Annotated in this window: 127 protein-coding genes and 3 pseudogenes (2 of these 130 running past the window's edge); 53 read left to right on the forward strand and 77 right to left on the reverse strand. The window is 72.9% G+C overall.

Going from position 1 to position 230,686, the window contains the following annotated elements; translation table 11 throughout:
* Positions 1-651, forward strand: the 3' portion of a protein-coding gene (locus ACIQ9E_RS07020; RefSeq protein WP_403703167.1) for an acyl-CoA dehydrogenase family protein. It extends 531 nt beyond the left edge of the window; the window shows 651 of its 1,182 coding nt (coding positions 532-1,182); the start codon falls outside the window, past its left edge; its stop codon occupies positions 649-651.
* 53 nt (positions 652-704) lie between these two features.
* Here ACIQ9E_RS07020 and ACIQ9E_RS07025 read toward each other — a convergent pair whose 3' ends face one another.
* Together ACIQ9E_RS07025 and ACIQ9E_RS07030 are read right to left on the reverse strand one after the other, a co-directional pair.
* Complete coding sequence (locus ACIQ9E_RS07025) at positions 705-2,066, reverse strand: PucR family transcriptional regulator (RefSeq protein ID WP_403703170.1); 1,362 nt, start codon at positions 2,064-2,066, stop codon at positions 705-707.
* Positions 2,063-4,348, reverse strand: coding sequence for an aspartate aminotransferase family protein (locus tag ACIQ9E_RS07030; RefSeq protein ID WP_403703173.1), 2,286 nt, complete (start codon positions 4,346-4,348; stop codon positions 2,063-2,065). Before ACIQ9E_RS07030 ends, ACIQ9E_RS07025 begins: the two co-directional genes overlap by 4 nt.
* 640 nt (positions 4,349-4,988) lie before the next feature.
* Here ACIQ9E_RS07030 and ACIQ9E_RS07035 point away from each other — a divergent pair.
* Positions 4,989-16,691 (forward strand): type I polyketide synthase, encoded by an 11,703-nt coding sequence (locus ACIQ9E_RS07035; protein ID WP_403703176.1) that lies wholly within the window; start codon positions 4,989-4,991, stop codon positions 16,689-16,691.
* Positions 16,692-16,774: 83 nt separating this feature from the next.
* Positions 16,775-23,311, forward strand: coding sequence for a type I polyketide synthase (locus ACIQ9E_RS07040; protein ID WP_403703179.1), 6,537 nt, complete (start codon positions 16,775-16,777; stop codon positions 23,309-23,311).
* Positions 23,312-23,394: 83 nt separating this feature from the next.
* Here the strand turns inward: ACIQ9E_RS07040 and ACIQ9E_RS07045 are convergent, their stop codons facing one another.
* From ACIQ9E_RS07045 to ACIQ9E_RS07055, 3 genes are read right to left on the reverse strand one after another with little or no spacing between them, the layout of a single operon-like run.
* Positions 23,395-26,277 (reverse strand): BTAD domain-containing putative transcriptional regulator, encoded by a 2,883-nt coding sequence (locus tag ACIQ9E_RS07045; RefSeq protein ID WP_403703182.1) that lies wholly within the window; start codon positions 26,275-26,277, stop codon positions 23,395-23,397.
* 14 nt (positions 26,278-26,291) lie between these two features.
* Positions 26,292-27,242, reverse strand: coding sequence for a BTAD domain-containing putative transcriptional regulator (locus tag ACIQ9E_RS07050; protein ID WP_403703184.1), 951 nt, complete (start codon positions 27,240-27,242; stop codon positions 26,292-26,294).
* The gene (locus ACIQ9E_RS07055; RefSeq protein WP_403704034.1) at positions 27,239-27,802 is read right to left on the reverse strand and encodes an NADPH-dependent FMN reductase; all 564 of its coding nucleotides are present in this window, start codon (positions 27,800-27,802) and stop codon (positions 27,239-27,241) included. The genes ACIQ9E_RS07050 and ACIQ9E_RS07055 overlap by 4 nt, the downstream gene beginning before the upstream one ends.
* 506 nt (positions 27,803-28,308) lie before the next feature.
* On the opposite strand from ACIQ9E_RS07055, the gene ACIQ9E_RS07060 reads away from it, so the two are divergent.
* Together ACIQ9E_RS07060 and ACIQ9E_RS07065 are read left to right on the forward strand one after the other, a co-directional pair.
* Complete coding sequence (locus tag ACIQ9E_RS07060) at positions 28,309-30,015, forward strand: GAF domain-containing protein (protein ID WP_403703187.1); 1,707 nt, start codon at positions 28,309-28,311, stop codon at positions 30,013-30,015.
* Positions 30,016-30,208: 193 nt separating this feature from the next.
* The gene (locus ACIQ9E_RS07065; RefSeq protein WP_403703190.1) at positions 30,209-30,580 is read left to right on the forward strand and encodes a response regulator transcription factor; all 372 of its coding nucleotides are present in this window, start codon (positions 30,209-30,211) and stop codon (positions 30,578-30,580) included.
* Here the strand turns inward: ACIQ9E_RS07065 and ACIQ9E_RS07070 are convergent.
* Both ACIQ9E_RS07070 and ACIQ9E_RS07075 read right to left on the reverse strand, forming a co-directional pair.
* Positions 30,558-31,211, reverse strand: coding sequence for a response regulator (locus tag ACIQ9E_RS07070; RefSeq protein WP_403703193.1), 654 nt, complete (start codon positions 31,209-31,211; stop codon positions 30,558-30,560). The two genes, ACIQ9E_RS07065 and ACIQ9E_RS07070, sit on opposite strands and share 23 nt — an antisense overlap.
* Positions 31,212-31,728: 517 nt before the next feature.
* On the reverse strand, positions 31,729-32,685 hold the full coding sequence (locus ACIQ9E_RS07075; protein WP_403703196.1) for an AraC family transcriptional regulator: 957 nt from the start codon (positions 32,683-32,685) through the stop codon (positions 31,729-31,731).
* A gap of 159 nt (positions 32,686-32,844) precedes the next feature.
* On the opposite strand from ACIQ9E_RS07075, the gene ACIQ9E_RS07080 reads away from it, so the two are divergent.
* The 3 genes from ACIQ9E_RS07080 to ACIQ9E_RS07090 all read left to right on the forward strand — a co-directional run bounded on the left by ACIQ9E_RS07080 (position 32,845) and on the right by ACIQ9E_RS07090 (position 35,336).
* Positions 32,845-32,970: a hypothetical protein gene (locus ACIQ9E_RS07080; RefSeq protein ID WP_403703199.1), complete on the forward strand. Its 126-nt coding sequence runs from the start codon at positions 32,845-32,847 to the stop codon at positions 32,968-32,970.
* Between the two features lie 91 nt (positions 32,971-33,061).
* Positions 33,062-34,327 (forward strand): YcaO-like family protein, encoded by a 1,266-nt coding sequence (locus tag ACIQ9E_RS07085; protein WP_403703202.1) that lies wholly within the window; start codon positions 33,062-33,064, stop codon positions 34,325-34,327.
* Positions 34,320-35,336 carry a hypothetical protein gene (locus tag ACIQ9E_RS07090; RefSeq protein ID WP_403703205.1) on the forward strand — a complete coding sequence of 339 codons (1,017 nt, stop codon included), beginning with the start codon at positions 34,320-34,322 and terminating at the stop codon, positions 35,334-35,336. The genes ACIQ9E_RS07085 and ACIQ9E_RS07090 overlap by 8 nt, the downstream gene beginning before the upstream one ends.
* 98 nt (positions 35,337-35,434) lie before the next feature.
* On the opposite strand, the gene ACIQ9E_RS07095 is transcribed toward ACIQ9E_RS07090, so the two are convergent.
* Positions 35,435-36,073, reverse strand: a complete 639-nt coding sequence (locus tag ACIQ9E_RS07095; protein ID WP_403703208.1) for an HD domain-containing protein — start codon at positions 36,071-36,073, stop codon at positions 35,435-35,437.
* Positions 36,074-36,246: 173 nt separating this feature from the next.
* Here ACIQ9E_RS07095 and ACIQ9E_RS07100 point away from each other — a divergent pair, with 173 nt between their 5' ends.
* Both ACIQ9E_RS07100 and ACIQ9E_RS07105 read left to right on the forward strand, forming a co-directional pair.
* Positions 36,247-37,254, forward strand: coding sequence for a GlxA family transcriptional regulator (locus tag ACIQ9E_RS07100; protein ID WP_403703211.1), 1,008 nt, complete (start codon positions 36,247-36,249; stop codon positions 37,252-37,254).
* 164 nt (positions 37,255-37,418) lie between these two features.
* Entirely contained in the window at positions 37,419-38,000 is a 582-nt protein-coding gene (locus ACIQ9E_RS07105; protein WP_403703214.1) for a snapalysin family zinc-dependent metalloprotease, read from the forward strand.
* A 76-nt stretch (positions 38,001-38,076) separates the two neighbouring features.
* On the opposite strand, the gene rutA is transcribed toward ACIQ9E_RS07105, so the two are convergent.
* On the reverse strand, positions 38,077-39,159 hold the full coding sequence (gene rutA, locus ACIQ9E_RS07110) for a pyrimidine utilization protein A (RefSeq protein ID WP_403703217.1): 1,083 nt from the start codon (positions 39,157-39,159) through the stop codon (positions 38,077-38,079).
* Positions 39,160-39,617: 458 nt separating this feature from the next.
* Here rutA and ACIQ9E_RS07115 point away from each other — a divergent pair, with 458 nt between their 5' ends.
* Positions 39,618-41,036, forward strand: coding sequence for a beta-propeller fold lactonase family protein (locus tag ACIQ9E_RS07115; RefSeq protein ID WP_403703220.1), 1,419 nt, complete (start codon positions 39,618-39,620; stop codon positions 41,034-41,036).
* A gap of 403 nt (positions 41,037-41,439) precedes the next feature.
* Here ACIQ9E_RS07115 and ACIQ9E_RS07120 read toward each other — a convergent pair whose 3' ends face one another.
* Positions 41,440-43,332: an alkyl/aryl-sulfatase gene (locus tag ACIQ9E_RS07120; protein WP_403703223.1), complete on the reverse strand. Its 1,893-nt coding sequence runs from the start codon at positions 43,330-43,332 to the stop codon at positions 41,440-41,442.
* A 544-nt stretch (positions 43,333-43,876) separates the two neighbouring features.
* On the opposite strand from ACIQ9E_RS07120, the gene ACIQ9E_RS07125 reads away from it, so the two are divergent.
* Both ACIQ9E_RS07125 and ACIQ9E_RS07130 read left to right on the forward strand, forming a co-directional pair.
* Positions 43,877-44,347 (forward strand): thioredoxin family protein, encoded by a 471-nt coding sequence (locus ACIQ9E_RS07125; protein WP_403703226.1) that lies wholly within the window; start codon positions 43,877-43,879, stop codon positions 44,345-44,347.
* Between the two features lie 726 nt (positions 44,348-45,073).
* A complete protein-coding gene (locus ACIQ9E_RS07130) occupies positions 45,074-47,008 on the forward strand; it encodes an alkyl/aryl-sulfatase (RefSeq protein ID WP_403703229.1) in 1,935 nt (644 codons plus the stop codon).
* A gap of 52 nt (positions 47,009-47,060) precedes the next feature.
* On the opposite strand, the gene ACIQ9E_RS07135 is transcribed toward ACIQ9E_RS07130, so the two are convergent.
* A complete protein-coding gene (locus ACIQ9E_RS07135; protein ID WP_403703232.1) occupies positions 47,061-48,500 on the reverse strand; it encodes a beta-propeller fold lactonase family protein in 1,440 nt (479 codons plus the stop codon).
* A gap of 410 nt (positions 48,501-48,910) precedes the next feature.
* Here ACIQ9E_RS07135 and ACIQ9E_RS07140 point away from each other — a divergent pair, with 410 nt between their 5' ends.
* Positions 48,911-49,684, forward strand: coding sequence for a class I SAM-dependent methyltransferase (locus ACIQ9E_RS07140; protein ID WP_403703235.1), 774 nt, complete (start codon positions 48,911-48,913; stop codon positions 49,682-49,684).
* A gap of 24 nt (positions 49,685-49,708) precedes the next feature.
* On the opposite strand, the gene ACIQ9E_RS07145 is transcribed toward ACIQ9E_RS07140, so the two are convergent.
* The 4 genes from ACIQ9E_RS07145 to ACIQ9E_RS07160 all read right to left on the reverse strand — a co-directional run bounded on the left by ACIQ9E_RS07145 (position 49,709) and on the right by ACIQ9E_RS07160 (position 53,788).
* Positions 49,709-50,437: an LOG family protein gene (locus ACIQ9E_RS07145; protein ID WP_403703237.1), complete on the reverse strand. Its 729-nt coding sequence runs from the start codon at positions 50,435-50,437 to the stop codon at positions 49,709-49,711.
* A gap of 19 nt (positions 50,438-50,456) precedes the next feature.
* Positions 50,457-51,626, reverse strand: a complete 1,170-nt coding sequence (locus ACIQ9E_RS07150) for a hypothetical protein (RefSeq protein ID WP_403703240.1) — start codon at positions 51,624-51,626, stop codon at positions 50,457-50,459.
* On the reverse strand, positions 51,623-52,786 hold the full coding sequence (locus ACIQ9E_RS07155; protein ID WP_403703243.1) for a DegT/DnrJ/EryC1/StrS family aminotransferase: 1,164 nt from the start codon (positions 52,784-52,786) through the stop codon (positions 51,623-51,625). The genes ACIQ9E_RS07150 and ACIQ9E_RS07155 overlap by 4 nt, the downstream gene beginning before the upstream one ends.
* A gap of 192 nt (positions 52,787-52,978) precedes the next feature.
* Positions 52,979-53,788, reverse strand: a complete 810-nt coding sequence (locus ACIQ9E_RS07160; RefSeq protein WP_403703246.1) for an NAD(P)-dependent oxidoreductase — start codon at positions 53,786-53,788, stop codon at positions 52,979-52,981.
* Between the two features lie 1,141 nt (positions 53,789-54,929).
* Here ACIQ9E_RS07160 and ACIQ9E_RS07165 point away from each other — a divergent pair.
* Positions 54,930-55,370 carry a hypothetical protein gene (locus ACIQ9E_RS07165; RefSeq protein WP_403703249.1) on the forward strand — a complete coding sequence of 147 codons (441 nt, stop codon included), beginning with the start codon at positions 54,930-54,932 and terminating at the stop codon, positions 55,368-55,370.
* Positions 55,371-55,603: 233 nt separating this feature from the next.
* Positions 55,604-55,978 (forward strand): peptidase inhibitor family I36 protein, encoded by a 375-nt coding sequence (locus ACIQ9E_RS07170; RefSeq protein WP_403703252.1) that lies wholly within the window; start codon positions 55,604-55,606, stop codon positions 55,976-55,978.
* Between the two features lie 79 nt (positions 55,979-56,057).
* Here the strand turns inward: ACIQ9E_RS07170 and ACIQ9E_RS07175 are convergent, their stop codons facing one another.
* Together ACIQ9E_RS07175 and ACIQ9E_RS07180 are read right to left on the reverse strand one after the other, a co-directional pair.
* Complete coding sequence (locus ACIQ9E_RS07175; protein WP_403703255.1) at positions 56,058-56,444, reverse strand: peptidase inhibitor family I36 protein; 387 nt, start codon at positions 56,442-56,444, stop codon at positions 56,058-56,060.
* A gap of 110 nt (positions 56,445-56,554) precedes the next feature.
* On the reverse strand, positions 56,555-58,162 hold the full coding sequence (locus ACIQ9E_RS07180) for a peptidoglycan-binding protein (protein ID WP_403703258.1): 1,608 nt from the start codon (positions 58,160-58,162) through the stop codon (positions 56,555-56,557).
* Positions 58,163-58,631: 469 nt separating this feature from the next.
* On the opposite strand from ACIQ9E_RS07180, the gene ACIQ9E_RS07185 reads away from it, so the two are divergent.
* The 8 genes from ACIQ9E_RS07185 (at position 58,632) to ACIQ9E_RS07220 (ending at position 68,379) form a co-directional block, all read left to right on the forward strand.
* Complete coding sequence (locus ACIQ9E_RS07185) at positions 58,632-59,966, forward strand: cytochrome P450 (RefSeq protein WP_403703261.1); 1,335 nt, start codon at positions 58,632-58,634, stop codon at positions 59,964-59,966.
* A complete protein-coding gene (locus ACIQ9E_RS07190; RefSeq protein WP_403703264.1) occupies positions 59,963-61,438 on the forward strand; it encodes a hypothetical protein in 1,476 nt (491 codons plus the stop codon). Before ACIQ9E_RS07185 ends, ACIQ9E_RS07190 begins: the two co-directional genes overlap by 4 nt.
* A gap of 280 nt (positions 61,439-61,718) precedes the next feature.
* Positions 61,719-63,050 carry a glutaminase gene (locus ACIQ9E_RS07195; RefSeq protein ID WP_403703267.1) on the forward strand — a complete coding sequence of 444 codons (1,332 nt, stop codon included), beginning with the start codon at positions 61,719-61,721 and terminating at the stop codon, positions 63,048-63,050.
* Positions 63,051-63,547: 497 nt separating this feature from the next.
* Positions 63,548-64,867, forward strand: coding sequence for a glycoside hydrolase family 18 protein (locus ACIQ9E_RS07200; RefSeq protein WP_403703270.1), 1,320 nt, complete (start codon positions 63,548-63,550; stop codon positions 64,865-64,867).
* A gap of 467 nt (positions 64,868-65,334) precedes the next feature.
* Positions 65,335-65,472 (forward strand): hypothetical protein, encoded by a 138-nt coding sequence (locus tag ACIQ9E_RS07205; RefSeq protein WP_403703273.1) that lies wholly within the window; start codon positions 65,335-65,337, stop codon positions 65,470-65,472.
* Entirely contained in the window at positions 65,469-66,188 is a 720-nt protein-coding gene (locus ACIQ9E_RS07210) for a 4'-phosphopantetheinyl transferase (RefSeq protein WP_403703276.1), read from the forward strand. The genes ACIQ9E_RS07205 and ACIQ9E_RS07210 overlap by 4 nt, the downstream gene beginning before the upstream one ends.
* Before the next feature lie 12 nt (positions 66,189-66,200).
* Entirely contained in the window at positions 66,201-66,899 is a 699-nt protein-coding gene (locus ACIQ9E_RS07215; RefSeq protein WP_403703279.1) for a formylglycine-generating enzyme family protein, read from the forward strand.
* Positions 66,900-67,146: 247 nt separating this feature from the next.
* Positions 67,147-68,379, forward strand: coding sequence for a cytochrome P450 (locus ACIQ9E_RS07220; protein WP_403703282.1), 1,233 nt, complete (start codon positions 67,147-67,149; stop codon positions 68,377-68,379).
* 170 nt (positions 68,380-68,549) lie between these two features.
* On the opposite strand, the gene ACIQ9E_RS07225 is transcribed toward ACIQ9E_RS07220, so the two are convergent.
* The 17 genes and pseudogenes from ACIQ9E_RS07225 to ACIQ9E_RS07305 all read right to left on the reverse strand — a co-directional run bounded on the left by ACIQ9E_RS07225 (position 68,550) and on the right by ACIQ9E_RS07305 (position 146,554).
* Positions 68,550-69,455, reverse strand: coding sequence for an SDR family NAD(P)-dependent oxidoreductase (locus tag ACIQ9E_RS07225; RefSeq protein ID WP_403703285.1), 906 nt, complete (start codon positions 69,453-69,455; stop codon positions 68,550-68,552).
* A gap of 30 nt (positions 69,456-69,485) precedes the next feature.
* Complete coding sequence (locus ACIQ9E_RS07230; RefSeq protein WP_403703288.1) at positions 69,486-70,451, reverse strand: acyltransferase domain-containing protein; 966 nt, start codon at positions 70,449-70,451, stop codon at positions 69,486-69,488.
* A gap of 57 nt (positions 70,452-70,508) precedes the next feature.
* Positions 70,509-71,759 (reverse strand): beta-ketoacyl synthase N-terminal-like domain-containing protein, encoded by a 1,251-nt coding sequence (locus ACIQ9E_RS07235; protein WP_403703291.1) that lies wholly within the window; start codon positions 71,757-71,759, stop codon positions 70,509-70,511.
* Positions 71,740-71,985, reverse strand: coding sequence for an acyl carrier protein (locus tag ACIQ9E_RS07240; protein ID WP_403703294.1), 246 nt, complete (start codon positions 71,983-71,985; stop codon positions 71,740-71,742). Before ACIQ9E_RS07240 ends, ACIQ9E_RS07235 begins: the two co-directional genes overlap by 20 nt.
* 4 nt (positions 71,986-71,989) lie before the next feature.
* The gene (locus ACIQ9E_RS07245; protein WP_403703297.1) at positions 71,990-72,742 is read right to left on the reverse strand and encodes a polyketide synthase; all 753 of its coding nucleotides are present in this window, start codon (positions 72,740-72,742) and stop codon (positions 71,990-71,992) included.
* Complete coding sequence (locus tag ACIQ9E_RS07250) at positions 72,742-73,539, reverse strand: enoyl-CoA hydratase/isomerase (RefSeq protein WP_403703300.1); 798 nt, start codon at positions 73,537-73,539, stop codon at positions 72,742-72,744. The genes ACIQ9E_RS07245 and ACIQ9E_RS07250 overlap by 1 nt, the downstream gene beginning before the upstream one ends.
* Entirely contained in the window at positions 73,527-74,786 is a 1,260-nt protein-coding gene (locus ACIQ9E_RS07255) for a hydroxymethylglutaryl-CoA synthase family protein (protein ID WP_403703303.1), read from the reverse strand. The genes ACIQ9E_RS07250 and ACIQ9E_RS07255 overlap by 13 nt, the downstream gene beginning before the upstream one ends.
* A gap of 46 nt (positions 74,787-74,832) precedes the next feature.
* Positions 74,833-75,945 (reverse strand): ACP S-malonyltransferase, encoded by a 1,113-nt coding sequence (gene fabD / locus ACIQ9E_RS07260; protein WP_403703306.1) that lies wholly within the window; start codon positions 75,943-75,945, stop codon positions 74,833-74,835.
* 239 nt (positions 75,946-76,184) lie between these two features.
* Entirely contained in the window at positions 76,185-77,540 is a 1,356-nt protein-coding gene (locus ACIQ9E_RS07265) for a PfaD family polyunsaturated fatty acid/polyketide biosynthesis protein (protein WP_403703309.1), read from the reverse strand.
* A 113-nt stretch (positions 77,541-77,653) separates the two neighbouring features.
* Positions 77,654-86,974 (reverse strand): SDR family NAD(P)-dependent oxidoreductase, encoded by a 9,321-nt coding sequence (locus ACIQ9E_RS07270; protein ID WP_403703312.1) that lies wholly within the window; start codon positions 86,972-86,974, stop codon positions 77,654-77,656.
* Complete coding sequence (locus ACIQ9E_RS07275; RefSeq protein WP_403703314.1) at positions 86,975-96,487, reverse strand: SDR family NAD(P)-dependent oxidoreductase; 9,513 nt, start codon at positions 96,485-96,487, stop codon at positions 86,975-86,977.
* The gene (locus ACIQ9E_RS07280; protein WP_403703317.1) at positions 96,480-105,044 is read right to left on the reverse strand and encodes an SDR family NAD(P)-dependent oxidoreductase; all 8,565 of its coding nucleotides are present in this window, start codon (positions 105,042-105,044) and stop codon (positions 96,480-96,482) included. The genes ACIQ9E_RS07275 and ACIQ9E_RS07280 overlap by 8 nt, the downstream gene beginning before the upstream one ends.
* Positions 105,041-119,197 carry an SDR family NAD(P)-dependent oxidoreductase gene (locus ACIQ9E_RS07285; RefSeq protein ID WP_403703320.1) on the reverse strand — a complete coding sequence of 4,719 codons (14,157 nt, stop codon included), beginning with the start codon at positions 119,195-119,197 and terminating at the stop codon, positions 105,041-105,043. The genes ACIQ9E_RS07280 and ACIQ9E_RS07285 overlap by 4 nt, the downstream gene beginning before the upstream one ends.
* A gap of 2 nt (positions 119,198-119,199) precedes the next feature.
* A complete protein-coding gene (locus ACIQ9E_RS07290; protein ID WP_403703323.1) occupies positions 119,200-143,130 on the reverse strand; it encodes an SDR family NAD(P)-dependent oxidoreductase in 23,931 nt (7,976 codons plus the stop codon).
* A gap of 1,218 nt (positions 143,131-144,348) precedes the next feature.
* Positions 144,349-144,691 (reverse strand): annotated as a pseudogene (locus ACIQ9E_RS07295) (IS5/IS1182 family transposase); the annotation flags it as partial.
* Positions 144,692-144,826: 135 nt separating this feature from the next.
* Entirely contained in the window at positions 144,827-145,078 is a 252-nt protein-coding gene (locus ACIQ9E_RS07300) for a hypothetical protein (protein WP_403703326.1), read from the reverse strand.
* Positions 145,079-145,111: 33 nt separating this feature from the next.
* Positions 145,112-146,554: a dihydrolipoyl dehydrogenase family protein gene (locus tag ACIQ9E_RS07305; RefSeq protein WP_403703329.1), complete on the reverse strand. Its 1,443-nt coding sequence runs from the start codon at positions 146,552-146,554 to the stop codon at positions 145,112-145,114.
* Positions 146,555-146,808: 254 nt separating this feature from the next.
* On the opposite strand from ACIQ9E_RS07305, the gene trxA reads away from it, so the two are divergent.
* Positions 146,809-147,177, forward strand: a complete 369-nt coding sequence (gene trxA, locus ACIQ9E_RS07310) for a thioredoxin (RefSeq protein ID WP_403703332.1) — start codon at positions 146,809-146,811, stop codon at positions 147,175-147,177.
* A gap of 20 nt (positions 147,178-147,197) precedes the next feature.
* Here the strand turns inward: trxA and ACIQ9E_RS07315 are convergent, their stop codons facing one another.
* From ACIQ9E_RS07315 to ACIQ9E_RS07325, 3 genes are all read right to left on the reverse strand, one after another.
* Positions 147,198-147,467 (reverse strand): hypothetical protein, encoded by a 270-nt coding sequence (locus ACIQ9E_RS07315; protein ID WP_403703335.1) that lies wholly within the window; start codon positions 147,465-147,467, stop codon positions 147,198-147,200.
* Between the two features lie 56 nt (positions 147,468-147,523).
* The gene (locus ACIQ9E_RS07320) at positions 147,524-148,546 is read right to left on the reverse strand and encodes a LacI family DNA-binding transcriptional regulator (RefSeq protein WP_006345045.1); all 1,023 of its coding nucleotides are present in this window, start codon (positions 148,544-148,546) and stop codon (positions 147,524-147,526) included.
* Between the two features lie 108 nt (positions 148,547-148,654).
* Positions 148,655-149,488: a TIGR02452 family protein gene (locus ACIQ9E_RS07325; protein WP_403703339.1), complete on the reverse strand. Its 834-nt coding sequence runs from the start codon at positions 149,486-149,488 to the stop codon at positions 148,655-148,657.
* Positions 149,489-149,659: 171 nt separating this feature from the next.
* Between ACIQ9E_RS07325 and egtA the strand changes: the two genes are divergently transcribed.
* From egtA to egtD, 4 genes are read left to right on the forward strand one after another with little or no spacing between them, the layout of a single operon-like run.
* On the forward strand, positions 149,660-150,946 hold the full coding sequence (gene egtA, locus ACIQ9E_RS07330; protein ID WP_403703342.1) for an ergothioneine biosynthesis glutamate--cysteine ligase EgtA: 1,287 nt from the start codon (positions 149,660-149,662) through the stop codon (positions 150,944-150,946).
* The gene (gene egtB / locus ACIQ9E_RS07335; protein ID WP_403703345.1) at positions 150,943-152,271 is read left to right on the forward strand and encodes an ergothioneine biosynthesis protein EgtB; all 1,329 of its coding nucleotides are present in this window, start codon (positions 150,943-150,945) and stop codon (positions 152,269-152,271) included. The genes egtA and egtB overlap by 4 nt, the downstream gene beginning before the upstream one ends.
* Positions 152,271-153,035, forward strand: coding sequence for an ergothioneine biosynthesis protein EgtC (gene egtC, locus ACIQ9E_RS07340; protein WP_403703348.1), 765 nt, complete (start codon positions 152,271-152,273; stop codon positions 153,033-153,035). The genes egtB and egtC overlap by 1 nt, the downstream gene beginning before the upstream one ends.
* Positions 153,032-154,012, forward strand: coding sequence for an L-histidine N(alpha)-methyltransferase (gene egtD, locus ACIQ9E_RS07345; RefSeq protein ID WP_403703351.1), 981 nt, complete (start codon positions 153,032-153,034; stop codon positions 154,010-154,012). The genes egtC and egtD overlap by 4 nt, the downstream gene beginning before the upstream one ends.
* Before the next feature lie 248 nt (positions 154,013-154,260).
* Here egtD and ACIQ9E_RS07350 read toward each other — a convergent pair whose 3' ends face one another.
* Positions 154,261-155,523 (reverse strand): extracellular solute-binding protein, encoded by a 1,263-nt coding sequence (locus ACIQ9E_RS07350; protein WP_403703354.1) that lies wholly within the window; start codon positions 155,521-155,523, stop codon positions 154,261-154,263.
* Positions 155,524-155,716: 193 nt separating this feature from the next.
* Here ACIQ9E_RS07350 and ACIQ9E_RS07355 point away from each other — a divergent pair, with 193 nt between their 5' ends.
* Both ACIQ9E_RS07355 and ACIQ9E_RS07360 read left to right on the forward strand, forming a co-directional pair.
* The gene (locus ACIQ9E_RS07355; RefSeq protein WP_366261327.1) at positions 155,717-155,932 is read left to right on the forward strand and encodes a dodecin; all 216 of its coding nucleotides are present in this window, start codon (positions 155,717-155,719) and stop codon (positions 155,930-155,932) included.
* A 287-nt stretch (positions 155,933-156,219) separates the two neighbouring features.
* Positions 156,220-158,565 carry an ATP-binding cassette domain-containing protein gene (locus ACIQ9E_RS07360; protein ID WP_403703357.1) on the forward strand — a complete coding sequence of 782 codons (2,346 nt, stop codon included), beginning with the start codon at positions 156,220-156,222 and terminating at the stop codon, positions 158,563-158,565.
* Between the two features lie 117 nt (positions 158,566-158,682).
* Here the strand turns inward: ACIQ9E_RS07360 and ACIQ9E_RS07365 are convergent, their stop codons facing one another.
* From ACIQ9E_RS07365 to ACIQ9E_RS07375, 3 genes are read right to left on the reverse strand one after another with little or no spacing between them, the layout of a single operon-like run.
* On the reverse strand, positions 158,683-159,429 hold the full coding sequence (locus ACIQ9E_RS07365; protein WP_403703360.1) for a succinate dehydrogenase/fumarate reductase iron-sulfur subunit: 747 nt from the start codon (positions 159,427-159,429) through the stop codon (positions 158,683-158,685).
* The gene (locus ACIQ9E_RS07370; protein WP_403703363.1) at positions 159,426-161,372 is read right to left on the reverse strand and encodes a fumarate reductase/succinate dehydrogenase flavoprotein subunit; all 1,947 of its coding nucleotides are present in this window, start codon (positions 161,370-161,372) and stop codon (positions 159,426-159,428) included. The genes ACIQ9E_RS07365 and ACIQ9E_RS07370 overlap by 4 nt, the downstream gene beginning before the upstream one ends.
* Entirely contained in the window at positions 161,373-162,104 is a 732-nt protein-coding gene (locus tag ACIQ9E_RS07375; protein ID WP_403703366.1) for a succinate dehydrogenase, read from the reverse strand.
* 95 nt (positions 162,105-162,199) lie between these two features.
* Here ACIQ9E_RS07375 and ACIQ9E_RS07380 point away from each other — a divergent pair, with 95 nt between their 5' ends.
* Positions 162,200-163,132 (forward strand): LysR family transcriptional regulator, encoded by a 933-nt coding sequence (locus ACIQ9E_RS07380; protein WP_403703369.1) that lies wholly within the window; start codon positions 162,200-162,202, stop codon positions 163,130-163,132.
* Between the two features lie 189 nt (positions 163,133-163,321).
* Here ACIQ9E_RS07380 and ACIQ9E_RS07385 read toward each other — a convergent pair whose 3' ends face one another.
* The 3 genes from ACIQ9E_RS07385 to ACIQ9E_RS07395 form a co-directional block, all read right to left on the reverse strand.
* Entirely contained in the window at positions 163,322-165,529 is a 2,208-nt protein-coding gene (locus ACIQ9E_RS07385; protein ID WP_403703372.1) for a putative bifunctional diguanylate cyclase/phosphodiesterase, read from the reverse strand.
* Complete coding sequence (locus ACIQ9E_RS07390; protein WP_403703375.1) at positions 165,529-166,341, reverse strand: SAM-dependent methyltransferase; 813 nt, start codon at positions 166,339-166,341, stop codon at positions 165,529-165,531. Before ACIQ9E_RS07390 ends, ACIQ9E_RS07385 begins: the two co-directional genes overlap by 1 nt.
* A gap of 261 nt (positions 166,342-166,602) precedes the next feature.
* On the reverse strand, positions 166,603-167,682 hold the full coding sequence (locus ACIQ9E_RS07395; protein ID WP_403703378.1) for an SCO0930 family lipoprotein: 1,080 nt from the start codon (positions 167,680-167,682) through the stop codon (positions 166,603-166,605).
* Between the two features lie 437 nt (positions 167,683-168,119).
* On the opposite strand from ACIQ9E_RS07395, the gene ACIQ9E_RS07400 reads away from it, so the two are divergent.
* Entirely contained in the window at positions 168,120-168,725 is a 606-nt protein-coding gene (locus tag ACIQ9E_RS07400; protein ID WP_403703381.1) for a hypothetical protein, read from the forward strand.
* A gap of 86 nt (positions 168,726-168,811) precedes the next feature.
* Here the strand turns inward: ACIQ9E_RS07400 and ACIQ9E_RS07405 are convergent, their stop codons facing one another.
* Positions 168,812-169,459: a hypothetical protein gene (locus ACIQ9E_RS07405; protein ID WP_403703384.1), complete on the reverse strand. Its 648-nt coding sequence runs from the start codon at positions 169,457-169,459 to the stop codon at positions 168,812-168,814.
* 370 nt (positions 169,460-169,829) lie between these two features.
* Here ACIQ9E_RS07405 and ACIQ9E_RS07410 point away from each other — a divergent pair, with 370 nt between their 5' ends.
* Positions 169,830-170,483 (forward strand): class F sortase, encoded by a 654-nt coding sequence (locus ACIQ9E_RS07410; RefSeq protein WP_403703386.1) that lies wholly within the window; start codon positions 169,830-169,832, stop codon positions 170,481-170,483.
* A gap of 169 nt (positions 170,484-170,652) precedes the next feature.
* Here the strand turns inward: ACIQ9E_RS07410 and ACIQ9E_RS07415 are convergent, their stop codons facing one another.
* Complete coding sequence (locus tag ACIQ9E_RS07415; RefSeq protein WP_403703389.1) at positions 170,653-171,519, reverse strand: polysaccharide deacetylase family protein; 867 nt, start codon at positions 171,517-171,519, stop codon at positions 170,653-170,655.
* 223 nt (positions 171,520-171,742) lie between these two features.
* Here ACIQ9E_RS07415 and ACIQ9E_RS07420 point away from each other — a divergent pair, with 223 nt between their 5' ends.
* On the forward strand, positions 171,743-172,213 hold the full coding sequence (locus ACIQ9E_RS07420; RefSeq protein ID WP_403703392.1) for a universal stress protein: 471 nt from the start codon (positions 171,743-171,745) through the stop codon (positions 172,211-172,213).
* 66 nt (positions 172,214-172,279) lie between these two features.
* Here ACIQ9E_RS07420 and ACIQ9E_RS07425 read toward each other — a convergent pair whose 3' ends face one another.
* Positions 172,280-173,521 (reverse strand): CapA family protein, encoded by a 1,242-nt coding sequence (locus ACIQ9E_RS07425; protein ID WP_403703395.1) that lies wholly within the window; start codon positions 173,519-173,521, stop codon positions 172,280-172,282.
* A 469-nt stretch (positions 173,522-173,990) separates the two neighbouring features.
* Between ACIQ9E_RS07425 and ACIQ9E_RS07430 the strand changes: the two genes are divergently transcribed.
* Together ACIQ9E_RS07430 and ACIQ9E_RS07435 are read left to right on the forward strand one after the other, a co-directional pair.
* Positions 173,991-174,542, forward strand: a complete 552-nt coding sequence (locus ACIQ9E_RS07430) for a sigma-70 family RNA polymerase sigma factor (RefSeq protein ID WP_403703398.1) — start codon at positions 173,991-173,993, stop codon at positions 174,540-174,542.
* Positions 174,543-174,771: 229 nt separating this feature from the next.
* Positions 174,772-175,293: a hypothetical protein gene (locus ACIQ9E_RS07435; protein ID WP_403703401.1), complete on the forward strand. Its 522-nt coding sequence runs from the start codon at positions 174,772-174,774 to the stop codon at positions 175,291-175,293.
* An 82-nt stretch (positions 175,294-175,375) separates the two neighbouring features.
* Here the strand turns inward: ACIQ9E_RS07435 and ACIQ9E_RS07440 are convergent, their stop codons facing one another.
* The 9 genes from ACIQ9E_RS07440 to ACIQ9E_RS07480 form a co-directional block, all read right to left on the reverse strand.
* Positions 175,376-176,593 (reverse strand): histidine kinase, encoded by a 1,218-nt coding sequence (locus ACIQ9E_RS07440; RefSeq protein WP_403703404.1) that lies wholly within the window; start codon positions 176,591-176,593, stop codon positions 175,376-175,378.
* Positions 176,590-178,341: a cation acetate symporter gene (locus ACIQ9E_RS07445; RefSeq protein WP_403704037.1), complete on the reverse strand. Its 1,752-nt coding sequence runs from the start codon at positions 178,339-178,341 to the stop codon at positions 176,590-176,592. The genes ACIQ9E_RS07440 and ACIQ9E_RS07445 overlap by 4 nt, the downstream gene beginning before the upstream one ends.
* Before the next feature lie 134 nt (positions 178,342-178,475).
* The gene (locus ACIQ9E_RS07450) at positions 178,476-178,856 is read right to left on the reverse strand and encodes a hypothetical protein (RefSeq protein WP_403703407.1); all 381 of its coding nucleotides are present in this window, start codon (positions 178,854-178,856) and stop codon (positions 178,476-178,478) included.
* 156 nt (positions 178,857-179,012) lie between these two features.
* Entirely contained in the window at positions 179,013-179,300 is a 288-nt protein-coding gene (locus tag ACIQ9E_RS07455; protein ID WP_403703410.1) for a hypothetical protein, read from the reverse strand.
* 231 nt (positions 179,301-179,531) lie between these two features.
* Positions 179,532-180,347: a LytR/AlgR family response regulator transcription factor gene (locus ACIQ9E_RS07460; RefSeq protein ID WP_403703413.1), complete on the reverse strand. Its 816-nt coding sequence runs from the start codon at positions 180,345-180,347 to the stop codon at positions 179,532-179,534.
* Positions 180,348-180,477: 130 nt separating this feature from the next.
* Positions 180,478-181,338, reverse strand: coding sequence for an Fpg/Nei family DNA glycosylase (locus ACIQ9E_RS07465; protein ID WP_403703416.1), 861 nt, complete (start codon positions 181,336-181,338; stop codon positions 180,478-180,480).
* Between the two features lie 124 nt (positions 181,339-181,462).
* The gene (locus tag ACIQ9E_RS07470) at positions 181,463-182,842 is read right to left on the reverse strand and encodes a wax ester/triacylglycerol synthase family O-acyltransferase (RefSeq protein ID WP_403703419.1); all 1,380 of its coding nucleotides are present in this window, start codon (positions 182,840-182,842) and stop codon (positions 181,463-181,465) included.
* Positions 182,843-183,345: 503 nt separating this feature from the next.
* Positions 183,346-185,427: a SpoIIE family protein phosphatase gene (locus tag ACIQ9E_RS07475; protein ID WP_403703422.1), complete on the reverse strand. Its 2,082-nt coding sequence runs from the start codon at positions 185,425-185,427 to the stop codon at positions 183,346-183,348.
* A gap of 81 nt (positions 185,428-185,508) precedes the next feature.
* Positions 185,509-186,633: a DUF6777 domain-containing protein gene (locus ACIQ9E_RS07480; RefSeq protein WP_403703425.1), complete on the reverse strand. Its 1,125-nt coding sequence runs from the start codon at positions 186,631-186,633 to the stop codon at positions 185,509-185,511.
* Positions 186,634-186,838: 205 nt separating this feature from the next.
* Between ACIQ9E_RS07480 and ACIQ9E_RS07485 the strand changes: the two genes are divergently transcribed.
* Together ACIQ9E_RS07485 and ACIQ9E_RS07490 are read left to right on the forward strand one after the other, a co-directional pair.
* On the forward strand, positions 186,839-187,495 hold the full coding sequence (locus ACIQ9E_RS07485; RefSeq protein ID WP_403703428.1) for a DUF1990 family protein: 657 nt from the start codon (positions 186,839-186,841) through the stop codon (positions 187,493-187,495).
* Entirely contained in the window at positions 187,479-188,900 is a 1,422-nt protein-coding gene (locus ACIQ9E_RS07490) for a lipase maturation factor family protein (protein WP_403703431.1), read from the forward strand. The genes ACIQ9E_RS07485 and ACIQ9E_RS07490 overlap by 17 nt, the downstream gene beginning before the upstream one ends.
* A 74-nt stretch (positions 188,901-188,974) precedes the next feature.
* On the opposite strand, the gene ACIQ9E_RS07495 is transcribed toward ACIQ9E_RS07490, so the two are convergent.
* The 3 genes from ACIQ9E_RS07495 to ACIQ9E_RS07505 all read right to left on the reverse strand — a co-directional run bounded on the left by ACIQ9E_RS07495 (position 188,975) and on the right by ACIQ9E_RS07505 (position 192,069).
* Positions 188,975-189,148 carry a hypothetical protein gene (locus ACIQ9E_RS07495; RefSeq protein ID WP_403703434.1) on the reverse strand — a complete coding sequence of 58 codons (174 nt, stop codon included), beginning with the start codon at positions 189,146-189,148 and terminating at the stop codon, positions 188,975-188,977.
* Positions 189,149-189,607: 459 nt separating this feature from the next.
* On the reverse strand, positions 189,608-191,074 hold the full coding sequence (locus tag ACIQ9E_RS07500; protein ID WP_403703437.1) for an SDR family NAD(P)-dependent oxidoreductase: 1,467 nt from the start codon (positions 191,072-191,074) through the stop codon (positions 189,608-189,610).
* A 266-nt stretch (positions 191,075-191,340) separates the two neighbouring features.
* Positions 191,341-192,069, reverse strand: coding sequence for a (2Fe-2S)-binding protein (locus ACIQ9E_RS07505; RefSeq protein WP_403703439.1), 729 nt, complete (start codon positions 192,067-192,069; stop codon positions 191,341-191,343).
* Between the two features lie 232 nt (positions 192,070-192,301).
* Here ACIQ9E_RS07505 and ACIQ9E_RS07510 point away from each other — a divergent pair, with 232 nt between their 5' ends.
* Entirely contained in the window at positions 192,302-193,582 is a 1,281-nt protein-coding gene (locus ACIQ9E_RS07510; protein ID WP_403703442.1) for a DMT family transporter, read from the forward strand.
* On the opposite strand, the gene ACIQ9E_RS07515 is transcribed toward ACIQ9E_RS07510, so the two are convergent.
* Positions 193,484-194,812, reverse strand: coding sequence for a transglycosylase family protein (locus ACIQ9E_RS07515; protein WP_403703445.1), 1,329 nt, complete (start codon positions 194,810-194,812; stop codon positions 193,484-193,486). The two genes, ACIQ9E_RS07510 and ACIQ9E_RS07515, sit on opposite strands and share 99 nt — an antisense overlap.
* A gap of 382 nt (positions 194,813-195,194) precedes the next feature.
* Between ACIQ9E_RS07515 and gndA the strand changes: the two genes are divergently transcribed.
* Positions 195,195-196,637 (forward strand): NADP-dependent phosphogluconate dehydrogenase, encoded by a 1,443-nt coding sequence (gene gndA, locus ACIQ9E_RS07520; RefSeq protein ID WP_403703448.1) that lies wholly within the window; start codon positions 195,195-195,197, stop codon positions 196,635-196,637.
* 222 nt (positions 196,638-196,859) lie between these two features.
* Here gndA and ACIQ9E_RS07525 read toward each other — a convergent pair whose 3' ends face one another.
* The 5 genes from ACIQ9E_RS07525 to ACIQ9E_RS07545 form a co-directional block, all read right to left on the reverse strand.
* Positions 196,860-197,555 carry an arylsulfatase gene (locus ACIQ9E_RS07525; RefSeq protein WP_403703451.1) on the reverse strand — a complete coding sequence of 232 codons (696 nt, stop codon included), beginning with the start codon at positions 197,553-197,555 and terminating at the stop codon, positions 196,860-196,862.
* Between the two features lie 51 nt (positions 197,556-197,606).
* Entirely contained in the window at positions 197,607-197,948 is a 342-nt protein-coding gene (locus ACIQ9E_RS07530; protein WP_403704040.1) for a GNAT family N-acetyltransferase, read from the reverse strand.
* Positions 197,949-198,022: 74 nt separating this feature from the next.
* Entirely contained in the window at positions 198,023-198,439 is a 417-nt protein-coding gene (gene panD / locus ACIQ9E_RS07535) for an aspartate 1-decarboxylase (protein WP_403703454.1), read from the reverse strand.
* 238 nt (positions 198,440-198,677) lie between these two features.
* The gene (locus tag ACIQ9E_RS07540; protein WP_403703457.1) at positions 198,678-199,160 is read right to left on the reverse strand and encodes a hypothetical protein; all 483 of its coding nucleotides are present in this window, start codon (positions 199,158-199,160) and stop codon (positions 198,678-198,680) included.
* Between the two features lie 398 nt (positions 199,161-199,558).
* Positions 199,559-200,809 carry a DUF2716 domain-containing protein gene (locus ACIQ9E_RS07545; RefSeq protein ID WP_403703460.1) on the reverse strand — a complete coding sequence of 417 codons (1,251 nt, stop codon included), beginning with the start codon at positions 200,807-200,809 and terminating at the stop codon, positions 199,559-199,561.
* An 89-nt stretch (positions 200,810-200,898) separates the two neighbouring features.
* On the opposite strand from ACIQ9E_RS07545, the pseudogene ACIQ9E_RS07550 reads away from it, so the two are divergent.
* A pseudogene (locus ACIQ9E_RS07550) lies at positions 200,899-201,785 on the forward strand (DUF6891 domain-containing protein).
* 838 nt (positions 201,786-202,623) lie between these two features.
* Here the strand turns inward: ACIQ9E_RS07550 and ACIQ9E_RS07555 are convergent.
* From ACIQ9E_RS07555 to ACIQ9E_RS07565, 3 genes are all read right to left on the reverse strand, one after another.
* Positions 202,624-203,151: a hypothetical protein gene (locus ACIQ9E_RS07555; RefSeq protein ID WP_403703463.1), complete on the reverse strand. Its 528-nt coding sequence runs from the start codon at positions 203,149-203,151 to the stop codon at positions 202,624-202,626.
* Between the two features lie 212 nt (positions 203,152-203,363).
* Entirely contained in the window at positions 203,364-205,196 is a 1,833-nt protein-coding gene (locus tag ACIQ9E_RS07560) for a tetratricopeptide repeat protein (protein ID WP_403703466.1), read from the reverse strand.
* 654 nt (positions 205,197-205,850) lie between these two features.
* Positions 205,851-207,299: a WGR domain-containing protein gene (locus tag ACIQ9E_RS07565; protein WP_403703469.1), complete on the reverse strand. Its 1,449-nt coding sequence runs from the start codon at positions 207,297-207,299 to the stop codon at positions 205,851-205,853.
* Positions 207,300-207,723: 424 nt separating this feature from the next.
* Here ACIQ9E_RS07565 and ACIQ9E_RS07570 point away from each other — a divergent pair, with 424 nt between their 5' ends.
* Positions 207,724-208,107, forward strand: a complete 384-nt coding sequence (locus tag ACIQ9E_RS07570; RefSeq protein ID WP_403703472.1) for a hypothetical protein — start codon at positions 207,724-207,726, stop codon at positions 208,105-208,107.
* A 189-nt stretch (positions 208,108-208,296) separates the two neighbouring features.
* Here the strand turns inward: ACIQ9E_RS07570 and ACIQ9E_RS07575 are convergent, their stop codons facing one another.
* The 4 genes and pseudogenes from ACIQ9E_RS07575 to ACIQ9E_RS07590 form a co-directional block, all read right to left on the reverse strand.
* Positions 208,297-209,145, reverse strand: coding sequence for an intradiol ring-cleavage dioxygenase (locus ACIQ9E_RS07575; protein WP_403704043.1), 849 nt, complete (start codon positions 209,143-209,145; stop codon positions 208,297-208,299).
* 135 nt (positions 209,146-209,280) lie between these two features.
* Positions 209,281-210,000, reverse strand: a pseudogene (locus tag ACIQ9E_RS07580) (FAD:protein FMN transferase); the annotation flags it as partial.
* A gap of 1 nt (position 210,001) precedes the next feature.
* On the reverse strand, positions 210,002-210,409 hold the full coding sequence (locus ACIQ9E_RS07585; protein ID WP_403704046.1) for an FMN-binding protein: 408 nt from the start codon (positions 210,407-210,409) through the stop codon (positions 210,002-210,004).
* An 87-nt stretch (positions 210,410-210,496) separates the two neighbouring features.
* Positions 210,497-211,834, reverse strand: a complete 1,338-nt coding sequence (locus ACIQ9E_RS07590; protein ID WP_403703475.1) for a ferric reductase-like transmembrane domain-containing protein — start codon at positions 211,832-211,834, stop codon at positions 210,497-210,499.
* Between the two features lie 152 nt (positions 211,835-211,986).
* On the opposite strand from ACIQ9E_RS07590, the gene ACIQ9E_RS07595 reads away from it, so the two are divergent.
* Together ACIQ9E_RS07595 and ACIQ9E_RS07600 are read left to right on the forward strand one after the other, a co-directional pair.
* The gene (locus ACIQ9E_RS07595) at positions 211,987-212,676 is read left to right on the forward strand and encodes a response regulator transcription factor (RefSeq protein ID WP_403703478.1); all 690 of its coding nucleotides are present in this window, start codon (positions 211,987-211,989) and stop codon (positions 212,674-212,676) included.
* Complete coding sequence (locus ACIQ9E_RS07600) at positions 212,673-214,184, forward strand: sensor histidine kinase (protein ID WP_403703481.1); 1,512 nt, start codon at positions 212,673-212,675, stop codon at positions 214,182-214,184. Before ACIQ9E_RS07595 ends, ACIQ9E_RS07600 begins: the two co-directional genes overlap by 4 nt.
* Positions 214,185-214,416: 232 nt before the next feature.
* Here ACIQ9E_RS07600 and ACIQ9E_RS07605 read toward each other — a convergent pair whose 3' ends face one another.
* On the reverse strand, positions 214,417-215,349 hold the full coding sequence (locus ACIQ9E_RS07605; RefSeq protein WP_403703484.1) for a 3-hydroxyacyl-CoA dehydrogenase family protein: 933 nt from the start codon (positions 215,347-215,349) through the stop codon (positions 214,417-214,419).
* 145 nt (positions 215,350-215,494) lie between these two features.
* The gene (locus tag ACIQ9E_RS07610) at positions 215,495-216,718 is read right to left on the reverse strand and encodes a thiolase family protein (protein ID WP_403703487.1); all 1,224 of its coding nucleotides are present in this window, start codon (positions 216,716-216,718) and stop codon (positions 215,495-215,497) included.
* A 390-nt stretch (positions 216,719-217,108) separates the two neighbouring features.
* Between ACIQ9E_RS07610 and paaK the strand changes: the two genes are divergently transcribed.
* Entirely contained in the window at positions 217,109-218,473 is a 1,365-nt protein-coding gene (gene paaK / locus ACIQ9E_RS07615) for a phenylacetate--CoA ligase PaaK (RefSeq protein ID WP_403703490.1), read from the forward strand.
* 95 nt (positions 218,474-218,568) lie between these two features.
* Positions 218,569-219,189 (forward strand): L-threonylcarbamoyladenylate synthase, encoded by a 621-nt coding sequence (locus ACIQ9E_RS07620; RefSeq protein WP_006345133.1) that lies wholly within the window; start codon positions 218,569-218,571, stop codon positions 219,187-219,189.
* A 63-nt stretch (positions 219,190-219,252) separates the two neighbouring features.
* Here the strand turns inward: ACIQ9E_RS07620 and ACIQ9E_RS07625 are convergent, their stop codons facing one another.
* Complete coding sequence (locus ACIQ9E_RS07625) at positions 219,253-220,284, reverse strand: winged helix-turn-helix transcriptional regulator (protein WP_403703492.1); 1,032 nt, start codon at positions 220,282-220,284, stop codon at positions 219,253-219,255.
* A gap of 114 nt (positions 220,285-220,398) precedes the next feature.
* On the opposite strand from ACIQ9E_RS07625, the gene ACIQ9E_RS07630 reads away from it, so the two are divergent.
* The 6 genes from ACIQ9E_RS07630 (at position 220,399) to ACIQ9E_RS07655 (ending at position 228,377) form a co-directional block, all read left to right on the forward strand.
* Complete coding sequence (locus ACIQ9E_RS07630) at positions 220,399-221,952, forward strand: AbgT family transporter (protein ID WP_403703495.1); 1,554 nt, start codon at positions 220,399-220,401, stop codon at positions 221,950-221,952.
* Positions 221,953-222,017: 65 nt separating this feature from the next.
* Positions 222,018-223,211 carry a M20 family metallopeptidase gene (locus tag ACIQ9E_RS07635; protein ID WP_403703498.1) on the forward strand — a complete coding sequence of 398 codons (1,194 nt, stop codon included), beginning with the start codon at positions 222,018-222,020 and terminating at the stop codon, positions 223,209-223,211.
* Between the two features lie 469 nt (positions 223,212-223,680).
* Positions 223,681-224,823 (forward strand): polyprenyl synthetase family protein, encoded by a 1,143-nt coding sequence (locus ACIQ9E_RS07640; protein WP_403704049.1) that lies wholly within the window; start codon positions 223,681-223,683, stop codon positions 224,821-224,823.
* Entirely contained in the window at positions 224,820-226,391 is a 1,572-nt protein-coding gene (gene crtI / locus ACIQ9E_RS07645; RefSeq protein ID WP_403703501.1) for a phytoene desaturase family protein, read from the forward strand. The genes ACIQ9E_RS07640 and crtI overlap by 4 nt, the downstream gene beginning before the upstream one ends.
* Entirely contained in the window at positions 226,378-227,373 is a 996-nt protein-coding gene (locus ACIQ9E_RS07650) for a phytoene/squalene synthase family protein (protein ID WP_403703504.1), read from the forward strand. Before crtI ends, ACIQ9E_RS07650 begins: the two co-directional genes overlap by 14 nt.
* Entirely contained in the window at positions 227,370-228,377 is a 1,008-nt protein-coding gene (locus ACIQ9E_RS07655) for a DUF5914 domain-containing protein (RefSeq protein ID WP_403703507.1), read from the forward strand. Before ACIQ9E_RS07650 ends, ACIQ9E_RS07655 begins: the two co-directional genes overlap by 4 nt.
* Positions 228,378-228,569: 192 nt before the next feature.
* Here the strand turns inward: ACIQ9E_RS07655 and ACIQ9E_RS07660 are convergent, their stop codons facing one another.
* Both ACIQ9E_RS07660 and ACIQ9E_RS07665 read right to left on the reverse strand, forming a co-directional pair.
* Positions 228,570-230,156 (reverse strand): FAD-dependent oxidoreductase, encoded by a 1,587-nt coding sequence (locus ACIQ9E_RS07660; protein WP_403703510.1) that lies wholly within the window; start codon positions 230,154-230,156, stop codon positions 228,570-228,572.
* Positions 230,153-230,686, reverse strand: the 3' portion of a protein-coding gene (locus tag ACIQ9E_RS07665; RefSeq protein WP_403703513.1) for a methyltransferase. Its footprint extends 201 nt past the window's final position; only the last 534 of its 735 coding nucleotides appear in the window; the start codon falls outside the window, past its right edge — the gene reads right to left on this strand; the stop codon is at positions 230,153-230,155. Before ACIQ9E_RS07665 ends, ACIQ9E_RS07660 begins: the two co-directional genes overlap by 4 nt.

A 230,686-nucleotide genomic window follows, 5' to 3' on the forward strand; every position in this document is an offset into this window, starting at 1 on the left:
CGCCCCGAGGAGCTGCTGATCGAAGACACCTGGTTCATGGCCGGCCTGGCGGGCACGGGGACCCATGCCATGACCGCCACCGACGTCTTCGTCCCCGACCGCCGGACCCTGGTGCCACCGCGCCGTCCCGACGGCCGCTACGAGGAACTCCTCTCGCCGACCACCCTGGTCAAGGGCAATCTGCACTCGCTGTCCGCGCTGGTCGGCGCCGCCCACGGGGCCTGGGACGAGGTCCGCCGGACGCTGGACAAGGGGCGGCCGATCGCCTACTCCTCCTACGAGAACGCGGCCGACTCACCGGCGGTGCGTCTGTGGTTCGCCGAAGCCACCCATCTGCTGGACACCAGCACCCTCCATCTGTACGCCGCCGCGGACGGGCTGGACCGGGCCCCCGAGGGCAAGGAACTGGACCGCGCCGAGCGGGCGCGGCTGCGGATGCACAGCGTCTCCGCCCTGGAGTGCGGGCGGCGCGGTGTCCAGCGGCTCCTCGACATCGCGGGGACGAGCGGGTTCGCCCGGCGCAATCCCGTGCAGCGCTACTGGCGGGATCTGGAGACCGGGAGCCGGCACGCGATGCTCCATCACCCGGTGATCCTGGAGGACTACAGCCGCGCCCTGTTCGGCCTCGACGGCATCTCGCCCTGGCACTGAGAGCAGCCACCTCCGGGTGCCGCCGTACCGGCACCCGGGGGGAGTCGCTGTGGTCACCCCGGCCGCGGAGCCGGGCGTTCACCGCCGCCGGGGGCGGCGAGCACCGCCGTGCCCAGGGTCTCCGCCAGTTGCAGGGCGACGTGCAGCCGGAGGTGTTCGGTGCGCAGGGAGCGGCCGAGCAGGACTTCGGCCTTCTTCACCCGGTACGCGACCGTGTTCCGGGCGACGTGCAGTTCCCGGGACGCGGTCGACAGGCTGCGCTCGTGGTCGAGGTAGCTCTTGACCGTGGTGCGCAGCGCGGACGCCGCCGGGCCCCCGGCCGTCAGCGGGCCGAGTTCCCTTGCGACGAATTCGGCCGCCCGGCCCAGATCCTCTCCGAGCAGCAGGGCCAGCTCCACCGAGGTGTAGTCGTGCACCGCGGGGGCGGAACCGGCCGCCCGTGCCAACCGCTCCACCGCACGCGCCTGCTCATGGGCCTCCCGGAAGCCGGGAAGCCCGCGGCCGGGCAGGCTCACCGCGGTATGCACGCCCGTGGCGGCGGGCGGCGGGGCCTCCCGGATCGCCCGGTCGTCGACGGCGCCCCCGCCCCATGCCCACAGTCCGCACGGACCGGCGGGTACGGCGAGGAACGAGGTGGACCGGGCCCGTTCGAGGAGGGTACGGGCCCGGTTCTCCAGCGCGGTCGCGCATCCGGTGCCGGAGTGGTCCCGGCACCACAGCACCAGGGCGATATGGCGCCCGCCCAGGTCGTATCCGAGCCGCGCCGTCAGGGACGCGGCGGGCGGCATCGGCCCGCCCGCGAGGACGGAGCGCACGAGCGCGGCGGAGCGGGCCCGCGGATCGTTCAGCCGCTCCTCCGACACGGCCGTCCACCGTTCGGCGACGAGGGACGCGACGGTTTCCACCGCGTCGAAGAGCCGTACGGACAGCTCCCTCATGACGGCCGGCTGGTCGACGCCCCCCACCGTCTCCGTACAGCGGCCGAAGAAGGCCGAGCTGAGCCCCGCGTGCGCCGCGCGCAGACACTTCAGCACCGCTTCGGGGCCGGTGCCCGCCTGGGCGCACTCCCCCGCGATCCGGTCGATCTCGCCGGTCAGCGCCGCGGGCGGTTCGCAGACGCCGTGGAGGGCCGTCACCGACCAGAGTGCCAGTGCCTCCACGAACCGGGCCCTGCCGGGCAGTTCGGTCCGGCCCGACGTGCGGTCCCGTCGTGTCAGGTCCCGGTGGAGGCCGGCCGCGAACTCGACGGCCCAGCCGGTGGGCCCGCCGCCGGTCCGGGAGAGGCTCTCCGCCAGGAGCGACGGGTGGACGGTCACCCGGGTCAGTGCCCCCGGGCCGGCCGGTTCCAGGGTGCCCAGCAGGGCCCGTGTCTGCGCCCCGGCGGCGGTTTCACCGTCCAGGAGGCGGCCGGTCAACGGGGGTTCACCGCCCCGAGCAGGAGGCCGTGTTCGGCGGCGGTGCGTTCGGCTTCGGCATCGGACCGCAGGGCGCCGGGGCCGGCGAAGGCCGTCAGCAGCGCCTCCGCCACCGCACCGGGCAGGGTCCCGTCCCCGGTGAAGCCGGGCGGCAGCGAGGCGCCGCCGGGACCCGTCGACACGGCCGGCCCGCCGAGGTGTTCCCCCGTGGTGAGGTGAACGCCCGGCCGGGAGCGGTCGCCCAAGGCTGCGGCGGCCCCGGGTGACAGGGCGACGACCGAGCTGCCCGCGGCGACCGCCGCACGGAGTGCCCCGGCGACCAGCTCGGCGGGCGGACGGACCGCGGTGCGGGGAACCGGCAGCGGATGGACGACGAGGTCGGCCGCCCGGCCCGTCGGCGAGCGGAAGCGGACCGGCGGCAGCGGCGCCGGCGCACCGGCCACGGCGGACCGTTGGACGAAGGCGTCGAGCGCGGTGTCGTCGAGATCGGCGAGGGACGGATCGTAGGAGCGCAGCGCGTCCGGTTCACCCAGCTCCGCCAGGTACGCGATCCGCGGGACGGGCCCGGTCTCCGGGTCGGCGAAGGACTGCTCCGCGGGCGGCCCGGCCCGGCGGAAGTCCTTCACCGTACGGCGGGATCCGGCCGCCGCCCGGCCCACGAGGGCGCGGACGAGGAGATGTGCGTCCTGGTTCCTGATGATCCCGCACAGATCGCGCAGTGCGGTGGCGAGGTGCGCGATCCGGGCGTCGGAGATGGCGGCGGACGGTTCGATGCGCAGGGTGTGGGGGGCGCTGCCGGTCGGCATCATCCGGAGGTCGTGCGCGCGCAGCAGATAGCCGGAGACGGCGAAGCCGAAGTGTCCGCGCCGGGCGAGGTCGCGGAGGTACGGTGACGCGGCGTCGGACTGGTCGTGGAACTCGATGCCGATGAGCAGTCCCCGGCCGCGGACGTCGGCGACCACGTCGGGGTACTCCGCCCCGACCTCCTCCAGGGCGCCGCGGATGGCCCGCCCGCGTTCGGCGGCGCGTTCGTACAGTTGTCCGCCGTCCGCCTCCAGGAGGTCCAGCACGGTCAGCGCCACCGAGCAGGAGAGGCTGTCCTTGGCATAGGTGGAGCTGTGAGCCAGTTCGAATTCGGGCCGGTAGCGGTCCGAACGGACCAGCAGCACGGAGGACTTGGCGATGCCGCCGCCGATGCCTTTGGCGAGGGTGAGGTAGTCGGGGCGCAGACCGATCAGGGAGGAGGCGAAGAACGCTCCGCAGCGTCCGAACCCGGTCTGGATCTCGTCGACCACCAGGGGGATGCCGTGGGAGGCGCAGATACGGCGGAGGGCGAGGGCGTCCTCGGCCCGCAACGGCACCACACCGCCCTCGCCGAGGACGGGCTCCAGGAACATGGCGGCGAAGACCGGAACCGGACGCTCCACGAGTTCGACGACGCCGTCGGCAGTGGTGGTGGTGTCGAGGGCGTTCACCGTCTCCCCGGCGATCGCGTGTTCCAGTTCGGCCGGCCGGTCGGCGGAGACGAAGACGGCCCGGGGCCCGAGTCCGGCGAACGGTGCCCGGAAGGCCGGGTTGTGGGTGATCTGTACGCTGCCCGAGAGCTTGCCGTGGAATCCGCCGGTGAGGGCGAGGAACAGCGGCGGGCGGTGGAGCGCGCGGGCGTTGCGCACGCCGAGTGCCGCCCTCAGGGCGTCGGCGGCCACCCCGGGGGGCGCGTCCGCGTCGAGGCCGCCGATGACGGTGCGCAGGCGGGCACCGAGGACGGCCGATCCGTCGCGTACGGCGGCCACGGTGGTCCGCAGCCGTGCCGTGAGGTCCTCTTCCAGGGCCGCGAGCCGGTTCATCCGTTCCAGTTCGGCGTGTTTCAGGGCTGCTTCGACGGCTTCGGCTCCGCTGTTGGCGAAGACGGCGGAGTATCCGCCGGCGGGCTCGTCGGGCACCCCGGCGAACTCGCGGCGCAGGATCTCGTTGAGTCGCGCGGCCACCTGATGGGCCTGGGTGCGCAGGGAGAACTGGGCGTGTACGGGGGTTTCACCGTCGAGAAGTTGCCGCATCCGGGCGGTGACGGCGGGATGGTGGTGGCCCAGGAGCAGCGAGCCGAATCCGCCGACGAAGTCGGTCACGGCCCGTTCGGTGCCTTCGTCGTCCGTGTAGTACAGGGTGTCGCCGCCGGCCCGGGTGTACTCCACGTCGAGGCACCAGGCGGAGAGCATGTCCTCCAGGAACCGCTCGGCGTACTTCGCGGGCACGGGCGGCGGGGAGGTGGTGGTCGTGTCCATGACGTCCTCGCATAACGGGTGACGGGGGCGGAGGCCCGGGGCCGGGGGTACGGGAAGGGGGGCGGGATCGGTGCCGGCCGCCCGCACCGGCGGCCGCCCCACACACGGCTGGTCGCACCGGCGGCTGGGCGCTCGGGCCGCCGGGCGCCCCGGAGCACAGGCGGGTTCCGGGATGGTTCGGGCGGGGTTCGAGGAATTCGGGCGAAGCTCAGGGAATTCGGGCGAGATTCGGGGAGTTCGGGCGGGCACCACGCTAGGTCGGGCGGCGGGGAGGAGCGTCACTCCACGGTCTCCGTCCGGTCTTCATCTGCCGGATGACGGTTGGAGACCGAGCCGTTCCCCGGGGGTCTCGTGGGTCTGCCTATGCTCGGTGCTCCGGCGGTCCGGCCCGCCCCTCCCGGCCGGTGAACCCCTGTACGGGAGAGTCCCCGCCCCCGTCCCCGGCGTCGCGGCCCGGGGCGGGCCGGACCGTCGCCGGACGGGCTCGTGAGGACCCGCCCCGGACCCGTGCCCCGCCTCGTTCACCGGGCCGGAACAGGGCTCCCGCCGGATGCCCGGACATCTGCCCGGCGCTGAGCGACGCGACGCATCCGCCGTCCGCGAGGCGGCCCCGGCCACCGAAGACCCTGGAGTGGAAGCGATGAAGCGCACCCCGATCCGTACGGCCGAGAGCGGCCGGCGGGAGAATCCCCCGGACGAACGCGGCGCGGTGGAGCCGATCGCCGTCGTCGGGCTGTCGTGCCGGCTGGCCGGAGCACCGGACCCGGCGGCGCTGTGGCGGCTGCTGCGGGAGGGGCGCAGTGCGGTGTCCGCGCCACCCGACGGCCACCCCGGTGCCCCCGGTGACGGGCATCCCGGCGGCTATCTGGACCGGGTCGACACATTCGACGCCGAGTTCTTCGGCATCTCCCCGCGGGAAGCGGCGCAGCTCGACCCGCAGCAGCGGCTGATGCTGGAACTGGCCTGGGAGGCTCTGGAGAACGCGGGAATCGGCCCCGGTTCCCTGCGCGAGAGCAGGACGGGGGTCTTCACCGGTGCCATGGGCGACGACTGGACGGCCAGGCTCGCCCGGCGGGGCGACGGAAGCGCCGACCGGTACGCGCTGACCGGCCGCAGCCGCGGGCTGATCGCCAACCGGGTCTCGTGGACCCTGGGCCTGCGGGGTCCCAGCATGACCGTCGACACCGGACAGTCCTCGTCGCTGACGGCCCTGCATCTCGCCTGTGTCAGCCTGCTCTCCGGGGAATCGGACCTGGCCCTGGCAGGCGGGGTGAACCTGCTGCTCGAACCGGGCGGAACCGCCGATGTCGCCGCGTTCGGCGCCCTGTCGCCCGACGGGCGCTGCCATACCTTCGACGCCCGTGCCAACGGCTACGCACGGGGTGAGGGCGGCGCCGTCGTGGTGCTGAAGACCCTGCGCCGCGCGGTGGCCGACGGGGACTCCGTACGCTGCCTCGTTCTCGGGAGCGCCGTCAACAACGACGGGGGCGGCCCGTCGCTGACCACCCCTCGTGCCGAGGCACAGCGCGAGGTGATCGAGCGGGCGCTGAGCCGGGCGGGCGTCCGGCCCGGCGAAGTGGGGTATGTGGAGCTGCACGGCACGGGCACCCCCGTCGGCGATCCGGTGGAAGCCGAGGCCCTCGACGCGGCCCTGGGCGGCGCCCGGCCCCGGGGCGAGCCGCTCCCCGTGGGCTCGGTGAAGACCAACGTCGGCCATCTGGAGGGCGCGGCGGGCATCACCGGCGTCCTCAAGGCGGTGCTCTGCCTCCAGCACGGCGAACTGCCGCCCACCCTCAACCACATCAGGGCGCATCCCGCGCTGCGGCTGGACGACGCCAATCTGCGGGTGCAGACCACGCTCACGCCCTGGCCGCGGACCGGGGTGCGGCGTATCGCGGGCGTCAGCTCGTTCGGGATGGGCGGCACCAACGGGCACATCGTGCTCGCCGAGGCCCCGCCGTCGGAGCGGACGGCGGACGGCGGCCCACCGGCGGGGCACGGGGAGGGCGACCGGCCCTTCGGTTTCGTCCTGTCGGCACGCGACCCCGAGGCACTCCGCTCCCAGGCCCACCGGCTCGGCGCCCATCTGCGGTCCCGCCCGCGGCTCTCGCCGTCGTCGGTGGCGACGTCGCTGGCGCTGACACGCACACCGCTGCCGTGGCGCGCCGTACTGACCGCGTCCGACCGGCCGGAGCTGCTGGCCCGGCTGGAGGCGTTCGCCACGGGTACCGGTGACGAGACGGTGGTGGGGGAGGCGGTGGGGGCCGGTGGAGGAGTCGCGGTCCTCTTCACCGGGCAGGGTGCCCAGCGCCCCGGCGCGGGACGCGGGCTGGCCCGTATCGCGCCGGTCTTCGCCTCGGCCCTGGAGGAGGTGTGTGCTCAGTTCGACCCGCTCCTCGACCGTCCGCTGCAGAACGTCCTCTGGCCCGATCCGCACGACGGGGGCGCACCGGCCCTGATCCACCGCACCGAGTACACGCAGCCCGCGCTGTTCGCCCTGGAGGTCGCCCAGTACCGGCAGTTGTGGGAGTGGGGGCTGCGCCCGGCGGCGCTGCTGGGGCACTCCATCGGTGAACTCGCGGCGGCGTACGTGGCCGGGGTGCTGTCCCTGCCGGACGCGGCCGCCCTGGTCGCGGCCCGCGGCAGGCTGATGCAGGCCCTGCCCTCCGGCGGCGCGATGGCCGCGGTCGCGCGCTCCGAGGAGGAGATGCTCACCGAACTGGCCGGGCAGGAGGGCGTGATCGGTCTGGCCGCGGTCAACGGACCGGCTTCCGTGGTCGTGTCGGGTGACGCCGGTGCCGTCGACGCGCTGGTGGCCCGGTTGCGGCGGGACGGCACCCGGGTTTCCCGGCTGAAGGTCGGCCACGCGTTCCACTCGCACCATATGGACCCGGTGCTGGGCGAGTTCGCGCGTATCGCCCGGACGCTGACGTACCACCGGCCCACCCTGCCGGTGATCTCCAATACGACGGGTGACTTCGCCGGCCCCGCGGAGATCGCCACGGCTGAGTACTGGGTACGGCAGGTGCGGGGCACGGTCCGGTTCCACGACGGGGTGCGGCGGCTCGACGCGGAGGGGCTGACCTCGTATGTGGAGGTGGGCCCCGGGGCGGTGCTGAGTGCCGCCGCGCGCGAGTCCGTGGCCTCGCCGTCGGGCCGGAGCTTTGTCTCACTGCTGCGCTCGGGAAGGCCGGAGGAGCGTACGGCACTGGACGCCGCGGCGGTACTGTACGCGCGGGGCGTGGAGCTGGACCCCGTGGCGTTCACCGGCCCGTTCGGAGACCGTGTCGAGCTGCCCACCTACCCCTTCCGGCGGGTACGGCACTGGCCGGCCGAAGGCCCCGAAGTGACCGTCCCTTCGCAGCCGGACCCGGCGGAGACCGGAGAGGCGGCGGAAGCGGCGGAAACGCGGCCATCCGGTGCCGAGGAGGGTCCGGACCCCGTGGAGGAGCCCGGGGCCCGGAGCCTTGCGGACCGGGCCGAAACCGTGCTGCGGAAGGTGCGCGAGCAGGCCGCGGCCGTCCTCGGCCACAGCTCCGCCGAGTCCGTGAAACCGGCCGTCCCCCTCCGCGAGCAGGGGCTCGACTCACTCGGCGCGGTGGAACTGCGCGACCGGCTCGGTGAGGCGCTGGACCTGCGGCTGCCGGAGTCCCTGGTCTTCGACCATCCGACGCCGCAGGCGATGGCACACCATCTCGCCGCAGCGACGGCGGGCCCCCGAGAAGGTGCCGGGGCACCGGCTCGGGCGGCGGTTCAGGCGGACCGTGTGAACCGGGCCGACCGGCCCGCGGACGACGATCCGATCGTAGTCGTCGGCATGGCCTGCCGCTTCCCCGGCGGGGTGCGCTCGCCCGAGGACCTGTGGCAGCTGCTGGCCGAAGGACGCGACGCCATCGGCGACTTCCCCGAGGACCGCGGCTGGGACCTGGGGCCGGCAGGCACCGGCCCCGTCCCGGTGCGCCAAGGCGGTTTCCTGGACGGCGCGATGGACTTCGACGCGGCCTTCTTCGGCATCAGTCCGCGTGAGGCCCAGGCCATGGAACCGCAGCAGCGCCTGCTGCTGGAGCTGGCGTGGGAGTGCCTGGAACGGGCCGGAGTACCGGCGTCCGCACTCCGTACCAGCGCCACCGGAGTCTTCATCGGTGCCACCCACCAGGAGTACGGGCCCCGCTTCACCTCGGACGACGAAGCCGCCGGGTATCTCTTCACCGGAACCACGCCGAGTGTGGCCTCGGGCCGGATCGCCTACACCCTCGGTCTGCACGGCCCCGCCCTGTCCATCGACACGGCCTGCTCATCGTCCCTGGTCGCCCTGCACCTCGCCTGCCGCGCCTTGCGCGCCGGGGACTGCGACGCGGCCCTCGCGGGCGGTGCGACCGTGATGGCGGAGCCGGGTCTCTTCGCCGAGTTCGGACGGCTGGGCGGGCTGTCGGCGGACGGGCGGTGCAAGGCGTTCGGCGCCGGAGCCGACGGCACCGGCTGGGCCGAAGGAGCCGGAATCGTCCTCCTCGAACGCCTCTCCACCGCACAAACCAAAAACCACCGCATCCACGCCGTCATCCGCGGCTCCGCCGTCAACTCCGACGGCACCTCCAACGGACTCACCGCACCCAACGGAACCGCACAACAACACGTCATCCACGCCGCCCTCCACGACGCCCACCTCACCACCAACGACATCGACGCCGTCGAAGCACACGGCACCGGAACCCGACTCGGCGACCCCGTCGAAGCCCACGCCCTCCTCACCACCTACGGACAACACCGCACCCCCCACAACCCCCTCCACCTCGGCTCCCTCAAATCCAACATCGGCCACACCCAAGCAGCAGCCGGCATCGCCGGACTCATCAAAATGATCACCGCACTCCACCACCACACCCTCCCCAAAACCCTCCACACCCAACAACCCACCCCCCACATCGACTGGACCACCGGCCACATCAACCTCCTCACCCAACCCCACCCCTGGCCCCCCACCACCCAACCCCGCCGCGCCGCCATCTCCTCCTTCGGCATCAGCGGCACCAACGCCCACCTCATCATCGAAGAACCCCCCACCCCACAACCGCAACCCGACACACCCGGCACACCCGGCGCACCCGGCACATACAGCGCGGAGCGGCCCGACGGCCCGCTGCCGTATCTCCTGTCCGCCCGCACCCCGGAGGCGCTGCGCGGCCAGGCGTCCGCTCTCCTGGCCCATCTCGACCACCCGGACCGGCACCGGACCCGCGGCCGTGATCTGGCCCATGCGCTCGCGACCACCCGGACCGGTTTCGAGCACCGGGCCGTCGTCGTCGCCGCGGACTCCGCCGAGCTGCGTGCCGGTCTGACCGCGATCGCCGAGGGGGCGGAGAACGCACCGGGCGTGGTCCGCGCCGCCACCGAGCCCGACGGGCGTACGGTCCTCGTCTTCCCGGGACACGGATCCCAGTGGCCGGGCATGGCCCGGCAGCTCCTGCACGAATCACCCGAGTTCGCCGCCCGGCTGCGGGAGTGCGCGGCCGCCGTCGACGCGCTCACCGACTGGTCGCTGATGGACGCCCTGCTGGGTACGCCCGGCGCCCCTTCCACCGAGCGGCTGGACGTCGCCCAGCCCCTGCTGTTCGCCGTCATGGTGTCCCTGGCCCGGCTCTGGACGACCACGGGCGGAGTGCGGCCGGACGCCGTGGTCGGCCACTCGCAGGGTGAGATGGCCGCGGCGTGTGTGGCGGGGGTGCTCTCGCTGGAGGAAGCCGCGCGGGTCGTCGTGGTCCGCAGCCGGCTCTTCACCCGGATGCCCTCCCCCGGCTCCATGGCCTCGGTCGCCCTCCCGGTGGAGACGGTACGGGAGCGGATCGCGGCGTTCGCCGGAACGGTGGAGATCTCCGGTATCAACGGTCCCACCGCCACCACCGTCGCCGGAAGCACCGGGGACGTGGACGCTTTCGTCGCCGCCTGCGAGGCGGACGGCATCCGGGCCCGGGTCGTGGTCACGGGTGTCGCCTCGCACTGTGCGCTGATGGATCCGCTGCGCGACCCGCTCCTGGCCGAACTGGGCACTCTGCATCCCGGGAAGGGGGAGATCCCGGTCTGCTCGTCCGTCACCGGGGAGGTCGTCGACGGCCGGACGATGGACGCCGACTACTGGTTCCGCAATGTGCGCCGGCCCGTCGACTTCCTCGGCGCGACCCGGACTCTGCTGCACACCGGTCACCGGGCGTTCCTGGAGATGAGTCCGCATCCCCTGCTCACCTCCGGGGTGCTCACGACGGCCGAGGACGAGGAGATCCCGGCCGCCGCCGTCGGCACCCTGCGGCGGAACGAGGACGGCCTGCGCCGCTTCCTGCTCTCCCTCGCCGAAGCCCACTGCCGCGGCGTACGCATTGATCCCGCCGCGGTCTTCGGGGGCCGCCCCGGCCTCCGAACCGACCTGCCGACCTACGCCTTCCAGCGGCAGCGCCACTGGCTGGGCACCGGTACCGCCGATATCACCGGCGCCGGGGCCGATGCCGCCCGGCACCCCCTGCTGAGCGCGGTCGTCCCGCTGCCCGCCGGCGGGGCGCTCCTGACCGGCAGGCTCTCCCCGGCGGCTCAGCCCTGGCTGCGCGACCACGCGGGTCCCCAGGCTCCGCTGCTCCCGGGCACGGCCTTCGCGGAACTGGCGCTGCGGGCCGGTGAGGCCGTGGGCCGTACCCGGCTCCGGGAACTGGTCCTGGAACAGCCTCTCGTCCTCGCCGCGGACGGTTCGGGCGCCGTCGCGCTTCAGGTGTCCGCGGGGCCGCCGGACGACGACGGCTGCTGCGAGGTGACCGTGCACAGCAGGCCCGACACCACCGGCACCACCGACGGGGCCGACGGGGCCGGGGAGCACCGGTGGATCCGGCACGCCTCGGGTGTCCTCGCGCCGGAGACGGCGGAGCCCGCGTCAGGACCGGCCGCCGACTGGCCGCCGCCCGGCGCCGTCCCCGTACCGCTCCAGGATTTCTACCCGCGGTGGGCCGTCCGCGGACACCGCTACGGTCCCGCCTTCCAGGGTCTGCGCGCGGCCTGGCGCCGCGGTGACGAGTACTGGGCGGAAGTCGCGCTCGACGACGGACAGGCCGCGGATGCGCACCGGTTCGCCGTGCACCCCGCTCTGCTCGACGCCGCCCTGCACGCCGTTCTGCTGGCCCGGGACGGCAGCGGCGACGACGGTACGGAGATGCTCCTGCCCTTCGTCTGGAGCGGTGTGTCGGTCCTGGCGGGCGGCGCGTCGAGGGCCCGGGTCCATGTCGTGCCGCGCGGGGACGACACCGTGACGCTGCATCTCACCGACGCCTCGGGCGCCCCGCTGGCCGTAGTGGAGTCGCTGACCTGGCGTCCGCTGCCCGGCGCCGCACTCGCGGCCGCGGCGCCCGCGGTCCGCGACGCGCTCTTCCGCGTCCAGTGGCGAACCCTGCCCGCGGCCCCGCCCGGGGAGACCGCCGGCAGCCGGACGGACGGCCGGGCCGGAACCGGTACCGCCGTGCTGGACGCGGCGGCACTCGGATCCGGGGCGGCGGTCCTGGAACGCATCCGTGCCCGGCTCGCCGACGAGCGGTCCGCGGCGGAGCGGCTCGTGGTCGTGACCCGTGGCGCGGTGGGGGTGCACGCCGCGGACCCGGTCCCGGGACTCGGCCACGCCGAGGTCTGGGGCCTGGTCCGGGCCGCCCAGAGCGAGTACCCGGACCGCTTCCTCCTCCTCGATACGGAACCCGGCGCAAGCGAACAGGCCGTGGACGCCGCCGTACACACCGCGCTGTCCACCGGTGAGAGCCAACTCGCCCTCCGGGACGGCCTGCTGTACGCGCCACGGCTCACCCGTGCCCCCGCCGGGCCGCCGCGGAGGCTGTCCTCCGAAGGAACCGTCCTGGTCACCGGCGGCACGGGCACCGTCGGCGGTCTGCTCGCCCGCCGGCTCGTCACCGACCACGGCGTGCGCCATCTGCTGCTGGTGAGCCGCCGCGGAAGCCGGGCTCCCGGCGTCGGCGAACTGCGCAGGGAACTCCGCTCCCTCGGCGCCCGGGTGACCGTCCGGGCCTGCGACATCACGGACCGGACCGCACTGCGCGAGCTGCTGGCCGGGGTCCCCCGCCGGCATCCGCTGACCGGGATCGTGCACGCCGCCGGCGTACTCGACGACGGCGTGCTGACCTCGCTCACACCCGAACGGCTGACCCGTGTGATGCGCCCCAAGGCGGAAGCCGCGCTCGCGCTGCACGAGGAGACCACCGGATCGGATCTGGAGATCTTCGTCCTGCTGTCGTCCGTCATCGGGGTCCTCGGCGGCGCCGGGCAGGCCAACTACGCGGCGGCCAACAGTCTGCTGGACGCCCTGGCGCACCACCGCACGGCCCGCGGTCTTCCCGCGCTGTCCCTCGCCTGGGGGCTGTGGGAGCAGCGGAGCGGACTGACCGGACTGTCCTCCGCCGACGGGGAGCGGCTGCGCCGCGCCGGAATCCTGCCCCTGCCCACCGAGGACGCCCTGGACCTGTTCGGCGCCGCCCTCGGCAGCCGGGAAGCCCTGCTGGTACCCGCCCGGCTGGACCTCGCGCGGGCCCGCCGCTCCCCCGGTGCCTCCGCGCTGCTGCGCGCCGCCGACCGGCGGGCCGCCCGGCGGACGGCCGTTCCGGACCCGGCCGGGGGCCGGGACTTCGCCGCCCGTACCGGCGCCCTGTCCGCGACCGAGCGGAGCCGGGTCCTGCTGGAGCTGGTACGCGCCCACACGGCCGCGGTCCTCGGGCACACCGACGGCGGATCGGTCCCCAACGACCGGGCCTTCCGCGAGATCGGCTTCGACTCCCTGATGGCGGTGGAGCTGCGCAACCGGGTGGCCACGGCGACCGGGCTGCCCCTGCCCACCACGCTGATGTTCGACCATCCCACGCCGCTGGCGATGGCGCGCCGCCTCGACGCCCTGGTCACGGATGCGGGGACGGGTGCCGGGGCACCGGAGCGGGCGGCGGTTCCGGCGGACCGTGTGAACCGGGCCGACCGGCCGGCGGACGACGATCCGATTGTGGTCGTCGGCATGGCCTGCCGCTTCCCCGGCGGGGTGCGCTCGCCCGAGGACCTGTGGCAGCTGCTGGCCGAAGGACGCGACGCCATCGGCGACTTCCCCGATGACCGCGGCTGGGACCTCGACACGCTGTTCGGTACGGACGGCACACCGGGAAGCAGCGGTACGCGCCAGGGCGGATTCCTCTACGACGCGGGCGACTTCGACGCCGACCTGTTCGGCATCGGCCCGAACGAGGCGCTGGCCATGGACCCGCAGCAGCGTCTGCTGCTGGAGCTGGCGTGGGAGTGCCTGGAACGTGCCGGAGTACCGGCGTCCGCACTCCGCGGCAGCCCCACGGGAGTGTTCACCGGGATCGTCAACCACGACTACGCCCAAGGTGTCACGGCGCTGCCCGACGCGGTCGCGGACCACCGGCTCACGGGCGGTTCGCACAGCGTCGCCTCGGGCCGGATCGCGTACACCCTCGGTCTGCACGGCCCCGCCCTGTCCATCGACACGGCCTGCTCATCGTCCCTGGTCGCCCTGCACCTCGCCTGCCGCGCACTGCGCGCCGGGGACTGCGACGCGGCCCTCGCGGGCGGCGTCACGGTGATGGCGACGCCGTCGGTGTTCGAGGACTTCACCCGTCAGCAGGGGCTGTCGGCGGACGGGCGGTGCAAGGCGTTCGGCGCCGGAGCCGACGGCACCGGCTGGGCCGAAGGAGCCGGAATCGTCCTCCTCGAACGCCTCTCCACCGCACAAACCCAAGGCCACCGCATCCACGCCGTCATCCGCGGCTCCGCCGTCAACTCCGACGGCACCTCCAACGGACTCACCGCACCCAACGGAACCGCACAACAACACGTCATCCACGCCGCCCTCCACGACGCCCACCTCACCACCAACGACATCGACGCCGTCGAAGCCCACGGCACCGGAACCCGACTCGGCGACCCCGTCGAAGCCCACGCCCTCCTCACCACCTACGGACAACACCGCACCCCCCACAACCCCCTCCACCTCGGCTCCCTCAAATCCAACATCGGCCACACCCAAGCAGCAGCCGGCATCGCCGGACTCATCAAAATGATCACCGCACTCCACCACCACACCCTCCCCAAAACCCTCCACACCCAACAACCCACCCCCCACATCGACTGGACCACCGGCCACATCAACCTCCTCACCCAACCCCACCCCTGGCCCCCCACCACCCAACCCCGCCGCGCCGCCATCTCCTCCTTCGGCATCAGCGGCACCAACGCCCACCTCATCATCGAAGAACCCCCCGCACAGCCCGACGCGCACCGTCCGGAGGACCGGGGGGTCCGGAAGCCGCTGCCCGTCCTGCCGCTGGTGCTGTCGGCCCGCAGCCCGCGCGCCCTGGCCGCCCAAGCGGCGCAGGTAAGGGAGTTCTGCGCGGACGCCGACGGGACCCGGCTGCACGACATCGCGTACTCCCTGGCCACCACGCGTACGGCGCTGGACCACCGGCGCACGGTGACCGGCGCGGACGCGGAGGAACTACGGGCCGCCCTCGCCTCGGTGGCCGAGGGGCGGACCGGCTCCCGCCCGGCCCGGCCGGGCCGCGGCTGCGCCGTCGTCTTCTCCGGGCAGGGTGCCCAGCGGCCGGGGGCGGGCGCCGCACTGCACACCGCCCATCCGGTCTTCGCCGCCTCCTTCGACGAGATCAGTGCCCTGTTCGAACCGCATCTGGGACGGCCGCTGCACGAGGTGGCATTCGCCGGACCCGGTGATCCCGGGGCGGAGCTGCTCGACCGGACCGACTACACCCAGCCCGTCCTCTTCGCCCTGGAGACGGCGATGTGGCGGCTCCTCGAATCGTGGGGCTTCGCCGCCGACTTCGTCGCGGGGCACTCCCTCGGGGAGCTGACCGCGGCGCATGTCGCGGGGGTGCTGGACCTGCGTTCGGCCGTGACGCTGGTCGCCGCGCGGGGCAGGCTGATGAACGCGCTGCCCGCCGGTGGCGCCATGGTGGCGCTGTACGCCACCGAGGACGAGGTGCTGCCGCTGCTGGCCGCGCATCCGGACCGGCTGGCGGTGGCCGCGGTGAACGCGCCCAACCGGGTGGTGCTCTCCGGTGCCGAGGACGCCGTCCGCAAGGCTGCGGCGGTCTTCCCCCGGCACCGGATGCTGCGCTCCGGTCACGCCTTCCACTCCCCGTTGATCGAAGGCTCGTTGGAGGAGTTCGGCCGGGTGGCCGGGGGCCTGTCCTACGCGCCGCCGCGGCTGCCCGTCGTCTCCACCCTGACCGGCCGGGTCGCGGAGCGCGAAGAGCTGTGCGACCCCTCGTACTGGGTGCGCCACGCCCGCGGGACCGTCCGCTTCGCCGACACCGTGCGCACCCTGGCCGACCGGGGGGTGGACACCTTCGCCGAGCTGGGGCCGGACACCGTGCTCAGCGGCGCGGTGGCCGAGGTGTTCGCGGACCGGCACCCCGGGGGACGGCCCCGGGCGCGCTCCGCGCTGCGGCGGGGCGAGCCCGAGGCCGCACGGTTCGTCGCCCTGGCGGGCTGGCTGCACGACAGGGGCGCCCGGGTGGACTGGGACGCGTTCTTCGCGGGCAGCGGCGCGGTACGGACCGGCCTTCCCCACTACCCGTTCCAGCGCAGCCGCTACTGGCTGAGCGCGACCGCCACGGCTTCGGCGGTACGGCCGCCGGCCCCGGGCCCCGCCCGGGAGGAGAATCCCGGCGACAGCACCGGGACCACCGAGATCACGGACCGGGGCGGAGACGGTACGCGATACGAGGAAACACCTCCGGACGTGCTGGAGTTCAGGGCGCGGATGGCCTCGGCGTCCGGCAGCGAGCGCCGGACCGGACTGCTGGAGACCGTACGGACGCTGCTCGCCGGCCGGCTCGGTCTCGGCGCCCCCTCCGAAGTCGACCCCGACCGGCAGTTCCTCGACATGGGCCTGGATTCGCTCGGCGCGGTCGCGCTGCGCGAGCGGCTCGCTGTCCTGACCGGGCTCTCCCTGCCGGTGACCCTGGCCTACGACAGTCCGACCCCGGGCGAGGTGACCGACTTCGTCCTCGGCCGGCTCGGCGGCCTCACGGCGGCGGACACATCACCGGCGGACCGGACCCCGCTGCCCGCCGCACGGTCCGGCGGCGGGGTGGCGGCGGAGTTGCACCGGCTCGAGGCCACCTCACCCACCACGGTGGCGGACGCCGTTCTCCGCCGCGACATCGCGAAGCGGCTGCGCCGACTGGCCGACGACTGGTCGGAGCCCGCGGTGCCGGTGGATCCGGCGACCGCAGGGCGGCAGGAACTCCTCGCGTTCATCGACCGAGAGCTCGGCCGCGCCGACGACTGACCCTTCCGGCGGCCCGCGCCGCCGTACCACCCGGTGCCCGGTGGTACGGCGGCGCGGGCCGGGCGAACAGGAGAACGATCCCCATGCAGAGCGACAGCCCCATGCCCCCTCCCGCCCGGAACGACGGACCGGACACCGGCCCGGACAACGCACCGGACAGCCGACAGCACAGCGGACGGGACAACGGCCCGGACAACGGAACCGACAACGGAGCCGACAGCGGACCGGACGGCGGTGACGAGCGGCTTCTGGCCTATCTCAGGCGGGTCACCGCCGATCTGGCCCGGACCAACCGGCGTATCGCCGAACTGGAGGCCGCCCCCCGCGAACCCATCGCCGTGGTGTCGGCCGCCTGCCGCTACCCCGGCGGCGCCGACACCCCGGAGGACCTGTGGCGTCTCGTCGCGGACGGCACCGACGCCACCTCCGGGTTCCCCACCGACCGCGGCTGGGATCCGGACGCCCTCTACGATCCGGAGCCGGGCCTGCCGAACCGCACCTACACCCGCCGGGGCGGCTTCCTGCACCGGGCACCGCTCTTCGACGCGGACTTCTTCGGCATCTCCCCCCGCGAGGCCGCGGCCACGGACCCCCAGCAGCGGCTGCTGCTGGAGGTCGCCTGGGAGGCCGTGGAACGGGCCGGGATCAGGCCCGCACAGCTGCGGGGCAGCGATACCGCCGTCTACACCGGTCTGGCCGGACAGTCGTACCTCGGTCTCGAAGGGCACGGCGAGGAGGCGGCCGGCTATGTGATGACCGGCGGCGAACCCGGGCTCGCCGCCGGGCGTATCGCCTATGTCCTCGGGCTGCACGGACCGGCGCTGACCATCGACACCGCCTGCTCCGCCTCCCTCACCGCAATCCATCTGGCCTGCCGTGCGCTGCGCCGCGGCGAGACCTCCCTGGCCCTGGCCGGAGGAGCGACCGTACTCGCCACACCGGGTGCCTTCCTGGACTTCGCGGTCCAGCGCGGACTGGCACCGGACGGGCGCTGCAAGTCGTACGCGGACTCCGCGGACGGCACGGCGTGGGCCGAAGGCGTCGGCCTGGTGCTGCTGGAGCGGCTGTCCGACGCACGGGACCGGGGCCACCCCGTCCTCGCCGTCATCCGCGGCACATCCGTCAACTCCGACGGCGCGTCCAACGGGCTCACCGCGCCGAGCGGCCCCGCGCAGCAGCGGGTGATCCGGCAGGCCCTGGCCGACGCCGGGCTGGCCGCGGCGGACATCGACGCCGTGGAGGGCCACGGCACCGGCACCCGGCTCGGCGACCCCATCGAGGTCAACGCGCTCATCGCGGCCTACGGAGCGGACCGGCCGGCCGGGCGGCCCCTGCTGCTCGGCTCACTGAAATCGGCGATCGGGCACGCTTCGGCCGCCGCCGGGGTCGGCGGACTGATCAAAATGGTGATGGCCCTCCGGCACGGTGTGCTCCCCGCGACCCTGCACGTGGACCGGCCGACATCGGCCGTCGACTGGACGGCGGGCGGCGTCGAGCTGCTCACCGCATCCCGTCCCTGGCCCCCGGGCGACCGCCCGCGCCGGGCCGGAATCTCCTCCTTCGGCATCAGCGGCACCAACGCCCATCTGATCCTGGAGGAGGCCCCCGCGGCACCCGGGCCGGACGGCCCGGACGACCCTCCCGACCGTGCGGGACACCCGCTGCCCTTCCTGGTCTCCGGCCGGGACGGGGACGCGCTGCGCGGTCAGGCCCGGGTGCTGCACAACGCGGTACGGGCCCCGGCCGCCGGAGCGCCCGAGGAACAGGACGCGGCCCGCGCCCCGCTCGGCGCGCTCGCCGCCGCGCTCGCCCGGACCCGGACACCGATGGAGAGTCGTGCCGTCGTCGTCGCCCACGACCGGAACGGCCTGCTGACCGGGCTGGACGCGCTGGCCGCGGACCGGCCGCACCCGGCGGTGGCCCGGGGCACCGTCCGCCGCGATCGCACCACGGCCTTCCTGTTCACCGGCCAGGGCGCGCAGCGGGCCGGTATGGGCGAGGGGCTGCGTACCCGGTTCCCTGTCTTCGCCGACGCCTACGACGAGGTGTGCGACCGGCTGTCGCGGGAGTTGGGGCGGTCCCTCGGCACCGTCGTCCGCGAGGGCGGGGCGCTGCTGGACCGCACCGAGTTCGCCCAGCCCGCGCTGTTCGCCTTCGGGACCGCGCTGGCGCGGCTGCTGATGTCCTGGGGGGTGCGTCCCGCGTATGTCGCGGGGCATTCCCTGGGGGAGATCACGGCCGCGCACGTCTGCGGTGCCATCGGCCTCGACGATGCCGCGGCCCTGGTCGTCGCACGCGGACGGCTGATGGGCCGGCTGCCCGCGGAAGGGGCGATGGTGGCGGTCACCGCGTCCGAGGAGGCGGTCGCCCCCCTGCTGGCCGGGTACGGGGACGGCGTGTCCGTCGCCGCCGTCAACGGGCCGGAACACATCGTGCTGTCGGGCCCGGTCCGGGCGGTGACCGCACTCGCGGAGGAGCTGCGGGGGCGCGGGGCGCGGGTCCGGCGGCTGCGGACCAGCGGGGCCTTCCACTCCGCCCAGCTGGACCCCCTGCTGGCCGAGTCGGCCGCGTTCGCGGAGGGGATCACCCCCGGGGAGCAGCAGGTGCCGCTGGTGTCCGCGCTCACCGGCGGACTCGTCGGCGCGGAGCGGCTGGGCGACCCGCTCCACTGGGTGCACCACGCACGCCGGCCGGTGCGTTTCGCCGCTGCCCTGCGCGCCCTCGCGGGCCACGGAGCCGACACCTTCGTCGAGATCGGCCCGCGCGCGGTGCTGACCGCGCTGGCGGAGGAGAACACGACCGCTGACGGCGCCCTCGCGGTAGCGGCGCTGCACGGCACAGGGCCCGAGCCCGAAGCGCTGCTGGAGGCCCTCGGTACCCTGCACTCCCACGGTGCGGACGTCGACTGGGACGCCTTCTTCGCGGCGGAGTCCGCCGCTGCCCCGGCCGGTTCCGGGACACCGGGCCGGGTCGCCCTCCCGACCTATGCCTTCCAGCGGCTGCGGCACTGGCTGAGGCCCGCACCGGACACTCGGGACCGCGGTCTCCCGGTCGACGGCACCGGGTCCGAGACGACTCCGGCGGGCGAGGCGGTGCTCGGTGCGCTGCTCGGCTCCACCGAACCGGCGGCCGCGGGCGCGGCGCTGGCCGCCCTCCTGCTGCGGGCGGGGGACGAGACGGACCATCCCGTGGTCGAGACGCTCGCCCTCGGCGAGCCGCCGTCCGGTGCCGGGAGCGGACCGGCCGAGGTACGTGTGACGGTCGCCGCGCCCGACGGGTCCGGCCGCCGGCCCTTCACCGTGCACGCCCGGCGGCCGGACCCGGACGCGCCGTGGACCGCGTACGCCTCCGGCGTCCTCGCCCGGTCGGCCCCGGCCGTACCCGGAGACCCGGCCGGACCTCCGGACGGTACGTCGGCGGAACTGGCGCTCACCGAGGACGAGACGACCACCGTGGTGGCCGCGCAGCGGGCCCTGCTGCGCCGTGCCGTCGAAGCCCTGCTTCCCGCCGCCCCGCTCCGCTGGTACGGCCTGCGGGCGCACCGGGCCGGGCCCGCCGCGGTGACCGCCCATATCGCCCCCGACGGAGGGCGCGCGTACTCCCTGGCCCTGCGCGACGGTTCGGGGCGGACCGTGCTGAGCGCGGACCGGCTGGACTGCTCCGCGCCTCCCCCGCCCGCCCCGAGCGGCTGCCCGGACGAGCTGTTCGAACAGGTCTGGGAGCCGATGGCCGGGGATGCCCGGCCCCCGCGCCCGCTGTCGTGGGCGTCCCTCGGGCAGGAGACCGCCGGGCTGCCGGGGCCGTGTCACCGCGATCCCGCGGCCGTCCGGGACGCCGTACGCCGCGGGCACCGCCCCGATGCCGTGGTCCTCGAAACCGCGGCCCGCCCCGTCCCGGAGGGCGGACCGGTGGCGGACCCGGCCCGCGCGGAGCTGCTGCGGGTGCTGGCGCTGACCCGCGCCTGGCTCCAGGACGATTCCCTGGCCGGAATCCCGCTGATCGTGCTGACCCGGGGCGCGGTCGCCGTCCCCGGGGAACCGGCCCCCGATCCCGTCGCCGCCTCCGTCCGGGGTCTGCTGGCCTCCGCGCAGGCGGAGCATCCGGGCCGGCTGGTGCTGGCCGATCTCGCTGCCCGGCCCGCCGGGGACGGGCCCGGGGAGCCCGGGGAGCCCGCGGCCGGACTGCGGTCGGCGCTCCGCTCGGGCGAGCCCCGGGTGGCCGTGCGGAACGGCCGGGTGCTGGTGCCCCGGCTGGTACGGGCGGACGCCGCCACGGCGCCCCGGATCCGGATCGGCCCGCCCCCCGGCGGATCGGGCACGGTCCTGCTCACCGGCGGTACCGGAGCCGTCGGCCGGATCATTGCCCGGCACCTCGTACGGGCCCATGGCGTACGCGATCTGCTGCTGGTCAGCCGGGGCGGGCCGGACGCGCCCGGCTGCGCCGCGCTGCTCGCCGAACTCCACCGGGCCGGGGCCCGCACCGAGGCGGTCGCCTGCGACGCCGGTGACCGGGCTGCGCTCGCCGCCGTACTGGAGCGGATTCCGCGCTCCCGCCCGCTGACCGCGGTTCTGCACGCCGCCGGAGCCCTGGACGACGGCCTGTTCACCGATCTCGACGCCGGCCGGCTGGACCGGGTGTGGCGGGCCAAGGCCGAAGCGGCCCGCCACCTCCATGAGCTGACGCTCCGTCCCGGACCGGGGCGGCCGCCCGTCCCCCTGGTGCTGTTCTCGTCGGTCGCCGGGATCTTCGGCGGGGCGGGGCAGGCGAACTACGCCGCCGCCAACGCGTATCTGGACGCGCTCGCCGCCACCCGTACCGCACTCGGCCTCCCCGCGGTCTCCCTGGCCTGGGGCCTCTGGGAGCTGGCGGACGGCCTCGGCGGGCACCTCGGGGACACCGACCGGTCCCGGCTCGCACGGCAGGGGTTCGGCACCGTGACACCGGAGCGGGGTCCCGCCCTGTTCGACGCCGCCCTGCACACCCGTACGCCCGTGGTCGCCGTCGGCCCGCTGGACCTGGCGGCCGTTCGCCGCTCGGGCGAAGTCCACCCCCTGCTGCGCGGGCTGGCCCGTACCACCGGCGGCTCCGCCGGTCCGTCCCCCCTCCGTACGGCATCCGCCCACGGTCTCGCAGCCCTGCCGCCCGCCCGCCGGGGCGAGGAACTCCTCTCCCTGGTGACCCGGCGCATCGGGGAGGTGCTCGGGCACAGCGGGCCGGTGGACCCCGGCCTTCCGCTGGACTCCGCCGGGCTCGACTCCCTCACGGCCGCCCGGCTGCGCGGGAGCCTGGTCGCCGACACCGGGCTGGACCTGCCGCTCGCCCGGGTCTTCGCCCACCCCACTCCGCGCGCCCTCGCCCAAGCCCTGCTGGAAGGAGTCGGCGGGCAGCCCGCCCGGGACGAGGCGCTCCCCGGCTTCTCCGCCGACGCCCGGCTGCCGCGGGACATCGTCCCGGCCACGGCCGTACCCCGGGGGACCGCTCCCCGCCGGGTGCTGCTGACCGGCGCCACCGGCTTCGTCGGCGCGTTCGTGCTGCGGGATCTGCTGCGGACGACCGATGCGACCGTGCACTGTCTGGTCCGGGCCGCGGACACCGCCCGCGGGGAGGCCGCGCTGCGCCGGACCCTGGAGTGGTACCGACTGGCGGACGACGTCGACCCGGGCCGGATCGTGGTGGAGCCCGGCGATCTCGCCCGGCCCCGGCTCGGCCTCCCCGACGGCCGGTACGCCTACCTCGCCCGCCACGCGGACGCGGTGTTCCACGCCGGGGCGCACGTCAACTGGGTGCAGCCGTACGCCGCGATGCGGGACACCAATGTCCTCGGGACCGTGGAGGTCCTCCGGCTCGCCGCCCGCCACCGCACCGTTCCGGTCCACCACCTCTCCACCACGGGCGTCTTCACCGGCCCGCCGCCGCACGGCCGGCCGCTGCGCCCGGACGACGCCACCGGGCCCGCCGAGAAGCTGCCCACCGGCTACCGGCAGAGCAAATGGGTGGCGGAGCAGCTCGTCCTCGCCGCCCGTGACCGGGGGCTGCCCGTCACCGTCCACCGGATCGACGTGGTCTGCGGCGACCGGCTGAACGGCGCCTGCCAGGGTCAGGACTTCATCTGGCTGGCCCTGCGGGCCATGCTGCGCGCCGAGGGAGTGCCCGCAGGTGCGCACACCGTGTTCCCCATGGTGCCGGTCGACTCCGTCAGCGCCGCCGTCGTCGCGCTCGCCGGCCGTCCCGATACGGTGGGCCGGGTCTTCCACCACTCCAACGACAATCCCGTACCGCTCGCCGCGATGGTCGACCGGCTCCGGGCGCTCGGCCACCGGCTGCCCGAAATCGACCGGGACCGCTGGGTCCGGCGCGTCACTGCGGACACCGGCAATCCGTTCGTCCCGCTGCTCGACGACTTCGAGGCCGTCATCGCATCGGCGGCTCCGGCCTATCCGCGGATCGACAGCTCCCCGACGGAACAGGCTCTGCGCGGCACGGGCACCGCCCGTCTCCCCGATGTCGCGGAACTGGTCGAACGGTACGCCGCCTTCTTCACCCGGACCGGATTCTTCCCCGCACCGCCCCCGGGGGAACCGGCCGGCACCGAGGGGGCCGGGAAGCTCCGGCAGGGCTGACAGCGGCGCGGCCCCGCCGTCCGGCGGGGCCGCTGTCGTGCCGCCCTCGTCGCACGGCGCCGGACGGCACCGTCGACGGGGTGTCAGATACCCGGTCGCCCGGCCCCGGCGTCGCGGCGGTCCTCCGCGCTCCGCCGCCAGGCCCGCACCACCCGGTCCAGCTCGACCAGCCGGTCGGACGGTGTCTCGGCCAGGGCCAGATACTCCGCCGTACGACCGCCCGTGGCGAGGGGGAACGGCGGCTCCTGCGCCCCGCGGCCGTTCAGCGCGGAGCGGGCCAGCTCCTCGGCCCGGCGTCCGGTGGCGGTCTCCAACCGCAGCGCCTCGCGGCGCAGATGCCGGGAGACCGTCCCGTCGCCGTCGAGCCGCCCCAGCCACTCCGCCACCGTCCGGTGCGCCCCGAGCCGGTCCGCGGCGGACCATCCCGAGCGGGCCACATGGCGTTCCAGGACGGTACGGAAGCCGTAGCGCCGCCCCGGACCCTCCCCGCCGATCCGCTCCAGCACCCGGCGCCGGACCAGTTCCTCCATCAGGGTCACCGCCTCCGTCTCGGCCAGCCCGCACACGGCCGCCACGGCACCGGGCCAGGCCGCCTCACCGACCACGCCGACCGTCTCCGCCACATGGCGCAGCAGCCCGGAGAGCGCGGCCAGTTCCGCCCGGGACCGGCGGTGGACCTCCACCGGCACGGCGACACCGCCGTCGCGGCGGGCCGAGCGCAGACCGTCCTCCCCGAGGAGCGCGGTGTACGCGGCCACCATCCGCGGGTTGCCGCCGGTGACCTCGGTGAGCAGCCGGGCGAACCGTCCGCCGAGCGGATGCGCACCCGCCCGTACGTCCACTTGGCGGGCCACCGCCGCGGTGTCCCACGGACGGAGCGGCAGCACCGGCCACCCGCTCTCGGCGGTCCACTGCGGCCGCCGGTGCTGCAGCGCGGGGCGGGCGGCGGCGACCACCAGGGAGGAGCCCGGTCCCCGGGAGCACCCTTCGATCAGATCCAGTACGTCGTCGTCGGCCAGGTCCAGATCGTCGACGAGCACCAGCACCCTCCGGCCCGGTACGGGGCCCGACATCAGCAGTCGCCACCAGGCCGTCAGGGTCTCCCGCGGTTCGCCGAGACCCCCTCGGCCCGCGTCCGCCGACGCGCCGTCCAGCAGCGGCATCAGCCGTGCCAGGCTCCGGTCGGGGTCGGCAGATCCGGCCCGGTGGACCGCGTCCACGAGCCCGGGCAGGGCGGTTTCGCGGGAGTCGGCGTCCGTGATCCCGAGGCAGTCGCGCAGCCCGGTGGCGAGGAGCCGCAGGGTGCTGTCGTCGACCGCCGCCGTCGGAGCGCGTACCGCCACGAAGGTGTCGTCGTACGCGGTCACGGCGTGTTCGAGGTCGTCGAGGAGCCGGGTTTTGCCCAGGCCGGCGTCACCGGTCACCAGGAGGACCCGGCGGGAGGATCCGTCCGCCGCCGCGACCAGCTCCGCGAGGGGTTCCGGCGGGTGCGCGGTGCCGCCGTGCGGCCGTACGGGTGCCGGTGGCGGCGGCGTCCGCCGCGGATGGGCGCCGTGCGCGGCGCGGATACCGGGCCGGCCGGGCACCGGCCGGTACTCCAGGTGTTCCGCCGTCCGGCGCCAGGTCTCCTCCGTCACCCGGACCTCGCCGTCACCGACGTCGAACAGCAGGTTCTGGGCGTCGTCGACCGCGGCACCGGCGATGGACAGCGGCGCGCCCGCCTGCCCCGGATAGTGGATCAGGACCTCTCCGGTCGCCACCGCGGCCCGGACGCCCACCGGATGCGCCCCCCAGCGGTCGCCCGCGAAATGGTGGCGGACGGCCAGAGCCGCGGCGACCGCGCGCCGCGGATGGTCCCGGTCGTGGCTGCCGGTGTCGGCGAACACCAGCAGCCACAGGGCCCCGAGCCGGGCGGCGACGCTGCCGCCGAAGCGCTCCGCCTCGCTGCTCGCGCGCCGGCACACCTCGGCGAGTCCGCCGTCCAGGTCCTGGGCCGGCTCTTCGTCGGCGGTCCCCGGCCGGGGCACGGCCCGCAGCAGGACCGCCGTCACCTCGCTGCGGACGTGCGCCGGGTGGACCGGACCGTCCTGGCCCGCGGCCGGGACGGGGTGGCCGAAGGGGCGGCGCGCCGCGCCGATCAGCGCGGACGTCTCGTGGGACGGCCGCAGCAGTGCCGGGTCGTGGGCGAGGATCGCCCGGTGCAGCTCCCGGAGTTCGCGGCCCGGCTCCAGACCCAGCTCGTCGGCGAGGCCCGCGGCGAAGTCCCGGTACACGGCGAGGGCTTCGCTCCGGCGTCCGCAGCGGTACAGGGCCGTCATCAGATGGGCGGGCAGCCGCTCCCGGTGCCGTGCGTCGCGGGCGGCCCGCCACAGCTTCGGCAGGACGTGATGGTGGTGGCCCAGGCGCAGTTCCGCGTCGACGTAGTCCTCGAAGACATCGAGCCTGGCCTCTTCCAGGGCCCGCAGCTCCGGCCAGGACACCCCCGTCTCCACCAGGTCGGAGAGTGCGGGGCCGCGCCAGAGTCCGAGGGCTTCGCGCCAGGTGCGGGATGCCGCGGGCAGCAGTCCGTCCGCGCAGAGCGCCCTTCCCCGCGCGGCGAGTTCCTGGAACCGCAGCAGATCGACCTGGTCCGTCCCGGCCCGCAGCAGATAGCCGGGCGGCCGGGTCAGCAGGCGGGGGCCCGTGCTCCCGTCCGCCGCCGACAGCGCGGTCCGCAGATGCCATACGACGTTCTGCACGCCCTTGCGTGCGGACGGGGGCGCACCGGCTCCCCAGAGCGCGGTGATCAGCCTGCTGGCCGGGACGACCTCGTTGCACCGGAGCAGCAGACAGCCCAGGGCCGCCCGGCGCCGCGGGCCGCCCAGGGGGAGGACGTCGGGGCCGCGGGTGGCTTCCAGCGGCCCCAGCAGGTTCAGCCGGACCTCCGCCGGGGCGGGCGTCCGCGATGTCGTACGGGTGCCGTTCATGACGCTCCGGGTTCTCAGGTGCCGGGGCCGCATCCCGGGCCGGGGAAGGCGGCGGAGACAGGGAGGCCCGGCCCGAGCAGCGCCGGGTCGTGGGTGAGGACCGCCTGCTGGAGCAGCCGCAGCTCCCGGCCGGGCCGGTGTCCGGTGCGGTGGGCTCCGGCCTCGCGGGCACGGTGGTAGACGTCGAGCGCGTCGACCTGACGCCCCACCCGGTAGAGCGCGACCATCAGCAGTGCCGTCAGCCGCGGCCGGAGCGGCTGCTCCTCGGCGTGGACCATCAGCTCGCGCACCACGTCGTGGTCGCGGCCCAGGGCGAGATCCGCGGTGACCGCCGCGAGACGGGCCGCCCAGCGCTCCTCGCGTACCGCGTCCGATTCCGGCCAGTGCGCGCATTCGGGCGCCAGATCGGCCAGGACGTCACCGCGCCACAGGTCCAGCGCCCGCCGCAGGGTGCGGGCCGCCCCGGGCCAGTCGCGGTCGGCGAGCTGCCGCTCCCCGCGGGCGGCCCGCCGCCGGAACCGGAGCAGGTCGACCTCGTGGGGGGCCGCTTCGATCAGCCAGCCGCCGCGGTCACCTCGCCGGGCGGGCGGCAGGGGGACGCCCGCCCGGACCGCGGGCAGTGCGCTGTGGAGTGCCGACACCGCGCCGGACACCATACGGGGCGCGGTCAGCGGCGCGTCCTCCGGCCAGAGGGCGGCGGTCAGTTCGTCCGCGGACACGGCCTCGTTGCTGCGGAGCAGGAGGTACCCGAGGACGGTGCGGACCCGCCGGCTGCCGAGGGGCGGCCGGCGGCCCCGGTGCAGCACCTCCAGCGGGCCCAGCAGATTCAGCTCGGTCCGCCCGCTCCGGGGCTCCCTCGGGGCCGGGCGCCCGGCTCCCCGTCCGGCGGGCGGGTACGGCTCGGGGGGCAGGGGCGCGGTACGGACGGTGAACCGGGGGCGGTCCGCGGTCCTCGCCGGGCTCATACCGGCCCCGCCTCGGCCCGGGTTCCGACGGTCAGGCTCAGCATGGCGGCGCAGCGGTGCAGTTCGGCGGCGAACCGGACGAGCCGGTCGGCGAGCGCCGTGTCCGGCACCGTTGCCGTCCCGGCCGACGGGGATCCGCGCCCTTCCCGCACTCCGACGAAGTCCTCCGGGCAGGCGGCGATCTGGGTGGGCACCACCCAGCCTCCCAGGGATCTGGCGACGGTGCGCAGCTGGTCGCAGACCACGTTCCCGGAGCGCGGTCCGGCGCCGTGCGCCACCAGTCCGACGGCCTTGCCGGCGAATCCGGTCGCCGGCAGTTCGTCCAGCGCCGTTTTGAGCAGGCCCGAGTAGCCGCTGTGGTGTACGGGGCTCGCCAGCACGATCGCGTCGACGGCGTCGACCTTCTCGGGCAGGGCGAGCCGGGACAGTTCGCACCGGGGGACCCGGGCGAGTTCGACGCTCCGGACCTCGCCGCCCGTCGAGCCGACCGCGTCCGCACAGGCCGCCGCGAGCAGCCCGGTCGAGGAGTGCGGCCGAGGACTTCCGATGATCACGAGCATGCGCACGGGTGGGGTCTCCGTTCTGGTCCGGGGCGCCGCGGGCCCATGGCCGTGCGGGCGCTCAGTGGTGGTTCACAGCGGTGGTGGACGGGGTCGGTACGGTTCTCGGCGACGGTGCCGGGACGGCCTCTCCACCGGTGACCCGGCCCCCTTTTCCCCTGCCGTCCCGTGCGCTGCGGCGACCTCGTTCGCGGAGACGGATCCGCCGCTCCCGCGCCCCCCTTCCAGAAGTACCCGGATCCGTGCCACCGCGGCATCGCGGCCAGCAGCCAGCGGCTCTTCCCATCAACCCCACCTGCTGGTTCCAGCTAGCTGCAATCCCCGGCCCCTGCACGGCGTCCGAGCCGGTGGCCGGAGAGCGGGCGGAGGGAAAGGGACCGGCCACTGCGTTGTCCGGCCCCGCCGTCCCCCGTTGACAGGACCTCCGGTCCCGGAGGAACCTGGCTGGTCGGCGAGAGCCCGGCGGCGCAGACCGTCACGGGCGAGCGGGAAGGCTTCACTGCTGCGTGTCGAACGACCGGATCGTCCAGGAGCGGGCGGCACTGCGCCGGGTGGCGGCCCTGGTGGCCGGTGCGGCACCACCGGAACAGATGTTCGCCGCCGTCGCCGCCGAGGTGGGGCGGGCCGTCGGCAGCGACCTCACCGGTATCTGCCGGTTCGACCCGGACGACACCGCGTCCGCCGTGGGCTCCTGGTCGACGGCGGGCCCTGCTCCGCCGTTCCCCGTCGGGACCTGGATCCGGCTCGGTGGCCGGAATGTGGTGACCCGGGTGTACGAGACGGGCCGGCCGGCCCGGATCGACGCCCCGGCCGAAGCCTCCGGTGAACCCGCCGACTATGCGCGGCAGCGCCGGTTCGGCCCCGTGGTGGGCGTGCCCGTCCATGTCGAAGGCCGCCTCTGGGGCGTGGTGATGGCGATTTCGATGTCCTCGCTGCCGCTGCCGCCGGACACCGAGGACCGGCTCGCCGGTTTCACCGATCTGCTGGCGAACGCCATCGCCAATACACAGGCGAGAACGGAGCTACGGGCCTTCGCCGATGAGCAGGCGGCGCTGCGGCGCGTGGCGACCCTCGTCGCGCGGGCGGCCCGGCCCGACGAGGTGTTCGCGGCGGTCGCGGCCGAAGCCGGGCAGTTGCTGGGGGCCGATTTCACCGTACTCGGCCGGTACGAACCGGCGGGCGCCGCCACCTATGTGGCGGCGTGGACCCGGACGGGCCGCGCGTTCCCGGTCGGCATCCGGGTGGAGGCCGGCGGTACGAACATCCATACGCTGGTCTTCGAGTCGGGTTCCCCGACGCGCATCGACGACTACACCAAGGTGGCATCGGGGGCGGCCGCCCGGGTCGGCCGTGACTGGGGGTTCCGCGCCGCGGTCGGCATGCCGATCAGTGTCGAGGGGCATCTGTGGGGCTGCGTCAGCGTGGCCTCGATGGCGGAGAACCCGCTGCCGCCGGATACCGAGGGCAGGCTGGCCGGATTCACCGAACTGGTCGCGACCGCCATCGCCCAGGCCGAGGCACAGGCGACGCTCACGGCGTCACGGGCGCGCATCGTGACCGCCGCCGACGGCGCACGGCGCCGCATCGAGCGCGATCTGCACGACGGCACCCAGCAGCGCCTGGTCTCCCTCGCCCTGCAACTGCGCACGGCCCAACTGGCCGTGCCCGCCGGTGCCGATGACCTGTCCCAGCAGTTGGACGAGGTGGCGGACGGTCTGGTCGAAGCGGTGGACGAACTCCGCGAGATCGCCCGCGGGATCCACCCCGCGGTGCTCGCCGAGGGGGGACTGTACGCGGCGCTCAAGGCGCTGGCCCGCCGCTCCGCCGTCCCCGTCCGGCTCTCCATCGCGACCCGGGACCGCTATCCGGAGCCCATCGAGACCGCCGCCTACTACGCCGTGTCCGAGGCGCTGACCAATACCGCGAAGCACGCCGGCGCGACCCTGGTCGACGTCCGTGTCGATGTCCGGGACGGCCGGCTCCACATCGTCATCGGCGACGACGGCGAGGGGGGCGCCGACCCCCGTCCCGGCGGCGGGCTGATCGGGCTCACCGACCGTATCGAGGCCCTCGGCGGCAAGCTCGGACTGCACAGCCCGCACGGCTCCGGAACGACCCTCCGGCTGTCCCTGCCGGTAGACGGCGGCGGCGAGCCTCCGCGTACCGCGGCTCCCGGACCGCCGGACCACGATGCCGTACCGATCGGCGGCTGACCGGTCCGGCGACCGCGGCCGGCCCCGCGCGAACGGGACCACCGCGGCCCCGGACGGGGGTTCGGGCCCGGGGGCGGCTGCCCACGGCCGGGCGGACCCGCCGCAGCACCCCGGCTCCGGCGGGCCCGCCGGAGCCGGAGGACTACCGGCTAGCGGCAATGCGCGAGGAGATCCACACTGCGATGCTGCCCTCATGGTGCGCTGCCTGATCGTCGACGACAGCCCTGCCTTCCTGGCCGCGGCCGCCCGGCTGCTGCGGCATCAGGGGATCACCGTCGTCTGCCTGGCGACCACCTGCGCCGAGGCCCTGCGGGAAGCGCAGGTGGTGCAGGCCGATGTGGCGCTGGTCGATATCGACCTCGGGGGCGAGAGCGGTCTGGAGCTGGCCGAGCGCCTGTACCGCCGGTCGGTCCCCGCGATCCTGATCTCCACCCACTCCGAGCAGGACTACCGGGATCTCATCAGCACCAGCCCGGCCATCGGCTTCCTGCCGAAGGCCTGCCTGTCCGGCCCCGCCGTCAGAAGGCTCCTCGACGCCGCCGCTACTGAGCCTCCAGAAAAGTGATCACGGCGAGCACCCGGCGATGGTCCTCCACCGCCTCCGGCAGGCCCAGTTTGGCCAGCAGACTCCGTACGTGCTTCTCCACGGTGCCCTCGGTGATCCAGAGATGACGGGCGATCCCGACGTTGGAGCGGCCTTCGGCCATCAGCGCGAGCACTTCGCGCTCCCGTGCGCTCAGCCGCTCCAGCGGGTCCTCCCGGCGGCGTACCGACACCAGTTCGCGTACCAGCGCCGGATCGACCACCGAACCACCACGGGCGACCCGCTTCAGCGTGTCCAGGAACTCCGCCACATCGGCCACCCGGCTCTTGAGCAGATATCCGATGCCCTGCCCACTGGCCAGCAGCTCCATCGCATGCTCCACCTCGGCGTGCGCCGACAGCACCAGGATCCCCACCTCGGGCAGTTCCTGACGGATCACCCGGGCCGCGGCCAGACCCTCGGTGGTGTGGGTCGGCGGCATCCGGATGTCCACGATGGCCAGATCGGGCCGGTGTAATCGGACCAGGTCCAGCAGGCCCGTGGCATCGCCGGACTGCCCGACGACCTGGTGCCCCGAGCGTTCGAGCAGACTGGCCACCCCTTCGCGCAGCAGAACGTCGTCCTCGGCCAGTACCACCGTCACCTCTGCCATAGCCGGCATTATCGACCACTCCTCGCCACTGGCCGACAGGGCGCGTCGCGGACCACGGGATTCCGCGGGCGGGCCCGCCGGTCCCCCGGGTCCGGCCGGTACCGTCCACGGCCGCGGTACGGCGCCTCTCAAGGTCCGGCCGTCTCGGGCCGGGTCCGCCTGCCGAGGGTCCCGGTCGCGGCGGAGCGCCGGACACCCGGACACCCGGACGGCCGACGCCGCTCGCGGTGCCCGTGATGACGATGGTTCCCGTTGACATCGAACAGCCCTGCTTCCCCTGGGGAGAGCTTTCTCGGCGGCGAGCGGACGCGGCACGGGCGGAGCCGTACGGGCACCGCGCCGCATGCTTAGTGAAACATCGTTGTGCTATATCTGCAACGCGATTGCCCCCATCCGGAGGGGCGTTCGAAACCCCCTTCGAACGCGCCCGCCGCACCGGGGCCGTACGTGTCCGCGTGACCGCGCCCCCGGTGGCTGCGGGCCGGGCCGGGCGCGGAGCCGGGCACGGCGGCCCCGCTCAGTCCGCCCGCACCGCCTCCCGGTAGCGGCGAGGGGCCAGCCCGGTGGTCCGTTTGAAGGCGTTGCTGAAGGCGCTCTCCGACCGGTAGCCGAGGGACGCGGCGATCGCGGAGACGGGAGTGTCCTCCCGCCACAGGGCGTGCTGCGCCAGGCGTATCCGCCAGGCCCGCAGATAGGCCAGGGGCGGGACGCCCGCGGTCTCCTTGAAGCGCTGGGCGAAGGTGGTACGGGACATCGCTGCGGCGCGGGCGAGTTCGGTGAGCGTCCAGGCGTGCCCCGGGTCGCCGTGCATGAGGCGCAGGGCGGGGGCGATGTGCCCGTCGGCGAGGGCACGCAGCCAGCCCGCCGGATAGACACGGGCGTTCGCGTCGGCGAGGAAGACGCGCAGAACCTGCACGAGGAGCAACTGCGCCAGGCGCTCGGCCGCGAACGCGGCCCCCGGGGCCCCCGACCGTATTTCGCGCAGGGTCTGGTCCATGAGCCAGCAGGCCGCGGGCGCCTCGGCCGTGGCGGCGCCGACGTGCATCAGCGGCGGGAAGGCGCTCAGCAGCAGGTCCCGGCCGGCGGCGTTGAGGTCGATATGGCCGCCGATGGTGACCGTGTCCCGCCCTTCGTCCCCGGCGTGGACGAAGGTCCCGGCCGGCGCCCGGAGCAGCGGCAGCACATCGACCGGCGGGACCGCCGGATCGCTGGCCAGGGTGTAGCGGCGGTCTCCGGCGAAGACGGCGATATCGCCCACCTCCAGGCGGACGGGGCGTTCGACGCCCTCTATCACCAGCCAGACGACGCCTTGGAGTACGGCCTGGACCTTCAGCCTTCCCGGCGCCGGGAAGGCCAGGGCCCAGTCGCCCGCGGCGGTCAGTCCGCAGGACAAGGCACAGCGCGCACCGGTGAGTTCGAGGGTCTCGGTGAAGGGGTCCCGCGGGGACGCGGCCGCGGGAAGGGGTGCCGACATGTGCGGACTCTCGCGCAAGTCACCCGGACGGACAAGCATTCACAACCTGTGCCCCACTGGTGACGATGGGTTTCAGGGCACCTTCCCGGACCGGGACCGTGTCCCGGATCGCGGCCGCTGGCCATGCGGCCGGTTCCTCACCCTCAGGAGGTTGTACCGATGGGCGGATTCCAGGATCGCGACAAGTTCCACCCGGACGAGGTAGTGCTGACCCCGACCGAGCAGCAGGCCCTCGCCGAACTCACCGACCAGGACGGCGCGAACGAGTCGGCCGACGAGAGCTGACACGTCCCGCAGCCAGTGGATCCGCGGACCGCGGACCGCGGCGGGCAGCCGTCCGCCGCGGCCCGCGGCCGCCCAGCAGACGGGACCGGCCGTGACCACCCCTGTGCACACCGCAGCCCCCCGGTCGGGAGAGCGCAGCCTCTCCCTCGCCGACGCCTTCGACCGCGCGTGCTCCGCTGCCGCCGCCCTGTCGGTGGACGTGGATCTGGAGCCCGTCCTCGACGGCAGCCCCGGTACCTGGCGGTGCATTCTGCGCCGCGGCGGCGAGGATCTCCGTACCGGCCTCGGCCTGGGCAAGGGCAGCCGGGACGAAGCCCGCACGGGGGCCCTGTTCGAGTCGCTGGAACACTATCTCTGCGGCGTGGAGGGGTTGGATCCGGCGGAGATCCGGCCGGTACGCGCCCATGGGCTGGCCGAGGGTCCGACGGCCCGTGATATCGCGGTACGGCTCCTGGGCCAGGGCCCCGACCAGCCGCTGGGGTGCCTGCCGTACCGGTCGCTCACCGGCGGCCCCGACGTGTACGTCCCCCTGTTCCTGTCCATGCCCGAGTATCTGCGGGCGGCCGGAGCGCGGGCGCGCCGGGAAGCCGGTGACACCTACGACTACGGCGCGGTCGGCCGCTACTCGGCGAACAACGGCTGGGCGGCCGGTGCGGACTCGGTGGAAGCCGCCGTGCACGCGATCAACGAGCTGATCGAACGGGACGCGCTCTCCCTGCTGCTGATCCGCCGGTTCCTCCGCGACCGGCCCGGCCGGCTGACCGTCGTGGACCCGGGGACGCTACCGGACGACGTGGCCGGACTCGTCGCCTTCGCGGAGGCGCGCACGGGCCGGCGGGTCCATCTGATCGACATGACCAGCGACCTCGGCGTCCCCGCGTACACGGCCTATGTGCCCGCTCCCCCGGGGCAGCCCGCCCGGGTCTGCGGCTGGGGGGCCTCGCTGTCCCGCCGGTACGCCGTCACCCGCGCCGTCACCGAACTCGTACAGCTCCACAGCACGATGGACCTGCGCGGGCAGTACCGGCATCTGCTGCCCGAGCAGCGCGACGACACCGGCCCGTACCCCCGGCTGCACGCCTGCTATCTGTCGGACTTCGGTACGGCCCTGGCCTCGGCCGAGGTCAGGGCCTACCAGGACACGGCGGCTCCGGACACGCCCCGGGGGCATCTGGACCGGCTCCTGGCCGTTCTGCGCGGCCACGGTCTGGACGTCTACCAGCGCGACCACTACGTCACCGCCGACCTCGCCGTCGTCAATGTGTTCGTGCCGGGGCTGGAGCGGTTCATGCTCGTCACCGACGGGCAGGTCGTCGTACCCGGCGAACGCGGGACGGCGGTCCTCCGCCGTGACTGAACCGCCCACCGCGGCCGGACCGCTGTGGCGTCCGCTCGCCCTCGCCGACGCGCCCCGGCTGGCGGCGCTCCTCGCCGTCTGCGAAGCCGCCGACGGCGGGGTCGGGGCGGTCCGGGACGCGGCCGGCGTCCAGGAGGACCTGAGCGCCCCGGGTATCGACCTCGACGGCGGCACCACATCCGTCTGGTGCGGTGACGAGCCGACCGCCTACGCGACCACCCGGGTACGGGAACGCACCGGCTCCGTGCACCAGTTGGCCCTCGACCTCGCGGTGCACCCCGCGCACCGCACCGGGCCGGTGATCCGGCGGCTCCTCGACTGGTGCCGGAGCACCGGCGCCCGACGCCACCACGAGCGGTACGGCGGCGTCCCGTTGGAGCTGCACATCCGCACCCACCACGGCCGCGGCTGGCTGGCCGGGGCGCTGGACGGCGCGGGGTACCGGCGCGAACGCAGCTACCAGGGGCTCCGCGTGGACCTCTGCCGGGAGAACCAGCGGCTCGCCGATGCGCCGGCGGTACCGGCCGGAACCGCGATCGTGCCGTACGACGACGCACTCGACGGAAAGCTGCTGGCCGCCCGAAACGCGATCTTCGCCGACAACTGGGGCAGCGCCCCGATGACGGCGCGGACCTGGCGCCACACGATCACCGCGGACCCCTGCTTCCGGCCCGGGACCTCGTTCCTCCTGCTCTCCCTGCGTCATCGGGACATCCTCTGCTATCTGCTGAGCACCGAGCCGGGGGGCGTGTCCGCGGACCGCGAGCTGTACCTGGCCAACGCCGGGACACAACCCGCCCTGCACGGCCGGGGCCTGTACCGCGCCGTCTTCACCCACACCCTGATCCGGGCGAAGGAGCAGGGCTACCGGTGGGCCGTCGCGGACGTCGACACCACGAACCCGATGGCGTCCGGGGGCTTCTACGAGCGCATGGGGCTACAGCCGTTCCGGAGCTGGACCACCCACGTACTGCCGTTCACTCCGCAACCGCGCCGGGCGACACCGTAAACGTCCCGGGAGTGCGTGCCCCGGACCGGGACGGCGGTATGGGGGCATCCGCGGGCGCGCCCTGACGGGGCCCGGCCGCGGATGCCCTCGGCACCGCCTCATTCGGGCCAGTCGGAGCGCTGGATGATCTCCACGAAGTCGCCGCGCCGGAAGCCCGGGACGAAGTGCGCGAGGACGTCCGCCTTCACATTGCCGAAGGCGGTCTCCGGACGGTCCTTGATGCCGTCGGTGAACGCGGCGAGGATCCCGTCCTTGAAGTCCGGGCGGGGATGGGCCGCGACGACGGCCGCGCGCTGCTCGTCGGAGACCGCGTGATAGCCGATGCCCAGGACGTCCAGCTCCACCCCGCGGGTGACGAGGGCGACCTCGGGCGCCATGTGCAGGGGGATTTCGGGGGTGGTGTGCAGGGCGATCGCCGTCCAGACGCGCTCGGCCCCGTCACCCGTGATGCCGTGCCGGCCGAGGAAGCGGCGGGCCTCGTCGGCGCCGTCGATCTCGAACCGCTGGTCGGTACGGCGGAAACGCTCGGTCAGCCCCAGATCGTGGAACATCGCCCCCACGTACAACAGTTCGGGGTCGAACTCCAGCCCCTGCTCCCGGCCGCGCAACGCCCCGAAGAGGAACACGCGCCGGGAGTGGTCGAACAGCAGGGGCGGAGCGGCGTCCCGCACCAGCTCGGTCGCCTCCCGTGCCAGCGCGCTGTCCGGGATCCGTACCCCCGCGATGGTCTCCGTCATGATGTGTGCGCCTTTCCGTGCTGTCGGTGGTCCGGGCCCTGTCCGGCTGCCCCGCGTCCGCTGCGTCATCCGCCCGCTCCGCGTGGCCGCCGCTGCTCTCCACCTTCGGGCCTGCCCTAATCTGCTGCCATGTCTATGAGGCCAGGGAAACCACGGATTCGGACAGGACCGGTATGAGCGGGCGGGTAACCGTTCTGGTGTTCGACGGGGTGACCATGCTCGATGTCACCGGCCCCGGGGAGGTTCTCCACCAGGCGGGCCGGCTCGGGGCTCCGTACGCGTACGACGTGGCCCTCGTGTCGCCGCGCGGCGGCGAGGTGACGACCTCCTCGGGGCTCACCCTGACGGGGGCGGTGGCCGCGCCCGGGGCCGGCCCGGTCGGCACGCTCGTCGTCGCCGGCGGCGACCGGCTCGCCGAGCGGCCCGTCGAGGACGAGCTGCTGTCCGCGGCCGGAGCACTCGCGGAACGGGCCACCCGGGTCGCCTCGGTCTGCACCGGCGCCTTCGTCCTCGCCGCCCTCGGCCTGCTGGACGGGCGCCGTGCGACCACCCACTGGCGGCATGTGCGGACCCTCGCCCGGCTCCACCCCCGGGTCCGGGTGGAGCCGGACGCCCTCCATATCCGCGACGGGCGGTATCTGACCTCGGCCGGGATCAGCGCGGGCATCGACCTGACCCTGGCGCTGGTGGAGGAGGACCACGGGCCGGACATCGCCCGTGAGATCGCCCGTGAGCTGGTCGTCTTCATGCAGCGCCCCGGCGGGCAGTCCCAGTTCTCCACGGCCGTCACGACCCCGCCGCCGCGCAGCGCGGTACTCCGCCCGCTGATCGCCGCCGTCCTCGCCGACCCGGCGGGCGAACACACCCTGCCCACCCTGGCGCGGGCAGCGGCCGTCAGCCCCCGGCATCTGACCCGCCTGTTCCGGAACGAACTGGACACCACCCCCGCCCGATGGGTCGAAAGCGCCCGTCTCGACCATGCCCGGCAGCTCATCCTGGACGGCCACAGCGTCACATCGGCGGCCCTGCACAGCGGCCTGGGCAGCGACGAGACCCTCCGGCGTGTCTTCGCCCGCCACCTGGGCATCACCCCCAGCGAGTACCGCAGGCGCTTCGCCACCACACGGGCGCAGGGAGTCGGGGGCCGCGGCGGGGAAGGGCCGGATCACCGGCCGAATTGACGGGGGCATGGCAAGTACGGGCCGGCGGGCCTATATTCGGATGCGCCGAGGACGCGACAACCGGCTTGCTGTACGGGGCAGTTGGCAGCGGGTCGCTCCTCTCCGTGCTCGTGCTCGTGCTCGTGCTTCCGAGTGGACCGGGTCTCCTCTGTGAAGGGACGGCAATGCCGTACTCCATATGGCTCAAGGCAGTCAGCATCGCCGCGGCGGCCACCCTCGCCGCAGCGCCGGCGGCGAACGCCGCGTCCGAACCGGAGCAGGCCGCGGGGGCGACCGCGGCGGCACCGGTGACGCTCTACTACGACGACAGCAGAGCCGGCGGATGGGAGGCGGCGATCGCGGCGGGAGTCGCCGTATGGAACGCGAACGTCGACAACGTCAGACTGGTCGAGGCCGCGCCCGGCGCCCCGGCCGAGATCCAGATCGTCGCCACCGCCGGCTGGCCCCAGGCCACCCTGGGCCCGGTCCGCCCGGGCGGCAGGAGCCGGGTCGAACTCGGCAGCCAGGCGGTCGCCCAGGGCTATGACAAGATCCGCATCGCCGCTCACGAGATCGGCCACAATCTGGGCCTGCCGGACACCAAGCCGGGCCCGTGCTCCCAGTTGATGTCGGGTTCGAGTCCTGGCACCGCCTGCCGGAACGCGATCCCGAACGCCACCGAACAGGCTCGCGTCGAATCCGCCTACACCCCCCGCGCCGGCTCGGCCGCCCCGGCCGACGGGCGTCTCGTGGTCGACGCGCCTTGACCCGTACGGGAAGCGGCGGGCCCGGCGGTCAGCGGATCGCCGGGCCCGCCGCACCCGCGCGGCACGGGCCCGCCCGTCACGATCCCCCCTGGACGGAGGCCCGGGACTTCATCAGCGGCTGGATGCGGGTCCCGAAGTCCTCCACCCCTTCGAGGAATTCGTCGAAGACCAGAATCACCCCTTGGACACCGTCGATATCGCTGATCGAATCGAGCATGCGCGCGATGTTCTCGTAGGACCCGACGAGCGTCCCCATATTGAGGTTCACGGCGCCCTCGGGGAGCGCAACGGTTTTCGCGGTCGAGGAAGCGTCGGCGTCCTTGTCCTGGGCCGTCTGCCCCGCCACATAACCGAGCGCCGCGAGATCGGCGTTGTCGTGGTAGTCCTTCCACTTCGCCTGCGCGGCTTCGTCGCTCTCAGCCGCGATGATCATAAAGAGGGCGAGTGTTCCGACGCTCCGGCCGACTCTGCGGGCCTCGCCCACCAGGGCCGCGGCGGCCTCGGAGAGCGCGAGCGGAGTGTTGACGCCGCTGCCCAGAATGAAGTGCCCGTCGGCGTGTTCGGCCGCGAACCTCATCCCCGTACCGCTCTGCCCGGCGGCGAGGACGTCGATGCGCCCGCCCGCCGGGCGCGGCGACAGGACGCAACCGTCCATCCGGTAGAACTCGCCCTGGAAGTCGCTGACTCCCTCGTCCCACAACTGCTGCATCACGGTGACGTACTCGGCTGCCCGCTGGTAGCGGTTGGCGAAGTGTTCGTCTCCGGGCCAGAGGCCCATCTGCGCGTATTCGGCGGGCGCCCAGCCGGTGACGATATTGACCCCGGCCCGGCCGGGGGCGATGGCGTCGATGGTCACGGCCATCCGGGCGGCGATCGCCGGCTCCAGGGCGAGTACGGGTGCGGAGGCGTACAGCTTGATGCGCTCCGTCACGGCGGCCAAGGCCGCGGTCAGCGTGAACGACTCCAGGCAGTGATCCCAGAACTCGGTCTCGCCACCGAACCCCTTGAGCTTGATCATGGATAACGCGAAATCGAATCCGTATGCCTCGGCCCGCTGCACAACGGTCTTGTTCAATTCGAAAGTCGGCATGTACTGCGGAGAGCTTTTCGAGATCAGCCAGCCGTTGTTGCCGATCGGAAGGAATACACCGATGTCCATGCCGCTCCTCTTTCCGGGGGCGGCCGGTCCCACGCTGCTGCCTGCCCGGCCGCCCTCCCTGTGCGGCACATCCTGCCCCCGGCACCCGGTGGTCCACAACGGTGCTCGGTCCGGCCGGGCCGGGGCGGCCGGGGTGTCGTCCGTCGTCGGCGCGCGCCACGGGGCCCGCGGCCGGAATCCGGCTGCTGATGTTGCCGATTCCGCCCCGGCGGGCGGCTCGGCGGTGACATGCTGAACGCGCTGACGCGGGGTCATGTGCCGCGTCGGCTGTCGGGCATGTACAGACCGTTGCGGACCCGTCCCGGGACGCCGACCGGGTCGGGGCCGTACGGCCCGCGTCCTGGTCGTCGGCGCCCGCGGTCCGGTCCGTGGCTGTCGGCCGCCCCGCCACGGTTTCCCGAGGGGCCGGCCGGTCCCCGCCGTCGCGGCGCGGACCAGGAAAGGGGAACACGATCGTCATGTCTTCACGCTCCGCCTTACACCCGGTGCCGCAGGCCGGGTCGCGCCGGCCGTTGACCGCGCTGCTGGCCACGGGTGCGCTGCTCTGCTCGGGGTTCGCCGCGGTGGCCGTTCCGTCCGCGACCGCCGCCCCGGCGGGCGCGGCGGCCCCGGTGGCGTACATCGCCAACAGCGCATCCGACGATGTGTCGGTGGTGGATACGGGCGGCGATACGGTGACCGCGACCGTGCCCGTCGGCGACGGGCCCTCCGGAGTTGCGGTGACCCCCGACGGCGCCAGGGTCTACGTCACCAACCGCGGCTCCGGTTCGGTGTCGGTCATCGACACCGCCACCCGCACCGTCACCGCCACCGTCCCCGTCGGCAGTGGTCCGTTCGGGGTGGCCGTGACCCCCGACGGCGGCAGGGTCTACGTCACCAACGTCCTGTCCGACTCGGTTTCCGTGATCGACACCGGGACGAACACCGTAACGGCCACCGTCCCGGTCGCCGCGCTGCCGAACAGCGCCACGGCCGCCCCGGCCGGGAACCGTGTCTACATCAGCAGCGGCGCCGCGGTCTCGGTGATCGACACCACCACGGACACCGTCACCGCCACGGTCCCCGTCGCCAGACCCAACGGCCTCGCCGTGACCCCCGACGGCACCCGGCTCTACGTCAGTTCGCAGAGCGCGGGCGCGGCAACCGTGATCGACACCGCGACGAACGCGGTCACCGCGACCGTCCCGGTCGGAAACACGCCCTTCGGTGCCGCGATATCCCCTGACGGATCCCGCGTCTACGTGACCAACATCGGCGGCCACAGCACCTCCGTGATCGACACCGCCACCGACACGGTCGTGGCCACCGTCGGCGTCGGCGCCACCCCGATCGGCGCCGCGGTGACCCCCGACGGCAGCGAGGTCTACGTCACCAACAGCCAGAGCGGCACCGCATCGGTAATCTCCACCGCGACCGGCACGGTCACCGCTACCGTCCCCGTCGGCAGCGGACCGTACGCGGTCGCGTTCGCCCCGGCCGCCGCGGCCACCGCGGACATCGACGTCGATATCGCCGCGCGGCCGAGCCTGGGCCTCCTGGTCCCGTACCTCACCTACACCGTCACCGCCCGCGGCCTGGGGCCGGACGCGGTCACCTCGGCCACCGTCACGGCAACCCTGCCGCCCGGCACCACCGCCACCGGCCTGTCGCCCGGATGCACCACCACGCCCGGAAAGGTCACCTGTGTCTACGGCACGATCGCGGCCGGGTCCGGTGTGAGCAAGACGTTCCGGGTACCTCTGCATCTGCTGTCTCTCGGCGCCGTGAAGGTCACGGGCACCCGTACCGCCTCCTCACCCGCCGACCCCGACCCGGCCAACGACAGCGCGTCCGCGACCTGCACGGTCGTCTCCATCCTGCTGGCCACCTGCGCCTGACCACCCCGCCCCGGCGGGCGGCCGAACCCGCCGGGGCGCCACCAGCCGCATGCCTCGGCGGCGTGTCCGTGGCGGATGGCTGGATGCGGGCATGTCCGACGGTCCGGGTACCGGCGAGGCCGGGGCCGAGTCCATCGGAGCGGATGCCAGGCTGACGGATCCGGGATTCCTGGTCCAGGCCGGCCCCGCCGAGGTGCTGGGGCTTGCGGATGCGGCTTCGGGGCCTGCGGGCCGATGGGCGGCCGCGGTGTACCGGCCTCGGCCCCCGGCGAGGCGGAGGCCGGGGCCGGGGCGGATTCCGGCTGCCCGGCGAACGCGCCGTCCTGGACGGGCAGCCGTGGTCCGGCCGTGCTGTCGCCCCCCGGCCGGTCGCGTGCCCGCGATCCGCGCGGCGGGCCGGCCCTCAGGGGGTGACGATGGCGAAGTCCGGGTCGCCGGGGTCCAGTACCGCGACGAGTCGGTCGAGGACGGAGGTGTCGCCTTCGAGGACGATTCCCGCGGCCTGGAGTTCCGACGCGGTGAGCGCGCCCCCCGCCAGGACCGGCAGGGCCGCCCGTACGGTGGTGATCGTCACGTCGGCGGTCCCGGGCCGGGCGGCGGAGGTGTGGGTGAGGACGCCGTTGGCCAGGGTGAGCCGGTGGCGTTCGCCGGTATCGGTGAGCGCGACGTCGACGGTGAGGTGTTCGTCCCAGGCCCGGGGCCCGTCCACCTGGATGGCGAGGGCGTCGAACAGCATCTCCGCGGAGAGGTGGGCGATGACGTCCGGGGCGTTGGTACGGGTGGGGGTGCCGAAGGGGCCGTGGCGCAGTTCGGTGGCTCCGGAGAGGTAGACATTGCGCCAGGTGCCGTTCTCGGCGCCGTAGCCGAGCTGTTCGAAGGTGTCCGCCTGGAGTTCGCGTGCGCCCTGGTGGGCGGGGTCGGTGAACAGGGCGTGGTTGAGGAGTTCGGCGGCCCAGCGGAAGTCTCCGGCGTCGAAGGCGCGGCGGGCCGCTTCGACGAGGGGGCCGATGCCTCCGGCCAGCTCCGTGTACCGGTGGGCCCTCCCGGTGGGTGTGTGCTGCCAGAGGTTCGCGGGGTTGCCGTCGAACCAGCCGAGGTAGCGCTGGTAGACCGCCTTCACGTTGTGGCTGACGGATCCGTAGTAGCCGCGGGCGTGCCAGGCGCGGTCGAGGGCCGGAGGGAGGACGAGTTCCTCGGCGATCTCGGGGCCGGTGAGGCCCTTGTTCATCAGGCGCAGGGTCTGGTCGTGGACGTAGGCGTACAGGTCGCGCTGGGCGGTGAGGAAGCCGGTGACGCGGTCGGCACCCCAGACGGGCCAGTGGTGCGAGGCGAAGACGACTTCGGTGTTCCCGCCGAACAGGTCGAGGGTCTGGTTGAGGTACTTCGCCCAGGCGTGGGGGTCGCGGACGACCGCGCCGCGCAGGGTCAGCAGATTGTGGAAGGTGTGGGTGGCGTCCTCGGCCGCGCACAGCGCGTGGAAGTCCGGCAGGTGGATCAGCATCTCCGCCGGCGCCTCGGTCCCGGGGGCCATCTGGAAGACCATCCGTACCCCGTCCACGGTCTCCTGGTGTCCGGTGGTGGTGACGAGGTGGGTCGGCGGGACGAAGGTGACCTCGCCGGTGGCGAGCGTCTGGCCCAGACCGGCCCCCACCTGGCCCCGGACCCCCCGGTCGAGGGCCGCGCCGTACATATAGCCGGCCCGGCGGTTCATCGCGGTTCCCGCGTACACGTTCTCCGCGACGGCGTGCTCCACGAACCCTTCGGGAGCGAAGATCGCGACCGCCCCGGAGTCGGCCTGCTCCTGAGTGACGAACCCCTTCGCCCCGCCGTAGTGGTCGGCGTGCGAGTGGGTGTACACGATGGCTTTGACCGGCCGGTCACCTCGGTGCTCGCGGTACAGGGCGAGGGCGGCGGCACCGGTCTCCTTCGACAGGAGCGTGTCGATCACGACGACGCCCTCGTCCCCCTCGACGAAGGTGGTGTTGGACAGGTCCATGCCCCGTACCTGGTAGATCCCGGGCACGACCTCGAAGAGCCCCGCCGTCGCCACGAGCTGCGACTGCCGCCACAGGCTGGGGTTGACGGTGTCGGGCGCGTCGCCGTGCAGGAATCCGTAGGTGTCGTTGTCCCAGACCACCCGGCCGTCCGCGTCGGTCACCGCGTTCGGCTCGCGGCGTGCGATCAGCCCGCGGGAGGCGTCGTCGAAGTCCTGTGTGTCCGAGAAGGGAAGCTGCCGCAGCAGCTCCCGGTGCCGGTGCGCAATCGCGGGAGAGGCGGGCTCGGGCGTCGTTGCCATGGGCCCAGGCTCGCACCGGACCGCGGCGGGTGCGCGGCGAGCCGGACAGTGACTCCTGTACGACGTGTGACGATTCCAGACCGGCGAGGGCCGCGTGGGCCACGGTCGGCGGTCCGGGCCTGAGGTACGGCGGGCGCATGGCCCCAGCGCGATGGAGGCTTTCCCGAAGCAACCCGACATTCACCCTTTCGTGTGAACTGCCAGGGGCTCGCTCCTCGCTGCCTCCGTCCGGGACCGGCAGGACTGGTCCCGCGGGCCGGCCGGGCGGAACCGGAGGGCGCCACCACCTGGACCGGCCGGGGTGAACAGCTGGCCGACCGATACTGCTTTCGCATGATTCCGGCGCTGATCCCGTCCCGTCCGAGCTGCCCTGCCTCCAGACTCTCCACGCGTTGCGCCTTCCTGCTCCCCTGACGCCTTCGGCATCGAGAAAGTCATGGGTCCGGCGGGGCGCACACACCTTGTCCGTGTTCGCACCATCCGCCACCGGGCGCAGGTCCGGACGGGCGGGAGAGAGCTGAGGTTCACTGTGCGTGGAGAGAACATGAGGAAGCCGGGCCCGGCGCGGAGGAGTGCCGTGCTGGCGGGCGCGCTGATGCTGGCGTTTTCCGGGCTGCTGGCGCCGGCGGCCTCGGCCGCCGCCACCGCCCCGGCGAGCGCGCCCCCGGCACCGTCCCGGGCCGCGCTGGCCGGCACGGTCGTCACCGTCACCGACGCCACCTTCGACCGGGACGTGGTGCGTTCCAGGGTCCCGGTCCTGGTCAGGTTCTGCGCCGAGTGGTCCGGCCCGTGCCGGCAGGCGGACTCCACCCTCACGGAGCTGGCCCGGGACTACGGCACCCGCCTGACGGTGGCCAAGGTCGACATCGACCAGAACCCCGAGTCGACCAGGAAGTACAACGTCACCGCGATCCCGACGTACCACCTGTTCAAGGGCGGAGTGGTGGTCGGCACCAAGGTCGGTCCCTGGAGCAAGCAGGGGCTGGTCGATTTCCTGGCCGAGCACGGCGTCTGACCCCGCCCCCTCCGGTCACCGCGCCCACGAGGCTACAGCGGCCGGAGGGAGGTTCGTCCTTCCTTGCGGGATGTGCGGCTGCTCCAGGCCCGCGCCCCTGCACCCCGCCCGCACACATCCATTTCCCCCCGGCCCACGGGAACGAGCCATCAGCCCATGGTGTGACGGAATGAGGAATGGCCTCACAAGAGAGGCTGCGGGGCCCGCCGGGGAGGAAGAGGCGCACGAGACCTCACCGACCGCCCCGGCGTTCCGAGGTAAGTGACTCGTGAACACCGCATCACCCATGACGGCGCGGAAGCCTCCCGAAGGACCGTCGAGCCGATGCGGGCGGCGCCGGGAAGAGGTCGCACACCCTGGGACATGTCGTCCCTGCCGCAGCCGTCGGCACGCGGCATCCCCGTCCCCGCATGCCGCCGCCCCGAGGCCCCGGCCACGATGGCGACGACGGTCCGTACCCTGGAAACGGGGGTCAACTATCGTACTTTTGTACGGTTTAAAGTCGGGTGAACGGGCTGTCCGGTTCACCATCTAGTGACGCCTGTCACAGCCTGGCATGGTCGTTGTCGTTCGGCCGCGAGTCAGGGAAGCGACCCCCGCCGGGTTGCCCTCGTGGCCGGGGAGCGCCGGGCACGGCCCGGCCGAAGGGAGTGCGTGGTGTCCGGTTCCGTGCGGAACGACCCCCAGCCCGCGACTTCGTTAACCACTGCGTTGAACGCGGCGGTCGTGGTCCCCCCGCCCGATCAGGACCCCGAGGGCGCCTTCGCCGCCAAGGGACTGATCGAGGCGCTGCCCGCGGACTTCACCGTCTACCGGAAGGACGGCAAGCTCCCCGCGTGGGAGCTCGGCCCGTACGCGTTCCTGACCGGTGACGCGCCGGACACCGTCAATCCGAGTCTGTGGCGCAACGCGCTGCTGAACATGAACACCGGCCTGTTCGAGGTCGTGGAGAACGCCGTCTACCAGGTCCGGGGCATGGACCTGTCCAACATCAGCTTCCTGGAGGACCCCAACCAGGAGTCCTCGGAGATCGTGGTGGTCGACCCCCTCGTCAGCGAGGAGTGCGCGACAGAGGCGCTGAAGCTCTACCGGGACCACCGGGGCGCGGACCGCACGATCCGCGCGGTGATCTTCACCCACTCCCATATCGACCATTACGGCGGTGTTCTCGGGCTCTTCGACGGCGGTGTGGTGCCCGAGGGCGTCGACATCATCGCTCCGGACGGGTTCCTGGAGCACTCGGTCAGCGAGAACGTCTACGCCGGGAACGCCATGCAGCGCCGCGCGCTGTTCATGTACGGCTCACTGCTCGACCGTTCGCCGCAGGGCCAGGTGGACGCCGGACTCGGCAAGACCAACTCCAACGGTCTGTCGGGCGTGCTGGCCCCGACCTTCAACGTGACCTCCGAGGTCGCCGTCCGGGAGAACGTGGTCGCCTTCGGCCCGGTCAATATCGAGTTCCAGCTCACCCCGGGCACCGAGGCCCCGGCCGAGCTGAACTTCTACCTCCCCGACATCCGCGCCGTGTGCATGGCGGAGAACGCCACCCCCACCCTGCACAACCTCTACAGTCTGCGCGGCGCCCAGGTCCGGGATGCCAAGGCGTGGTCGGAGTACCTCAACCAGTCGATCGACTGGTACGGCGACCGCTCCGACACCCTGTTCGCCAGCCACTTCTGGCCCCGCTGGAACACCGACGACGCCCCCGACGCGATCGTCTCCTTCCTGACCAGCCAGTCCGACCTCTACCGCTACCTGCACGACCAGGCGCTGCGGCTGGCCAACCACGGCCGCACCATCACCGAGATCGCCGAGGACCTCGACACCAACGTCCCCGAGAGCCTCGCCGGGCAGTGGTTCAACCGCGGCTACTACGGCACCGTCAACCACGACCTGAAAGCCGTCTACCAGCGCTACCTCGGCTGGTACGACGGCAACGCCGCCCATCTGCACACCCTGCCCCCCGAGAAGGCCGGCCCCCGCTACGTGGAGGCCCTCGGCGGCGCCGCCAAGGTCGTCGAACTGGCCCAGGCGGCGTACGACAACGCCACCACCGCCGAGGACTACCGGTGGGCCGCCGAACTCCTCTCCCACGCCGTCTTCGCCGACCCCACCGACACCGGCGCACGCCAACTGGAGGCCGACGTCCTCGAACAACTCGGCTACCAGGCCGAAAGCGGCCCCTGGCGCAACTTCTACCTCGCCGCCGCCCATGAACTGCGCACCCGGCCCCCCGGCGGCACTCCGCCCGGAACCCCCTCACCGCAGATCATCACCCAGCCCGTCCTGGCCGCCATGAGCCTGGACATGCTCATCGACTACCTCGGCATCCGGCTCAACGGCCCCGAGGCGGCCGACCACCCCCTGACCCTCGGCCTGACCGTCACCGGCGGACTCGCCGACGACCCCGCCGAGGTCACCCTCCGCGTCCGCAACGGCGTCCTCGTCTACATCCCCTCCCCCGCCGACGCGGACACGGCGGACGCCACCTACACCATCACCCGCGACGGCCTGAACAACCTCGCCATCAGCGCCACCACCCCCGACCAGCTCCAGACCGACGGCGAACTCACCGTCGACACCGGCACCATCGACCCCCTCAACACCCTCAACCGCCTCCTCGACACCTTCCAGTACTGGTTCGGCCTCACCACACCCTGATCCCGAAACACCCGGGGGCCGCCGCCGGCGCGACGGCCCCCGGGCGCTGTTCTCAGTCGCAGCTGATGAGGAGCGCGGTGGCGGTGCAGGTGCGGACGGCGGTGTCGTTGGCGGGATCGGGATCGGCGGGCGTACTGGTGGTACGCATGGCGGTGGCCCGGTAGGAGGTGCCCGGGGAGAGCAGCCCGACCGGCAGGGAGAACGTCCTGGTGACGCCGGCTCCGGCGGCAAGACCGGTGATCGTGCAGGTGGCCGTGCCCGTGGCCGTGGCGCAGTCGGCGGATCGGGGCGTGATGCCACCGGGGGTGAAGGTGGTCGTCACCGTCGCGGTGGCGGCCTTCGGGCCGTGGTTGGAGACGGTGAGCGTGTAGTCGATACGTCCGGCGGTACCGGTCGCGGCGGTGGCGGCCAGCTGGACCTGGAGATCGGCCCGGTCGGGAACGGGCGGCGCGGACGGCATGGCGATGCTCATCGCCCCGTCGCCGACGCGGATGGTACCGGTGACGGTGTTGGCGGCGGTGTCGATCACCGAGAGTGTGCCGCCGCGGTTGGCGACGTACAGCGAACGCCCGTCGGGGGTGACGGCCAGATCCCGGGGCACCGAACCCACCGGTACGGTGGCCGTGACCCTGTTCGTGGCGGCGTCGACGACGGAGACCGTGTTGTTTCCGGAGTTGGCCACATACACCCGGCTGCTGTCCGCGGAGACGGCCACGCCCTCGGGCGCAGCGCCGTCCGCGGCGGGGATGGCGGCGGTCCGGCTGTGGGTGGCGGTGTCGATCACCAGGGTCGAGTTCGAGACGGGATCGGCGGCGTAGACGTGCTTGCCGTCCGGGGAGACGGCGACCGCCCGGGGGGACTCCGCGTTCACGGCGGCCGTGACGGTGTTCGTGGCGGTGTCGATCGCGCGGACCCGGCCCTGACCGGTGGCGCTGCTGGCGGCGTACACCTCGGCGCCGTCCGGGGTCACGGCCACGGCCAGCGGATTCCCGCCGGCGGGTACGGACGCACTCTGGGCATGGGTGGCCAGGTCGAGGACTTTGACCGACTGACCGCTGTTGTCGGCGATATAGGCGTGGGCGCCATCGGGGGCGATGGCGATGTCGTAGGGGAACCTGCCGAACGGGAAGACCGCGGAGACGGTGTTCGTGGCGGTGTCGATCACCGAGATCTTCCGGGCGTCGCCGTGGGTGGCGTAGACGCGGGAACCGTCGGGGGTGAGGGCCACGCTCGTGGTGCTCTCTCCGACCGGCACGGTCGCCACGACCTCACCGGTGACGGTGTCGACGGCCGACACACTCCGCCCGTAGTAGTTCGCCACATAGGCGGTGGGATGCGCGGGCGCCGCCGCGGCCGGCGTGGGAGCGGCCGCCCCGGGGACGGCCGCGGCGATCGAGGCGATCGCGGCGGCGGCGAGTACGCCGGCCGGGACCGCCCTGCCGCAGACGGCCCGGCGGGCCACCCGGCGGGCGGCGGACACAGTAATGAACACGCTGAACCTCGAATCGGGTACGGGGGCAGAACGCATCCACGGGAGGCAGTCGGGCATCGGACCATCTCGTTCCTGCCCGATGTGATGCCCAGCGCCGCGAGGAGCAGCTCCCCCGGATCGTGTGGATACGCGATCAACGGCCACGGGCCGTCCAGGGACACGGGGTGCACGGCACCGCTCGCCCCATCGGCCGGGCACATCACTCCGGCCGGCATCGCGGCGCCGATCGGGATCACGCCGGAACCTCTTGGGCCTGCTGTATCCGCCCGGTGAGCCAGGTGCCCGCGACGTTTACCGCGGGCTCGATCCGGGCCACCGGGAGCAGGCCCGGTCCACGTTCGATGGACTGGATCCGGTCACTCCGTCAGCCGTGCCCCGCGATCCCCGGCGGCTGGCTAACGTTGTCTGTCATGACGACTCGGGACACCGCCGACTGGCGTACGGCCAACCGTTCCAACTGGGATGAGCGCGTACCGATCCACCTGGCCAGTTCCTACTACGACCTGCCGGCCTTCGTGGCGGGCCAGGAGAGTCTCCGGGACTTCGAACCGGCCGAGGTCGGCGATGTCACGGGCAGGACGCTGCTTCACCTCCAGTGCCATCTGGGGCTGGATACGCTGTCCTGGTCGCGGCGCGGGGCCGTCGTCACCGGCCTCGACTTCTCCGCGCCCGCCGTGGCGGCGGCCAGGGATCTCGCCGCCCGGGTCGGTGCCGACGAGGCTCGTTTCGTCACGGCTGACGTGTACGAAGCGGTCGACGCTCTCGGCGGGGAGACCTTCGACATCGTCTACACCGGCTTCGGGGCGCTGTGCTGGCTTCCGGACGTGGCCAGGTGGGCGCGGACCGTTGCGGAACTCGTGGCACCGGGAGGCTTCCTCTACCTGGCGGAGTTCCACCCCTTCGCCGACATCCTGTCGGAGGACGGCAGCACGGTGGAACACGACTACTTCCGGCGCGACCCCATCCTCCTGGACGCGCTCGGCACCTACGCCGACCCCGGTGCGCCGGGCATCGAGACGCCGACCGTCGAATGGCAGCACGGCATCGGCGAAGTCGTCAGCGCCCTGACCGCCGCCGGTCTGCGTCCGGAGTTCCTCCACGAGCACGACCACGGCCACTTCCGGCTGCCTGCGCGACTGGGTGTCCCGCAGGTCTACTCGCTGCGGGCGGCGAAGGCGGAGTAGCCCCGGGGGTACGGGCCCGGGTGGTCATCCGGTGTGCTGATCCGGGCCCCGTCCCGTGGGCAGGTCCGCCACCGGCGCACGCGGTGGCGGCGGTGCGGCAGCGGACACGGCCGCCAGTGCCGCATCCACCGACTCGGCGACGACGAGTTCCTTGACCACGGTGGGACTGACGAGCCCGGCGTCCACCAGGTGCTGCTGGAGGAATTGTACGAACGCCTGCCACAGGCGGGTGCCTTCGGGCTGGACGAGCACCACGGGGTACCGGTCGAGCCGGGCCGTGTCGTGGTGGACCAGAACCTCGAAGAGTTCGTCGAAGGTGCCCACCCCGCCGGGGAAGACGAACAGCGCGTCGATGTCGTGGGTGAGGAGGAGTTTGCGCAGGGCGAAGGTGCCCACGGTGAGCGAGCGTTGCTCGTCCAGCACGGTGTCGGGTACTTCGCCGGGGATGTCGATGCGCACCGCGCGGGACAGTTCGGGGCCGCTGCCGTCCCGGACGGCCTGCATGATCCCGGGGCCGCCGCCGGTCAGGGTCGTCCACCGGCAGTCGGCGAGCGCCGCGCCCAGCTCCCGGGCCATCTCGTAGGCCGGCTCACCCCGTACGGCGCGGGCCGAGCCGAACACGGTGGCGACCCGGGCGGGGGCCAGGGCGCGGGAGATCCGGCTCCAGGTCCGTGCGGCGTCGGCTTCGCGGCTGACCGAGTGCAGGACGGGCAGGACCGCGGGCGGGGTGGATGGTGTGGTCGGTTCGGTCATGGTGCTGTTGCCTCCGTGGTCAGTGCGCCGACTCGTCCGCGCCGCGGCGGGTGGCCAGGTCCGCGGCCACCACCGCGGCCACTTCACGCGCTCCCTCGAACGGGGCGCCCACATCCGGTGTCCGGGGGTTCGCCATGGCGTGCCGGGCCAGTCGCGCGTAGCGCGTCAGATATCCGTCGTCGCGGCCGAGCTGCCGGTTGATCTCGCTGACGGCCATGGCCTTCTCCGCCTCGGGCGCCTGTTCGGCGATGCGGTCGTAGGGGCTCATGAGGAACGGCCACAGGCCGGGGGGTCCCGGGCGGGCCGCCAGTCGGCGGGAGATGAGGACCTGGCTCCAGTTCTGCGGGGGCAGCGGTACGTAGGGGCGGCGGGCCTGCGAGACCTCGACGAGGGTGGTCAGCCCGGGAGAGCTGAGCACCGTGTCGCAACCGGCCAGCGCATGGTGGAAGCCGGCGGCGGACAACTGGCGCACCGGCAGCCCGGCTCCGAGGGTGAAGGCGCCGTTCGCCTGGTTCATGGCCACGCTCATCCCGTCCGGATGGTCCCTTCGCAGAGCGGTGAGCAGGCGTTCCACCAACGTCAGATAGACCTGTCCCGAGGTGTGCCCGGCCGGATTTCCCAGGCCGCCGAGGTGGACCAGGACCGGGATGCGCTCCGCCTTCCGGACCGCGGCGCCTTCGGGCGGGACGGCGGGCGAGGGGAGTGCCGGGGGCGGGGCGACGATGCCCGAGACGGGGATCACGGCGCGCAGCCCGAGCCGGGCGAGGTGGGCCGCGCTGTCGAAGATGTCCTGGGCGAGATAGGCGCGGACCTGATGGAGCGGGCTGTCGGGTGGCAGGTCCGCCGCTCCCCACATAAAGCCGAGACTGTCCACGTAGTAGGTACGGGCGGCGAGTGCGGCCGTGGTGACGAGTTCCGGGGCGAGCACATTGACCACGGCGTCGGCGGCGGCCAGGGCTGGGGGGTCCTGTCCCGGTCGAGAGGAGCCCAACGGCTCCGTGCGGATTCCGGGTTGGGCGGTGAGGAAGTCGAGGGCCGAGCCGGTGCCGTAGTACGTCACGTCCAGGGCGTGGTGGCGGGCCAGCACCTGGCCGATGCTGTACGCCTTCGAGGCCGGGCCGAAGCCGAAGGGGGTGGCCACCACCGCCACCCGGGCCCGCCCGGTGGCCGGGGGCAGGGGAAGGATCATGCCTCCTCCTCCACCAGGTGGCGGCGGAACGCGACCACGGCCTCGGCCACCCGGGAGACGGCCATGTCCGTCAGGTACTTCGAGGTGGGAACACTGAGAATCCTGGGCGCCAAGGCTTCCGCCTTCCTGGGCCGCGGGTGCGGGGCACTCGGCAACAGGCGCCGGAACACCCCGTACTCCGGGTAGGTCTTCTTCCAGACCACCCGGGCGAGTACGCCCCGGGCCGCGAGCCCGGCGCAGAACTCCGCTGCGTCGTCCGCGCCGCGGGCCAGGAAGAGGGTGTGGGACGCCGCGTCCCCGTCCGGGTGGGTGCTGTCCAGAACCGGGACGTCCGGACCGAGTTCTTCCCGCAGCCGGGCGCGCCGGTCGCGCTGCCGGGCCAGCGTCCGGTCCAGGACGAGCGCCTGATCCAGCACCAGGGACGCCTGGAGTTCGGTCATCCGCAGGTTCTCACCGACGAGGGCCCGCTCGTCGTCCCAGTCGGGCAGTCCGCCTTCACGGCGTACGGCGCCCAGGTCCGCCATCCGGTAGACGTGTTCGACGAGTGCGGCGGGCCCGGCGACCAGCCCGCCCTCGCCGCAGGAGATCTGCTTGGACTGCTGGAAGCTGGTGACGGCCAGATCGGCGAGCGCACCGGCCCGGCCGTCCGCCGACGCGGCGCCGAAACCCTGGCAGACGTCCTCGACCAGCGGCACGCCCAGCCGGTCGCACAGCTCGCGCAGCCGTCCCACGGGTACCGCGTGCCCCTGCACATGGACGATCAGCACCGCGGCGACGGGCTCCTCGGGCGATTCCAGCGCCGTGGTGTCGGGGGTGAGTGCGCTGTCCAGGTCCAGGGGGACGGGCACGGCTCCCACCGCGCACACCGCCATCGCACAGGCGATGAAGGAGTAGGCGCTGACCAGGACACGGTCACCGGGGCCGACGCCCAGGGCGCGCAGAGCCAGGCGCAGTCCGACCGTGCCGTTGGCCACGGCGGCGGCGGCCTCCTTGCCGAAGTACCCGGCGCAGTGGCGCTCGACGAGCGTGCCGGCGGACTCCCGGTCCCCCTCGACGTAGCGGAAGAGCTGGCCGTCGGCGACGGTGGCCCGGAAGTGGGTGAGGGACTGCGGGTCCTCCTGCGACAGATCGAAGAACTGGTGCGGATTGATCACCGTCATGGGCAGCGTCCAATCGTGACGAGGAGGGGCGGAGTTCCGGGGAACGGGCCCGCGGGCGCGGCGCCCCAGGGGCGGGATGCCGCGACGACACAGGCGGAGCCGCCCGGCGGCGGATCCCGGCCCGGGGCTCCGCACAGCGGCCCCCTTCCCGGACGGGTGGGGCGGGCCGGCTGCGGGGCGGCGGCAGAGGGCTCACATCACGTCGAGCAGTCCGAAGGTCTCCAGGAGACTGCTGGGCACCTCGCCGCCGACGGCTGTCATGTCCCGGGCCATCCGCAGTTCGGATGCGGTGCGGTCGCGTACGACGGCCGGTGCGCCGTGCCCGGTGACGATGGCCTCGTCGAGGTCCGAGTAGTGGGTGAGGGCCCAGCTGGAGCCGGTCGAAACGGCGAGCGCGGCACGCAGGATCTCGGGGTCCACTCCGAGGGCCCTTCCGGTGCCGAGCGCCTGGAGCGCTGCATGGCGGTTGCTGTAGAGGAGCCAGTTGTTGCAGAGCTTCACGGTCATCCCGGCGCCGGCCGGCCCGGCGTGGACCACATTGTCGGCGTAGCGTTCCAGGACCGGGCGCACCGCGGTGACGTCCTCCGCCGTTCCGCCGACGAACAGGGAGAGCGAACCCTCGCGGACCAGCCCGTTCCGGCGGCTGAGGGCCGCGTCCAGCAGGGTGTGCCCCCGCCGGCACAGCTCATCGGCCAGTTCCCGGACGGTCTGCGGGGTGAGGGTGGTGTGCAGCACCACGCAGGAGCCGGGGGGTGCGGCGGCGCAGATCCCGCCGGGGCCGAACAGCAGGGTGCGCACATCGTCCGGGTGTTTCACGACGACGAGGTGGACGGTGGCGGTTCGGGCAGCCTCCGCGGCCGTACCACAGCGGTGGAAGGTGCCCGCCGTCATCGTCACGTCGGCCACCGGGTCGTACGCTCGCAGTTCGGTCCCACCCGTCACCAGGCAGTACGCGATATCCGCACCCATCTCCCCGAGACCGTACAGGGCAAGGTCGGCCACGTCGTGGTTCCTCTCATGTGTTCCATCGGGTTACCGGCGGCCGGTCCGGCCGACGGGGCCGGAGAAGAAGGAAGGTCCCGGCCCGCCGTGGTATCGGCCGTGAACAGGGCGGTCGGCGACCGACCACCGGGCAAACGGTCCGAGGCGCCACGAGAGGTCCGCGTACCGCGCCGAGGCCGACAGGCACCTGTACCGGGGGGAATGACGACCCGTGCCGTGCCGGGTGCCGGGCTCCGGTACAGCGTTGCCGTGTCACGCCCCCGCCCGGCGTCGGTGCGGGGGCGGGGAGGCGGACGGCTGTCCGGAATCCGCCGCGCATGCCGTCGGCCGACGATGGAACACCGCCCTGGAGCCGGTGGCGGTCGGGCCGGTCGGCGCGGTACTCGCCGGTGCCGGGGGACCCGGGGGTCCGCCGGCCGTTGTGACACCGGCGGAGCCGGGTCCGTCGCTCGAACTCATCTGCACAGCGGACCTCTCCTCTCGCAGACCCGGGGCCGACCCGGCCCCGGGGAGGGGGAGGGACGCCGCCAGGACGAAAGCCGCTGCGCACGCCACCGGCCGTGCGGAGTCGGCCGCACAGCCGAGTGCAGTCGCAGAAAGTATTCCTTCGTACGCGCAAGGCAAAAGGGTGCGCGGAGGAGGCTTCCCGAGCAAGCCGGATTCCAGCCGGAATCGCCTCGGCTTGAGCAGGCGTTTCCCTTTTGAGCCACAGCCCGGAGCGGAGTTCTGCGCCATGAACCGGGTTCCGGACAGCTCGGCGCCGTGGCGGTGCCACCGGCCCCTGCCGCAGCGTCCGTGACGGGCGGGCCGGCCACCCGCACGGGGAACGCCACGGCAGCTCTCCCCGAGCCGGCCGGCTTCGTCCGCCCGGCCCGGCCCGCGCCCAGGGCCGTCATCCCGGCCGGGACGGGGCCGCCGGTCCCGGCGCCCGCGATCCCGGTGGCGAGTATCCGGCCATGCAGCCGGTCCGTTGGGGTGAACCGGCAGCCGGGTCCGTCCGTGCAGATGGGTGTACGTGCGCGCCATGGCATGGGTGCGGCGGCGGTGACCGTGGAAATGCCCCCTCGTGAGGGACCGGTCAGCCGTGTCCCGCGCTTCCCCTCTCCTGTCTGCTGTCCGGTCTTTCCCCCGGAGGTCCGCGATGTCCCAGCGATTCCGAGCCGCGGCACTGGTCGCCGCGGCTACGAGCACGGTGCTCCTCCTCAGCACGACGGGCACGGCGCGGGCCGTCGGTGACGGCCTCCGCAGTTCCCGTGTCGGCAGCGGAAGCCAGCTGCTGGCCATCGGGTACGAACACGTCGGATACGGAGGAGCGGCGCTCCAGTTCTTCGGTGAGACCTGCACGGCGAGTTCGTCTCCGCAGAACTTCAACGAGCTGCCTTCGGGATGGAACGACCAGATCAGCTCGATGCGGATCGGCGGGCTCTGCGGGGTCTACGCCTTCGAGAACGTTCAGCGGAACGGGGCCCGGGTCCTGCTGGACGGCTATGTCCCCTCGATGCCGTCCGGCTGGAACGACCGGGTCAGCTCGCTTCAGATCCGTTATGCCTGGTGGTGGCCCGGAGCCGCGGTCCAGGGGTAAGGGGTGACCGGGGCGGGACTGGGACAGGACGAGTCCGTCCGCCGGGGACGGAGCCGCCCGACCGGCCGGTCCCCGCGGCCGAAGGCCGCTACCCGCCTGACGGCACACGCGGACTCGTGGCCGTTCGCTGCCGGGGGAGCCCGGCATGGAATGGCCGGGACCACCGGCCGATGGCGCACTGTCCGTGGCAGCACGACCGAGGAGTCCCCACCATGAGGAAGAGGAACAGACCCATGCGCTCACGGTTGATGGCCCTGGCTGGTGTGTCCGCGGTGGTTCTCGCCGTCGGAACCGTCCGGGCCCCCGCGGTCTCGGCCAGCCCCGGCGACTGTCGGGGCGGCTGGTTCTGCGTCTGGGAACACTACAACTATGAAGGGTCCTTTGTGACGACGAACCAGAGCCTGTCCTACGTCGGCAACGGATTCAACGACAAGGCCACCTCGTACTGGAACCGCACCTCGTGGTACGTCACCTTGTATCCCGACGCGGGCTATCGCGGAGGCTGCATGATGAACTCCATTCCACCGGGCGGGTCCTCCCCGCTGCTCCCTGCCCACCTGAACGACAAGCTGTCCTCGTACACCATCACACCTCACGCCATCTGCTGATCCCACTCGGCGACAGCACCCGCCCGGTGGCTGCCGCGGCCACCGGGCGGGCCAGGTCATGAGGATCGGAGCACCACCGTCAGCACAGACCGCCGGAGGCGACCCGGAACGAGGACACCCGGTCGTTCGCCCACTCGGGCAGCAGGAAGACGGCCCCGTTCGGCGAGATCGGCTGCATGACGCAGCCGCCGTGGTAGTCGGCGTCCTGGTACAGGCTCACCACCATGCGGGTACGGTTCCAGTACGACGTCGTACGGTCGTTCATGAGAGCACCGATGTACGCGGTGCTCGCGCTGGAACTGTAGAGGCGCCCCGTGTAGTCGGCGTGCTCCCAGACGCAGAAATGAGACGGCGGACAGTCGTTCATGGCGGCACCGGCGGTCGGGGCGCGGACCGTACCCCCGGCGACGACCAGGATGGTGAGGGCGACCAGGCCCCGTGCGCGGGACCGGCTCCGAGGGGCCATGGATTCTCTCCCTGCCTTCCCTGTCGTGCGTACGTGGGTGGCTCACGCGGACAGCGTGAAGGACGTCCGAGCCTCCGGCGCGGAGGTGCGCGGAGCAGCGGCGGACGGCCCTACGACGTACCGGCCCGGCCAGGAGCCACCGGGGCGGGAATGACCGTTCTCCCCCGGTCGACGAGCTGCTGGTCGTACAGACTGCCCGGAACCATCCGGGTGCCGTTCGACACGACCTGGCCGTCACTGCCCGTCAACAGGCTCCCGGTACAGCCGAAGGCCCAGTTGTGCGCGGTGGGCGGCTCCTGGACCTTGTACTCCTGGGTAGTGCAGTTGTAGGCGGTGCTGTTGGCGTCCGACCAACCGTGTCCCGATCCCCGGGTGCCGTTGTTGACCAGCAGCAGTGAGCCGTCGACCCGGACGTTGTCGTACAGGGTGCCGCTGCCCCAGCGCTGATGGCCACCCGCGTCGTAGGTGGTCTGGACGAGCGTGGCGGTGCAGCGGGAGAAGACATTGGGGCCGGACTGCCGGCCGTAGGTGGAGAAGGCGTGGATCTTCGCCGCGGTCACCGCGCAGTCCTGGATCAGATTCTGCTGCCCTTGGAGCAGATACGCCTCCGAACGGGCCGAACTGTCGGTGGTGACCATGTCGAGGGCCTGGGTGCGCAGTACCGAGACGCGGCGGCTCTGCGGACCGAGCGCGGTCTGGCCACTGCCTCCGAAGTGACGCCAGACGACATCGGTGATCCAGGAGTCCTGGACAGCACGGAACTCCCAGGGGGCGGCGTTGTAGAAGTTCGCCGGATAGTCGGCGGCGGAGGTCATGGACTGACCGTCGAGGCTGAGACTCTCCACACCGGTCCTGCTGACACGGGGGAAGGTATAGCGATAGACGGTCGCCTGGGTGTACTGCTTCTCCAGCGCCGTGGTCAGGGGAACATCAAAGGTGATCCTGCTTCCCTGGACCGCGGTGATGCGCCGCTCGGCCCGCAGGCTCCAGTCCGGGGTCCAGATGCCTGTCATGCCGAGAGCGTCGATCCACGCCTGGGTCGTGGGCCGTTCAATGACCACTTCGTCGCCCACGGACAGCCCGGCGGCGCTGTCGAGGGTGAGGGCGGTCGCGCCGACCGGGACATAGGGATCGGCGACCTGATGGACGGTCCCCACGGTGGTATAGCTCGCGTTCGCCCCCACGGTGATCAGGGTGCGTATGGTGGGCCCGTCGGCGGCGACTGTCGTCCCCGACGGTCCGGTGCCCGCGCCCCGAAGCACCACACCCCCGGCGGTGATGCGGAGTTGCCCGGCGATGCGGTAGGTGCCGGGAGCGAGCTGGACCGCCCCCCGTAGACCGGAACTGTCCGGTGCGAGGGCCGATACCTGGTCGATGGCCGCCTGGACGGCCGCGGTCGCATCGCCCGTGCCGGGTGCGGGGACGGTCACTTTGACGGCGGCCCGTGGCAGGGCCGTTCCCCCGCCCCCGTACCCGGCGAAGGAGTAGTCGGGGACCCGGTTGCCCTGAGCGTCCTGCCCGTATGCCAGCCGGCCGTCCGACATGCCGAGCCAGGCTCCGCCGACCGGCCCGGACGGGACCGACGCGGTGGCCGGCCCGCCCGGGTCCGGCCCGTTCGCGGCGCCCGTCGGCGCCGCCGCGGACAACGGCCCGGTCAGCAGGGCGGCGATGACGGCAACGGCCAGGTGCGGCGCCCTGCCCCTCTCGGCCCACGTCATCGGTCTCTCCTTCAGCTCTGGGCGCACCGGCCGGACAGCCCGCGCGGGAAGCGAAGCTCGTCCGATACTGCGGGGGACGAACCTCCGGAACAACAGCGCCCGGGCGGAGTTGCCCAAGGATTGGCCCGGATTTTCCCGGGCACTGAAGCGATATCGCCCTCCGGGGCGGTCGACGGCGGGCCGGGCGGATCACGGCACGGGACCGCTGGGGCGGCCCCGGAGCGGATGCACATCCCCTGACGGGCCCTTCCGCATATCCCCTTCCCCCGGAAGCCGTCGGCGGCGCCCTCCCCGAAAGCCTTCCCCTGCTCCGGCGGGCTCGGGCCGTACCCATATCTGTCCGGAAAACGCCTCGCGCGCGAGGCCGTATCTCCGTGATGTTGTCGTTTCTTCCTACTGCGCCCGGTAACGGTGTGCCGTGTGGGTCACCGTCGGGGCTCTCCGGTGGTGAGCCGGTGAGGAGTCGAGGGTGGGGCCACGGATGATGCCGGCGGGCAGCAGAGCGGGGGCACCGGATGCCAGGGAGGCCCTGGAGCTGCTGGCTTCGCCGGATGCCCGGCGGGACCCCCACCCCTGGTACGAGCGGTGGCGCCAGTGGGGTCCGCTGGTCTCCGGCGGCCCTCCCGTGGTGATGCTCCTGGACTACGCGGACTGTCTCGCCGCGCTGACCGCTCCGGAGCTGACGACGGACCAGAGACACTGCCCCTGGATGGCCCGGAGGGCGAAGGCACTCTTCGACAGCTGGCCGGACCCGCCCGACTCGGTACTGACACCGCCGTTCGCCTTTCTCGGGCACCGGCCCCCGCCGCCCGAACGCGGGGCCGTGGTGCGGGGACTGTCCGGAGAGGAGACACGGGCGGAAACAGCGCGGGTCGTCACGGCGGCACTGGACTCCCTCGGCCCGGTTCCCCGGAGGATCGAGGTGATCAGCGCCCTCATCGACCGGATCGCCCTGGATCTCGCCTGCGCGCTGCTGGGTCTGCCCTCGGCGGAGGCGGGAGCCGTCCGGGCGGGGGCCAGGTCGGTGATGGCCCTGTTCGACGAGGTCGTCGATCCGACCGGTCCACTCCGCTCCGGAGCGGACGTCACACCGGGTCGCCTGCCACCGGGACTCATCCGCTCGGTGACCGCCTTCCACCGTCTGGTAGCGGACGCGGTGGAGGATATGCCCGCGACCGCGCTCACTCGCGCGCTGCGTCTGTTGCGCGAGCGCACCCGAGACCGGGCCACCCTGGTGTCCACCGCTGTCCTGATCGTCGAGTCGGCCTATGAATCGCTTGGGCATTTCCTGACGAACTGCCTCTACTCGGCGCTCGCTCATCCGGCGGTCGCGGCGGAATTGCGGCGAGCGCCCGCGGGGGCGGGCGCGGTGGTGGAGGAGGTGCTGCGCTGGTGCCCGCCGACTCATCTGGTGGTGCGGTACACGGTCCGGCGTACCGTCCTCGGGACGGGTCCACGGCAGGTCGAGGCCGGGCCGGGGACGGTGGTGCTCCTGAACCTGGCCGCGGCGGGCAGGGATCCGCGGGTCTTCTCCGATCCCGCGGTCTTCGATCATCTGCGGACGCAACCGGTCGGCCATCTCGGCCTGGGGCACGGTCCGCACTTCTGTGTTGGAGCGGGGCTGGCGCGCCCGGCGGCCGGGGAGCTGCTGGCCGGCTTCGCCACCAGAGTGCAGCGCCCCCGGTTCCTCCGGCCCGATCCGGGGCTGGTTCATCGTGACAATGTGCTGGTGCACGGGTTGACGGAGCTGCCCATCGCCTTCGACGGCGTACGGCAGACGGAGCACCCGGGCAGCAGCCGGTGAACGGAGGGACCGGGCCGGAGGGGGCGGGTCCGCCCGGCGCCGGGGGCTCACCGGGGCGGGGGCAGCGGGGCGCCCTCTCCGGAACGTCGCTGGCGCTGATCGGGCCGCCCGACGGGCCCGGTGGGCCCGCGCGGGTCTCGGTCTTCGACCCGGCTGCCGTCACGGAGCCGACACCACTGCCCGGGGTCCCCACCTTGGTGGCGCTGCCGCTGGTGGACGGCGGAGCGGGGCTGTCCCGGTCCGTCCGTACCCGGCTGGTCCGGCAGGAAGCACTGGAGCAGGCGCTGTCGGCGGGTGGGGGGCTGCCGGTGGTCCTGGGGCGGCGGACCGGCGGTGCCGCGCTCCGCTGCGACCTGTTGTTCTCCTGCGTCGGAGAGCCGGCGCGGCGGTGGTGGGCGACGGCAGGTGGTTCCGGCCCCTCGGGTGCCTGGCTGTCGCGGACGGGGAACAGCGGAGGAAGGACTGTGGTGGCCTTCGGGAGCTGTCTGTTCAGCGGGCGGTCGCTCCGGCTCAGCGGGGTGTTCGGGGAGCCCCTGCCGTTCCTGCGGAGCGCCTTCCGCCCGACCGGGCGGGTGGTGCGGACCGGATACGAGACCGGCCCGAGTCTCTATGAACTCGACAACGCCAAGCGGCTGAGCGACACGGTGGCCCGGGTGGTCCGGCTGCTGGGGCCGGGGCACCGGGTCCGGCTCGTGCTGGATCTGCCCCGTACCCAGTACCTTCTCAGGCTCTGGAACTGGTGGGAGGAGGGAGCCATCGGGGATCGTGAACTGCGGCGGCTCAGCGCACTGGTGGAGGAGCGGACCGCTCTGGTGGAGGAGTTGTTCGTCCGCTGTCTCACCACTTCTCTGGGTCCCGGACGAAGAGAGCTGGTGGCGGCGATGACCCGGGCGGACGAGTGCGGCGCGATCCTGCCGGCCACGGGGAGACCCGCACCGGGAAAGCGTCCCCCCTCCGTTTCCGAACTGTTGAAGATCCTCACACGCGACCACGCGGGCTGGGAACTGGCCACACGGCTCGCGCCGCCCGGTGACCTGGTGGGGCTGGTCCGGATGAGTCATCTGACGGGGGCTCTGCGGACCGCTCTCCAGGAGGACGAGCAGATGATCATGGTGGATGATCCGGCGGAGAGCGGCCTCGGCGCACGGGCCCACCGGCTGCTGATCTCCTGCGGCGCAGACGTCGCGGCAGCCGCGGACCGGTTGGGCGGGCTGTATCCGCTGAGCCGGCTGCTCGTGGCCGGGGGCCGCCACGGCGAAAGCTACTTCACTGACCCGGGAGGGTGTTTCGCGTTGCCGGACGGGCGTCGGCTGACCGCGGAGGAGCTGGTGAGCTGGGCCTACGGTGGCGGAATCGCCACCACGGGGCCGGATTCCGGAACCCGGGACCCCAACCGGCCCGGCCGCGGCGTCCGGGCGGCGGACCGCGTCAGCAAGTCCCGCATCCTCGCCGACCCACCCGGCTTTGGATGACCGGGTGTCCCCTGCCTCGTGAGGCCGGGGGCACAGGGCGGTTTCGACGGCCGCACCACCGGATCGCCGCGGGTCCGGCCGACCGGCTCAGCCGGCGGACCGCCCACTCCAGGGGGCCGTGTGCGGGATGCCGGTGCACCACAGGCCCCGGCTCCGGGGCAGAACCGGAGGAGGGCGAGCGGCCGTATGCGGGCCGGTAATGTGTCGAGGGCGTGTTCAAGCCGCCAAGAGGGCAGCCAAGAAGGACGATGGGGGCGGACAGAGGTCCGGAGGAGGACTCATGCGGTCGGTCATTCCCGACTATCTGGCCGAGGCCCTCGGGGGTGTCGCCTCGGACACGTCCGGAGCGCCGGCGGACTACATCCCCGAGCTTGCGGCAGCGGACCCGGAGCGCCTCGGTGCGGTCTTCGCCACCGTTGACGGCGAGGTCTACGGTGCCGGCGACATCGACACCGAGTTCACGATCCAATCGATCTCCAAACCGTTCACGTACGCGCTGGCGCTGGCCGACCGGGGCTTCGACCCGGTGCTCGCCAAAGTCGGTGTCGAGCCGTCGGGAGAGGCGTTCAACCAGATCTCCCTCGAAAGTGATACGGGGCGCCCTTTCAATCCCATGATCAACGCCGGTGCGATCACCGCCCACTCGCTGGTCGGCCAGGAGGACATGACTCCTGCGGAACGCGTGGAGCGCGTGGTCCGCGGCCTTTCGGCGTTCGCCGGTCGTGAGCTGAGGGTGGACGAGGCGATGTGCGTGTCGGAGATGGAGCACGCACACCGCAATCTCGCCATCGCGTACATGCTCCGCGGCTACGGCATCCTCACCGAGGACCCCAGGGCCGTGGTCGAGGGCTACACTCGCCAGTGCGCTGTGCTCGTCACCGCGCGGGATCTGGCCATGATGGCCGCGACATTGGCCAATCGCGGCGTGAATCCCCTCTCGGGCGAGCGAGTGATCCGCGAACCGGTGGTGCGTCAGGTGCTGAGCGTCATGTCCACCTGCGGCATGTACGACGCGGCCGGTGACTGGGCGACCCAGGTCGGCATTCCGGCAAAGAGCGGCGTGGCCGGGGGCTTGATCGGCGCGCTCCCCGGTCAGATCGGCATCGCCACGTTCTCACCACGGCTGGACGCCCACGGGAACAGTGTCCGCGGAGTGGCCCTGTTCGGGAGGTTCTCCTCCGATATGGGTCTGCATGTGATGGAGGTTCCGGCCGCCGCGCGGGCCATCGTACGGTCCAGCCATATCGTCGGCAGCGGCCCGGATGCGGTCCGGGTCCTCCAACTCCAAGGCGGGATCAATTTCGCCGGAGCCGAGAGAGTCGTCCGGGAAGTCGTGAACACCGCCCCCGCGGAGACCAGGGTGGCTCTGGACCTCACGATGGTCTACTCCCTCGACGACGTGGCACGGCGCATGCTGCTGGAGGTCGTGCGCCGGCTCACGCTGGAGGGTCACGACGTCTACCTCGTGGACCCCGAATCGGTCATGCCCGATCCCGATCCCGGCGATGGTGGCCGGGTCACCACCGTAGGCGATGTGGAACACGTCGTGACGGGGCGGCACACGGTGGCCCAGAGCGGCAGCCGGCCGAAGAAGGGAAGGCTCGACCCATGAACGGCGGCTGCCCCTTGGGCCGGTACGAGCGCCATGCACTCCGGCAAACCGCATGCCCGTCCGGCACTCCGGCCCCGTGCCAGCAGGCCGGGACCCGGCAAGCGCCGGGTCTCGGCGGCGTCAGCCTCAGCCCGGTCGCCGTGGCCTGGGCGCCCGCCGACGACACCAGCCCCGTCGTCCAGGACTTCGTCCGCTGCTGTCTGAACGAAGGAGCAACGGACCGAGGGCACGATCACCGTGGCCGGAAGTGAACGATCTGCACAGGCCCCGTGTCGGGTGAGTCCGGTAGCGGATCCGGCTCGACGTTCCCGGCTCGCACTGCCGGTACGGAGTTCGCCGAGATCACCGGCCCTCACCGGTGGATACCCCGTCAAACGGACCTGGCGGGACAGGCCGTCTCATGCGGTTCAGCCTCTTGTGCGCGTCCCGTTGATGGGCTAGATCTCTTCTCGCGATTGGTACAGACCACCTGACCCCACTCAGACAAGGCCACCAAGATGTTCCGACGCGCCTCCGCGTTCGTGGCGACGGCTCTGCTCGCCTCGCTCGTCGCGGCCCCCGCGACCGCTCACGCCGATGACGACGACAGCCGACTGCCCGGCCACCGTGTGGCCTACTTCACCGGATGGAGCGTCTACAGCGGCTTCTCCGCCAAGAAGGTCCAGGACTCGGGCCAGGCGGCGAAGCTGACTGTGATCAACTACGCCTTCGGCAATATCTCCCCCGAGGGCACCTGCTTCGAGGACAACCTGGCCGACCAGGCCGACGCCTGGGCCGACTACCAGCGGCCGATCAGCGCTGCCGACTCGGTGGACGGCGTCGCCGACACCTGGGACCAGCCGCTGAAAGGCAACTTCAACCAGCTGCGGAAGCTGAAGGCGAAGAACCCCCTTCTGAAGGCCGTCATCTCCATCGGCGGCTGGAGCTGGTCCAAGTACTTCTCGGACGTGGCTGCCACCGACGCCGCGCGCAAGAAGTTCGTGGCCTCCTGCGTCGACCTCTACATCAAGGGCAACCTGCCGCAGCTGGGCTCGCCGGAGGGCGGCCCGGGCAGCGGCGCGGGCGTCTTCGACGGTATCGACCTCGACTGGGAGCACCCGGGCGGCGACGGTCTGCCGGACAACTCGGTGCGCCCCGAGGACGGCCGCAACTTCACCCTGCTGCTGGCCGAGTTCCGGCGGCAGCTGGACGCGCTGGGCGACGGGCCGCGGGGGCGCCACCTGCTGACGGCGGCCGTCGCCGCCAACACCACCATCGCGGACCGGCTGGAGCTGCGGAAGGTCGCCCGCCACGTCGACTACCTGAACCTGATGACCTACACCATGCACGGCTCCTGGGAGCCGCTGGGCCCGACCAACCACCAGGCGAACCTCTACACCGACCCGGCCGACCCCTCCGGCAGCGGCTACAGCTACAGCGCGGACCGGGTGGTGCGGCACTACCTGGCCGGCGGGCTGCCGGCCCGCAAGGCGGTGCTCGGGGTGCCGTCCTGGGGCTACGGCTGGACGGGGGTGCCCGCCGGGGCGAAGAACGGCCTCTACCAGCCCGCCACCGGCATGTCCCCGCGCGGCGGCGGCGAACTGCCCTACAAGGCAATCAAGGACCTCCCGGGCACCGTGCACACCGACCGCAGGCACGGCGCGGCCTGGAAGTACGACGGCACCGAATTCTGGTCGTACGACACCCCTGCCACCGCCGCCCAGAAGGCCCGCTACACCCAGCGCAACGGTCTCGGCGGCGTGATGGTCTGGTCCCTGGACGGGGATGACGCCCAGGGCTCGCTGATCACTGCGCTGGACCGCGGTCTGCGGCGCTGACCTGCGGCCGCGACCCGGTGGCGGGCGGAGCGACCCGCCCGCCACCGAGTGCGGCGGCCGAACGCACAGACTCCTCAAGGTTGCGACGCCGGACGGCACGCAGCTCCATCCGCGCGCCCCAGGCCTCCATGGTGAAGCGGCTCTCGTCGTTCGGTCGTCGAGGTCGGTGTGCACTCAACGGCGGTACGTCTCCAGCAGCCGTAAAGGACACATGGGAGCCGGGGTGACGGAACGGCCGAGAAGGCACCGGGCAGCTGGGCCACAGGTGCCCTGGCCCACCAGGGCGAAGGGGCCTCCCGCCTCCACGGAAACGGCCTGCCCCGCCCTCCTGGTCCGGCTGCACGGATTCATACCGCCTGTACCATCGGCGAGTTCACGTCCTGCAGTACATTGGGTCCAGTTCAGCACAGGATCCGTCCTACCCTGGGAGACCGCCGGTGAACGACGTCCCGCTGGATCGACACGGAATGAATGTGCTGATGTGCGACCCGGCAGGACTCATGGTGGCGACCGCTCAGGACGTGCTGGACCCGTTCGGTCCGGCCCTCCCTTACATCGACGCCCTCGGCGCGGGTCCGAAGGAGAAGCCGGCCCGGACCTCGTGATCGGGGAGTTGATCCCCGCGCCCGCGAGCGCCGCCCACTCCTTCTCCGACTCCGCCTCGGCCGTTCACGCCCTGTTCCCGGAAGAGGCCGCCGCCGTCGCACGCGCCGTGCCGAAGCGACGGCAGGAGTACGCCAGTGTGCGCCTCTGCGCCCGGCGGGCCATGCATGCGCTGGGTGTGACGGCGGCGCCGCTCGTGGCGGGACGGCGGGGCGCGCCGCAATGGCCCGCCGGTCTCGTCGGGAGCATGACACACAGTGCCGGCTATCGCGCAGCCGTCGTCGGCCGGGTCCGCGACTACCTCGGGCTCGGCATCGATGCCGAGCCCAACGCTCCACTGGCCGACGGACTGCTGGAGTTCATCTCACCGCCGGGGGAGCACGCCCGGGTGCTGGAGCTGGCCGCGGGGGCGCCGGAGATCTGCTGGGATCGTCTGCTGTTCAGTGCGAAGGAGACGGTGTTCAAGATCTGGTATCCGCTGACGGGGCGTGAGCTGGACTTCGGGGACGCCGACATCCGGTTCGACCCGGGCGACGGCACGTTCACCGCTCGGCTCACAGTCCCGGCCGGGGGGCCGGACGCCGACCGGCTGAAGGTCCTGACGGGCCGCTGGCTCTGTCGTGACGGTCTCGTCGTGACGGCCATCGCCCTGCGGCACCCGGGGCCGACGACTCCCGCCCCCTCCCCCGCACCGCACCGCACCGCACCGCACCGATGACGGAAAGCTGATATGAGAGTTGACCGCTCCCTGCTCCCCGCACCCGTCCCGCCGCCGTCCGAGCTGCCCGCCGGGACGATCCGGCTGCGGGACGAAGGCACGATGACCGACTGGACCGTCGAGGTCCGGGCCTTCCGGCTGGCGCCCCTTCCGGTCACCCGCGAGTTCTACGCAGCCGTCCTGGGCGAACGGGACGCTCCGGCGGGCGACGGCGGCCGGAAGCCGGTGACCGAGGTGTCCTGGATCGACGCCGTGCGCTTCTGCAACCGGCTCTCCCAGGCCGAGGGAGTGCGGCCCTGCTACACAGGGATCGAGGAGCCGGACGCGGAGAACGTCGTCTGGGATCGGGACGCCGACGGGTACCGGCTGCCCTCCGAGGCGGAGTGGGAGTACGCCTGCCGCGCCGGGAGCACCGGGGTGCGCTACGGCGAACTCGACGACATCGCGTGGTACCGCGGCAATGCGGGCGACCAGGTGCACGAGGCCGGCACCCGGGCCCCCAACGACTGGGGCCTCCACGACATGATCGGGAATGTATGGGAGTGGTGCTGGGACCGCTACGACCCGGCGGTCTACGGGCCGTACCGGGTCTTCCGCGGCGGCGGCGCCTATGACCCGCCCCGCGCCTGCCGAGCCTCGTGCCGGCGCAAGAGCCATCCCACCCTCCGTATCGACGACCTGGGATTCCGGCTCGCCCGGTCCGTTTCCTGACCCGGATCCCGCCCGCCGTCCGCGTCCCACGCAGCGCACCTTGCCCCGATCGCGTCCCGGCCCTCTCCCGTCCGGTGTCACGACCGGCCCGGCCGCGCCGACCACCGCCCCACCGCGTCCCACCATGTTCCGGGCGTATTCCGAACGCTCCCCGGCCGCATGGAAATCTACGCTCCACGAATGAAACAAGCCATATCAAATATGCACAAAATTGATATGACCACCGCAAGTTGAAACCGGAGGAAGCATGCTCACCGGTCACGACAACGCCACCCCGCTCCCCATCGATGTGACGACATTCGAGCAGGATCCGCACGCGCTGTACGACATGCTGCGCATCGAGGCACCCGTCCGCCGGGTCATCGCACCCGGCGGGCTGACGGTCTGGCTCATTACCCGCTACGACGACGCGAAGTCCGCCCTCATCGACCCGCGGCTCTCCAAGAACGTCGAGATCGGCCAGAAGGTCATCGAGCGCAACACGACCGACGAGGCCACCGCCATGGTGTTCGCCACCGAGCTGTCTACTCACATGCTCAACACCGACCCGCCGGACCACACACGGCTGCGCAGACTCGTCAACAAGGTCTTCACCATGCGGGCCGTCGAGAAGCTGCGCCCCCGTATCGAAGAGATCACCACCGAACTGCTCGACGCCATGGAGGGCCAGGAGCAGGTCGACCTGATGCGGGCCTTCGCCTACCCACTGCCCATATCGGTGATCTGCGAACTGCTGGGCGTGCCCACCGTCGACCGGGACCGCTTCCACGGCTGGGTATCCGCCCAGCTCTCCGGCGACCCCGAGAAGATCGCCCAGGCCGCCCCCTCGCTTCTGGGCTATCTGCACGAGCTGGTTGCCGGCAAGCGCACCGCGCCCGCCGACGACCTGCTCACCGGCCTGGTGCACGCCAGCGACGACGGCGACAAGCTGAGCCCGCAGGAACTGGTCTCCATGGCCTTCCTGCTGCTGGTCGCCGGCCATGAGACCACCGTCAACCTCATCGGCAACGGCATGTTCGCCCTGCTGCGCCACCGCGAGCAGTTCGCGGCCCTGCGCGCCGACCCGTCCCTGCTGCCCGGCGCGATCGAGGAGTTCCTGCGCTACGAGGGACCCGTCAACACCGCCTCCCTGCGCTACACGACGGAACCCGTCGAACTGAGCGGGGTGGTGATACCCGAGGGCGAACTCGTCGTGGTCTCCCTCGCCTCCGCCAACCGGGACAATGCCCAGTACCCCGACGGCGGCAGCCTGGACGTGCACCGGCAGGCCGGCGCCAACCTCGCCTTCGGCCACGGCATCCACTACTGCGTCGGAGCGCCACTGGCCCGTCTGGAGGCGCAGATCGCCTTCGGCCGGCTCTTCGAACGCTTCCCGGAGATGACCCTGGCCGCCGATCCCGCCGACTTCCGCTGGCGGCCGGGGACCGTGCTGCGCGGACTGGAGACCCTTCCGATACGGCTCAGCGCCGGACGGGACTGAGCGGTGCCCGGCGCGTCCACGAGGCTCCCCGTGGACGCGCCGGGCATCCGCCACGCCGTCCCGGTCCGCAAACACCCGCCGGGCACCGGGAGAGGCCCGCGACGACCCACGGGGTCCCGGTCCGCGTCACCGCGGACCGGGACCCCGTGCGCACGGGCCCTTGGGTGCCCCTACGGCTCCCGGGGGGACGTCTCCGGTCCGGTCCGCGCGGCCTCGTGGCCCGCCGCGGCGCCCCCGCCGAGGTCCCGGAAGTTCTTCGTGCCGAGCCTGAGGCTGAACTCCGGGGCGAGCCGGAAGAGCCACCAGAACAGCTTCCAGAACCCCGGCACGACGATGACGCCCTTGTTCCGGGCCACCTCGTCCAGCGCCTTCCGGGCGAACTCCTCGGGTGGGATGGGCTTGCGCTGCTCCCACATCTCGCGGGTGACCTCGCTCGTCACCCCGTCGACCCGGCGGCCGTACCGTCCGCCCTCGATGAAGGGGGTGCGGACGACCCCCGGGCACAGCACACTCACCCGAACACCGAGCTGCGCGGCCTCGGCCCGAAGATTGTGCGAGAGGCCCACGACGGCATGCTTGGTGGTGACATACGAGGTGGTGCCGGGGCTCGGCACCAGACCCGCCATCGAGGCGGTGTTCACGATATGGCCGAATCCCTGATCGATCATGAGGTTGTAGGCGGCCTGGACGCCGTTGACGGTGCCGCCGAGATTGACGTCGAGAACGCGCCGCCAGTCCTCGATGCGGTAGTGGCGCGCCCCGGCGCCCATACCGTGGCTGATGCCGGCGTTGTTGAACAGGAAGTCCAGCCGGCCGGTGCGGGTGACGGTCTCCCGGACCAGCCGGGCGAACTCCTCGTGGTCCGTCACATCCAGCCGGGCCGCCGTCGCCCTGCCACCGGCGGACCGCACCGCGGCCGCCGCCTCCTCCGCCAGCTCCAGCTGGAGATCTGCCAGCACCACCTCACCGCCACGGGCGGCCAGCTCCTCCGCCAGCGCACGGCCGATGCCCGAGGCACCGCCCGTGATGATCGCCGTGGCGTCCCGATAGATCCTCAGTCCGCTGTCTGTTGCCATGACCGGGATTCCCCCTTTCTCTGTTGTACCTCAGCCCCGTGCCGGGGCCATCCGCTCCTGAAACTCGCCCAGCGACTTCAGGTCCTGTCCGAAACGGTTGACGGTGCTCTCCTGGACCGAGCCGCTGCCCGGGGGGAGGATGTACTTGACGAACGTCGCGAGCGTGGCGCTCGGACCCAGGTCGACGAAGGCGGCGTCGCCCCCGGCGGCCATCCGCCCGATCGTCCGCGCGAACTCCACGGGCCGGCGCATCGCGTCCCAGACCACGTCCGGCGTCACGGCCTCCGTCCGGTGGCCTGAGGCGGCGGAGACGACCGGGATCCGGGGCGGGGCGAGGCCCAGCCCGCCGGCCAGCTCACGCACCTGCTCCTCGACCGGATCGAGGAGCGGGGTGTGCACCCCGTAGTTGACCGGCAGCCGCTGGCACACCACGCCCTCGCGCTCCAGCGCGGACTGGAATTCCGCCACCGCCCCGACACGGCCGGTGACGACGAAGTTGCCGTCGAAGTTGCGGGCCGTCACCCAGAGGTCGCCGGGCGTCCCGGCGTACCGCTCCAGCAGCTCCGGCGGACCGACGACCGCCAGCATGGCCGCCCTCGGCGTCCGGTCCTCCAGCAGCCGGGCGAAGTCGACGGCGAAGGAGATCCCCGTCTCCAGCGGGAAGACCTCGGCGACCACGGCGGCGGTGATCTCCCCCAGGCTGTAGCCGAGCAGCACATCCGGGACGAGACCCATTTCCTGGACCACCCTGGTGAGGCTGTACTCGACGCACAGCAGCGCCGCGCTGGACACCGTGAGATCGTCGAAGGGATCGCCCTTCGCCCGGTCCGGATCGAAGATCGTGTCCAGGACCGAGCTGCCGAGGACGGGCGTGGCGATGTCGTCGCAGTAGTCCAGCCAGAGCCGGTAGCGCGGGTGCCGCTCATACAGCTCACGGGTCATCTGGAAGTACTGGGAACCCTGCCCCGAGTACATGAACACGGTCGGTCTGGTCATGCCTGCGCTTTCGAGAGAACTCCGACAGGGGCGGAAATCGGGACGGGGGTGCGGCGGTCAGCACGCCTCCAGGCAGATCGCCGAGCTGATCCCGCCGAAACCCATGCTGAGGCTGACGGCTGTCCGCAGCCGGCAGGGCTCCGCTTTCTCCCCCACCCAGGGAAAGGTGTCATCGATCGGGTCGGCCAGATTGCGGGTGGGGTGCAGCCGCTGCTCCCGCAGCTGGAGCAGGGTGGCGACGACCTCGACGGCGCCGGCTGCCGTCAGTCCGTGACCGGTGATGGACTTGGTCGCATTGATCCGGGCGTGGTCGAGTCCCGCGCGCCGCAGCGCCCGCAGCTCGATCCCGTCGCCCGTGGGCGAGCCGGTGCCGTGCGGATTGACGTAGTCGACGGCGGACGCCGGCAGACCCGCCTCCCGCAGGGCCGACTCCAGGGCGGCGGCCTCGCCCTCCTCGGACGGGTTGGGATTGCGGTTGCCGTCGATCGCCGTGCCGCACCCGAGGACCCGCGCGTACGGGGCGGGATGCCGGCGCAGGCCCTCCCGCTCGACCACCACCGCAGCACACGCTTCGCCGTAGATGAAGCCGTCATGGCCCCGGTCGAAGGGGCGGCAGGCCGCCGCCGGGTCATCGGCCCAGCGGTGGGAGCCCATCGCGCCCATGCTGCGGAACGCGGTCAGCTCCCAGTACGAGAGGTCCATCAGTGCGCCCACCGCCACGCACACGTCGACCTGGCCGGACCGCACCGCGCGGACCGCCTGGAGCACCGCGAGCAATCCGCTGGCGGAGGCGCCGCCCAGGGTGTGGGCGAAGCCCCGGATCGGGTACTGCTCGGTGCAGAAGCCGCACAGGTCGGTGTCCATGAACGCCATGCCGTAGGTGGGGCGCAGAAAGCCGGGGTGCTCGGCGTGCCGGGCGTGCAGCAGGACCTGCTCCCGCTGCTGGATGTTGGAACCGCCGATCACCAGGCCGGTGCGGAAGGGGTCGGCCTCGTCCAGACCGGCCTCCCGCCATGCCTCGTCCAACGTGGCGAGGGCTGCTCGGGCCGAGAGTGAGGCCGCGCGCACCGTACGGGCGGGGATATGAGCGGGCATGACCGGCTCCGCCATCTCGGCGCCCTGGAAGGGTGCCGGGACGGTGCCGGTCCCGTCGTCCGGCAGCGAGCGGCCGGGCCGCCGCAGCGGGCCGAAGCCATGATCGCCGGCGAGGAGCGAGCCGAGGAACGCGTCCTTGCCCCGGCCTACCGCGGAGGTGATGCCGAGGCCGGTGACGACGACGCCGCGCGGATCAGCGGGCCGATTTGCCATGGATGAGTTCCGCGAGTTCTCCGATGTTCTGTGCCTGGGCCAGTTCCACCAGCGGGATGCTGAGGGAAAGGGACTGAAGGGTCATCATGATGATCTCGGCCCGGTCGATGGAGTTGGCGCCGAGGTCGCGCAGCGACTCGGCAGGCTGGAAGGGGTGCTCCTCCAGCTCGGGGATCACCTCGCGGGTGTGCTCCACAATCAGGGCGAAGACGTCCTGGTCGGGCATGGGTCTAACCTCCGGTGTAGTGGGCCGCGATGAGGTCGCGGACTTCGGGCTGGTGGAAGGTCTTCTCGTGCATGGCCACCTCGCGTTCGATGAAGCGGGGCAGCTCGGACCGGAGTTCGGAGACGAGATGGTCCTTGAGGGTGACAAGGGAGACCCGGGGCTTCTCGGCGAGCGTCTCGGCGAGTTCGAGCGCATAGGGCAGGACCTCGGCGCGCGGCAGAACCGGGAAGGGGACGCCGCGTTCCTTGAGTTCGCGCCCGTAGTAGGTCTTCGCGGAGAGCAGCATCTCCTCGGCCAGACCGAAGCCGAGCTTCTTGGGGAGGATCAGCGTCGCGCCCATGCCGGGGGTGAAGCCGTACCGCATGAAGTTGGTGGTGTAGATGCTCTCGCGGCTGAGGACCACGAAGTCGGCGAAGAGTCCCATGGCGAATCCGCCGCCGACGCCGTGGCCCTGCATCGCGGAGATGACGGGCACGGGGCAGTCGAGCGCGAGTCCGTAGATGTCGGAGTCGGTGAAGCTGATGCGCCGCTCCTGGATCTGGAGCAGGCTCTCCTTGGTGCCTCCGCTGGCGAAGTAGTTGCCGTAGCCGGTGAGAACGACCGCCTTGCACCGCCGGTGGTCCTTGACCCGGGCGAAGGCCTTGCTCAGACCGATGATGAGCCGATCGGTGAAGGTGTTCTTGTGGACCTCGTCCCGCATGGTGATCTGGACGATGTGGGGCCCGATCTCCCGGTACTCCACGGGGTCGCTCTGCATCACTGCTCTCCCTCCCAGGGGAACCGTCCGGTGTGCACATAGCGGGCGATCTTTTCGAGGTTCTCGTGGTCGGAGAAGACCTCGTGATTGGCCGCGACGGCCTTGTCGCGGGAGGGGACGAGGAGGTCGTCGAGGTTCCGTAGATAGTTCTTGTAGCGGGCGACGCCTTTTTTGGGCAGATAGCGCAGCCGCAGCAGATGGCGGCGCAGCAGCCTGCCGCTGTCGGCGGCGCAGTCGTCGGCGAGCCCCCAGGCGACGGCCTGCCCTGCGGTGAAGGGCTGGGTGGTCAGGGTGGCGAAGTTGGCCCTGGCCGGACCGGTCTTCCGGATCAGGAAGGGCAGGACACAGGCCGGCATCAGTCCGAACAGGAGTTCCGAGAGGCTGAAGACGGTGGTGTTCTCGCAGAGGACGATGTCGCAGGCGGCGATGAAGCCGATGCCGCCGGCGTTGGCCTTGCCCTGGACGTGTGCCACCGAGACGAAGGAGCCGAAGGCCAGGGAGAGCCACAGGTCGTAGAGGGCCGCGGCGTGGGTCCCGTCGGCGCCGCCCGCCGCACCGGCCGTGCCGTCGTCCAGTTCCTGGAAGTCGGCGCCCCAGCAGAACACCTCGGGCAGGCCCTCCAGGACGAGGACCTTGGCGCGGTCCTCGCACTGGCGGACCACGGCGGTGCACTCCTCGACGAGGCGACGGCTGATGGTGTTCCCGGCCTCGGGCCGGTGGATCTGGAGAAAGCAGATCTCCTGCTCCCAGCGGACCCTGACGGTCTCGTACACCGTCTCCGGGCTCAGGACACCCACTCGTACTCCCGGTGGAACTCGTCGATGCGCTGGAGAAAGAGCCGTTCCCCGCCGAGGGCGGTGCGGGCCTGTGGGACGACACCGGGGTCCAGGACAGTGTTGCGGGTGCCGAACTTGACGGCGTGGTTGGCCCGGAGGAGTGCGTCGTACTCCGGCATGGTCAGCGTGTAGCGGGAGTCGAGGTGTCCGCCGATGCCGAGGACGCGCAGCCGGTCCCGGCTCTCGGGGCGGGCGACGCCGCTGAAGAATTCGGAGCAGCAGCCGGAGCCGTAGGAGAAGACGCCGATGCGCTGTGGGCCGGTGAGGTCGGCGTTGTCGATGGTGCTGGCGAGGGAGAGCATGGTGGTGGCGCCCATGATGTTGCCGACGCGCTGGCAGTAGGCGAGTCCGGGGCCCATCCGGCGGAGGAAGTCCTCCTCGATCCGGGCGGGCCGCGCCTTGACTATCTTGCGCATCAGATTGCGGTGGGCGCCCTTGACCATGCCACCGAAGGGGGTGTGGAAGGCGAGGTAGCCGAAAGTCTCCACGAAGTCCACATCGCCGACGCGCCGCTGGTATTCGCGGAAGGCGTTCTCGCAGCAGTCGAGGTAGGACAGGAGGGACAGTTCCGCATTGCCGGCCTCGCTGTCGGGGAGCGGGCGGCAGGTGTCCATCACCTCATGGCCGTAGTAGCCGCTGGCGCCGACATCGATCTGGAAGATGTGCGGGGCGTCGCTGATGATCATTGCTACGGCGCCGGCGCCGCCGCTCGGCTCGGCGAAGGACCAGTCCTCGGAGAGGGCATCGCCTCCCTCGGCCACCATGAAGCGGGTGATGTCGGTGGCGATGACCAGGGCCTTGGCACCCGGGGAGGTCTGGGCAAGGATGAAATTGGCTGCGGTCTGGAGGGCCGCGACCCCGGAGTAACAGGCGTTCTTGATCTCAAAGAGGCGGCAGTTCCGGTTCAGTCCGAGCAGGCTGTGGAAGTAGGTGCTCATGGACTTGCCGAAGTCGAAGGCGGACTCGGTCGCGGTGATGACGAGTTCGATGCGGTCGCGCTCCTCCGGTGACAGGGCGTCGATGAGCGGCTTGGCCGCGTTGACGCCGAAGGTCACGGGGTCCTCATAGGGAAGGGCGACGGTCTTCTCCTTCATCAGGAGGTTGTCGAACCGCGCGGTGTCGAGTCCGCGGTGGGTCGCCAGCTTCTCCACGTCGACCTTGCAGGTGCCGGCGAAGACGTTCATCGCTTCGATGCCGACTGTGGTCATCAGTTTTCCCCTCGGGCTGTCGGATCGGTTCGGTCCACGGCCTCGGTCAGCCGACCGGTTTGAGTTCGTCCAGGTCGAAGTAGCCCCGGTAGCCGTGGACATAGACGGCCGGGCGGTGCCCGAAGAGAATGATCGCCTCCGTGGCGGTCTCCAGCTGTCCGTAGTCACCAGCGGTGGAGCAGACCCGAGTACCGACCGGATGCCTTTCGTTCCATATCCTGACCTTTTCCCCGGCGCTCCGCTCCGGTCGGTCCACTGCAGGCCCGGCGGGACTTTCCGGCGTCTTCTCCGAGACCTTTCCGTACGGGTGGATCTCCGAATTTGCTGCCGCGGCCGCAGCGTTCTTTCCGATATCGGGAAGTTCCCGCCGGATCTTCTTCACCATATTTGCAAGAACGCGGCCGTGGCCAATTTCCTCGAACTCCATACCCGCATATCCGAGGAGAAATTCCACGGTATCGGACCAGCGCACGGCACTGACGATCTGGCGAGCCATCAGTTCCCTGACCTGATGGTTCTCATAGGGCCGCGCGGTGACATTGGAGACGACCGGTATCCGCAGTTCGGAAATGGCGGTCTCCGCCAGGAATCCGGCGAACTCCACGCGGGCCTGTTCCATATACCGGGAGTGGAAGGCTCCGCTCGTCTTGAGCGGAACGAAGAGATGGGTACCGGCCTGGAAGAGCGGCTGCGCCGCCTTCAGGTCCTCGGCCCGGCCCGAGATCACAATCTGCGACGGCGTGTTGAAGTTCGCCAGATCGACGGCGTCGAGCCCGGCTTCCGCCAGAACGGCGCGGACCTCCTTCTCCGAGGCGTTGAGGACGGCCGCCATCGCCCCGCCCCCGGACCGGAACATCAGCTCGCCGCGCCTACGGACCAGACGGAGCCCGGTCTCGAAGTCGAAAGCCTCGGCCGCGAGCAGGGCGTTGAACTCACCCAGGCTGTGACCTGCGACGAAGTCCGGGACGACACCGGTCTCCCGCAGCTTGCGGTAGTAGGAGAGGGCGTTGACGACATAGAGGGCCGGCTGGGTGTACCGGGTGTCGTCGAGCCGTCCGTCCGGGTCGTCCAGGCAGAGCGTCCGGATCGGGTAACCGAGGAGCGTGTCGGCGGTCCGGGTGAGGTCGGGGAACTCGTCGAAGAGGTCGGCGCCTCCCATTCCCTTTCGCTGCGACCCTTGACCGGGGAAGATGTATGCCCTCAACGTGAGAACCCTTTCTCATCATTTCTGGTCCGTTCGCTGCGGCGATGGCCGCGCGTCCTTCTGCAAAAGTGAGCAGACCTCCGGCCCTGCGTTCGGGCTTTCCTGTCAATGGCCATCCCACGCTTCCCGGTCACTCATCGTGACAACGAGTCAGATCATATGCCCTGGACACAGCACATGGCCAGTGGAAATCTTCAGGAGACGCGTTTTTGGTGCTCCGCCAGAATATGTTCGGCCTCCTGCATGAGCTGTCTCGCCATATGGTCGGGGTGCCGGTTCCGCCAGTTCTCCAGATCCGTTCCCCGTACCCATTGGTTAAAGGCTCCCAGAGCCGGGCCCGTATGGACCTGGACATTCGCCGGATCCCGCCCGGGGTCCGTGAAGGAGAGCCGGCTGCTGTATCCGTAGTACCAGCGGAAGATGAGGGCCATCCTGCGCTTCGGGAGGCGTTCGGCCCGCTCGATCTCCGCCTCCCGGCCGGTTCTGCGCAGATGGTCGCAGGTCTCCCTCCAGACCTCGTCGACACTTCTCTTGAAGAAGGTCTCCTGGAGCTGCCGGCGCACCCCTTCGGGGATCTCCTCCCAGGACTCATAGGTTTGGTAAAGGGCGTGGAGCCGGTTCGCTCTTGCCGGGAAGAGTGCGCCCTTCTTCAGCACTTGGACCAGGGCACCGATCTCGAACATGTCGCCTGCCGGGCAGTAGTCGGTGTCCGCCACCCCGATGTCCTGGAGCCGGTCCTTGACCTCGTCGCTGATCCCCGCCTCGGCGGTGCACTGGTTGATGGATCCCGTCATGACGTAGTCCGCCCCCATGACGAAGGCGGCCGCCACCGCCTGCGGGGTGCCGATCCCCCCGGCCAGCCCGAGCCGGATCTCCTCGGCATAGCCGAACTCCTTTACCAGGCGCCCCCGCAGGCTCTGCAGCGCGGGCAGCAGGACAGTGGACACCCCCCGGTCGGTGTGCCCGCCCGAGTCCGCCTCGACGGTGAGGTCCTGCGCCACCGGGACCCGGGCGGCGAGCGCCGCCTGTTCGGCGGTGGCCAGGCCCTCGGCCACCAGTCGCGCCACCGTTCCGGACGGCGCGGGCCGCAGGAACTCCCGGGCGACCTCGGGCCGCGAAACCTTGGCGAGGATCCGGGTGTCGCGCACGACCCCGCCGTCCCGTCCCGCCCGCAGCCCTTGCAGATGGAACCGGACCAGCGCCGGTGTCACCTTGACGAAGGCCGAGGCCTCGACGACGCGCACCCCGTGGGCGAGCAGCCGGTCGACGGCCGCGGTCTCCCGTGCCGGGTCCCGGTGGTCGGCCAGCAGATTGACGCCGAAGGGCCGGTGCGGGCCCAGCTCCGCCCGGAGATGGGCGATGTCCGCGCCCACCCGCTCGGGGCTCAGTCCCGCGGCCCCGAGGAATCCCAGGAAGCCGGCCCGTCCCATCGCCAGGACCAGCTCCTTCGACGCGATGCCCCGGTACATCGAGCCCGCCGCATAGGCGTAGTCCACCCCGAGGTCCCGGCGGAACGACTCACTGCCGAGCCCGCGCGCCTTCTCGTCCATGCTCCTCCTGCCGGGCGGTCCGGCGGCCGCGCCCCGTCGTGGGACACAGCCGCCCGGTCCGCCCTCGTCACCGAAAACGGCCTCCCGGCACGGCGCCGGGGCCGAACCCGCCCTCACTTCTCGTCGCGCGCCCTGCGCCGGCGGGTGAACCACGCCTTCGCCACCGGGATCCGCCGGTCCGTCCCGCCGCTGTAGAGGAGCGTGCAGAAGGAGCGGACGGTCTCCAGCGAGGCCGGGTCCCCGAGGAGGACGAAGTGGTTCGCCGAGTCCACGTCCAGCTGGTGGAAGTGCGGCAGCTGCCGACGCCACTCCGCCCAGTACTCGACGTGGTCCAAGGCCTTGCCGTCCTCCTGGGTGGAGAACAGGGGCTCCAGCTCGCCGTAGAACAGACCGCTTCCGTTGCGGAAGTAGAAACAGGTCACCGACCCCGGCCGGGGCAGCGGCAGGACCTCGTAGTCCAGCACCTCATATGCCTCCTGGACCCGCACATGGTGCTCCACACGGGAGCGCACCGCGGCCGGATCGCCCTTCAGCCCGCGCCGCGCGGCGAGAGCGAGCAGCTGATCGAGGAGGGCCGGCTCGTCCCGGTCCCAGTCGACCTCGCCCGCCGCGATGAACGCGGCGGCGGAGTCCTGCGGCCGGGGCCGGACCGACGCGGACAGCAGGGCGTTGACCTGCTGGAGGAGCATGTCCTTGCGGGACATGGTCTGCTTCTTGATCTCGTCGCCGTACATGGAGTCCACCATGACCAGCGACTCGACCGTCTCCCCCGCTTCCTGGAGCCGCCGGGTCACCTCATAGGCGAGCAGACCGCCCAGGGAGTAGCCGCCGAGGTCGTACGGGCCCTCGGGCTGGAACGTGCGGATGATCCGGGCGTAGTGCGCCGCCAGCGCCGGAACCCCGTGCAGCGGCTCCTCGTCCGTCATCCAGCCAGGCGCCTGAACCCCGTAGAAGGGACGCTGGAAGGTGTCGGCGATCGAGGCGTAGACCTCGACCCCGCCGAGACCGCCGTGGAACCAGAACACGGGGCGGCCCTCACGCCGGTCGTTGAGCCGGACGGCCTCCCGGACCGGGGGGACCGCGGCCGTCCCCCGGAGGGCGGCGGGGGGAGCGTCGAGCGGTTCTCCGGTGCCGAAGCGCCGCAGCAGTTCGGCGGTGGTCCGGCATTCCGCCAGGGCGGCGGGATCCGCCGCCGGGTCCACCTCGGTCTGGAGCCGCAGCAGCAGTTGGGTGGCCTGGATCGAGCTGAAGCCGAGATCCTCCAGCGGCGCCGTGAGGTCGAGTTCGTCATCCGGGATGCCGAGCAGCCCGGCGACGAGGGCGGTGATCCGCTCCCCCGCAGGCGGCCGCGGGGCGGCGACGGGGCCCTGGGGAGTCTCCACGGCGGAGACGGCGGTCTCCGCCGCGCCGGTCTCCCCGCCGGCAGGCGGGGCGAGCCAGTGGCGGCGGCGGTCGAAGGGGTAGGTCGGCAGCGACCGCAGGATCCGCGGAGCACGCCCGGCGGCGGGCAGCGCCTCCCACGGCACACTGCCGCCGCGGGCCCAGAACAGAGCCAGCTTCTCCCAGCTCCGCTCGCCCAGCAGTTCGCGCACCAGCGCGTTCCCGGCCCGTCCGCTGAGCAGGTCGCCCAGGTCCGCGTCGCCGCGCCGGGCGTCGCCGCCGAAGAGCGGTACGGGGGCGTCGGCCACGCCCTGCTCCAGATAGTGGGCGAGCCCCGCGACCAGCTCCGGAAGGCTCCTCACCACGAGCGCCAGCCGGGCGTCCATGGCCTCGCGTCCGCGCCGCAGGGTGTGGGCGAGGTCCGGCAGGGACAGCTCCGGACGGGCCGCCACATGGTCCCGCAGCCGGGTCACGACGGCCCTCAGGCGCCAGTCGTCCCGCGCCGAGACCACCACGATCTGCGGCGTCGACGCGGACGCGGGCTCGGGAACGCCGGACGCTTCGGAGGCTGCGGAGGCTGCGGGGATGTACTCCTCCACGACCAGATGGGCGTTGGAGCCGCCCGCCCCGAAGCCGCTGATGGTCGCCCGCCGCGGATACTCCCGCGGCCGGCCGTCGACGTCCACGACGGGACGACGCCATTCCTGTGCCTCCTGCGGCAGATAGAAGGCGCTGCCGTCGAGCTGTACACCCGGGTTGAGCGGGCCGTTTCCGGTGAAGGGGGCGAGCCGGCCGTGACCGAGCTGGAGAACGACCTTGCTGAGCTGGGCGATACCCGAGGCGGCCTCCACATTGCCCAGGTTGCACTTCACGGTGCCGAGGGCGCAGAACGACTGGTCGGCCGTCCGCGCACCGAACACCCTCCGCAGGGCCGAGAATTCGAGCGCGTCGCCCATCTGGGAGCCGTTCGCCGACGCCTCGACATAGCCGACGGTCCGCGGATGGACGTCCGCCCGCCGCAGGCCGTCCTCGATCAGCCGGGCCTGTGCTTCGATACCCGGCACCATCGGGCCACTGGTGCGGCCCTTGTGGTTCGTCGCGCTGGACCGGACGACGGCGAGGACCTCGTCCCCGTCGCGGACGGCGCGGGACAGCGGCTTGAGCAGCACGGCGCCGACGCCCTCCGCGGGGAGAAAGCCGTCGCCGTCGAGGAAGGCCCGGCTGTCCGGGCTGCTGCCGGAGAGCCCGGTCAGGCTCAGACCCAGGTACTTCTTGGGGTGGAGGGTGAGATTCACCCCGCCCGCGATCATCATCTCGGCGTTGCCCCGGCGCAGTTCCTCGCACGCCAGATGGATGGCGACCAGGGACGAGGAGCAGGTGGTGTCGACGGCGACACTCGGGCCTTGGAGGTCGAAGAAGTGCGAGACCCGGTTGGCGATGGCGCTGTAGCCCATCACCGAGGTGACCGACTCATGGGCGAGGTCGGACGCCAGCAGCTGATACTGCTGGTACATGGCGCCGACATAGACACCGACAGCGCCCCCGTGCTCCTCCCGCAGCCGCTCACGGGTGTATCCGGAGCTTTCCAGGAGATTCCACACGCACTCCAGGAAGAGCCGTGTCTGCGGGTCCGTGATCGTGGCCTCGCGCGGCGACATGTTGAAGAACAGCGCGTCGAAGTCGGCGACGCCGTCGAGGAAGCCGCCCCACTTGGCGGGGGTGCGGTCGGGTCGGCCCGGCTCGGGGTCGTAGTAGCGGCTGTGGTCCCAGCGGTCGGCGGGTACCTCGGTGACGCCGTCGCGGCCGGCGAGCAGGTTCTCCCACAGCTCGTCCAGGTCGGCGGCCCCGGGATAGCGGCCGGAGAGACCGATCACGGCGATCGCGTCCTCGGCGGGCGCCCTCCCGGCCGAGGCCGGTACGACCGAGGCCGGTACGACCGAGGCCGGTGCGGCCGCCGAGCCGACCGGTACGGCGGGCACGGGCACCGGAGCGGAGGCCGCGGCCGGCTCGGGGGCGGGCTCGGGGCGGAGGCCGAGGACCGCGGCGAGCCGGTCCGCATGGGCGCTCAGGAAGTAGCCGCTCAGCTCCTCCAGGCTGCGGTGTTCAAAGAAGAGCGTCTTCGACAGGGAGCCGAAATCGGCCTCCAGCCGGTTGGTGACGGAGAGCGCGAGCACCGAGTCGATGCCGAAGTTCTCGAACGGCGCCCCCGGGTCGATCCGGTGCGGCGGCACCTGGATCACCTCGGACAGCACCGTCCTGAGGTAGGTGACGAGCGCGGCGCGCACCGGACCGCCGCCCCGCAGCGCGGCGGTCGGCGGGACGGCGGAGACTGCGGCCGGGGCCGCGAGCAAGGGCCGCGGAGCCGGGGCACCACCCGCCAGGGTCTGCCGGATCCGGTCGGCGTCGCCCGCCAGCACCAGGACCTGCGTGTGCGGCGCGTGCAGCGCGGCGTACAGGGCGGCGAGGCCCTGCGCGGAGGTCATGGGGGCCATACCCAGCCGTTCGCGCATCATCGCGGCGGTGGCGGCGTCGACCCGCATGCCGCCCTCGGCCCACAGAGGCCAGTCGACGCTGACGGAAGCACCTGAGCGCTCGCCCCGGGCGACCAGGTCACGGCGGTGATGCGTATAGGCGTCGAGGAAGGCGTTGGCCGCCGCATAGTCGGCCTGGCCCGCGTTGCCGAACACGCCGGCCGCACCGGAGAACGCCGCCAGGAAGTCCAGGGGGACGTCCCGGGTCGCCTCGTCCAGATGGACCAGGCCGGCCGCCTTCGGCGCGAGGACCGTGCGGCACTCCTCCTCGGTCTTGCGCCCGATCAGGCCGTCCCGGACGACCCCGGCCGCGTGGACGATGCCGTGCAGGGCGCCGTGCTCGCGCAGGATCCCGTCGACCAGGGTCCGTACGGCCCCCGCGTCGGCGACGTCGGCGGGCAGGTACCGGGCGTCGGCTCCCAGCACGCGCAGCTCACCGAGGACGGTCTCCCCCGCGGCGCCGAGCGGCGAGCGTCCCGTCAGGACGAGGGTGACGTTCCGCGTCCGGTCGGCCATGTCGCGGGCGACGAGGGTACCGATCCCGCCGAGGCCGCCCGTGAGGAGGTAGACGCCGCCGTTGCGCCAGGGCACCGGGGCCGCCGGGGCCGCCGGGGCCTCCCGCCAGACGAGCGCCTCGGCCCGGCCGTCCCGGAAGCGCAGCAGGGTGTCCCCGGGGTGCCGACGGGCCTCGGCGATCCGGTCCGCCTGCCGCTCGGCGTTCTCGGCCGGGTCGAGGAGGACGGCCTGGACCCGCAGAGCGGGTTCCTCCGCCCGCGCCGACGCGAGCAGACCCAGCAGACCGCGGGCAAGGGCTCCGCCGGTGTCGGCCACCGCGAGCTGGACGGATGTCAGGGAGGGTGCGCCGCCCAGGAGTCCACGGACATGTTCCAGGAGGCGCACGGTGTGCTCGGTGTACTGCTCGGCGGGTCCGGCGGCGGTGGACGCGAGCGGCAGCACGCGGACCGCCGGGTCGCGGCGGGCGAGCGCCGCGCCGAGGCCGGGCAGGGCGGGCCGGTCGGGCAGGAGCACCAGGTGTTCGAGCGGATCCGGGGCGACGGGCGCGGAGCCCGCCGGTCGCCACTCGGGCAGGAAGGCAAGGCAGGATTCCGCTCCGGCCGCCGTGTCCGTCGCGGCTCCGACCTCGCCGTCCAGGACGCGGTAGGACATGCCGCGGATACGGACGCGGACCTCGCCCCGGTCGTCACAGAGGTCGATGTCGAGCTTGAAGACGCCGCCGTCGGCACGGGAGCCCTCGCCGTACCGGATCCAGGCCCACATCGGCTCGCGGCAGGGGCCGAGCACGTCCAGCTCGTCCAGGGCGAAGGGCAGGGAGGGCTTCATGCCGGCGACGTCGAGAGCGTCCGCGCCGCCCCCGGCGGGACCCATGCCGAGCGACGCCTGGAGGGTCGCGTCGAGGAGGCTCGGGTGGAGCACATAGGCGTCGGCTCCGGCGGCCACCGCACCGGGCAGCTCCAGCCGGGCCAAGAGCTGGTCGCGGCCGATGTGCAGCCGCCGCAGACCGTGGTGCGCGGGCCCGTAGCGGAAGCCGATCGCCTCGTACGCCGGATAGAGCTGCTCCGCCGTCAGCTCGGCCCGGTCGCACGCGGCCCGGAGGGCTGCCAGGTCGAGCCGGCCGGGGTCTGCGGTCCTGCGGACCACCTGTCCCTGGCTGTGCACGACCGGAGCGGCGTCGGGGGCCGTGCCGGTGATCCGGTACGCGGCCGCATCGGCCTCGTCCGGGCGCGCGGCCGTGAGCGAGGTGACGAGGGTGACGGGCTCCGCCCCCACGGTCACGGGGTGCGCCCACACGACGTTCCGCAGGGCGACGCCGGTTCCGCCGGGCTCCGGCCCGCCGAGCGCGAGGGCAGCAGCGGCGCGGGCCATCTCCAGGCAGACGACGCCCGGCAGCACCTTCTGTCCCTTGACGACGTGGTCGGTGAGGAAGAACTCGGCGCCGGTGAAGCGGGTGCGGTGGCGGCGGGCGGCGAAGTCGGAGACATCGGTGTGCAGCAGCGGATGTGTCCCGGCCGGGCCCGATCCGGCCTCCGGCTGCGGGCGCTCGGGCACCCAGTAGCGGTCGCGGGCGAAGGGGTAGGTGGGCAGCGGCACTCGGCCGGGGCGGTCCCCGGCGAACAGGGCCGCGTAGTCCAGACCATAACCCTGGGTGAAGAGGTCGGCGACGGTGGCGAGCAGATCGGCCCGGACGGCAGGGTCCGCCGCGGCGGCGGCGCGCCGCAGACAGTCGTCCCCGAAGCCGCGCAGGGCGGCCCGCTCGTCAGGGCCCTGGGCCGGGACCTCGCCGGTGTGGACGCCGACAGCGGTGCCCCCGTCGAGCCGGGTTCGCAACGCCCGTACCAGCCCGTCGTGGTCGCGGACGACGCAGGCGAAGCGGTGGGCGAGATGTCTGCGGCCGAGGAGAAGCGTGTGGGCGACGGCGCCGATGCCGAGTCCGGGGCGCCGCTCGCAGTGGTCGAGGAGCCGCTGGACCTGCTCGGTCAGCTGTGCGACGGTGCCGGCGGTGAGGGTGATCAGATGCGGGACGCAGTCCTCGGCGGGCGGGGACGGCCGCGGGGCCTCCTCGATGACCAGATGGGCGTTGGTTCCGCTGACGCCGAAGGAGCTGACCGCGGCGCGGCGGGTTCCGTCGCCCCCGGGCTCCCACGGACGGTCCACGGTGTTGACATAGAACGGGCTGTCGGTCATGTCGATGTGCCCGTTCGCCGTCGCGAAGTTGATCGACGGCGGGATGCGACGGTGGTCCAGCGCGAGCAGCACCTTGATCACGCCTGCGACGCCGGCGGCGGTGACGGTGTGGCCGAGGTTGGACTTGATGGAGCCGAGCGCACAGTAGTCCCGCCGGTCGGTGCTGCGGCGGAAGGCGCGGGTGAGCGCGCGGTACTCGATCGGGTCGCCGAGCTTGGTGCCGGTGCCATGTGCCTCGACCATCTGGATGTGCGCGGGATCGATCCCGAACGAGTCGTAGACGGTGGTCTCCAAGCGCTCCTGGGACGCGGCACTGGGCGCGGTGATGCCGTTCGACGCCCCGTCCTGGTTGATGCCGGAGCCGCTGATGACACCGCGGATATGGTCTCCGTCGGCGAGGGCCTCGGAGAGCCGCTTGAGGACCACTACACCAACGCCCTCGCCGGGGACGAAGCCGTCGGCGCGGTCGTCGAAGGTGTGGCAGCGGCCGGTCGGGGAGAGCATGCCCGCCTGGCCGGCGAGCAGATAGAACTGCGGGGTGCACTGCACGGACACACCGCCGGCCAGCGCCATCTCGGTCTCGCCGCCCCACAGCCCCTGGCAGGCGAGATGAATGGCGACGAGGGAGCTGGAGCAGGCGGTGTCGACGGCGATCGCCGGGCCCTGGAGGTTCAGATGGTAGGAGATCCGGGCCGGCATCGCGGAGAGGGCATTGCCCCACATGGACTGCGGCGGCGCCGAGCCGGAGCCCGTGAACAGCTGTGCGTAGCCGCTCTCCTGGCAGCCGGCGTAGACGCCGACGCGCCGGCCCCGGGTGCCGGAGCCCGCATAGCCGGCGTCCTCCAGTGCCTTCCAGGACTCCTCCAGGAAGAGGCGCTGCTGCGGGTCCATGTAGGTGGCCTCGACACCCGAGATGTTGAAGAACGCCGGGTCGAAGCGGTCGACGTCGTCGATGAAGCTGCCGTGCGCGCAGCCGGGGGTGCCGTCCGGCCGGTAGCGGGACAGGTCCCAGCGCGAGACGGGCTCGATGAGATCGTCGCCCCGGGACAGATGCTCCCAGAGCGCGTCGATGTCGGGTGAGCCGCCGAAGCGGCCGCTGACGCCGATGACGGCGATGGGCTCGCGGGAGGGGCCCCCCGCGGCAGTGCCGGTCCGCGCGGGGGGCACGGCGGGACCGGACGGTGCCACGGCGGCCAAGGGGGCGGTCGGCGGGGTGACGGCGGCCGGGCCGGTGGGCAGGGAGGCGGCGACCCGGTCCCGGTGGGCCTCGACAATGTGTCGGGTGAGCTGGTTGACGGAGCCGTGGTCGAAGAGGTCCGTGGTGGCGAGGTCGGTGCCGATGCCGTGGTTGATCTCCTGGATCAGCTGAACGCCGACGATGGAGTCGATGCCGTAGTCCATGAAGGCGTCGTCCGGGCCGATCTGGCTCCGGTCGACCTTCAGGGACGCCTTCAGCTGTGCGTAGATCGTCTCCTTGACGTGCTGTTCCAGCACGTCGTCGGCCGGACCGCCGGGCCCCGTGCCGGATGGGGCGGGCCGGTCCCCGACGGGGGCGGGGACGGGCGTCCGGGCAGTCCCGCCGCCGGGCGCGGCGGCGCTTTTGCCGCCGTCTCCGGGGTCGCCGGTCTCCTGGCGTACCACGCCGTCGCTGTCCGCCACGATCACCTGGTGCCCCAGTCCGTGCAGACCGGCCGCGGGGAACGCCACCGTGGCGAATCCCTCGTCGTCCAGCACCTCCTCCCAGGACTCCGGGGTGAGGCCGGGGCAGCCCGGCATGCGCAGCTCGTCGTCCTCGTACAGCCACCAGCCGTCGAGCAGACCGAAGGTCAGATGGGTGAAGGGTGAGTGGGACGACAGCTCGTTGGCGATGAGGACGCCGTGCTGTTTGAGGGCGGCCTTGGCGTTCCGCAGCGTCCGGCGGATGTCCCGGGTGGCGTGCAGGACGTTGGTGGCGAGGACGAGATCGTAGGAGCCGGGCACGACGCCCTGTCCGGCGATCGGCTGCTCGACATTGAAGACGCGGTAGTCGAGATAGGGGCGGCCCGTCCCGTAGGTACGTTCCGCGTGCATCAGGAAGGACTTCGACAGATCGGTGTAGGTGTACGTCTCGACCTGCGCCGCGAAGGGCTGGAGCCGTTCGAAGACCTTGACGCTGCCGCCGCCGGTGCCCGCGCCGATCTCCAGGACGCGGACACGGGCGGCCGGGTCTGCGCGCAGGATCTCGGCCACGACGCCGGCCGCCGCGTCCGCGAGGACGGCGTTGAAGCAATCGGAGACGGGGTTGTCCCGGTAGACGCCCTCGACCAGTTCCATGGAGGAGCGGGGGAACATCACATCGGTGGCGGGAATGTCGCCGCGCAGGATGGCGGGCAGCGCGCGCAGGGTGACGTCGAGCAGCACGGCCTGGGCGCGCAGCCCGGGGTCACGCCGCCAGCCGGCGCCGCGTTCCTCCCACTCCGCCCAGGTCTCCGCGGCGTTCACCGGGCGGCCGGGGACGGGCCACCGGGGGTCGCCGGACAGCAGGCCACGCTCGTGCAGCCGGCGCAGGGACTCGTCAAGCCAGCGCCGCAGCACCCCCCGGAGCCGTGGAGCGGAGCCGGGCCCGTCCGCAGCCGTGGGGGCGGGGCCGAGCAGTCCGACGGCATCGAGCTGGACGAGCAGCAGACGGCTCAGCAGATCCTCGTCGACGGCCGTGCCCGCGGAGGGTCCGGCCGCGGGGGCCGTGGTGCGGGCGGCGATGTCCCGGCAGAGGCGTTCCAGGGGGACGCGGGTGCCCCGGGGGCTGGTGGTGACGACTTCGCGCCGGATGATGTGCTGCATTTACGCGTTACCCCCGTGGGCCTTGACGACGCCGAGTTGGTCGAAGGTGCCGGATAGAAGGGTGCCGAGGGCCGCCATGCCGTCGGCCGGCTCGATCGAGGCGGCGCCGGCCCGGTTCATGCGCTCCCGGTACTCCGGTGAGGCGACGATGCCGACGCTTCCCCAGTAGCCCCAGTTCATCGTCTTGACGGGGAAAGGCAGCTCGTCGGCGAGCCGGTGGGCGCAGGCGTCCTCGAACACCGAGCCCGCCACGTAGTTGCACTGGCCCGGTGCCTTGAGGAAGGAGTTCATCGAGGAGAAGAAGAGAAGGAAGTCCAGCGGTTCGGCCCCGAAGACCTGGGCGAGGCGCACGCTCACATCGACCTTGGCCGTGACCGCGGCGCGGAAGCGCTCCTCGTCCATCCGCTCCAGGCTCCGGTCGAGCAGGACGATCGCCGAGTGGATCACTCCGTGGATGATGGGACGGGTCCGTTTGATCTCCGCGTACGCCCGCTCCAGGGACGCCCGGTCGGCGGCGTCGGCCCGCACATAGCGGGGCTCGGGGCCCAGCTCGCCCAGGCGGCGCAGCTTGGCACGGATCGACGCGTCCTCCTCGCGCCGGCCGATCCAGACGATGTGCGCCCCGTGGTCGCGGACCAGGTGCTCGGTCCACGCCTCGCCGATCCCGCCGGCGCCGCCGACGACGACATAGGTGCCGCCCCGCCGGTACACGGGCGGGTTGTCCGGCGCGGGGGCCGCGCCCTGGACGGGCAGCAGGCCCTGGCGGTACCAGCGGCCGCGCCGGTGCGCCCAGACGGCGCCCGGCTCCCCGCAGGGGAGGGCGAACAGCTCGGACAGCGGCCAGGCGGCGTCCGGTTCGACATCGGCCAGCCGGACGTTCCAGGCCGGGTACTCCTTCGCCACGGAACCGAGCAGGCCGTGGAGTCCGGCGTGCGTCGGGTCGACCCGGTCCGAGCGCCGCACCCGCAGGCTCCGCTCGGTCACCAGGGTGATATCGAGCTGACGCCGGCCGTAGCCGAGCGAGAGGAGGGCCTTCAGGGTGCGGAAGCAGGCGTACAGGCCGGTCTCCTGCGCCCGGATCGCGGCGTCGCCGACAATGCCGGGCGACGGATCGTGGTCGGCGGGCCAGATGAGGTGCCCGAGGTGGTCGCCGGAGGCGTCGAGCCGTGCGGCGATGCTCTCGGCCGTGTCCGCGGCAGACGGCACCAGGTGTCCGGCGCCCGGATGGACCGAGCGGATCTGCGCCAGCCGCTCCGGCGTGCCACCGATCACGACGACGCGGCCGCGAGGCGCGGCAAGGGCGTCCGGCGCAGGGACGGGCTTCGGGACCGCGTCCCAGTGGGGCTTCAGCAGGATGCTCGATCCGGGGGACCCGGCGGGGGCGTCCGGCGCCTCCGGCAGGGAAACGGGCTGTACGGGGACCTCCGGCGGGGACACGGGCGCCGGAACGGGCTCGGCCTCCGTGGCGGCGAACCAGTAGCGCTCACGGGCGAAGGGATAGGTGGGCAGCGGGACCCGGCGGGGCCGGGCGCCCGGCTGGAGACCAGCCCAGTCGACGGAGGCGCCGCCGACCCAGGCCGCGGCCAGCCGCCCGGCCTCCGCCGCGGAGGGCGTACCGTCCGGGCCGGGGCGCGGCGACTCCGCCGGAGCCGCGGTGCGGCCCTTGGCGGCCCGGCCGGTCAGCACGCCCTCCGCGGCGCCGTCCCCGGCGAACCGGATCAGCCGCTCCGCCAGCTCACCGGTGGCGGCGGCCACGACCGCGAGCCGCCACAGCATGGCCTCCCGGCCGCGCTGGAGCGTGTGCGCCACATCCGCCGGGGAAAGCCCCGGGTGCGCCCGCAAATGCTGTCCCAGCCGGTCGGCCGACGTCCTCAGCTGCTCCTCGCTGCGCGCCGAGAGCAGGAAGACCCGGGGGATTTCGGCGACCCGCCCGTCCGTATGCATGTCCGCGTCCGCCCGCCCGCTTCCGGTGTCGCCGTCGTGGACGTACTCCTCCAGGACGAGATGGGCGTTGGTGCCGCTGAAGCCGAAACCGCTGACGGCCGCGCGCCGCTTCACACCCGGTCCGGGCTTCCAGGACGTGAGCCCGGTGTTGACGTAGAAGGGCGAGGCATCGAAGTCGAAGTGCTCGTTCGGTCGCTCGAAGTGCAGCGTCGGCACCAGCTGCTCGTTCCGCATGCACAGGAGCGCCTTCTGGACGGAGGCCATGCCGGCGGCGGCGGAGGTGTGGCCGAGGTTGGTCTTCACGGAGCCGATGGCGCAGTAGCCGGTCCGGTCGGTGTGATCCCGGTAGGCAGTGGCCAGGGCCTCCAGCTCGATCGGGTCGCCCAGCTTGGTGCCGGTGCCGTGCATCTCGACATAGCCGATGGAGGCGGCATCGACGCCGTGCCGGGCGTAGATGTCCCGTACCAGCTCGGTCTGGCTGACCGCGCTCGGCGCGGTGATGCCATTGGTCCGGCCGTCCTGGTTGACGCCCGAGGCAACGAGCACCCCGTGGATGTGGTCCCCGTCACGGACGGCGTCCGACAGCCGCTTCAGCACGAGTGCGCCCACGCCCTCGCCGGGGACGAAGCCGTCCGCTCCGTTGTCGAAGGTCTTGCAGCGGCCCTGCGGCGACAGCATCCCCGCACCGCACATGCCGAGATACGCCTCGGGGCTGAGATAGAGGGTGACACCGCCGACCAAGGCCGTGTCGATCTCCCCGGCGCGCAGGGCCTGCGCGGCGAGATGGGTCGCGACGAGGGAGGAGGAGCAGGCCGTGTCGAGCGCGATGGCTGGACCCTTGAGGTTCAGGAAGTACGCGATGCGCGCGGCCGTGATGGCGTTGCTGTTGCTGGTGGCCGCCGCGCTCGATGCGCCGCCCTGCTTCTGCAGGAGCGCGCTGTACTCATTGCTCATGATCCCGAGATAGACGCCGCACTTGTCCCCGGAGAGGGAGCGGGGGTCGTAGCCCGCGTCCTCGAAGGCGTGGTAGGCCTCCTGGAGGAAGAGCCGCTGCTGGGGGTCCATCGCCTCGGCTTCCGCCGGGGGGATCCGGAAGAAGAGCGGGTCGAAGACGTCGATGTCGTCCAGGTCCCCGATCCACTTGCAGTAGACCTTCCCCTTGCGGCCGGGCCTCGGGTCGAAGTAGGCGTCCACGTCCCAGCGGGACGAGGGAATCTCACGGACGCAGTCCCGTCCCTTCACCAGGTTGTCCCAGTACTCGTCGAGATCCGCGGAGCGCGGATAGCGGCCGGACATGCCGACGACGGCGATCGCTTCGGGGCGGGCCGGAGCGGCGGCCGCCGCATTCTCCGGCACGGGCGCGGTCTCCCGCAGGACGGCGGGGGCGGGCGTCGGCACCGAGGCGGGGGCGGGGATCGCGACCGGGGCCGGATCCGGGGCCGTCAGCTCGCGAAAGGGACGCCCCTGAGGGGCGCCTCCCTTCTCCAGCTCCTTCAGGACGTGGTCGGTGAGCTGCACGAGCGTGGGGTGGTCGTAGAGCCGGGTGGCGGCCAGCTCCAGCCCGTACCGCCTGTTGATGACTTTGACCCACTCCACGCCGACGATCGAGTCCAGGCCGAAGTCGGTGAAGTTGACGTCTGGGTCCAGCTCCGCCTCTTCGACGTACAGGGCCTCGGCGAGGGTGCTCAGCAGTCCGGCCGCGATCTCCGCAGCGGACGGAACAGCGGCGGCGGGGCCGGTCGCCGCTTCTGCAGCGGTCGGCGCTTCTGCCGCGGTCGGCGGCTCGGGCGCTGCCGGTACAGCCGGTACAGCCGGTACAGCCGGTGCCATGGTCGGCACGGGTGCCGGCGCGGCGGGCGGCAGCGTCCTCAGGTGGTCCGCCAGCTGCCGCACGGTGGGGGTGTCGTAGAGCCGGGTGGCGGCCAGCTCCAGCCCGTACCGCCTGTTGATGACCTTGACCCACTCCACGCCGACGATCGAATCGAGCCCCAGGTCGGTGAAGTTGACGTCCGGATCGACCTCCTCCTCCGCCATGTACAGGGCCTCGGCCAGGCTCGCGCTCAGCTCGCCGATGAGCTGTTCCGGAGCCGGGACGGGCGCGGGCCCGGCAACAGGTGCGGCGACGGGAGCAGCCACCGGCGTCAGGGCCACGGCGGGCGCGGGGCGGCGCTCGGGAGCAGGAGCAGGAGTCGTCGCCGGAGGGGCGGCGGCGGATCCGCCGCCCAGGGGGACGAGTCCGATGCCGCGCGGCTTGCCGACGGCCCGCGCAGCCTCCGCTGACGGAGCGACGGCTGCCGCCGGGGCGGCGGGCCGGGCGGGGGCGGGCGCGACGGCGGGAACAGCGGAGACCGCGGGAACGGCGGGGCTCGCCGCCCCGGCGGAAGGGGCGGGGACGGCCGGGGCCGAGGCGGCCGGCGGCCGGAACCGCTTCCGGGCGAACGGATACGCGGGCAGGGAGACCCGGGCGGGCAGCGGGTCCGGATAGGAGCGCCGCCACGGCACGTCCAGCCCGTTCACCCACAGTTCGAGGAGCTTTCCGAACTTCCCCTTGCGCACCCACGCCTCGACGGTGTGGGCCATGTCCTCGTCGTCGGCGAGGAAGGACACGGCGCCCCCGGCGCGGTTGACCCGGCCCCGGTACACCTCCGGGTCGTCCTCGCCCTCCGCCTGTCCACCCAGCCGGGCGAGGAGTTCGGCGGCGGAGTCCGCAGTGAACGCCAGGCGCTCGTCGAAGTGTTCGCGGCCCACCTGGAGGGTGAGCGCGATACCGGGCACATCCGCGTCCTCGATGCGCTCCTCCCGCGCCCACTCCAGCAGCCGCCGGGCCTGCTCGCGGAGCTGGTCGGGGGTGCGGGCGGAGAGCACGACGACCGAGCCCAGCGGCGTTCGCGCCGGGGCGGCCTGCTCGGCCCGGCCGGCCGGTGTGTACTCCTCCACGATGACATGGGCGTTCGAGCCGCCCGCGCCGAACGACGACACCCCGGCGATCCTGGAGTACTCCCGCGGCCCATCGGGCGTGTCGAGCACCGGCCGCCGCCATTCGGCAGTCTCGCGCTGGACCCGGAACGGGGTCCCGCCGAAGTCGATGTGCGGGTTCAGCACCTCCGAGTGGAGCGAGGGCACGAGTTGACCGTGCCGCATCTGGAGCAGCACCTTGGTGAGGGCGGAGATGCCCGCGGCGCTCTCGGCATGGCCGATGTTGCTCTTGACCGAGCCGATCGCGCAGTACTGCCGGTCCTCGGTGTGACGGGAGAACGCCTTGGTCAGACCGGCGATCTCGATCGGGTCGCCGAGCGAGGTGCCGGTGCCGTGCGCCTCCACATAGCTCACGGCGCGGGCGTCGACGCCCGCCCGGTCCAGAGCGCGGGCGATCACCCGGCTCTGTGCGTTCGGGTCGGGGACGGTGTAGCCGTTGGTCCGGCCGCCGTGGTTGAGAGCGGTCGCCTTGATGACGCCGTAGATCCGGTCGTTGTCGGCGACGGCCCGGTCGAGCGGCTTGAGCAGTACAGCGCCCACGCCCTCGCCGGGCACATAGCCCTCGCCCCCGCGGCCGAAGCTCTCGCAGCGGCCCTTGCCCGACACGAAGCCGGTCTGGCCCAGCAGCAGGTACTTGTTGGGGTGGAGGGAGAGATTGACGCCGCCCGCGACAGCCGTCCTGCAGTCACCGAGCCGGAGGCTCTGGCAGGCGAGGTGGAGGGCCGTCAGCGATGAGGAGCACATCGTCTTGACGGTCATGCTGGGGCCGTGCCAGTCGCAGAAGTAGGACACACGGTTGGCTATCCCGGCCGCGTTGCCCGGGATCACCCTGCCGGAGGCCATGGCCTGCTCGGTCGCCCCGTACAGCTGGTACTCGTCGTACATGGCGCCGACGAACACGCCGACGTTCCCCTCGACGCCGTGCGGGTCATGGCCGGCCGCGTCGCGGCGGGTGTACCCCGCGTCCTGAAGGGTCTCGTAGACGCACTCCAGGAACAGCCGCTCCTGGGGGTCGGTGACCTCGGCCTCACGCGGCGACATGGAGAAGAAGAGCGGGTCGAACGCATCGGCGTCGTCGAGGAAGCCGCCCCACTTGGAGTAGGTGGTGCCGGGCCTCGAACGGTCCGCGTCGTAGTAGGCGCCGTGATCCCAGCGGTCCGCGGGGACCTCGGTGACGCTGTCGCGGCCCGCGGCCAGATTGCGCCAGAACTCCCGCAGGTTCGCGGCCTGCGGATAGCGTCCGCCGATGCCGATGACGGCGACGTCGACGACGTCGGAGCCGGTACGGCCGGCGGAGGCGGCGGGAGGGACGGGAGCTGCGGGGACGGTCGGCCGCTGGGCGCTCCGGGGCGCCGGAGCGGAGCCGGACACGGGGGCGGTCGGCGGCTCCTGGGGTGCGGCAGGGGCCGTGCCGAGGAGTTCGCGCATCCGGCCGCCGTGCGTGCCGAGCAGATGGCGGCCGACGGCCCCGATGTCCCGGTGCTCGAAGAACAGGGTCTTCGGCAGCTCTCCGAAGACCGCCTCCAGCTCGGCGGTGAGGTTCATGGCCGTCACGGAGTCGATGCCGTAGCGCTCCAGCGGGAGCCCCGGATCGAGCCGGTGCGCGGGCACCTTCAGCACCCGTGACAGCAGGGAGGCGACATAGGCGACGGCCCGGTCCGTCAGGGCCTCGCCGGCTCCCCCGTACGTCCTGCCGGGAAGATCTGTGCTCATGGGTCCTGTGTCCTCACCGGCTCGATGCGTCGTCAGGGCGTGCCTGATCCGGGCCACGTCGCCCGCGGCGACGAGCATGTGGTGATGGGGCGTCCGCAGGCCGTGGGCGAGGGCCCGCAGCCCGTCGGCGCGGTCCAGCAGGGCGATGCCGTAGCGGTCGCGCAGCCTCACCTCGGTGCCGGGGTCGGCCCTCATGCCGCCCTCCGCCCACAGCGGCCAGTCGACCGAGAGGGTGCGACCGCGCCGCCGCCCTGCGTCCACCAAGCCCCGGCGGTATCCGGCGAAGGCGTCCATGAAGGCGTTCGCCGTCGCGTAGTCGGCCTGTCCGACGTTGCCGGTGACGGCGGCGCCGGAGGAGAAGGCCACGAAGAAGTCCAGGTCGATCGCGCTCGTCGCCCTGTCGAGGCAGACCAGCCCGGTCACCTTCGGGGCCAGGACGGCCCGGAACGTCCGGGCGGACTTCCGCAGGATGAAGCCGTCCTCGATCACGCCTGCGGCATGGACCACCCCGTGCAGGGAACCGTATTCGCCGAGGATCCGGTCGACCAGCGCGCGGACGCCGGCCGGGTCGGTCACATCGAGGGGGGCGTACACGACCCGGGCGCCGGACGAGCGGAGCCCGTCCACGATCCGCCGCGAGCGCCCGCTCTCCGGGGACCGGCCGACGAGGACGAGGGTGGCGTCCGTCACCTGAGCGGCGATCTCCTCCGCGAGGATGCGCCCGAGACCACCGAGACCACCGGTGATCAGGTAGACGCCGCCGGTCCGCCAGGGCGTACCCGCCCCCGGTGCCGCCGGCTCCTCCCGCTCCTCGCGCCAGGACAGCACCTCGCGCCGGCCGGGACGGTGCCGGACCGTGCCGTCGGCGCCGTGCCACCGCTCGGCGGCGAGGAGGGCGATCCGCTCCCCGGCGGGGATCCCGTCGACGAACACGACCTGCCCGGTGATCCGGGGGTTCTCCAGGGCGGCGGTCCTCAGCAGCGCGCCGAGGCCGCCCCACAGCCGGGACTCGGGAGCGTCGGCCAGCAGGATCTGGACGGCGACCGCCGCGCCGCCGGCGTCGCCCAGCAGCTCCCGTGTCCGCTCGAACACCTGGAGCGCGTAGTCGGTATAGCGGGCGTCGGGCGCGGAGGACGGGGAGGTGAGCGTCAGGACCTCGCACCCGGGGCCCGTCGCGGCGTCCGCCGGAAGCAGGCCATCCTCGGCAAAGACGACGGCCCGCTCCGCGCGGACGGCGCCGGGCTCCGGCACGGGCAGGGCGGCAGGGCGCCAGTACGGGACGGCGAGCACCTGGCCGGCCGCGGGCGCGGCGGGGACGCGTCCGGTCTCCGCGGCGGGGTCCTGCGCGGTAGCGGCGGGCTCCGCCGTGCGGTGCGGGCGGGGCGTCCGGGCCTCGAAGCCCCGCACCCGTACCTGAACCGCGCCGTCATCGTCACACAGATCGAGGTCGAAGCGGCGTCCGGCGTTCTCCGCTCCGCCGCCGGCGGGCCGGGCCCACACCCAGCGGACGGCGGACGGGGTGCCGGTCACCTCGACCCGGTCGACCCCGAAGGGCACGGGCGCGGGCTCCGTCCGGCCGGCGGCGAGGCCGATGCCGTGGTCGGAGCGATGGCCGGAGCCGGTGTCCGCGCCGGGGGCGGGCATCCCCACGAGGGTCTGGAACGCCGCGTCCATCAGATACGGGGAGAGCCGACAGACGTCCGCGTCCGCGGACGCGGGGGGCTCCAGCCGGCCGAGGACCTGCTCCCGGCCCGCGAGCAGACGGGCGATGCCACGGAAGGCGTCCCCGTAGTCGATCCCGGCCGCACGGAACGCCGCGTAGATCTCCGGGGCGTCGGTCCGCCGCCCCGCGCACTCCTCCCGCAGCCGGGCCAGATCGAGGATCCCGGCGTCGGCGACGGTACCGGTGTCGTACGGGGCGATCGTGCCGGTGCAGTGCACGACGAGGGGTCCGGCGGCATCCGCCGCGCCCCCGGCGCCGGGCTCCGCGGCGAGAGCGTCGAAGCGCACGGCGCCCGCCGCCGCGGGCCGCAGTTCGATATGGAGATCACGCGCATGCCCGCCGACGGTGAACGGGCGGACCCAGACCACGTCGGTGAGGACAGCGCCCGCCACGGTCGCCGATCCGGCGCCGGCGAACGCCGCGAGGGCCAACTCCAGATATGCGGTGCCGGGCAGCATCCGCGCGCCTCCCACCCGGTGTCCGGCGAGCACGGGCTCCTCACCGGTGAACGTGGCGGTGTAGCGCCGCACTCCAGGGCCGGGCGCGGCGGCGGCCCGGAGCGCCGGCGGGTGTGCACCTGCGACGGAGGCCGGAACGGCAGTTGCCGGCCCGGGTGCGGGGGTGTCGGCCGCCGGCGCTGCGCGACGCTGCCCGGCCCAGTACCGCTCCCGGGCGAACGGATAGGTGGGCAGGGGGATCCGGTACGGCCGGTGCGGCGCGTACAGCCGCGGCCAGTCGGCCGCCGCGCCCTCGGCCCAGGCCCGCGCGAGTCCGGCGAGGTCCCCGGCGGTGGTCAGCGAGCCGATCAGGTCCCGCTGCTCCTCGTCCTGCTCCTCCCAGGTCAGCGGCTCCGGCACCCGGCCGCGGAAGAGCCCGTCCGCCTCGGGCGCGGCGGAGCCGCTCGGGCCGCTCTCCCGCAGATGCGCGTCGAGCCCCCGGGTGACGGACTCCACCGAGTCGGCCACGAAGGCCAGCCGGAACTCCAGCGGGGCCCGGCCGACCTGGAGCGAGAAGGCCAGATTGGTGAGGTCGAGGGCGGGCTCCTCACCCAGAAAGGCGAGCAGGTTGCGTGCCGTGTCGTCCAGCTGCGCCTCCGTCAGCGCCGACAGGATGATCACGACGGCCGGAGGTGCGGTCCCCGCACTGGTGTCACGCATGGCGATACTCCTCAAGCACCACATGGGCGTTGGTTCCGCTGAATCCGAACGAGCTGACCGCGGCGCGGCGCAGCCCGTACCCGTCCCGTGGCGGCCAGGGTTCGAGGCCGGTGCCGACCCGGAGGGGGGACTGGTCGAAGGCGAAGTGTTCGTTGGGCGTCTCGAAGTGCAGCGACGGCACGAACCGGCCGTGGCGCATCCCGAGGAGCACCTTCTGGACGCCGGCGACTCCGGCGGCGGCCGAGGTGTGCCCGATGTTGCTCTTGACCGAGCCGATGACGCAGGACCCGGCCGGGACGCCGCGCTCGCGGTAGACCGTGTCCAGGGCCTCCAGTTCGATGGGGTCGCCCAGCTTGGTGCCGGTGCCGTGCATCTCGACATAGCCGATGGAGGCGGCATCGACGCCGTAACGGTCGTAGACCGTGCGCACCAGGTCCATCTGGCTGCCGGCACTGGGGGCGGTGATGCCGTTGGTCTTGCCGTCCTGGTTGGTTCCCGACGCCAGGAGCACTCCGTGGATGTGGTCGTGGTCCGCCTCGGCGTCGGCGAGTCGCTTGAGGACCAGGGCGCCGACGCCCTCGCCGGGGACGAACCCGTCGGCCGCGTTGTCGAAGGAGCGGCAGCGGCCCTGCGGCGAGAGCATGCCGGCCTCGGACATGCCGATGTAGGTGTCCGGGAGGAGGTACAGGGAGACACCGCCGACGAGCGCGATGTCGATCTCCCCGGCCGCCAGGGCCTGCTGGGCAAGGTGGAGCGCGACCAGCGAGGAGGAGCAGGCGGTGTCGAGGGCGATCGCCGGGCCCTTGAGGTTGAGGAAGTAGGCGATGCGGGCGGCGGCGATGGCATTGCTGCCGCTGGTGGCGGCGCCGGAGCCGCCACCTTCGCGGAAGACGAGGAAGCTGTACTCGCTGCCGCTGACCCCCAGGAAGACGCCGCACTTCTTCCTGCTCAGGGAACGCGGATCGTATCCGGCGTCCTCGAAGGCCCGGTATGCCTCCTGGAGGAAGAGCCGCTGCTGCGGGTCGAGTCCCTCCGCCTCGGCGGGCGAGATGTTGAAGAACAGCGGGTCGAAGCAGTCGGCGTCGTCGAGGTGGCCCATCCACTTGCAGCCGGTCCTGCCGCGGACGCCGGGCCGGGGATCGTAGTGGCGGGCCACGTCCCAGCGGGAGGGGGGCACCTCCCGGACCGAGTCGCGGCCGTCGCGCAGATTGGCCCAGTACTCACGCAGGTTACGGGCATCCGGGTAGCGCCCGGACATGCCGATGACTGCGGCGCGGTCGCCCGGACGGACCGGCCTCGGGGCGTCCCCCCGCGGGGCGGGCGCGGGGGGTGCGGGGGGCGCCGGGGGCTCGGCGGGCTCGGCAGGCGCCGGGGCCGGGGGCTCAGCGGGCTCGGCGGGCTCGGCGGGCTCGGCGGCGTCGTCCGCGGGGATCTGCGGCTCCAGGTACGCCGCGAGTTCCCGCAGGGTCGGATAGTCGTAGAGCCGGGTCGCGGAGAGCGCGGTGCCGTAAGCCTTGTTGACCGACTTCACCCACTCGGCGCCGATGATCGAGTCCATGCCCAGTTCGACGAAGTCGCTGCGGGCGTCGATCTCGCCGGGTTCGAGGAACAGGGCATCGGCGAGGCTGTCGCGCAGCTCGGCGACGAGCCGGGAACGGCAGCGGGCGGGCCGGGGGGCGGGCTCCGGCACCGTGGATGTCCCGGACGCGGGAGCGGGCACGGACGGCGTCCCCGGCACGGGCTCGGGCGCGGCCGGTGCCACAAGCTCCGGCCGCCGCTGCGCCGCAAGGTCCGGGCCGGGACCAGTGGCACCGGTGGTATCCGTCGCGGGCGGGGCGGCGGCCACCAGCTCGCCGCGGAGGAAGTCGGCGAACTCCTTCACGGACGGGTGGTCGTAGAGCCGGGCCGCGGCGAGCGTCAGCCCGTACCGCTTGTTGAGGGCCTTGACCCATTCGACGCCGACGATGGAGTCGAGTCCCAGCTCGATGAAGTTGCGGCTGATGTCGATCTCGTCCTCGGGAACGTACAGCACCTCCGCGAGGCCCGCCCGGAGCTCTTGGCGCAGCGTGCTCAGGGGGACGACCGGCCGCCCGGCGGCGGGCCGGGGCACGGCGACCGGAGCGGGCTCCGGAGCGGGGGCGGATACAGCGGGGACGGCGGCAGGGGGAATGGCGGCGAAGGCCGCAGGGCCGGGGTCCAGAGCGCCCAGAACGAGGTTGCGCGGCTTCCCCGGCACGGGCCGGGCTGTCGCGGCCGGCTCGTCCGGGCTGCGCAGCACGACCGGCGGCCGGCCACCGGGCACACCGCCCCCGCCGCTCCGGGCCGGCTCGGCGGCAGGGACCCGCGGCACGGACGCGGCCGAGGGCGCAAGTGCGGGCGCGGGCCGGTCGTCGGTGCTCCAGTGCCGGGTGCGGGCGAAGGGGTAGCCGGGCAGCGCGGTGAGGCGCGGCTCCTCGCCCGTGAAGAGGGCGGGCCACTCCGGGACGGCGCCCTGGCAGTACAGATCGGCCAGGGCCCTCAGGATGCCGGACTGGCGGGCCGCCGGAAGGCCGGGCTCGGCGAGCCCGCCGAGGAGTGCCCCGACCTGGATGCCGAGGAGCGCGCGGTCCGTGCCGCGCGACACCTCGCCGCGGCGGACAGCGGGCCCGTCCTCCCCGCTCTCGGCGGCCGCCAGCACCGCGAGGGCGTCCTCGTGGTCGCCGACGACGAGCGCGCAGCGGTGGGCGAAGTGGTGGCGCCCGGCAAGCAGGGTGTAGGCGGTGTCGCCGAGTGCCGGCGGCTCGCCGCCGGCCTCGCCGTCCCGGGTGAGGGCCCGGCGCAGCTCCCTGATCCGCTCGTCCAGGGCAGGGGGGGTCTTCGCGGAGAGGAGCAGCAGCCGGGCCGTGGCGGCCTCGGCGGGCGGACGCGGGGCTTCGGGGCGGCTCTCCACGACCATGTGGACGTTGGTGCCGCTCATCCCGAAGGAGCTGACGGCTCCGAGCCGGGTCCCCGTGGGGCCGGCCGGCCACGGCCGGGCCGTCTTGTTGATGTAGAAGGGGCTGTTCTTCCAGGCGATGTAGTCGCTGTCCTGCTCGCAGTGCGGGCTCGCCGGGATGACGCCGTGGCGCAGCGACTGGACGAGGGCAACCAGGCTGACCAGGCCGGAGGCGGCCAGGGTGTGTCCGACGTTGCCCTTCACCGAGGTGAGTGCGCAGAAGCCGGTGCCGTCGGTGCGCCGGGTGAACGCCTCGTTGAGGGCGTTCACCTCGACGGGGTCGCCGAGGCGGGTGCCGGTGCCATGGGCGACGATGTGCCCGATGCGGCCGGGGTCGATGCCGTGGCGCCGGTGGACGCCTTCGTAGAGCCGGGTCTGGGCGGCGCCGCTGGGGGCGGTGATGCCGTTGGTCCTGCCGTCGTAGTTCATGCCGCTGCCGCGGATGACGGCGAGGACGCGGTCACCGTCCGCCTCGGCCCGGGAGAGGCGCTTGAGGACGAGGGTGACGACGGCCTCGCCGAGGAGCATGCCGTCGGCCCGTGCGTCGAAAGCGCGCAGAACACCGCTCTCCGAGAGCATTCCGGCCCGGCCGGTCTCGGTGAACACCCGGGAGGTCGTGGTCAGGTTCACCGCCGCGGCCACGGCGGTGTCGCACTCGCCGACGCGCAGGGCTGCGCAGGCCTGGTGGGCGGCGGCGAGGCCGGAGGAGCAGGCGGTGTTGACGGCGAGCACCGGGCCGGAGAAGTCAAGGAGATAGCCCAGCCGCGAGGCCATGATCGCCTCATGCTGGGCGGTGATGCCGCCCTCTCCGCCGGTCAGCTGGAGGTAGTCGCCCTGTTCGGCGCCGACGAACATGCCGACCGCTCCGGAGCGCAGCCGCTCCTCTCCGTATCCGGCGTCCTCCAGGGCGCGCCACGCCTCCTGGAGCAGGAGTCGCTGGCGCGGGTCCATGGTGCGTGCCTCGCGCGGCGAGATCTCGAAGAAAGCGGGGTCGAACTCGGCGACGCCGGGGAGGAATCCGGCGCGGACGCGGTCCTGTGCGGTGGGGTCCAGTTCGCCCCAGTCGGCGCGCCGGTCCCCGGGCACGGAGGTGAGGGCATCCTCGCCGCGGGCGAGGATCCGCCAGAACTCGTCGACGGAGCGGGCGCCGGGGAAGCGGCCGCTCATGCCGACGATGGCGATGGACTCAGGTTCCGGTCCGGTGTCCGCTGGGGCAGCCGCCGCGGCGGGGGGCGCGAGGGGGGACGGGGCGGCGGGTTCCGTCCGGGTGTAGTGGCGGCGCAGGGCCTCCGTATGGTCCGCGGTCAGATGTGCCACCAGCTTCTGCGGCGTCGGGTGGGAGAAGAAGACCGAGGGCAGCACCTCGATCGCGAAATGCCGGCCCAGCAGCAGGGCCAGCCGGGCCAGGGCGACCGAGTCGAAGCCGAGCCGGGAGAGGTTCTCGTCGGCGTGGATCTGGTCCCGGGGGACCCGGAGGGTATCGGCGATCATCGTTTCGAGGTCCGTCAGGACCCTGCCGTCGAGGTCCACGTATTCCGTTTCCGTGACTGTCTCGGTGGCCGCCGAGGCCGGGGGTGCCTCCGGCCGGGCGGAAGGCGCCGGGCCGCCGGGGCGGGCGGCGGGGACGGAGGGCGCGGCGGGCGGGGGAACGGAGGGGTCCGGCCCGGTGCCGAGCAGCCGGTGGATCCGGTCCGGGTCGCCGGTCATGACGATCTGCTGGGGTGCCTCTCCGGCCAGGAGTTGTTCGAAGAGGGCGATGCCCTCGGCCCGCTCCAGCGGGCGCAGGCCCGCCGAGGACAGATACAGCTCGGCGCCCTGGGCGTGGTCGAAGCCCATGCCGCCGTCCCGCCACAGGGGCCAGTTGACCGCCAGGGTGACACCGGACAGCTCCCCGCGGCGCACCCGGTCGGCACGCCGGTGGGCGTAGGCCGTCTGGAAGCGGTTGGCGACGGCGTAGTCGCAGCTGCCGAAGTCCCCGAGGACGGCCGAGGTGGAGGAGAAGTAGCAGACGAAGTCAAGGGGTTCATCGGCGAGTGCGGCGTCGAGGGCGAGAGTGCCGTCCACCTTGGCGGAGACCAGGGCGGGGAAGTCCCGGGCGTCGTTGGTGAGCACGGAGCCCCGGCCAGCGACCCCTGCGGCATGCACGGCACCGTGGATTGCGCCGAAGCGTTCGCGGGCCGCCGCCACGACCTCGCGCATCGCCCACGGGTCGGCGGCGTCGGCGCGGACGTAGAGGACTTCGCCGCCCAGTTCCTCGACCCGCGCGATGCGGCGGCGGCGCTCGGCGTCGAGGGGCGAGCGGCCGGTGAGGACGAGACGGGCGTCGCGGGTGGTGGCGAGGTGCTCGGCGAGCAGCAGTCCGAGGCCGCCCGTTCCGCCTGTGACGAGGTAGGTGCCGCCAGTGCGCAGGGGGGCCCGACCGGGGCGGGGGATGCTCGGGCGAACGCGGCTGATGTGCCGGACACCGCCGCGGTGGAGGGTGCTGACGCACCGTTCGGCGCGGAGTTCGGTCCAGAGACGGGCGAACCAGGCGCGGGGAGAGGTGCCCCGGCCTGCCTCCTCCGTCCGGCCGGTGTCCCTGGCGGTGTCGGTGACGTCCTCCAGCACGGCGGCGTACTCGGCGCCGGGCAGGGCCCGGCCCAGGGACCGCTCGAAGCCGAGCCAGGACTCCAGGCGGGCCCGCTCGGTGCCGTCGCGGAGGGATCCGGCCTGGAGGATGCGTACGGGTGCTGCTTCCGCCTTCGCGATCGCCTGCAGAAGGCGCACGGTGGAGACATAGGACCCCGGATCCGCGTCCGGGTTCCCGTGCGCCGTCCCGCGTTCCAGGGGCCAGAGGTTCAGCAGGCCGCCGACCGCGCCGTGCCGGGTGCGGACGTCGTCGAGCATGCGGGCGAGATCGCCGGGGCCGCGGTCGTCCACGGTGTAGGAGTCCTCGGAGGTGCGGGTGTATCCCGCGCCGCGGACGACGGTCACCAGGGTGGTGCCGGGGGCCTGCTCCCGGGCTGCGCGCGCCAGTTCGTCCAGCTCGCCGGGGGCGCAGAGGCACACCACGACGCGCGGGGCCGCGTCCGGACGGACGGACGGCTCCCCGGGCTCCCACGTCTCCGTGAACAGGAGGGGGGCGACAGCCGATCCGGCGGCGGAGCGGGGGGTGGCGCCGTCCGTGTCCGTGGTGCCCGCTGCACCGGCCGCGTCCCCCTCCCCACCGCCGTTCGCCGGGCCGGTTCCGGCGCCCGCGGCGAGGGCGGCCGCGGTGCCGGAGGTGTCGATCCAGTGGCGGTCCCGGGCGAAGGGGTAGGACGGCAGGACGATGCGGCGCGGCGGCCGGTCCGGGTGGAGCGCGTCCCAGTCGACGGTGACTCCCCCGAGCCAGAGTTCCAGGATCCGGGGGAGGTCGGCTCGGGCGAGGGCGCCGGTCAGATCACCGGCGGTAGCGAGCCGCGCCGGCTCATCGGTGTCGCCGCCCGCCCGGCCGGTCGCCGGGCGGGGGGCCGCGTCCCGGCCGGCAGCGGCGTTCCGCAGCAGGGTGAGAAGCTCCGGGACGGTGGCGACGACCGCGCCGAGCCGTTCCCGCATCGCCTCCCTGCCCACTTGGAGCGTCCGGGCGAGCGAGGGCAGATCCGCGGTGGTCAGCCCGTGGGCGTCGATCCAGTCGGCGAGCCGTCCGGCCTGTTCCCGCAGCCGCTCGGCGGTGCGCGCCGACAGCACGACCAGCTCGGGGCCGCCGCCCCCGTGCGCCGCGGCCGGGGCCGGATCCGCGGCCCGGTCCGCGGAGACGAACTCCTCCACGACGAGATGGGCGTTGGAGCCGCCGGCGCCGAAGGAGGAGATCCCGGCGAGACGGGGCATCTCCCGCTCGGCGCCGTCGATGGTGAGCACCGGCCGCCGCCACTCCTCCAGGGTCTGCTGGACGCGGAAGGGCGTGCTCGCGAAGTCGATGTTCGGGTTGGTCTCCGCCGAGTGGAGCGAGGGGGCGAGCAGGCCCTCCCGCATCTGGAGCAGGACCTTGGTGAGCCCGGACATGCCGGCGGCGCTCTCGGCGTGGCCGATGTTGCTCTTGACCGAACCGATCGAGCAGAAGCCCTCGTCCTCGGTGTGCTCCCGGAACGCGCGGGTGAGGCCGGCGATCTCGATCGGGTCGCCGAGCGCCGTCCCGGTGCCGTGGGCCTCGACGCAGCTCACCGCGCGCGGGTCGATTCCGGCGGTCCGCCAGGAATCGGTGACCGACCGGGCCTGTGCCGCCGGGCTGGGCACAGCGTAGCCGTTGCTGCGTCCCCCGTGGTTGACGGCGATGCCGCGGATGACTCCGTGGATGTGGTCCCCGTCGCGCAGCGCCCGCTCCAGCGGCTTCAGCAGGACGGCGCCCACACCCTCGGCGGGGACATAGCCGTCGCCGCCCCTGCCGAAGCTCTCGCAGCGGCCCGTGCCGGAGACGAATCTGCCCCGGCCCAGCAGCAGGTACTTGTTGGGGTGCACCGAGACGTTGACGCCGCCGGCGATCGCCGCGGAGCAGGTGCCGGAGCGGATGCTCTGGCAGGCGAGGTGGATGGCCGTGAGCGAGGAGGAGCACATGGTGTCGACGCTCATGCTCGGGCCGTGGAAGTCGAAGAAGTAGGAGACGCGGTTGGCGACGGCCGAGGAGGTGCCGCTGAGCGCCACGGGATTGCCGAGGACCTGCTCCTGGGCCCCGTACAGCTGGTACTCCTCGTACATCACCCCGGCGTACACGCCGACTCCGGAGGGGCCGGCCGAGGAGTTGAGCCGGGCGGGGGTGTAGCCGGCGTTCTCCACGGTCTCGTAGACGCACTGGAGGAAGAGGCGCTCCTGCGGGTCCATCAGCTCCGCCTCGGCGGGCGAGATGTTGAAGAACAGCGGGTCGAACTCGTCGACACCGTCCAGGAAGCCGCCCCACTTGCTGTAGGTCCGGCCGGGGGCGTCCCGATCCTCGTCGAAGTACACCCGGTGGTCCCAGCGGTCGGCGGGGATCTCGGTGACGCTGTCCCGTCCCGCTGCCAGATTGGCCCAGAACTCCTCGGTCGTCCGAGCCCCGGGGTAGCGCCCGGCGAGGCCGACGATCGCGATGTCCCAGCCCGGCCGGCCGGCGGTCTCCGGTAGGGCCGGTACGGGCGGGAGAGTGCTTCCCGGGCCGGTTCCCCGCCCGGTGCCCGGCGCCGCCCACCGGGTGGAGGCCAGGGACCTGCGACGGGGCATGCCTGTGCGGGCGCCACCCGCCGGGGGCGTCCGGGGGGCGGGCGCGGCAGCGGGGGTGTCCGCTCCCGGCTCCGTCGCCTCCGTCCTCTCCGTTCCCAGGTGGGCACGGAGGCGTGGCGCGTGGCCGGCGACGAGGTGGCGTGCCAGCTCGCGCGGGGTGGCGAACTCGAAGAAGAGGGTCTTGGGCAAGGGCCCCAGCACCTGCTCCAGCTCCGTCGTCATCGCCATCGCCATGACCGAGTCGAGGCCGAAGCTCTCGAACGCCGCACGGGAGCCGACCCGGCCGGGCGGGAGCTTGGTGGTCTCGGAGAGAAGGCCCTTGAGGTACGCGGTCGTCTTCTCTTCGAGGTCGTCACTGTCGTAGTGCGTCACGAATCCGTCCCGACGGCCGAGGAAACAGGGGGTGTCTGCTGCGGTGAGGGCTGGGGGGCGCGGTCCCGGTCCGGGGTACGGGGCGGCGGCGCAGGGGACACCATCACCTGGCGGTGTCCCGAGTGGATGATCCGGTAGAAGGCGCGGACTCCGGCGCCGGTCTCCAGCGGCGCGACACCATGGTGTTCGCGCAGTGACCGTTCCGTGGCCGCGTCGATGTGCATCCCGCCCTCCGCCCACAGGGGCCAGTTGACGGACTGGCTCTGGCCGGAGCGCTCGCCGCGGGCGGCGAGGCCGTGCCGGTACCAGGCGTAGGCGTCCAGGAAGGCGTTGGCGGCGGCGTAGTCGGCCTGGCCGGTGTTTCCGTGTGCCCCGGAGGTGGAGGAAAAGGTCACGAAGAAGTCGAGCGGAAGCCCGCGGGTCGCGGTGTCGAGGTTCACCACGCCCGCGACCTTGGGCGCCAGGACGTCCCGGAAGTCTTCCTCCGGCTTGGTGCGGAGGAAGGAGTCCCGGGTGATCCCAGCGCTGTGGAGGACGCCGTCGATCCGGCCGTACCGCTCCAGGATCCGTGCGACGAGTGCCTCGGTGCGGGTGCGGCTGGTGATGTCGGCTTGTTCGTAGCGAACGTCCCGCACCCCGGCGGCCCGCAGGGCATCGAGCGTACGGCGCCGTCCGGCGTCCAGCGGAGAGCGGCCGGTGAGGACCAAGACCGCTCCGGCGGTCTGCGCGGCGATCTCCCGGGCGAAGACGGCGCCGAGGGCGCCCGCTCCGCCGGTGACGAGGTAGACGCCGTTGTCCCGCCAGGGCAGTGCGGCTGGTCCGGCTGCCGGGTCGGCCGCCGGGTCCGCCTCCCAGGTGCGCACCTGGCGGCGGCCGCCGGTGTAGCGCACCAGGGTGTCCCCGGGATGGTCACGGTTCTCCAGGATCCGTTCCACGGCCCGCCCGGGGGGGTCGGCGGGGTCGAGGACGATGAGCTGTCCGGTGAGGTCCGGGTTCTCCAAGTGGGCCGTACGGAGCATCGCCGCGAGGCCCGAGAGCAGGGCCTCCTCGGGTCCGCCGGGGACGACCAGCTGCACATGGCCGGGGCCGGCCGTTGCCCGTACCCGCGGGCGCAGCTGTTCGAGCAGTTGGACGCCGAGGGCGGTGTAGCGGCCGTCCGGGGTCGGGTCCGGGGAGACCAGCAGGGTCACGTCCGCGCCGGCGGCGCGGAGCGGGGCCGCGGCTTCGGGCAGGCCGGCGAGGAGCACAGCCGGCGGGGGGCCGCCCCGGCCCGGCGGCACGGCGGCCGTCGCAGGGCGCTCCCGCCACCGGGCCCGCAGCAGAACGGCTTCTGTCCCGTCCGAGGTCCCGGTCGGGGTCGCGTGCCCGTCATCCGCGGTATGCCCGTTCCCGGCCGTGTCCCCGCCTGCGGCCGCTTCCGCGCCCGGGAGCCCGCGCGGGTCCGGGGTCTCCCCGGCACCCCGGCGGAGGGCGGGCGCCGGATGCCCTGCCCCGTCCACCGGTGATCCCTTCAGCGCCCGGAAGGTCAGTCCGCCGATCCGGACCCGGACCCGGCCGTGCCCGTCGGCAAGGTCGATGTCGAACCGCGGGGCGGCCGGGTCCCCGTACTCCCCGGCGCTCGACCGGATCCAGGCCCACATGGCGGCCGCGCAGCGGTCCAGGACGAGGACGTCCTCGACCGCGTACGGGACGGGGAGCCCGCCCCCGGTAGTCGCCGTGCTCTCCGCGTCCCCTCCGTCCCCGTCTCCGTCCCCGTCTCCGTCCCCGTTCCCCAGCAGGCCCGCGCAGGCCTGGAAGGCGGCGTCGAGCAGGCTTGGATGCAGGGTGAATTCGTCCTCGGTCGCCCGCACCGACTCGGGCAGCGCCAGCTCCGCCAGGGCCTGGCCGGGCCCGGTGAGAATGTGACGGACGGCCCGGTGGGCGGGTCCGTACCCGATCCCGGCGGCGCGGTACAGCTCATAGCAGCGCTCGCCGGTCAGTCCCGGGCCGTCGCAGGCCTCCCGCAGGGCGGGCAGGTCCAGCACCGTCTTCTCCGCGTCCGCAGCGAAGCAGAGGACGCCCGCGGCGTGCACCACGGTGCCGCCGTCGCCGTCGCCGTCCGGCCCGTACGGGGTGCCGTCGAGCCGGAACCGGATGTCGCCGTCCTCGTCCGGCCACAGCCCGGTGTGCAGTTCGCGCGGCTCCGCGCCGACCGTGAACGGCCGGGCGAGGACGACGTCCCGCAGGGCGATCGGGGCCGACGGCTCGACGGCGGTCCGCCCGGCCAGACAGGCCGCGGCCACGGCGGACTCCAGCAGGGCCGCGGCGGGCAGGACACGCTCGCCCCGGACCCGATGGTCCCGCAGGAAGAACTCCTCTCCGGTGAGGACCGAGGTGAAGCGCTGTCCGGTGAAGTCGGAGGTGTTGACCCGGGCCAGCGGATGGAGTGCGGCCGGGGCACCGATCGGGACCGGACGGGACGCGGCCGCGCCGTCGAACGGGAAGTACCGCTCTCGGGCAAAGGGATAGCCCGGGAGGGCGATCCGGCGGGGCGGCGCGCCGGGATACAGCAGCCGCCAGTCCACGGGGACCCCGTGGACCCACAGGTCGAGCAGCTTCTCGTGCTTCCCCTTGGCCGCCCAGGCGGCGATCATCGCATCGAGATCGGAGTCGGAGCCGAGGAGCGCCGGAACACCGCCCTCGCGGACGGCCGAGCCGCGCACCAGACGGCCGTTGCCGGGTCCGCCGCCGGCGAACCGGCGCAACTCCTCCGTCAGTTCGGGGACCGAGGCGGCCAGCACCCCCACGCGCTCCTCCATGGGCTCCCGCCCGACCTGGAGCGTGTAGGCGATGTCGGCGAGCGCGAGGGGCGCGTGCTCGGTGCTCTCCAGCCACTCGACCAGCCGCTCGGCGCGGGCCCGCAGCTCTTGGGGCGTCCGCGCCGAGAGCGGGACGACGGCCGTCCCGGTGAACTCGGCCGCCGGCCGGGGCGCGGTGTCCCCGGGCAGATACTCGGCGATGACGACATGCGCGTTGGCACCGCCCGCACCGAACGAGGACACACCCGCCACCCGCGGCGCCGGCCCGGTCGAGCCCTCGGACGGCAGCGGCCGCGGCCACTCCGCGGCCTCCCGCTGCACCGTGAACGGCGTCGCCGCGAAGTCGATGTGCGGATTGAGGACATCCGCGTGCAGCGACGGGGCCAGCCGACCGTGCCGGAGCTGGAGCAGGACCTTGGTGATGCCGGCGATGCCGGCGGCGCTCTCCGCGTGCCCGATGCCGGACTTCACGGAGCCGATCGCGCAGTAGCCCCGGTCGTCGGTGTGGGCACCGAAGGCCCTCGACAGCCCGGCGATCTCGATCGGGTCGCCGAGCGCGGTGCCGGTGCCGTGAGCCTCGACATAGCCCACGGACCGGGCGTCCACACCCGCCCGCTCCAGCGCCCGGCCGACGGCGTCGGCCTGGGCCAGCGGATCGGGCACGGCATAGCCGTTGGTCTTGCCGCCGTGGTTGACGGCGGACCCCTTGATGACGCCATGGATCCGGTCGCCGTCCGCGACCGCCTTCGCCAGTGGCTTGAGCAGCACGGCGCCCACGCCCTCACCAGGCACATAGCCGTCGCCGCCGGCGCCGAAGCTCTCGCAGCGGCCCGTGGTCGACAGAAACCGGCCCTGGCTGAGCAGCAGATACTTGTTCGGGTGCAGCGAGAGGTTCACCCCGCCCGCGACGGCGGCCTCGCAGTCGCCCGAGCGCAGGCTCTGACAGGCCAGATGGACAGCGGTCAGCGAGGACGAGCACATGGTGTCGACGCTCATGCTGGGGCCTCGGAGATTGAAGAAGTACGACACCCGGTTGGCGACCGAGGCCGGATTGCCGGCCACGGCCAGGGGCGCGGAGCCCAGCTGCGACTGGGCGCCGTGGAGCTGGTACTCCTCGTACATCACGCCGACGAACACGCCCACCCGGCCGTCGAGCGTCTGGCCCGTCCGGTCCCGGCCGGTGTCACGGGTGTATCCCGCGTCCTCCAGCGTCTCGTGGACGCACTCCAGGAACAGGCGTTCCTGCGGGTCCATGATCTCCGCCTCACGGGGGGAGACGTTGAAGAAGCCCGCGTCGAAGTCGTAGGCGCCCTCGAGGAACCCGCCCCACCTGCCGTAGGTCTTCCCCGGCGCGCCCGGTTCCGGGTCGAAGTGGCGGCCGAGGTCCCAGCGGTCCGCGGGCACCTCGGTCACACAGTCCCGGCCCTCGGCAAGGTTCCGCCAGAACTCGTGCACGTCCCGGGCCTGCGGATAGCGGCCGGCGAGCCCGATAACAGCGATATCGCCGGTCTCCTCCGTCCCGTCGGTCCCGCTGGACGCCCCGGGAAGGGATGGCGCCCGGGTCTCCGCGGTCATGGCGAACCGGTGTCCGGGGCCCGGCCGGACGGACGGTTCCGGCGCGGGCCCGGACCGCCACGGCACGCCGCTGGCCGGCAGCAGCGCGCGGACCTGCTCCGGATAGGCCGTCAGAAGATGTCCGGCGAGCGCCGCGATGGTCCGGTGTTCAAAGAAGAGCGTCTTCGGCAGGGACCCGAAGACCTCCTCCAGGGCGCGCGTCATCTCCATGGTCATCACGGAGTCGACGCCGTACTCCTCCAACGACGCCTCGGGGTCGATCGCACCGGCGGGCATGTCGACGGCCGAGGACAGCAGCCGTGTGACATACGCCACCGCGCGCTGCGCCGTTCCTTCGTCCGGGCCGTCGCCGGAGTCCGCCGCGGAGGCGGACGACACCTCGGGCGCCTCCTTCTCCCCGGTCGGCGCGGAGGCCCGGCCGCCGGCCGGGTCAGGCGCAAGCAGCCCCGCGAGCAGGGTCCGCCGCAGCCGTGGCCGGTAGCCGGCCAGCACCAGGACGTGATCGTGGCCCGCGGCGAGAGCTTGGTGGAGCACGCGGACGCCCGTCCCCGCGTCCAGCGGCACCAGTCCGAAGCGCTCCTGCAGCGACCGCTCCGTGGCCGCGTCGACGTGCATACCGCCGTCGGCCCACAGCGGCCAGCCGACGGAGAGCGTCCGGCCCCGGCGCTCGCCCCGCGCCACCAGGGTGTTGCGCAGCGCGGCGAAGGCGTCCATGAAGGCGTTGGCGGCCGCGTAGTCGGCCTGGCCCACATTGCCGAGGGCTCCCGCGACGGACGAGAAGGCGACCAGGAAGCCGAGATCGTCCTCGCGCGTCGCCTCGTCCAGGTGGACGAGGCCCGCGACCTTCGGCGCGAGCACCCGGGCGAACTCCCCCGCGTCCTTGCGCAGCACGAACGCGTCCCGGATGAACCCGGCGCCGTGGAGCACGCCGTCGATCCGCCCGTACCGCTCGCGGATCCGGCGCACCAGCGCCGCCGCCTCATCGCGGACGGCGATGTCGGCCCGCTCGTACACGGCGTCCGCGCCGAGCCGCCGCAGCCGCTCCAGCAGCTCCTCCTTGGCCGGGTCGAGCGGCGAACGGCCGGTCAACACGATCCGGGGGGCACGGACCCGCGCCGCCGCGTCCCCGGCGAAGACTGCGCCGAGCCCTCCGGCGCCGCCGGTGATCAGATAGACGCCGCCGTCCCGGTAGGGCACCGGGGCGGGCACGTCGGTGGTCTCCTCCTCGCGCCAGCGCAGCACCTCGCGTACGCCGTCGAGATGGCGTACGGCGGTGTCCGCGAGCGCCGTACGCTCGGCGGTCACCAGGGACGCGGTACGCTCCGCCGGCTCCCGCGGGTCCACCAGGACCAGCTGCCCGAGCAGACGCGGGTTCTCCAGGGCGGCCGACCTCAGCAGGGAGAGCAGCCCCCGCCGGAGCGCGGGGTCGGCGGCCGGGGCGACCAGCTGCACGCGTACGGGGTGCTGAGCGCGCTCGGCCAACACCTCCCGGACCTCGGCGAGGACGCGCAGGGCGGCGTCCATGTAGCCGGCGGCGAGGTCGTCATCCGGCACGGAACCGGAACCGGAGTCGGGGCCGAGCGGCACCACCCGCGCCGTGTCGCGCGCCCGCAGGGCGGCGGCGAGCCCGGGTACTCCGGCTACCAGCACCAGACCCTCGGGGACGGGGTCACCGGTCTCGCGGCGCTCCGCGGGGATCCAGCAGGGCCGGGCCAGCAGAGCGCCGGTATCCGCGGCGTCCGGGTCCGGAGCGGGGGCGGCGGCCGGAGCACGCAGGGAGACGCCCCGGAGCCGGACGCGCACGCCGCCTTCCTCGTCGCACAGGTCGATGTCGAGGCGGCGCACCCCGCCGCCGGGGTCCTCCCGCTCCCGCACCGCAGCCCACATCCCAGCGGTGCAGGGTCCCAGGACCCGTACCTCGTCCACGGCGAACGGCAGGAGCGGCGCCGCCGGGCCGCCGTCGGCGGGCAGCAGGCCGGCGCAGGCCTGGAGGGCGGAGTCGAGCAGGGCCGGATGGAGCCCGTAGGCGTCCGGCGCGCCGGACGGGCCGGACGGCAGGGCGAGCCGGGCGAGGGCCCGGCCCCGGCCGCGCCACAGTCCGCGGATGCCGCGGTGGCCGGGACCATAGGCGATGCCGTGCCGGGCGAAGGCCGCGTACAGGGCGTCGGGCTCAGGGCCTTCCTCCGGGCACTCGGCGCGCAGCCGCGACACGTCGACACGCTCGCCGGGGTCACCGGCACCGGGATCCACGGCGGATCCGGCGGCGCCGGCCCGTACCGTGCCCTCGCTGTGCACCGTCTCCCCGGTGGCGCCGGGGGATGTGTCGCGGGTCAGGATCTCGAAGCGGATCCCATCCCGGCCCCGGGGCGTCAGCCGCACCCGGACGGTCAGCCCCTCGCCCTTTTCCCCGTCCCCGTCCCGGAGGGCAATCGGTCGCGCCCAGACGACGTTCTCCAGCGTCAGGGCGACAGGATGTCCGGTCAGGGACGCCTCCGCGGCGGCCCGCGCCAGCTCCAGACAGGCCGCACCGGAGAGCACCCGCTCGCCCCGGACCCGGTGGTCCCGGAGAAAGAACTCCTCACCGGTGTAACGGGAGGTGAAGCACTGCTCGTCGAGGGTGGAGGTGTTGGTGTGCAACAGCGGGTGGAGCAGTGCCGGGCCGGCGGCGGGGCGGGGCCCGGCGGCGCCGAGGGCCGGCCAGTAGCGCTTCCCCTGGAAGGGGTACGCGGGCATCGGCACCCGGCGCGGAGCGGGGCCGCGGTGGAGCCGCGTCCAGTCGACGAGGAGTCCGGTGGCCCAGAGCCGGAGCAGCTCGCCGTACACGCCCCGGGCGATGTCCCCGGCGAGCGACCGCTCCTGTGCGGCGTCGGCGGTGAAGACGGCGAGGCTGCCGCCGCGGCGTTCGACCCGGCCCCGGTACAGCCCGGGGGCACTGGGCCCGTCTGCGAGGAACGACCCTATTTTCGCGGCGAGTTCGCCGGTGGTGGCGGCGGTCAGACCCAGCCGCTCCTCGTACTCCTCGCGTCCCGTCTGGAGGGTGTGGGCGATGTCGGCGAGCGCCGCGGACGCGCCCTCCTCCTCGGTCACCCAGCGCAGCAGTCGCCGGGCCTGGTCCAGCAGGGCCTCGGCGGTCCGGGCGGAGAGCACCACGGCGACAGGCCGGTCGTCCGGACGCGCCCGCCGTGCGGGGTCCTCGGCGGGGATGAACTCCTCGACGACGACATGGGCGTTGGAGCCGCCCGCGCCGAAGGAGGAGATGCCGGCGATGCGCGGCGTCTCGGTGCCGTCGGCGGCGGCCGGCCGGTGCCAGGGCGCGGCCTCCCGCTGGACGCGGAAGGGGCTGTTGTCGAAGTCGATACGGGGGTTGAGGACGTCCGCGTGGAGGGAGGGCGCGAGCCGGCGGTGCTTCATCTGCATCAGCACCTTGGTCAGCGCGGCGATGCCGGCAGCGCTCTCGGCGTGGCCGATGCTGCTCTTGACCGAGCCGATGGCGCAGTAGCCGGTCCGCTCCGTGTCCGCGCGGAACGCCTTGGTCAGGGCGGCGATCTCGACCGGGTCGCCCAGCGAGGTGCCGGTGCCGTGGGCCTCCACATAGCTGACCGAGCCCGCGTCGACCCCGGCTTCGCGGAGCGCGTGGCCGATGACCTGGTGCTGGGCGCGGGGGTTGGGGACCGCGTAGCCGTTGGTCTTACCCCCGTGGTTCACAGAGGTGCCGCGGATGACGCCGTAGACGGTGTCGCCGTCCTCGACCGCTCGGGCGAGCGGCTTGAGCAGGACCGCGCCGACGCCCTCGCCGGGGACATAGCCGTCGCCGCCCTCGCCGAAGCTCTCGCAGCGACCCCGGCTGGAGGCGTATTTCCCACTGGCGAGCATCAGATATTTGTTCGGGTGCAGCGAGAGGTTCACCCCGCCGGCGACGGCCATCTCGCAGTCGCCGGTCCGCAGGCTCTGGCAGGCCAGATGGAGCGCGGTGAGCGAGGACGAGCACATGGTGTCGAGCGCCATGCTGGGGCCGTGCAGGTCGTAGACGTAACTCACCCGGTTGGCAATGGTCGAGGCACTGCCGGACAGGGTGATGTTGTTGCCCCCGGCCTGCTCCTGGGCGCCGTAGAGCTGGTACTCCTCGTACATCACGCCGACGAACACGCCGACATTGCCGGGGAGCCCGCAGCCGCCGTACCGGGCGAGGGACGCACGGGTGTAGCCCGCGTCCTCCAGCGTCTCGTGAACACACTCCAGGAACAGGCGCTCTTGCGGGTCCATGAACGCGGCCTCGCGCGGGGCGATGTTGAAGAAGAGGGGGTCGAAGAGGTCGACGCCGTCCAGGAAGCCGCCCCATTTGGCGTACGTCCTGCCGGGGGCGTTCCGGTCCGGGTCGTAGTAGAGGCCGTGGTCCCAGCGGTCGGCGGGGATCTCGGTGACGCAGTCGCGTCCTTCGGCGAGGTTCCGCCAGAACTCGTGCACGGTGCGGGCGCCGGGGTAGCGGCCCGCGAGACCGACGACGGCGATCTCACGGCCGGTCGCGGCTGTTCCGCTGCGGTCGGGCCGCGGGCGGCCGAGGCGGGGGGCCGGGCGGGCGCGGAGGGGGCCCGGCCCGCCGGGACGGCGGGCCGCGTCGTCCGTTCCGGTCCCGGCGCCGGGGTCCCCGCCGTCCGCGGACGGTGACGGGGTCGTGTCCCCGGGGAGCAGCGCGGTCAGCCGTTCGCGGTGTCCGGCGAGGAAGTATCCCGCCAGCTCGCCGATGCTCTGGTATTCGAAGAACAGGGTCTTGGGCAGGGAGCCGAAGACCTGTTCCAGCCTGCTGGTCAGGTTCATCGTCATGATGGAGTCGATGCCGTAGTGCTCCAGCGCGGAGTCGGCGTCGATCCGGTCCGGGGGCAGCCTCAGTTCGCCGGCGAGCAGGTCCACCAGATAGCGGCGGGTCCGCTCCACCAGGGGGGCCTGTGGCCGGGCGGCCCGGGGACCGGCGGCGGGGGTCTCCCGGACGGGGGCCGGCGCCCCGGAGACGGAAGCGGAGGCGGCCGGTGCCTCATGGGCCCGGGAGGTGAAGCCCCGGAGCAGGACCCGCGGCACGCCGTCGTCGTCGAGCACGTCGATGTCGATCCTGCGGACGCCGCTCTCCGGCCGGTCGTCCGCGCTGTAGCGGACCCAGGCCCACATCCGCGGGGCGCAGGGCCCGAGGACCGTGACCCGGTCGACCGCGAACGGGAGGTGGAGCGCGCCGTCCTCCGGCTCCGGGTTCTCCCCGTCCGGGCGGAACAGTCCGATGGAGGACTGGAGGGCGGCGTCGAGCAGACCGGGGTGGAGCGGCTGGGCGTCGAGCGCGGCGGCCTCCGCCCCGTCCGGCAGCCGCAGCCGGGCCAGCGCCTGTCCTTCACCGACGGCGACGCTCTCCACGCCGCGATGGGACAGGCCGTACTCCAGCCCCAGGGCCCGGTAGAAGCGGTAGCAGGCCTCGGCATCGAGGTATGCGGAGCCGCAGGCCGCCCGCAGCGCCGTCAGGTCCAGCGGCTCGGGCGTCCGGGCGTCGGTGAGGGGCAGGACTGCACCCCGGCTGTGGACGAGAGCGCCGGCCGCCGGGTCCTGCGCCGGGGTGGCTATCTCGAAGGCGACCCCGCCGCCGGGTACGGACGCATCTGCCGGACCGGTCTCCTCCGGGTCCGCCGCGTAGAGGGTGGTGCGCACCCGGACGGGGCCGTCGGTGACCACGAGGGGCCGGGCCCACACCACATGGCGGAGCTCGGTCGCCGGCGGCGCCTCGTCGAGCGAGGCCACCAGGGCGGCTCGCGCCATCTCCAGATGGGCGACGCCGGGCAGTACCCGCCGTCCCGCCACGACGTGGTCGGTGAGGAAGGGCTCACGGCCGGTGAGGACCGTGTCGAAGCGCTGGGCTTCGAGGGTGGAGGTGTTGGTGTGGACGAGGGGGTGCAGCCGTTCGCCCGCGGCGGTCCCGGGCGAGGCGGGGGCGTCCGCAAGGAGGTCGCCGACCCAGTGGCGGTCCCGGGCGAAGGGGTAGCCGGGCAGCGGGACCACCGCGGGGCGGCCGGCCGTGTGGAGCCTGCTCCAGTCCACGGCGAGGCCCTTGACCCAGAGCCCGAGGAGCTTGTCGTCCTTGCGCTTGTCGATCCAGGTGGCGACGGTGGACGCCATATCGCTGTCGGTGCCGAGGGCGGCAAGCGTGTCGCGGTGGTCCCCGATGGCGCCGCGGTGCAGCCCCTCCACCTCGTTCTCGCCGGCGGCGAACGCGGCCAGCTTCCCGGCGAGTTCAGCGACGGTCGCGGCGCAGAGCGCGAGCCGGGTCTCCATGGCCTCCCGGCCGGACTGGAGGGTGTGGGCGACGGCGCCGAGGTCGAGGTGTCCGGGGTCCCGGCGGTGCAGCCAGTCCACCAGGTCCCGGGCCCGCTCCCGCAGCCGGTCGGAGTCCTTCGCGGAGAGCACGAACAGCCAGGGGCCGTCCGCGGCGGGGGCAACCGGGACGGGGGTGGTGGCGGGGCGATGGTACTCCTCGACGACGACATGGGCGTTGGAGCCGCCCGCGCCGAACGAGGACACACCGGCGATGCGGTGGCGCTCTTCCGGTTCCCCGCCGGGCCCGGGGCGGGTGGGGCGCGGCCAGTCGGCCGCCTCACGCTGGAGACGGAAGGGGGTCCGGGCGAAGTCGATGTCCGGGTTCGGCTCGTCCGCGTGCAGGCTGGGCACGAAACGTCCGTGCTGCATCTGGAGGATGACTTTGATCAGCCCGGCAATTCCCGCGGCGGCCTCCAGATGCCCGATGGCACTCTTCGCGGAGCCGACGGCGCAGTACTGGCGGGCGTCGGTGTCCCGGGCGAAGGCCTGGGTCAGACCCTCGATCTCGACCGGGTCGCCGAGCGACGTTCCGGTTCCATGGGTCTCCAGATAGCCGACCTCGCCCGCGGCCACGCCCGCGCGATCCAGGGCCCGGCGCACGACCTCGGCCTGGGCCACCGGGTTCGGCACGGTGTAGCCGTGGGTGCGACCGCCGTGGTTGACGCCGCTGCCGCGCAGCACGGCGTGGATGAGATCGCCGTCGCGTTCGGCGTCGGCGAGCCGCTTGAGCAGGACGACGGCAACGCCCTCGCCAGGGACGAAGCCGTTCCCGCCGGCGCCGAAGCTGCGGCAGCGGCCGTCGTCGGAGAGCATCCGCTTACCGGACATCAGGAGATAGTTCGACGGGTGCAGATAGAGGTTGACGCCGCCCGCGAGGGCCAGTTCGCACTCGTCCCGGCGCAGATGCTCCATCGCCTCGTGGACGGCGCTGAGCGAGGAGGAGCACATCGTGTCGACGGGCAGGCTCGGTCCGTGCAGGTCGAGCAGGTAGGAGACCCGGTTCGCGACGGACGAGAACGACGTCAGAGGGTGCAGCCGCTCGTTCCGCTCCCACAGCTGCGGGCCGTAGAGGTCGAAGCCTGTCTTGGAGACGCCGGCGAAGACGCCGACCCGGCCGCGGTGCGCCTCGGCGACCCGGCGCCGGGTGTATCCGGCGTTCTCCAGCGCGTTCCAGGACTCCTGCAGGAAGAGGCGCTCCTGCGGGTCCGTGTTCATCGCCTCCTGGGGCGAGATGCCGAAGAACAGCGGGTCGAAGTCGGCGAATCCGTCGACGAAGCCGCCCCACTTGCTGTAGCTCAGCCGCGCCGCCACGGCCTCGTCGCGATCGGGGTGGTAGAAGCCGGCCAGCGGCCAGCGGTCCACGGGGATCTCGGTGACGCAGTCCCGTCCACCGGCCAGGTTCTCCCAGAACTCCCGCAGATCGCGGGCTTGCGGGAACCGTCCGCTCATGCCGATGACCGCGACGGCCCCGTCGTCGGCACGGGGCGCCGCCCCAGTCGGCCGGTGGGAGGACGCGAGGAACGGCGCCGCGGAGTCCCCGGCGTCCGTCGTTCCGTGGTCCGGGCGACCGGAAGCGCGCCGGGGCTGCGGGGCCGTCGCGGGGGCTCCGGCGGGAGAGGGCGTCGCCGGGGCGTTCGCGGGGGCGGCGGGAGATCCCGCGAGGCCGGCCGAACGCCGCCGGGCGGCCCCCGTCCAGTGGAGACAGGCGCCGCGGTGCTCGCGCAGGAAGTGGCCCGTGAGGGCGTCCAGGGTGGTGAACTCGTACAGCAGCGACGCGGACAGTCCCGTGAACGTCCCCGCGAGTTTCCGGTTGAGCCGGGTGACCACGATGGAGTCGACGCCGTATGCCTCCAGCGGGGTCTCCGCGTCGATCTTTCCGACGGAGAGTCCGATCACACCGCTGAACAGGTGCTTGAGCCGTCCGAGAACCTTGTCGTGCAGCGCCTCCTCGTCGATCCCGGCGTGGGTGTCGGCGGACTCGGCTACCGCGAGCGCGGTGACGGCGGCGGGGGCGTCCGGCGCGGGCGCCGCCGGCGGGGCGCCCAGGAAGGTGCGGCGGACGCGCGGACCGTCGCCCTCGACCGCCATCACCTGGCAGTGGGACGAAGCCAGCGCCTCGTGGAAGGTCCGCAGCCCCCGCTCGGTCCGCAGCGGCAGCATGCCGGCCTCCTCCCACAGCGCCCGGCGGGTCTCCTCGTCCACCGGCATGCCGCCCTCGGCCCACAGCGGCCAGTTCAGGGAGAGGCTGCGGCCCGACCGGCGGCCCTCGGCGACCAGCAGGGCGCGGTGGTGCGCGAAGGCGTCCATGAAGGCATTGGCCGCCGCGTAGTCCGCCTGGCCCGCGTTGCCCGTGACCGCCGCTGCGGAGGAGAACAGGGCGAGGAAGTCCAGGGGTTCGTCCCGGGTGGCGGCATCGAGATGGAGGGTGCCGGCCACCTTGGGCGCCAGGACCTCCCGGAGTTCGCCCGCGCTCTTCCCGCGGAGGAACCCGTCACGCAGGACGCCCGCGCTGTGGACGACGCCGTGGACCGGGCCGTGCTCGCGCCGGACGGCGGCGAAGAACGCCTCGACCGCGGCCTCGTCGGCCACGTCGAGCCGCGTGTACTCCACCCGCGCGTGCGGCCGGCGCAGCTCCTCCAGCAGCCGGGACCGGTTCCCGAGCGGGGAGCGGCCCGTGAGCAGCAGCGTGACGTTCCGCACGGAGCTCAGCAGATCGCGGGCGAAGACGAGGCCGAGACCGCCGAGACCGCCGGTGACAACATAGGTCCCGCCCTCCCGCCAGGGCGGGGCGACGGGGCCGGGCTCCGGCAACTCCTCCCAGGTCCGGGCCTCGCGGACCCCGTCGCGGAACCGTACGGCCCGCTCACCCGGGTGGTCCCGGGCGGTGAGGATCTGCGCGGCCGCGGCAGCGGGCGGGGTCTCCGGGTCGATCAGGACGAGCTGCGGCAGCAGCGCGTGGTTCTCCAGGGCCGCGCTGCGGGCCATCGCGAGCAGGCCCGCGGAGGAGGTCTCCCCGCCCCGTCCGGAGCAGACGAGCTGGACGAGGGTGCGGGGCAGTGCGCGGTCGGCGAGCAGCATGCGGAGGAATGCGAGCAGCCGCTCGGCGAGTTCGGCGTAGCGCTCCGCGGGCCCGGTGGACGCGGACTCCAGGAGGTGTACGGCGGCCGGGGGCGTGCTCGCGCGCAGCTCCCGCTCCACTCCGGCGGGCGGATCGATGAGGAGCACCGTATGGCCGGGCTCCCGCGCGGTCGCCGGGCCGTCGGCCCGGTGCCACACGGGGCGGGCGCGCACCAGCTCCGGCGCGGGCCCGGTCTCGTCCCGGCGATCGCCGTCGGCCCGGCGGTCGCGGTTCCTCAGAAACTCCTTCACGTGCTCCTTGGAGACGCGACGCGCCTTGAGATCCAGCAGAAGCCGTTCCAGCTGCGGTTCCATGGTCAGCGCCCCTCGTTGTCCGTGGTGGTCCGGGTGCCGTCGGCCGTCGGCGGGCTGATCCGTCCGACGACGTCCTCGATACCGAGGGAGCCGTTCAGAAAGCCGTCGAGAACGTCGTCGATGCCGTCGCCGGGATCGCCGTCCGGACCGGCCGGGCAGGCCGGGTCGTCGGCGGGATCGGGGTCCGGCCCGGTCAGGGGCTTCTCCGCGATCCAGTACCGCTCCCGCGCAAAGGGGTAGGTGGGCAGGGGGACGATGTGCGCCGTGCCCGCCGGGCGCAGTCCGCGCCAGTCCAGCGTGAAGCCGCCGACCCAGAGTCCGAGCGCCTTGGCGTACTCGCCCCGGGCGAGCCAGGTGCCGAGGACCGCGGTCATGTCCTCGTCGGCGGCGAGCGCGGCGAGCGCGCTATCGATGGGCTTCGCCCGGCCCCGGTGCACCCCCTCGGCGCTCTCCGGCCGCTCAAGGAAGGCCCGCAGTCGCTGCTCCAGCTCGTCGTAGGAGCGGACGACCGTCGCCAGCCGCTCGGTCATGGCCTCGCGGCCGGTCTGCAGGGTGTACGCCACATCGGTGAGCGCCACACCGGTGCGCCGGCCCTCGGGCAGCCAGCGCAGCAGGGCGTCCGCCCGCTCGCGCAGCCGTTCCCCGTCCCGGGCGGAGAGCACGACGATCGCGGGCTCCCCTTCCGGGGCGGACCTTCCAGCGGGCCGCCGGGGCGGGTACTCCTCCAGCACCACATGGGCGTTGGCCCCGCCCGCGCCGAAGGAGGACACGCCCGCCCGGCGCGGCACCTCACGGACGGCGCCGTCGACGGTGACGACGGGCCGCTTCCACTCGGCGGTCTCGCGCTGGACGACGAAGGGTGTGGCGTCGAAGTCGATGTGCGGGTTCAGCTCGTCGGCGTGCAGGCTGGGGACGAGTTCGCCGTGCCGCATCTGCAGCACGGTCTTGAGCACGCCCGCGAGGCCGGCAGCGGCCTCGGCGTGGCCGATGTTGCTCTTCACAGAACCGATGGCGCAGTACCCGAAGTCCGCGGTGTCGGCGGAGAACGCCCGGGTCAGGCCGTTGATCTCGATGGGGTCGCCGAGGGCAGTGCCGGTGCCGTGCGCCTCGACGTAGCTGATGGTGCGCGCGTCGAAGCCGGCCCGGTCCAGGGCCGCACGCACGACACGGCCCTGTGCGACCGGGTTGGGGACGGTGTAGCCGTTGGTGGTGCCGCCATGGTTGACACTCGTACCGCGGACCACCGCGTGAATATGGTCCCCGTCCCGTTCGGCGTCCTCCAGCCGCTTCAGGATGAGCGCGCCGACGCCCTCACCGGGGACGAATCCGCCTCCTCCGGCGCCGAAGCTGCGACAGACGCCGTCGTCCGCGAGCATCTGGAGGTTGCAGAGGTTCACATAGCTCGACGGGTGCAGATAGAGGTTGACGCCCCCGGCGACAGCGAGTTCGCACGCGCCGCGGAGCAGCTGCTCGCACGCCTCGTGCAGCGCTGTCAGCGAGGACGAGCACAGGGTGTCGACGGGCATGCTGGGACCGTTGAGGTTCAGCTTGAACGAGACGCGGTTGGCCGCCGAGGCGAAGGATGTGTACGGGTAGGCGGTGTCGCCGCGGCGCCAGCGCCCGGGGCCGTAGAGAGCGTGTCCGGCGCGGGTGATGCCGACGAAGACGCCGACCCGGGAGTCGTGGTCCCGCTCCAGGCGCTCCCGCGTGTATCCGGCATCCTCGAACGCCCGCCAGGTCTCCTGGAGGAAGAGCCGCTCCTGCGGGTCGATCTCGGTCGCCTCGTTCGGCGTCATCCCGAAGAACAGCGGGTCGAAGTCGGCGAAGCCGTCGAGGAAGCCGCCCCACTTGCCGTAGCTGCGGCCCTCGGTGGCGGCCTTCTCCTTGTCCGGCTCGAAGAAGCCGTCCAGCGACCACCGTTCGGCGGGGATCTCCGTGACGGAGTTCCGGCCCGCCCGCAGATTCTGCCAGTACGCGTCGAGCGTGGGGGCCTGCGGGAGGCGGGCGCTCATACCGATGATCGCGATGCCTCCGGAGCCGGGGGGCACGGGGGTGACAGGAGCGGCCGGGGTGACAGGAGCGGCCGGGGCGGCGGGTGCGGCCGCGGGCAGCGGCGCGGAGGCAGCGGCCGGGCCGGGAACCGGAGCCAGGGCGGGAACGAGCCCCAGGGCGCGCGCCACCGTGGAGGCGCGCTCGGCAACCAGATACCCGGTGAGGGCATCGATCGTTCGATATTCGAAGAACAGGGTGCTGCTCGTCTCCCCCAGGTCCTTCTTGAGGCCGTTGAGCAGCTGGAGGATGAGGATGGAGTCGACGCCGTACGCGGACAGCGGCTCCCGGGCGTCGATGGAGTCGGCCGGGATCATCAGCGTCCGGCCGACCAGCTGCTTCAGGTAGGCGCGCACGGCCTCGGCGAGGGTCGCCGGGTCCGGCGCGGCAGGGCTCCGGGACGCCTCGGCCCCGGCCCTCTCCCCGGCGCTCGCGGGAGCCGGGGCGGGCACATCCGGCACATCCGGCTTGGCCACGGCGGCAGTTCCGGCGTCCCCGGCGGGCAGGATCCCGGCGTCCGCGGCGGACCGCGCTCCCTCGCGGGCCCGGCGGATCACCCCGTCACTGAAGCCGACCACGATCTGCTGGCCAAGCGGGTGGGCGTCCCGCGCGGGGAACTCGACTCCGTCGAAACCCTCCCACTCCAGCGCCGACTGCCACATGGCGGGTTCGAGGCCGGGTCCGCCGGTCTCCCTCAGCTCCGCGTCGTCGTACAGCCACCAGCCGTCCAGCAGGGCGAAGGTCAGCATGCCGAAGACGGTGTAGCCGGCGATCTCGTTGACGACGACGGCTCCGCCGGGCCTCAGCAGCGCCTTGGCGTTGCGCAGGGATGCGCGGATGTCCGGGGTGGCGTGCAGAACGTTCGTCGCGACGACGATGTCGTATCCGCCCTCGTCGAAGCCCTGCTCGGCCGCCGTCCGGCCCGCGTCGAAGATCTCCGCGCGCAGGAACGGGTGGTCCGCGCCGAACTCCCTCCGGCCGTGGAGCAGAAAGGCCTGGGACAGATCGGTGTAGCAGTATTCGCCGATGTGCCGCCGGTACGGCGCGAGCCGTGGCAGCACGGTGGCGGTGGTGCCCCCGGTGCCGGCGCCGATCTCCAGCAGACGCACCCGGGCCTCCGGGGCGCGGGCGAGGCGTCGCTCGACCAGCGCGACGACGCAGTCGCCGACGACGTCGTTGAAGTGGTCGGCGATCATGTTCTGCTTGTAGATGCCCTCGACCAGGTCGAGCGAGGAGCCCGGGAAGATCACGTCGACGGCGGGGACGGCGCCCGTCAGGATGCCGGTGAGGGAGCGCAGCGTCCGGTCCACCAGCTCGACCGAGGCCCGCAGCTCGGGGTCGGCGGGCCACTCCCGCCGCGCGCGCTCCCACGCGGCCGCGGTGTCCTGCGGGTCGACCGGTCCGGCAGCACCGGAAGCGCCGGCGCGGTAGCCGGTCGCGGTCTCGGTCAGCCAGCCCTCCCGGACGAACAGCTTCAGCGTCTGCGTCAGCCAGCGCCCGTACTTGTCGGCGATGCCGTGCTCCCGCTGGAGGGAGAGCGCGTCGGTCTCGCCTCCGGGGAACCAGCCGAGGGCACGCAGCTCGCACCAGAGCAGCCGGGTGAGCAGGCTGTCCAGCTCCCGCAGCCGGGACTTGGCGCGGGTCTCGACCGTCCGCAGAGCGTCCGTGCGCACGGGCAGGGCCGGGGTCAGGGGCTCGGCGCTGCGCCCGGCCGGCGCCAGCACCCGCACCGCCTCGCGGTCGGTGTAGTCGCCGAGCCGCTCCGGCCGGGCGGTGTTGAGGTAGACCAGCTGTCCGAGTGGCGCGGCGAGCAGCCGCTCGACGGCGTCCAAGGCGAGCCGGGGATCGATGTCGTCCAGTCCCTCACGGCGGTAGATCCGCTCCCGGACGTGCTCGGGCACGTCCAGGCCGCTGCCGACGGCACCCCAGTAGCCCCAGTTGAGCACCCGGACGGCGCAGGAGCGCTCATTTCCCAGCCGGTGGGCGAGGGCGTCCACGAAGGCGTTGCCCGCCACATAGCTGCAGTAGCCCATGGTCGGGTTGACCGAGGCGATCGAGGAGAAGAAGAGCAGGAAGTCGAGTCCGTCGGAGACGAAGACCTCCGCCATGTTCACACTGGCGTCGATCTTGGCGCTCAGTCCGCGCCGGAACTGCTGCTCGGTGGTGTTGGGCAGGCTCTGGTCGACCAGTCCGAAGACGGACTGGACGACACCGCGGACGGGGCCGAACCGCTCGGTGATCCGGGCGTAAGCCGATCGGAGGGAGTCCGCGTCGGCGGCGTCCGCCCGGACGTACCAGGGGGCGGGGCCGAGGGCGGCCAGCCGGGCGGTCTCCGCCCGGATCGCGTCGTCCTCCTCCCTGCGGCCGATCCACACGACCTGGGCTCCGAAGCGGCGGATGACGTCCTCGCTCCAGATCCGGCCAATGCCGCCGGCTCCGCCGAGGACGACGTAGACGCCGCCCTCCTGGTAGGGGGAGCGGTCCGGCTCGGGCAGCTCCACCGGGGCCAGTCCGCGGCGGAACCACTGCCCGCCCCGGAGCGCCCGCACACCGCGGGCCGGGGCGGTGAGCACGGTGCGCGCCGGAAGAGCGTCGGCGGCGCCGAGGTCGAAGGAGGCGACGCTCCAGTTGGGCAGCTCCCGTGTCATCACCTCGGCCAGACCCAGCACCGCGGCGCCCTCGGGACGCACGGGCTCGCCCCGCAGCACGGGGTGGGCCTGCCGGGTGACGACGGTCCAGCTCAGCTCCTCGCTGCCGTAGCCCAGGGCGAACAGTGCCCGGATCAACCGGAAGAAGGCGACCGCCGCGGCGTCGGAAGAGGTCCCGGCTGCTGCCGGGGGGAGCCGGACGAGGTGCCGGATCCGGCCCGCGCTCCGCAGCGCCTCGGCCGGGTCTCCGCCGTCGCCCGCTCCGTCGAGGTCGAGCGTGTGGGCACCGGGGCATACGGCGGCCAGGGCCGCCCGCTCGGCGGCGGTGCCGCCCAGGACGACGACTCCCCCGCCGGGACCGGCCCCGGGGCCCGGCTCCGGGGCGGGCTCCCGGATCCATACGGGCGCGAGGCCGAGATGGCTGGAGTCCCCGGGACGTCCCTCCCGGCCCTCGGGACGGGACACGGGCACCGAGGCCGGTGCGGCGGACAGCGCGGACTCCGGGGCCGGGGCCTGCTCCCGCTCGGGCAGCCAGTGCCGCTGCCGCAGGAAGGGATAGACCGGCAGCGGCACCCTCCGGTGCCCGCTGCCCTCGAAGAGGCGGGCGTAGCTCAGCTCGCAGCCCTCCAGATGGAGGTCGCGGACGGCCTCCAGGTGTTCCCGGCGCTCGGCGCCGGAGGCGCCCTCGGCGCACCGGCGCAGAGCGTCGTCGCCGAACCGCTTCAGCGAGGCCCGTGAGCGCGCGGTGTGGTCCGTGAGGTCGGCGACCCGGACCCGGTCCTCGCCGCCGTCCGTGAGCCAGCGTTCCAGCAGCGTCACCAGTTCAGCGGTGTCCCGGGCGACGCACGCCAGCCGGACGGGGCAGTGCCGCCGGCCCAGGAGCAACGTCAGGCTGATGTCGCCCAGATCGGTGCCGGGGTGGCGGCGCAGCCGGTCCAGGAGCCGTTCGGCCTGGGAGCGCAGCTGCTCCGGGGAGAACGCGGAGAGCGTCACCAGGTGATCGGGGGCGCCCTGCGCGGTGCGGCGGGACGGCTCAGGGGCCTCCTCGACGACCGCATGGGCGTTGGTGCCGCTGAAGCCGAAGGAGCTGAGGGCGGCGAGCCGCGGGCGTCCGGGCCCAGTGCTCCAGGCCCGGTGCTCGGTGTTGACGTAGAACGGGGTGGACACGAAGTCGATATGGGGGTTGCCCCGGTCGAAGTGGAGCGAGCGGGGCAGCTCGCGGTGGCGGAGGGCGAGGAGGATCTTTATGAGTCCCGCCACTCCGGACGCGGGCGCGGCGTGCCCGATGTTGGTCTTGACCGAGCCGATGGCGCAGTAACCGCTCCGGTCGGTGGAGCGGCGGAAGGCCCGGGTCAGCGCCTGGAACTCGATGGGGTCCCCGAGCCGGGTGCCGGTGCCGTGGGCCTCGACGAGGGTGATGTCACCCGGGTCGATGCCGAAGGTGTCGTAGACCTCGCGCTCCAGCCGCTCCTGTGCCTTGGCGCTCGGGGCGGTGATGCCGTTGGAGGTGCCGTCCTGGTTGATGCCGGAGCCGCGCACCACGCCGTGGATGTGATCGCCGTCGGCGAGGGCGTCCCGCAGTCGCTTGAGGACGACGACGCCGACGCCCTCGCCGGGGACGAAGCCGTCCGCCCGCTCGTCGAAGGCGTGGCACTGCCCGGTGCCGGAGAGCATGCCCGCCTTGTGGGCGGCCAGGTAGTAGTCGGGGGCGCACTGCACGGAGACGCCGCCGGCCAGGGCCATCCCCACCTCGCCGGCGCGCAGCGCCTGGCAGGCGAGGTGCAGGGCGACGAGGGAGCCGGAGCAGGCCGTGTCGATGGCCAGGGCGGGGCCCCTCAGGTCCAGGAAGTACGAGACCCGGGCGGGGATGATCGCCTCGGCATTGCCCCACATGGCCTGGGCGGGGGCGGAGGCGTCGGGCGCGGTCAGATAGTCGCTGACCTGGCTGCCGATGTAGACGCCGCAGGACTGGCCGCGGATCGCCTCGCCCGCGTATCCGGCGTCTTCCAGGGCCTTCCAGGACTCTTCGAGGACCAGGCGCTGCTGGGGGTCCATATAGGCGGCTTCCAGGCCGGAGATCTGGAAGAACATCGGGTCGAAGCGGTCGATGCCGTCGATCAGAGAGGCGTAGCGGGGTGTGGTGGCGCCCGGCGGCACCCATGCCGACAGGTCCCAGCGATCGATCTCGCCGACGAGGCTGCGCCCCTCCGCGAGGGTCCGCCACAGCGCGTCGGCGTCCTCGGCCGTGCCGAACCTCCCGCTCATGCCGATGATCGCAACGGGCTCCGTGGCCGGGCCGGGGAGGGAAGGGGCGGCGGGCACGGCGGTCCGGTGCGCGGGCCCGGAGACGGGCTCGGGAGTCACGGCGGGAGCGGGAACGGGCCCGGAGGCGGACGCGAGCGCGGGAGTGGGCTCCGGTACGGGAGCGGTCCCCGAGTCCGGGGCCGGAGGCTCTCCGACCGACGGGACGGGCGCGGATGCCGGCGCGGGCCGGTGGTGCTCCGCGATGTACCGGGCCAGGGTGCGCACCGAACTGTGGTCGAAGAGATCGGTGGTGGCGAGGGAGAGGCCGAGGGCGGTGCTCAGATCCTGTGTCAGTTCGACGGCGAGGATGGAGTCCACCCCGTAGTCGGCGAAGGAGTCCTCCTCCGAGATCTCCCGCCGGTCGAGACCGAGCGAGGTCTGGAGCTGCTCCAGGATGACGGCCCTGATGCGCTCCTCCGCCGCGGGGCCGCCCGTCCGTGCGTCGGCTCCGGCTCCGGCGTTGTCGTCGGACCCGGGCGCCGTGGTGCAGCCCGGCAGTGCGGCGGCCTGCTCGGGGAAGGCCTCGGCCACATGGGCGGCGAGCCGCCGCACCGAGCCGTGGTCGAAGAGATCGGTGGTGGTCAGGATCCCGCCGAGGACGGCGTTCAGGTCCTGGACCAGTTCGACGGCGAGGATGGAGTCCACCCCGTAATCGGCGAAGGAGTCCTCCTCCGAGATCTCGCTCGCGGCCAGGCCCAGCGAGCGCTGGAGCCGGGCGACGATCACCCGGCGCACCCGCTCCCCCAGCTCTCCGGTGGCCCGGGGCACGGCCACGCTGCGCGGGCGGGGCACCGGCGCCGGCGCCCGGACGTCGGCCACCACGATCTGGTGGCCGGCCTCGTGGACGGCGGCGGCGGGGAAGGAGACGGCGGTGAAGCCCTCCTCGCCCAGCACCCGCTGCCAGGTGGCGGGGGCGAGCCCCGGGCAGCCGTCGATCCGCAGGCCGGCGTCCTGGTAGAGCCACCAGCCGTCGAGGAGTCCGAAGGTGAGGTGCAGGAAGGGGCCGCCGGCGGCCATCTCGTTGAGCAGCAGGCTTCCGTCCGGGCCCAGCAGGGCCCGGGTGTTGCGGACGGCCGTGCGGATGTCGCGGGTGGCGTGCAGGACGTTGGTGGCGAGGACGATGTCGTAGCCGCCCTCCTCCAGCCCCTGCCCGGCGGGGTCGCTCTCCACGTCGAACAGTTCGAAGCGGAGGAAGGGCCGGCCGTCGGCGAACTCGTGGCGACCGCTGCGCAGGAAGTACCGGGAGACATCGGTGTAGCAGTACTCCGCCACCCGGTCGTGGTGGGGCGCCAGCCGCTCCAGCACCTTCTCGGTGGTGCCGCCCGAGCCGGCGCCGATCTCGGCGATCCGCACTGTGCGGCCGGGGTCGCCCGCGAGCAGGCACTTCACGCGCTCCGCCACGAGGTCCGCCATGATCTCGTTCAGGGCCTCGGCGCTGTCGCAGTCGCGGTAGAGCCCGCGTACCAGAGCTGTGGAGGAGTCGGGGAAAAGAACTGCGGTCGCGGGCCGCCGCCCGGACAGGATCTCGGGGAGCGCCTGGAGCGCCGGATCCAGCAGGTTGACATAGGGGTTGGCGCCCCCGGCCGCATGGCGCACGGCGTCCCAGCGCCGCCGGACGGCGGCCGGGTCGGCCGGTGCCGCGGCAGTCAGCTCATAGCGCCCGGCGTCGTGGACGAGGAGGCCGTGCGCGGCCAGCAGGCGCAGGCTCTCGTCGAGCCAGCGGTCGTAGCCGCCGCCCGGCCGCAGGGCGTTCCGGAGCGTAGCGACGGATCCGCTCTCGCCCATGCCGAGCATCCGCAGCCGGGTCAGGAGCAGTTCGGCGACCAGGGTGTCGTCGAAGCCCCGGGCGCTGCTGGAGTCGTCGAGGATCCGGCGGAGCCGGTGCTCATGGGTGGACTCGGCGGAGACGGCGGACACCAAGGGCTCGACGGACTCCGCCGCCGGAGCGGCGGGACGCCGGGCGGCCGGGGTGCGGGCCACGGTCTTCTCCAGCGCCAGCTGGTCGTACGGCCCGGAGAGCAGGAGGTCGAGCGCTGCCATGCCCTCGTCGGACTCGATGGAGCCGATGCCGTTCCTCGCCATCCGCCGCTGGTAGTCGTCGGAGGCGACCACCCCCACACCGCCCCAGTAGCCCCAGTTCATCACCTTCACCGCGGTGCCCCGGGACTGGCCCCACAGCCGGGCGAAGGCATCCTTGAAGACACAGCCGGTGACGTAGTTGCTCTGCCCGGCGGAGCGCTGGAAGGAGTTGAGCGAGGAGAAGAAGAGGACGAAGTCCAGGGGATCGTCGGCGAAGACCTGGGCCATGCGGACGCCGATGTCCGCCTTCACCCGTACGGCGGCCCGGAAGCGCTCCTCGGGCATCGCGGCCACGCTCTGGTCGAGCAGGGCGAGGGCGGAGTGGACGACGCCGTGGATCTCGGGGAAGCGTGCGCGCACCCGGTCGATCGCGGCGGCCAGCTCCGGTCCGTCGGCGGCGTCGGCCCGGAGGTACCAGGGCGCCGGCCCCAGCTCGGAAAGCGCGTCGATCCGGGCCCGGATCCCGGTGTCCTCGGGGCGCCGGCCGATCCAGACGACCTGGGCACCGTAGTGGCGCAGCATGTGCTCGGTCCATACCGTCCCGAGGCCGCCCGCGCCGCCGATGACGACGTAGACGCCGCCTTTCCGGTAGGGCAGCGGGCCCCCGGGAACGGACTCGGGCCGCACGGGCGTCAGCGTCTGGCGGTACCAGCGGCCCGCGCGATGCGCCCAGCTGGCGCCGTCGGAGGACTCCGCGGGGAGGCGGAGCGCTTCGTCCAGCACCAGGCCGCTCAGCTCGGTCACATCGGCCGAGCGCACCCGCCAGCGGGGGTTCTCCTTGGCGAGGCAGCCCAGCAGGCCGTGCGCCCCGGCATGGGAGGCATCGACCCGGTCGGAGTCGAGGACGTACTGGCTGCGGACGGTGAGGCAGGTCCACTCCAGCGTGCTCTTCTCATAGCCGAGCGCGAGCAGTGCCTTGGCGAGCCGGAAGCCGGCGTAGACGCCCTTCTCCTGACGGCTGATCAACTCCTCGCTCCCTGGCTGTGCGGGGGTGCCACCACCCGTCACCCAGACGACACGGTCGTACGGGCCGCCGGCCGCGAGCCGCGCCCGCAGGCCGTCCACGGTGTCCTCGGCCCGCAGCAGGACGACGTCCACGCCGCCGTGTCCGGTGAGGACGGAGTCCAGGGCATCCGGGTCCCCTCCCACCAGCAGGGTCCGGCCGAGCGGGACCTCGGTGCGGGCCGTGGGCGCAGGCGTTCCGACCGCCGCCCAGTCCGGCCGGAGGAGCCGCAGCCGCCCGCCGGTGGCGGTGGCGGTGGTCCCGTCCGCCGCAGGGCGGGCACCAGCGGCCGGCAGGGGCCGGGTGCCGAAGCCGCGGATCCGGACGCGGACCCCGCCCCGCGCATCGCAGAGGTCCAGGTCGAACGTGGTGCCGTCCGCTCCGGTGCTTCTGAGCCAGGCCCACATGGCCGGCTCGCAGGGGCCGAGGACGGTGACCTCGCGCACGGTGTACGGGAGCTGCGGGACGTCACCGGCCCTGCGGAGCCCCAGGGATGCCTGGAGGGCGGCGTCCAGCACAGCGGGATGGAGCACCGGCCCGGCGGGGCCGTCGTCGGCCGCCGCGGGCATCGCGAGTTCGGCGAGGACTTCTCCGTCCCCCACGAACAGCCGCTCCAGCGACCGGAACGCGGGACCGTAGGCGATGCCCTGACGGCGGTAGGCAAGACAGGCCTCCGCGCCCGCGATCTCGTACCGTCCGCACGCGGCACGCAGCGCCGTGAGGTCGAGCCGGGCGGGGGTGTCGCCGCCGGTCTCGATCCGTCCGCGGCTGTGCACGGGGCCGCAGCCGCCGGCGTCCGGGACAAGGAGGCGGTAGCCGGTTCGCCCGGGGCCGTCCGGCTCCAGTTCGACCGTGACGTCCAGGGGGCCGTCCCCGGCGCGGACCGGCCGCATCCACACCACGTCGCGGAAGGTGACGGCGGTGTGGGGGGCATCCGCGGCGGGGACGGAGGCGGCGTGGGCCGCGCGGGCGAGTTCCAGGTGGGCGACGCCCGGCAGGATCCGGTCGCCGGCCACGAGGTGGTCGCTGAGGAAGTACTCGGCGCCGGTGAACGTCGTGGTGAACCGGCGTCCGGCGGTGTCGGCCGGGACGGGCCGCAGCGGGGCCGGGGCCGTCCCGGCGGGCGGCCTGCCGGCCGTGGCGCGGCCGGCCCGGGACGGCCAGAGGCGCCTTTCGGCGAAGGGGTAGCCGGGGAGTGAGACGGGGGAGAGACGTCTGCCTCCGGTCAGCAGCCGCCACGCCGGGTCGTAGCCCTGGCAGTAGGTCCGTGCGACGGCGCGCAGCGCATCGCGGAGGGGGGTTTCCTCGCCGGTCAGCAGGGCGGCTTCGGCCAGCAGGTCGTCGGCGGCCCGCCGGACGTCCTCGCGGGGGGCGAAGTCCTTGGGCACCCGTCCGGTGAAGAGGTCGGGGCCCTGTTCGCCGGCGGACCACCGGCGCAACAGGTCGATCGCCTCGGCGGTGTCGCGGGCGATGACGGCGCAGCGGTGGCGGAAGTGCGGGCGGCCGTCCCGCAGGGTCGCCCCTACCTCGGTCAAGCCGCGGCCGGGAGCGGTGGCGTCGGCCAGGAAGCCGATGAGTCCGGCGACGCGCCGGTGCAGCGACTCCTCGGACTTGGCCGACAGGACCAGCAGGTGAGCGGGCATCGCCGGAATCCCGTCCTCGTGGTTCACCGGGTGGCTCACGACCACCATGTGGGCGTTGGTTCCGCTCATGCCGAAGGAGCTGAGGGCGGCGGTCCTGCGGCGTCCGGCCGTCTCGGGCCAGGCCCGGTTCGTCTTGTTGACGAAGAACGGGCTGTTCTTCCAGTCGATGTAGTCGTTCTCCCGTTCGCAGCCCAGCGACGCCGGAATGGTTTCGTGGCGCAGGGCCAGCAGGATCCCGATGAGGCTGACGAGGCCGGACGCGGCGAGGGTGTGCCCCACATTGGGCTTGACCGAGGTCAGGGCGCAGTAGTGCCGCTTGTCGGTGAATTCCCGGAAGGCGTCGCCCAGGGCGTTGACCTCGACGGGGTCGCCGAGGCGGGTGCCGGTGCCGTGGGCGACGACGTAGTCGATCTCCGCCGGGTCGACTCCGTGCTGCCGGTAGGTGGTGCGCAGCAGTTCGGTCTGCGCCTCCCCGTTGGGGGCGGTGATGCCGTTGGACCTGCCGTCGTAGTTGATGCCGCTGGCCCGGATGACGCCGTGGATCCGGTCGCCGTCGGCGACGGCGGCGGAGAGCTTCTTCAGGACGACGACGGCGACGGCCTCGCTGAGCACCATGCCGTTGGCACGGCCGTCGAAGGCGTAGGTGACACCGTCCTCGGAGAGCATTCCGGCATGCCGGGTGCGACCGAGCAGTTGTGCGGTCGTGATCAGGCTGACCCCGGCGGCGAGGGCGAGATCGCACTCTCCGGCACGGATGCTGGCGCAGGCCTGGTGGGCCGCGACCAGTCCGGAGGAGCAGGCCGTGTTCACGGCCATGACCGGGCCCCGCAGATCGAGGAAGTAGGAGAGCCGGGCGGCGAGGATGCCGTCGTGGTTGGCGGTGATGCTGCCGGCCGCCGGGTCGATGCTGTCGTAGTCGCCCTGTTCGACGCCGACGAACATGCCGACCCTGCGGGTCGCCTCCGGTGTCCAGCCCGCGTCCTCCAGGGCGCGCCAGGATTCCTGGAGCAGCAGCCGCTGGCGCGGATCGAGGTTCCGTGCCTCGTTGGGCGACATCTCGAAGAACAGCGGGTCGAAGGCGTCGGGGTCGGAGAGCTGGCCGACGCGGAAGGACGCGTAGGGGCTGTCGTGCGGTTCGCCCCAGAGGTCGAGGCGTTCGCGGGAGACGGGGGTAACGACGTCGCGGCCCTCGGCGAGGACGGACCACAGTGCGGTGATGTCCTCGGCGCCGGGGAAGCGGCCACTGAGACCGACGACGGCGATGAGGTCGTCCCGCTCCGGCTCCGGCTCTCCCTCCGGCCGCGGGAGAGCGGTGGTGTCGCGGGGTTCCTCGGCTGCGGGAGCGGGGACGGCCAAAGGCGCCGGGGGTGCGGGCGTCGTCCCGGGGGCGGGGTCCCCGGCGGATGCCCCGGAGTCGCCGCCGTAGCGTGCGGTGAGGAGGTCCGCATGCTCGGAGGTGAAGAATCCCTTCAGCTTCCGCAGCGTGGAGTGGCTGTAGAAGAGGGCGGGGGTGATGTCGACGCCGTAGTGTCCGCTCAGCCCGGCGGCGAGTTCGGCAAGGCTCACCGAGTCGAAGCCGTAGTCGGCGAGGTTGTCGTCCTCGTAGAGCCGTTCGGGAGCCAGTCCGGCGGTCCGGCAAACGATTTCGCGCAGCTCGCGGTCGAGCGGTTCCGCGAGGTCGTGGACGGGTCCCGGGGCGGGTGCCCCTGGCCTGACGGGGACGGCGGAGGCTGCCGGGGGCACAGCGGACGGGGTGCCGGCGGAGGCGGCGGGGGGCGGTGTCAGCCCGAGGAACCGGCCGACCCGGTCCGGCCTGCCGACCAGGATGATGTGGTGCGCGGCCTCCTGCGCCAGCAGCCGCTCGAACAGCGCGAGGCCGTCGGCGGTCTCCAGGAAGTCCTGGCCGCTGGATCGCAGCAGCATCGTCGTCGTGTCCGGGTCGAAGCCCATGCCGCCCTCCCGCCACAGCGGCCAGTTGATGACCACGGTCCGGCCGGAGAGTGCGCCGGAGCGCACCCCGGTGTCGCGGTGGCGGGCGTAGGCCATCTGGAAGCGGTTGCCGACGGCGTAGTCACAGGTGCCGAAGTCGCCGATGACGGCCGAGGTGGAGGAGAAGTAGCAGACGAAGTCGAGTTCCCCGCCGCCCGTCAACGCCTCGTCCAGCGCGAGCGTGCCGCGGATCTTCGGCGCGAGCACGTCCGCGAAGGCGCCCGGGTCCTTGTCGAGGACGGTGCCGTGTCCCTGCACACCGGCCGCGTGCACCACGCCGTGCAGGGCGCCGAAGCGCTCGCGCGCCCGGGCCACGGCCCGCTTCATGTCCTCGGGGTCGGCGGCGTCGGCCTGCACGTACAGGATCCGCTGCCCGGCGCCGACGCTCTCCAGGGCACCCCGCCGGGTCCGGTCCAGCGGGGAACGGCCGGTGAGTACGAGGTTCGCCGCGAAGTGCGCGGCGAGGTGCCGGGCGAGGATCAGGCCGAGCCCGCCGCAGCCGCCGGTGATCAGATAGGTGCCGCCCTGCCGGAGGGCGCCGGGGCGGTCCTCGGCGAGGGTGACCTCCCGGACCCGGGTGAGGTGCCGGCGGCCCTCGGTGTACAGCGCGCTGACGGCCTTCTCCGTGCGCAGTTCGGCGAGGAGCCGGTCCAGCCACGCGGTGGTGTCCGCGGGGCGTCCCGGGTCGGCGGCGTCCTGGAGGAGACAGGACACGGAGAGCCGGGGCAGCACCAGGCCGAGCGAACGCTCGAAGCCGAGGTGCGCCTCCAGGAGGGCGCGCTCGGCGCCGTCGCGGTACTGCCCGGCGACGAGCAGCCGCCGGACGCCGAGCCGGCCGGCTGCGAGGGCCTGGACGGTGAGCACGACCTCGGTGAACTCGGGGTCCGTGGCGCCCGGTTCGAGGGCTGTCAGGCTGATGACGGCGTCGATGTCCGCCCCGTCCGCCGCGATGTCGCGGAAGGCGTCCCGGTAGTCGCCAGGCACGCCCGCGCGCACCTGGTAGGTGTCCGGGGACAACTTCCCCGGGGCGTCCGCGTGCCCGACGAAGACCGCGCGGGCGCGGGGCGCGAGCGCCCGCAGGGCCTGTGCGAGTTCGGCGCGGAGTAACGGGCCGGCACCCAGGAACACGATGCCGCGCGGCGGTTCCGCGGCCGGGACGGGCTCCCCCGCGGGCTCCCAATCCTCCACGAAGGCGAGCGGGCGGACGGACTCCTCCGCGACGGACCCGGCAGACCCGGCGGGCACGTCCCGGGGGGCGGCCGGGAGCGGCGGAGCCGCCGCAGGGGGCTCCGGTGCCACGGGCGCGTCCAGCCAGTGACGTTCCGGCGCGAAGGGGTACGCCGGCAGGGGGACGCGACGGGGGGCGGTGCCACGGGCGAGGGAGCCCCAGTCGAGGCCGAGGCCCTTGACCCAGACCTCGGCCAGCTTCCCGTGCCGGGCCTGAGCGAGCCAGGCATCGACCACGCCCCGCATCTCCCCGTCGGCCTCCAGCAGGGCGACCGTGTCCCGGTGCCGACGGATCCCGTCGTGGAAGACGTTCTCCGTCTGCCGTCCGTCGAGGAATGCCTGCAGTCCCTCGCGCAGCCCGTCCGGGCTGTCGACGACGAGCGCGAGACGTTCCTCCATGTGTTCCCGGCCGGTCTGGAGGGTGAAGGCGATGTCCGCGAGATCCGTGCCGGCCCCGGGACCGGAGAGCCAGGCGATCAGCGCCGCGGTCTTCTCCCGCAGCCGCTCCCCGTCCTTCGCGGAGACCGGTACGAGCTGGGGACCGGCTGACGGGGCGGGGCGCTTCGGCCCTGTCTCCCCGTTCCCGTACTCCTCGATGATCACATGGGCGATCGCGCCGTGGGCGCCGAAGGAGGAGACGCCCGCGATCCGGGGCAGCTCCGTCGTCACTCCGTCGACGGTGCGGGTGGGCCGCCGCCACGGTTCCAGCGAACGCTGCACATAGAAGGGCGAGTCGGGGAAGTCGATGTACGGGTTGAGCCGTTCCGAGTGCAGGGACGGAACGAGCGTCCCGTGCCGCATCTGGAGCAGTACCTTGGTGACCGCGACCACCCCGGCCGCGCCCTCCAGGTGGCCGATGTTCGACTTGACCGAGCCGATGGGGCAGAACTGCTTGCGGTTGGTGTGCTTGCGGAAGGCGCGGGTGAGTCCGGTGACCTCGATCGGGTCGCCGAGGGAGGTGCCGGTACCGTGCCCCTCGATATAGCTGACCTCCTCGGCGGAGAGGCCCGCATCCGCCAGCGCGGCGGTGACCATGTCCGCCTGGGCCAGCGGGTTGGGCACGGTCATCCCGTTGGTCCTGCCACCGTGCACGGTGGCCACGCCCCGGATGACTCCGTGGATGTGATCACCGTCCTCGACCGCCCGGTCGAAGGGCTTGAGCAGCAGACAGCCGACGCCTTCGCCCGGCACATAGCCGGTGCCGCCCTCGCCGAACGAACGGCAGCGGCCGTCTTCGGCGAAGAAGTTCATCTGGCTCAGCGAAACGTACTTGTTGGGGTGCAACGAGAGGTTCGCGCCCCCGGCGAAGGCCAGCGAGGAGGTGCCGTTCCTGATGCTCTCGACCGCCATCGCGATCGCGTACAGCGAGGAGGAGCAGGCGGTGTCGACGGTCAGGCTCTGCCCGTGCAGATCGAAGAAGTACGAGACGGCGTTGGACGCGGCCGCACGGTCGGACAGGACCACGTCCCGCCCGCTGTACAGCTGGTACTCATTCCACATCATGCCCAGGTAGACCCCGACGTCCCGGGCCTTTCCGGGGCTCAGGGTCTTCCGGGTGTACCCAGCGTCCTCCATCGCCTCCCACGCCGCCTGGAGGAAGAGCCGGCTCTGCGGGTCGGTCAGCGCGGCCTGGTTCGGCGACATATTGAAGAACAGGGCGTCGAAGTTCTCGGCGCCGTCGATGAAGCCGCCCCACTTGCTGTTCGTCTTGCCGGGGGTCTTCTCGGCGGCGTAGAAAGCGTCCTTGTCCCAGCGGTGCGGCGGGATCTCCTCGATGCAGTCCTCGCCGCGTTCCAGCGCCCGCCAGAACGCATCGAGGTCCGCCGCCTTCGGGTAGCGGCCGCTGACGCCGATGACCGCCACATCGCGGGAGCGGTCCCGGCCGCCCCGGCCGCCCCCCGCAGGCCGGGGGGCCGCCGCAACGGCGGAGGCCGGGGCCGACACCGCCGCCGCGACGGCGGGGGCCGGAGGGGATGCCGGGGCCGGGGCCCCCGACTCCTCGGCGCCGAGGAGTTCCGCCAGCCGTGCCGCCTGGTGCTCCGTGAAGTACTCCGCCAGTTCCCGGACCGTCCGGTACTCGAAGAACAGCGTTCCCGGGATGGCGGTGAAGTCCTTCCCGAGGAGCCTCATCAGCTCCATGATCTGAATCGACTCGATGCCGTATTCGCCCAGCTCCGCGTCGGCGTCGATGCGCCCCCGCGGGATCCGGAAGACCTGCGACAGACGGTCCTTCAGATACTCCGCCGTACGGTCGAACAGATCGCCGCCCACCGGGGCCGGGGCGTCCGCCGGAGCGGCCGAGGGCGTGGGCCCGGGCACCGGCCTCGCCGCCGGTACCGGCGCGGACACGGGCGCGGGGCGGCCCACGGCCCCTACGCGCAGCACCTTCTCGATCTTCTGCCGCTCACCCTTGACCACGACGACCTGGGTCTCGTCCGAGGCCAGGATCCGCAGCAGCGCCCCGATGCCCTCCTCGGTCCCCAGCCCGCGCAGTCCGGAGTAGTCGTGGTAGAGCGTCCGTGCGGGCCCCTCCTCGGCGAGTTCCCGGAGCATCCCGCCCTCGTCCCAGTACGGCCAGTTGACCGAGACGCTGCGGCCGTGACGGATGCCCGCGGTGCGCAGCGTCTCCCGGTACTCGGTGTAGCCGTCGAGGAAGCGGTTGGCCGCGGCGTAGCCACCCTGTCCGAAGTCGCCGATGTACGCGGCGATGGAAGAGAACAGGCAGAAGAAGTCGAGCCGGTCCGCGGCGGTCAGCTCGTCCAGATGGACCGTGCCGTCGAGCTTCGGCGCCAGCACCGCCCGCAGGCCGTCGCGGTCCGTCTCCGTCACGGGCGTGCCGCCGATGACTCCGGCGCTGTGGAAGACGCCGTCCAGCGCCCCGAACCGGGCGCGGGCCTCGGCGAGAGCCGCGTCCACCTCATCCCGGCGGGCCACGTCGCAGGCCAGATAGAGGACCTCGGCCCCCGCGGCCTCCAGCTCCGCGATCCGCTCGCGCACGGCGGCGTCGGGCCGCCTCCGGCCGAGCAGCACCAGCCGGGCCCGGCACTGCCGGGCAAGATATCCGCCGAGGTGCTGTCCCAGGGCTCCGGCCCCGCCGGAGACCAGATAGACACCGCCCTCCTTCAGCGGCAGTCCTGCGCCGTCGCCCTGCCGCGCCCCGGGGGTCCAGGGGCGCAGCACCCGCTCGGTCCGGCGGCCGCCGTCGTAACGGATCTCATGGCCGCCCCGCGCAGTGGCGGCCCCGGCCGGGCCGAGTTCGCGGATCACGGTGTCCACGACGGCCTCGGCGCCCCGCGCCGCGGCGACCCGGACGGTGTTCGCCCGGAAGAGATGGTCGACGGGGGTAAGGGCCCGGCCGAAGCCGGACAGCGCCTCCGCGGCGGCCCGCGCGGGGCCCGGCTCGTCCGGCAGCACGGACAGATGCCGGATCTCCCGCTCGGACCCGGTCCGGTGGACGGCGCGGAACAGGTGCAGCATGCTCTCGACGCCGGCCGAGAGGTCGGACCCGTCCGCGGTGAGCGGCCAGAGGTCGACGATCGCGTGCGGCCTCCGGTCGCGCTCGACGAGGGTCGTCAGCAGCCGGTCGAGGTCCGCGGCGCTGCTCCGGTCGACGGTGAAGCGCCCAGGGCCGTCCTCGGCGAAGCCGTCGCCGCCGCGTACCCGGACCAGGGGGCCGTCATGGCGGGCGGCGAGCAGGTCCGCGCGGAGATCGTCGTCGTCCAGGACGAGCAGGGTCCGGCCCGCCGCGCCGCCGCTCCCCGCCACCACGTCGGCGTCGGCGTCGGCGTCGGCGTCGGTCCAGCCCGGCGCGTAGAAGTGCAGCGCGTCGGCCCCGCCCTCCCCGCCGGCCTTCGCCGCCGAGAACTCCTTGTAGACCATGCCGGTGAGCCGCACGCACTCGGTGCCGTCGTCGGCGCAGACCGAGAGGTCGACGACGAGCGAGCCGTCCCGGCCCACCCGGTTGACAGTGGCGTGGCAGTACGAGGCGGGCGGTATCGGCGCGAACACCGCCAGTTCTTCGAGGCTGAACGGGATGCGCAGCACATCGTCCTGCTCCCCGATGCCGCGCGGGGCGTTGAGCACGGCGTCGAAGAGCGACGGGTGCAGGGTGAACCGGGGGTACTCGTCCTCCAGTCCGTCCGCGAGAACGATCCGGGCCAGCGCCTCGCTCTCACCGCAGTACAGCGTCTCGATGGCGCGGAAGGTCTCGCCGTAGCCGAAGCCCAGCTCCCGGAGGCCCGTGAAGATCTCGGCGTTCTCCCGGCGGCCGGTGCACCGCTCCCGGACCGCGGCGATGTCGACGGTGCCGCGCGGGCGGCTCGGCCGCTCCGCCGACCAGGAGGCGCGGCCCTGGGAGAAGACGGTCCGGACGCCGTCTCCGTCCTCGTGGATCTGGTACTCCAGCCCGTCCGGACCGAGCGGACCGAGATCGATGTGCACCGTCCGGAAGGGCTCGTCCATGACGAGCGCATGACCCCAGATGATGTCGTGGAGGGTGACGGTGTCCGAGCCCGCGGAGAGACGGGCGGCGGCGTACGCCATCTCCATATGGGCAACGCCGGGCAGCAGGATCCGTCCGTCCACGACATGGTCGCGGAGGAAGAACTCCTCGGCGGACAGGCGTTTGCTGAAGCGCTGCGCCCCGAAGGTGGAGTGGTTGGCGTCCAGCAGCGGGTGGAGCCCCGGGGAGCCCGTGCCGTCGGCGCCGCGCACGCCGGTGGCGGAGTCTCCCGCCGGGGCCCGGTCCCCGCGGGCCCGGTCCGCCCAGTAGGTTTCCCGGGCGAAGGGATAGCCGGGCAGCGAGGCCGGGCGCTGCGGCCGGTCCCCGAACAGTCCCTCCCACTCCAGCTCGTAGCCCTGGCAGTAGAGGTCCGCCAGCGCGCGCACCGCGTCCCGGTAGCGGTCGCCGTCGTCGGCCGTCGCGCGGGCGGCCCGGCCGATCAGCTCGTTGCCGTACTCCGCGAGGGCGGGCTGCGGACGGAAGTCCCGGCCGCGCACCCCGCGGAACACCGCGGAGGACTTCTTGCCGTCGGCGAGCTGCCGGAGCAGGCCCTCGGCCTCCTCGACGGTGGCCGCCACCAGTGCGCAGCGGTGGGCGAAGTGGTGGCGTCCGGCGAGCAGCGTGCCGCTGACGCGGGCGAGTCCGACGCCGTCGGCGCCTCCGTCCCGGAAGAAGCCCAGGAGGTCGGCAGCGCGTTCCCGGAGTGCTTCGCCGGTCTTCGCGGAGAGGACGAGCAGATGGGAGGGGCGGCGCGCGAGGGCCCGCTCCCGCCCGTCGTCCCGCCCCTCGCCGCACGCACCGTCGTCGTCATGGGCTTCGAGGACCAGATGCGCGTTGGTACCGCTGATGCCGAAGGAGCTGACCGCTCCGAGCCGGCGGCGGCCCGGGGCGGCCACGGGCCAGGGACGGGACTCCGTGTTGACGTAGAAGGGGCTCGCGGCCCAGTCGATGTAGTCGCTCTCCTGCTCGCAGTGCAGGCTCGCGGGAATGGTCCGGTGGCGCAGCGACTGGACAAGGGCGATCAGGCTGACCACGCCGGAGGCGGCGAGAGTGTGCCCGATGTTCGTCTTCACCGAAGTCAGGGCGGAGTAGCGGGTGCTGTCCGTGTACCGGCCGAAGACCTCGGCGAGTGCGTTCACCTCGATCGGGTCGCCGAGGCGGGTGCCGGTGCCGTGGGCCACCACATGGCCGATGTCGGCCGGGTCGATGCCGAAGCGTCGGTACACGGTGTCGAGCAGGGCGGCCTGGGCAGTCTGGCTGGGCGCGGTGATGCCGTTGGTGCGTCCGTCGTAGTTCACTCCGTCGGCGCGGATGACGGCGTGCACGCGGTCGCCGTCCGCCAGCGCCCGGGAGAGGGGTTTCAGGACGACGACGGCGACGGCCTCGGCCATCACCATGCCGTCGGCTCGCCGGTCGAAGGCGCGGCAGACACCGTCGTCGGAGAGCATCCCCGCCCGGGTGGCGTGCTCGTAGAACTGGGATCCGGCCAGCAGGTTGACGCCCGCGGCGACGGCGGTGTCGCACTCTCCCGCGCGCAGGCTCAGGCATGCCTGGTGCACGGCGACCAGGCCGGCGGAACAGGCGGTGTTGATGCTGAGCACGGGACCGGAGAAGTTCAGGTGGTAGCCGAGGCGTGACGCGAGGATGCCGTCGTGGCCGGAGGTCAGCGTCTCCTCATCCCCCACGAGCCGCTGGTAGTCGCCTTGTTCGGCGCCGACGAACATGCCCATCGTGTGGGAGCGGAGCCGCCGCGGCCCGTATCCGGCGTCCTCCAGGGCCCGCCAGGACTCCTGGAGAAGCAGACGCTGCCGCGGGTCCATGCTCTCGGCCTCCTTGGGGGAGATCTCGAAGAACAAGGGGTCGAATTCGGCCGGGCCGGGCACCCATCCGCCCCGGACTCCGGAGATGCCCGGGGCTCCGTGCCAGTCCCGGTGCCGGTCGGCGGGGAGCGGGGTGACCGCGTGGCTGCCGTCCGCAAGCAGCTGCCAGAACTCGTCGACGGTGCGGGCTCCGGGGAAGCGTCCGCTCATGCCGATCACGGCGATGGGCTCGTCGGGTCCGGCGGCATCGCCCGTGGTGCGCTTTCCGTGCGTCCGGGTGGCGGGTCCGTCGCCTGCGGTCGCACCCCCGGCCCGGTCCCCGGCGGGCGCCTCGGGGGTCGGTGCGGAGACTGTGTCCCCGGCGGTGCCTGCCGCAGGTGCGGGCGGCTCCGCAGCGGACCGCTCACCGGACGCGCCGGACCCGCCCGGGGCGCCGGGCGCGTCCGGCGTCCCGTCGCCGGTGGCGTAGGTCCGCGTCACGGCGTCGGCATGCTCCCGGAGCAGATGCTCCGCGACCATCTCCAGCGTGATGTACGTGTAGAAGTCCGTCGGGGTGATCCCGATGCCGAAATACTCGCTCACCCGGTCGGCGAGCAGGGTGTTGCCGACCGAGTCGAACCCCAAGTCGGTCAGCCGGTCCTCAAGACGGATCTCGTCGTCCGCGAGCTTCAGCACCTCGCTCGCGAAGCTCTTCAGATCCGACTCGACGCTTTCCTGGAAGCCCACGTGTGCCCACTCCTCGCGACCTGGGGTCGGGGTGCTCTCCGGTACGGGTTCTTCGTGCTGTGTCTGCTCCGTGCGCTCAGGCCGTTCCGGCCGCCCGTCCGGCGTGATCCAGTGACGACGCCGGTCGAAGGGGTAGCAGGGCAGCCGGAGGCGGCGCGCCGGGACGGACGCGAACAGCTCCGCCCAGGGGTGCGCGTCACCTCGCACAAAGCGCCCGGCGAGAGACAGGAGGCGGGCCCGGTATGCAGACCCGGGAAGGCCCTCACCGAGATGAAACGTTTCGCCGGTCTTGGACAGGGCGTCCTCGCCTCCACCGGTGGAGCCGCCGGGCACGGGCATGGAGGCGAGCACGGAAGCGCGGAGGCAGTCCTCGGCCCCACCGGTCTGCCACAGCAGCGCCAGCTTGGCCCGGAGGTCGTCGCGGTCCTCCACCACCAGTGCGGCGCGCTGATCGAAGTGGTCACGGCCGAGAAGCAGGGTGGCGCTGAGGTCAAGGAGATCGGCGTCGCCCCCGGTGCCGCCCTCGGTGTCGAGCCAGGCACTGAGATCGCGGATTCGGCGCTCCAGCGCCGAATCCGTGCGGGCGGAGAGACAGATCAAATAAGCGGGCCGGGGATCCGGCGCGGCCCGGACCACGGCCGGGGCCTCCTCCAGCACCACATGCGCGTTGGTGCCCCCGATGCCGAAGGAGCTGACACCCGCCCGCCGGGGCAGCGGCTCGCCGGAGGCGGAGCGCAGCCGCTTCCACTCACGCGGGGTGTCGACGATGTGGAAGGGGGTGTCCTCCAGGTCGATGAGGGGGTTGCGCTCCCGGAAGTCCGGCAGTCCGGGCAGATAGCCGTGTTCCAGGGCGAGCAGCACCTTGAGCAGGCCCGCGATGCCCGCGGCGGCCTCCAAGTGCCCGATGTTGGGCTTGACGGAGCCGAGGCCGCAGTGGTTGCGCCGCTGCGGGGCCACGGCGTCGCCGTCCGCCGCCGCCTGGGTGAAGCCCTTCAGCAGGCCCCGGATCTCGACCGGGTCCCCGGTGGGGGTACCGGTGCCGTGGGCCTCGACATAGCCGATGGTGTCGGAGGTTATGCCGGCCCGGCGGATTGCATCCGCGATGACCTGGGCCTGAGCCTCCTCGCTGGGATGGGTCAGGGTCCGGGTGCGGCCGCCGTGGTTGACGGCGCTCCCCTTGACGACCGCGTAGACGGGGTCGCCGTCGCGAAGGGCGTCCGCGAGGGGCTTCAGGAGGACCATGCCGGCACCCTCGCCGCGCACATAGCCGTCGGCCCGCGCGTCGAAGGGGCGGCAGGAGCCGGTGGGCGAGAGCATCCCGGTCTTGGAGAAGGACGTGTGCCGGGCCGAGGTCAGCAGAAGGTTGACCCCGCCGGCGAGGGCGAGGGCGCACTCGCCCTGCTGGAGGGAGTGAACTGCCAGGTGAAGGGCGTTCAGGGAGGCGGAGGACGCGGTGTCGACCACCAGGCTGGGCCCGCGCAGATCGAAGAAGTGGGAGATCCGGTTGGCGATGACCGCCCCGGCGGTTCCCGTCGAGTGGTGCGCGGGCACCTCGGCCAGCCCGCGCTCCTGAAGCTCTTTGTAGTCTTGTCCGAAGGTGCCGACGAAGACGCCTACGTCCCCGCCCGTCAGCGCGGACGGGGGGATCGCGGCGTCCTCGGCGCAGGACCAGGCCAGCTCCAGCATGATCCGCTGCTGCGGGTCCACGCTCTCGGCTTCCAGGGGCGACATCCGGAAGAAGGGCGCGTCGAAGGTGTCGACCGCCTCCAGCAGGGCCGCCCATTTACTGACGCGCGGGTGCGAACCCCGGGTGTCCCAGCGGCTGGGCGGGACCTCTCCAATGTGCGACCGCCCTGCCCGCAGGTCGGTCCAGAACGCGCGGTGGTCGTCCGCCCCGGGAAAGCGGCAGGCGACTCCGACGACGGCGATGGTGCTCTGCTGCATGGGAATGGGAAGACTCTCCCTCATGTCTCCGTGGTGTCCTGACGCCACGAAGTGCCGTGACGGTCCGGTATCCAACGCATGGCGCGACCGTATGCAAACGCACCGCCCGGTCCTGGCACCCGGTCGTGCCTGCGAGCCTGGCCGCACCGCAGGCACGACCGGGCAGGCACCGAGGTGTGATGTCAGTGGCCGGCTACGCTGTCGGCCTCGAATGCTCTCTGGCGGAAACACCACCGGAGGCGACACTGCCTCCGGTCGTTCAGGGCGCCCGAACGTCCGCCTCTGCGCGGCGTGGCGCCGCCGGGAGCGGTCGGGCCTCCGGTGCCCCGGTGTCCAAAATCCAGCGGGACAACCGCCAGGACAGGGGCTCGCACAGTTCTCCGCGCGACCACATGCACGTCCACCGCATGTGGACCATCAATCATCCCCGCCCTCACGCTCCGCACGCTCTGCCGCGTCCGTCGCGCGACAGTCCCGCACGCCCATTGGGCCGCCCCCCGTGGTCAATCTTCTGTGCATGCCGACAGCAAGAATCGTGAAGGTGTCGTAACGAGTCAAGGGTGGCTTGATTGCTCTGGCTGATTCATGCCGATTTTTCGGCGGTCGCCGACGGCCCCCAATAGCCTCCACGAAGTCGCAGTTCACGGACGCGCAACTGGCTGCACCCCATCACGGCTTAAGGGATACAACCGATCGCCCGAAGTAAGCCCCGCGTGCGAAAACCCGCCAGGCCGCCCGTATTCATTCCCTGGACCCCATACTCGACACCCACAAACGGACGGGTTCATTCCGAGAAATGCACTCGCCCCAGCCGAACACTTTCCAGCGGAAGGGGGAAAAACCGACGGCGAATTCTCGCCTCATCCATAGAAAATCACGCCACTCCATCGGCAAGAAGCAGCCGCACCCGCCCGCCCGGACACGGAATACCGAACGCAGCCGTCGCCTCTTTCGCCGTCGCCGGGTATGCGACATCAGATGATGGCCCGATCACCCGGCCCGCAGCCATCTCAGCCGAGGGAAAACCAGCGGCGGAATCACCTCACCCCACCACTTCCCACCCTTGCCACGAGAAATCTGCCCCGCCACGCCTGGCCGCGACAACGGCGCGCAGAGCACATGGACGCCTGGGACGCCAATCCACGACATCGCAACCTTCCCTTCACTCGTGCAAACATTCGAAATCTCCGCCATCACGAAGGCGGATGAGCCGCCATTTCACTGGGTGAGTCCGCGGTGACATAGGAGAGTCGCAGCGATGGCAGTGAAGGCTCGGAAGCGTTCCGGCTCGCGCTCAAAGCGGCGGTAAAGGCGCACCCGGACAGCCACCGCACGGCCCGCTCCGCGACCCGGCGATGACGGCCCCGGCGCCGGATGCCTCGGGAAGCGTGCCGTCGCCGCGGGTCGCAGTCGTCGTATCCCTGGCCGCCATGCGGCTTGCCGGGCCGCCGGCATCACGGGCCGCAACGTGAGCGGACCGGGGAATGCCGCGGACCAGAGGGCTGAGGATCCGGCTGTCGTGGACGGCGGCGGAGATGCCGACCGACAGGGGGCCGGCCCGCAGGATGCGGACCGGAACCGGCGCGAGGGCGGTGCCGACGGCTTCGCGCACCTCGTCCCCGGAACGCTTCGTGGAAACGGGGGTCGGCGGCGAGCGCCGGCAGGTCACGGTGCCCCTCCCCCGGCGCCCACTGCGTCAGGAGGAGACGGTGGTCGTGTCCGGGCCCGCCACCGGTACGTCCAGGGACAGCAGCAGATCGACCAGGCCCACGTCGTGCTCGGCCCGCAGCCCGCGCCCGGCCTCGGCGAGTTCGGCCCGCAGCCGACCCGCCGCACGTAGCCACCCGGCGGCACCGTCCCGCGGCCTCTCCCCGGCGGGCAGGGACCCGTTCCGCAGAGCGGCCACGGCACCGGACTCCCGGAGGATGTCCAGCCACAGCGCGGGCATACCGTCGCCGTCGCAGTACGGCTTCAGCGGCGGCTACCCCTGCCGGTACGTCTCCAGCAGCCTCAGCCAGATCTCGCTGATCGTCGGGTACGGCGGGACCGCGTGCCACAAGCGGTCGATCGGGACCTCGCCGACCACGGCGACCGTGGCCGAGTGGAGCAGTTCGCCGACGCCCGGGCCGACGAAGGTGACGCCGAGGAGGATCTCGCGGTCCAGGTCGACGATCATACGGGCGTGGCCGCGGTAGCCGTCGGCGTAGAGGCCGGCGCCGGCCACGTCGATGGCGTGGTCGACGGCGCGGACCCGGTGGCCCGCGGACTCGGCTTCGGCGAGGGAGAGGCCGACGGCGGCGGCTTCGGGGTCGGTGAAGATCACCTGGGGGGCGCCCGCGGTGTCGGCGGTGGCGCTGTGGGCTCCCCAGCGGTCGGTCTCCAGGAGGGGGACGCCCTGGGCGCGGGCGACGATGGCGGCTCCGGCGATGCGGGCCTGGTATTTGCCCTGGTGGGTCAGGAGGGCGCGGTGGTTGACGTCGCCGACCGCGTACAGCCAGTCGCTGCCGTCGACCCGGCAGCTGTCGTCGACGGGGAGCCACGAGCCCGGTGCGAGGCCGATCGTCTCCAGGCCGATGTCGTCGGTGCGCGGTGCGCGGCCGGTGGCGAAGAGGACCTCGTCGGCCTCGATGCGGTCGCCGTCGGCCAGGACGACGGTGACGGGTCCGCTGCCGCCGTCGCGGACGACGGCGGTGACGTCGGTGTTCAGACGGATGTCGGCGCCCGCCTCGGTGAGTGCGGCGGTGATGTGCTCGCCGACGAAGGGCTCCATCCGGGGCAGCAGGCCGTCGCCGCGGACGAGCAGGGTGACCCGGGAGCCCAGGGCCTGCCAGGCGGTCGCCATCTCCACGCCGACGACCCCGCCGCCGACGACGGCGAGCCGGTCCGGCACGGCCCGCGCGCTGGTGGCCTCCCGGCTGGTCCAGGCGTGGGCGCCGGTGACTCCGGGGAGATCAGGGAGGACGGCGCGGCTGCCGGTGCAGACGGCCACGGCGTGGCGGGCGGTCAGGACGTGGTGTTCGCCCTCGGGGCTGTCGACGACGACCTTCCGGGGGCCGTGCAGCCTGCCGTGCCCGCGGTAGAACCGGGCGCCCGTCGAGTCCAGCCAGGCGACCTGGCCGTCGTCCTTCCAGTGGGAGGCGTACTCGTCGCGGTGGGCGAGGACGGCCGCGGCGTCGAGCGGCCCCTGGACCGCTCCGCTCACTCCGGGTACCCGCCGGGCGTCGGCCCGGGTGATCGCCGGGCGGAGCAGGGCCTTGCTGGGCATGCACGCCCAGTAGGAGCACTCGCCGCCGACGAGTTCGCTCTCCACGACGGCCGCGCTCAGACCCGCAGCCCGGACCCGGTCGGCCACGTTCTCTCCGGTGGGACCCGCTCCCAGCACCACGACGTCGTACTCCTGGGGCTCGGGCCTCGTACTGTCCATGGTGTTCCTCCAGGTCCGGTGCGGTTGCCGGGCGCCCTGCACGCCGCACCCGCGCCGGGGAATGTCCGGTTTCCGTCGATGATCACATATCCCGTGGCTCGGGGTGGTGACATCCGCGAGCCGAGGGCCGGCCGGTCCACATAAGGGGGCGGCCCCCGGGCAGGAATAGCCGGGCCGGGGGCGCCGTTGTCGCCGGTGCCGGAAGTGGCCGGTCCAGTCCGGACGGCCGACACGGAAGAGCAGAGGAGCATGTCATGAGCACGGTGGAGCTCACCAAGGAGAACTTCGACGAGGTCATCGACGGGAACGACTTCGTCCTGATCGACTTCTGGGCTTCGTGGTGCGGTCCGTGCCGGCAGTTCGCCCCGGTCTACGAGGGCGCGGCCGAGCGGCACCCCGATCTGGTCTTCGCCAAGGTCGACACCGAGGCGCAGCAGGAGCTGGCCGCCGCGTTCGACATCCGTTCCATTCCGACCCTGATGATCGTCCGCGAGAAGGTGGCGGTGTTCGCCCAGCCGGGGGCCCTGCCGGAGGCCGCCCTGGAGGACGTGATCGGTCAGGCCAGGGCGCTCGACATGGACGAGGTGCGCCGGTCCGTGGCGGAGGCCGACGGCGGGAAGTGACACCGTCCGGTCGCGGCCGGTCACCCCAGGGGCGCGTCCACCACCCGCACCGTGAGGCCGTAGTCCAGCTCCGCGCCGTCGACGAGTACCGCCTCCACGGTCCGGGTGGCCGGGTCGATGTCCGCGACGACGCCCTGGCCCGCGTAGCGCGGATAGCCCGAGGCACCCCCTTCGCCCGTCGCCTCGACCAGGGCCGAACGGATGGCGTCCTCGGGCCGGAACGTGCCGTCGTGCCCCACGACGTGCTCCGGCACGACGAGGATCTCGAAGCGCTTCGGTGGTGTCCTCATGGACGCGACGGTAGGGCCGCCGCGCCGGGCCCGCACGTGCACCGGGCCGGGGCCGGTCAGGTGGAGTCGCGGTGCACCGCCCGGGCGCCCATCAGATCGTGTACGGCGGGTTCCTCGCCCGGTTCCCGTACGACGCGGTCCACCAGCTCGGCCAGCTTGCGCCCCGTGACGAGGTCGATGTGGACCGTGCTCAGTCTGGGGCGCTGGAGCCGTCCGAGCAGCAGATCGTCGGCGCCTATGACAGCGGTCTCGGCGGGGATGGTGATGCCCTCGTCCTGGAGGGCGCGCATCAGGAGGACGGCGTAGTCGTCGTTGTACGTGAAGACCGCGTCGAGCCCGAGGCCGCGCCAGCGTGCGGCGAGGGCCGCGGCGGGTTCCTCTTCGTACGGCAGGGGGAGGGCTTCGATCCGGGCACCGGCGGCCGCGGCGGCGCGCCGGGCGCCTTCGATACGGGGTTCGGAGAACCGTTCGAGGCCGGATTCCTGCGGCATGACGACCCCGATGGCGCGCCGGCCCCGTTCCACCAGATGGGCGACGGCGCGGGCGCCGACCTCCCGCTGGTCCATCACGAAGCAGTGCGCGCCGGCGACCCGGCGGGAGCCGAGGGTGACGACGGCCCGGGCGCCGGAGCGTTTGAGGACGTCGACGCCGTGCGGGGTGAGGCCGACCTCGCCGAGGGCGACGACCGCGACCGGCCGGAGTTCGGCCCAGGAGCGGGCGGCCTCGTCACCGTCGAGGCCGAGGCTGCCGTAGTGGACGACGGTGTAGTCGAGGCGGCGCAGCGCCGACTGGAGTTCGGCGAGGAAGCGCCCGTAGAGGGGGCCGGCGGGCAGGGTCGCCGGGGGCAGTACGACCATCCGGGTGTGTCCGGCGCGCAGGCTGCGGGCGGCGGCATGGGGTACGTAGCCGAGTTCCTCCGCGGCCTCGCGGACACGGCGGCGGGTCGGTTCGCTGATCCGGACCGATGCCGTGTTGTTGAGGACGTACGAGACGGTGGCCCGGGAGACCCCGGCTAAGCGGGCTACGTCGGCACTGGTGGGTACGGAACGGTCCGCGGTTTGTTTGGGTGTCTGGCTCATCGCCCTCGGCATCATTCCAGAACGACCCTGCACAACGTCGGGCGGATGGCCGGATCCGGCGCCCGGGGTCGCCGGCAACTCCCTTGGGGGTCAGGGGTGTTCGGTCCCTCAGTCGGCGCCGGGGGGCTCGAAGACGGCCCGGAAGGCACCGAGGACGGTCCGGTCGCGGGTCCGGTCGAGCACCGCGAACTCCACCTCGTCGAAGTGGCGGGCGAACCTCCCTCCGCCGGTCAGCAGGGACTGGAAGACCGCCGCCACGGTCGCCGGGTCGTTGCGGAAGACTCCGCAGCCCCAGGCTCCGAGGACCAGTCGGCGGTAGCCGCGGTCCACGGCGACCTCCAGCACCCGTTCGGCGCGGCGGGCGAGTGCGGCGGGGACCAGCGCGGCGCGCTCCGGTTCCCGGCGGGCTATCACGCCGGCGTTGGGGGCGGGCGAGGTGAGGAAGCCCGCGGTACGGGGTGTGTCGAGGAGCCGGTCCCGGTGGTCGCGGAAGACGGGGACGGCGGGCGAGTGGATCACCCGGTCCGAGTAGAAGGGGTCCCGGTTCTCCCGGTGGTACGTGTAGTAGCCGGGGGCGCGCAGCAGGGTGGAGTAGAGCGCGGAGGACCGGCAGAGTGCTTCCTCCTGCGCCTGCGCTCCGTTGACATAGCCGCCGCCGGGGTTGCGCGCGGAGGCGAAACTGAGGACGGCCACCGGCTCGGGTGCGGTATCGGCCAACCGGATGGCAGCGGTGGTGCTGCTCGCCCCGGTGACCCGGATCAGGGTGGTGCGGTCGGTGTCCGGGGTGACCGAGAGCGGTTCGGGGCCGTAGAGGACGGTTCCGTCGAGGGCCCTGGCCAGCTCGGCACCGAGGGTGACCCTACGGCCGTCCGGGGTGAGATAGTGCCCGTCTTCAACAATTTTCTGGTTCTCGCGGGCGATCGCCCGCAGCCGTGTACTCATCGCCGCCATCGTCGGCCACCTGCGAAGACGGCGGCAAACCCTTTTCCGCCGCGGTCCGGTGCACGGCCGCGGCGGGCGTGCATCTCCGGCCGTGGAGGGCGGAGGCGCTCTTGTGCGGTCGCGCGGCCGTGGCCTTAGGTTGGCAGGGTGCCTTCGAAAGAGGAGCCGATCATGCGACCACCCGATACCGGCGACCACAGCCGGCCCCTAGGGGAAGCGGAAGCGGAGGATCTCCTCCGATGTATCTGCTTCAAGACCGGCCCGCCCCGGACCGTGGGCGTGGAGCTGGAGTGGCTCGTCCACGAGAAGCACGACCCCCGCCGCCGCGTTCCGGACGACCGGCTCACGGCGGCCCATGAGAGCGCCCGGGCCCTGTCGCTGACCTCGGCGGTCACCGTCGAGCCCGGCGGTCAGCTGGAGCTGAGTTCGGCCCCGGCGGCCTCCCTGATGGAGTGCGTCGACGCCGTATCGGCCGACCTCCGCGCCGTCCGGTCCCTGCTGGACCGGGACGGTCTGACCCTCGCCGGAATCGGCATCGACCCCTGGCAGCCGGCCCGCAGACTGCTGCAGGATCCCCGCTACGAGGCGATGGAGGCGTACCTCGACCGGACCAGCCCCTGCGGGCGGATCATGATGTGTTCGTCCGCCTCCATCCAGGTCTGTCTGGATGCCGGGGAGGAGGAGCCGGGGCCGCTCGGCCACGGCAGGCGCTGGCAGCTCGCGCATCTGCTGGGCGCGGTACTGACCGCGGCGTTCGCCAACTCCCCCACGCTGGAGGGCCGCGCCACCGGCTGGCGCTCCACCCGGCAGGCGATCTGGGCGCAGCTGGACCCGGTGCGGCCGCTCGCGCCGCCGCTGGACCGAGAGCCCCGCGCGGCCTGGACCGGCCATGTGCTGGACGCGCCGGTGATGGTGGTGCGGGCCGCGGACGGGCCCTGGGAGCGTCCGCAGGGACTCACCTTCCGCCGCTGGATACGCAGCGGTGCGCCCCGCCCGCCGACCCGGGCCGATCTCGACTACCACCTGACGACGCTGTTCCCGCCGGTGCGGCCGCGCGGGCATCTGGAGCTGAGGATGATCGACGCCCAGCCGGGTGCCGACGGCTGGCAGGTGCCGCTGGCGGTCACGGCCGCCCTGTTCGACGATCCGGAGGCCGCCGAGCGGGTCTACCGGACCGTGAAGCCGCTGGCCGAGCGGGCCGGATCGCGTCCCGCGCCGCGCAATCCGCTCTGGCTGGACGCCGCCCGGCACGGGCTGACCGATCCGGAGCTGCACGCCGCGGCCGTGGCGTGTTTCGATGCGGCGCTGGAGGCGCTGCCCCGGGCCGGTGCCTCGCGCGCGGTGTCCGACGCGGTGGCCGCGTTCCACGAGCGGCATGTGCTTCCCGGGCGATGTCCCGCCGACGACCCGGCACCACCGGCCCGGGGGGTCTCCCGGGGAAAGGAGCCACGACCGTGACCACGGAGCCGACCGCGCGGGACGAGCCCCGCGCACTGCGCGGGCGGGCCCTCGGCGCACTGACCGCGGCCCGGGCCCGTACCGCCTTGCTGACCGACGCCGTCGACGACGGCGAACTGACTGCCCAGCACTCCCCGCTGATGTCCCCGCTGGTCTGGGATCTGGCGCATATCGGCAATCAGGAGGAGCAGTGGCTGCTGCGCACGGTCGGCCGGAAGGCCGCCCTGCGCCCCGAGATCGACTCGGTGTACGACGCCTTCGAGCATCCCCGGGCCACCCGGCCGTCGCTGCCGCTGCTGCCGCCCGGCGAGGCCCGCCGGTATGCGGCCGAGGTCCGCGAGCAGGTGCTGGACGTACTCGACGCGGCTCCGCTGGACGGCGCGGGCCGGCTCACCGAGGACTCCTTCGCGTTCGGGATGATCGCCCAGCACGAGCAGCAGCACGACGAAACCATGCTGATCACCCATCAGCTGCGGTCGGGGCCGGCCGCGCTGTCCGCCCCGGAGCCCCCGGCCCCCGCGCCCGGTGAGCTGCCCGCGGCGGCCGAGGTCCTCGTCCCCGGCGGGCCCTTCACCATGGGCACCTCCACCGAACCGTGGGCGCTGGACAACGAACGGCCCGCCCACCACCGGGACGTCGCCCCCTTCTTCCTCGACACCACTCCGGTGACCTGCGGTGCTTTCCGGGCCTTCGTGGAGGACGGCGGCTACCGCGATCCACGCTGGTGGGCCGCTGAGGGCTATACGCAGCTCCGGCGGCACGCGATCGAAGCCCCCCTCTTCTGGCGCCGGGACGGCGCGGGGTGGCTGCGCCGCCGGTTCGGTGTCACGGAACCGGTCCCGGACGACGAGCCGGTGCTGCATGTGAGCTGGTACGAGGCCGACGCGTTCGCCCGGTGGGCGGGGCGGCGGCTGCCGACGGAGGCCGAATGGGAGAAGGCCGCCCGCCACGATCCGGCGACCGGCCGCTCCCGCCGCTTCCCCTGGGGGGATGCCGACCCGACGCCCGAGCGGGCCAATCTGGGCCAGCGGCATCTGCGGCCCGCGCCCGCGGGGAGCTTCCCCGAGGGCGCTTCGCCGCTGGGGGTGCGGCAGCTCGTCGGCGATGTGTGGGAGTGGACGGCGAGCGACTTCCTGCCCTATCCGGGCTTCTCGGCGTTCCCCTACCGCGAGTACTCGGAGGTGTTCTTCGGCTCCTCGTACAAGGTTCTGCGCGGTGGGGCGTTCGGGGTCGACCCGGTGGCCTGCCGGGGCACCTTCCGCAACTGGGATCTGCCGGTGCGCCGCCAGATCTTCGCCGGCTTCCGTACCGCCCGGGACGTCTGATGTGCCGTCATCTCGCCTATCTGGGACCGCCGCTGCGGCTCGGCGAGGTACTGACCGCGCCGCCGCATTCGCTGCTGCGCCAGTCGTGGGCGCCGCGCCGCCAGCGGCACGGGACCGTCAACGCGGACGGCTTCGGGGTCGGCTGGTACGCGGACGGCGATCCGTTGCCCGGACGCTACCGGCGCTCCGGGCCGGTCTGGGCGGATCTGCCGTTCGGGGATCTGGCCCGGGTGATCCGGAGTACGGCGTTCCTGGCGGCCGTACGCGATGCCACCGAGCCGGGCGCGGACGGTGAGGCCGCCGCGGCGCCCTTCGCCGCCGGCCCCTGGCTGTTCAGTCACAACGGAGCGGTGAAGGGCTGGCCGAGGAGTGTCGCCCCGCTCGCCGCCGCGCTCCCCGCTGCGGAGCTGCTGGCCCTGGAGGCCCGCTGCGACGCCGCCCTGCTGTGGGCGCTGGCGCTGCGCAGGCTCCGCGAGGGCGACGAGCCCGGTGAGGCTCTGGCCGCCACCGTGTCCGAGGTGGCCGCCGCGGCCCCGGGGTCCCGGCTGAATCTGCTGCTGACCGACGGCTCCACGATCACCGCGACCGTCTGGGGCGATTCGCTCTGGTATCTGACCGGGCCGGGCGCCCCGGGCGGCGGCACGGTGGTGGCATCGGAGCCGTACGACGACGATCCGCGCTGGCGCGAAGTGCCCGACCGCACCCTGGTGCGGGCGGTCCGTGCCGATGTCCTCCTGACCCCCCTCAAGGAGCCCCCCACGTGAGCACGTTCGACCTGACCCGCACCCTGCCCGAGGACGCCGCCGGTGCCGCGCTGCGCGCCGATGTGACCGAAGGGCTGACCACCACCCCCAGAACGCTGCCGCCGAAGTGGTTCTACGACGCCCGGGGCAGTGAGCTGTTCGACGAGATCACCCGGCTGCCGGAGTACTACCCGACCCGGGCCGAACGGGAGATCCTCGTCGACCGCTCCCCCGAGATCGCCGCCGCGAGCGGGGCGCGCACCCTGGTGGAGCTGGGTTCCGGCTCGTCCGAGAAGACCCGGTATCTGCTGGCGGCCCTGACCGGGCTGCACTCGTACGTGCCGGTCGACGTGAGCGAGAGCGCGCTGACGGGGGCGGCGCGCGCCCTGCTCGCCGACCATCCGGAGCTGCACGTCCGTGCCCTGGTCGCGGACTTCACCGCGGCGCTGGAGCTGCCGGACACCCCCGGTCCGAAGCTCGTGGCCTTCCTCGGCGGCACGATCGGCAATCTGCTGCCGCGGGAGCGTGCCGTGTTCCTCGCGTCGGTCCGGGCGCTGCTGGCGCCGGGCGACGGGTTCCTGCTCGGTACGGATCTGGTGAAGGATCCGGCGGTGCTGGTACGGGCATACGACGATGCGGCCGGAGTGACGGCCGAGTTCAACAAGAACGTGCTGCGGGTGCTGGCGCGGGAGCTGGGCGCGGACGCCGATCCGGCGGACTTCGACCATGTGGCGCTCTGGGATCCGGAGCAGGAGTGGATCGAGATGCGGCTGCGGGCCCGGTCCGCGGTCACGGTGAAGTTCCCGGAGCTGGGTTTCGCGGTGCCGTTCGAGAAGGGCGAGGAGCTGCGGACCGAGGTGTCGGCCAAGTTCCGTGAGGAGGGGGTACGGGCCGAGCTGGCGGCGGCCGGTCTTGAGCTGACGCACTGGTGGACGGATGCCGCCGGGCGGTTCGCGCTCTCGCTGTCGGTGCCGGTGTCTTCGGACATCACCGGGTGATGGGTCCCGGAACGCCGCCGGGGGGGGGGGGGGGGGGGGGGGGGGGGGCGCCCCCCCCGCGGGGGGGGGGGGGGGGGGGGGGGGGGGGGGGGGGGGGGGCGCCCCGGGGGGGGGGGGGGGGGCCCCCCCCCCCCCCCCGGGGCGCGGGCCCCCCCCCCCCCGGGGGGGGGGCCCCCGGGGGGGGGGGCCCCCCCCCCCGGCGGCGGTGCGGCGGCGGGCCGCGGCCGGAGGTGCGGCCGGAAGCCCGGTCAGAGGGTGGAGGCCAGGATCTTGGTGATGGCCGCGGAGGCCTTCTGCGCCTCCGCCTCGGGGTCGCCGCCCTTCAGCACCGCCGTCATATAGGGCTTGATGGGGTTCTTCAGTTCCACGTTGGCCCAGCGGGGCGAGTTCGGGGTGGCCTTGCTGCCGCGGGCACCGGCGCCCTGGGCCATGGCCTTGTTGCTCTCCCCGGTGACCTGGCCGGCCAGGCCCTTCTTGTTGGGCACGTAGTTCATGGCGCGGGCGAGTTCGATCTGCCACTTCTCACCGGCCAGGGCCTTGACGACCTCGACGGCGGCGGCGCGGTTGTCGGCCTTCTCCGGGACGATGAGGTCGGAGCCGCCGGTGAAGACCGCTCCGGGCTTGCCGGTCTGCTTGCCCGGTATGGGGAAGTAGCCGAGGTCTTCCTTCTTCAGGGCGGGGTTGGCCTTGAGGATCGCCGCGGTCGCTCCGGGGGTGTCGATCAGCTGGGCGACGTTGCCCTTGGCGAAGACCCCGGTCTGCAGGGGGGTGCGCTCGTCGCCCGCCACCGGGCCGGCGCCGAGGGCCTGGAGTTCCTTGTAGAACTTCATGCCCTTCTGAGCGGCCTTGCTGTGGAGCGCCCCGTCCCAGGTGCCGCTCCGCTCGACAGCGAGTTCGCCGCCCTCTTCCCAGACGAAGCCGGCGAGGGTGTACCAGTCCTGCCCGGGGAGGTAGATGCCCTGGTTGCCGTTGGCGTTGAGGCGCTTGGTGATGTCGATCCACTCTTCGTGGTTCTTGGGCAGCGCGCCGATGCCCGCATCCTGGAAGATCTTCTTGTTGTAGATGACGACGCGGTTGGCCGCGTACCAGGGGATGCCGTACTGGGCGCCGCCGATGTTCCCGGGCTCGGCGAGGCCGGGCAGCCAGTCCTCCTGGCCGAGGTCGCGGGTGGCCTCGACGGTGAGGTTGGTGAGTCCGTCGCTCTCCGCGTACTGCGCGACCTGGGTGTTGCCGACCTCGATGATGTCGGGTGTGTCCTTGCCCTCCAGCGCGGCGTTCACCTTGGCGCCGATGCCCGTCCACTCCTGGAACTCGACCTTCAGGTCGACGGAGGGGTTCTCCTTCTCGTACTGCTTGGTGAAGCGTTCGAGGAAGTCGTCGGACGCGCTGTCCTTCATCAGCCAGATCTTCACCGTGGTCTCGTCGGACCCGGTGCCGGGGATGATTCCGCAGCCGGTGAGCGAGACAAGGCACACCAGTGCGACAGAAGTGGGGACAGGGCGGCTTCTCACAACGTTCACCTTATGGCATGAAAATGTGAACCCGATGGGGGGTATCGCGATCAGGGACGCGCAGGGCGTGGCTGGATTTTGGTATGGACCAAAAGGAGAGGTCAACCCCGCCCAGGCCTCGATCCGGACACTTCTTCCGCGGCGCAGTGCGGCCGCCGGGCGGAACGAGCGTACCGAGAGGAGCCCACCGCCCATGTCGAATCACACCTATCGCGTGACCGAGATTGTCGGAACTTCCACGGAAGGCGTCGATCAGGCCATCCGAAACGCAATCAAACGCGCAAACCAGACAGTCAGAGGGTTGGACTGGTTCGAAGTGCAGCAGGTGCGCGGCCATATCGTCGACGGCCGTGTGGAGCACTACCAGGTGGGACTGAAGGTCGGTTTCCGGCTGGAGGACCCCGCGTGACACCGCCCCGGCCCGTCCGGCCGGAACCGCGACTCCGACGGCGTTTTCCGGCCACCGGTATATTCGGAGTGTCTCTTCACTTGTGAACGTTCCTCGTGGGAGCGGTGGAAGGGCCGGTGTACAGCGCATGTCGGCATGGTGTATGGCGCCTTGGCGCGGCCGAAGGCGCTAAGGCGCTAAGGCGCGAAGGCGTGCCGGTACCGGAAGCGCGCGGGTCCGGCCCCTCCCCCGTTCCGGAAGAAGACCCGTGACACCCCCCGCAGCCCGTCTCCTGGAATCGACCGCCCGTGCACCGTCCTCATGACTCCTTCGTCCGTGTCCGTGGCGCCCGGGAGCACAATCTGCGCGCTGTCGACGTGGATGTGCCGCGCGACGCGCTGGTGGTGTTCAGCGGAGTCTCGGGGTCGGGGAAGTCGTCCCTCGCTTTCGGCACCGTCTACGCCGAGGCCCAGCGCCGGTATTTCGAATCCGTCGCCCCCTATGCCCGGCGGCTGATCCACCAGGTGGGGGCGCCGAAGGTGGACGAGATCACCGGGCTGCCGCCCGCGGTCTCGCTGGAGCAGCGCCGTTCCACCCCCTCCTCGCGCTCCTCGGTGAGGACGGTGACCGCGCTCTCCAATTCGCTGCGGATGCTGTTCTCCCGGGCCGGGGAGTATCCGCCCGGTGCCGGGCGGCTGGACTCGGACGCCTTCTCGCCGAACACGGCCGCCGGAGCCTGTCCGCACTGCCAGGGTCTGGGGCGGATCCACGGGACGGACGAGGAACTGCTCGTCCCCGATCCTTCACTGTCGATCCGCGAGGGCGCCGTCGCCGCCTGGCCGGGCGCCTGGCAGGGCAAGAACCTCCGCGACATCCTGGACGCCCTCGGATACGACGTCGACCGGCCGTGGCGGGAGCTGGCCCCGAAGGACCGGGAGTGGATCCTGTTCACCGAGGAGCAGCCGGTGGTGACGGTCCATCCGGTCCGGGACGCCGACCGTATCCAGCGGCCGTACCGGGGTACGTACCAGAGCGCCCGCCGCTATGTGCTGCACACCTACGCCGGGTCGAAGAGCCGGACCCTGCGGGAGCGGGCGGAGCGGTTCCTGCGCTCGGCGCCCTGTCCCGACTGCGGGGGCGCGCGGCTGCGCCCCGAGGCGCTGGCGGTGACCTTCGCCGGCCGGTCGATCGCGGAGCTGGCGGCCCTGCCGCTGCGGGCGCTGGCCGAGCTGCTGACCGCGGCGCGGACCGGCGGCGACGAGACCACCCGGGTGCTGACCGCGGATCTGCTGGCCCGGATCGCCCCGGTCGCCGAGCTGGGGCTCGGCTATCTCGGCCTGGACCGGCCGGCGCCCACGCTCTCCAGCGGCGAGTTGCAGCGGCTCCGGCTCGCGACGCAGTTGCGGTCGGGCCTGTTCGGGGTGGTCTACGTCCTCGACGAGCCGTCCGCCGGGCTGCACCCCGACGACACCCGGGCGCTGCTGACCGTGCTGGACCGGCTGAAGGCCGCGGGCAACTCGGTCTTCGCCGTGGAGCACCATCTGGAGGTGATGCGGGCCGCCGACTGGCTGGTGGACGTGGGTCCCGGCGGCGGTGAGCACGGCGGGCGCGTCCTCTACAGCGGTCCGCCGGCCGGTCTCACAGGGGTGCCGGACTCGGCGACCCGCCGTCATCTCTTCGACCGCGGCGCCCCCCGGCCGCGGCAGGTGCGGAAGCCTTCGGGCCGGCTGCGGATCGGCCCGGTGACCCGGCACAATCTGCGGGATACGGAGGTCAGGATCCCACTGGGTGTCCTCACCGCGGTCACCGGTGTCTCGGGCTCCGGGAAGTCGACCCTGGTCGGGGAGATCACCGCGGGCACCCCCGGGGTCGGCAGGCTGGTGACCGTGGACCAGAAGCCGATCGGCCGGACGCCCCGGTCCAACCTCGCCACGTACACCGGACTGTTCGACACGGTCCGCAGGCTGTACGCGGCGGAGGAGGAGGCGCGGAAGCGCGGCTTCGGCGCGGGCCGGTTCTCCTTCAACGTCGCGGGCGGGCGGTGCGAGACGTGCCAGGGCGAGGGTTTCGTCTCGGTGGAGCTGCTCTTCCTGCCCAGTACCTACTCGCCGTGCCCCCGGTGCGGCGGCGCCCGGTACAACGAGGAGACCCTCGCGGTACGCCACCGGGGGCTGACCGTCGCCGGGGTGCTGGATCTGACGGTGGATGCGGCGGCCGGGCATTTCGCCGATGTCCCGGCCGCCGCCCGCAGTCTCGGCGCGCTGCTGGAGGTGGGGCTCGGCCATCTCCGGCTCGGGCAGCCCGCGACGGAGCTGTCCGGCGGCGAGGCGCAGCGCATCAAGCTGGCGAACGAACTCCAGCGTCCGCGCCGGGAGCCCACGCTGTACGTCCTCGACGAGCCGACGGCCGGACTGCACCCGGCGGATGTGGAGATCCTGCTGGACCGGCTCGACGGGCTGGTGGAAGGGGGGCATTCGGTGGTCGTCGTGGAGCACGACATGACGGTGGTGGCGCGGGCCGACTGGGTGGTGGACCTGGGACCGGGGGGCGGCGGCGAGGGCGGCCGGGTGGTCGCGGAGGGCACGCCGGAGCAGGTGGCGGCGGCCCCCGGCAGCCGTACGGCACCCTGGCTGGCCCGGGTTCTGCGGGGCTGAGCGGGACCCGGCACGCCCGCCCTGCCGGTGGCGCGTACCGCGGCAAACAGGGCCGCCCGCGCCGGCCCCGGCCGCTGGAGGCAGGCGGCCGTTCGGGGGCCGCGCGCGGGGCCGCCGTCAGGTCCGGGTGCGCCTGGTGGCGCGCAGCCACTCCTTGTTCATGGCGGAGATCGACGGCAGCGGAATGCCCTTGGGGCAGGCCGTGGCGCATTCGCCGGTCAGGGTGCAGCCGCCGAAGCCCTCCTCGTCCATGGCCGCGACCATGTCGAGCACCCGGCTCTCCCGTTCCGGTGCGCCCTGCGGCAGCACCTTGAGGTGGTTGATCTTCGCGGAGGTGAAGAGCATCGCCGACCCGTTGGGGCAGGCGGCCACACAGGCCCCGCAGCCGATGCACTCGGCGTGTTCGAAGGCGTAGTCGGCGTCGGCCTTCGGCACCGGTGCGGCGTGGGCTTCGGGCGCCGAACCGGTCGGGGCGGACACATAGCCGCCGGCCTGGATGATCCGGTCGAAGGCCGAGCGGTCCACGACCAGGTCCTTGACGACGGGGAAGGCCGCGGCCCGCCAGGGTTCCACGTCGATGGTGTCGCCGTCGGCGAAGGACCGCATATGGAGCTGGCAGGCGGTGGTCCGCTCGGGGCCGTGGGCGTCGCCGTTGATGACGAGGCTGCACGCTCCGCAGATGCCCTCGCGGCAGTCGTGGTCGAAGGCGACGGGGTCGTCGCCGCGGAGGATCAGCTCCTCGTTGAGGGTGTCGAGCATCTCCAGGAACGACATGTCCGGGGAGATGCCGTCGACGTCGTACACGGCCATGGCGCCGGATGCGTCGGCGCGCTGCTGGCGCCAGACGCGGAGGGTGAGCCTCATGCGTAGCTCCGCTGGGTGGGGTGGACGTGTTCGAAGACGAGGGTTTCCTTGTGGAGGACGGGGGCCCGCCGGTCCCGGGGGAACTCCCAGGCGGCGGCGTAGCCGAACTCCTCGTCGCGGCGGGCGGCCTCCCCGTCCGGGGTCTGGGACTCCTCGCGGAAGTGGCCGCCGCACGATTCGGCGCGGTGCAGGGCGTCGAGGCACATCAGCTCGGCCAGCTCCAGATAGTCGACGATCCGGTTGGCCTTCTCCAGCGACTGGTTGAACTCGTCTCCGGTGCCCGGCACCTTGATGCGCTGCCAGAACTCGTCCCGGATCTGCGGGATGCGTTCGAGTGCCTTGCGGAGTCCTTCCTCCGTACGGGACATCCCGCAGTACTCCCACATCAGTTCGCCGAGTTCGCGGTGGAAGGAGTCGGGGGTCCGGTCGCCGTCGACCGCGAGCAGCAGGTTCAGCCGGTCCTCGGTCTCCGCGACGACGTCCGCGACCTCCGGATGGGCGGTGGTGGGCCGGTCTCCGAGGGAGGTGCGGGCGAGGTAGTCGTTGATGGTGGACGGCAGGACGAAGTAGCCGTCGGCGAGGCCCTGCATCAGGGCGGAGGCGCCGAGGCGGTTGGCGCCGTGGTCGGAGAAGTTGGCCTCGCCGATCGCGAAGAGTCCCGGGACGGTGGTCTGGAGGTCGTAGTCCACCCAGAGGCCGCCCATGGTGTAGTGCACGGCGGGGTAGATCCGCATGGGGACCTCGTAGGGGTCCTCAGCGGTGATCCGCTGGTACATGTCGAACAGGTTGCCGTACTGCTCCGCCACCTTCTCCCGGCCGAGCCGGCGGATCGCGTCCGCGAAGTCGAGGTAGACGCCCTGTCCGCCGGGGCCGACGCCGCGGCCCTCGTCGCAGACGTTCTTCGCGGCCCGGGAGGCGATGTCCCGCGGGACGAGATTGCCGAAGGAGGGGTAGATCCGCTCCAGGTAGTAGTCCCGCTCGGACTCGGGGATCCCGCCCGGGGGCCGGGTGTCGCCCGCCGCCTTCGGCACCCAGATACGGCCGTCGTTGCGGAGGGATTCGCTCATCAGGGTCAGCTTCGACTGGTGGTCGCCGGTGCGCGGAATGCAGGTGGGGTGGATCTGGGTGAAGCAGGGGTTGCCGAACCAGGCGCCGCGGCGGTGGGCCCGCCAGACGGCGGTGGCGTTGGAGTTCATGGCGTTGGTCGACAGATAGAAGACGTTGCCGTAGCCGCCGGTGGCCAGGACCACCGCGTCGGCGAAGTGGGTGGAGATCTCGCCGGTGACCAGATCGCGGGCCACGATGCCGCGGGCCCGCCCGCCGACGACGACCAGGTCGAGCATCTCGGTCCGCGGGTGCAGGGTGACCGTACCCGCGGCGATCTGCCGGGACAGCGCCTGGTAGGCGCCGAGGAGGAGCTGCTGGCCGGTCTGGCCGCGGGCGTAGAAGGTACGGGAGACCTGGACCCCGCCGAAGGAGCGGGTGTCGAGGAGTCCGCCGTACTCCCGGGCGAACGGAACGCCCTGCGCCACGCACTGGTCGATGATCTCCACGGAGATCTGGGCCAGCCGGTGCACATTGGATTCACGGGCGCGGAAGTCGCCGCCCTTGACGGTGTCGTAGAAGAGGCGGTGGATCGAGTCGCCGTCGTTGCGGTAGTTCTTGGCGGCGTTGATGCCGCCCTGGGCGGCGATGGAGTGGGCCCGCCGGGGCGAGTCCTGGTAGCAGAACTGCTCCACCTGGTAGCCCTGTTCGCCGAGGGTGGCGCCGGCCGCTCCGCCGGCCAGCCCGGTGCCCACCACGATGACGGTGTGCTTGCGCCGGTTGGCCGGGTTGACGAGCTTCGCCTCGAAGCGGCGGCGGTCCCAGCGCCCGGCGATCGGCCCGTCCGGCGCCTTGGTGTCGGCGATCGGGGCACCGGTCTCGTACTCCGTGTAACTCATTCAGCTCACCACTCCGGTCATGACGGCGACGGGTACGGCGACGAAGCCCGCGGTCAGGACGAGCGCGAGGCCGTTGGCGACGGCCTTGAGGGCCCGGTCGCGGCGGGCGCTGCCGATGCCGAGGGTCTGGGCGGCGCTCCAGAAGCCGTGCCGGACGTGCAGCCCGACGGCGAGCATCGCCGTGAGGTAGACGACGTTGCCGTACCAGGTCGAGAAGGTGGCGACGACGTTCTCGTACGGTTTGCCGGGCTCGGCGTTCCCGTTCACCGTGAGGGTCGTCAGGTCGAGGATGTGCCAGACGATGAACAGGGCGATGATCACCCCGCCCCAGCGCATGGTCCGGGTGGCGTAGCTCGCCCGGCGCCGCTTGTGCACATAGCCGGTGGGACGGGCCCTGATGTCCCGGCGGCTCAGCTGGTACGCGCTGACCGCGTGCGCGACGACGGCGGCGAGCAGTCCGATCCGTACGATCCACAGCGCCCACTCGTGGTGGAGCACGGGCGCGCCCATGGTGCGCAGCCAGTGGCCGTACGCGTTGAACTCCTCGGGCCCGAAGAAGACCTTCAGATTGCCCACGACATGGGCGACCAGATAGCCGAGCATGATCAGTCCGCTGACGGCCATGACGGTCTTCTTGCCGACCGTGGACCCCCAGAAGGAGCGCGGGGGCCGGGGCCGGGTCCCGGCCGCCGGTTTCCGTTCCGTCCGTTCCGTACCTGTTGCCGAAGCCATGTCGGGAACCGTAGACGCGCTCATGACCAGTGGTCCAAGACATGATCTGGTTGATCTCCATAGGCAGTCCCTATGCAGGGGTCTATCCTGGGGATATGCAGTTCCAGCAGCTCCTGTACTTCGTGGCCGTGGCGGAGACCCGGCACTTCACCCGCGCCGCCGAGCGGGTCCATGTCTCCCAGCCGTCGCTCTCCCAGCAGGTGCGGGCGCTGGAGAAGGAGCTGGGGACCGAGCTGTTCAGCCGGGCCCGGGGCAATATCGCGCTGACGGAGGCGGGCGAGGCGCTGCTGCCGCTGGCCCGGCGGATCCTGGCGGACGCGGATACCGCCCGGCACGAGGTGCAGGAGCTGGTCCGGCTCCGCCGGGGCCGGGTCAGGCTCGGGGCCACGCCGAGTCTCTGCACCGGACTCCTCCCCGATGTGCTCCGCGCCTTCCACGACCGGCATCCGGGCATCCGGCTGCTGATCGACGAGGGCGGCTCGCACGATCTGGTGCGGAGACTGGCCCGGGGGGCGCTGGACCTGGCGCTGATCGTGCTGCCGCTGCCGCCGGCGTCGCCCGCGCTGACCACGGTCGAGCTGCTGCACGAGGACCTCGTGGTGGTCTCGTCGGCGGCCGCGCCCGCGCCGCCGAGCCCGGTGCGGGTCTCCGATCTGCGGGAGGTGCCGCTGGTGATGTTCCGGCACGGTTACGACCTGCGGGAGCTGACGGTGGCGGCATGCCGGTCGGCGGGTTTCGAGCCGTCGTTCACGGTCGAGGGCGGGGAGATGGACGCGGTGCTGGGCTTTGTCCGGGCCGGTCTGGGGGTGGCGGTGGTGCCCCGGATGGTCGCGGACCGCTCGGGCCCCGATCTGCGGGTGACCGCGCTGGCGCCCCCGGGGCTGCGGCGGACGATCGCCCTGGCGCACCGGAGCGATGTGGCACCGCCGCGGGCCGCCCGCGAACTCCAGCGGGTGCTGCTCGCGACGACCGGCGCGGGCGCGGCGGGCACCGCGGGCGCCGGTCCGGCGGAGGAGTCAGACGGGTGACGAGCCGGACCGGGCCGGTCCTTCGGCCGGGCCGGCGGCGGGGCCGGACGACCGGACCGGCCGGTGCGATACGGAACCGCCGGTGCCGTACGGACCGGGTGACGCTCCGGGCGCCGGTGACGGACCGGGCCGGTCCCTCCCGGGTGCGATACGGGCCGGGCATCCGGCCCGTACCACCGTGCGACGGCCTCAGATCGCGTCCGCCAGCGAGAGCGCGTGCAGTTGGTCCGGCGGACCCGGCCGGGCGTAGTACCAGCCCTGCGCCGTGTCGCAGCCCAGTTCACGGAGCTGGTCGGCCTGGACTCCGGTCTCCACGCCCTCGACGGTGACCGCGAGTTCGAGGCTGTGGGCCAGTGACACGATGCCCTCGACGATCTTCAGATCGACCGGGTCGACGGGCGCCTGCTGCATGCCCTTGGTGAAGGAGCGGTCGAGCTTGAGGACGCTCACCGGCAGCCTTCGCAGATTGGCCAGATTGGAGTAGCCCGTACCGAAATCGTCGAGGGCGATGTCGACGCCCAGTTCGGCGAGCTGACGGAGCGGTTTGAGCAGCCCCTCGTCGGCTCCTATCAACGCGGACTCGGTGACCTCCAGGCAGAGCGCGCCGGGTTCGAGCCCGGCGCGTTCCAGCACGGCGACCGTGTCCTTGACCAGCCCGGGGTGCTGGAGCTGGGCGGGCGACAGATTGACGTTGATCCGCAGCGGCGCGCCCTCGGTACGGTGCCGCTGCCAGTCGCAGGCCTGGCGCACCGCTTCCTGGAGGACCCAGCGGCCCAGCGGGACGATCAGTCCGGTGTGCTCGGCGAGCGGGATGAACTGGTCGGGCCCGAGGATCCCGTGCTGCGGATGCGACCAGCGCACCAGGGCCTCGGCGCCGTGGACCCGGCCGTCCCCCATATGCACGAGCGGCTGGTACTCGATGAAGAACTCGCCGCGTTCCAGCGCGGCGGGCAGTGCGGTGGTCAGCCCGTGCCGGGTGATGGCCCGCTGGTCGAGTTCCGGGTCCGCCATCTCGAAGCGGTTCCCGCCGCGCGCCTTGGCCCGGTACATGGTGATGTCGGCGCTGCGCAGCACCTCGGCGGTGGTGCGCTCCCCGGCCGGTCCCTCGACGATGCCGATGGAGCCGCGCACGGTGAACTCGCGGCCGTCGACCAGGATCGGGGTGCCGAGGACGCCGAGGATCCGGGCGGCCAGCTCACCGACCTCGTATTCGGTGTCGGGGCCGGTGGTCAGGGCGACGAACTCGTCGCCGCCGAGCCGGGCGACCATCTCCCCGGGAGCGGTGGCGCAGCTCTGCAGCCGGTCCGCGACCTCGACGAGCAGCCGGTCGCCGGTGGCGTGCCCGAGGCTGTCGTTGATGGCCTTGAAGCCGTCGAGATCGAGGTAGCAGAGTCCGAACCGGTTCTCGGCCGCACCGGTCTGCGGGTTGGCGGAGCCGTGGCCCGGTCCCGTTCCGGCGAGGGCCTTCTCCAGCCGTTCGAAGAAGAGCGTGCGGTTGGGCAGCCCGGTCAGCGCGTCATGGGTGGCCTCGTACCGCAGGCGGAGGTTGAGCAGCCGCCGTTCGGTGGTGTCCTCCAGAAGGGCGAGGAGGTACTGGGGTCTTCCCTCCGGGTCGCGCAGCAGGGACATCGTCAGATTGGTCCACAGAGCGGTGCCGTCGTCGCGGAAGAACGGCTTCTCCACCCGGAAGTGTTCGCGTTCGCCGCGCTTCAGCTCGCGGTAGAGCTGGGCGACGTGGGGGCGGTCCTCGGGATGGGTCCACTCGGTGATCTTCTTACCGCGGACATGGTGCTCCAGTCCGCCGAACATCCGGGTGAGGGTCTCGTTGACCTCGACGACGGTGCCGTCGAGTTCGGCGACGCCGATACCGATCGCCGCGCCTTCGAAGACGGCCCGCAGCCGGGTCTCGGTGGCGTGCAGGGCGTGTACGGCGTCGGAGCGGGCCATCAGCGCGGAGCGGGCGACGGCCTCCTGCTCGGACAGGGTGCGGTCGCGGAGCCCGGCCGCGAATCCGGCGGCCACCGCGTGCTGGAGGCGGGTGCAGCGGGTCCGCCCGTCCTCGACGGTCAGCTCCTCCTCGCCCGCGCCGCCGCAGTACAGCACCAGATAGGCGTCGATGACACCGAGGGTGCGCAGCAGCGCGTCGGGGTCGGTGCAGTGGGCGTCGACGAGTGCCGCGCCGACCCGCTGGGCCGGTGCCGGATCGAAGGGACGGGCATGCAGCAGAGCGCAGAGGCTGCGCGCCAGCGGCAGCAGATGCTCCTCGACCTCGCCCCGGGTCAGCGAGGTCGCGGTGACGGGGAAGACGGCACGGCTCCAGATGGTCGCGAAACGGCGGAGTCTGTCCTCAAGACCGTCCGGGTCCGCCGTGGGACCGGTTGCCTGCGACGGCGCCATCACGCCTTGCGCCCCACCCCTGCGTAGCTTGAGAAGGCATATGGGTCCTCCTGCTCGGCTGGGGTGTCCGGCCGCCAGTGCGGCGTGAACACCAGTCCGGGCTCGACCATCTCGTACCCCTCGAAGAACCGAGCAATTTGCTCTTGTGAACGCAATGTCAGTGGACTGCGGATGTCACGGTAGACCCCCACGGCGCCTTCCGTCTGCTCCTGCGACACCGGGACGCGGTCGTACGCGGCATGGGTGATGACGATCAGACTGCCGGGCGGGAGGGCTTCGCCCAACTCCCGTACCGCGCCGTACGGGTCCTCCGCGTCCTCGACGAAGGGAAGCACGCCGAGGAGGAGGAGCGCCACCGGACTGGCCGCTTCCAGTAGTTCGGCGACCTCGGGGCCGTCGAGGATCTGCCGGGGTCTGCGCAGGTCGGCAACGGCCACGGCGATCCCGGGGTCGTCACCGGCCACCGCTCGACCGTGGGCGACGGCGACCGGATCGTGGTCCAGATGCACGATCCGGCACGCCGGGTCGGCGGACCGCGCCACCTGGTGGACGTTGCCGTACGACACCATGCCGCAGCCGATGTCGAGGAAGCGGGTGATGCCCCGGCCGACCGCCCAGGTCACCACCCTGCGCATCAAGGCCCGGTCGGCCTGGACGCTCTTGGGCAGGCCGGGCAGGAAGCCCAGCGCGCGGCGTGCGGCGTCCCGGTCGGCCGCGAAGTTGTGGGAGCCGCCCGCGTAGTAGTCGTACATCCGGGCCACACCGGCCACCGAGGTGTCGATGCCGGGCGGGGCCCAGACAGCACGCTCCATGGATGTCTCCAACCGGGTCGACCGGACCTCGTGCGGACGCCTCCGGCCGTGCTCACGGCCGGTGTTCGAGCCGAGGCTACTGATCGGCCGCCCATTGGGCGAGTCCAAACCGGAATCGGCAGACCGGTTGTTGGTCACATCACGGAGGTACGGGCCCGGTCCCCCGGCCCGCCCGGGGGCGGGCCGGGGGACCGGGGATCGTGCCCGCGGACCTCCGTCCGGCGGTCCGCGGAGTGCCGCGACGGCCGGCCCGGCGCGCGGCTACTCCGCCGTCCTGACCGCCTTGCCCTGCGGGGTCACGGCGAACCAGGTACCGCCCACACCCTGCCCGTTGGTCTCTCCGGGGGCGCGGTCGCCGGAGAAGGTGTAGAGCGGCCGGCAGTCGATGGTCTGCTGCTTGATTCCGTCGGGTCGGGCGAAGGTGACAAAACCCTTCTTGAGGATGCCCCGGGTGTCGTTCTTGTTGACGGGTGCCACCGCGGGCCACTTCTTCAGGCACTCCCCGGTGCACGCGGTGCGCATCGGCCAGGCCGAGTCCTTGATGAAGCGGTAGACCGTCATGCCCTCGCGGTCCACCACGATCTCGCCGAGCTTCGGATCCTTGCGGGTCGACAGTCCGGGCAGTCCCGCGGGTCCGGTGGCGCGGGTACCGGAACCGGAACCGGAACCGGGACTCGAACCGGAACCGGAACCGGAGTCCCGGCCAGGGGTGTTGTCCGGGCTGCTGCCCGGGGTGCCGTAGCCGCCGCCGGTGCCCGTACCGCCGGTTCCGGCCGCTCCCCCGCCGCCCGCCTTGCCGCCGTCCGGGGCGGCGGCGAACCAGGTGCCGCCGACGCCCTGTCCCCGGGCCTGCCCCGGCGCCGTGTCCCCGGCGTACCGGTAGACGGGCCATCCGGCGACGGTCAGCTGTGTACCGCCGTCGGGCCGGGTCACCTCGCCGAGGAGGGCGGGGCCGGCTCCGGGCGGGGCGGTCGCCCCCGCCGCGGCCACCACCGACCATGCCTTCGCGCAGTCGCCTTCGCAACGGGACCGCGGGGGTGACGCGGTGTCCTCGTCGAAGCGGTAGAGGGTGAATCCGGCGCTGTCCGTGAGAGCCTCGCCGAGCTGCGGGATGTTCCGTACCGCGAGCCGTCCGGCCGGTTTCGCCGCGCCGCCCGGGGCCGCGGCGGCGCCGGAGCCGTAGTCCCCGTAGCCACCCCCCGAGGCCGGTTTCGCCGCACCGGCGGGCTGCCTGCCGTCCGTACCGCCACCGCCGGCCCGGTCCTCCTGACCGCACGCCGTCGTCAGGACGAGCAGGGCCGCCGCGGCCGCGGCGGCCGACGTGCTTCGCCAGGTCTTCATCGTGTACTCCCGTGGGTCCGTCCGTCTCCGTGTCCGTCGTGTCGGCGGCGCCCGGGTACGCCGCCCACGGCCCTAGGTACGGCCGGGGTACGGGCAAGTGTTCAACCGTGCCGCAGGATTCCCGCGGCGGGCGCCCGGGGGCCGGCCCGGCGCAGGCAGGATGCGGATGCGGAAGGGGCACCGGGCGGCACGGACCGATCGCGGGATACCGGACGGCCGGACCGCTGGCAGGGCGAGGGCAAGGGCGATGAACGGTGCGGTTCGGTGGCGGCGCGCCGCCGGTGTCCCCCGCCCGGCGGATACGGATGACCCGTTCGCCCGACAGCGATCGCGACCGGGTGGGGGCACTCCTAGCGTTTCGGTTGTCGAGGGGCATATTCCGCCCTTCCGCGGAAACCGCTTCCGCGTCTGCTCCTCGGGGACCCGGAGGAATGCCCATGCGTGCGATACGTGCCGCGTCCGCCGCTCTGCTGGGAGCGACCGTGCTGGCCCTGGCCGCTCCCGTCGCCCGGGCCGGCGGCGACGGCGACCCGGTCCGGTTCACCGTCTCGCCGGCCACCGTCGCACCCGGCGGACGGATCGCGCTTTCCGCAAGCAACTGCCCCACCACGGCGACCGCCTCGTCCGGGATCTTCGACACGGCGACCATCCGGCCCGGCACCTCGGCCACGGCGACCGTGGACACGGACGCCCGCCGGGGCGCCCAGTACTCGGTCCGCTTCACCTGCGGCAACCAGCAGGGCACGTTCATCCTCACGATCAGCGGCGGGACCGCCAGTCCGACGACCAGTTCCACCTTCCGGCCGCCGGCCGCCACCGCGACCCCCGCGCCCTCGGCGAGCCGTACCGCCACCGTGACGGCCACACGTACCGCGACGGCCACGGCGACCGTGACACCGCAGGGCGTCCGCGGCGGGCTCGGCGGCAGCATGGCGGGCGGCGCCGGTACCACCGAGGTCGCGGCGGGCGCGGCGCTCGTCGTGGCAGCCGCGGCAGGGACCGCGTACGCCCTGCGCCGCCGGAACGCCGGCCGCCGGCACTGAGGCCGTGGACAGCGCGGCACCCGCGGCGCCACCCCTTCCGGGATCGGGCGCCGCGGGCCGACTCGCCGACCGGGAGGTTCGTCCGGTCAGACGGCTCCGCCGGAGGCGCGTCGACGGCGGGTGATCACCAGGGCCCCGCCGAGCGCGGCGGCGGCGACCAGCGAACCGCCGACGGCCATCTCGGCGGTCGTCGGGCCCATCGAGCCGCCGAGACCGCCGCGCGCGCCCCGGCCCCGGAGCACGGCGAACTCGGCCGTCTCCACCCGGCTGCCGCCGGTGCACCGGACGGCCAGGTTGTACTCACCGGGCGCCGCACGGTCGAAGACCCGGGCAAAGGCCGTCTGCACATCACCCCTGTTGTCCCGGGCATCCCTGTTGTCCCTGATATCTCTGTTATCTCTGTTGTCTCTGCTGTCTCCGCCCCTGTTGTCGTGGCCTTCACGGCTCTCACGGCTGTCGGCGCCGTCGCGGAACTCGCCGTTGCCGCGGTGCTCCAGCCGGGCCGTGGGGAAGGCGTTCGAGGTCACCGTCCCGCCGCGGGAGCAGCCGCGCACGGTGACCGTCAGGGTCCCGCCCTCGTGGACCGAGCGCGGATGGACGGAGATGGCGAACGGCCCCGTGTCCCGGTTGTCCCTGCCGTCCCCGCCACCGCCGCCGGCGACCGCCGAGGGCGCCGGGACACCTACGGCCACGCACGCGGCCGCGGCCACTGCGAGAGCGCGTGAAGCACGCATCGTGAACCTCCAGCGGAAGACGCCCGGAGCGGCGCTCCGGGTTTTTCGACGAGTACGCCTTCCATGACGAACCCTCACCGGGCAGACCGGGGACCGCATGTCGGGACTCGTCCGACCCGGTGAGCCGACACGCCCACGACGCGCCGAATGGCCTCGACGGATGCGCAGGTCACACACTGTCACCCGGATCGGGGAAGTCACGCCGGGGCGTTGACACGGATGGGTCACCCCGGCTGGACGGCGCCACCCGTTCGCCCTGTCCGGATCGCCGGGGCCGTCCGGCTCACCTACCGTGCCCAGGGAATCGACCGGAGTCACCGGTGACCGGACGGAGGGTGTCCGGTCGCGGCGGCCGGAGGGAAGAGGTGCGATGGGCGCGGACTTCGACGACCCGGGGCCGCGGCGGCGTTCGCCCTGGGGCGTGCTGGCGCTGGTGATGCTCACCGGGATCGCCCTGATGAAGAACGGGGTGGACGTCGCGCTCGGCCCGCCCCAGCCCGCTGCCGCCGCCTCCCTGGGCCGTACCGACGGGGAGACCTTCGCCGGGCCCGCCGTGTCGAAGACCCTGCCGCACGCGCCCGCCGAACGGGTGCGGATCTCCGCGATCGGGGTGGACGCCCCGCTGATGAACGTGGGCCTGGACGCCGACGGCTGGATCGAGGCGCCCCCCGCCGACGCGCCGGAGTTCGCGGGCTGGTACCAGAACGGTGTCGCGCCCGGACAGCGCGGTACGGCGGTCATCGCGGGCCATGTCGACAACACGTCGGGGCCTGCGGTGTTCTACGGGCTCGGCACGGTGAAGCGGGGCGACCGGGTCGAGGTCGACCGGCTCGACGGGAAGAAGGCCGTGTTCGAGGTGTACGGGGTCGAGGTGTACGCCAAGGACGACTTCCCCGGCGCCCAGGTGTACGGGGACACCGGCTATCCGGAGCTGCGGGTGATCACCTGCGGCGGCGGCTGGAGCCGGGCCGACGGATACGACGGCAATGTGGTGGTCTTCGCCCGGATGGTCTCCGCGCGCTGAGGGTCCGGGACGGGCGGCTTCGCGCGGGCGGCCCGGGACCGAGCGGTCACCTCGCGCCGACGGCTCGCGCCGGGGCCCGGAACCGGCGGCCGGCACGTTTCCGCTGCCGCGCCTGCGGACCGCCGTCGGGGCCGGAGCCGGGGCCGGTGGTCGCCGGCCCCGGCCCGGTTCAGCGCTGCGGCACGGTGATCGTGTACCCCGCCTCCAGCAGCTTCGGCAGATAGTTGCGGAGCGCGGCCACACTCTGCGAACGGTCTCCCCCGGCGTCGTGCGAGAGCACCACCACGCCCGGCGCCGCACCGTCCAGTACCCGGCTGGCGATGGTCCCGGCACCGGGCTCGGTCCAGTCCAGGGTGTCGACGGTCCAGGCCAGCGGCTCCATCCCCAGCTCCGCGCCGATCTCGAAGGAGTGCCGGTTCCAGGCCCCGAAGGGCGCGCGGTACCAGAGCGGCGCCTGTCCGGCCAGCTCCTCGACGATCTCGCTGGTCCGGCCCATCTCGTCACGGATCCGGGACGGTGTCAGGGACGGCATCAGCGGATGGGACCAGGTGTGGTTGCCCACCACGTGCCCGTCGTCCACCATCCGCCGTACGAGATCCCCGTTCACATCGGCCATCTCACCGCAGACGAAGAACATCGCGGGGACGTCGTAGCGCGCGAGGATGTCCAGGACTTCCGGGGTATAGCGGTCGTCCGGCCCGTCGTCGAAGGTCAGCACCATGGTCCGGCCCGGCGACGGCAGGCTGAGGAAGGGGTGTTCGCGCACCGGCGGCCGGACCCGGCGCAGCCCGCGCGGGATCCCGGTCATCGGCTGGAGCCGGTAGGCGGTCGACCGGGCCCGGAGGCCCGCGGCACCCGCCGCACGGGCCGCCGGACGGCCCGGCGCACCGCCCGCGCCCCCCGCGGCAGGCCCGGGAGCCACGGTCCGCCCTCCGGTCCCCTCGGTGACGAGGAGGCCGACGGTGGCAAGGGCGCCGATACCCGCGGCGATCCGGAGCACGGTGCGGCGATCCGGTGGCGTCTGATCCTTCTTCATGACCAACAGCTCGCACGACGACCGGTCCACGGGCTTGATCAACACGCGGCCCGGAAGGAAATTACCCGATGGGAGCAGTCGAACAGCGCCGCGTTCGCACAGTCGGCCGATGCGGTTGCCGACCGGCCGGCCGGACCGGCCGGTCCGTGCCCCTCCCACCCCGTACGACCGGCGCGGACACCTCGCGGGCCGGATCCGCGGCGCACGGCTTACCCTCGGTGGTGTGACAGTTCCCCGCTCCTCTCCGGCATCGTCCTTCGAACGCGGTACCGACGGACCGAAGGTGATCGTCGCCGGTGTGGACGGATCCGACTCCTCCCTGCGCGCCGCGGCGTACGCGGGTGGGCTGGCCCGGCGGCAGAACGCGCTGCTCGCGATCGTGTACGTCCAGCCGGTGATGGCGGCGGGCGCGGCCCTCGGGGTGCCGGTGGCGGACACCACAGGCGGGGTCGCGGAGGAACTGGTCGCCGAGGTGCGGGCGGCGACGGAACGGGTGCGGGGCATCTGGGACGTCCGCTGGGAGTTCCACACCTTCCCGGGGGACGCGTACAGCGGTCTGGTGCAGGCCGCGGACGATCTGCAGGCCGATGCGGTGGTGGTGGGGCTCTCGGAGTCCGCGGGACACCGGTTCATCGGCTCGGTGGCGGTCAAGCTGGTGAAGGCGGGCCGCTGGCCGGTGACGGTGGTCCCGTAGGGGCCGTCGCCGGGGCCTGCCCGGCTCGTACGGCTCCTGTCACCCCGGTACCCCGCGGCGGCCGGTTCAGCGGGCCATCGTCAGACCGTGCTTGGCGGCGCCCCGGCTCAGGACGGTTTCGGCGATACCGTCCTGGACCTCGCGGAGGTCGTCACGGCCGGAGTCCTCGGCGAGCGCGGCCGGAAGGTTCACGACCCGTCCCGCGTCGGTGTCGTACCACTGCGGTACGAACTCCGCCCGGGTGACCTCCCAGCGTCCGCCCGGGGTCTTCGGCGGGGCGAAGGTGAATCGGCCGATGGAGCCCATGTTTCCGCGGTGGTCTCGGGCGCCGGTGTAGTCGAACATGGGGCCTGCGATCTGGTCGCCCATCCCGTAGATCACCCAGGTGCCGTTGACCTTCTCGTAGGCCTGGGGCACATGGGCGTGCGTCCCCAGGACGAGGTCGATGTCGGGGCGGCCGCCGGTGGTGGCGGCCGTGAGGCTCCTGGCCAGGGTGAGCTGCTGTTCGTCCGGGTCGGTCTGCCACTCCGTGCCCCAGTGCAGGCTGAGGACGACCACATCGGCACCGGCCCGGCGGGCGGCGCGGGCGTCGTCGAGGATCTGCTGCTCGTCGATGAGCCGGACGGCCCAGGGCTGTCCGTCGGGCAGCGGCTGTCCGTTGGTGCCGTAGGTGTACGCGAGATGGGCGATTTCGGCACCGCCCGCCTTGAGCCGGCCGGGGAGGGCGGCCTCCTCGGCCGTACGGGCGGAGCCGTGGTGGACCAGTCCGGCGGTGTCCATGGCGTCGAGGGTGCGGCGGATGCCGTCGGCTCCGTCGTCCAGGGTGTGGTTCGACGCGGTGGAGCAGGCGTCGTAGCCGGTGGCGGCGAGTCCGCGGGCGACCTGCGGCGGCGAGGTGAAGGCCGGATAGCCCTGGTAGTCGCCGTCGGCGCCGTACACCGTCTCCATATGACAGATCGCCAGATCGGCGGCCGAGACGACGGGCCGGACCGCCGCGAGCATGGGGCGGAAGTCATAGCCGTCGGCCGATCCGTCCGCGTCGCTCCGGGCCCTTGAGATCACCGAGTCATGGGGCAGGACATCGCCGCTGGCGACGAGGGTGAAGGCGCGGGTGGCCGACGCGCCCGGGGCGGCGGACGGCGAGGTCCGGGGTTTCGCCGGTTCCCGGCCCGGGGCGGCGCAGGCCGTCGTCCCGGCCGTGAGCAGCAGGACGGCGAGCGCCGGGGGGCCGTACCGCCCGAGCCTGCCGCCGTGCCGTGGCCTGCGCCGGCCGTGCCGACCGTTTCCGCTGTTCCGGTCCCGTCCCATGCGCTGCTGCTCCCAACCCGCGTCGGCACCGGAGCCCGACGGAGAACGTGACAATACGACTATCCGATCGTCTGAATGCACAGGCTGGGTCACCGGAACGCAAGCGACACGGCGTGCGGCGCGGGCACGGTCACCGCATCGGCGGCAGCCGAACAGCCCGTGGGCCGTGTCCACGGCCGGTCCGCGGCGCACCCGGAAGGGACCGTTCACCGTCCCGTCGCCCCGGCGGGCCGGATCCGGCCGCCCGCTCGTCGCACCACTCGTCGACCCGGGCCGACCGCTCGCCTACGGACGGCGCCCCACCCGCTTCTCCGGCCGCCCCGTATTGGTTTCCATACGGCCACGGCCCCTGTCCGGCACCGCCGTGCCGGTTCCCCGCCCGACCCGGTCCCGCCCCGCCCCGCCCCGCCCACGGCAATCCGCGCCACCGGCCCGCCCGGCCGGAACGCCAGAGAAGAGGTGTTGAACCATGGCGACGGCAACCCTGAACGCTTCCCCGACCACCGACGAGGGAGCCATCGCGGAACTCCAGCGCGAACACGGCCCCGCCCTGCTGAGCTTCCTCCAAGGTCTGACCTACGGCGACCAGCAGCGCGCCGAGGACCTCGTCCAGGAGACGCTCGTCCGGGCCTGGCAGCATCCGGAGGCCTTCGAGCGGCCCTACGAGTCCATGCGCCCCTGGTTGTTCACGGTCGGGCGACGGCTCGCCATCGACGCCCGGCGTTCGCGGCTCGCCCGTCCCGCGGAGATCGGGGACGGGGTGCTCGCCACCACACCCGACCCGGCCGACCCCACCGAGATGGCCGTCGCCCAGCTCGACGTCCGGGCCGCCGTCGACTCGCTGAGCGCGGACCACCGGGCCGTCCTCGACCGGCTGTACTTCCAGGGGCTGAGCGTCCGGGAGACGGCCGAATCCCTCGGAATACCGCCGGGTACGGTCAAATCACGGACCCACTACGCGCTGCGCGCGCTCGCCCCGCGACTGCCCGGGTACGCCCGAGCGGGGCGGCGCGCCGCGTGATATCCCGCGCCCCGGGTCCACCGGCCGCCGGCCACGGGCCGCCGGGGTCATCACGTGAGCACCGGCCGTCCCGGGCACCCCGTCTCCCCCTGTGGCCACGGCACATACCCCCGGAGTGCGAAACGTCACGGTGAAGTTGAGCAAAGATGCACCGCGGGCCGTGTCACTCGGTAGAGGCTCGTCTCGGAACCGACACCGACACCGTGTCGTCCGGAAGAAGGTGGGAGCGGTGCAGACCGAGAGTACGAACGAGACCGGTGGAGAGACCCCTGCCGTGCCCATGGCGTGGTTCTGCGCCGAGTACATCGCCGACGAGATGCTGCGCGGCAGCGCCCTCGTCGACGGCGGCTCGCTGGAGTACCGCGCGGGCCGCGAGACCCTGGCCCTCACCGTCCACCTCTGCGACGGCTCCGGCGAATTCGCCGGGACGCATGCGGTGGCCAGTATCGAGGAGTGGCTGAACCGCACCGCCTACGGGTATCCGTGGCCGGAGTGGGTGGAGCGGAGGCTGGCGGCGCGCGAGGAGCGGGCCGGGGCGCTCGGCAGCGGACCGGCGCCCGATCTGCTGCTGGCCCGGGAGTCGTGGCAGTGGCTCAGCCGGACGGAGCTGCTGACGACGGACCTCGGTGACGATTCGACGCACCGCCGGACGGCGGGCCGGGCGGGCACCGTCGACGAGCAGACCCGGGTGTGGACCCCGGCCTGGCAGCTCGGGCTGCCGCTCGGACATCTGGCGATCCACCTCTTCTGACCGTACCGGGGCCCGGCACCGGCCCGGTTCACCGGGGTCCGCCGGGACGGCCGGGACGGCTGAGACAGCGGGCTCATGTGACCTACCGGGGACGGCGCCCCGGTGACGAATGCACCCCCGCCCGGTATTTCGGGATCCGGACGGTGACCTTCATTCCCGCCCCGGCCCCGGTCTCGATGACCAGCCCGTACCCGTCCCCGTACACCTGACGCAGCCGTTCGTCGACGTTCGACAGCCCGATTCCCGAGGACGCCGGCCGTTCCCCCGCGAGGATCCCGCGCAGCTCCGCCGGGTCCATGCCCACCCCGTCGTCCTCCACGGTCACCACCGCCTCCGCGCCCGCGTCCCGGGCTGCGATGGTGATCCGGCGCTCGCCCGTGGTGTCCTCGAGACCGTGTTTGACGGCGTTCTCCACCAGGGGCTGGAGGCAGAGGAACGGCAGGGTGACCGGCAACACCTCGGGCGCCACCTGGAGCGTCACCTTCAGCCGGTCCCCGAACCGGGCGCCGGCCAGCGCCAGATACTGCTCGATGGAGCGCAGTTCGTCCGCGAGGTGCGTGAACTCCCCGTGGCGCCGGAAGGAGTACCGGGTGAAATCGGCGAACTCCAGCAGCAGTTCCCTGGCCCGCTCGGGGTCGGTACGGACGAAGGACGCTATCGCGGCAAGGGAGTTGAAGACGAAGTGGGGGGAGATCTGAGCGCGCAGGGCCCGGATCTCGGCCTCGATGAGCCGGGTGCGGGAGCGGTCGAGTTCGGCGAGTTCCAGCTGTACGGAGACCCAGCGGGCGACTTCGGTCGCGGCCCGCACCAGTACGGCGGACTCCCTCGACCCATAGGCGACGAGGGTGCCCAGAACGCCGTCCTCCCCCGTCAGCGGGGCGATGACGGCCCAGCGCAGCGGGCACTCCAGCTGTTCGCAGCGGGTTTCCAGGGTGGTGCCGCGCCCGGATTCCAGGACTTCCGCGACCCGGGCCATCACCCGGCGCTCGTGGTGGTCGGCGCCCGGCCCGTCCCAGGCGAGGACGCGTTCGCGGTCGGTGAGACAGAGCGCCTCGGTGCCCAGCAGGGAGCGGAGCCTGCGGGCGGCCTTTCGGGCGGTGTCCTCGGTGAGCCCGGCCCGCAGCGGGGGCGCGGCCAGGGACGCGGTGTGCAGGGTGTGGAAGGTGGCCCGCTCGACGGGGGTGCCGAGGTGCAGATCGGCGCGGTCGCCGCGGCGGGCGGTGAGCCGGCCGAGGACGATCCCGGCGGCCAGCAGGACCGCTCCGGCCGCGGCCAGGGCGGCCATTCCCGTACCGGTCATCGCGTTCCTCCTCGGCCCGGGGGCGGTTCGGGCTGCCCGGGGCCGCCCGCGAGGTCCTCCGGCAGATGGAGCCGGGCGAGGGTCGCGGTGGTCGACGGGGGTATACGGCGGGGGGTGGCCAGGGAGACCAGGACCATGGTGAGGAAGCCCAGCGGCACCGACCAGACCGCAGGCCAGGCCATCAGGGCGTGCGTCCAGCCTTCGGGGGCGAGTCCGGCGCGGGTGGCCATGACGGCGGTGAGGGCCGAGCCGCCTCCGACGACGAGCCCGGCGGCGGCCCCGGGCGGGGTGAGCCGGCGCCACCAGATGCCGAGGACGAGGAGCGGGCAGAAGGAGGAGGCGGAGACCGCGAAGGCGAGTCCGACGGCGTCGGCTACGGGAACGTTGCCGGCCACGGTGCTGGCGGCCAGCGGGACCACCACGGCCAGCAGGGCCGCCAGCCGGAACCAGCGCACGCCGCGCGGCGGCAGCACGTCCTGGGAGATCACTCCGGCGACCGCCATCGTCAGCCCGGACGCCGTGGACAGGAACGCGGCGAAGGCGCCGCCCGCGAGCAGGGCGCCCAGCAGATCGCCCGCGACCCCGCCGAGCACCCGCTCCGGCAGGACCAGTACGGCGGCGTCCGCGGCTCCGGTGAGGGCCAGTTCGGGGGCGTAGATCCGGCCGAGGGCGCCGTAGACGGGCGGCAGCAGATAGAACGCGCCGACCAGCCCGAGTACGACGAGGGTGGTACGGCGGGCGGCCCGGCCGTCGGGGCTGGTGTAGAAGCGGACGGCGACGTGCGGCAGGCCCATGGTGCCGAGGAAGGTGGCCAGGATCAGCCCGTAGGTCGCGTACAGGTGCGATCCGTCGTGGCCGCCGGAGAGCGGCTGCGACCAGCTCGACGGATCGGCTTCGGAGGTCACCCGCTCGGGTACCTCGGAGCCCGCGGGCAGTCCGATCCGGGTTCCGGCGTCGATCCGGTGGGCGCCTTCGCCGAGGGTGAGGGTGGCGTGGTCGTGGCGGACGCCGTCGACCGTACCGTCGACGGACAGCGTCAGGGGCTTCGCGATGTCGATGCGTACGGTGTCGTCGACGGTGACGGCGGTGTGCTCCCGCAGGACGGCGGGGGCGTCGAAACGGGCCCGGGGCGCGTCGTCCGCGGCCCAGGCGGCGGCCAGGAAGAGCGCGGGCACCAGCAGCGCGGTCAGTTTGAGCCAGTACTGGAAGGCCTGGACGAAGGTGATGCTCCGCATGCCGCCCGCGGCGACCGCGCCGGTGACGACGACCGCCACCACGACCCCGCCGACCCAGTTGGGGGCTCCGGTGAGGATCTCCAGGGTGAGGCCCGCGCCCTGGAGCTGCGGCAGGAGATAGAGCCAGCCGATACCGACGACGAAGAGGGACGCCAGCCGGCGCACGGCGGCGGACTCCAGCCGGGCCTCGGCGAAGTCGGAGAGCGTGTAAGCACCGGAGCGGCGCAGCGGGGCGGCGACCAGCGCCAGCAGGACGAGGTATCCGGCCGTGTAGCCGACGGGGTACCAGAGCATCTCCGGCCCCTGGAGGAGGACCAGCCCGGCAATACCGAGGAAGGAGGCCGCGGAGAGGTATTCGCCGCTGATGGCGGCCGCGTTGAGCCGGGGCCCGGCGGTACGGGAGGCGACGTAGAAGTCGGAGGTGGTACGGGAGATGCGCAGCCCCAGCCCGCCGATGAGGAGGGTCGCGACCACGACGACGGTCACGGCGGTCACGGCATAGGCCTGGTTCACCGCCACCGCCGGAAGGACGCGGGGGTACGGCGGCGGAGCCGGCGCCCCGGTGCGCTCCCCCGGCGGATCCGGGGCCGCGGGCGCGCGATGGACTCGGGGCTGGATATGCCGGTACGCGGCGCTATCGGCACCGGTCAGCGGCCTTCGAGGAGTGTGAGGAAATCTCGTTCGTTGCGCTCGGCGCGGCGCACGTACCAGCGGGCGGTCAGCCACATGACCGGATGGACTCCGAAACCGAGCACGGCCCAGACGAGGAGCTGCGGGGACGGGGCGCTGCCGTGGAAGGCGGCGGGGAGCGCGAACAGCAGCGGCAGGGTGCCGACGAGGAGCGCGAGGGTACCGACGGTGTGCAGCGCCGTCCGCAGCTGGCTGCGCATCAGGGAGCGGACGTAGGTGGCGCCGAGGGCCGTCTGCTCGGTGATCTCGGAGCGGGCGGGCGCGTACCCCGGGGGCCGGCGGCCGGGGCGGGGCACTCCGGTCACCACCTCGCGGCGGGGCCGCTGGTCTCCCGGCATGGTCCCCTGCTCTCTCGGTCGGGCCGCGGTCCCGGCCGGGCCGGGGCGGTGGGCGTCCGCGGGCCCGCGGGCGGCAGCGGACGTACGGCAACGGGAGTCTACGCAGGATGCTTTCTCCGGCGGTAGGCGTCTCCCGGACCGCTCCGCGGACCCGCTTCAGGTGCCGGCCCGAGGTCGGCGCGGTGGGCCGGGGCCGAGATCCTTCAGCGCGATCTCCAGCTCGACGTACGACTCCTCGGCCCGGCGGAAGGCGACCGCGAGGGCGGCCTCGGCACGCGGGCCGGCCAGCCCGTGCGCCGACTCCCGTACGGCGTAGAGCACATCGGCCCACCGCCCGGCGGCGCTCTTCACGGTGCCGAGCAGCGCCTGTAGTTCACGGGTGCTGGCGGCCGGGGTGTCCGGCAGCTTCCGGAGCTCCTCCAGCAGCGCTTCGATATCGGACATGAGCCCCCTTCACTACCCACTGATCAAGGCTAGGGCCCGGGACGGCGGCGGTACGGGCGCCGCGGGCACCGTTCGGTGGGCGGGGGCGGCGGGTCGGCGGACGGCCGCCGCGCGGCGACGAACGGTCACCGGGACCGGCCGAACGGCCCGCGGGCCGACTGCCCCCGTGCGCGGAGCCGACCGGGTACCGGGCGGTACGGCGGCGGGGCCGGACGCGGGGGCGGCGGTACGTCAGCCGCCCGCGTGCCGCATCAGCAGATCGCGGAGTTGGCGGGCGTGGCGCCGGCTGACGGCCAGCTCGGCCGTACCGACCCGGACGGTGGTCGCTCCGGCGTCGAGGCGCAGTTCGTCGATCCGGGCCAGTGCGACGAGATGGCTGCGGTGGATCCGTACGAAGCCGTGGACGGCCCACCGCTCCTCCAGCGCGGAGAGCGGGACGCGGACGAGATGGCTCCCGTCGGCGGTGTGCAGCCGGGCGTAGTCGCCCTGGGCTTCGACGTAGGCGATGGAGTCGATGGGGATGAAACGGGTGACACCGCCGAGTTCGACCGGGATCTGCGCGGCGCTGCTCTGTACCGGGCCGGATCCGGCGGGGGCCGCCGGGTAGGGCGCGCTGCCCGGGGCGCCCTCCGGCGGGCGGCTGTCGCGAGCGGCGCGGACCTGGTCGCAGACCCGGCGCACGGCCTCGGCCAGCCGCTCCCGGCGTACCGGCTTGAGCACATAGTCGACGGCCTTCAGATCGAACGCCCGGACCGCGAAGCCCTCGTGCGCGGTGACGAAGACGATCAGCGGCGGCCGGGCGAAGCGGGCCAGGACCCTGGCCACGTCGAGTCCGGTGAGCCCGGCCATATGGATATCGAGGAAGACGACGTCCAGTCCGCCGCCCTCGCCGTCGGCGCCGGGGTCCAGGGCCGCGGTGATCCGGCGGAGCGCACCGGCGGCGTCGGTGGCGCCCTCGGCGCTGGTGATCCGGTGGTCGGAGCGGAGCAGATAGAGGAGTTCCTCCAGCGCGGGGCGTTCGTCGTCGACGGCGAGGGCACGCAGCATGCTGCGGAGTCTAAGGGCTGTCCCGCGGGCGGGCGGCGCCATGGTGGCGACACGGCCCGGGACCCGTCCCCGGAGTTCGGGCCATGGCCGGGCGACGTACCCCACGGGGATGGGCTCGCGGCCGTCCCGGCTATTTGAGCAGGCGGGACAGCCGCCGGTCGGCGAGCGGCTTTCCGCCGGTCTGGCAGGTCGGGCAGTACTGGAGCGACGAATCGCTGAAGGACACCTCCCGGATGGTGTCCCCGCACACCGGGCAGGGTTCCCCGGTCCGTCCGTGGACCCGCAGTCCGCTTTTCTTCTCGGCCTTGAGACCGGCCGCGGCGACGCCCCGCGCCCGTTCGACGGCGTCGCCGAGGGTGGTGCGCAGCGCCTCGTAGAGCCGGGTGGTCTCGGCCTCGTCGAGCTGCCGGACCTGTTTGAAGGGGGACATCCGGGCAGCGTGCAGGATCTCGTCGCTGTAGGCGTTGCCGATGCCCGCGATCAGGCTCTGGTCCCGCAGGGCCCCTTTGAGCTGTCGTTTCTCGCCCGCGATAACGGCGGCGAAGGCGTCCCGGTCGAAGCCTTCGGCGAGCGGGTCGGGGCCGAGCCGGGCGATGGCGGGAACCTCCGCGGGGTTCCGGACCAGATGGACGGCGAGGCGTTTGGTGGTGCCCGCCTCGGTGAGGTCGAATCCGGCGCCGGAAGTGAGGACGGTCCGCAGGGCGAGCGGTCCTTTCCCGGGGCGCGGGGGCGTCGCGGGCAGTTCGTCGTACCAGCGCAGCCAGCCCGCGCGGGCGAGATGGAAGACGAGATGGAGTCCCGCGGCGTGGATGTCGAGCCACTTGCCGTGCCGTCCGACGGCGGTGACCTCGGCGTTTTCGACGGCGCTCAGGGGCGGGTCGTAGGTTTTCAGGACGCTGATGGACAGCGGCAGCACCCGGGCGATGCGCAGACCCGTCAGCTTCTCGTCGAGGAAGCCTCGCAGCGATTCGACTTCGGGCAGTTCGGGCATGGGTCCAGAGTGCCAAAGCCCCGGCGCGGCCGCAGGTCGACGGCGCGCGGCGGGGCGGGTGGGCGTCCCCGGCCGGGGGCGGTGCGGCGGGCGGGTCTCCGCACCCCCGCTGCGGTACGCAGGCTCAGTCCTGCCCGGCGAGGGCCGCCAGCTCCGTCAGCTCGTCGGCCGTGGCCCGCGCCAGCAGGTCCACGTCCGGTACCGCTTCCCCGTCGGCCACCAGCCCGACGTGGATCCGCCCTCCGTAGGAGGTGAGGGCCACGGCCAGGGACTGCCCCCGGGCCAGCGGCGCCATCGGGTACAGGGACCGCAGGGGGCAGTTGCCGAAGGACAGCTCCGACCGCGGCAGCGGCACACTGGTGACGAGCAGGTCGAAGAGTATCCGGGCCGCCCCGCCCGCCAGCGGGGCACCGAAGCGGTGGGCGATCGGGGGGAGTTGGCCGGCGAGTACGGCGAGGGCCCCGGCGCCGCGCAGCGGACCGGCCTTCTTGTTGCGGTCCATGGCGGCGCGGACCCGGGCGAGCCTGGCGCGCGGGTCGGGCTCGGCGACGGGCAGGTCGAGGAGGTATGCCGAGAGGTCGTTGCCCGGTCCCGGAGCACCGCCGGGGCGGCGGCGGGAGACGGGTACCAGGGCCCGCGGACCGTCCTCCGGCAGGGGTTCGCCGCGCCCGGCCAGCCAGCGGCGCAGCCCCCCGGCGACCACCGTGAGGAGGACGTCGTTGGTGGTGCCGCCGGACGCCTTGCGGGCGAGCCGGATGTCCTCGGCGTCGAGGACCGCCGTACCGAGCCGCCGGGTGCCCCCGGCCCCGGCGGCGAGGGAGGGCGGCAGGGCGCGCGGGTCGAGGCGGCTGGCCAGGACGACGGAGGCCCCGACGCCGACGGCGCGGCCCAGTCCGTCGATCCGGTCCCGGGCGAATCCGACCAGCCGCCCGGGTTCGTTGAACCAGGGGCGGGCGGGCGCGGGCGCGGCCGCTTCGCGGATCCGCTGCCGGGCGCGGGCGCGCACCCCGCGGGGGTCGGCGATCTCGTCGAAGATCGCGGAGCCGATGGCCACGGCGCGCATCCCGTCCGCGAGCGCGTGGTGGAGTTTGACCAGGACGGCGAAGGGGCCGCCGTCCGCCGCGGTGAGGAGGTACATCTCCCACGGTGGACGGCCGCGCTCCAGGGGCCGTTCCATCAGCCCTCCGGCGAGCGCGACGGCCTCCGTCTCCACGGGTGCGGCGCCGGGGAGCCGGATCCGGTGGACGTGCCGGGTGACGTCGAAGTCGGTGTCCGGGGTCCAGGCCGCGCCGCCGACGGGCAGCAGTACGTCCCGTACCCGGGTCCGCAGCTTCCGGACGGCCCCGGCGCGAGTGGCCAGCAGCGACAGCAGGGCGTGCGCCGTCGGGGGCGGACCCGACGGGTCGGGGGCGAAGACGGCGAGGGCCCCGAGGTGTATCGGGTGCCCGGCCGATTCGAGATGCCAGAACGCCAGGTCGAGTGGGGCGAGTCGCTCGGTGCTCACGGTGTCCTCGGGCTCACGGTGTCCACTTGCTGCGGGGAGCGTGTGTCGGGTGCCGTGCGGTGACCGCCGACGGCGGTCGGTGCCGGATTTCGCACTTCCCGGTCGTCGGCGGGGGTACGCCGGAGTGCCGGGGGGACGGGCCCGCTCATGGCGCCTCCCGATCCCGGCCCCATCACCTTTGATCGGTTACGGTCCCATACGGCCGCTCTACGGAGCGTCACCCTATCCCCTGGGGACCGGACCGCCCCGCGCCGACAAGCCACCGCCGGGCCGAATCAGCCGAGCGGGAGCCCCGCCGTCCCGCCGGACGGCCCAGCGGATCCCGGTCCGGGGCGGGCGACGCCCCTTCGTGCCCGGCGGATCTGCCGGTTCCGGTCCGCACCCGGAAGATCCGGCGGTCCTTCGCACGGGGCGGATTCCGGACGGTCCGGTCAGCACCCGGCCGTATCCGGCAGGTCCCTCGGGAGTCCGGCCGGGTATCCGGCCCGGCGCGGGCCGCCGGTTCAGCCGGGCGGTACGGGGCGCTCCGGGACGGCGAACTCGCACCAGACGCATTTGCCGCTGCCGCGCGGTTCCACTCCCCAGGCGTCCGCGAGCCGGTCGACCAGCAGCAGTCCCCGGCCCGATACTCCGGACTCGCCCGCGTCCCGGCGGCGGGGCAGCGCGCTGGAACCGTCCTCGACCTCGACGCGGAGCCTCCGCTGCGGGCCGGCGAGCACCCGCACGGTCACTTCGGCTCCGCCGTCGGTGTGCATCAGCGCGTTGGTGGTCAGTTCGTCGGCGACGAGTTCGATCTCGTCGGCGCGCGCCCCGGCGCCCCAGGCGCCGACCGCCGAGCGGACCATCCGGCGGGCGGAGCGCAGGGCTGCGGGATCGTTCTGGGCGACGGGCTGGTGGAGCCGCCCGCCGGAGCGCGGGGTGAGGGTGCCGCGGCGGCGCATCAGCAGCAGGGCGACATCGTCCTCCCCGCCGCGTTCGTCGACGACCTCGCAGAGCCGGTCGGCGAGGTGCTGGAGGTCCCGGGGGCCGCTGCGTACCAGTGCCGTCAGCAGTTGCATCCCGTCGTCGAGGTCGGCGCCCGGCTGCTCCACCAGTCCGTCGGTGTAGAGCAGCAGGGTCTGGCCCGGGTCGAGTTCGAGGGTGGTGACGGGATACTCCAGCCGGCCGAACTCGGCGGAGAGTCCGAGCGGCAGCCCGCCGTCCACGGGGATCCTGCGGCAACTGCCGTCGGTGTCCCTCAGCAGCGGATCGACATGGCCGGCCCGGACCACCTGGACCACCCCGGTGGACAGGTCGGCCTCGGCGTACAGGCAGGTCGCGAAGCGGTCGGTGTCCAGTTCGTGGAGGAAGCCGGAGGCGCGGGCCATCACCGTCGCGGGGGCGTGGCCCTCGGCCGCGTACGCCCTGAGCACGATACGGAGCTGGCCCATGACGGCCGCGGCGTCGGTGTCATGGCCCTGGACGTCCCCGATGACGGCGCCGACCCGGCCGCCGGGCAGGGTGATGACGTCGTACCAGTCGCCGCCGATGTCCCGTCCGATCCGGGCGGAACGGTAGCGCACGGCGATCCGGGCCCCCGGCACTTCGGGGATACGGCGCGGCAGCATCGCCTGCTGGAGGCCTTCCGCCAGATCGTGCTCCTGGTCGTAGAGCACCGCCCGCTGCACGCTCTGCGCGATGGTGCTGCCGATGGCGACCAGGAGATTGCGTTCCCCGGCGTTGAAGCCGGTGCGGTCGGCGTAGAGCAGTCCGAAGGCCCCGATCGGACGGCCCTGGGCGATCAGCGGAAGATAGGCGGCGGCCTCCACGCCGAGGGGTTCGATATGCGGCCAGAGGATGGGGTACGACCCCGCGAAATCGTCGCGGCCCTCGATGAAGCGGGGTGCGAGGGTACGGATGACCTCGCTCATCGGGTACTGCTCGTCGACTCGGGTGTAGCGGGTGCCCGGGACGAAGGCCTCCTGCGGCCCCTCGGCGACCAGATGGATCCGGCCGCCGGGCTCCAGCAGCCCCATCACCAGGCTTCTCGCGCCGAACAGCTCCAGTCCGTGGACGTCCTTGAGGATGTCGATCACATCCTGGACGGTCCGGGCGTGGGCCAGTGCCGCGGTGACGGCTTCGGCGACACCGGTCTGCCAGCGGCGCTCGGCGTCGGCGGCGATCCGGGCGGTGGAGTCGGCGAGTTCGGCCGTGGCGTCCCGGACGATGCCGGTGATCCGTACCGGGCGGCCCTCGGGGTCCCGGCGCACCCGGCCCTGGGAGTGGGTCCAGCGCAGGGTGCCGTCCCGGCGGCGGATCCGGAAGTAGACGCCGTAGTGTTCACGCCCGCTCTTCAGGGCCTGGGCGACCCCGGCGTCCAGACGCGCGGCCTCGTCGGAGGGCATCAGCGCCAGCAGGCTGGCCCGCCGCCCGTCGTACTCCTCGACCGGCAGGTCGAGCACCAGATGCGCGTGCCCGTCCAGATGCATCAGTCCGCTGGCCAGATCCCAGTCGAAGCTGCCCATACGGTTCAGGGCCAGACTCGTCTCCGGGGCGGCCGGCCAGTCGTCGGGAAGTGCGGGCGCCCCCGCTGCCCGATCAACCATGGAGCCACTCTGCCATCATTTGTCGGATTATTCGACCGTTTGTCGATTCGGCTGATTCGACCGTGGGTACGGCCGGGCCGGTCACCCCGGGAATCCGGCCGACTCCGCATATCCGTCGTCCCCGCCGTAGGCGTCGAGGAAGTCATCCGCTCCGGGGAGCGGCTCCTCCTCGACGAGGAGGTCGCCGCCGTCCGGTTCGGTGCCGTCGAGCGGGTCCAGTTCGGCGTCCGGCTGCTCCGCTTCGGCGTCGGGGCCGTCCTGGCTGCCGCTCTCCGGAGTGCCGGAGTCCCGGGTGCCGGACCCGGCGGGCCCGTCGGGGGATCCGGCTTCGGTACGGGGTTCCTCGGCGGAGACCGCCGGATAGGCGTAGATATCGTCGGGGCTGACCGGCGGCAGCACCTCGGGGCGCCGGTCCTGCTCGCCGTCCGTGCCGGTTCTCCGGTCGATCCAGCTGTCCTCGGCGACGTCCACGATCACCAGGCTCTCCAGCGGTCGGTTGGCACGTTTGACGACCACCACCCGGTCCGTGCGGTAGCCGTTCCAGGCGACGCCCTTCTGGATCACCCCGCCCTTGACGGCGACCGGGTCCGAAAGCGGGGTGCCCGAGGCGCAGCGGACCCGAGGGGCGCCGCGGTCGTCGACCAGGACGGCCGTACCCGCCTGGAGCACCGCCTGCCGGGCGGCCACCGCGCCGCCGCCCGCCTGGTAGCCGTGGAAGGTGACCCGGGTGTCGGCGCGCAGTACGACCGGGGTGAGACCGCGCAGGAACGACGGCAGGGCCTTCCCGGAGATCCGGGCGTCGTCGGCGAAGGAGCGGGCCTTGGCCCGGTCGGAGCGGAGCAGGGTGATCTGCCGTTCGACGTCGCAGCTGCCGACGGACTGCGTTCCGCCGTACAGGCCCGGGGTGGCGCCCGACATGGTCCGCAGGGTGTGGCCGCGCTCCGGCGCACCGCCGCCGCCGGTGCCGGGCACCACCGGTTCGGGTACGGGGGTGGCCAGGGCCCGGGCGCTGGTCGCCGTGTACGGATCGGGGCCGGGCTCCGTCGCGGGCTGGAGGTAGACCTCCTCGTCCCGGTCCGGTTCGGGCCCGGAGCCGCCCCCGCAGCCGGAGGCGAGGGCGCCGAGGCAGACGGCGGCGGGCAGGGCGACCGCGGCGGGCCACCGGCGGCGCCCGGCCCGGCGCCGGCGTTCGGAACGTTTGGACATCTTCCGCTTCCGCCTCTCCTCCCCCGCCCGTTCCCCGGGGTCCGCTCCTGTGGCCGGCGCCGGGGACACGGTCCCCGGGCCTGTGAACCCTTTCTTCCGGATCAACGCCCCCAGCGCGACTTGAACGCGTTCAACAGGGCGCCTAGGCTCGGCCGGGAGAGGGACGGGAAACGATCCGGCCCCGGCGGCGGGACGGTTGATGGCAATGCTGGTCAGACGGTGGTCCCTGCGCGGCTTCCGGACACCACGGGAGGGGACGGGCACCCCGTCCGCCGGGCTCGTCCCCGTTCGGAGCAGCGTGACCTACCGGGAGACCGGGGCCACTCGCGGGGGCCCGCTGCCCGGCGGCTATCACCATCTGCACCACAGGGCCCGGATCGGGCGGGGCCGGGCGGTGTACGAGGCCGCCGGCGCGGCCGTACTGGACTGGCGGATGCACCGGGCGTCCGGTGCCCGGCTCCGGGCGACGGGTCCGCGCGCCGAACCCGGTGCGCAGGTCGAGGTATCCCTCGGGGCGGGGCCGCTGCGGGTGACGGGGCGTTGCGCGGTCGTCTGGGCGGAGTCCGGCCCGGAGCGGACCGGGTTCGGTTACGGAACGCTGCCGGGGCACCCGGAGTGCGGCGAGGAGTGCTTCGTCGTGGAGCTGCGGGAGGACGGTTCGGTGTGGTTCACCGTCCGGGCGTTCAGCCGTCCGGCGCTCTGGTTCACCCGGCTCGCCGGTCCGCTGGTGCCGCCGGTCCAGCGGGCGTACGTCCGCCGTCTGGGCCGGGCCGTACGGCGCATCGCCCGGGAGTCCGGCGAGCCGGAGGTGCCGGGCCGGGCAGGGCGGCCGGATACTGGACGGGATGGAGTGGTTCGGTGACGGTGGCTACTGGCTCAGCAGGCTGGTCTTCCAGCGTGCCCTGGCCGCCGTCTATCTGATCGCCTTTCTGACCGCCGCGCTCCAGTTCCGGGCGCTGATCGGCGAGAAGGGCATGCTGCCGGTGCCCGCGTACGTCCGGCGGGTGCCGTTCCGTCAGGCGCCGAGCCTGTTCCAGCTCCGCTATTCGGACCGGCTGTTCGCCTGCTGCTCCTGGGCCGGGGTGGTGCTGTCGGCCGCGCTGGTCGCGGGTGCGGCGGACACCGTGCCCCTGGCGGCGGCGATGGCATGGTGGGCGGTGCTGTGGGTGCTGTATCTGTCCGTCGTCAACGTCGGACAGGTCTGGTACGGCTTCGGCTGGGAGTCGCTGCTGCTGGAGACGGGTTTCCTCGCGGTCTTCCTCGGCAACGAGCGGACCGCGCCGCCGGTGCTGGTGCTGTTCCTGCTGCGCTGGGTGCTGTTCCGGGTGGAGTTCGGCGCCGGGCTGATCAAAATGCGCGGGGACCCCTGCTGGCGTGATCTGACGTGTCTGTACTACCACCACGAGACCCAGCCGATGCCGGGACCGCTGAGCCGGCTCTTCCATCTGCTGCCGCGCCCGCTGCACCGGGTGGAGACCGCCGCGAACCATATCGTCCAGCTCGTGGTGCCGTTCGGGCTGTTCGCCCCGCAGCCGGTGGCGACGGTGGCGGCGGGGCTGATCGTCGCCACCCAGCTGTGGCTGGTGCTCTCCGGGAACTTCGCCTGGCTCAACTGGCTGACGATCGCCCTCGCGCTCTCCGCCGTGGACTTCTCGCTCCTCCCGTCCGCTGCGTCCACCGCGTCCGCGGCGCCGGGGACGCCGCCGTGGTTCGCGGTCCTCGTCACCGCGGTCACGGCACTGGTCCTCTGGCGCAGTTGGTTTCCGGTACGGAATCTGCTCTCCCGCCGCCAGCGCATGAACACCGGCTGGGATCCGCTGCACCTGGTGAACGCGTACGGGGCGTTCGGGACAGTGGGCCGGGTGCGCCGGGAGGTGGTGGTCGAGGGCACGGACGCACCGGTCCTCGGGCCGGAAACGGTATGGCGGGAGTACGAGTTCCGGGGCAAGCCCACCGATCCGCGCCGGGTGCCGCGGCAGTTCGCCCCGTACCATCTGCGGCTGGACTGGATGATGTGGTTCGCCGCGCTCTCCCCCGCCTACGCCCGCCCCTGGTTCGGGCCGCTGATGGAGCGTCTGCTGACGGCCGACCGGGACACCCTGAGGCTGCTGCGGTCCGACCCCTTCGACGGTGCCCCGCCGACGTATGTGCGGGCCCGGATCATGCGCTACCGGTTCACCGGCCGGCGGGAGCGGCGGGAGACCGGGGCCCGGTGGCACCGGGACCTGCCGCGGGAGTTCTGGCCGCCGACGCGCCTGGACGGCTGAGGTTCCGCCAGGTCCGCGGAGTGCCCGTGCCCCCGCCGGACGGCGGGGGCACGGGCGTCGTCGGACCGGTCCGGTCAGTCGATACCGGGCAGGATATGGGGTTCGGCGAGGTCGTCCTCGTACCCCGCGAGCCGGATCGGGGCCGACCGGGCCCACACGTCCAGACTGCCGAGCTTCTCCTGGCGGGCGGCCCGCTCACGGGTGCGTTCCGGGGGGCGCGTCTCGTGCTGCTTGACTTCAGGTGTCACCGCGAACTCCTCTGCGTCGCGTAACAGGGACAGGCGATTCGGTCGCGGTGGCGCCGGCTTTCGGGCGGGACCGCAGCCTGGTTGCAGACGTGTCCCAGGACGGCCGGAAGGCTTTTTGTGGATCCTCTTGGTGGCGTCCGTGCCCATCAGAGTAACCACATGAGCGGGCTCATGCTCGATGGGGCCGGAAAAACTGATGTATTCCGGCCGTCGCAGACCGGGGCGGGCGGCCGTGGACCGTGGCGGGAAGCGGTGAAGGCGGTCCGGTCTCCGTGACGAGAGGGGGCTCGGGTGCCGTCTGCTGTTGGAGTGACGGGGGGCCGGGTTCCCGGTTACTGCGCGCGGGGCGCGGGGAGCCGCCGGAAACCGGCGCTGTCCGGGCGACGGGACGGCACGGGCCCGGGGGCACTGCCCCCGGGCCCGTCCTTCACCGCGGCGGGTCCGCCGCCGCCGCGTCTGCTACCACTTGCCGGGCGCGTAGTCCTTGAGGAAGCAGCCGTACAGATCCTCGCCCGCCTCGCCGCGCACAATCGGGTCGTAGACCCGGGCCGCGCCGTCGACCAGGTCGAGCGGGGCGTGGAAACCCTCCTCGGCCAGCCGCATCTTGTCCGGGTGCGGGCGCTCGTCGGTGATCCAGCCGGTGTCGACGGCGGTCATCAGGATCCGGTCGCTGACGAACATCTCCTCCGCGCTGGTGCGGGTGAGCATGTTGAGCGCCGCCTTCGCCATATTGGTGTGGGGGTGCCCGGCGCCCTTGTAGCCGCGGTTGAACACGCCTTCCATCGCGGAGACGTTGACAACGTACGTCCGGCGGGCGGCCGACGCGGCCATCGCCGGGCGCAACTTGCTGATCAGGATGAACGGAGCGGTGGAGTTGCAGAGCTGCACCTCCAGGAGTTCCACCGGGCCGACCTCGGAAACCGTCTGGATCCAGCTGTTGCTGGCGTCGAGGTCGGGGACGAGACCACCGGCGTCGATCGCCGTACCGGCTTCGATCCGGGCCGGGGTCGCCGAGCCCGACACCAGGGCAAGCCCGGTGACATCGTCGGCGGTCAGACCCTCGCCGCCGGCCCTCGGCAGGGCGGCGACCGCGTCCACGGCACCGCTGCCGAAGGCGCCGATGATCTCGGCGGCGGGCAGGGCGCCCGCGGGCAGCGGGGCGGATTCGGCGGCCACCAGCTCCCGGTAGGCGGCGGGCGAGCGGCGGACGGTCTGCGCCGCGTTGTTGATCAGGATGTCCAGCGGCCCCTCGGCGGCCACCGATTCGGCGAGCGCGACGACCTGGGCCGGGTCCCGGAGGTCAATGCCGACGATCTTCAGCCGGTGGATCCACTCGTCGCTGTCGGGCATGGCCTTGAAGCGGCGGACGGCGTCGTTCGGGAACCGGGTGGTGATCGTGGTGCGGGCGCCGTCGCGGAGCAGGCGCAGCGCGATGTACATACCGATCTTGGCGCGGCCGCCGGTGAGGAGCGCGCGCTTGCCGGTCAGATCGGTGCGGGCGTCGCGGCGGGCCCGGTTCTCCGTCGCGCAGGACGGGCAGAGCTGGTGGTAGAACGCGTCCACCTCGACATAGCGGCTCTTGCAGACGTAGCAGGACCGCGGGCGCTTGAGTATGCCCGCCAGCTGTCCCTGCGCGGAGGAGGACGGCAGCAGGCCCTCGGTCTCGTCGTCGATCCGGTCGGCGGAGCCGGTGGCGGTCGCCTCGGTGACGGTCTTGTCGTGGGCGGTCTTGGCGGCCCGGCGCTCCTGGCGCCTGCGCTGCTTGACCGTCCGGTAGATACCGGCGGTGGCCCGGCGGACGGTGATGGCGTCGGGGTGGTCGACGTCCAGCTCGTCCAGTTCGTCGAGCACGCTCAGGCAGATGGCCAGCCGCTCCGGGTCGATCCCGGGTCCGGTCACCGCGGGGCTGTCCTCTGTCACCGTCATGAGCTGTGCCATTCCTTGATCGCGGGGCGCTCGGGCGGGTGCCGACGGATCACGCCCGGGGGTTCCAAAAGCGCAACTGTACTGAGCGGACGGGGAGGGGCCAAATGAGATCCTCCCGGGCCGGGGCCGGGGTCGGTCTCCGGACCGGTGGGGTGGTGCGCGGCTGCGGGCGGATGCGGCGTGCTCCGCGGAGCACGCCATTTGGTGTTTCGCGGTGGGCGCGGGGTGTCCCGCGGGCGGACCCGGGGGCCGCCGGAAGGGCCGGTTCAGCCGGGTCCCGTGGGCCGGGCGGGTGCGGGCGGCGTATCGAAGACGCAGTCACCGCAGAGACCGCCGCCCGCCCGGTAGTAGAGGCAGCAGCTCCGGCGGCGCATCTGCGGGCCGTGGACGGTCCCGGCGAGGCCGGGCCGGGCGAAGAGTCCCCCGGCGAGGTCACGGGCGCGGGCGGCGGCTTCGGGGCGGCCGGTGCGGGCGGCCCAGGTGTCGATCTCGCGGACGGCACCGGCGAGCGCGGAGCCCGCGTTGCCGCGGAGCAGCCCCGGGGAGATCCGGGTGGTGCGCCGGAGCGCCGCGGCGAGCGGCACGAGATGGCCGTCCTGCACGGTCCGCCGGATCGTGTCGACGGAGGCGGGCAGGGCGTGCGGATCGGTCAGCAGGAGATCGTCGGGGGACGAGTGGTCGGGGCTCCAGCACAGATCGGCGGGGTGCAGGGCGGGCAGTGTGCCGTGCAGGGCGGCATGGCCGAGGGCGACGGACCAGAGCCGGGCGGCGAGGCCGAGGTGGGCGATGGAGGCGGCGACGCGGCGCTCCTCGATGCCGAGCCGGGCGGCGACACGGTCGATCCGCCGGTCCAGGGGGCCGTCGTCGCCCCCGTAGACGGCGGCGAGCGTGGTCGCCGGGCCGTCCGCGGGGCCGGTCCGCGGTGTGCCCGTACGCAGGGCGAAGAACCCCCCGATGGTGCCCACCTCGGCCGTCCGGCCCGCTCCCCCGCTCATTCCGCCCCGCCCTTCCGTATGCGCTCGTGTGCCCACCGTATGTGCTCCGCCCGGTCCTGCCGTCGGAAGGGGAGGTTCCCGCCGTCCGGTCTCCACCCAGGGGCTACCTCGTTGACCTGCGTAAACGGCATTTCTCAGACTTTCGGCCTACGCTCGTACTCCGTCGGTAGTACGAGCAATTGAGTGCTCCAGGACGACGACGGGGCGTCGGATCAGAGGCATCGTGATCTCTATGAGTCCCCTTCTGTTCGCCGTGCTGCTGTCCCTGGTCTCCGCGGTCGCCTACGCGGCCGGGGCGATTGTTCAGGAGCGCGTCGCGGCGACCACCCCTGCCGGTACGTACGCGCCGCTCCAGCACGCCGTGTGGTGGGGTGCCGTCGCACTGAACGGGATCGGCGCCCTGCTGCATGTCATAGCCCTGGCCTACGGGCCGCTGAGCGTGGTGCAGCCGCTCGGTGCGCTGACGATCGTGTTCGCGCTGCCGATGGCCGCGATCTTCGTCCGCCGCCGGGCCGGAGCGGCCGCCTGGCGCGGGGCGCTGGTGGCGACGGTGGGGCTGGCGGGTCTGCTGGCGCTGAGCGGCGACGCCGGGAACACCGCGTCCTCGTCCCTGGGCACGGGGCAGCGGGGGGTGCTGGCGGCGGTGACGTTCGGGACGATCGCCATGGTGTTCCTGGTGGCGCAGACGATCAGCCGGCCGGCCCTGCGGAGTGTGCTGCTGGCCACCGCGGCGGGAGTGGCTTTCGGCATCGGATCGGTGTTCACCAAGACCGTGGCGATGGACTGGGAGTGGTCGGCTCCGTTCGCCCAGTGGTCGAGCCTGATCGCGGTGGCCGTGCTCGCCACCGGCGGGCTGCTGCTGTCGCAGGCTTCGTACCGGGGCGCGGGTCTGGCGGCCCCGCTGGCCACTGTCACCGTGGTCAATCCGGTGGTGGCGACGGCGGTGGGGCTGACGATGTTCGGCGAGAGCTTCCGCGGCGGTGTCTTCGGTACGGTGCTGGCGCTCGGATTCGGGGCGGTGGCGGCCACCGGACTGGTGCTGCTGACGTCGGAGCGGCTGGCGGAGTCCCGCCGCCGCGCGGAGTCCGGGGCCGGGAGGCCCGTCGGCCCGGAAGGCCCGGACGCTCCCCACGACACCGGCACCGACACCGACACCGGGACCGCCGGGGAGAGCGGTGGGACGGACGGACGGGTCCGCGGTGCGACCGGGGGGCGGCCCGGCGCGGACGGCCACGGGGCCTACGGCCCGGCCGCGGCGGGCGGCGCCGGGCGGCACAGGTTTCGCACCGCCTGCCACCGGACCCGCCGTACGGCGCACGGCTCGCCGGCGGACCGCCGTCGTGCCCACCGTGCGGGGAAGGCTGCGCCCGCTGCTCCGCCGGAGCAGCGGGCGGGCGCCGCGGGGGCGTCCCTGTCAGAGCGAGACGCCGCCGGACCTGAGGTAGGCCACGGGGTCGATATCGGTGCCGTACCCCGGCCCGGTACGGACCTCGAAGTGCAGATGCGGCCCTGAGCTGTTGCCGGTGGAGCCGGAGCGGCCGATGCGCTGGCCGCTCGCCACCTGCTGGCCGGAGCGCACGGTGAGCGCCGAGAGATGGGCGTACTGGCTGTAGCGGCCGTCGTGGTGCCGGACGACGACCTGGTAGCCGTAGGCGCCGGCCCAGCCCGCCGAGATGACCAGCCCGTTGGCGACGGACTTCACGGAGGTCCCGGTGGCGACAGGGAAGTCGATGCCCGTGTGATAGCCGCTCGACCAGGAGGAGCCGGACTTGCGGTAGGCCGTACCGACGGAGGCGTCGACGGGGGCGCTCAGCCCGGCCCGAACGGGCGCCGCCTGCTTCCGGGTCTGCTGCTGGGTACGCTGCGGCTGCTGGGCCTTGGCCGGCTTGGCGGCGGGCCGCTCCGCCTGCGTGTCCTTGGCCCGCGGCTCGGCGGCGGGCTTCGCGGGGGCCTGCTTGCGGGTCTGCGGGGGGCTCGTCTGGGCGGGGGCCTTGCGCGGGGCGGCGGTCCGCTCCTTCGCGGGCGCCTGCTTGGCGGGGGCAGCCATCCGGATGACGAGCCGCTGGCCGGGCATGATCAGGTCGGGGTCGGAACCGACGGTGGCGCGGTTCTGCTCGTACAGCTTGGGCCAGCCGCCCTGCACGTTCTTGGTGTCCGCGATCCTGGACAGGGAGTCACCACGGGCCACCGTGTAACCCTCGCGCTGGGTGGGGACCGTCGTCGGGGTGGCCTGCTGCTGCTTCGGGGCGGTCCGCTGGGGCGTCGCGGCCTTCCGTACGGACTCGGCGGCGGCCCGCCCGCCCTGTGCCGCCGCGACCTTCCGGTCACCGCCGCCGCGCTCCGGCGATACATCGGGCGCGTCGCCGCCGCGGGTGAGCCCGGCCTGCTGGGCACAGGTCGGCCAGGCGCCGGGGCCCTGGGCGTCCAGCACCCGCTCGGCTACCGCGATCTGCTGCTCCTTGCTGGCGAGGTCGGCGCGGGGCGCGTAGTCGCGGCCGCCGAACGCCTCCCAGGTGGACTGGCTGAACTGCAGTCCGCCGAAGTAGCCGTTGTTGGTGTTGATCCGCCAGTTGTTGGTCGACTCGCAGGCGGCGACCTTCTCCCAGACGTCCACCGTGGCCGCCTGCCCGGTTCCGGCGGCGATCAGCGGCAGGGCCATTCCGGCACCGCTCGCGGTGACCGTCAGCGATGCGCGGTTGATGCGGCTCGGCTGTTGGCGGCGGTGGCGACCGGTTGCGGCCATGGAGTGACTCCCCCTGGTTGCAGGCAGAACTGAACGACGATCACGAACGGTAGATCACGGAACGGTCACGTACCAAGCGGCAACCTAGGCGCTGGACTCCGGCCGTGACAAGGGCTCAGGTACCGCGCACAACGGCAGAGGGGGCGGACGCCACCTCCGGAATCTTGCGTTCCAGGCGTGCCATCGGGGCGAAAATCCGGGCCGGGCGGGAAATTTTGGCCTCGTTCCCGGAATTGATGACGGGTAATCGGCAGGGCCCGCCGCAGTACGGCCGGCCGGCCGAAACCGACCGGATACCACCGCGGAATACGCGCCGGGTGATCTTCGGCACATACCGAGGCGCGCACCGGAAGCACGTACCAACGGATCCAGGAGTTCACTGATGAGCGGTACCGCCCAGATCGGCGTCACGGGCCTTGCGGTGATGGGCCGCAATCTCGCCCGCAATTTCGCCCGCAACGGCTTCACGGTCGCCGTGCACAACCGGACGGCGGCGAAGACCCGGGCGCTGGTCGAGGAGTTCGGCGCCGAGGGCACCTTCGTCCCGGCGGAGTCCCCCGAGGAGTTCGTCGCCGCGCTGGAACGGCCCCGACGGCTGGTGATCATGGTCAAGGCGGGGGAGGCCACGGACGCCGTGATCCAGGAGTTCGCACCGCTGCTGGAGGAGGGCGATGTCGTCATCGACGGCGGCAACGCGCACTTCGCCGACACCCGCCGCAGGGAGCGGGAGCTGCGGAAGCGCGGTATCCACTTCGTCGGCACGGGCATCTCGGGCGGCGAGGAGGGCGCCCTGCACGGCCCCAGCATCATGCCGGGCGGCTCGGTGGAGTCGTACGCCTCGCTCGCTCCGCTGCTGGAGCGGATCGCGGCGAGGGCCCCCGACGGCGCGCCGACCGTGGCGCATATCGGCCCCGACGGCGCCGGACACTTCGTCAAAATGGTGCACAACGGTATCGAGTACGCGGATATGCAGCTCATCGCCGAGGCGTACGACCTGCTCCGGTCGGTCGCGGGCTACTCCCCCGCCCGGATCGCGGAGACCTTCCGGCAGTGGAACCGCGGCCGACTGGGCTCCTATCTGATCGGCATCACCGCGGAGGTGCTGGCGCATACGGACGCGGCGACCGGGCGGCCGTTCGTGGACATCGTGGCCGACCGGGCCGAGCAGAAGGGCACCGGGCGCTGGACCGTCCAGATCGCGCTGGACCTCGGAGTGCCGGTCTCCGGTATCGCCGAGGCCGTGTTCGCCCGGTCCGTCTCGGGCCATACGGCGCTGCGCGAGGCCTCCCGCGGGCTGCCGGGTCCCGTGCCGCGCCCGCTCGGTGAGGCGGAGGCGGCCCGGTTCGCGGCCCGGGTGGAGCAGGCCCTGTACGCGTCGAAGATCGTCTCGTACACCCAGGGGTTCCACCAGATCGCGGCGGGCAGCGAGGAGTACGGCTGGAACGTCGACCTCGGGTCGGTGGCCGCGATCTGGCGGGCGGGCTGCATCATCCGGGCGGACTTCCTGGACCGGATCCGGGAGGCGTACGACACCCGGCCCGGACTGCCGAGCCTGCTGTCGGACCGGCAGTTCGCGGCGGAGATCGGCGCGGCGCAGGACGACTGGCGGGAGGTGGTGGCGACGGCGGCCCGGGAGGGCGTACCGACACCGGGGTTCTCGGCGTCCCTGGCGTACTACGACGCGCTGCGGGCCGAACGGCTCCCGGCGGCCCTCACCCAGGGGCAGCGGGACTTCTTCGGCGCGCACACCTACCGGCGCACCGACCGCCCCGGCACGTTCCACACGCTGTGGGGCGGGGACCGCTCGGAGGTGTCGGCGGGCTGAACGCGCGACGGCCGGCGCCGCCTCGCGCCGCGCCTCAGGCCGGGCCCGGCACGGGGCGCGGCTCCGGCTGGGGGCCCGGGTCCGGGTCGGGTCCGGGCGGGGTCACCGGATCCGGCGGGACCGGCGGCGGCTGCGGCGTCGGTACGGGGCCGGGCAGCGGGCCCGGGTCGGGCCCCGGCGTGCCGGGCTGGGGAATCGGCGACGGGGGTACAGGGGGCTGGGTCATCTGGTCCTCCCGGTTCCGGGGTGCTGCGTTTCCACTCTCCCGCCGGACCGGCCGGGGCGCCCGCCGGGCCCGGCGCAGGCCGCCACCGCGGCACGCAGCCCCGGGCGGGGGCTGGAGAGCACGGGCACGGCGGTGGACGTCCGCAGGGCCGCCGGGGCCATGGACACCTGGGCCAGGGCGATCACCCCGGCGTCCGTCACGGCATCCGCCGCTCGGGCGACGGCATCGAGATAACCGTCCGTGTTCCCGGCCAGGAACAGCTCCCAGGCACCGGGGACCAGGACGCTCCGCAGCTCCAGGGGGCGGCCCGCGGCCTCCTCCCGGATCAGCGCCTCCGTGGGCGCCAGGGTGCTCTCCAGGGCGGCGAGCACCACGACCCGGCCGCGGGCGGCGGCCTCGGCGGCCATCGGCCGGTCCACCCGCAGGACCGGCACCCCGTGCCGGGCCGCTCCCGCCTCGGCGGCGGCCCCGATCGTGGAGCAGGTGCACAGCACCGCCCGCGCCCCGTCCGCGACGGCCCGCTCGACCACCTCGGCCATGTCCCCGGCCACCGCGTCGGGCCCCTCGGCGACGGCTCGCTCCAGCAGATCCTCGTGGACCAGGTGGCGCAGTTCGACGCCCGGGTGGTCGCGGTCGCGCAGGGCGTCGAAGACCGGCGGGTGAACGGGCGAGGTGTGCAGGAGTGCCAGCATGACCGCCACCCTAGGGAGTCTCCGGGGGGATCCGGTGGGCAGCCGGTCGGCTCACCAGCGGTCGGGGTCGTTCCGCAGTTCGGCCTCGGCCGCGGCGATCAGCGGAGCGGGGGCCGGGGGCGCCTCCTGCGGATGCCGTCCGGCCCATCGGGCGGCGTACGGGCACAGCGGTACGACCGCTACGCCCTCACGCTCCGAGATCGTGCAGAACTCCCGGACCAGCGCCCCGGCCGGCCCCCGGCCGCCGTGCTCCGGTTCGACGACCGTGTGCACGGCGACCAGGGCGGCGGGTCCGGCGGGCCCGTCGAGGACGAAGTAGGCGATCCGGCCCGCGACGGGTGCGCCCTCGGGCGGATACGCCTCCAGCAGCCCCCGCTCGCGGTCGTCGCGCAGGTCGTACTCCCACGGCTCGTGCCCCGGCTCCGTACTCTGTCACCGCTCCTTCGGACCGTGCTCCGGACGGATGCTCAGCCGACGGCTCCGGGGCTGCGCTCGGTCCGGCTTCCCGGTACGGGCGCCCCGGCGTCGGTACCCAGCTCCACGATGCGGTTGCCGGCGCCGACGTGCACGACGCGGGGTACGAGCGCCCGTGCTTCCGCATCGTCCACCTGGGCGTAGCTGATGAGAATGACGAGGTCACCGGGGTGCACCAGATGGGCGGCCGCACCGTTGACCCCGATCGTCCCGGAGCCGCGCCGGCCCTCGATGACATAGGTCTCCAGCCGCGCCCCGTTGGTGATGTCGACGATGTGCACCAGCTCACCTGGCAGCAGGTCGGCGGCCTCCATGAGGTCCGCGTCGATGGTGACGGAGCCGACGTAGTGCAGATCGGCGTGGGTCACGGTGGCTCGGTGGATCTTGGATTTGAACATGGTACGCAGCATCGAGATACTCCCGGACTAGGCTCCCTGCCTGCATCTATGCAGGTCAAGGGCAGTTTTCTCACCTTACAACGAGTCGCATGCCCGGGCAGCTCACCCCAGGTTTTTCAGGACTGACGCCGACCACTTGCTGGACTGCTGAGTCCCTGGGCCCGTGGCCAGGTGGTCCTTCCCCTTTCGGGTGGCCGTGCTGGTCGCTGCCATCCACGAATGGCTGTGACCAGCACAGTCGCAGCCACGCCTAACCGCCTTGAAGGAGCCGACCCTCCGGAGTCCCGAAGTACCAGTGCCGCTCAGCCGGGGCAGCAGGGAGGGTGCCGGCCGCAAGATCAGCCAGCGCCTCCGCCAACTCGACAAGCGGAGCGGGATCGATGTGCTCTGCACCGCGCAGGAAGCTGGTGGCGCTCTCCTCCAACTCAGGCCATGTCGAGACTTCGTCTCGCGCCACGCCCCCGCGGGCCTCGATCCGGCGAGCCGCCTCCAGGGCGCAGTTCAGGAGTGCCTGCTGCTGTTCGGCGCCATAGTCGTCGAACAGGACGGCGAAACTGCTGCCCACCAACGCGTGCGTGCGGAGATCCTGCTGCAGGTCCGCCCACCAAGAGGGCCGCAGATCCGCCGGCGTCTCTCCACAGACCCTCGCCGCTTCAATGAAGAGAACGCCGAGTGCCACGTCGTAGGCCCAGAACATCGCGTCACCAGAGATCACCGGCACTGTCTTGCTCAACGGCACTCCTCCGCAGCCACTCGCTCCCAGCGCCAATTATGTCCCATCGGCCCCGGACGATTGCCCAGTTGGGCTGCGCGATCAGCACTTCCACAACAGGCCCTGATAAGGCCCGATTGTGTCGGCGAGAGACCCGCTACCTCCACGCACCCCTGGAGGTTCAAGCTCCACCACCCACCCCGCTCGATCGAGATCACCGCCCTCCAGGTGCTCCACCTCAAATCCGGCGGCGAGCCGAGGCCGGTCGCCATGCAGGCACATGAGGTACGCACAGCCGGGGTCGGCACAATGAGGGCGACCGGGGTCGGTGCGGAGATACGCTCCACCGGTTCACGGTACGGAATGCGGCTCGGTCAGGACATTCGCGAGAGACCGGTAACGGGGCGTCATCCGATTGCTCAACCGAAGGTCCAGACGCCGTCGCCGAGCAGTCGGTCCAAGTCATTGGCGACCTGCTCGACGAGGTCGTCTCCGAAGACGATGAGGGCCCCTTCGGCGTAGTGGGCGAACGTGCCCAGGCGGGCGTCCGCGGTGACGAGGAACTGAAACTCGTCGTCGGCGATGGCGCTGCCCGGCCAGGGCGGCTGCCCCGGGCCGCCGACCCGGTGCGGATCGAACTCCCAGCCGTTGAGATATGGACGGCACTCGTAGACCCATTCACCGGGCCGGACGCAGGCACGCAGGCCACGCTCGATGACGCCTTCGGCGGCTGAGATCGCCGGAGCGCTGCGGTCAAGCATGCCGTAGAACCAACGGCGCGAGTCGGCCGGCGCGGTATACCGTCCGCTCCCGCCGGCGTAGTCGAAGCCGATACGAGCCTCGCCGCGACGCGCTATCCGTCCGGACTCGGCGTCGTGGAGAGAATGCCTCGCGGGCGGGGCCGCAGCGGGCTCGCCCGGCGGGGTCCAGCGGTGGGACCGGACCATCGTGACGTCCCGAAACCCAACGGCCACAAGGGCGCTGCGCAGCTGCCCGTCGGCCTCGGCGACCAGGAACCCCTTCGCCGGCGGCTGGAACCGCCGCAACGGCGGCTTGGCGAGCAGTTCGGCACGCGAAGCGGTCAGGCCCCCGACAACAGCGAACCCGGTGCCCTGAACGGTCTCCAGCCAGCACGCCGCGGCAACCCTTCCGCGGTGAGTCAGCACGCGGACATCCACCTCCCAGTACGGGATCGAGCCCATCGCGTGCCAGACCGACAGCGGGACTCGGTGCGGCCCGGAGCCGGCGGAGAGGTCGAGCGCCTGCTGCGCCTGCGCGTCGTTCCACCGGACCGATTCAATTCCCCACTCCGGCTGCGGCTGGGGGAAGTCGAGCTCCGCGACTTCGCCGACCAGGACACTGCGCTCCCATCCTGTGGTGAAACCCGCCGTTTCCAGCGAGGCGGTCAGCCGTGACGCTTCTGTGTCGTGGGCGAACACGCGCCACTCCACAGGTTCCACACGCGCAGCCGCGCACTGCTGCACTTGCGAAGCAAGCTGCGCGGTCGAGATCGAGGCGTCCAGGGCGGGGTGATCGACGATGCAGTGGGTGCCGTAGTGCGTGAGGGTCAGCGGTCCGATCCGTTCGACCACGGTGCCGAGTCGCGGATGCGCCGAATCGGGGCTACGCAGCCTGCGATCGTACGCTGCCAGCAGTTCCCCCACGTTCATGACCACCGCGGTATCCAAGCACTGCGGTTCCCGCGACGCCATTGAATACTTCAGGGACGCCGAGCGCGGTGCGGCTCTCGTCCGGCCGGTTGGTCGTTAGCAGCACTGGCCAGGGCGGAAGGCTGTCCGGGCTTGTCCGGCGGGTCGGCGGTGTTGGTGATCGTTTTCTGGTGGTCCATCGGATACCCGATATGCCCGACGTTTTCGCTCAGGTCTGGCACGAGGCTGGTGGGAGTTATGCGCTGGAGCACCGTGATGGTGCTGCCGACCGGCACTTCCAGGTGATGGTCGACGGTTCCGGGGCCGTGGTTGAGGCGCTGACCGGCTGGGCCCGGCAGGGGGCCGATTGGGGCTCTGGTCTGGTGTGGTCGCCGCTGGATACGGGCCCCACTTGCGGGGTGCCGCCGCTCGACTTGGACGCAGACGAGCGCAAGGGGTTGGAGGAGCGTGTCCGCGAGGTGTTGGTCGGCGGCTACGCCGATCGCGCCGGGCCGGCGGAGCTCGCCGAGGAGTACCTGGTCACTGCGGATCGCCGACCCGTATCGCGCGGGCAGGCGGAGGCGTTGGTCGACCGGATGTGGCTGGAGCGTGTCGCGGAGCAGGCCGAATGGCAGGGCGAGACCGACCCGGAGCGGCTCACCCGCGCGTTCGCCGCCCTGCGGGAGGCCGGTATCACCGCCCGCGAGAACTTCACCTGCTGCCGCAGTTGCGGCCGGTCCGAGATCGGCGATGAAGGCGGGACCGATGCCCGTGGCTTCGTCTCTTTCCACTCCCGGAGCACGGACGCGGCCGCTTCCGGCGACGGACTGGCACTCGACTACGGAGGCTTCGACAACTCGTCCGAAACCACCGCAGCCATCGGCCAGGAGGTTGTGGCCGCGCTGGACTCAGCCGGCCTCCGTACCGGTTGGGACCGTGACCCGGCCAGGCCATCACCGTCACCCCCCTGGCGTGGCGCAGACGCCTGGTCGGCTGACCATCGTCTCCGGAGCGTCCGCCTCGGCTGAGCCTGTCCCTTGGCCTCCGGCGTCAAAAAAGGGCCTCGGATCATGAGGAGGGCGGCCGTGTTCCTGGGTCAGGTCCGGAGCAGAGCGGCGTGGATACGGGCGATGGCCCTGAGCACCCGGTCGCGGTTCCTGGCGTGCTGCATCCATGCGGGCAGGCGGGCCACCAGGGGTCACCTTCCGGCCGTGGTCGTGCCAGGGAATCCCCAGTCCCCGAACAAGGTGATCCGCGTAGGGCCGCCGTTGTTCACCGCGAGGACGGCGACGCCGTCGGGAACCGGGTCGGGGCCGGCTCCGGGATCTCGCACCAGTGCGGCGGCGGCCGAGAGCCCGGCACACTGGCCGGCCGGGGCCACGGCGATGGCCGCGGTGTCCGCGCCGTGCGGCCCACTGGGGGCGTGGCCCGGCCCGGCTCGTGGAGATCGGGGTGGGCGGGCAGGGCCCCGGCCACTGCGTTCCGGGCCTCGTCGAGGCCTTCGGCCCACTCCAGCCGCGCTGCCGAGCCGGCCGTCCAGGTGGTCCGGAGCGGAAGGTCGGCGGGGGTCGGGGGCCGATGGTGTCCAGCGCCGTGGTGACGTCGACCCGGCCGGTCGGGTGTCACGAGTGCCGTTGACCAGAGCTGCCGGACGGGCATCGAAATTCGCTTCCCTTCTGGCCGGTGATCACTTCCCGCCGAAGGGACGGCCGCTTGGTGCACGGTGCCGCGAAGAGGGTGACACTTTGAGGAAGGGTGCGTCACAGCCGCATCAAAGGCCATGGACACGACGTGACCTGGTGCGGGACCCGTCTGCGAACGCGGCGAGGGATCGTCTACGGGAGCGACAGGTCGTGCTGGAGATCGCACGCGTCGTCCCGCAGGTGCAGCCGGCGAAGGTCTTGCAGTGCTGCAACAGGGAAGGGGTGTTGCACCCATTTCGCCCGGTAGCCCTCTTCGCCATGGATCCGTAGCACCGACTGTGCCGCTTCGATGACGGCATGGCTCAAGACGCCCCGGTCCTGTCTTGAGCTCCATACGAGCGTGCCGTCGTCGTCGGGCGCGTCGAAGCTCGCCGACATGTCCGGGAACCGGTAGATCGCGATCTCCGCGTTCGGCCCTGTGCCTCGCAGAACCCACCTGCTTTCGGCCGGTTCGAGATCGAAGGAGAACCGGTGGACAGTGCCGGGTCCGTAAAGACCCGTGAGGCCGTAGAGCATGTCGGCAAGAGCGTCGGTGCAGTAGCTGACGATGTCCATGCGTTCCGAGGGACCGTCGGCGATGCGGCACGTCGCCCAGCCGGATCCGCTGAGTTCCCAGCTGAACTGGAGGCCAGCCGTCAACTTGTCATCTCCCTTGCTCATGGCCGGGACGCCGGTTCGACGTGGCATCTGCTGTCAGCTCCCGTGCGGTCTCAAGCCTGAAGCCGTCCAGCAGCCGGAAGAACTCAACGGCCGGCGTGCAATCCGCAGATGTCATGCGCTGGGCCGAGCGGGTCAGGTGGGTTTCAGTTGGGCTGCCCCGGGTCTCGCCCACCCCCATCGACGACCGGCACGCTTCATCGGCGAAGGCCGGGTTATTCAGGACTGGCGCCGACGTCGAACGGATCGGCACCCATGGGGAAAGCCCGCGCTGGCGGCTCATCGGCGCCGTCCTCGTCCAGATCGTGGAAGATCTGCTGGAAGCGGGGGTCGTCTGCGATGGCCCGGAACGACCGGTCGTCCCGCATCTGGTACGGCCGGGAGTATCCGCGTTCGCGGGCGAGTCGCAGGCATTCAAACGTCTTCTCCAGTTCGTCCAGTTCGATCCAGACGCAGGCGGCGTTGTAGAAGATCGCCGGGTTCTCCGGGCCGTGGGGCAGGGCGGCCCGCAGATAGCGCCGGGCGCGCTCCGGCTGCACGGGCAGGTCGTTGTTGTCCGCCTGGACGGCCCAGAGTGCATCCTGGTAGATCATCGGCGCAGCCCCGTCGGCGGGGGCTGCGACGACGGCGTCGTAGATCGTCAGCGCCTGGGCGAAGTTCCGGTCGTAAGAGGCCAGTTCGCTGGCGTATCGGGCCAGTTCCGGGATCCCGTTCGTCGTCTCCGTCATGGCGGCGAGTGCCGACGGCAGCCGGTCGGGCGCGTACTTCACTACGGCCCGGATCAGAAATGCCACGGTCGGTCCTTTCGCCCATGCGCTCAGACCTGACATCGGTACGGCGACGAGTGCCGCGGCCGCCTGTTCCGGCATGTGCTCCTGGGCTATTCGTACCAAGTACACGGCGGGCCGCGGACGTTCCCAGCCCCGGACCCGTTCGAGCGCCTCGTCGAATCGTCCCTGTTGCATCAGGGCGAACAGCACATGCGCGCGGGCCGTGTCCTGCTCGGGGTCGATCGCGATCGCCCACTCGGCCAGGCGGATGGCGGTCTCGGCCTCGTCGGGGATGTCAGGGTCGTGCTGCTCGACGATCTCGATCAGCATGGCCGCGACCTCCTCGGCGGTCCAGAGGGTCCGGCTTTCGGTCCAGGTCCGCGCTGACGCCTCGCCCCCGGCGCGGAAGATCTCGTGCAACGGGTTGCCCGCAAGAATCAGGGGCTGGCCGGTGTCGCCGAGGAAGGCACCGTACTTCTGCACCATGTCCGCGCCCTGGAAGCGCACATGCGCCACAGGCAGGATCTCGTGGAGCGAGCGGACGATCCAGAGCAGGTGGTGGACCGGTGCCGCACTCGATCCGGGGAACCACCAGCGGTCGATCCAGAATCCGGCGGAGCGGTGAACCGGGTCGTACGAGAGGCCCTCGTGGCGGAACCCCCCGTACGACGCGATCCACAGGCGTTTGAACGCCCGCAGCACCTGTTCCTCACCGGCGAGGCGCGGGCCGCCGAGCTTGACGGCAATCCCGAAGTCGTACCAGTCGAGCTCCTTGATGATTTCCGGGTAGCCGTCGATCGGGAACGGAGAGTCGCCCTCCACCGGTCGCCAGGCCGGGAAGCGTGAGCCTGCCTCGCCGGATCCGGCGACCCCTTCGGCAGAAGCCGCGCCACCGGCCACGGTGTCCTGGCCGACGACCGCGGGGAGACTCTCCGGGAAGTAGGCGGACCGGATCTCGGGGCTCACGGCGTACGGGGCCTGGAAGAACCAGGCGGCCCTGACCGCGAACCGTTCTCCCAGAGCCGTGAGCGTCCGATGCTGCGTGTCGGCGTCCTCCGCCGCGGGGGGTCGCCACGGCAGCCCGACCACCTCCGCCGCGTCCTCCGGGTGAACCGTCCCGTCATAACCGGCGTCCGGCAGGGGATCGGCGATTCCCGCGGCGACCAGGGCGTCGCACAGCGCGTGGAGGGTGCCCGCGTCCAGTGGCTCCGCGAAGCGCAGCACCATGAGGCCGGCGGGGTCGGCACTCTCCTGCGCCGCGAAGTTGTCGATCTGCATCGGGTGGTCCTCGGGTCGGTGGATTTCGGGGGCCGCCCTCGCCCGGCGCGCCTGCACGGCGACCAGGGAGCGGCCTGCAGGTGCACCGAACCCTAGACAAGGGCACTGACAGCCGGGCGCGAAGCGCGGGCCTGTCCTGTCGCATTCGGGGCGGTGCGCGAGAACGGACATGACGGCGGGATCCGGGCAACGGCAGCGTGGGCAGCCCGCTGACCGGGGCTGCCTTTCGCCAGGGTTCCGGACTCGGCGGCTGTCCGCGTTCAGCGGAGTGCGGCAGGGGTCCGGCTCCGCCCGAAACGCGCTCGCCGTGACCGTTGCGCCCCCGCTCTACGCCGAGATCCCGGCGTACTGCACAGGTCCGTATATGGAGATCTGGTACGGCAAGGACCTCCGAGCGGATCGCCGACCGGCTTGATCACGGGTCGCCGCAGGACGGCAGGGCCAGTAGGCCCGGCACGCACGACGGGACGTCTGCAGCCGGTTCCAAGAAAGGATCCACGCTTCCGTGGACCACTTCCGCGTCGCGGTGCGCCGAGTACTCCACGAGCCTCCCGAGGCATAGCAGGCCCCTGCGGGCCCTGGAGGGGTCCTGCCCCGCCGGATCGCCGACCGGTTTCCGGCGGTCCGCGGCTGCCGGTGACCGGGTCCCGCCGATCACACCAGCCGGCGTATCTCCCCGCGCACCCGGTAGAAGCCACCGGCCGAGGGATGCAGAGCATCCACCACGTACCGCGCACCGACCTCCCGTACACCCCGGGGGAACTGGACGTTCCAACTGGTGTCATAGCCGTCCGGAGCGCCCGAGACGACATGCACCCGCAGCCGGGCCCCCTCCTGGACGCACTCCACCACCACTCCGTCCGAGGGCGCAGCGGTGACCGTTGCCAGAGCCGTCGCCGTCGCCGCGGGCAGGTAGGTGGGCAGCGCGGCGGCGGACTTGATGTCGCGGGCGACCGGAACGGTTCCCTCCTGCGCCGCCGCGATCGCCCCGTCCGTGGCATCCACGCAGACCAGCGAACCGTCCGTGGTCACCATGTAGAGCCGCTCGTCCGCATACTGCATGGAGAGCGCCGACCCGCTTCCGGTGCCCAGCTTCCACAACCGGTTGCCGTCGGCGTCGAAGCAGTAGACCGACGACGCCGAATCGCCCGCGAAGACGTAGGTGCCTCCGGGCGCGGTGGCGCACGAGTACACCGAGGCGTCACAGCGATAGGTGGCCCCGAGGGCACCCGTCGCCTTCGACAGTCGTTGGACCACATTGCGGGAGGTGCCCGCGTACACCGCGTCCGCCTCCTGCCAGCCGAAGAGGACCTGCCCGGATGTCGAGGTGTGCCACAACTCGCCGCTGCCGTCCGGTGCGTACGCCGTGACTCCCTGGTGATGACCGTGGTAAACGGCCCGGTCGTCGGCCCGGACCATCCAGCCGTGCGCCCCGGCGGACCGGCGGGACCACTGGTGCTCGTCCTCGTGGTCGATGACCGTCAGCCCGCCCTTGGCATCCGAGACGTCGAGAACGCCCTCGTGGATGTCCAGCCAGAAGATGTCCACGTCCCGGGCGATCGTGTAGGCCCCGTACGGCACCTTCGACGAGAGGTCGTACACCGTGCCGTCGTCACAGCCCGCATAGATCCAGAAGTCATCGGCGACCAGGCACTTCACCCCGTCCGGAAGGGAGTACCGGGCGAGCACCTCACCCCCGTGACTGAGGGTGTACACATCACCCGCCTGGTTGCCCACCCAGCAGCGGTCCTCGGAGATATGGATACCGAAGGCGGCGGAACCGGTACGGAAACGCCACAGCACCGGAGCCGTGGACCGGGCCGTCGACGGCGCCGATGCCACCGCCCGCCGCGTCACCGCACGCGCCGCGCGCACCCCCTGCACAGCCGGCGCGTACCCCTTGCGCACCTTCTCACCGACCTTCTTCGCCGCGGCCGCCCGCGCCTTCTCCACCGTGGGGAAGGCGGACACCTGCGTCTGCCCGGCGGTCCCGATCCGGCCGTAGCGCACGGAGACCACCATCCCCTCGACCGTCACCTCGTAGAACTTATGGGCGCCCGCCCCCTCCTGCGACAACTCCAGATACGTCGTCGAACCCGCCATGACACACCCCTCCCCGGGATGGAACGGGCGTTCTGCGGCCGCTCGTTCCCACTTTCCACACAGTAGGACCCGCCACTGACAACGCCCCGGCACCTCGACACCGTGACGCCGTGACGATCCGGCTCCGGCCCGCACCTGCTCCGTCCGCCTTCATTGCCGACAGCAGGCAGGCAGACCGAGCCCACTGGTGCCGACATCTGCCCATGAAACCGAGCCGTCCGGCCGTCTACCGTGGTTCGGAGACACGGAGGCGCGGGGTGCAGTCCACCCGGAATCGTGACATCCGGCTTCGACACGAGTGGCAACGGGGGCAGAGGACGTGGACGGCGTACGAAACGCAGATGTTTCCCACAGGGAACGGCGGAGCACGGCGCCGGGTACTCCGGTACCCCGCGCGGCGTTGTTGCTGCCGCTGGTACTTGCGTTGCTCCTGGGCGCACTGTCGCTGCTGATGTTCCCGGCAGCTCAGCATCTCCGCTCGTTCCGGGACGGTGAACGGGCTTCCGCAGTGCTGCACAGGAGCGGCTCGTGCCTGATCGGCAACTGCCGGATCGCCTTTGAGGTGGACGGACGGACCGTGATGTCGGATCTGCCGGTGGGGAGCGGTGGCGGCAAAAACTCCACCGGCGACCGGATGTTCGTCCGGTACCGGGCCGAAGACCCGCAGTCGGCCGTCCGGGAAGCCGATACGGACGGCGGCGGGGCCGCCGTACTGGCGGTGGTGTCGAGTGGGGCCGCCCTGCTCTTCCTGATGCTCTCGATCGCCGGGGTGGTGTACACGCGCCGGCAACGGCGCCAACGGATCTGACGGTGCGGCGGCGGCCCCGGGCGCAGCGCCCGGCGGGAGGGGCGGGCCGCCGGGGCCACCCCTCCCGCCGGACGACCGGGTCGGGCCTCCTCCCTGTTCGCGGTCACCCCGTTCGGCCCCTGCCGGGCTGACCGCGATCCGGCCGAACGGCTGCCGCCGTCGTCCGGGGGTGAGCGGAGGACCCGGTGGTCAGGGGCCCGGCCGGACCGGGCCGGGCGGCGGGTTGCCCCTGCGGCCGGGGTTGATCGCGTCCAGGTCGACAGCGGTCCTGATGGAGGCGCGGATCGGCCTCGTCGCGTCGGTGCGGTCCCACTCCACCGTCAGCAGACCGTCGGCGGCCGTGTCCCCGGAGTAGAAGGGGTCCGTGGCGTTGGTGGTGCGCGGCAGGTCGTTCCGCGTGTACGGCCGTACCCTGCTGACCGCCGCGGTGAGGTCCTCGGGGAAGAAGACCTGTCCGGTGTGCACGGTGACGCCTTGGGCGTACGCCCGGTCCAGCAGGACGCCCCTGGTGTGCACCTTGGCGTGGATGTGCACGGTCCGCCCGGTGTACCAGCCGGGGAAGACGGTACGGAAGCGTACCCAGCCGTCCCGGCCGGTCATCTGGAAGCCGCGCAGGTAGGTGGTCTTGCTGTCCGGTGGCAGCTTCGGGATCGGGCCGTCGAAGACCAGCTCGCCCTCGTTCATGGCCTCCGAGGTCTCCTCGTACCCGGAGTAGATGCCGAGCGCGTCGCACTGCCAGATATCGACCGCCGCCTCGGGCACCGGCTTGCCGTTCTTCGCGTTCAGCACCTGGATGCGCAGCTCCAGCGGTGTGCCGGGCCTGCCTTCGGTGATGTCGACGCGGTGTTTGTCGTAGTCGAGGTAGTACGGGCCTTCGGTGGTCTCCTTCACCAGCGGCAGGAGGTCCGGCGCGGAGGGGGAGCCGGAGGAGGTCACCGTGGCCGCCGCCTCCGATCCGGCGGTGGCGAGGTGGACACCGCTCAGCCCGATGGCGGTGACGCCCGCACCACCCGCGGCGAGGAGGGAACGGCGGCTCATACGCCGTGTGCGGTCCGTCGCCCGGCCACCGGTGGCCGTCTCCGGGAGAGCGCGGGGAGATGCGGGCGAGGCGGTGGTTACCGGAGGGACGGAAGCGGCATCCCGGAGAGAGACCGGTTCGGCTCCCCCGTCCGAGGCCGCGACGGGGAGCCCGCTGCTGCGCCGCACCCGCCGCTCCCCGTCGACGGCGAACACCTCGCATCCGTCCCGCCCGGCGGCCCAGGCGATCCCGTCGGCACCGAGGGCGAACGCGGCGGTCGCCGTCGCGTCCGCCTCGGTCAGCGTAGGGGCGACGACCGTCAGGCTCAGTAATTCCGTCGCGGGCAGTCCGGTGCGCCCGTCGACGATGTGATTCTCCCGCTCGTACTGTGCGGAGGTGGCCACCGCTCCGTCGCTCAGCTCCAGGACCACACATACCTGATGCGAGATCTCGGGATGGCGCACCCCCACCCGCCAGGGTCCGCCACCGACCACCACATCACCCCCGGCGTTCAGGCAGAACCTCCGTATCCCCGCCTCCTTCAGCAGCTCCGCGGCCCGCTGTACGGACCATCCCTTCACCACCGCGCTGGGATCGAGTCCTCGCCCCGGCAGCCGGATGTCGAAGGCGCCCCCGGTCTCGGTGCGGTACCGCTCCGACAGGAGCAGCACCTCGGCCAGGTCCGCGCTGATGCCGTCCGGCCCGATCTCGCCCCGGTCGAGCCGGCTGACCTCGCTGTCCGGCCGGAACGGGCTGAAGCGCCCGTCGGCCTCCCGCAGCCATCCGAAGACCGCGTCGGCGAGCCCTTCGGGTACGTCCTCGTCGTCGATCCGCAGCGAGACGGGGAAGCCCATCACATGTTCCGTCCGGTGCATATCAGTTGCCTTTCGCGTCGATCGCGGCTTGGAGGGAGTCCTTGTAGGCGTCGCTGGTGACGGTCGCTCCGGAGACCGTGTCGATATCGGCGCCCTGGAGCCGCAGGGTGTCCTCGATGAGCGTGGGCACGGCTGCGTGGGTCTGGGGATGGTCCGGCTGCCGGAGCATCCGTACCGCACTGATCGTGTCGCCTTCGAAGGCGACCTCGACCTGCACCGGACCCTTCTCGGTGTCGATCAGGGGCCCGGTGAGGACGACTGCACCGGGGCCGGGGGTCCCGGTGGACGGGAACGGCGCGGCCGGCGGGGCCGGTACGGCTGTGGAGCCGTCGCCGTGGGAGGGTGCGTAGCGCCATACCGGAATCACCCCGATCACGCTGAGGGCGAGGACGGGCAGTACTCGCTTCACCATCACTTCCTTTCGCTCGGCGGGCCGCTTCCGGGCCGGCCGGGGGGTGTCGGCAGGGGGCGTCGGCAGGGGGCCGGTCCGCCGCGGTCAGCCGGCCAGGCTGAACCGCTCGAAGTGGATCTGTTGTCCGGGTACGCCCAGTTCCCGCAGGCCGCGGATGACCGCGGTGGTCATACCGGGCGGTCCGCAGACGTACACGTCCCGGTCGGCGATGTCCGGCACCAGCCCGGCCAGGGCGCGCGGGGCGAGGGGGTCGGGCGCGATCGGGCCGGTGATCAGATGCAGTTCGGCGCCGCGGGCGAGGGCCAGTTCGCGCATCTCCTCGTGGAGTACGGCGTCCTTGTCGCTGCCGACGCGGTAGAGGACGACGGTGTGGCCGGGCAACTCCTCCAGCAGCGCGCGGATCGGCGTGACTCCGACACCGCCCGCGATCAGCACGGTGTCCGGGCGGGTGCGGTGCAGGGTGGTGAAGGCCCCGTAGGGGCCCTCGGCGAAGACCCGGGTGCCCGGCTTCACCTGGCGCAGGGCGGCACTGCCGACGCCGGCGGCCTTGGCGGTCAGCCGGAGAGTACGGCCGTCGGGCGCGGCCGACAGGGAGAACGGGTTGGCCTGCCACCAGCGGTCGCGGGTGAGAAACCGCCAGAGGAAGAACTGCCCGGCACGGGCCGGCAGCCGGTCCAGGTCGCGGCCGGTGAGATGGATGGAGACGACGTTGTCCGACTCCGGTACGACGGCGGTGACCACCAGCCGGTGCCGCCAGTTGCGCCACAGCGGCAGCAGTACCCGGCCGACGGCCACCGCGCCGAGCGCGCTGCCCCACAGTGCGTACCAGTAAGCCGTGGCGAGGCCGGACGAGGTGAAGGTGGTACCGGCCGCGACCTGGTGGGTGAAGGCCAGTACCACGGCCGGATAGGTGTAGAGGTGGATGAAGTGCCAGGTCTCGTACGCCAGCCGGCGCCGGGCGAACCGGGCGGACACCGCGCCGACGACAAAGATCAGCAGCAGCGCTACGACGGCCCGCAGCACCCCTTCGACGGTTTCGGCGAGTTCGACCGTCTGATCGACCGGACCCATGCCCGTGGGCCTCGCATAGCCGAACACGATGAAGACTGCGTGGCCGAGGAGCAGCCACAGCAGGAGGAAGCCGTTCCAGCGGTGCCAGCCGGCCAGCCGGTCCATGCCGATCCGCCGGTCGAACCAGGGCAGCCGGGCCATCAGGAACAGTTGGAAGGCCATCAGCAGCGCGGCGTACAGGCCGGTCAGCCGGCCCAGCACGATCAGGGTGTTCGAGGCGAATCCGGCCTGGACGAAGAAGTACGCCACGATGGCCGCGTTGACGGCGAGACCGGCTTGCAGACCGGTGCGGGCCACCACTTTCGGCCGTATGCCCCGGGTAGTGCCGGGACGGGATGCGACAGTCGTCACGGACGACAGCTCCTTGGTCGGGAATCGGTGCACCCGAGCTTGGCTCGCGGAAGCTGTCGAAGCCCTGTCGTCCCGCTTTCAAGTGCCTACCGATCGGCGCCGGGTGTGCCACGGGGGCTGGTGCGGGCGGCGGTGTGCCGCAGTATGGACGGGTGGACAGAGTGCGAGTGCTGGTCGTGGACGACGACCCGCCGATCGCCGACCTCGTCGCGACCGTCGCCCGCTACGAGGGCTGGGACGCGATGACGGCGAACACCGGCGATGAAGCGCTGCGAAGAGCGGCCGAGTTCCGTCCGGACATCGTGGTGCTGGACGTGATGCTGCCGGACGTGGACGGCTTCGGTGTGCTGGACCGGCTGCGGCGGTCCGGGACGATGGTGCCGGTGGTCTTCCTCACCGCCCGGGACGGCGTCGCGGACCGGGTGGCGGGGCTGACCCGGGGCGGGGACGACTATCTGGTCAAACCGTTCGCGGTGGAGGAGCTGATGGCCCGGCTGCGGACCGTGCTGCGGCGCAGCGCGGGGCCCGGCTTCCAGCGTTCGGTGCTCCGGGTGGGCGATCTCTCCATGGACGAGGACACCCGCGAGGTGTGCCGGGCGGGCGCACTCCTCACCCTCACCCCCACCGAGTACGAGGTGCTGCGCTACCTGATGCGCCGCTCCCCGACCGTACTGACGAAGGCCCAGATTCTGGACCATGTCTGGGAGTACGGCTTCGGCGGGCGGTCGAACGTCGTGGAACTGGTGGTGAGCAGGCTCCGCCGCAAGCTCGACGAGACCGGTGAGCCGCTGATCCGCACGGTCCGCGGCTTCGGGTACGTCATCAGGGAGGCCGCCGAGTGAAACGGGCGCTGCGGGGGTTGCGGCACACCTACGGCAGGCTGCGTCTGGGCACCCGGCTGGCGCTCGGCCTCGGAGTGCTGTCGCTGACGGTGTTCGCGGTCGTCGGCACCGTGCTGACCGCGTTGATGCGCGACTATCTGGAGCGGCAGCTCGGAGACCGGATGAAGTCGGCGCAGGTGGTCCAGGCGAAGGACGCCGTGGAGCACGGCGCGGTCCGGCGGGAGACGTATCTGGGCTGGTACCAGGCGGTGTACGAGGTCTCCGGCGGCGAGCCGCGGCTACGGCGGCCGGCCGCGCTGCCGGCGGACAGCACCCCGTTCGCCTCGCTGGCCGAGCGGCTCGTCGATGCGCGGGCCGACGACCTCTTCGACACCCGGCCGCTCGGCCGGGAGGGCACCTACCGGCTGCGGGCCTGCGAGGTGAAGCCCGGGGTGGTCCTGGTGACGGCGGCGCCGACCACCGATATCGAGAACACCGTCACCCGGCTGATCACGGTGCAGGTGATCGCCTTCTCCCTGGCGCTGCTGGCGCTGGTGGTGTTCGGCCGGCGGACGCTGCGGCGCGGGCTGAAGCCGCTGAGCGATATGGCGCACACCGCGCACAGCATCACCTCGCACGATCTGACCGAATCGGCGGCCCGGCTGCCCCTGCGCGCCGGCCCCCGGGGCGGCGGGCCGGAGATGGAGGAACTGCGGACCGCGTTCAACACCATGCTGGAACATATCGACGGGTCGCTGGCGGTACGCGCGGAGGCCGAGCAGCGGCTGCGGCGGTTCGTCGCGGACGCCTCGCACGAACTGCGCACCCCGCTGATGTCGGTACGCGGCTACGCGGACCTGTTCCAGTACGCCGCGGCGAACGCACCGGAGGAACGCGACAGGCATCTGTCCCGGCTGCGCGCGGAGGCGGCCCGGATGGGCTTCCTCCTGGACGATCTGCTGCTCCTCGCCCGGCTGGACGCGTCGGAGGCGGAGACCCCGCTGCGGCTGGTGGAGACGGATCTGGTGGAGCTGGTGCAGCAGGCCGCGGACGCGTTCCGCGCGAGCCACCCCGGCCATCCGCTGCGGATGACGACCGGATCCGCCGCGGTGTGTCCGGTGGTGGATGTGCAGCGCCTGCGCCAGGTGCTGGACAACCTGCTGGCGAACGCGGCCGTGCACACCCCGCCGGGCACCGAGGTGTCGGTGTCCGTCACGGCGAAGGGCGGCGAGGCGCTGATAGCGGTGGCCGATACCGGGCCCGGTATCCCGCCCGCCGACCGCGCACGCGTTTTCGGCCGCTTCTACCGGGTGAACCGGGCCCGTACCCGCGACGGCGGCGGCAGCGGCCTCGGCCTGTCGGTCGCGGATTCCCTGATCCGTGCCCACGGCGGCACCGTCGAACTGACGAGCAGCCCCGGCGCGACGGTGTTCACGGTCCGGCTGCCGCTGCGCCGGGGCGCGCAGTCCGCAGGGGACCCGGCCGACGGCGCGGCCGCGGGGAGGGAGCAGGCCGACCGGCCCCGGTGACGCCCCGGGCCCGCTCCCTCGCCCCGTCCGGGAGGGCCGGCCGGGCACGGAGCCCTCCGGTGCGGGCCGCTGCCCCGTACTCCCCCGTCACCGTGGCCGGTTCGGCCCCCGTACCGCAATCCCGGTCACCGGCCGGACTGCTTCGACGAGCCGCCGCCACCCGGGCACGGCGGATCTGCGGCCGCGCCGGTGCCCGGCGGCCCGTGGCACATCGCCGGGCACCGGGCGGTGTTCACGGCCAGGGGTAGAACCCCTGGCCGCTCTTGCGTCCCAGCTCGCCGCGGGCGACCTTCTCCCGCAGCAGCCGCGGCGGGGCGAAGCGTTCGCCCAGGGTCGTGTGCAGATGCTCGGCGATGGCCAGACGGACGTCGAGCCCGACCAGATCGGTGAGCCGCAGCGGTCCCATCGGATGCTTGTACCCGAGCCGCATGGCCGTGTCGATGGCCTCCGGTTCGGCGACGCCCTCCTCGACCATGCGGATCGCCTCCAGCCCCAGCGCCAGCCCGAGACGGCTGCTGGCGAATCCCGGCGAGTCCCGGACGACGACGTCCTGCTTGCCGAGTGCGTGCGTCCACTCCGTCGCCGCCCGCACGGTCACGGGCAGGGTCTCCGGCGCCACCACGATCTCGACCAGCTCCGAAGCCGGGACCGGATTGAAGAAGTGCATACCGATGAACCGGCCGGGGCGGACGAGCGCCGCCGCCAGTTCGGTGACGGACAGGGAGCTGGTGTTGGTGGCCAGGACGGTGTCCGTGCCCACGGCGCTCTCCGCCGCCGCCAGCAGTCGCGCCTTCAGTGCCGCGTCCTCGGGGACCGCCTCCACGACCAGATCCGCCGCCGACGGCAGCGCGGCGACCGAGTCCACCAGGGTGACGCGGTCCAGGATCCGGTCCACGGGCTCGGTCAGCCGGCCGCGTTCGGCGGCCCGCCGCAGGCCCGCCGCGATCCGGTCCCGGGCGGCAGCGGCGGCCTGCGCGCTCCCCTCGACGACGGCGACCGCCGCCCCGGCGGCGGCGAACGACTGCGCGATACCGGCGCCCATCCGGCCGCCGCCGATCACACCCACGAGCGCGGGTACGGCCGGACCGGCCCCGGCCCCGTCCCCGGGCCCGTACGCGAACGCCGTCTCCGTCCCCTGGTCCTGGTCCTGGTCCTGCGTGCTCATGTCCGGTCCTTCCGTTCCGCCGACTTCTCCAGGAAGCGGGGCGACCGCTCCCGCTCGTCCACCGCCCGGTCCGCGCACCCCGCCACCGGAGGGGTTCGGTACGCGGGACTCCCCAGGTCCTCCCCCGGGCCCTCCGCCACGGCGGTCACACCCGTTCCACCAGCATCGCGACGCCTTGCCCCACACCCACACAGAGGGTGGCGAGTCCACGGCGTCCGCCCTCGCGTTCCAGCCGCCCGACGAGCGTGAGCAGGATCCGGGCACCGGACGAGCCGAGCGGATGGCCGAGCGCGATGGCGCCGCCGTCGGCGTTGACCCGCTCCTCGTCGAGCCGCAGCCGCCGGATCACGGCCAGCGCCTGCGCGGCGAACGCCTCGTTCAGTTCGACCGCGTCGAGACCACCGGGTACCAGCCCGGCACGGGCGAGGGCCTTCTCGGTGGCGGGCACCGGGCCCAGCCCCATCAGCTGCGGCGGGACTCCGGCGGATGCGGAGGTGACGATCCGGGCCCGGGGGGTGAGCCCGAACCGGCGTACGGCCGCACCGCTCGCGACGACGAGGGCGGACGCACCGTCGGAGAGGGGGGAGGCGTTCCCCGCCGTGACGACCCCGTTCTCCCGGAAGACGGTCCGCAGACGGGCGAGCCGTTCCGGTGTGGTGTCGGGTCGCGGGCCCTCGTCGTGGACCACCTCGCCGTCCCGTACCGGAACGGGCACGATCTCCCGGTCGAAACGCCCGGCGTCCCGCGCGGCGACCGCCCGCCGGTGGCTGCGGAGGGCGAAGGCGTCGGAGTCGGCGCGGGTGATGCCGTCCAGCGCCGCGACCTCCTCGGCGGTCTCCCCCATCGACAGGGTGACCTTCACCGTGTCCGGGCCGGCGTCCGCCGCAACGGCGGCGTCGGCGGCGGTGAAACGGGGGTTGGTGAACCGCCACCCCAGCGAGGTGTCATGGACTTCGCCCGGTTTGGCCCACGGAGTGCCGGGTTTGGCCATCACCCAGGGGGCGCGGGTCATCGACTCCACACCACCCGCCACCACGACCGAGGCCTCGCCCGAGCGGATCGCCTGCGCGGCCGACGCGACGGCGGTCAGCCCCGAGGCGCAGAGCCGGTTGACGGTGTATCCGGGCACCGTGTGCGGCAGCCCGGCCAGCAGCACCGCCATCCGGGCCACGTCCCGGTTGTCCTCGCCGGCCTGGTTGGCCGCACCGAGGACCACCTCGTCCACCGCGTCCGGCGCGACCCCGGCACGCCGTACCGCCTCGGCGACCACCAGTGCCGCCAGATCATCGGGGCGTACGGAGGCCAGCGCGCCGCCGTAGCGGCCCTGGGGCGTACGCGCACCGTCGATCAGGAAGACCTCGTCAGACATCGGCGGGCTCCTCACCACGAACGGGCCGCCGCGACCGCGGCGCGGCGGCGGGGCCGGTGACGGAAGCGGGCGCGAGGGAGTCCGGCCGGCCAGGGGGATTCATGGGCATGTGTTCCGCCTCTTGACAGGTAGCGGTGGGGCTGGATTACTGGGCGTGCCGCAAGCTAACCGAATGTTCGGTCGGGAAACAAGGTGAGGGGAGGAAGTGGCACGGGACCACGGGGGTGCTGCCCGGGGTAGGGATTGCCCCGGGGCGGCGATGCGCGGGCTGCCGGAGGGCGGCGAGGCCCGTCCGGCAGTGAACCGCCTCCCCGTGGACGAGGGACACCCGTGGACGAGGGACGAGACCAGCGGTGCGAAGCGCACCGGGCCCGGAGAGTCGAGGATCCGATGACGAGCAGCGAACACACCGCGGGAACGGCACCGGTCGGCGCGCCCGCCGCGCCCCGCACCGGCGAGCCCCTCCCGCCGGGTCTGCTGGACGACGGTGAACGCCTCACCCGCGCGGAGCTGGCGGAGGTCCAGCTCGACCGGCTCCGGTCCACCCTGCGGCACGTCTACGAGAACGTGGAGCTGTACCGCACGCGGTTCGACGAAGCCGGTGTGCGCCCCGAGGACTGCCGTTCGCTCCGCGATCTGTCCCGGTTCCCCTTCACCACCAAAGCCGATCTGCGGGACACCTATCCGTTCGGCATGTTCGCCGTTCCGATGGCGGACGTACGGCGTGTCCACGCCTCCAGCGGGACCACCGGCCGCCCGACCGTGGTGGGCTACACCGAGAACGACCTCTCCCTGTGGGCGGACGTCGTCGCCCGGTCCATCCGCGCCGCGGGCGGCCGTCCCGGCCACAAGGTGCATATCTCCTACGGCTACGGCCTCTTCACCGGCGGCCTCGGCGCGCACTACGGCGCCGAGCGGGCCGGCTGTACCGTGATCCCCGCCTCCGGCGGTATGACCGCACGCCAGGTCCGGATCATCCAGGACTTCCGCCCCGAGATCATCATGATCACCCCGTCGTACATGCTCACGCTGCTCGACGAGTTCGAGAAGCAGGGCGTGGACCCCCGCAGCAGCTCCCTGGAGGTGGGCATCTTCGGCGCCGAGCCCTGGACGGAGGAGATGCGCCGCGAGATCGAGGAGCGCGCGGGTATCCACGCCGTCGACATCTACGGCCTCTCCGAGGTGATCGGCCCGGGAGTCGCCCAGGAGTGCGTGGAGACGAAGGACGGACTGCATGTATGGGAGGACCACTTCTATCCGGAGGTGGTCGACCCGCTCAGCGGTGACGTACTGCCGGACGGCGAGGAGGGCGAGCTGGTCTTCACCTCGCTGACCAAGGAGGCGCTGCCGGTCGTCCGCTACCGCACCCGCGATCTGACCCGGCTGCTGCCCGGTACCGCCAGGCCCGCCTTCCGCCGGATCCGGAAGATCACCGGCCGCTGCGACGACATGATCATCCTGCGCGGGGTGAACGTCTTCCCCAGCCAGGTCGAGGAGATCGTGCTGCGGGTGCCGGGGGTGTCGCCGCACTTCCGGATCGAGCTGACCCGGCGCGGCCGGATGGACCATATGACCGTCCTGGTCGAGGCACGGCCGGAGAGCGGGGAGCAGCAGCGGGAGGCGGCCGCCGGTGCGATCGGGCGCGGCGTCAAGGACGGAGTGGGTGTCACGGTGGAGGTCCGGGTGGTGGACCCCGAGAGCCTGGAGCGGTCGGTCGGCAAGATCCGCAGGGTGCGGGACCTCCGCGGTACCTGACCCGTCCGCGCCGGGCCCGGGGCCGCATCAGGCAGGTACGGGCCGTGCGGGGCCGCCGGGACTGCGACCGGCGGCCGGCGACCTAGACTGCCCCGATGGCAAAGTACTTCGACGTACACCCCGAGAACCCCCAGCGCCGGACCATCGTCGGCCTGGCCGAGAGCATCCGCTCCGGTGCGCTCATCGCGTATCCCACGGATTCCTGTTACGCGCTGGGCTGTCAGCTGGGCAGTCGCGACGGTATCGGGCGCATCCGGTCGATCCGCGATCTCGACGAGCGGCACCACTTCACCCTGGTGTGCCAGAACTTCGCGCAGCTCGGCCAGTTCGTACACATCGACAACGACGTCTTCCGTGCGATCAAGGCGGCCACTCCGGGCAGCTACACCTTCATCCTGCCCGCGACGAAGGAGGTGCCGCGCCAGTTGCTGCACCCGAAGAAGAAGACGGTCGGGGTCCGCATCCCCGATCACACCGTCGCCCAGGCCCTCCTCGCCGAACTCGGTGAGCCCCTGCTCTCCAGCACGCTGCTGCTGCCCGACGAGAAGGAGCCGCTGACCCAGGGCTGGGAGATCAAGGAGCGTCTCGACCATGTCGTGGACGCCGTGGTCGATTCGGGTGACTGCGGTACCGAGCCGACCACGGTCATCGACTTCTCCGGCGGCGAGCCGGAGATCGTACGCAGGGGGGCGGGCGATACCGCCCGGTTCGAGTAGCGGACCGGGCGAGCCGCCGACCGGAGCGGGCGCCGGCGGCGGCTCCGATGCGCGTCGGGCCGGTCAGAGCAGCGCCGGGGCGTGGAACGCGCCGAGGCCCGAGGTGAGGTCACGGTCCAGCCAGTAGCGGCGCGGTTCGGCGAGCATCACGCCGACTCCGGCGCCGAGGATGCCGGGGATGGCGGCCAGTTCGTGGTCGACGAAGCGGGCCACCGCGGAGCGGTCGGTGACCAGGCCCGTGGCGAGGACGGAGAGGTCGCTGGCGACATGGGCGACGAGCCGGGTCTGCGGCAGCTGGTCGATACGGCGCATCACATCGGGCGTCTCCCCCGGGGCCACGCGCAGCCGGAGCATGAAGGGCGTCTCGAAGCCGAGCCACTCCGACACGATCTCCAGCCGTGGTTTCACCCACCCTTCGTCGAGGACCCGGCGGACCACGCGGTGGGCGGTGGAGGTGGCCATTCCCACGGCGCGGGCGATGCTCGCGGCGGAGGCACGGGCGTCCTGGAGGAGCAGGGCGACCACGGCCCGCTCGGCGTCGCTGAGCGGTTTGGCGGGGGGCATCGCCGTCGCGGTCGCGGTGCCCTCGGGCCGTGAGCCGACGAGTTCCAGCAGCGCGTCGCGTTCGGCGTCGGTGAGGTACCGGGGGTCCCAGGTGATGCCCCGGCGCAGGGTGCTGAGGGCGGGCAGGGCGTTGACGCGGCGGACCCCGGGGACGGAGAACATCCGGTCGATCGCCCGGCTGGTGGCGGCCTCGGAGGGGGCGTGGACGACCGCGTAGAGCGGGTAGTCGCCGGAGATCTGGGCCAGAAGTTGCAGGTGGGGTAGGTCGCGCAGGCGGTCGAGGACGGCGAGCGGGGTCTCGCCGCTGATGTCCAGAAAGACGTGGACCGGCATCGACGTGGAGTGGACGCCCCAGTCGGCCTGCCCGATGACGCGGATCATGCGGGCCTCGTACAGCCGGTCGTAGCGGCGTTTGAGCGTGCTGGCGTCGGCGGCCAGGATCCCGCCGATGTCGTCCCAGGTGGCCCGGGGGGCCAGGTGCAGCGCGCCGATGAGACGTCGGTCCAGCTCGTCCAGCAGAGGGCGGGTCATGGAGCCTTACCTTAGCTCGCCAGTTAATCCCACTGTTATCTAGAAAGTCTGGAGAATCTCCCACTTAGATGCCAAGGTACGCAGGAAACTCCACTACCTGCACGAAGAGGTCCTATGAGCACCACCTCCGCCGAGCCCAGGCCGGCCGAGCCGGAGTCGAGAGCCCTGCGCATCGCGTTCCGGGGTTTCGCGGCGATCGAGAAGGTCGGCAACAAACTCCCCCATCCGTTCTGGCTGTTCTGGATGCTCGCGGGGGTCGTCGCCGTCCTCAGCGCCGTACTGGCCGCCGTGGACGTCTCCGCCGTACACCCCGGCAAGGGCGAGACCATCACGGTCAAGAGCCTGCTCAGCCATGAGGGCCTCACCATGGCCATCGAGGGGGCCGTCGACAACTTCGCGGCCTTCCCGCCGCTGGCCACCATCCTGACCGTGATGTTCGGCATCGTGATCGCCGAGAAGAGCGGGCTCTTCGCCACCCTGCTGCGCCGCATGGTCGAGCGGGTGCCCGGCAAGTACCTCACCTTCGCCCTCTCCCTGACGGCGATGGTCAGCCATGTCGCGGGGGACGCCGCCTACTTCACCCTCGTCCCGATCGGCGCACTGATCTTCCGCGCCGCGGGCCGCAGCCCGGTCCTCGGCTGCATCGTGGCCTATGTCTCCATCTCCGCCGGTTACAACGCCTCCCCGTCGCTCACCACCACCGACGTCCTGCTCTCCGGGATCTCCACCGCCGCCGCCCAGACCATCGACGCCGACTACGTGGTCACCCCCGTGGGCAACTACTTCTTCGGCGTGGGGTCCTCGGTCCTGGTCGCCCTGGTGATCACCCTCGTCGTCGACAAGGTGATCGCGCGCCGCTCCGACCTGGAGCCCGACGAGCCGGTGGCCGCGCCCAGCGCCGCCGAGCGGGAGGCCATCGAGGTCACCGAGGTCCAGCGCCGCGCGCTGCGCGCCACCGGACTGGTCGCCCTCGGGTTCGCCGTCCTCCTGGTGGCGGCCATGGCCCCCGTCTCGTCCCCGCTGCGCGGTGAGGGCGGCGGGATCGTCAACTCCCCGGTGATCGGGGGTATGGCGCTGGTCCTGGGCCTGTTCTTCGCCGTGGTCGGCACCGTCTACGGACGGATGACCGGCACCTTCACCGCCTCCCGCGACATCATCGGCGCGATGGTCGACGGCACCAAGTCGATGGCGCCGATCCTGGTCCTCTTCTTCGCCATCTCCCAGTTCCTCGCCTACTTCAAGTGGACGAACATCGGCGACATCCTCGCCGTCAAGGGCGCCGAGACCCTGCGCGCCCTGGACCTGGAGGGCTGGACGGTGCTGGTCGGCATCGCCGTACTCATCACCATCATGAACCTCGTCATCACCAGCGGCTCCGCGCTCTGGGCGCTGGCCGCGCCGGTGCTCGTCCCGATGCTGATGCTCATCGGTATCGAGCCCGAGACCACCCAGGCCGTCTACCGGGTCGCGGACTCCGTCACCAACTGCGTCACCCCGATGAGTCCGTACTTCGTGATGGCCCTGGGCTTCATCCAGCAGTACCGCAAATCCGCGGGGATCGGCACCCTGGCCTCGTTCACCATCCCGATCGCGGCCGTCGTCTGGGTGGCCTGGATGGCGTTCTTCGTCATCTGGTACCTGCTCAAGATCCCCTTCGGCATCAGCTGACCGCCTCCGCCTCACCTTCCTCCTCCCCCGGCGGGCGACCCCCGCCCCGTACGAGAGAACAGCACATGACCGCAGTGCCCACAGCCGGACTCTCCGCCCGCGCCCACGAAGCGGCGGCGGAGATCGTCGCCGACATCATGTCCCTCGTCCGCTGCGAGACCGGCAGCCGCGATCTGCCCGGCCTCGCCGCGGGCCTGGACCTCCTGCGCGAGCTGGCCGTCCGCCGGCTCGGGCCGCCCGACCGCGAACAGCGCCACCCGGGCGGCGAGTACGGCGACACCCTCACGCTGACCTACCGCGGCACCGGCGCCGGGCACATCGCACTGGTCGGCCACTACGACACCGTGTGGCCGGCCGGCACCCTCGCCGGATGGCAGCAGCCCGAGCCGTCCGGCGACGGCCCCCGGAAACTGAGCGGGCCGGGCATCTTCGATATGAAGACCGGGCTGGTCCAGGCGGTCTGGGCGCTGAAGCTCGCGGCGGAAGGTGGTGCGCCGGTCCCGGACGTCACCTTCCTCTTCAACGGCGACGAGGAGATCGGTTCCCTCTCCTCCCGGCCGGTGATCGAAGAGGTCGCCCGGGGGGTCGATGCGACCCTGGTGCTGGAGCCCAGCGCCCACGGCGCGGTCAAGACCTCCCGCAAGGGCTCCGCGATCTTCCGGGTCACGGCCACCGGAATCGAATCCCACGCCGGGCTCGCCCCCCAGGACGGGGCGAGCGCGATCACCGCACTCTCCGAGTTCGTGGTCGCGGCGGCGGGCATCGCCGCCCCCGACCGGGGTACCACCATCAACACCGGCCTCGTCGAGGGCGGCTCCGCCACCAACGTCGTCGCCGGACGGGCCACCGCGAGCATCGACATCCGCATCAGCAGCGCGGCCGAACAGGCCAGGGTCGATGCCGCGTTCGACGCCATCCGGATCAGCGACCCACGGGTCCGTATCGCCATCGAACGCGACTGGAACCGGCCGCCGATGACCCTCAACGCCGCATCGGCTCCGCTGCTCGGCCTCGCCCGCGAGGTCGCCCGCGACCAGGGCCGCGGCGAACTCCCCGACACCGCGGTAGGCGGGGCCAGCGACGCCAACTTCGTCGCCGCCCTCGGGCTGCCCGTCCTGTGCGGCATGGGCGCCGTCGGCGACGGCGCCCATGCCCAGGGAGAGTTCATCTACCCCGACACCGTGCCCGCTCAGACCGCCCTGGTCGCGGGGATGCTGCGCAAGCTGGCGGCGCCACTGCCGGGACCGGCGCAGGGCTGACCCAGGGCCGACCCAGGGAGTACTCGGCCCGCATATCGGTCCGCCGGACGCCCGTCCGGCGGACCGGCGCCGTTTCCGGCCGCGGCCGGGGACCGGGCCGGCAGCGGCGGTGCGACGCCCCGGCTGCACCTGCCGGCTGCCTCCGCCGCGGACCCGGCCGAGTTGCTCGACGCCCGTCAAGCCGGATTCCCGCGGCCCCGGGACGAGGACCGGAAGGAACCGCGCCCGGTCGCGCCCGCGGACTCACCCGAACGGACGCCGGGGTCCCGCTGCCCGCCCGATGGCAGGCGCCCCGCCCGCCGCACCCGTCTGCCGACGGTCCGGCGTGGTATCCGGGCGGAGCCGGTGGACCGGTGGAGTGACCGTCGACAGGGCCGCACCCGCACCGGGCAGGAATCAGCGCATCCGTACCGGGGCACTCGCCCGAAGAACTGGTGTACAGGTGAACATCAGGGAGATAGGGGTGTGCATGCTGGGACTGCGGCCCGCCGACGCCGGCACCGTCGGGACGGCGGACGGCCCGCTCACCGCCCGTGATGCGACCCGTGCCGTCGAGACGGAACTCGGGCGCATCCTCGACGAGGCACTGCACCGGGCCCGCGAAACGGATCCGGTCTTCGCCCATGACATCGCCGGCCGTGTCGCATCGCTGGCGCTCCGCGGCGGAAAACGGCTGCGCGCCGCGTTCGCCTGGTGCGGTTGGCGGGCCGCCGGCGGTTCGGGGGACGTCACCCCGGTGCTGCGCACGGGCGCCGCCCTCGAACTCCTCCAGGCGGGCGCCCTGATCCACGACGATGTGATGGACGGGTCGCCGCTGCGCCGCGGCGCCCCGGCGGTACACGTGGAACTCTCCCGTCTGCACGGGGCCGCACGGATGGCGGGCCCGTCCGCGGAGTTCGGGACCTCCGCGGCCGTACTCGCCGGTGATCTCGCCCTGGCCTGGGCGGACGATCTGCTCACCGAGACCGCGCTCGGCTCTCCGTACGGCCCGCAACTGCACCGCGAGTGGCGGGCCGTACGGGAGGAGATGGTCGCCGGACAGTACCGGGACCTGCATGCGCAGGCCACCGGGGCGTCCGGCGTCGACGAGGCGGTGACCGTGGCCACCCTCAAAAGCGCCCTGTACACGGTGGAGCGCCCGCTCGCCCTGGGTGCGGCCCTGGCCGGAGCCGAAGCCCCCGTCCGGGAAGCCCTGTGCGCCGCCGGGCGGTGCGCCGGACTCGCCTTCCAGCTCCGCGACGACCTCATCGGCGCCTTCGGCGACCCCGCCGTGACGGGCAAGCCCGCGGACGACGACCTGCGGACGCGCAAGCTCACCTATCTGCTGGCGGTCGGCTCCCGGCTCGCCGAGGCCTCCGGCGACCGGGAGTCGTCGGACGCGCTCGCCCCCGGCGCGCCCCGCGCGTCCGACGAGGACGTGCGCCGGATGCGCGCGGCGCTGGAGCGTACCGGGGCGCGGGCCGCCGTCGGCGCGAAGATCGCGGAACTGGCCCTGACCGGCCTGGACCACTTCGACCGGACCGGTGCGGATCCCGTCGTACGGCGGGAATTCACGGCCCTGGTCGAGCGGGCGTGCGGCACCGCCCCGCGGCGGACCGGGGAGGCGGCATGAGGACGGTACCCGGAGCCACCGATCATGTGGTCGTCGTCGGCGCCGGACTGTCCGGTCTCTCCTGTGCGCTGCATCTGCTGGGCGCGGGCCGCCGGGTGACGGTCGTCGAACGGGACGACACGCCCGGCGGCCGGGCGGGCCGGGTCCGGCTCGGCGGGTACCGGATCGACACCGGTCCGACGGTGCTGACCATGCCGCATCTGGCCGACGAGGCGTTCGCCGCCGTCGGCGACAGCCTCGACCGCCATATCGAACTGACGGCTCTGCACCCGGCCTACCGCGCGCGTTTCGCGGACGGCACCTCCCTCGACGTCCACACCGCGGGCGAGGCGATGGAGGACGAGGTCAGACGGTTCGCGGGACCGGCGGAAGCGGCAGGCTACCGGGCGCTGCGGCAGTGGCTGGAACGGCTGTACCGGGCCCAGATGCGCCGGTTCATCGACACGAACTTCGACTCGCCGTTCGCGCTGCTGCATCCGGATCTGGCCCGGCTGGCGGCGCTGGGCGGTTTCGGCCGGCTGGACCGGCGGATCGGCCGCTATCTGACCGATCCGCGGCTGCGCCGTGTGTTCTCCTTCCAGTCCCTGTACGCCGGTGTGGCCCCGGCCGGGGCCCTCGCGGCCTATGCCGTGATCGCCTATATGGACACGGTGGCGGGCGTCTGGTTCCCGAAGGGCGGGATGCACGCGCTGCCCCGCGGGATGGCCGAAGCCGCGGAGCGGGCGGGCGCCCGGTTCCACTGGTCGGCCGAGGTGACCGGGCTCGAACGGCCGGGCGACCGGGTCCGTGCCGTACGGCTGGCCTCGGGCGAACGGATCGCCTGCGACGCCGTGGTGCTGACGTGCGAACTGCCCGCCGCGTACAGCCTCCTGGGGCGCGCCCCGAAACGCCCGGTGCGGCTGCGCCACTCCCCTTCGGCCGTCGTCCTGCACGCGGGAACCGACCGCACCTGGCCGGACCTCGCCCACCACACCCTGTCGTTCGGCGCCGCCTGGGAGAGCACGTTCGACGAACTGACCCGTTCGGGGCGGCTCATGAGCGACCCCTCGCTGCTGATCACCCGGCCGACGGCACACGATCCCGGCCTGGCGCCGCCCGGCCGGCATCTGCACTACGTGCTGGCGCCCTGCCCCAACACCGACGTGGGTCCCTCCGCCGCGCAGTGGCGTGATCTGGGGCCGCGCTACCGCGACCGCCTGATCGCCGAGCTGGAGCGCCGGGGACTCGACGGGTTCGCGGCCGGTATCCAGGAGGAGCTGCTGGTGACGCCGGTGGACTGGACGGCACGGGGGCATACCGCGGGCAGCCCCTTCTCGGTCTCCCACACCTTCGCCCAGACCGGCCCGTTCCGCCCGCGCAATCTGGTGCGCGGGGCGGAGAACGTCGTCCTGGCGGGCTGCGGCACGACTCCGGGCGTCGGGGTGCCGACGGTCCTCGTCAGCGGCAAACTCGCGGCCGCCCGCATCACCGGCGGGGCCCCGAGGGGCCGCCGCCCGCAGAAGGGTCCCGCACCGCACGGCGCGCGGCTCCCCGCACCGTCCGCGGAAGGCGCCCATGACCCGTCGTGAACTGGATGCCGCGGGTGTCACCGGCCCCGCCCTGCGCGCCGCCTACACCGAATGCCGCCGGCTCAACGCCCGCCACGGCAGGAGCTACTTCCTGGCGACCCGGCTGCTCCCGGTGGAGCGCCGGTCCGCCGTACATGCCCTGTACGGCTTCGCCCGCTGGGCCGACGACATCGTGGACGACCTCGACCGGCGCCGTACCCCGGTGGAACGGGACCGGCTGCTGCGGTCCCTGGAGAGCGACCTCGCGCACGGGCTGCGGACCGGAGGCGGCGGGGAACCGGTGGTCAGGGCCGTGGCGGACACCGCCGAACGGTACGGCATCGAGCACACCCTGTTCACGGACTTCCTGGCCTCGATGCGCAGCGACCTCCACATCACGGACTATCCGACCTATGCCGATCTGAGGGCCTATATGCACGGCTCGGCCGCGGTGATCGGGCTGCAGATGCTGCCGGTCCTCGGCACGGTCGTGGACCGCGAGGAGGCGGCACCGCACGCGGCGGCCCTGGGCGTCGCCTTCCAGCTCACCAACTTCCTCCGGGACGTGGGCGAGGATCTGGACCGGGGCCGGGTGTATCTGCCGGCGGATCTGCTCGCCGCGCACGGTGTGGACCGGCCGCTGCTGGAGTGGAGCCGCCGGACGGGCCGTGCCGACCCGCGGATCCGTTCGGCCCTGGTCGCCGCGGAGGCTCTGGCCAGGAGGGTGTACGGAGAGGCGGAACCGGGCATCGGGATGCTCGACCCGCGGACGCGTCCCTGTATCCGTACCGCTTTCACCCTCTACGGCGGCATTCTCGACGCGATCGCGGACCAGGGGTACGCGGTGCTCCACCGCCGGGCGGCGGTGTCCCGGCGGCGGCGGGCGGCCGTGGCGGCGACCGGTCTGCTCCAGATCGCCCGTGCCCGCCGGACCGCCAGGACCGGGTATCGGCCCGCGCCCGCGGGCCGTGCGGAACTCCAGGGGAAGGGGCCCGTGACATGACCGGCCGGGGGAAGCGGGGCGGTTGGACGGCCCCTCTGCGGCTGCGGCGTACGCCGGACTGGGCGGCCCAGGCGGCGACCTGGCGCGAGGCCCGCCCGGCGGTGATCGCCGGTGCGCTCAAACGGGCGTCGGCACGGCCGTCGGGGAACTGGTTCGTGGTCGGCGCCTCCCGCGCGGTCCGGGCGGGAGACCGCCCTTACGGCAGAACGGTGGGCGGTACCGAGGTCGTCCTGTGGCGGTCGGACGGCGGTGAGCTGCACGCGGGTCCCGGCAGCTGTCCGCATCTCGGGGCGCCCCTGCGGGAGAGCCGGGTGGTCTGCGGGACACTGGTCTGCCACTGGCACGGGCTGGCCCTGGACGGCCGGGCGTTCGCCGGGTGGGAGCCGTACCCGGTCCACGACGACGGTGTGCTGGTGTGGGTCCGGCTGGACGCGGTCTGCGGCGAGGAGCCCACGGAGCGTCCCGTCGTGCCGGTGCGTCCGGAGGCGGGTACGGGCGTGGACGCCGTCTTCACGGCCGTCGGCCGGTGCGAGCCGGAGGACGTGGTCGCCAACCGGCTCGACCCGTGGCACGGCTCGTGGTTCCACCCCTATGCGTTCACGGACCTCACCGTGGCCCGGCCGCCGCGGGGCGAGGAGGACGACGCCTTCGTCGTGGAGGTGTCGTTCCGGGTGACCGGGCGTCTGGTGGTGCCCGTCCGGGCGGAGTTCACCGCTCCGGGACCCCGGACGGTGGTCATGCGGATCACGGAGGGCGAGGGGGCGTCGTCGGTGGTCGAGACCCATGCGACGCCCTTGACCGCGGAGTCGGCGGAACGGCCGCGTACCGCCGTGGTCGAAGCGGTCGTCGCCGCATCAGGACGGCGCGGTTTCGCCCTGGCGCGGGCCGCGGCGCCCGTGCTCCGTCCGCTGATGCGCCGGACGGCCGGGCGGCTGTGGCACGACGATCTGGCCTACGCGGAGCGCCGGTGGGAGCTGCGGAGCACGGGGCGCTTCCCGGGGTGAGCCGACCGGGGCCCCGCCGGTGGGGCTGCTGGTTCCCGGCCCGGTGCTGCGCGGGTCCGGGCGGCTACGGGCCGGGTGCCGGGTGACCCCGGGCGGCTCCGGGCCGGGTACGCGGAAGGCCGGCCGAGGGTACGGGACCCTGCTGCCCTCGGCGCTGCCCCGCAACGGCTCGTCCCGTCGGCGCCGGGGCTGTCACCGCACGGCCGGTCCGCCCAGCGCCCGCAGCGCGCGGAGGCGGCCGGCCCGGGGAACGGTCCACAGCGTCTGCCCCCGGATCCCCCACCCGGCGAGCAGGATTCCGGCGGCCAGGAACCCCGTGGTGGCCGCGCGTTCCATCAGGGCCACCGGGAGGTCGCAGCGGATTGCGTCCCCGGCCAGGGTCACCGCCGGATGGGGGGTCGACACACCCGGCCGCCGGGAGTGGGAGCCGATCGGGAAGAGCGGGCAGTCGGAGCGCCATTCGTGCCGGACGTCCACCGTCCGTGCTTCCCGTGTCTCCGGGTACACCCGGTGCAGACTCTCCACGAGACGGGTCTGCACCTGTTCCGGTGGCGCGCCCGGGGGCACGGCGTAGGCGTGGAGTTCCACCACCGCGCCGCCGCCGCGGGCGGCCCAGCGGGCGGCCTCCCCCTCGTAGCGGTCGAGGACACTGATGTTGTCGAGGCCGTCGTAGCCGCTGGTGCCGAGGAAGCCGGGCCGGTCGGCGCGGACCGGCCGGTCCAGCCAGAGCCGGGAGACGAGGAACGGCGGCGCCGTCCTCAGGGTGTCGACGGCGTCGCGCCAGGCCGGGGTGCCGAGGCCGGGCGACGCGGCGACCAGCCCGCGCAGGGCGCCGGGGTCGAGGGCCAGTACCGCGCCGTCGTACCGGTCGGTGCCGTGGTCCGTCCGTACGGTCACTCCCGCTCCGTCGGCGCTGCGGACGGGGTGGACGCGGTGGACCGGGGTGCCGGTGCGGAGATCCGTTCCGAGCCGGCGGAGGTAGTCGCCGAGGGGCTCCCACAGCGCCTGGGGGAAGGGCTCGGTGGGCACGTCGAACAGCAGGCCCTCGGAGGAGCCGAGGAAGTAGATGTGGAACATCAGCAGCAGTTCCGCGGCGGACAGTTCACGGGGGTCCGCGAAGAAGCTGCGCGAGAACACCTCGAACGCCAGATGGTGTGCGGCCGCGGGGAACCGGACGCGGTCGAGGAACGCGGTCGCGCTCATATGGTCGAAGCGTTCGTAGACCTCGGGCACCCGGACGTCGAGGAGCGGCAGCGCCGCGCGGGCGTCCATGCCCGCGAGATCCCGCCAGCCGAAGCTCGGGCTGAGGGCGACGAATCCGAGCGCGCTGAGCGGTGGTGTCCGCGGGACCCGGGCGAAGCTGTCGGTCATCCCGCCGCTGTGCCGCAGCGGATAGTCGGGGAGGGGCCGGAGGCGTTCGAGGCCGGGGTCGGTCCGCCGCAACAGGCCGCGCAGGTTGTAGTACTGGCGGAAGAAGGCGTGGAAACCGCGGCTCATGGTCACCCGCGACCCGTCGGAGAGACGGGTGCTCCGGCCCGCGACCCGTCCGCCGAGGGACTCCTCCCGTTCGTAGAGCGTGACCCGGGCGCCCCGTTCGGCCAGCAGGGTGGCGGCGGCCAGGCCCGCGATACCGCCGCCCACCACGGCGACGGCGGGCGCGTCGTCCGGGGCGAAGCGTTCCCGGCCCCGTACCGGGATCAGGATTTCGGCCCTGCGGTCGCGGCCCCGCCGGGCCGTCTTCCGGGCCGTCTGCCGGGCCGTCTGCCGGGGGCTGCTCACCGGGCGCCCTCCGGATGCGGGGCGGCGGCGCCGTTGCGGGCCAGGAAGGTGTGGACGATGCCGGTCTGCCAGCCCGCGACGGGCGCGGTGCGTACGCCGGAGAACCCCGCGCCCGCCAGCCGTTCGGCGAAGGCCGGGGCGGTGTCGAAGCCGAGGACGCTGCGCCACAGGTGGCGGTAGAGGGCGCGGTCCCCGGCGAGGGTGCCCGCGGGGATGATCAGGCCGTGGCATACGGCGGTCCACAGGGCGCGGTGGACGGCGGAGCCGCTGAGGCTGTACTCGTGGACGGCGAGCCGGCCGCCCGGCCGCAGGAGGGAGCGGACGGTCGCGAGGACGCCGTCCGGGTCGGTGACGTTGCGGAACAGGTAGGCGGCGAAGACGGCGTCGTACGGTTCACCGGCGGTGGTCGCCGCTTCCTCCGCGGTCAGATGCCGGAAGCGCACCCGGGCGGGCCACGGTTTGGCCAGCGCGTGCCGCAGCATCCCCGGCGAGGCGTCGACGGCCGTGATCCGGGCCCGTGGCGCGGCCCG

The organism is Streptomyces sp. NPDC094448 (assembly GCF_044763775.1).
Taxonomy (GTDB): Bacteria; Actinomycetota; Actinomycetes; order Streptomycetales; family Streptomycetaceae; genus Streptomyces.

Bases quoted from the DNA above. Each gene is read 5' to 3' on its own strand.
- ACIQ9E_RS07030 (WP_403703173.1), bottom strand. From the start codon at position 4,348: ATGGACACGACCACCACCTCCCCGCCGCCCGTGCCCGCGAAGTACGCC.
- ACIQ9E_RS07035 (WP_403703176.1), top strand. From the start codon at position 4,989: ATGAAGCGCACCCCGATCCGTACGGCCGAGAGCGGCCGGCGGGAGAAT.
- ACIQ9E_RS07040 (WP_403703179.1), top strand. From the start codon at position 16,775: ATGCAGAGCGACAGCCCCATGCCCCCTCCCGCCCGGAACGACGGACCG.
- ACIQ9E_RS07045 (WP_403703182.1), bottom strand. From the start codon at position 26,277: ATGAACGGCACCCGTACGACATCGCGGACGCCCGCCCCGGCGGAGGTC.
- ACIQ9E_RS07050 (WP_403703184.1), bottom strand. From the start codon at position 27,242: ATGAGCCCGGCGAGGACCGCGGACCGCCCCCGGTTCACCGTCCGTACC.
- ACIQ9E_RS07055 (WP_403704034.1), bottom strand. From the start codon at position 27,802: ATGCTCGTGATCATCGGAAGTCCTCGGCCGCACTCCTCGACCGGGCTG.
- ACIQ9E_RS07065 (WP_403703190.1), top strand. From the start codon at position 30,209: ATGGTGCGCTGCCTGATCGTCGACGACAGCCCTGCCTTCCTGGCCGCG.
- ACIQ9E_RS07070 (WP_403703193.1), bottom strand. From the start codon at position 31,211: ATGGCAGAGGTGACGGTGGTACTGGCCGAGGACGACGTTCTGCTGCGC.
- ACIQ9E_RS07075 (WP_403703196.1), bottom strand. From the start codon at position 32,685: ATGTCGGCACCCCTTCCCGCGGCCGCGTCCCCGCGGGACCCCTTCACC.
- ACIQ9E_RS07080 (WP_403703199.1), top strand. From the start codon at position 32,845: ATGGGCGGATTCCAGGATCGCGACAAGTTCCACCCGGACGAGGTAGTG.
- ACIQ9E_RS07095 (WP_403703208.1), bottom strand. From the start codon at position 36,073: ATGACGGAGACCATCGCGGGGGTACGGATCCCGGACAGCGCGCTGGCA.
- ACIQ9E_RS07100 (WP_403703211.1), top strand. From the start codon at position 36,247: ATGAGCGGGCGGGTAACCGTTCTGGTGTTCGACGGGGTGACCATGCTC.
- ACIQ9E_RS07105 (WP_403703214.1), top strand. From the start codon at position 37,419: ATGCCGTACTCCATATGGCTCAAGGCAGTCAGCATCGCCGCGGCGGCC.
- rutA (WP_403703217.1), bottom strand. From the start codon at position 39,159: ATGGACATCGGTGTATTCCTTCCGATCGGCAACAACGGCTGGCTGATC.
- ACIQ9E_RS07115 (WP_403703220.1), top strand. From the start codon at position 39,618: ATGTCTTCACGCTCCGCCTTACACCCGGTGCCGCAGGCCGGGTCGCGC.
- ACIQ9E_RS07120 (WP_403703223.1), bottom strand. From the start codon at position 43,332: ATGGCAACGACGCCCGAGCCCGCCTCTCCCGCGATTGCGCACCGGCAC.
- ACIQ9E_RS07125 (WP_403703226.1), top strand. From the start codon at position 43,877: ATGAGGAAGCCGGGCCCGGCGCGGAGGAGTGCCGTGCTGGCGGGCGCG.
- ACIQ9E_RS07140 (WP_403703235.1), top strand. From the start codon at position 48,911: ATGACGACTCGGGACACCGCCGACTGGCGTACGGCCAACCGTTCCAAC.
- ACIQ9E_RS07145 (WP_403703237.1), bottom strand. From the start codon at position 50,437: ATGACCGAACCGACCACACCATCCACCCCGCCCGCGGTCCTGCCCGTC.
- ACIQ9E_RS07150 (WP_403703240.1), bottom strand. From the start codon at position 51,626: ATGATCCTTCCCCTGCCCCCGGCCACCGGGCGGGCCCGGGTGGCGGTG.
- ACIQ9E_RS07155 (WP_403703243.1), bottom strand. From the start codon at position 52,786: ATGACGGTGATCAATCCGCACCAGTTCTTCGATCTGTCGCAGGAGGAC.
- ACIQ9E_RS07165 (WP_403703249.1), top strand. From the start codon at position 54,930: ATGTCCCAGCGATTCCGAGCCGCGGCACTGGTCGCCGCGGCTACGAGC.
- ACIQ9E_RS07170 (WP_403703252.1), top strand. From the start codon at position 55,604: ATGCGCTCACGGTTGATGGCCCTGGCTGGTGTGTCCGCGGTGGTTCTC.
- ACIQ9E_RS07175 (WP_403703255.1), bottom strand. From the start codon at position 56,444: ATGGCCCCTCGGAGCCGGTCCCGCGCACGGGGCCTGGTCGCCCTCACC.
- ACIQ9E_RS07180 (WP_403703258.1), bottom strand. From the start codon at position 58,162: ATGACGTGGGCCGAGAGGGGCAGGGCGCCGCACCTGGCCGTTGCCGTC.
- ACIQ9E_RS07195 (WP_403703267.1), top strand. From the start codon at position 61,719: ATGCGGTCGGTCATTCCCGACTATCTGGCCGAGGCCCTCGGGGGTGTC.
- ACIQ9E_RS07200 (WP_403703270.1), top strand. From the start codon at position 63,548: ATGTTCCGACGCGCCTCCGCGTTCGTGGCGACGGCTCTGCTCGCCTCG.
- ACIQ9E_RS07205 (WP_403703273.1), top strand. From the start codon at position 65,335: ATGAATGTGCTGATGTGCGACCCGGCAGGACTCATGGTGGCGACCGCT.
- ACIQ9E_RS07215 (WP_403703279.1), top strand. From the start codon at position 66,201: ATGAGAGTTGACCGCTCCCTGCTCCCCGCACCCGTCCCGCCGCCGTCC.
- ACIQ9E_RS07220 (WP_403703282.1), top strand. From the start codon at position 67,147: ATGCTCACCGGTCACGACAACGCCACCCCGCTCCCCATCGATGTGACG.
- ACIQ9E_RS07225 (WP_403703285.1), bottom strand. From the start codon at position 69,455: ATGGCAACAGACAGCGGACTGAGGATCTATCGGGACGCCACGGCGATC.
- ACIQ9E_RS07230 (WP_403703288.1), bottom strand. From the start codon at position 70,451: ATGACCAGACCGACCGTGTTCATGTACTCGGGGCAGGGTTCCCAGTAC.
- ACIQ9E_RS07235 (WP_403703291.1), bottom strand. From the start codon at position 71,759: ATGGCAAATCGGCCCGCTGATCCGCGCGGCGTCGTCGTCACCGGCCTC.
- ACIQ9E_RS07240 (WP_403703294.1), bottom strand. From the start codon at position 71,985: ATGCCCGACCAGGACGTCTTCGCCCTGATTGTGGAGCACACCCGCGAG.
- ACIQ9E_RS07245 (WP_403703297.1), bottom strand. From the start codon at position 72,742: ATGCAGAGCGACCCCGTGGAGTACCGGGAGATCGGGCCCCACATCGTC.
- ACIQ9E_RS07255 (WP_403703303.1), bottom strand. From the start codon at position 74,786: ATGACCACAGTCGGCATCGAAGCGATGAACGTCTTCGCCGGCACCTGC.
- fabD (WP_403703306.1), bottom strand. From the start codon at position 75,945: ATGGGAGGCGCCGACCTCTTCGACGAGTTCCCCGACCTCACCCGGACC.
- ACIQ9E_RS07265 (WP_403703309.1), bottom strand. From the start codon at position 77,540: ATGGACGAGAAGGCGCGCGGGCTCGGCAGTGAGTCGTTCCGCCGGGAC.
- ACIQ9E_RS07270 (WP_403703312.1), bottom strand. From the start codon at position 86,974: ATGCAGCACATCATCCGGCGCGAAGTCGTCACCACCAGCCCCCGGGGC.
- ACIQ9E_RS07275 (WP_403703314.1), bottom strand. From the start codon at position 96,487: ATGCGTGACACCAGTGCGGGGACCGCACCTCCGGCCGTCGTGATCATC.
- ACIQ9E_RS07285 (WP_403703320.1), bottom strand. From the start codon at position 119,197: ATGGAACCGCAGCTGGAACGGCTTCTGCTGGATCTCAAGGCGCGTCGC.
- ACIQ9E_RS07290 (WP_403703323.1), bottom strand. From the start codon at position 143,130: ATGCAGCAGAGCACCATCGCCGTCGTCGGAGTCGCCTGCCGCTTTCCC.
- ACIQ9E_RS07300 (WP_403703326.1), bottom strand. From the start codon at position 145,078: ATGCCCGCGCTGTGGCTGGACATCCTCCGGGAGTCCGGTGCCGTGGCC.
- ACIQ9E_RS07305 (WP_403703329.1), bottom strand. From the start codon at position 146,554: ATGGACAGTACGAGGCCCGAGCCCCAGGAGTACGACGTCGTGGTGCTG.
- trxA (WP_403703332.1), top strand. From the start codon at position 146,809: ATGAGCACGGTGGAGCTCACCAAGGAGAACTTCGACGAGGTCATCGAC.
- ACIQ9E_RS07315 (WP_403703335.1), bottom strand. From the start codon at position 147,467: ATGAGGACACCACCGAAGCGCTTCGAGATCCTCGTCGTGCCGGAGCAC.
- ACIQ9E_RS07320 (WP_006345045.1), bottom strand. From the start codon at position 148,546: ATGAGCCAGACACCCAAACAAACCGCGGACCGTTCCGTACCCACCAGT.
- ACIQ9E_RS07325 (WP_403703339.1), bottom strand. From the start codon at position 149,488: ATGAGTACACGGCTGCGGGCGATCGCCCGCGAGAACCAGAAAATTGTT.
- egtA (WP_403703342.1), top strand. From the start codon at position 149,660: ATGCGACCACCCGATACCGGCGACCACAGCCGGCCCCTAGGGGAAGCG.
- egtC (WP_403703348.1), top strand. From the start codon at position 152,271: ATGTGCCGTCATCTCGCCTATCTGGGACCGCCGCTGCGGCTCGGCGAG.
- ACIQ9E_RS07355 (WP_366261327.1), top strand. From the start codon at position 155,717: ATGTCGAATCACACCTATCGCGTGACCGAGATTGTCGGAACTTCCACG.
- ACIQ9E_RS07365 (WP_403703360.1), bottom strand. From the start codon at position 159,429: ATGAGGCTCACCCTCCGCGTCTGGCGCCAGCAGCGCGCCGACGCATCC.
- ACIQ9E_RS07370 (WP_403703363.1), bottom strand. From the start codon at position 161,372: ATGAGTTACACGGAGTACGAGACCGGTGCCCCGATCGCCGACACCAAG.
- ACIQ9E_RS07375 (WP_403703366.1), bottom strand. From the start codon at position 162,104: ATGGCTTCGGCAACAGGTACGGAACGGACGGAACGGAAACCGGCGGCC.
- ACIQ9E_RS07380 (WP_403703369.1), top strand. From the start codon at position 162,200: ATGCAGTTCCAGCAGCTCCTGTACTTCGTGGCCGTGGCGGAGACCCGG.
- ACIQ9E_RS07385 (WP_403703372.1), bottom strand. From the start codon at position 165,529: ATGGCGCCGTCGCAGGCAACCGGTCCCACGGCGGACCCGGACGGTCTT.
- ACIQ9E_RS07390 (WP_403703375.1), bottom strand. From the start codon at position 166,341: ATGGAGCGTGCTGTCTGGGCCCCGCCCGGCATCGACACCTCGGTGGCC.
- ACIQ9E_RS07395 (WP_403703378.1), bottom strand. From the start codon at position 167,682: ATGAAGACCTGGCGAAGCACGTCGGCCGCCGCGGCCGCGGCGGCCCTG.
- ACIQ9E_RS07400 (WP_403703381.1), top strand. From the start codon at position 168,120: ATGCGTGCGATACGTGCCGCGTCCGCCGCTCTGCTGGGAGCGACCGTG.
- ACIQ9E_RS07405 (WP_403703384.1), bottom strand. From the start codon at position 169,459: ATGCGTGCTTCACGCGCTCTCGCAGTGGCCGCGGCCGCGTGCGTGGCC.
- ACIQ9E_RS07410 (WP_403703386.1), top strand. From the start codon at position 169,830: ATGGGCGCGGACTTCGACGACCCGGGGCCGCGGCGGCGTTCGCCCTGG.
- ACIQ9E_RS07415 (WP_403703389.1), bottom strand. From the start codon at position 171,519: ATGAAGAAGGATCAGACGCCACCGGATCGCCGCACCGTGCTCCGGATC.
- ACIQ9E_RS07425 (WP_403703395.1), bottom strand. From the start codon at position 173,521: ATGGGACGGGACCGGAACAGCGGAAACGGTCGGCACGGCCGGCGCAGG.
- ACIQ9E_RS07430 (WP_403703398.1), top strand. From the start codon at position 173,991: ATGGCGACGGCAACCCTGAACGCTTCCCCGACCACCGACGAGGGAGCC.
- ACIQ9E_RS07440 (WP_403703404.1), bottom strand. From the start codon at position 176,593: ATGACCGGTACGGGAATGGCCGCCCTGGCCGCGGCCGGAGCGGTCCTG.
- ACIQ9E_RS07450 (WP_403703407.1), bottom strand. From the start codon at position 178,856: ATGCCGGGAGACCAGCGGCCCCGCCGCGAGGTGGTGACCGGAGTGCCC.
- ACIQ9E_RS07455 (WP_403703410.1), bottom strand. From the start codon at position 179,300: ATGTCCGATATCGAAGCGCTGCTGGAGGAGCTCCGGAAGCTGCCGGAC.
- ACIQ9E_RS07460 (WP_403703413.1), bottom strand. From the start codon at position 180,347: ATGCTGCGTGCCCTCGCCGTCGACGACGAACGCCCCGCGCTGGAGGAA.
- ACIQ9E_RS07465 (WP_403703416.1), bottom strand. From the start codon at position 181,338: ATGCCCGAACTGCCCGAAGTCGAATCGCTGCGAGGCTTCCTCGACGAG.
- ACIQ9E_RS07475 (WP_403703422.1), bottom strand. From the start codon at position 185,427: ATGGTTGATCGGGCAGCGGGGGCGCCCGCACTTCCCGACGACTGGCCG.
- ACIQ9E_RS07480 (WP_403703425.1), bottom strand. From the start codon at position 186,633: ATGTCCAAACGTTCCGAACGCCGGCGCCGGGCCGGGCGCCGCCGGTGG.
- ACIQ9E_RS07485 (WP_403703428.1), top strand. From the start codon at position 186,839: ATGCTGGTCAGACGGTGGTCCCTGCGCGGCTTCCGGACACCACGGGAG.
- ACIQ9E_RS07490 (WP_403703431.1), top strand. From the start codon at position 187,479: ATGGAGTGGTTCGGTGACGGTGGCTACTGGCTCAGCAGGCTGGTCTTC.
- ACIQ9E_RS07500 (WP_403703437.1), bottom strand. From the start codon at position 191,074: ATGACGGTGACAGAGGACAGCCCCGCGGTGACCGGACCCGGGATCGAC.
- ACIQ9E_RS07505 (WP_403703439.1), bottom strand. From the start codon at position 192,069: ATGAGCGGGGGAGCGGGCCGGACGGCCGAGGTGGGCACCATCGGGGGG.
- ACIQ9E_RS07510 (WP_403703442.1), top strand. From the start codon at position 192,302: ATGAGTCCCCTTCTGTTCGCCGTGCTGCTGTCCCTGGTCTCCGCGGTC.
- ACIQ9E_RS07515 (WP_403703445.1), bottom strand. From the start codon at position 194,812: ATGGCCGCAACCGGTCGCCACCGCCGCCAACAGCCGAGCCGCATCAAC.
- gndA (WP_403703448.1), top strand. From the start codon at position 195,195: ATGAGCGGTACCGCCCAGATCGGCGTCACGGGCCTTGCGGTGATGGGC.
- ACIQ9E_RS07525 (WP_403703451.1), bottom strand. From the start codon at position 197,555: ATGCTGGCACTCCTGCACACCTCGCCCGTTCACCCGCCGGTCTTCGAC.
- panD (WP_403703454.1), bottom strand. From the start codon at position 198,439: ATGCTGCGTACCATGTTCAAATCCAAGATCCACCGAGCCACCGTGACC.
- ACIQ9E_RS07545 (WP_403703460.1), bottom strand. From the start codon at position 200,809: ATGAACGTGGGGGAACTGCTGGCAGCGTACGATCGCAGGCTGCGTAGC.
- ACIQ9E_RS07555 (WP_403703463.1), bottom strand. From the start codon at position 203,151: ATGAGCAAGGGAGATGACAAGTTGACGGCTGGCCTCCAGTTCAGCTGG.
- ACIQ9E_RS07560 (WP_403703466.1), bottom strand. From the start codon at position 205,196: ATGCAGATCGACAACTTCGCGGCGCAGGAGAGTGCCGACCCCGCCGGC.
- ACIQ9E_RS07565 (WP_403703469.1), bottom strand. From the start codon at position 207,299: ATGGCGGGTTCGACGACGTATCTGGAGTTGTCGCAGGAGGGGGCGGGC.
- ACIQ9E_RS07575 (WP_403704043.1), bottom strand. From the start codon at position 209,145: ATGAGCCGCCGTTCCCTCCTCGCCGCGGGTGGTGCGGGCGTCACCGCC.
- ACIQ9E_RS07605 (WP_403703484.1), bottom strand. From the start codon at position 215,349: ATGAGCACGCAGGACCAGGACCAGGACCAGGGGACGGAGACGGCGTTC.
- ACIQ9E_RS07610 (WP_403703487.1), bottom strand. From the start codon at position 216,718: ATGTCTGACGAGGTCTTCCTGATCGACGGTGCGCGTACGCCCCAGGGC.
- paaK (WP_403703490.1), top strand. From the start codon at position 217,109: ATGACGAGCAGCGAACACACCGCGGGAACGGCACCGGTCGGCGCGCCC.
- ACIQ9E_RS07620 (WP_006345133.1), top strand. From the start codon at position 218,569: ATGGCAAAGTACTTCGACGTACACCCCGAGAACCCCCAGCGCCGGACC.
- ACIQ9E_RS07625 (WP_403703492.1), bottom strand. From the start codon at position 220,284: ATGACCCGCCCTCTGCTGGACGAGCTGGACCGACGTCTCATCGGCGCG.
- ACIQ9E_RS07630 (WP_403703495.1), top strand. From the start codon at position 220,399: ATGAGCACCACCTCCGCCGAGCCCAGGCCGGCCGAGCCGGAGTCGAGA.
- ACIQ9E_RS07635 (WP_403703498.1), top strand. From the start codon at position 222,018: ATGACCGCAGTGCCCACAGCCGGACTCTCCGCCCGCGCCCACGAAGCG.
- ACIQ9E_RS07640 (WP_403704049.1), top strand. From the start codon at position 223,681: ATGCTGGGACTGCGGCCCGCCGACGCCGGCACCGTCGGGACGGCGGAC.
- crtI (WP_403703501.1), top strand. From the start codon at position 224,820: ATGAGGACGGTACCCGGAGCCACCGATCATGTGGTCGTCGTCGGCGCC.
- ACIQ9E_RS07650 (WP_403703504.1), top strand. From the start codon at position 226,378: ATGACCCGTCGTGAACTGGATGCCGCGGGTGTCACCGGCCCCGCCCTG.
- ACIQ9E_RS07655 (WP_403703507.1), top strand. From the start codon at position 227,370: ATGACCGGCCGGGGGAAGCGGGGCGGTTGGACGGCCCCTCTGCGGCTG.